The organism is Pedobacter glucosidilyticus (assembly GCF_002483235.1).
Taxonomy (GTDB): Bacteria; Bacteroidota; Bacteroidia; order Sphingobacteriales; family Sphingobacteriaceae; genus Pseudopedobacter; species Pseudopedobacter glucosidilyticum_B.
Genome location: NZ_DLHN01000026.1, coordinates 1,989 through 189,142 on the forward strand (window position 1 = coordinate 1,989; position 187,154 = coordinate 189,142).

General features: G+C 35.5%; 130 protein-coding genes, 1 pseudogene and 1 riboswitch. Of the genes and pseudogenes, 96 read left to right on the forward strand and 35 right to left on the reverse strand.

The window, feature by feature from the left end; genetic code table 11:
• Both B2745_RS10850 and B2745_RS10855 read left to right on the forward strand, forming a co-directional pair.
• Window positions 1–2,232: pseudogene (locus B2745_RS10850) on the forward strand (hypothetical protein); the annotation flags it as partial.
• Window positions 2,233–2,701: 469 nt separating this feature from the next.
• Window positions 2,702–3,247, forward strand: a complete 546-nt coding sequence (locus tag B2745_RS10855; protein WP_304066361.1) for a T9SS type A sorting domain-containing protein — start codon at window positions 2,702–2,704, stop codon at window positions 3,245–3,247.
• Window positions 3,248–3,395: 148 nt separating this feature from the next.
• Here the strand turns inward: B2745_RS10855 and B2745_RS10860 are convergent, their stop codons facing one another.
• Complete coding sequence (locus B2745_RS10860) at window positions 3,396–4,286, reverse strand: hypothetical protein (protein WP_304066363.1); 891 nt, start codon at window positions 4,284–4,286, stop codon at window positions 3,396–3,398.
• 233 nt (window positions 4,287–4,519) lie between these two features.
• Here B2745_RS10860 and B2745_RS10865 point away from each other — a divergent pair, with 233 nt between their 5' ends.
• The 3 genes from B2745_RS10865 (at window position 4,520) to B2745_RS10875 (ending at window position 23,059) form a co-directional block, all read left to right on the forward strand.
• Window positions 4,520–5,542 (forward strand): fasciclin domain-containing protein, encoded by a 1,023-nt coding sequence (locus B2745_RS10865; protein ID WP_304066365.1) that lies wholly within the window; start codon window positions 4,520–4,522, stop codon window positions 5,540–5,542.
• 275 nt (window positions 5,543–5,817) lie between these two features.
• On the forward strand, window positions 5,818–22,014 hold the full coding sequence (locus B2745_RS10870) for a Calx-beta domain-containing protein (protein WP_304066366.1): 16,197 nt from the start codon (window positions 5,818–5,820) through the stop codon (window positions 22,012–22,014).
• Between the two features lie 124 nt (window positions 22,015–22,138).
• Window positions 22,139–23,059, forward strand: a complete 921-nt coding sequence (locus B2745_RS10875) for a PorP/SprF family type IX secretion system membrane protein (RefSeq protein ID WP_304066369.1) — start codon at window positions 22,139–22,141, stop codon at window positions 23,057–23,059.
• Window positions 23,060–23,195: 136 nt separating this feature from the next.
• On the opposite strand, the gene metF is transcribed toward B2745_RS10875, so the two are convergent.
• The 10 genes from metF to B2745_RS10925 all read right to left on the reverse strand — a co-directional run bounded on the left by metF (window position 23,196) and on the right by B2745_RS10925 (window position 32,968).
• Window positions 23,196–24,152 carry a methylenetetrahydrofolate reductase [NAD(P)H] gene (metF, locus tag B2745_RS10880; protein WP_304066371.1) on the reverse strand — a complete coding sequence of 319 codons (957 nt, stop codon included), beginning with the start codon at window positions 24,150–24,152 and terminating at the stop codon, window positions 23,196–23,198.
• A gap of 15 nt (window positions 24,153–24,167) precedes the next feature.
• The gene (locus B2745_RS10885) at window positions 24,168–25,109 is read right to left on the reverse strand and encodes a DMT family transporter (protein ID WP_304066374.1); all 942 of its coding nucleotides are present in this window, start codon (window positions 25,107–25,109) and stop codon (window positions 24,168–24,170) included.
• A gap of 57 nt (window positions 25,110–25,166) precedes the next feature.
• Window positions 25,167–25,541, reverse strand: coding sequence for a four helix bundle protein (locus B2745_RS10890; protein WP_304066379.1), 375 nt, complete (start codon window positions 25,539–25,541; stop codon window positions 25,167–25,169).
• Between the two features lie 92 nt (window positions 25,542–25,633).
• Complete coding sequence (gene metH, locus B2745_RS10895; protein WP_304066382.1) at window positions 25,634–29,407, reverse strand: methionine synthase; 3,774 nt, start codon at window positions 29,405–29,407, stop codon at window positions 25,634–25,636.
• Window positions 29,408–29,539: 132 nt separating this feature from the next.
• Window positions 29,540–29,644: riboswitch (SAM riboswitch) on the reverse strand.
• A 206-nt stretch (window positions 29,645–29,850) separates the two neighbouring features.
• Entirely contained in the window at window positions 29,851–30,417 is a 567-nt protein-coding gene (locus tag B2745_RS10900) for a hypothetical protein (protein WP_304066384.1), read from the reverse strand.
• Between the two features lie 2 nt (window positions 30,418–30,419).
• On the reverse strand, window positions 30,420–31,235 hold the full coding sequence (murQ, locus tag B2745_RS10905; RefSeq protein ID WP_304066386.1) for an N-acetylmuramic acid 6-phosphate etherase: 816 nt from the start codon (window positions 31,233–31,235) through the stop codon (window positions 30,420–30,422).
• 233 nt (window positions 31,236–31,468) lie between these two features.
• A complete protein-coding gene (locus tag B2745_RS10910) occupies window positions 31,469–31,756 on the reverse strand; it encodes a type II toxin-antitoxin system RelE/ParE family toxin (protein ID WP_304066389.1) in 288 nt (95 codons plus the stop codon).
• Window positions 31,743–31,988 (reverse strand): ribbon-helix-helix domain-containing protein, encoded by a 246-nt coding sequence (locus B2745_RS10915; RefSeq protein ID WP_026905445.1) that lies wholly within the window; start codon window positions 31,986–31,988, stop codon window positions 31,743–31,745. The genes B2745_RS10910 and B2745_RS10915 overlap by 14 nt, the downstream gene beginning before the upstream one ends.
• 327 nt (window positions 31,989–32,315) lie before the next feature.
• Complete coding sequence (locus tag B2745_RS10920; RefSeq protein ID WP_304066392.1) at window positions 32,316–32,729, reverse strand: type II toxin-antitoxin system VapC family toxin; 414 nt, start codon at window positions 32,727–32,729, stop codon at window positions 32,316–32,318.
• Complete coding sequence (locus tag B2745_RS10925) at window positions 32,726–32,968, reverse strand: DUF6364 family protein (RefSeq protein ID WP_304066395.1); 243 nt, start codon at window positions 32,966–32,968, stop codon at window positions 32,726–32,728. The genes B2745_RS10920 and B2745_RS10925 overlap by 4 nt, the downstream gene beginning before the upstream one ends.
• A 504-nt stretch (window positions 32,969–33,472) precedes the next feature.
• Here B2745_RS10925 and B2745_RS10930 point away from each other — a divergent pair.
• Entirely contained in the window at window positions 33,473–35,086 is a 1,614-nt protein-coding gene (locus tag B2745_RS10930; protein WP_304066397.1) for a S41 family peptidase, read from the forward strand.
• Window positions 35,087–35,092: 6 nt separating this feature from the next.
• Here B2745_RS10930 and B2745_RS10935 read toward each other — a convergent pair whose 3' ends face one another.
• Window positions 35,093–35,296, reverse strand: a complete 204-nt coding sequence (locus B2745_RS10935) for a hypothetical protein (protein ID WP_304066400.1) — start codon at window positions 35,294–35,296, stop codon at window positions 35,093–35,095.
• 94 nt (window positions 35,297–35,390) lie between these two features.
• Window positions 35,391–36,692, reverse strand: a complete 1,302-nt coding sequence (der, locus tag B2745_RS10940; RefSeq protein WP_304066403.1) for a ribosome biogenesis GTPase Der — start codon at window positions 36,690–36,692, stop codon at window positions 35,391–35,393.
• Between the two features lie 248 nt (window positions 36,693–36,940).
• Between der and B2745_RS10945 the strand changes: the two genes are divergently transcribed.
• A complete protein-coding gene (locus B2745_RS10945; RefSeq protein WP_304066406.1) occupies window positions 36,941–38,545 on the forward strand; it encodes a S8 family peptidase in 1,605 nt (534 codons plus the stop codon).
• 141 nt (window positions 38,546–38,686) lie between these two features.
• On the opposite strand, the gene B2745_RS10950 is transcribed toward B2745_RS10945, so the two are convergent.
• Both B2745_RS10950 and B2745_RS10955 read right to left on the reverse strand, forming a co-directional pair.
• Entirely contained in the window at window positions 38,687–39,112 is a 426-nt protein-coding gene (locus tag B2745_RS10950; RefSeq protein WP_304066410.1) for a hypothetical protein, read from the reverse strand.
• 34 nt (window positions 39,113–39,146) lie between these two features.
• The gene (locus tag B2745_RS10955; RefSeq protein WP_304066413.1) at window positions 39,147–39,452 is read right to left on the reverse strand and encodes a hypothetical protein; all 306 of its coding nucleotides are present in this window, start codon (window positions 39,450–39,452) and stop codon (window positions 39,147–39,149) included.
• A 217-nt stretch (window positions 39,453–39,669) separates the two neighbouring features.
• On the opposite strand from B2745_RS10955, the gene B2745_RS10960 reads away from it, so the two are divergent.
• From B2745_RS10960 to B2745_RS11025, 14 genes are all read left to right on the forward strand, one after another.
• Window positions 39,670–41,355 carry a ShlB/FhaC/HecB family hemolysin secretion/activation protein gene (locus tag B2745_RS10960; RefSeq protein ID WP_304066415.1) on the forward strand — a complete coding sequence of 562 codons (1,686 nt, stop codon included), beginning with the start codon at window positions 39,670–39,672 and terminating at the stop codon, window positions 41,353–41,355.
• Window positions 41,355–42,323 (forward strand): DUF4271 domain-containing protein, encoded by a 969-nt coding sequence (locus tag B2745_RS10965; RefSeq protein ID WP_304066417.1) that lies wholly within the window; start codon window positions 41,355–41,357, stop codon window positions 42,321–42,323. Before B2745_RS10960 ends, B2745_RS10965 begins: the two co-directional genes overlap by 1 nt.
• 10 nt (window positions 42,324–42,333) lie before the next feature.
• On the forward strand, window positions 42,334–43,101 hold the full coding sequence (locus B2745_RS10970; protein ID WP_026905461.1) for a uroporphyrinogen-III synthase: 768 nt from the start codon (window positions 42,334–42,336) through the stop codon (window positions 43,099–43,101).
• A 274-nt stretch (window positions 43,102–43,375) separates the two neighbouring features.
• Window positions 43,376–44,725 carry an SUMF1/EgtB/PvdO family nonheme iron enzyme gene (locus B2745_RS10975; protein ID WP_304066419.1) on the forward strand — a complete coding sequence of 450 codons (1,350 nt, stop codon included), beginning with the start codon at window positions 43,376–43,378 and terminating at the stop codon, window positions 44,723–44,725.
• Window positions 44,726–44,769: 44 nt separating this feature from the next.
• Entirely contained in the window at window positions 44,770–45,579 is an 810-nt protein-coding gene (gene gldL, locus B2745_RS10980) for a gliding motility protein GldL (RefSeq protein ID WP_304066422.1), read from the forward strand.
• A 51-nt stretch (window positions 45,580–45,630) separates the two neighbouring features.
• Entirely contained in the window at window positions 45,631–47,190 is a 1,560-nt protein-coding gene (gene gldM, locus B2745_RS10985) for a gliding motility protein GldM (RefSeq protein WP_026905464.1), read from the forward strand.
• 22 nt (window positions 47,191–47,212) lie between these two features.
• Window positions 47,213–48,145, forward strand: a complete 933-nt coding sequence (gene gldN / locus B2745_RS10990; RefSeq protein ID WP_304066424.1) for a gliding motility protein GldN — start codon at window positions 47,213–47,215, stop codon at window positions 48,143–48,145.
• Between the two features lie 555 nt (window positions 48,146–48,700).
• Complete coding sequence (locus tag B2745_RS10995; protein ID WP_304066428.1) at window positions 48,701–49,267, forward strand: Crp/Fnr family transcriptional regulator; 567 nt, start codon at window positions 48,701–48,703, stop codon at window positions 49,265–49,267.
• 73 nt (window positions 49,268–49,340) lie between these two features.
• Window positions 49,341–49,766, forward strand: a complete 426-nt coding sequence (locus B2745_RS11000) for a hypothetical protein (RefSeq protein WP_304066431.1) — start codon at window positions 49,341–49,343, stop codon at window positions 49,764–49,766.
• Entirely contained in the window at window positions 49,741–50,355 is a 615-nt protein-coding gene (locus tag B2745_RS11005) for a dihydrofolate reductase family protein (RefSeq protein ID WP_304066434.1), read from the forward strand. Before B2745_RS11000 ends, B2745_RS11005 begins: the two co-directional genes overlap by 26 nt.
• 262 nt (window positions 50,356–50,617) lie before the next feature.
• Window positions 50,618–51,454 carry a hypothetical protein gene (locus tag B2745_RS11010; RefSeq protein WP_304066437.1) on the forward strand — a complete coding sequence of 279 codons (837 nt, stop codon included), beginning with the start codon at window positions 50,618–50,620 and terminating at the stop codon, window positions 51,452–51,454.
• 316 nt (window positions 51,455–51,770) lie between these two features.
• Window positions 51,771–53,069, forward strand: a complete 1,299-nt coding sequence (locus tag B2745_RS11015; protein WP_304066439.1) for a Fic family protein — start codon at window positions 51,771–51,773, stop codon at window positions 53,067–53,069.
• 121 nt (window positions 53,070–53,190) lie between these two features.
• On the forward strand, window positions 53,191–53,442 hold the full coding sequence (locus B2745_RS11020) for a DUF6364 family protein (protein ID WP_304066442.1): 252 nt from the start codon (window positions 53,191–53,193) through the stop codon (window positions 53,440–53,442).
• On the forward strand, window positions 53,439–53,855 hold the full coding sequence (locus tag B2745_RS11025) for a type II toxin-antitoxin system VapC family toxin (protein ID WP_304066445.1): 417 nt from the start codon (window positions 53,439–53,441) through the stop codon (window positions 53,853–53,855). Before B2745_RS11020 ends, B2745_RS11025 begins: the two co-directional genes overlap by 4 nt.
• Before the next feature lie 124 nt (window positions 53,856–53,979).
• Here the strand turns inward: B2745_RS11025 and uvrC are convergent, their stop codons facing one another.
• Genes uvrC through B2745_RS11040 form a run of 3 tightly spaced genes read right to left on the reverse strand, consistent with a single transcriptional unit; the run spans window position 53,980 to window position 60,843 of the window.
• Window positions 53,980–55,779, reverse strand: a complete 1,800-nt coding sequence (gene uvrC, locus B2745_RS11030; RefSeq protein WP_304066448.1) for an excinuclease ABC subunit UvrC — start codon at window positions 55,777–55,779, stop codon at window positions 53,980–53,982.
• 11 nt (window positions 55,780–55,790) lie between these two features.
• Window positions 55,791–58,037, reverse strand: coding sequence for a penicillin-binding protein 1A (locus B2745_RS11035; protein ID WP_304066451.1), 2,247 nt, complete (start codon window positions 58,035–58,037; stop codon window positions 55,791–55,793).
• A 1-nt stretch (window position 58,038) separates the two neighbouring features.
• Window positions 58,039–60,843, reverse strand: coding sequence for a tetratricopeptide repeat protein (locus tag B2745_RS11040; protein WP_304066453.1), 2,805 nt, complete (start codon window positions 60,841–60,843; stop codon window positions 58,039–58,041).
• 208 nt (window positions 60,844–61,051) lie between these two features.
• Here B2745_RS11040 and B2745_RS11045 point away from each other — a divergent pair, with 208 nt between their 5' ends.
• The 9 genes from B2745_RS11045 (at window position 61,052) to atpG (ending at window position 68,262) form a co-directional block, all read left to right on the forward strand.
• Complete coding sequence (locus B2745_RS11045) at window positions 61,052–61,915, forward strand: M23 family metallopeptidase (RefSeq protein WP_304066456.1); 864 nt, start codon at window positions 61,052–61,054, stop codon at window positions 61,913–61,915.
• Between the two features lie 9 nt (window positions 61,916–61,924).
• Window positions 61,925–62,359, forward strand: coding sequence for a bactofilin family protein (locus B2745_RS11050; protein WP_304066459.1), 435 nt, complete (start codon window positions 61,925–61,927; stop codon window positions 62,357–62,359).
• Window positions 62,325–62,558, forward strand: coding sequence for an AtpZ/AtpI family protein (locus B2745_RS11055; RefSeq protein WP_304066462.1), 234 nt, complete (start codon window positions 62,325–62,327; stop codon window positions 62,556–62,558). The genes B2745_RS11050 and B2745_RS11055 overlap by 35 nt, the downstream gene beginning before the upstream one ends.
• A 400-nt stretch (window positions 62,559–62,958) precedes the next feature.
• Complete coding sequence (gene atpB / locus B2745_RS11060; RefSeq protein WP_304066465.1) at window positions 62,959–64,059, forward strand: F0F1 ATP synthase subunit A; 1,101 nt, start codon at window positions 62,959–62,961, stop codon at window positions 64,057–64,059.
• 196 nt (window positions 64,060–64,255) lie between these two features.
• Window positions 64,256–64,471: an ATP synthase F0 subunit C gene (gene atpE, locus B2745_RS11065; protein ID WP_026905005.1), complete on the forward strand. Its 216-nt coding sequence runs from the start codon at window positions 64,256–64,258 to the stop codon at window positions 64,469–64,471.
• A gap of 95 nt (window positions 64,472–64,566) precedes the next feature.
• On the forward strand, window positions 64,567–65,061 hold the full coding sequence (atpF, locus tag B2745_RS11070) for a F0F1 ATP synthase subunit B (RefSeq protein WP_304066468.1): 495 nt from the start codon (window positions 64,567–64,569) through the stop codon (window positions 65,059–65,061).
• Window positions 65,062–65,138: 77 nt separating this feature from the next.
• Complete coding sequence (gene atpH, locus B2745_RS11075; RefSeq protein ID WP_304066471.1) at window positions 65,139–65,687, forward strand: ATP synthase F1 subunit delta; 549 nt, start codon at window positions 65,139–65,141, stop codon at window positions 65,685–65,687.
• 41 nt (window positions 65,688–65,728) lie between these two features.
• A complete protein-coding gene (atpA, locus tag B2745_RS11080) occupies window positions 65,729–67,303 on the forward strand; it encodes a F0F1 ATP synthase subunit alpha (protein WP_304066474.1) in 1,575 nt (524 codons plus the stop codon).
• 77 nt (window positions 67,304–67,380) lie between these two features.
• Window positions 67,381–68,262, forward strand: coding sequence for an ATP synthase F1 subunit gamma (gene atpG / locus B2745_RS11085; RefSeq protein ID WP_026905009.1), 882 nt, complete (start codon window positions 67,381–67,383; stop codon window positions 68,260–68,262).
• 135 nt (window positions 68,263–68,397) lie between these two features.
• On the opposite strand, the gene B2745_RS11090 is transcribed toward atpG, so the two are convergent.
• Window positions 68,398–68,862, reverse strand: coding sequence for a hypothetical protein (locus B2745_RS11090; protein ID WP_304066477.1), 465 nt, complete (start codon window positions 68,860–68,862; stop codon window positions 68,398–68,400).
• A gap of 119 nt (window positions 68,863–68,981) precedes the next feature.
• Here B2745_RS11090 and B2745_RS11095 point away from each other — a divergent pair, with 119 nt between their 5' ends.
• Window positions 68,982–69,167 carry a hypothetical protein gene (locus B2745_RS11095; protein WP_026905011.1) on the forward strand — a complete coding sequence of 62 codons (186 nt, stop codon included), beginning with the start codon at window positions 68,982–68,984 and terminating at the stop codon, window positions 69,165–69,167.
• A 37-nt stretch (window positions 69,168–69,204) separates the two neighbouring features.
• Here B2745_RS11095 and B2745_RS11100 read toward each other — a convergent pair whose 3' ends face one another.
• Both B2745_RS11100 and gldB read right to left on the reverse strand, forming a co-directional pair.
• Window positions 69,205–69,993: a patatin-like phospholipase family protein gene (locus B2745_RS11100; protein ID WP_304066480.1), complete on the reverse strand. Its 789-nt coding sequence runs from the start codon at window positions 69,991–69,993 to the stop codon at window positions 69,205–69,207.
• Entirely contained in the window at window positions 69,990–71,036 is a 1,047-nt protein-coding gene (gene gldB, locus B2745_RS11105) for a gliding motility lipoprotein GldB (RefSeq protein WP_304066483.1), read from the reverse strand. The genes B2745_RS11100 and gldB overlap by 4 nt, the downstream gene beginning before the upstream one ends.
• Window positions 71,037–71,063: 27 nt before the next feature.
• Between gldB and B2745_RS11110 the strand changes: the two genes are divergently transcribed.
• The 3 genes from B2745_RS11110 to B2745_RS11120 are packed head-to-tail and all read left to right on the forward strand — an operon-like array spanning window position 71,064 to window position 73,822.
• Complete coding sequence (locus B2745_RS11110) at window positions 71,064–71,705, forward strand: porin family protein (RefSeq protein WP_304066486.1); 642 nt, start codon at window positions 71,064–71,066, stop codon at window positions 71,703–71,705.
• 31 nt (window positions 71,706–71,736) lie between these two features.
• On the forward strand, window positions 71,737–73,377 hold the full coding sequence (locus B2745_RS11115; RefSeq protein ID WP_304066489.1) for an NAD+ synthase: 1,641 nt from the start codon (window positions 71,737–71,739) through the stop codon (window positions 73,375–73,377).
• 13 nt (window positions 73,378–73,390) lie between these two features.
• Window positions 73,391–73,822, forward strand: coding sequence for a nuclear transport factor 2 family protein (locus B2745_RS11120; RefSeq protein ID WP_304066491.1), 432 nt, complete (start codon window positions 73,391–73,393; stop codon window positions 73,820–73,822).
• A 53-nt stretch (window positions 73,823–73,875) separates the two neighbouring features.
• Here B2745_RS11120 and B2745_RS11125 read toward each other — a convergent pair whose 3' ends face one another.
• Entirely contained in the window at window positions 73,876–74,397 is a 522-nt protein-coding gene (locus B2745_RS11125) for a DUF2911 domain-containing protein (protein ID WP_304066493.1), read from the reverse strand.
• Between the two features lie 60 nt (window positions 74,398–74,457).
• Window positions 74,458–76,104: a glucose-6-phosphate isomerase gene (gene pgi / locus B2745_RS11130; protein ID WP_304066495.1), complete on the reverse strand. Its 1,647-nt coding sequence runs from the start codon at window positions 76,102–76,104 to the stop codon at window positions 74,458–74,460.
• Window positions 76,105–76,232: 128 nt separating this feature from the next.
• On the opposite strand from pgi, the gene B2745_RS11135 reads away from it, so the two are divergent.
• The 3 genes from B2745_RS11135 (at window position 76,233) to B2745_RS11145 (ending at window position 79,622) form a co-directional block, all read left to right on the forward strand.
• Window positions 76,233–77,546, forward strand: a complete 1,314-nt coding sequence (locus B2745_RS11135) for a M16 family metallopeptidase (protein ID WP_304066498.1) — start codon at window positions 76,233–76,235, stop codon at window positions 77,544–77,546.
• Between the two features lie 2 nt (window positions 77,547–77,548).
• Entirely contained in the window at window positions 77,549–78,943 is a 1,395-nt protein-coding gene (locus tag B2745_RS11140; protein WP_304066500.1) for a M16 family metallopeptidase, read from the forward strand.
• 232 nt (window positions 78,944–79,175) lie between these two features.
• Complete coding sequence (locus B2745_RS11145; RefSeq protein WP_304066503.1) at window positions 79,176–79,622, forward strand: hypothetical protein; 447 nt, start codon at window positions 79,176–79,178, stop codon at window positions 79,620–79,622.
• Between the two features lie 137 nt (window positions 79,623–79,759).
• Here the strand turns inward: B2745_RS11145 and B2745_RS11150 are convergent, their stop codons facing one another.
• From B2745_RS11150 to B2745_RS11160, 3 genes are read right to left on the reverse strand one after another with little or no spacing between them, the layout of a single operon-like run.
• Window positions 79,760–81,424 carry a sodium/sugar symporter gene (locus B2745_RS11150; protein WP_026905021.1) on the reverse strand — a complete coding sequence of 555 codons (1,665 nt, stop codon included), beginning with the start codon at window positions 81,422–81,424 and terminating at the stop codon, window positions 79,760–79,762.
• A 36-nt stretch (window positions 81,425–81,460) separates the two neighbouring features.
• Window positions 81,461–82,792 (reverse strand): xylose isomerase, encoded by a 1,332-nt coding sequence (gene xylA, locus B2745_RS11155; RefSeq protein ID WP_026905022.1) that lies wholly within the window; start codon window positions 82,790–82,792, stop codon window positions 81,461–81,463.
• 11 nt (window positions 82,793–82,803) lie between these two features.
• Window positions 82,804–84,288: a xylulokinase gene (locus tag B2745_RS11160; protein WP_304066505.1), complete on the reverse strand. Its 1,485-nt coding sequence runs from the start codon at window positions 84,286–84,288 to the stop codon at window positions 82,804–82,806.
• Between the two features lie 104 nt (window positions 84,289–84,392).
• Between B2745_RS11160 and B2745_RS11165 the strand changes: the two genes are divergently transcribed.
• Window positions 84,393–85,406, forward strand: a complete 1,014-nt coding sequence (locus tag B2745_RS11165) for a LacI family DNA-binding transcriptional regulator (protein WP_304066507.1) — start codon at window positions 84,393–84,395, stop codon at window positions 85,404–85,406.
• Window positions 85,407–85,482: 76 nt separating this feature from the next.
• The gene (locus B2745_RS11170; RefSeq protein WP_304066510.1) at window positions 85,483–85,947 is read left to right on the forward strand and encodes a response regulator; all 465 of its coding nucleotides are present in this window, start codon (window positions 85,483–85,485) and stop codon (window positions 85,945–85,947) included.
• On the opposite strand, the gene B2745_RS11175 is transcribed toward B2745_RS11170, so the two are convergent.
• The 5 genes from B2745_RS11175 to B2745_RS11195 are packed head-to-tail and all read right to left on the reverse strand — an operon-like array spanning window position 85,944 to window position 92,754.
• The gene (locus B2745_RS11175; RefSeq protein WP_304066513.1) at window positions 85,944–86,345 is read right to left on the reverse strand and encodes a response regulator; all 402 of its coding nucleotides are present in this window, start codon (window positions 86,343–86,345) and stop codon (window positions 85,944–85,946) included. The genes B2745_RS11170 and B2745_RS11175 overlap by 4 nt on opposite strands.
• A 2-nt stretch (window positions 86,346–86,347) precedes the next feature.
• Complete coding sequence (locus B2745_RS11180) at window positions 86,348–87,433, reverse strand: hybrid sensor histidine kinase/response regulator (protein WP_304066515.1); 1,086 nt, start codon at window positions 87,431–87,433, stop codon at window positions 86,348–86,350.
• A gap of 9 nt (window positions 87,434–87,442) precedes the next feature.
• A complete protein-coding gene (locus B2745_RS11185) occupies window positions 87,443–89,593 on the reverse strand; it encodes a sensor histidine kinase (RefSeq protein ID WP_304066518.1) in 2,151 nt (716 codons plus the stop codon).
• Between the two features lie 16 nt (window positions 89,594–89,609).
• The gene (locus B2745_RS11190) at window positions 89,610–91,928 is read right to left on the reverse strand and encodes an Rv1355c family protein (protein WP_304066521.1); all 2,319 of its coding nucleotides are present in this window, start codon (window positions 91,926–91,928) and stop codon (window positions 89,610–89,612) included.
• Between the two features lie 10 nt (window positions 91,929–91,938).
• Complete coding sequence (locus tag B2745_RS11195) at window positions 91,939–92,754, reverse strand: hypothetical protein (RefSeq protein WP_304066524.1); 816 nt, start codon at window positions 92,752–92,754, stop codon at window positions 91,939–91,941.
• 368 nt (window positions 92,755–93,122) lie between these two features.
• Here B2745_RS11195 and uxaC point away from each other — a divergent pair, with 368 nt between their 5' ends.
• From uxaC to B2745_RS11215, 4 genes are read left to right on the forward strand one after another with little or no spacing between them, the layout of a single operon-like run.
• Window positions 93,123–94,529 carry a glucuronate isomerase gene (gene uxaC / locus B2745_RS11200; RefSeq protein WP_304066527.1) on the forward strand — a complete coding sequence of 469 codons (1,407 nt, stop codon included), beginning with the start codon at window positions 93,123–93,125 and terminating at the stop codon, window positions 94,527–94,529.
• Entirely contained in the window at window positions 94,529–95,548 is a 1,020-nt protein-coding gene (locus B2745_RS11205; RefSeq protein WP_304066529.1) for a sugar kinase, read from the forward strand. Before uxaC ends, B2745_RS11205 begins: the two co-directional genes overlap by 1 nt.
• Window positions 95,538–96,194, forward strand: coding sequence for a bifunctional 4-hydroxy-2-oxoglutarate aldolase/2-dehydro-3-deoxy-phosphogluconate aldolase (locus tag B2745_RS11210; RefSeq protein WP_304066532.1), 657 nt, complete (start codon window positions 95,538–95,540; stop codon window positions 96,192–96,194). Before B2745_RS11205 ends, B2745_RS11210 begins: the two co-directional genes overlap by 11 nt.
• A 29-nt stretch (window positions 96,195–96,223) precedes the next feature.
• Window positions 96,224–97,582 (forward strand): MFS transporter, encoded by a 1,359-nt coding sequence (locus tag B2745_RS11215; protein ID WP_304066668.1) that lies wholly within the window; start codon window positions 96,224–96,226, stop codon window positions 97,580–97,582.
• A gap of 56 nt (window positions 97,583–97,638) precedes the next feature.
• Here B2745_RS11215 and B2745_RS11220 read toward each other — a convergent pair whose 3' ends face one another.
• Window positions 97,639–98,652: a LacI family DNA-binding transcriptional regulator gene (locus B2745_RS11220; RefSeq protein ID WP_304066535.1), complete on the reverse strand. Its 1,014-nt coding sequence runs from the start codon at window positions 98,650–98,652 to the stop codon at window positions 97,639–97,641.
• A gap of 288 nt (window positions 98,653–98,940) precedes the next feature.
• Here B2745_RS11220 and B2745_RS11225 point away from each other — a divergent pair, with 288 nt between their 5' ends.
• From B2745_RS11225 to B2745_RS11320, 20 genes are all read left to right on the forward strand, one after another.
• Entirely contained in the window at window positions 98,941–102,201 is a 3,261-nt protein-coding gene (locus B2745_RS11225) for a SusC/RagA family TonB-linked outer membrane protein (protein WP_304066538.1), read from the forward strand.
• 65 nt (window positions 102,202–102,266) lie between these two features.
• Window positions 102,267–104,120 carry a RagB/SusD family nutrient uptake outer membrane protein gene (locus tag B2745_RS11230; RefSeq protein WP_304066541.1) on the forward strand — a complete coding sequence of 618 codons (1,854 nt, stop codon included), beginning with the start codon at window positions 102,267–102,269 and terminating at the stop codon, window positions 104,118–104,120.
• Window positions 104,121–104,140: 20 nt separating this feature from the next.
• Entirely contained in the window at window positions 104,141–105,763 is a 1,623-nt protein-coding gene (locus tag B2745_RS11235; RefSeq protein WP_304066543.1) for a DUF5123 domain-containing protein, read from the forward strand.
• Between the two features lie 68 nt (window positions 105,764–105,831).
• Complete coding sequence (locus tag B2745_RS11240) at window positions 105,832–107,349, forward strand: pectate lyase family protein (protein WP_304066544.1); 1,518 nt, start codon at window positions 105,832–105,834, stop codon at window positions 107,347–107,349.
• A gap of 11 nt (window positions 107,350–107,360) precedes the next feature.
• Window positions 107,361–108,833 (forward strand): pectate lyase family protein, encoded by a 1,473-nt coding sequence (locus B2745_RS11245; protein ID WP_304066546.1) that lies wholly within the window; start codon window positions 107,361–107,363, stop codon window positions 108,831–108,833.
• A 45-nt stretch (window positions 108,834–108,878) separates the two neighbouring features.
• The gene (locus B2745_RS11250) at window positions 108,879–110,219 is read left to right on the forward strand and encodes a pectate lyase family protein (protein ID WP_304066548.1); all 1,341 of its coding nucleotides are present in this window, start codon (window positions 108,879–108,881) and stop codon (window positions 110,217–110,219) included.
• Between the two features lie 12 nt (window positions 110,220–110,231).
• Complete coding sequence (locus B2745_RS11255) at window positions 110,232–110,987, forward strand: rhamnogalacturonan acetylesterase (RefSeq protein WP_304066550.1); 756 nt, start codon at window positions 110,232–110,234, stop codon at window positions 110,985–110,987.
• A gap of 2 nt (window positions 110,988–110,989) precedes the next feature.
• Window positions 110,990–111,730 carry a rhamnogalacturonan acetylesterase gene (locus B2745_RS11260; RefSeq protein ID WP_304066553.1) on the forward strand — a complete coding sequence of 247 codons (741 nt, stop codon included), beginning with the start codon at window positions 110,990–110,992 and terminating at the stop codon, window positions 111,728–111,730.
• Between the two features lie 32 nt (window positions 111,731–111,762).
• On the forward strand, window positions 111,763–112,692 hold the full coding sequence (locus B2745_RS11265; RefSeq protein ID WP_304066555.1) for a pectinesterase family protein: 930 nt from the start codon (window positions 111,763–111,765) through the stop codon (window positions 112,690–112,692).
• 266 nt (window positions 112,693–112,958) lie between these two features.
• The gene (locus B2745_RS11270; RefSeq protein ID WP_304066557.1) at window positions 112,959–114,095 is read left to right on the forward strand and encodes a T9SS type A sorting domain-containing protein; all 1,137 of its coding nucleotides are present in this window, start codon (window positions 112,959–112,961) and stop codon (window positions 114,093–114,095) included.
• A 75-nt stretch (window positions 114,096–114,170) separates the two neighbouring features.
• On the forward strand, window positions 114,171–115,910 hold the full coding sequence (locus B2745_RS11275; RefSeq protein ID WP_304066559.1) for a right-handed parallel beta-helix repeat-containing protein: 1,740 nt from the start codon (window positions 114,171–114,173) through the stop codon (window positions 115,908–115,910).
• A gap of 79 nt (window positions 115,911–115,989) precedes the next feature.
• Window positions 115,990–119,718, forward strand: a complete 3,729-nt coding sequence (locus tag B2745_RS11280; RefSeq protein ID WP_304066561.1) for a pectinesterase family protein — start codon at window positions 115,990–115,992, stop codon at window positions 119,716–119,718.
• A 163-nt stretch (window positions 119,719–119,881) separates the two neighbouring features.
• Window positions 119,882–121,516: a glycoside hydrolase 43 family protein gene (locus B2745_RS11285; protein ID WP_304066563.1), complete on the forward strand. Its 1,635-nt coding sequence runs from the start codon at window positions 119,882–119,884 to the stop codon at window positions 121,514–121,516.
• 8 nt (window positions 121,517–121,524) lie between these two features.
• Window positions 121,525–122,586 carry a right-handed parallel beta-helix repeat-containing protein gene (locus B2745_RS11290; RefSeq protein WP_304066565.1) on the forward strand — a complete coding sequence of 354 codons (1,062 nt, stop codon included), beginning with the start codon at window positions 121,525–121,527 and terminating at the stop codon, window positions 122,584–122,586.
• A 5-nt stretch (window positions 122,587–122,591) separates the two neighbouring features.
• Window positions 122,592–123,572, forward strand: a complete 981-nt coding sequence (locus B2745_RS11295; protein WP_304066568.1) for a pectinesterase family protein — start codon at window positions 122,592–122,594, stop codon at window positions 123,570–123,572.
• A 42-nt stretch (window positions 123,573–123,614) separates the two neighbouring features.
• A complete protein-coding gene (locus tag B2745_RS11300) occupies window positions 123,615–124,436 on the forward strand; it encodes a hypothetical protein (protein WP_026905047.1) in 822 nt (273 codons plus the stop codon).
• Between the two features lie 293 nt (window positions 124,437–124,729).
• Window positions 124,730–126,478, forward strand: a complete 1,749-nt coding sequence (locus tag B2745_RS11305) for a glycoside hydrolase family 28 protein (protein WP_304066571.1) — start codon at window positions 124,730–124,732, stop codon at window positions 126,476–126,478.
• Window positions 126,479–126,481: 3 nt separating this feature from the next.
• Complete coding sequence (locus B2745_RS11310) at window positions 126,482–128,413, forward strand: DUF4350 domain-containing protein (RefSeq protein ID WP_304066573.1); 1,932 nt, start codon at window positions 126,482–126,484, stop codon at window positions 128,411–128,413.
• Window positions 128,414–128,426: 13 nt separating this feature from the next.
• The gene (locus B2745_RS11315) at window positions 128,427–129,938 is read left to right on the forward strand and encodes a tagaturonate reductase (protein WP_304066575.1); all 1,512 of its coding nucleotides are present in this window, start codon (window positions 128,427–128,429) and stop codon (window positions 129,936–129,938) included.
• A gap of 2 nt (window positions 129,939–129,940) precedes the next feature.
• A complete protein-coding gene (locus B2745_RS11320; protein WP_304066578.1) occupies window positions 129,941–131,593 on the forward strand; it encodes a UxaA family hydrolase in 1,653 nt (550 codons plus the stop codon).
• Window positions 131,594–131,651: 58 nt separating this feature from the next.
• Here the strand turns inward: B2745_RS11320 and B2745_RS11325 are convergent, their stop codons facing one another.
• From B2745_RS11325 to B2745_RS11335, 3 genes are all read right to left on the reverse strand, one after another.
• Window positions 131,652–132,605, reverse strand: a complete 954-nt coding sequence (locus tag B2745_RS11325; protein ID WP_304066580.1) for an L-threonylcarbamoyladenylate synthase — start codon at window positions 132,603–132,605, stop codon at window positions 131,652–131,654.
• 83 nt (window positions 132,606–132,688) lie between these two features.
• Window positions 132,689–133,471, reverse strand: coding sequence for a hypothetical protein (locus tag B2745_RS11330; protein WP_304066583.1), 783 nt, complete (start codon window positions 133,469–133,471; stop codon window positions 132,689–132,691).
• An 83-nt stretch (window positions 133,472–133,554) separates the two neighbouring features.
• A complete protein-coding gene (locus B2745_RS11335) occupies window positions 133,555–134,448 on the reverse strand; it encodes an AraC family transcriptional regulator (RefSeq protein ID WP_026905054.1) in 894 nt (297 codons plus the stop codon).
• 436 nt (window positions 134,449–134,884) lie between these two features.
• Here B2745_RS11335 and B2745_RS11340 point away from each other — a divergent pair, with 436 nt between their 5' ends.
• The 33 genes from B2745_RS11340 to B2745_RS11500 all read left to right on the forward strand — a co-directional run.
• The gene (locus B2745_RS11340; protein ID WP_304066585.1) at window positions 134,885–136,177 is read left to right on the forward strand and encodes a PQQ-dependent sugar dehydrogenase; all 1,293 of its coding nucleotides are present in this window, start codon (window positions 134,885–134,887) and stop codon (window positions 136,175–136,177) included.
• On the forward strand, window positions 136,164–136,634 hold the full coding sequence (locus B2745_RS11345; RefSeq protein ID WP_304066587.1) for a c-type cytochrome: 471 nt from the start codon (window positions 136,164–136,166) through the stop codon (window positions 136,632–136,634). Before B2745_RS11340 ends, B2745_RS11345 begins: the two co-directional genes overlap by 14 nt.
• Window positions 136,635–136,648: 14 nt before the next feature.
• Window positions 136,649–138,343 carry a hypothetical protein gene (locus B2745_RS11350; protein WP_304066590.1) on the forward strand — a complete coding sequence of 565 codons (1,695 nt, stop codon included), beginning with the start codon at window positions 136,649–136,651 and terminating at the stop codon, window positions 138,341–138,343.
• Between the two features lie 37 nt (window positions 138,344–138,380).
• A complete protein-coding gene (locus B2745_RS11355; protein ID WP_414691930.1) occupies window positions 138,381–140,843 on the forward strand; it encodes a glycoside hydrolase family 2 TIM barrel-domain containing protein in 2,463 nt (820 codons plus the stop codon).
• Window position 140,844: 1 nt separating this feature from the next.
• Window positions 140,845–143,310, forward strand: a complete 2,466-nt coding sequence (locus B2745_RS11360) for a glycoside hydrolase family 95 protein (protein WP_304066594.1) — start codon at window positions 140,845–140,847, stop codon at window positions 143,308–143,310.
• A gap of 7 nt (window positions 143,311–143,317) precedes the next feature.
• A complete protein-coding gene (locus tag B2745_RS11365) occupies window positions 143,318–145,903 on the forward strand; it encodes a glycoside hydrolase family 95 protein (RefSeq protein WP_304066597.1) in 2,586 nt (861 codons plus the stop codon).
• Window positions 145,904–146,028: 125 nt separating this feature from the next.
• Window positions 146,029–147,540: a hypothetical protein gene (locus B2745_RS11370; protein ID WP_304066599.1), complete on the forward strand. Its 1,512-nt coding sequence runs from the start codon at window positions 146,029–146,031 to the stop codon at window positions 147,538–147,540.
• Between the two features lie 15 nt (window positions 147,541–147,555).
• Window positions 147,556–149,709, forward strand: coding sequence for a TIM-barrel domain-containing protein (locus B2745_RS11375; RefSeq protein ID WP_304066601.1), 2,154 nt, complete (start codon window positions 147,556–147,558; stop codon window positions 149,707–149,709).
• A gap of 22 nt (window positions 149,710–149,731) precedes the next feature.
• Window positions 149,732–150,919 (forward strand): glycoside hydrolase family 88 protein, encoded by a 1,188-nt coding sequence (locus B2745_RS11380; protein WP_304066604.1) that lies wholly within the window; start codon window positions 149,732–149,734, stop codon window positions 150,917–150,919.
• 365 nt (window positions 150,920–151,284) lie between these two features.
• Entirely contained in the window at window positions 151,285–152,826 is a 1,542-nt protein-coding gene (locus B2745_RS11385) for a glycoside hydrolase family 28 protein (RefSeq protein ID WP_304066606.1), read from the forward strand.
• Window positions 152,827–152,839: 13 nt separating this feature from the next.
• Window positions 152,840–153,838, forward strand: coding sequence for a glycoside hydrolase family protein (locus tag B2745_RS11390; protein WP_304066609.1), 999 nt, complete (start codon window positions 152,840–152,842; stop codon window positions 153,836–153,838).
• A gap of 10 nt (window positions 153,839–153,848) precedes the next feature.
• Window positions 153,849–154,835: a hypothetical protein gene (locus tag B2745_RS11395; protein WP_304066611.1), complete on the forward strand. Its 987-nt coding sequence runs from the start codon at window positions 153,849–153,851 to the stop codon at window positions 154,833–154,835.
• Window positions 154,836–154,839: 4 nt separating this feature from the next.
• Window positions 154,840–155,481, forward strand: a complete 642-nt coding sequence (locus B2745_RS11400) for a hypothetical protein (protein ID WP_304066613.1) — start codon at window positions 154,840–154,842, stop codon at window positions 155,479–155,481.
• Between the two features lie 21 nt (window positions 155,482–155,502).
• Window positions 155,503–157,131 carry an alpha-L-fucosidase gene (locus B2745_RS11405; protein WP_304066616.1) on the forward strand — a complete coding sequence of 543 codons (1,629 nt, stop codon included), beginning with the start codon at window positions 155,503–155,505 and terminating at the stop codon, window positions 157,129–157,131.
• Between the two features lie 3 nt (window positions 157,132–157,134).
• A complete protein-coding gene (locus B2745_RS11410) occupies window positions 157,135–158,691 on the forward strand; it encodes an alpha-L-fucosidase (RefSeq protein WP_304066619.1) in 1,557 nt (518 codons plus the stop codon).
• Between the two features lie 4 nt (window positions 158,692–158,695).
• Window positions 158,696–159,043 (forward strand): L-rhamnose mutarotase, encoded by a 348-nt coding sequence (locus B2745_RS11415; protein ID WP_304066622.1) that lies wholly within the window; start codon window positions 158,696–158,698, stop codon window positions 159,041–159,043.
• Window positions 159,044–159,053: 10 nt separating this feature from the next.
• Window positions 159,054–159,797, forward strand: a complete 744-nt coding sequence (locus tag B2745_RS11420) for an SDR family NAD(P)-dependent oxidoreductase (protein WP_304066624.1) — start codon at window positions 159,054–159,056, stop codon at window positions 159,795–159,797.
• Window positions 159,798–159,814: 17 nt separating this feature from the next.
• Entirely contained in the window at window positions 159,815–162,241 is a 2,427-nt protein-coding gene (locus B2745_RS11425; RefSeq protein WP_304066627.1) for a glycoside hydrolase family 95 protein, read from the forward strand.
• 9 nt (window positions 162,242–162,250) lie between these two features.
• Entirely contained in the window at window positions 162,251–163,546 is a 1,296-nt protein-coding gene (locus B2745_RS11430; protein ID WP_304066629.1) for an MFS transporter, read from the forward strand.
• Window positions 163,547–163,553: 7 nt separating this feature from the next.
• Window positions 163,554–163,976 (forward strand): RbsD/FucU family protein, encoded by a 423-nt coding sequence (locus B2745_RS11435; RefSeq protein WP_026905071.1) that lies wholly within the window; start codon window positions 163,554–163,556, stop codon window positions 163,974–163,976.
• 9 nt (window positions 163,977–163,985) lie between these two features.
• The gene (locus B2745_RS11440) at window positions 163,986–164,609 is read left to right on the forward strand and encodes a bifunctional 4-hydroxy-2-oxoglutarate aldolase/2-dehydro-3-deoxy-phosphogluconate aldolase (protein WP_304066630.1); all 624 of its coding nucleotides are present in this window, start codon (window positions 163,986–163,988) and stop codon (window positions 164,607–164,609) included.
• A 14-nt stretch (window positions 164,610–164,623) separates the two neighbouring features.
• Entirely contained in the window at window positions 164,624–165,772 is a 1,149-nt protein-coding gene (dgoD, locus tag B2745_RS11445) for a galactonate dehydratase (RefSeq protein WP_304066633.1), read from the forward strand.
• A 129-nt stretch (window positions 165,773–165,901) separates the two neighbouring features.
• Window positions 165,902–166,864 (forward strand): 2-dehydro-3-deoxygalactonokinase, encoded by a 963-nt coding sequence (locus B2745_RS11450; RefSeq protein ID WP_304066636.1) that lies wholly within the window; start codon window positions 165,902–165,904, stop codon window positions 166,862–166,864.
• 90 nt (window positions 166,865–166,954) lie between these two features.
• On the forward strand, window positions 166,955–167,899 hold the full coding sequence (locus tag B2745_RS11455; RefSeq protein ID WP_304066639.1) for an FAD:protein FMN transferase: 945 nt from the start codon (window positions 166,955–166,957) through the stop codon (window positions 167,897–167,899).
• Window positions 167,900–168,732: 833 nt separating this feature from the next.
• Window positions 168,733–170,097 carry a hypothetical protein gene (locus tag B2745_RS11460; protein WP_304066642.1) on the forward strand — a complete coding sequence of 455 codons (1,365 nt, stop codon included), beginning with the start codon at window positions 168,733–168,735 and terminating at the stop codon, window positions 170,095–170,097.
• 209 nt (window positions 170,098–170,306) lie between these two features.
• Complete coding sequence (locus B2745_RS11465; RefSeq protein WP_304066645.1) at window positions 170,307–175,883, forward strand: fibronectin type III domain-containing protein; 5,577 nt, start codon at window positions 170,307–170,309, stop codon at window positions 175,881–175,883.
• A 44-nt stretch (window positions 175,884–175,927) separates the two neighbouring features.
• Window positions 175,928–176,809, forward strand: a complete 882-nt coding sequence (locus B2745_RS11470) for a PorP/SprF family type IX secretion system membrane protein (protein ID WP_304066648.1) — start codon at window positions 175,928–175,930, stop codon at window positions 176,807–176,809.
• 227 nt (window positions 176,810–177,036) lie between these two features.
• Complete coding sequence (locus B2745_RS11475) at window positions 177,037–180,240, forward strand: SusC/RagA family TonB-linked outer membrane protein (protein ID WP_304066650.1); 3,204 nt, start codon at window positions 177,037–177,039, stop codon at window positions 180,238–180,240.
• 17 nt (window positions 180,241–180,257) lie between these two features.
• The gene (locus B2745_RS11480; RefSeq protein WP_304066653.1) at window positions 180,258–181,736 is read left to right on the forward strand and encodes a RagB/SusD family nutrient uptake outer membrane protein; all 1,479 of its coding nucleotides are present in this window, start codon (window positions 180,258–180,260) and stop codon (window positions 181,734–181,736) included.
• A 15-nt stretch (window positions 181,737–181,751) separates the two neighbouring features.
• On the forward strand, window positions 181,752–182,630 hold the full coding sequence (locus B2745_RS11485; protein WP_304066656.1) for a DUF4397 domain-containing protein: 879 nt from the start codon (window positions 181,752–181,754) through the stop codon (window positions 182,628–182,630).
• Between the two features lie 88 nt (window positions 182,631–182,718).
• Entirely contained in the window at window positions 182,719–183,939 is a 1,221-nt protein-coding gene (locus tag B2745_RS11490) for a glycoside hydrolase family 88 protein (protein ID WP_304066659.1), read from the forward strand.
• A gap of 177 nt (window positions 183,940–184,116) precedes the next feature.
• Entirely contained in the window at window positions 184,117–186,249 is a 2,133-nt protein-coding gene (locus B2745_RS11495) for a BNR-4 repeat-containing protein (protein ID WP_304066663.1), read from the forward strand.
• Between the two features lie 114 nt (window positions 186,250–186,363).
• Window positions 186,364–187,154: BNR-4 repeat-containing protein (locus tag B2745_RS11500; RefSeq protein WP_304066666.1), on the forward strand; the 791-nt coding region annotated here is incomplete at its 3' end.

Sequence of the window (187,154 nt, forward strand, 5' to 3'; positions counted from 1 at the left end):
GGTCCACAAGGATTAAAAGGAGATAAAGGCGACAAGGGTGATGTAGGCCCACAAGGTCCAATCGGTTTAACTGGATTAAAAGGAGATAAAGGAGAAACAGGAGCACAAGGTCCAATAGGATTAACCGGCGCAACTGGTCCACAAGGCTCAATTGGTTTAACTGGACTAAAAGGAGACAAAGGAGAAACAGGAGCACAAGGTCCAATAGGATTGACAGGCGCAACCGGTCCACAAGGATTAAAAGGTGATAAGGGCGATATAGGTCTTACCGGAGCTAAGGGTGATAGCGGGGCAACCGGTCCGCAAGGCCCAATTGGTTTAACCGGATTAAAAGGAGATAAAGGCGACAAAGGTGAAACAGGGGCTCAAGGCCCAATAGGATTAACAGGCGCAACTGGTCCGCAAGGATTAAAAGGAGATGCAGGTGCAACCGGTCCACAAGGTCCAACTGGTTTAGCTGGTGCAAAAGGAGACAAAGGAGAAACAGGAGCCCAAGGTTTGCCGGGCGCAACTGGAGCCCAAGGCCCGATAGGACTAACTGGAGCAACTGGTCCAAGAGGCTTAAAAGGAGACAAGGGAGATGCAGGTGCAACCGGGGCACAAGGTCCAATCGGTTTAACTGGAGCAACTGGTCCACAAGGATTAAAAGGCGACAAGGGTGATATAGGTCTTACAGGAGCAAAAGGGGATAAAGGCGACAAAGGTGATACTGGAGCTGTAGGACCACAAGGTCCAGCAGGGGCAGGTGCTAATTATACAGCAGGTAATATGATTTCAATATCTTCTAATGCTATTGCAGTTGATATTTACGCAAATATAGGTGCCGGAGGTGGAGATATTCAGGGTTCTTTAAACCAGATGCAGCTAAAAAGTGGTACAGTTCAAGGGTATCAGGTGGCTGATGGGGCTATACAAACAGCTAAGCTTTCAAATGCTGCTGTTACAGGTGATAAAATTCAGGATGGGGTAATTTCTGCATCTAAATTAGCAAGTGCTTCTGTTACAGATAATGCTATTGGCTATGCAACCATAAATCCCAATAAATTAGCTCAAGCTGGCGCAAGTTTAAATCAAGTCTTAAGTTGGAATGGTGGCGGATGGGTACCGGCAACACCAAGTACTTCTGGAGCTGATGCAAGTACAACAACAAAAGGAATTATTCAGTTAGCTGGAGATTTAGCAGGAACTGCAGCTGCGCCAAGTATAGCAAATAATGCTATAACATCAGCTAAAATTGTTGACGCTACTATAGCAACTGCAGATCTTGCAAATAATGCCATAACATCAGCTAAAATTGCTGATGGTACTGTAGCTACTGCCGATTTAGCCGATGGTGCTATCACATCTGCAAAACTTAACACTATGTCAGCTACAAATGGACAAATACTTAAATTTAATGGAACCAATTGGGCTCCTGCAACTGAAGCTGCAACAAGTAATTGGTTGGTAAACGGAAATACAAATGCTACAACAGCAAGTTTCTTAGGTACAACAAATGATGTAGCCATGAGAATCAGATCTAATAATATTCCAATGCTAGAATTTGGAAGAAGACAAACATTAGGTTTAACACAGTCTTATGCTGATTATACCAATGATGACCAACCTTTGGTACACTTAAATGGTAATGGAACAACTTCGGCTTTACAATTTGCAGCATCAGCAGCAAACTTTTATAAGCCTATGTTTTTCACTACTACAGATGGTAATTTCAGATTAAAGGGTAGTGCTGCAGGTACAGATTTCTTTGAGATAGGAAGTTCCGGAACAGGTAATGCTGGTAGATTAGATTTTATCGTAGGTGATGATGGTGATGAGCCTATTGTTTTTTCTAAGTTTAATTATAATACATCTTCCTCTGTAGAGATGATGAGAATGCAAGGAACTGGTTTAGATAATACCGTTAGAGTAGGTATAAATACCAACGGTAGTGTTGGTAATTCAACGATGCAGGTAAATGGTTCTGTATCTTATGCTATTACAAACGTTAGCTCAAGCATCACACTAAATGATACTCATTATACTGTGATATTAGGAAATGGCAATTTAACCATAACCTTACCTTCTGCAAGTACTTGTACAGGTAGAGTGTATGTTATTAAAAACCCATCCAATCAAGATAAAAATGTTACTGATTTTAGAGATTCTGCCGGTGATAGTGCTAATAAGATACTTAAAAAGGCAGTTACCATATTGCAATCTGATGGTACAAATTGGCAACAAATAAATTAACATTTAAAAACTTCTAATGATATAAACGCTTACCAAAATCTGGTAAGCGTTTTTTGTGTAATATATTTCTCGTTTTTACACTAAATGTAGATTTTTATGCTCTTTATTGTGAGTTATGAAGTTTATGTTTAAAATCAGTGATTTTTGATTTTGTTTTGAGAGGATAATACGTCTTCTGTTATTTTCTGGGGCAAGCAAATAATTGTTAATTGGGTAATTATTTCTACTTTTTTATTATTGTGTAGAAATAATTCTATTTATTTTATGTTAAGCGCATTTAAAAACTCATGACTTAAACTTTTCATATTCAAAATCTATACAATTTGCGATAACTTAAAATGTGGGTTTAAACCTATTTAAATGCATATTTTATCCTAATAATGCTTTATTAAGATCCTAATTAGATGTTTAAACATCTCTATTCTATAAAATTTTTGGTGCATGGCTTCTAAGTTGTATATGTCTTTGCATGAAAAGATTGATATTCGCTTTAGTAATTACTTTAATAAGTTTAACAAACGCTAAAGCTCAGCATGTAGATAGATTTGTTTTTTCTTCAGGAAATGGTTCAGCAACTAATGCTTATGGAGAATCTGTTCAATTTACTATCGGACAGGCATTCTTTACAGAAACACTTTCTAACAATAAGGCTGAAATTATAACTCAAGGTTTTGAGCAACCTACAGTATTTGAAAATTTACTTATCGCTTCTGCGTCTTTTAAAGATTTAAGTTTATTGAAGCTTGATGTTTATCCTAACCCAGCGGTAGATTATACAGAGTTAGAGTTGAATTTAATTGATCATGACGGTGCTAAAGTAATGTTGATTGATACTTGGGGTCAGATTGTTAAAACCGAAGATTTTCAGGTACCAGCAGGTAATCAAAAATTACATTTTAATTTAGGAACTTTAGCTGATGGTGTTTATACCATCAGTGTAAAAGCTAATAAAAGAAACTATGCAAAGAAATTAATCGTTAGCAACACAAGATCAAGAAGTGTTGGTAATTTTTAATCTATTTCATCAATACGCTAAGGTTAATTCAAATCATCCTCATGCTTTTAAGCTGAGGATTTTTTTATGTATCAATTTTTGAGTTTTATCAGGCATAAAAAAAGCTCGTAGTTATCAACCACGAGCTTTTAAAATCCATAATTTTATTTTAATATTCTCTGTATTTGAAGTTATAAACAAATCCAAAGCTAAAGAAATCGGCTTTACCTAAGTTTCTGCCTCCAATGGTGGTTCCGCCTCCGGCATTGATACCGAAGTTACCATCTAAAGGTGCATAAACATTAGCTCCTATTCTAGTATAATTTACTTGGGTTGCAGGGAAAAATCCGTTAAACCCGGGTCTTAAAATATCAACACCACCAGTAGATGTTTGGTTAGCTAGATAAGCATCCGCATAAAAGCGTTTTTTTGCCCATCCTAATTTTAATTGACTTAAAACTGCATCAGGTACTTCTGTACTTCTTAAGCTATACCCAGCTTGTCCGGTTACGAAAAAGCCACTAGAAAGTTTATAATGGGCCAATGCAACGGCATTAAAAGTTGTAGCTCTGTTACCAATAGCTATGATAGATTGTAAACCTTCGTTTACATTATAGTCGCTTATAGGAGTTGTAACGCCTAAAGAACCTTGTAAAGATAAATTACCTTTTTTTGCAAGCTCATATTTCAAGAAAGCAGAAATGTCTTGAGCACCTTCTCTTGAGTTTTGAAATCCTAAGTCGTTAAGCACCTCTTGATTTCCTGAACCTACCGTTCTTACAAATGGTAAATTTACAATTAAATCTAATTTATCCGTAAAACCGTAAGATCCATAAATATTAAAGCTATTTACAGAAACGCTGTTAAATACAGGTACTCCATCTATTTTTTCTGGTATTAAATAAACTTCACTATAATTTTCATGATTTAATGAGAAAGAGATGTTTCCACCCTTCTTACCTTGCATAAAACCACTTAAAGGTGTTTGGGCACATACACTACCGCTTATACCTAATACTGCAAGTAAAGTTAATATTTTTGATTTGTCTAATATTTTCATTTTCAAGTCTTTTAATTGTTAATAAATGAGTTAAATTGCTTATCGGATATTTAAAATGATGAAATTTAATTACACATTTGCATGAAATACGTAAGTTTATAGCGATCTGGATTTTTAATAATTTAAATTATTTTTTCAAACTGTAAATCTATTAAAAACTTTTGCTCGTATGTACGTAAAATGATTGCTTATCGGAAATAAATCAATCGTTAATTAAATTAAAACCCAAAGAAATGAAAATAAATAGATTTATAAATTCAAAGTTAGCTTTCGGACTGATAGCTTTAGCAGCAGCTACAGGCTTTTCTTCTTGTAATAAAGAAAATGATGCTAAACCTACTGTGGCACAAGTTGCTGTATCCATGCCTGGTTTCACGCAATTAGAAGCGGCAGCAATAAGAGGTGGTGTTGCTATTGCGTTATCAAATAAAAATCCTAATGATCCATCAGGAAATTATACCGTATTTGCACCTACTAATGATGCTTTTGCAAGATTAGGTTTAGTAAATCCGCAAGATTTAAATGTTTTACAAAAACCATTTTTAACTAATGTTCTCCTTTATCATGTAAGTAGTGGTTCTTTAAATCAAACCCAAGTGATGTCTGCTGGTAATATTCCATCCTTACTAACTGAGCCAGTAAATAGAGCAGCTGTACCAAAAAAAGTTATCGTTAGAAATAATGAATACTATATCAATGGGTCAAAAATTTTAGCAACAGATGTACAAGCAGATAATGGTATCGTACATGTGATAGATAAAGTTTTATTAGCAACAGGTGCAGATATAGTGGGTTCTGCTGTAACATTAAAAAATGCCCAAGGCTTCATCACTCCAGAATTAAGCTTTCTTGTAGAAGCAGTTTTGTATGCAGACCTAGCAGGAGCATTAACTAAAGGTCCTGGTACGCCAAGCTTCACAGTTTTTGCACCAACAGATCAAGCTTTTAAAGATTTAGGTGTGATTCTTGGAGTTCCATTAAATGTACCAGCAGATATAAGAAAACTTCCAAAAGATGTTGTTGCCAATGTACTCTTAAACCACGTAATTGCTGATGGTGGTAAATTTACATCAGAATTATTTCAAGGTACATTAAATCCATTATTAACCACTTCATCCCTTACATTAGGAGCTTATAACAATGGTGTATTACCTGTTTCTGGTAGAGGAAATGCACAGCCTGCTAATATGGTAATTCCTGATATACAAACAACAAACGGAGTAGTACACATTATTGATAGAGTACTTCTTCCATAAGAATTTTTTTAGTGTTGATGAAGAGAGTCTGGTAATTTATCAGGCTCTTTTTTTTTATTTAAATTTTAAATAATAAGGTATTAGTAAAACTAAAATAAGTGCATTTTATGGTAACCAATAGCCTTTTTTTGCGTATTAGCTAATCAAGGATGATAATGATGAATATTTTTCATAGAATCAAATCATAAATGGTTATCAACGTAAGTGTATAAATAGAGTCTGTGCTTATAAAAGTAAAATCTACAACTTCTTGCCTTATATATAAGTTTGTTAGGATGAATAACCTTTATACCAAAAGCTTATTCATCTTATCGATACTTTATTTTATAATTATTCAGCTATCTTTTGCAGAAGGAAGTAGAGAAATGGCAGCTAGTGGAGGTAACAGAGCTTATTTTAGAAGTTCAAATAATACCACTGTTAATTTTCCATTTCCTACCAGAGCCAGAGTTTATGTGTATGCCAGATTAGGAGAAACATTAAACATAGGTTCAAGTGCCGTTGGGATAGGAAATGGTGCTATAAATGTTACGGCACCAAACAATACAACTTATACCACCACCACACAAGGTCTTATTACCGGAAGAGCACAAGAAATTGTAGGGCCAACTTTAAATGGAGGTGCTGATGGGGGGTATATACCATTTACTATACCTGTTAGTGCTGGGCAAGAAGGTATATGGCAAATAGAGTTTATAGCACCTACCAATACAGATAATGATGTTGCTGTTTTACTAGCTACCGACAATTGGACTCAGCAAAATACTTCTTATATAAGTGCTTTTGATGTATCAGTAAAAAACACCAATAATACCGCTTTTATTAATGGAAGAGCGTTTTTAAATGTCTTTTGTGGTAATATGGGGAGTTTTTCTTCCAGATTTGCAGCCATATTTAAGATCCTCACCAAAGACGGGTATCAATACGATGTTAATAATAATGGGCAGGCCGGTTATAGATTCTTATTTTTTGTAAACAACAAAGGTTTTAGAGATATTAACGGGGATGCTAGATACAAAAGCGTTAACGGGACAAACCCGCTACCTTCAGTACAGGACCCCAGACTACCTGATACAGGAACTGATATTACACATAAAATATTTTTTAATACACCAGACGCTAGTATGCCAGCTACTGCGCCAACACCTGGAGGGAATACCACTTGGTTATACACCACTCCAAACAGTCCGCAGGCAGCAAATTTTTTATTTGAAGGTGTAGAAGGTACACAAAACCAAGCTGGTACAGCACCTTTAGGGGCCAATTTATCTTTTGAGACCAATCAGTCCGGAAGTTATATTATAGATATTGATATTAATCAAAATGGAATTTTTACAGATGCTGTTGATAGGCGGTTAACAGGTATTGCCGCAGCTGGTTATAATAGCATTTATTGGGATGGTTTAAATGGTTTGGGAGTAAAAGTACAGGGGAGTTTTACTTTTAGCCCTAGTAATTTAAATCTAAGCTTGGTTGGTGGAGAAGTTCATTTTCCTTTTATTGATGTAGAAAATAATATTGATGGTATCATCATTACGCGTACCAATGGAGTTGGTGCCCCTAATAGTATAGTTTATTGGGATGATTCCGAAATCACAGGAGGAGGTGAAGGACCACCAAATCCCATAGTTTCGCCAATTAATGGTGTTAGTAGTGCAACAAATGGTCATAAGTGGGGTAGTAATACTTATAGCAGTACTGCCTTTGGCAATGAAGTAGGTTTAGATACTTGGACGTATGTGATCAGTAATACAGTGCTTCCGTTCATGAACGTAACACTTAAAGAGGCAGATTTAGAAGTTATTAGCATTACACCAAGTAAAACATCTTATTGTGTTGGAGAAGACATAAGTTATGTTGTGAGGGTTAGAAACAATGGACCGGATGCTGTTTCTGGGGCTAAATTTGCCTTTAATTTTCCAACACAATTTGTGGTTAGCAGTACTTCATCAACAGTAACTACAGGTACCGCAACCATAACAGGTAGCGCAACTACTTCAAGTCAATACACGGCAACCTTAGATATGTCTAACAATGCAGTTATCGCATTTACCATAAACGGGAGCTTGGCAAACTACCCAGGGGGAACTTTAAATACTAGCGCATCTATTTTAAGACCTATTGATGTTACAGACCCAGACGCTACCAATGAAGATGCTTTACCACCAACGGACCCTTTAATAGAATGTAATGCAGGTATCACGGGCTGTAATAATATCAAAGAAGATGCATCAGTTAGTATCAATGTTAGAACTATAAGTGTAGTTAGTGCAACTGTTGCAGAAGGTACTGGTGGCACCAGAAATCTTAGCTTTCCGGTTAGTTTATCTGCGGTTTCTGCTTGTGACATTTCTGTAGATTACTCCATCGTAAACGGTACTACGCAAGCATCTGATTTTGCAGGATTAACAAGTGGTAATATAACTATCCCTGCCGGAAGTACAACTGCAAATATTCTTATCCCCATAGCAACAGATAATATTATCGAAGCTAATGAAACTTTTACATTAACATTATCCAACCCAACCGGAGGCAATACCATCTTTTTGGGAACCGCAACAGGAACAATTAATAATGACGATAATGCACAAATTACCATCACCAAAGTAGATGGAAATGAAGAAAATGCTATCCCGGCAAGGTTTATTTTTAGTTTTCCTCCGGGAGTTTTTGCCGATGCTGATACTGAAGTCAAATACGAACTTAGTGGAACCTCAACAGGTAACGTACCAGATTATCCAGAAGCTTTAACCGGTTCTATCATCATCCCGGCAGGGCAACAAAGCGCAACTTTAACATTAAATACCATTAATGATGATATTGTAGAAGGTACCGAAACTGTTGTGATAGATATTGTAGAGATAAATAGCCCCTATAGTTTACCTTTAGGAACAAATATTACGCTTAATCCAGCTGTACCTACATTAAATATTTTTGATAATGATGTTGCAACCCTAACCCTTAGCAACCCTGTTGTTTTAGCAGAAGGTAATAGCGGTACAACTGCTTTTAACTATACGGTAACTTTAAATAAGGCCACCAGTAGCAGCTTTACGGTAAACTATAATACTTCAAATAATACTGCTACTATTGCAGATAATGATTATGCAACTAGTAGTGGTACTTTAACTTTTAACGGTTTTTTAAATGAGGTGCAAAATATTACAGTTTTAGTAAATGGCGACCAAAAACTAGAAGCAAATGAAAGTTTTAACTTATCACTAACTACGCTAAACAATAATTTTAGCGGTCGTTTAACTATTCCAAGTCCTAATACAAGCGGTACCATTGTAAATGATGATGCGGCTAATATTACCATTACTAAAGCAGATGGTGCAGAGGGGGGGCAGAATGCGACCTTTACTTTTACCTTAGATAATGGTAAAATGGCAGACCAAAATTTAGTTATCCCTTATGCGCTTACTGGTACTGCTTTAGCTAATTTAGATTTTAACGGAACAGCTATTGGAAATATCGTTTTATCAGCAGGGCAAAATTCTGTATCATTAACGCTTAATGTTATCGATGATAATTTGGTTGAGGGTAACGAAGATTTAACCCTAACAACCGGGGCTATTGCTAACCCTTACGGCATTATTGTTAACAACTCGCCACAAACAATAACCATTACTGATAATGATAATGCCAACATTTCTATTTCTAATGTAACAGAAGCAGAAGGGGATAGTGGTGACAAGACTTTCAGCTTTAACGTAACACTTAACAATGCGGTTAAAGAATCTTTCTCGGTAAATTATTTTACCACAAACGGTACCGCTTTAGCAGGTGAAGATTATCAGGCTGTAACCAGCGGAACTTTAGGTTTTTCTGGAAATGCAGCCGAGGTAAGAAACATTAGTATTACTGTAAATGGCGATGAAAAGATAGAAGCAAACGAGGTTTTTACTGTTACACTTCAAAATTTATCTAAAAATTTTAATAACCATTTAACCATTGGTAATGCTACTGCAACAGGGAATATCATTAATGATGATACTTCTACTATCCAAATAAGCTCATCAAACGGGAATGAAACTGGGCAGCTTGCTGCTACTTTTACTTTTAGTTTTGCACCCGGTGTTACGGTTGATAGTCCTACAGAAATTAGCTATACCTTAGCAGGCTCTGCCACTGCTACGGCTGATTATACCGGATTAACATCTGGAACCATCACCATCCCGGCAGGACAAAATAGTGCAACACTTACTCTACCTGTTATAGATGATAATACTGTAGAAGGTACAGAAACCATCATTTTAAGCAGTAGTTTAGTAAATAGTCCTTATGCCATCAGCGTAAGCAACTCGCCACAAAGCTTAAATATTTTAGATAATGATACAGGTACTTTAACCTTAATTGGGCCGCCTGATGTAACTGAAGGTGCAGATGCTACTACCAAAACAGTACTATTTCAAGTTCAGTTAAATAAAGCTACAGAACGCCCTTTTGCGGTAGATTATGATACCAATAATATAACCGCTACTGCTGGTGAAGATTATACGACAGAAAATGGTAGTCTTAGTTTTTCTGGGACTTTAAATGAAATCAGAACAATAAGTGTAACCATTAACGGTGATGCTAAAATAGAAGCTGATGAGCTTTTTAGCCTCGTTTTAAGCAATTTAAGCGAGAATTTTGGAGGTCTTTTAACGCTTGCAAATACATCTGCAACAGCCAAAATATTAAATGATGATAGCGGAAATATAACCATTACCAGCACAAACGGAGCAGAAGGTGGTGCAGCAGCCGTTTTTACTTTTAGTTTGCCAGCAGGTATTGTGGCAGACCAAGCCATAACATTCAATTATACTTTGGGTGGTTTGGCTTTAGGAAATGATTCAGATTATACAGGCGCACTTACCGGAACCATCACCATACCAGCAGGCAGTAATAGTGCTAGCTTAAATTTACCTGTTATAGATGATGCCATTGTAGAAGGTACAGAGACCATCTCTATCACTACGGGAGCGGTAACCAGCCCTTATAATATCCTGATAGCTAATTCGCCACAAACTTTAAACATTACCGATAATGATTTTGCCACCCTCAGTATTTCAGATGCCAGCATAACAGAAGGAGATAATGGTACCAAAACTTTAAGTTTTGATGTTACCCTAAATCAACCAACAAAAGAGAGCTTTAATGTAACCTATTCTACAGCAGACGCTACGGCTATAGCCGGAGAAGACTATCTGGCAGCAGTAAATAACACTGTAACTTTTAATGGTACAGCAGGTGAGTTAAGAACCATCAACATTACCCTTAACAGCGATACAAAAATTGAAGCTGATGAAACTTTTACCTTAAATTTAAGCACTTTAAGTAATAATTTCGGTGGTCATTTAGCTTTCGCTGATGCCATGGCAACAGGAACTATTTTAAATGATGACCAAGCTCAGTTAAGTATCACAGCTAGCAACGGAAATGAGCAAGGTTTAGTTCCTGCAACTTTCACCTTTGCCTTACCAACCGGAATAACGGTAGACAAAAATACCAGTATTACTTATACTTTAAGTGGTTCTGCAAGTAACGGAACGGATTATACCGGAGCTATCACCAACACCGTTGTTTTATTTGCCAATACTGGAAGTATTACGGTAACGCTGCCTGTAATTGATGATGATTTGGTAGAAAATACCGAAACACTTATCCTAACCATTAACAATCTGGTTAGTGATTATAACCTAACAGCGCAAAGTTCAACAGCCAATGCCAATATTTTAGATAACGATGCTGCAACACTACAATTAACAGGGCCGCCAAGTATTACAGAGGGGGCTAGCGCAACTACACAAAATGTTGCCTTTAAGGTAGTTTTAAGTAAAGCTACGCAAAGACCTTTTACTGTTAATTATACCACAGTAAACGGTACGGCTAGCGCTACTGATCAAGACTTTGTTCTGCAGAATAGCCAATTAAGTTTTACTGGGGCTACTGCCGGAGAAACCATAACAGTTAATATTGTTGTAAACGGAGATGCTAAAATAGAAGCTGATGAGCTTTTTAACTTTACCATAAGTGGCTTAAGTGATGATTTTGGAGGCTTGTTAACCATTCCACAAAGTACTGCATCGGCTACTATTTTAAATGATGATGCCGGTGATATAACCATTACCGCAGCAGATGGTGCCGAGGGTGGTGCCAATGGTTATTTTAGATTTAGCTTTCCAACCAATGTAACTTCAGACCAAGCAACAGTTATCAATTATGTTTTATCTGGAACTGCTACTAATACAGATTATTTGGCGGATCCATCACCAGTAACTATCACCATTCCTGCAGGGCAAAATAGTGCTCAGCTAAACATCAATGTAGTTGATGATGCCATTGTAGAAGGACAAGAAACACTAGAATTAAATGTAGTGGCTGTAAATAGTGCTTATGGTATCAGTTTAACTAATAATACTGCATCACTAAACATACAGGATAACGATGTTGCAGAAATTTTAGTTACTGCCCCACCTGCTGCACCAGAAGGAAATGTAGGCACCAGCACACAAACTTTTACCTTCAGGTTAACTGCAGCAACAGCACAGCCGTTTTCTATACCTTACCAAACTGTTAATGGAAGCGCTATAGCAGGAGAAGATTTTGTATTGAAAACGGGTAATTTAAACTTTAATGGGCAAGCAAACGAGCAGCAAACGGTAGAAATAGTAATTAATGGCGATACCAAAGTAGAACCCAATGAGGTATTGAATCTTTTATTGGGTAACCTTTCTAACAATTTCCAAAACAGGTTAAGTATTCCTGTACTTTCTAGTGCTGCAACCATCCAAAATGATGATTCTGGTGTTATCAGAATGGTGGTAAGCAACGGTTCTGAGGATGGTATTAATGGAAAAATAAGATTCGAGTTTTTAAACGGAGCAACCGCCGCACAGCCTATTGTTTTAAATTATAGCTTGGCGGGTACGGCCCTATCATCAGGTTTAGATGCAGATTATACTGCTGATTTTCCATCAAGCATAACCATCCCGGCGGGTGCTTCTTTTGCAGAAATTACACTCAGCGTTATTAATGATACCCGCATAGAAGACATAGAAACAGTAGAAATTATAGGTTTGGCGCTTGATGCTGCCTACCCTGGCATTAGCTTAGATCCAGCAAGACCTATTTTAAACATTAGCGATAATGACCAAGCAGAACTGGTTTTGACTGGCCCGCCAAGTGTTTTAGAAGGAAATACTGGTTTTACAACTTTAAGCTATACTGTGAAGTTAAGCAAAGCAACCGGAGCAGGTTTTAATATCAATTACAGCACACAAGATCAAACTGCTACAACTGGCAATTCAGATTATGTGGCATCATCAGGGACTTTAAATTTTACTGGTTTAGCCAATGAAACCAAAACCATTAACGTTTTAGTAAATGGGGATATTGATATTGAACCAAATGAAACCTTTACCCTACAACTTTCTGGTTTAGATAATAATTTCAATAACAGACTGGTGGTACAGGGTTCGCCTTTAGCTGTTAATATTTTAAACGATGATAATGATAATATCAACATCACTAAACTAAATGGTGAAGAGGGTGGAAATAACGGAAGTTTTACTTTTAGCCTACCGGTGGGCGTAGTAGCTAGCGAGAATTTAACCATAGATTATGTGATAGATGGTACAGCTTTATCAGGAACAGACCATGCTGCAACATCAGGTACTTTGGTATTAGCAGCGGGTAGTAATGCTATAAATTTACCAATTATTATTAACGATGATTTAATTGTAGAAGGTACAGAAACGGTAAGGATAACAGCTTTGGTTAGAACAAATAGCTTAAATATCGGTATCAATAATCCGCAAGAAACCATTACCATTACCGATAATGATGAGGCTACTTTAACCATTACAGCAGTTAACCAGCCCGAGCTTAATTCCAGTGTCAGCAATATGTTGTTTACAGTTACTTTAAACAAGCAAACCGCTTTACCTTTTACTTTGGCTTACGATTCCGCTGATGTTACTGCAACCGCTGGCGAAGATTATCAAGCTGTACCGACAGGTGCTTCATTAAGTTTTAGTGGCGCAGCTAATGAAACAGAAACTATAAGTATTGCTATTACTGGCGATACCAAAATAGAAGCTAACGAGGTCTTTAATATCATCCTTGGCGCTTTATCTAATAATTTTGAAGGCCGTTTAATCATCCCGGCAAACACGGTAAATGGCACTATAGAAAATGACGATGCTGCTGTTATTACCATTACCAAAGAAGATGCTGCTGAGGGTGGAAGTAACGGGCAGTTTATTTTTAGTTTCCCTACGGGCTTCACATCAGATAAAGAAACCCTAATTAACTTTAGTTTAGGTGGCACCGCAAACGGAGCTGGGGTAGATTATACGGCAGATCCATTGGCAACAACTATTACTATTCCCGCAAATGCACCATCAGCAACTTTAACTTTAAATATCAATGATGATGACTTGGTAGAATTTACCGAAAATGTAAGTCTTACTGCGGTTACAATAAATAGCGTTTATAGTGGCATCACCCTTAACCCGGTTTTGCCTGTGGTAAATATTACAGATAATGATGTTGCCCAGCTTACTTTAACAGGTATTACAGCCGTAAATGAAGGCAACAGCGGCTCAACAGAAGTTACCTACACCGTAACATTAAACAATGCAACAGTTTCACCCTTCAGGGTAGATTATACTGCAACAGGTATCACGGCCAGTACAGCAGATCAAGATTATTTAGATTTAGCAGGTTTTATAGATTTTTTCGGTCAAGCCGGAGAAAGCAAAACTTTTAAATTATTTATTCGTGGCGACCAAAAAATTGAAGCTGATGAAACTTTAGCTATCAGTTTAAGTGCACCAAGCATCAATTTTGATAACCGCTTAACGGTACAAGGCTCGCCGTTACAACTTAACATCTTAAATGATGATACAGGCACTATCACCATCAGTAGCGAAAATGGTGAAGAAGGTATTAAAGATGGTTTATTTAGGTTTAGCTTGCCAGCAGGTATAACGGCAGACCAAGACATCAACATCAATTACTTGCTATCAGGTTCTGCAACTACAGGGTTAGATTTTACTAATTTACCGGGTAGTATCACCATCAATGCCGGAGCAAATAGTGTGGTTTTACCAGTTCAAATTGATGATGACGCTGTGGTAGAAGGTACAGAAACACTAAGCCTAAGTGCTACTTTACCTTTAAGTATTTACGGTATTACCTTAGCAAACGCAGCTCAAAGTTTAGATATTTTGGATAATGATAGGGCTAAAATTGCTATCAACAATATTAGTGTGCAAGAAGGCAATAGCAGCACACAAACCTTAAACTTTACTGTAAGTTTAGATAAAGCTACCAAGTTACCTTTCAACCTCATTTACAGTACTCAAAATGTTACGGCTACTGCCGGAGAAGATTATGTAGCTCGTATCAATAATGTGTTAAACTTTAATGGCGATGCTAACGAAACACAGAATATTGCCATTACCTATAACGGAGATTTAAAAATAGAGCAAGACGAGGTCTTTAATCTGGTTTTAGGCGCCATTTCTAATACTTTTGAAAACAGATTAGCTTTAGATAACGCAGCATCAGTTGGTAAAGCAACCTTACTAAATGATGATGCAGGAACCATCCGAGTAACAGCATTAAACGGAACCGAAGATGGTACAAAAGGAATTTTTAGATTTAGTTTTATGAACGGAGCAACATCTGATGCGCCAACTGTAATTAATTATACTTTAGGAGGTATAGCATTAGCTCCAGAAGATTATACTTCTCTAAATTTAAATAGCATTACCATCCCGGCAGGTACTTCTTCTATAGATGCCGAGTTAAATATTATTGATGATGCCATTGTGGAAGGCAATGAAATTGTAAGTATTTCGGGCGTAAATGTAAGCACTCCTTATCCGCTAGTGGTTGAAAACACTTTACCAACCCTTCAAATTATAGATAATGATCTAGCTCAAATCAGTTTGAATGCACCACTTTCTATTGTAGAAGGTAATTTAGGCGATGTTTCTTTTGCCGATTTCATCATTACCTTAAACAATGAAACCGCAACATCATTTAATATAAATTTTACTAGCACAGATGATCAAGCTAAAGCCAGCGACCAAGATTATATTCCGCTTGCAGGTATTTTAAATTTCAACGGTACTGCTGGCGAATTCAAAACAGTAAGAATTGCTATCAACGGAGATAGAAAAATAGAAGCCAACGAAGCTTTTAATTTCTTGATAAGTAACCTTAGCACCAACTTTAGCAATAGGTTAAGCTTTGCACAAACCCAAACATCAGCTACGATTTTAAATGATGATAACAGCAATATCACCATCACCAAAGAAGATGGTGAAGAAAGAGCCGATGGTACAAAACCAGCTATCTTCAAATTTAATTTTGATACCGATGTTACTGTAGACCAAAATATCATCATACCTTATACTTTAAGCGGAACGGCAATTGGCCAAGGGACAGATTATAATGGCGATATCAATGGGAATATTACCATTCCGGCCAATAGTAATGAGTTTATTTTAAACCTTCCAGTGAGAGACGACCAAGAAGTAGAACTTACAGAAAATGTAATTATAACAACAGGCTTAGTGGCAAGTTCTTATCCAATTTTGATTAATAATTCGGGCATTTCTTTAGCTATTTTAGATAATGACGATGCTACCTTAACCTTAACTGGTCCGGCTCCTATGAATGAGGGTAATGTAGGCACATCGCCTTTTACCTTTACAGTAAGTTTAAATAAAAAAGTTTCAGCTCCGTTTACTGTAAAATATAAAACTATTGATGGTACAGCTACAACTTCCGATCAAGATTATACCCCAACCAGTGGAAATTTAAGCTTTAATGGTAACGCAGGTGAAACCATCAATTTTACTGTTGATGTAAAAGGCGACCGTAAAATAGAAGCCAACGAGGTTTTCAGTATGTTGTTAGATTCACTATCAGAAAACTTTAATAACCGTTTAACGCTTGTTAGTCCTATTGTAAATGCAACCATTGGTAACGATGATTTAGGAGATATCACGATATCATCCCTAAACGGTAAAGAAACCGGAGCGCAAAAAGGACAATTTATTTTTAGTTTACCAGCAGGTATCACGGTAGATAAACCTATACAAATCAATTATGTATTATCAGGTACTGCTTCTGCAGGGTTAGATTATAACAACCCAGCATCTGGCAGCATCACCATACCAGCCAATAGAAACAGCGCTATTTTAGACATTAATGTTATAGATGATACGCTGCTTGAGGAAACAGAAACAGTTGTACTAAGCGTAAATAATGTCATAAGTGATTATAATGTTCAGATGCGAAGCAGTATAGATACTTTAAGTATAGAAGATAATGATATTTCTATCTTAAGTATTAATGGTCCTTTAAGTATAACCGAGGGAAATACCGGTACCCAAACCCTAACTTTTGAAGTTAAGTTAGACAAAGCTGTGGCATCTAATTTCACGGTTTACTATCGTACACAAGATGCAACGGCTACTTCTACCACTAACGATTACCAGAGTACCAACGGAACTTTAGCTTTTGCAGGTTTAGCCAATGAAACTAAAACTATTACCGTTACCATAAATGGCGATACCAGAGTAGAGGGAACCGAGTTTTTTGAGCTATTGCTAGAAAACCTAAGTCTTTCTTATGACGGTCGATTAAGAATTTCTGGCTCGCCTAGCCGAGGAATTATTTTAGATGATGATAATAATCCACTTAATAAATCTTTAACCATTACTAAAATTGATGGGGAGGAAGGTGCAAATAACGCTTCTTTTAGCATAGCTTTCCCAAGCGGCGTAACTTTAGATACCGATACTGAAATATTCTACACTTTGGGCGGTACGGCAGCTATCAATCAAGATTTTCAAACAGCAACCACAGGTAGTTTAACCATCCCGGCAGGGCAAAATAGTGTCACTTTAAATCTTATCGTTACAGATGATGCCATTGTGGAAGATACCGAAACCGTTTCTCTGATAACAGGTAATATCAATAACAGCAATTATCAAGATATAGTAGTTTTAAACTCGCCATTAACGCTTCAAATTGCCGATAATGATGTGGCCAGTTTAAGTATACAAGCTTCCCAAATACAAGAAGGTGATAATGGAGTGTCTCAAATGAGTTTTGAATTGCTTTTAGATAAACAAACCTCCACTGGTTTTGATGTAAGTTTCCGTACTGCTGATGCTACCGCTACGGTTGTAGACCAAGATTATATTGCCAAAGCAGAAACTATTAGCTTTACAGGTGATGCTAACGAGCGAAAAACCATCACCATCACCATCAATGGAGATATTAATATAGAGCGAGATGAGCAATTTAATCTTATTCTAGAGCCTCTGGCAGATAATTTTAATAACCGTTTAAGCATTCCGATCAATACAGTTACAGGCACTATTCTAAACGACGATGATGCACAGGTAACCATCACCAAAACTGATGGCGCAGAAGGCGGCGTCCCAGCAAGTTTTATTTTTAGCTTACCGCCAAATGTGCTTACAGATGAACCTATCCAAATAGATTATCAACTTGCAGGTACTGCTTTAGCTGCTAGCGTAGATTATGTTGGCGCAAATACAGGTAGTATTACCATAGCACCTTACCAAAACAGTGCTACACTTTCTTTACCTGTTGTAGATGATAGCTTGATAGAAGAAGATGAAACCATAAGCATTAATATAAGCGCTTTAAACACGCTTTATACAGGAGCTATTATTCTAAATCCACTTATTCCAACGGCTATTATCAGAGATAATGACGAAGCTGCATTACGCATAAGTGGCCCTATCAGTGTAAGCGAAGGAAATACAGGTACAACAGCTTTAACTTTTACAGTTAGTTTAGATAAAAATACAGGTAGAAGTTTTAGTATTAATTATACCACTGCTGATGGTAGTGCTACCGTTGCCGGAAACGATTATATTCCACGTAATGGGACTTTGAATTTTGCCGGTAATGCATCAGAAAGTTACCCTATTACCATATTGGTAAACGGAGATAGAAATATAGAGCAAACAGAAGACTTCTTCGTAAATTTATTAGGCTTAACCGATACTTTTAATAACAGACTCAGTGTAATTGGCGCACCAGCCCGCGGTATCATATTAGATGATGATAATATTGCAGCTAATAAAAACATCATGATTACTGCTTTAAACGGTTCAGAAGATGGTATAGATGTTAGGTTTAGATTTAGTTTCCCACCACAGGTAGTTAGTGATGTTGCTACAAGTATCCCTTATGCTTTAACAGGTACGGCAACCAATAATGACTATACAGGCGCTTTAACGGGTACAGTAACTATCCCGGCAGGGCAAAATAATGTGGTGTTAAGCTTACCTGTGGTTAATGATGAAATTATTGAGGGCAAAGAAACTTTAATATTAACTACAGGAGTGGTTATAAACAACAGTTTTAATGGTATTACGGTAGTAAACTCGCCAGCTCAAGCAGAAATTGAAGATAACGATAGCGGTGTTTTAAGTATTCAAAATATAGAGGTTAACGAAGGAAATTTGGGTATAAGCGAAGCCGTATTTACGATTAATTTAAACAAACAAACCAGCTTACCCTTTACCCTAAGCTATGCTACTGCAGATGCTACGGCTACCCTAGCAGATGCTGATTATATAGATGCAAACTCGCAAATAAGTTTTACTGGTAACGCAAATGAAAATAGAATAGTCAAAATTGTCATCAACGGAGATAGAAAACTAGAAGCTGATGAGACGTTAAGATTACTTTTAGGAACGCTATCTCGTACTTTTGAAGGAAGATTAACGGTTCAAAATTCATCTGCAGCAGCTACCATAAAAAATGATGACAATGCTGTAATTACCGTAACTGGCCTTAATGGTGCAGAGGCAGGCGGGCAAGCAGCCAGATTTATTTTTAGTTTTCCTACAGGTATTGTTGCTGATATTCCTACGGTTATCAATTATACTTTAGGGGGTACGGCTACAGCCGGAGATACAGATTATAGAGGTGCTGTAAATGGCATTATCGCTATCCCAGCCGGCCAAGAGCGTGTAATATTAGAATTACCAGTTATAGATGATGACATCGTAGAGGATGATGAAACCATCAGCATCACGATAAATTCTATCAATAGCAATTATATCAATGCTATCAGTCTAAATCCAATACTTCCTGTGGTTAAAATTATTGATAATGATGTTACCACATTACGTATAAGTGATGCCATCAGGATAAATGAAGGCAATAATGGAACTACTCAATTTAATTTCTCTGTTACACTTGAAAAAGCAACTGGTGATAACTTTACTATAAATTATACAACACAGGATGGTACTGCAACCATAATTGATAATGACTATAATGAAACATCAGGAGTTTTAAGTTTTGCTGGAACTGCCGGAGAAACCCGTACCGTTACCGTTTTTGTAAACGGCGATTTAAAACTTGAAGGAAATGAGGATTTTAATTTTATCATTTCTGGTTTAAGCAACAATTTTAATAACCGTTTAACAATACCCATAAATACCAGTAGGGGTACTATTTTAAATGATGACGATGGTATTGTTACCATTTCTAAAATAGATGGAACAGAAGGTTTACAAAATGCCCAGTTTATTTTTAGTTTGCCTCCTGGTGTAACATCAGATCAACCTATCAATATCTCTTATCGTTTAGCAGGTACTGCCGGCGGTAGTGATTATGTTGCAAATCCGGCTACTGGTATCCTTACCATCCCTATAGGACAAAATAATGTAGCTCTTTCCATAAACGTTACAGATGATTTAGTCCTAGAAGAAACCGAAACGGTAGCCATCAACAGCATACAAATATCAAATGTATACAACAATGTAAGTTTAGCACAGCCAGTACCTGTTATCAATATTTTTGATAATGATGTTGCTAACCTTACTATAGCTGGTCCAGCACCAGATTTAGAAGGAAATACAGGACAGAAAACCTTTAATTTTAGCATTACATTAGATAAAGCTACAGATCGCTCTTTCACCTTAGACTATAATACGTATGATATTTCTGCAACAACTGCCAACAGAGATTACGAAAGTCGAACAGGCAGACTGTCATTCGCTGGTTTTGCTGGAGAAACTAAAACCATTGCCGTACCTGTAATTGGCGATATCGAATTAGAAAATAATGAAAGCTTTGGTTTCCGGATTTTTGGTTTATCAACCAATTTTGCAGGAAAAATGATTTTGGGTAACGATGCCAATGCAACCATCTTAAATGATGATATTGGTCCTGTAGCTAATGATGATAGGGTGAGCACTTTAGAAGATACTCCTCTAACTTTCTCTATTACCAATAATGATTTCCATGCTGATGGCATCAATACAGGTAGTGTAAATGTGATTACCAATCCACAAAAGGGAAGGGTGCAAATGATGCAAAACGGCAATGCGATTTATACACCAGGCTTAAATGAATTTGGTTTTGATAGTTTTACATATACCGTAAGAGATGCTTTAGGTAGATTGTCTAATATAGCTACGGTAAACATTACAATTGTTGCAGTTAACGATGCGCCTTTAGCTGTGGATGATGAATTTTATGTAAAAAAAGATAGTACCATAAGAGCAAATGTTGCTTTAAATGATAGCGACCCAGACCAAGACCCACTACGCTTTAGGGTTATACAAAGTACTACCAGAGGTAGTTTAGCTCAGTTTGATGAATCCGATGGCTCGTTTATTTACATCCCTAACCTTAATTTTAAAGGTATGGATAGCTTTAAATATATCATCACAGATCCTTCTGGTTTGAGAGATACCGCATTGGTAACCCTGTTTACACAACCGGTAGTTACAGTGAGCCTTACACCAGCGGCCTCCATATTATTAGAGGGAGATACCTTAACCGTTACTGCAAAACTTAGCGAATCTTTGTTTCAGGACGTAAATTTTGTTTTAAATTTCACAGGGACGGCACAACAAAATATAGACTATACATTAAGTGGTAATTTTGATACGATGATGATTCCTGCAGGAGACACTATCACCGTACAAAAATTTAGCTTACATGCTTTAAAGGATTTTTTAAGAGAAGGACAAGAAACTGTAGAAATAGCAATTACAGCACCAGACCCTGCCGCTTTCGTGAATATTGGAACAGGTACCAGTGTGGTTATAACCGATTTTTATCCAGAGGATAAACCCATTGGACCGGAAGAAAATGGCGAAATAAACCCAGATCCTTACATGTCTCCTAACGGTGATGGATTAGGAAATGAGAAATTTATCATTTATAATATAGAACGTTTTCCAGATAACGAGGTTATTATTTACAACCGCTGGGGTAATGAAGTATATAAAACAAAAGGTTACAATAATAAAGACAACGCCTTTTCTGGATTTTCTAATGTAGGTATTTTAGCAAATAGCCAAACTCCAGTTATAGATGGTGTTTATTTCTTCCTGATTTATACCAAAACAGCAAATCAGGAACAAAAAATGAATAAAGGCTACGTGATAATAAGAAGATAATTTGATTAGAAGTAAAATAATTATTAAGGGTAACACCACCAAGGTTTTTGCCGTAAAAAACCACTTAGAGGGCATTTATTTGATTTAAAATTTCAAATGTTTGATGGTTCCTCTCTTGCTTGGTATGAGGGTATTACTGCTTACTGTATTTCTGATTTTACTGATAATGGGCGTACAAGCACAGCAACAGGCTATGTATACCCAATATATGTTTAATACACTGGCCATCAATCCGGCATACCCAACCTTAGATGAATCTTTATCAGTAACAGCTTTATCCAGACATCAGTGGGTGGGCTTTAAAGGTGCACCCAATACACAAACAATCTCTATACACTCGCCTATTGGTACTAGTGAGACTTTTATTGGGGGTTTACTGATTAATGACCAGATAGGGGAAGTGATTAAAGAAACAGGCGGTTATATTACCTTAGCACAAAGAGTACAAGTTGGTTATGAATCTTATTTATCTGTTGGGGTTAATGGAGGATTAAGCAGCTTTAGAGGTAATTTCTCTGAAAATTACCCTTTTAGTCCAGAGTCTTTTAACGATCCTGTTTTTCAAAATGTAAGTAATCTTAGAGGGAATTTTGGAGTAGGAGTGATGTTATTTTCTAGTAAATACTATGTAGGTTTATCATCTCCTCATTTTTATAACAGAGATTTGTCAGACTTAGGGCAACCCAATATTGCAGGACGTTACAAACCTCATTATCTGTTGCAAGCAGGTTATCTTATCAATTTAAACGATATTTTAAAGTTAAAGCCCAATATTTTGGCTAAATATGTTCACGGTTCTCCTTTACAATTTGATATTAATGCCAATATGTTAGTAAGCGACCGTCTTTGGTTAGGTGTATCGTACCGTACTTTAGACTCTTTTGATGCCATGGCATCTTTCTTCGTTAATCCGGATTTTCAAGTAGGCTATTCTTATGATTTTACCAATACAGCTTTAGCTACTGTACAAAAAGGTTCTCACGAAATTATGGTAAAGTTTAGGATGCCGGTTTTTGGTAGAGACCACACAGCTTGTTATTTTTAGCAATCAAAATTATATTTGTCACATTGAGCGGAGTCGAAATGTTATCTGATATGCTCAGAAAGGCTTCGACTCCGCTCCTGACACAAAATTGTGATTTGAAACAGCCTTTATTGAGTTTCTAAAAGAAGTCTTATTTTTAAAAAATAGCTTCTGCAATTTGTCTGGTTTGTTCTGGCCTGCCCATGGTATAGAAATGTAGAACCGGAGCGCCAAAATCCATCAATTCTTTACACTGTTTAATCATAAACTCGGTACCAACCTGTTTTACATCTTTAGGGTTTTTACAGCTTTGTACAGCTTCGCATAAATCCTCGGGTAAATCTATATGGAATATTTTTGATAGATTAACCAATTGGCTTAATGCGCTTATAGGCTTTAAACCTGGTATAATAGGTACATTGATGTCGTTTTCTCGGCATTTCTTTACAAAATCAAAATACTTTTGGTTATCAAAAAACATTTGGGTAACGATGAAATCGGCACCCATTTCTACTTTCTTTTTCAAATATTTAAAATCTGTAGCTAGGTTTGGCGCTTCAAAATGTTTCTCGGGATAACCCGCTACACCAATACAAAAATCACTTTTATATTCGCTCTCCACATCCTCATGTAAAAACTTACCTGCATTATGGTTTTTAACTTGGGCTAACAAATCTGTAGCATACGCATGTCCGCCTGGGGTAGGTATAAAAGAAGCATCTGCTTTGCGGGCATCGCCTCTTAAAACCAAAACATTATCAATACCTAAAAACTGTAAATCTAATAAGGCATTTTCTGTTTCTTCTTTGGTAAAACCTCCGCATATTAAATGTGGTACGGCATCAATCTTATATTTGTTTAGGATAGCAGCACAAATAGCAATGGTACCTGGCCTTCTTCTGTAAGATAATTTTTCTAGCAGACCGTTTTCTTTTTGTTTGTAGATATAATCTTCACGTAAAGAAGTTACATCAATAAAAGGAGGCTTAAACTCTAGAAGAGGTTCAATAGCATCATAAATCCACTGAATACTTTGTCCTTTAACAGGAGGTAAAAGCTCAAAAGAGAAAAGTGTTTTACCTTTTGCGTTTTTTATATGATCTGTAATTTTCATGTTTGCTGTTCAAAATTATCTATTTGTTTCAGGATTTACCTGTTCAATTTCTTTTTTTTGATGGCTGGTTAAAAATACACCAATAATAACCAAAACAGAACCTAAAAACTCTTGCAAAGTAAAGGCTTCATTTAAGATTAACCAACCTAAAAATATAGTTGATACGGGTCCCACTGTTGCTACAATAGCACCTTTATTTGCTCCAAGAATTCTTATCCCTTCCATTACTAAAAATGTAGGTATTACGGTGCTGATGATGGCTAAAGCAAATCCGTATGCGTAAATGGTCCAAGAATAAGTTAATAATAAGCCGTCTCCTAAAATTAGGTAATGCGCTATCACGTATAAACAAGAAATCATCATGGCAAGGCTATTAAAATTTACCGAACCATATTTTTGGATATACTTACTCCCAAAAACCAAATATAATGCATAAGTGATAGCACTGATAAAAATATAAATAGCACCTTTTATACTATTTGCTGTACTAAAAATATCGTTATTATACACAATAACCAATAATCCTAAATAGGTGATGATAAGTGCTTGAGCAATCTGTAAAGTAATTTTTTTCTTTAAAAATAGGTAAGAAAAAATCACTACAAAAGTAGGATAGCTGAAAAGTATAATACGCTCTAATCCGGCAGTTACGTAAGCTAGCCCCATAAAATCAAATAAACTAGCTATATAATAACCCAACAATGCTAAGCCACAAATGATAGCAATGTCTTTTCCTGATATCTGTTTAATGCTATTATTTGGATTTTTACGATGATTTAAAAAAGCAATAAGCATAAAAAAGGGTAAAGAAATAGCGAAACGTAGCGTTAACAAAGTTAAAGCGTCAACCGGAGCCTCTTGATAAGCCAGCTTAATCATAATCGCTTTCGCGGAAAAGCATATCGCCCCTATCGCAATCAGGAGAATACCTTTTGTTGTATTGATTTGGTTTGGCATTTGGGGTCTAGTTTGTTAGAATCTAGTTGGTTAGTTTGTTAGGAATTAGTTGGATTGCTAGCTGTTTTTTTTTGTGTTTTGGAATCTTATAAATCCGTTTATTAGTTTTCCAACGTGTTCAATGCATTGGAGCGTTTTATTAAAATCGACTTCATTTATAAAATTCAAATCTTTTGAAATATATATCTGCGTTTCAAGTTCATAAAGCGAGCCTCTTGCAATTGATAAAAAATGGATAGTTTCTTTTATGTGTTGCCTTCCACATCCTTCTGCAATATTAGATGGAACAGAAACCACGCATCTTCTCATTTGTGAAATAATGCCAAATTGCTCTTCCTTTGGGAAAGATGCGGTAAGATGATAAATACAGGAAGCTAAATCTTTAGCCTGTTTCCAAACATCTAATTCCGTGTATTTTTGATAACCAGCCATATTCTTAACTTTCTAACCACCTAACCATCTAACCACCTAACCATCTAACCACCTAACCATCTAACCACCTAACAAACTAACCACCTAACAAACTAATACCCCAAATTCGGGTTCAACCACTTCTCGGCAGTTTCTAGGTCTAAGGCTTTTCTTTTAGCGTAATCTTCAACTTGGTCTTTGCCTATTTTACCTAAACCAAAGTATTTAGATTGAGGATGTGCAAAGTAAAATCCGCTTACTGCTGCTGTAGGATACATGGCTAAACTTTCTGTTAGCTTAATGCCGGTTGTTTGTGTAGCATCTAAAAGGTTAAATAAAGTAGCTTTCTCTGTATGATCTGGACAGGCAGGGTAACCCGGTGCTGGCCTAATACCTTGATATTTTTCTTTAATCAACGCTTCATTATCTAATTTTTCTTCCTTAGCATAAGCCCAATAGTCTTTACGAACCATTTCATGCAGCTTCTCTGCAAAAGCTTCTGCCAATCTATCGGCTAAAGCCTTCGTCATGATGCTGTTATAATCATCAAAATCGGCTTCAAATTTAGCTACCAGCTCATCGCAACCTAAACCTGTTGTAACCGCAAAACCTCCAAAATAATCTTGTAAACCTGTTTCTTTAGGTGCTATAAAATCTGCCAAAGCATAATAAGGTTCACCTTTTGGTTTTTCTGCTTGCTGACGTAAAGTGTGTATTTTGATGGTCTCTGGTGTTGTTTCTTCTTGCTCTTTTAACACACAACCTTCTTCTGTAAGTTGATATTGTAAATTAGGTAAAGGCTGATGAATGGTTAATTCAATATCATCATCACCAACAGTTGCGGCAGGCCAGAAACCAAATACAGCCCTTGCTTTTAATAATTTTTCATCAACAATACGTTTTAAAAGAACTTGAGCATCATCAAATAATTTCTTCGCCTCAATACCTACATATTTATCGTCAAAAATTTTAGGATAAGAACCTCTTAGCTCCCAGGTATGGAAGAAAGGAGACCAATCTATATAAGGAACAAGTTCTTCTAAAGGATAATCCTCAATAACTTTAGTGCCTGTAAAAGTTGGTGCAGCGGCAATAGGCTGAGACCAATCTATCTTGAACTTCTCTTTTCGGGCTTCTTCTATAGCAACTAAACTTTTATCAACCTTCTTTTTGTTATAATTATCTCGGGTTGTTTGGTAGTCTTCTTTAAGTTTTTGTTTGTAAGCTGTTTTGGTTTCAGGATTTAATAAATCGCTACAAACCGTTACACTTCTTGAAGCATCTAAAACATGTACAGTAGCGCCTTTATAATGTGGGTCTACTTTTACAGCAGTATGTATTCTTGAAGTAGTTGCACCACCAATTAATAAAGGAATATCAAAGCCTTCGCGTTCCATTTCTTTAGCGAAATGAACCATTTCATCTAAAGAAGGCGTGATTAAGCCGCTTAAGCCGATGATATCAACTTGGTGTTTTTTAGCTTCATCGATAATTTTAGCTGCAGGCACCATCACCCCTAAATCAATAATTTCGAAGTTATTACAAGCCAATACAACACCCACGATATTTTTTCCAATATCATGAACATCGCCTTTTACGGTTGCTAATAATACTTTTCCGGCAGAACTGCTTTCGCCTTCAACTTTTCCTGCTTCTATGTAAGGCATGAGTATGGCAACGGCTTTTTTCATTACCCTGGCAGATTTTACTACCTGCGGTAAAAACATTTTTCCTTCGCCAAATAAATCACCTACAATGCCCATTCCGTCCATTAAAGGGCCTTCAATAACATCTAAAGGTTTGGCGTATTTTAAACGAGCTTCTTCAACATCAGTATCTAAATAATCTATAATACCTTTTATCAAAGAGTGTGATAATCTTTCTTCTACAGTTCCTTTGCGCCATTCTTCATCTTTAACCAGTACTTTGCCTTTATTTTTAACGGTTTCTGCATATTCTACTAGAATTTCAGTAGCATCTGGTCTGCGGTTTAAAAGCACATCCTCAACTTTTATTAAAAGTTCTGGTTCAATTTCTTCATATACTTCCAGCATCCCAGCGTTAACAATACCCATATCTAAACCTGCTTTAATAGCATGGTATAAAAATGCGGAGTGCATAGCCTCACGTACCGGATTGTTCCCACGGAAAGAGAAAGAAATATTAGAAACGCCACCACTTACTTTAGCATGAGGAAGATTTTGCTTAATCCAACGGGTAGCCTCAATAAAATCAACAGCGTAATTGTTATGCTCTTCTAAACCTGTAGCTACGGTTAAAATATTAGGGTCGAAAATAATGTCTTGCGGAGGAAAATTAACCTCGTTAACCAAAATATCATAAGAACGCTTGCAAATCTCTTTTCTACGTTCTAGGTTATCGGCTTGGCCATTTTCGTCAAAAGCCATCACTACGGCCGCAGCGCCATATTGCTTGATTTTATGAGCATATTCTTTAAACTTCTCTTCGCCTTCTTTAAGAGAGATAGAGTTTACGATACCTTTTCCTTGTAAACATTTTAAACCAGCTTCTATAACTGTCCACTTAGAAGAGTCTACCATGATGGGCAGCTTACTGATATCAGGCTCGGCACCAATGAGGTTTAAAAACTTGGTCATGGCAGCTTCAGAATCAAGCATACCTTCATCCATGTTTACATCGATGACTTGCGCACCGCCTTCTACCTGCTGACGAGCAACGGACAATGCACCTTCAAAATCTCCGCTTAAAATAAGCTTAGCAAATTTTGGTGAACCTGTTACGTTGGTACGCTCTCCAACGTTTACAAAATTGGTTTGAGCGGTAATATTAAAAGCTTCTAAGCCTGATAATCTTAAATAAGGCGCTTGTTGCTGAGGTACTCTTGCTGGATGTTGAGCAGCAAAGTTTGCCATTTTTTGGATATGGTCTGGCGTAGTACCACAACAGCCACCAATAATATTGATAAAGCCTGAGGCTAAGAAATCATTTACCAAAGCAGCAGTTTCATCAGGTGTTTCGTCATAAGCGCCAAACTCGTTAGGTAAGCCAGCATTTGGGTAAGCAGAAACAAAAACATCAGCAATTTCTGAAAGCTCTTGTACGTAAGGACGCATTTCTTTAGCGCCTAAAGCACAGTTTAAGCCTATAGATAAAATATCAGCATGCCGAACGGAATTCCAAAATGCTTCTACTGTTTGGCCAGATAATGTTCTCCCAGAAGCATCTGTAATGGTTCCAGAAATCATGATTTCGAGCCTCACCCCCAACCCCTCTCCAAAGGAGAGGTGAGACTGGTTGGCTAACTTATCGTTTAATTCTTTTTCGTAGCGTTTGATAGCAAAAATTGCAGCTTTTGCATTTAAAGTATCAAATATGGTTTCTATCAATAATACATCAGCACCGCCATCTACCAAACCTCTTACTTGTTCATAATAACATTCTTCTAAATAGTCAAAAGTTATCGCTCTAAAACCAGGGTCGTTAACATCCGGAGAGATAGATAAAGTACGATTGGTAGGGCCTATGGCACCAGCTACAAAACGTGGTTTATCAGGGTTTTTAGCTGTAAATGCTAAGGCAACTTCTTTAGCTATTCTAGCACCTTCATAGCTCATTTCATAAGAAAGATCTTCCATCTGATAATCAGCCATAGAAATACGCTGCGTACTGAAAGTATTGGTTTCAATAATATCTGCCCCAGCTTCTAGATAAGCTGCGTGGATGGCTTTGATAACATCAGGACGGGTAATATTAAGTAAATCGTTATTTCCCTTTACATCGCAAGGATGGTTTTTGAATCTTTCGCTTCTAAAATCTTCCTCCGTTAGGTTATAACGCTGAATCATGGTACCCATGGCACCATCTATCACCAAAATTCTCTTTTTTAATTCTTCTCTGATATTCATTTTATCGTATTGCGTAGAACGTATTGCGAAGTGCGAATAAACGTAATTGAATGGTTCTCAATACGCAATACTCACATCTCAATACTCATTAGCTTATTTTGAAAAGTCAGGATTTTTTAACGTTTAGACTTTCACTTATCTTTCCTAGAGTTGCACCCTAAGTAGAATGTAGCACCTTGTAAGCACAGGTTGCTAAGACTTCGCAGGGTCTAATCCCTCCGTCTTTCTCTATAAGCGCTGCAAAAATGATGATATTTTTGCTCAAAAGCAAATATTGTTTAGCCTCACCCTCAATCCCTCTCCGAAGGAGAAGGAAGCGCAGGAGATAGTTTAAGGGATATAAACAACTAAATGATAAAATCCAATGAAGAGCCGGTTGATAAGAGCTCCCTCTCCTTTGTCCCGAAGGGACTCCTTTGGAGGAGAGGGCTGGGGTGAGGCTTTTAACTCAACCTTTTTGTCAACTGTTCTTCAACACGTTTGAAAAACTGTAAAGGTTTTAATTGTCTCCAGCTTAAATCGTCTAACTCGCCTCCAAAATTGATATAATAATCTATGTTATTGGTTTTAAATTCATCAATCACATGAGGTCTAAAATTAACACCTGCAATCCATCCGTCTTCTACATCCTGAAACCATTCTTCATAATAACAATCATCAGAAGAATGGAAATTTAAAACGTTTTCCCCAACCAGAATAAACTTGTTAATACCCTCATCCATAATGCTTTCTAGAATTTCTCTCTTTAAAAGCATAATATCATTGTTGATGGCATCATTCCACTCGCCAATAAATTCTATAATGGCGTATTGGCGGTCATAATCAACAAATAAAACTTTTAGATACAGGGTGTTAGACCCAAAAGTATCCCACTGTGGGTGAAGTAAATAATTATAGATTTGTTTATCGTAATAAAACTCGTTGTATTGGGTTTCATAAAAGGGAGACCTTTCATCCTCTGCTGCTATATAATCATCCCTCCACTTAAAATAAGGCTCTATTTCATGCATAACTATTGTAAAGATGTTAAAAAAGCTTCAACAGCTTTTCTAACGTTTCCATATTTTTTTAATAAGTAAGCTGCTTCCTGTTCGTCTAAACTAGTTTCTTCCATCACCATGCGTGTTCCTCTATCCACAAGTTTATTATTGGTTAACTGCATATCAACCATTTTGTTGCCTTTTACTTTACCTAATTTTATCATCAACGAAGTACTCAGCATATTTAAAACCAGTTTTTGTGCGGTACCTGCTTTCATACGGGTAGAGCCTGTTAAAAACTCTGGGCCAACAATTACTTCAATGGGGTATTTGGCTTCTTTGGCAATGCTGCTTTGGTGGTTACAAACAATACAACCGGTTAAAATGCCATGTTGGTTTGCTGCTTTTAATCCACCTAAGACGTATGGTGTTTCTCCAGAAGCGGCAATCCCTACCAGGGTATCTAATGCGTTAATTTTATAGTCTTTTAAGTCTTCCCAAGCTTGCTCGGTATGGTCTTCAGCAAATTCAACAGCTTTTCTGATAGCGCTATCGCCACCTGCAATAATACCGATAACGGTTTCGAAATCTACACCAAAAGTTGGTGGGCATTCAGAAGCATCAACAACACCTAATCTGCCACTGGTGCCGGCTCCGATATAAAATAAGCGACCACCTTTTTTCATCTTCTCTAACGCAGCGTTAGCCAAATTTTCTATTTGGGGCAATGCTTTTTTAACTGCAAAAGGAACTGTTTGGTCTTCTTTATTGATGTTCTGTAGAATGTCTTTAACAGACATCTGATCTAAATCATGATATAAAGAGGTTGATTCGGTGGTTTTACTCATAACGCATTAAGGTGGGCGTAAATGTCGGTAAATAATCAGTTTTATCGAAAAAAATGTTTGCTTTTATAGATAAATGGTTAACAGGATGTTGTGGTAGTTGAGGATAGCCTGTTAAAGTGTTAAAAATTTAAGATGCTATGAAGTAATTATCCGAATTTATGAATCGAAGAGTGAATTTTTGGATGGGCTATAAAATGGGGAAACTTAGAAAATTGGGAACAGTATTTTTTCTACTATAGGATATTATTTAAGTCTTGTCTACCAACAATTGCCATTATTTCAACCATATCATTACTTATCCTAAAGTAAATGCTATCTGATCCGCAAACACATCGCCTGTAACCTTTCTTAATGTAATCAACCGTTTCAAAAGAAAATGGTGTTTGGGCAATTATTTCAAAGTATTCAAAAAAGATATTAAAATATTTGTCAGCTTGAGAAAGTCCGAATTTTTCAACACCATAATGATGAATACGAATCAAATCTTCTTTAGCTTCAATACTTAATCTATACTTGACCATTAAGTAAAGATTTTGATTGACTTAAAATCTCTTCTTTTGTATCTTCGGTGAAACCACTTTTCTCTGATTGATTAAGTTTCGCTCTAATCCAATCAATTTGCACTTGTTGTTTTCTGGCTTGTCTAATTAAATCGTTGATGAGCTCACTTTTACTAGAATATTCCTGATTTTCTAATTGAGTTTTCAACCACTCATCATTTGGTTTTGTAAAAGATATGCTTTGCCTCGCCATATTTTTTTTATTTTGATGTAAATTTACATCAAATATGAATCAGACACAAATTTTTTAATTATTGGCGCTGACTATTGGTTATGGAATTGCTTAAGATGTTGTATCTGGAAAGTTTTGAAGCCTTATCTTAATAACAACTATTAATTTGCAACTACTGACAAAAGGAGCGTACACATACATGCTCGAATAATATCTTAATTTGCTACACAAATAATGAACCGCTGTATATGAGACCTGTACGTACAGTGGTGTTGTATGAACCTGATAGGTTTAGGAGTAGACTATGATCACGCATACTATTTTATTCGTGTCATAAGAAGGCTTTCTTCATAATTTAAGACAGAATTCATCTGGAGGCAAAACTAGTATCTCACAGTTTTTGAAGTCTTTAATATTGCGGGTAACTATGCAATCTATTTTTTCTATAGATGATGCGCATAATATTTGAATTGCATCTTCAAAGTCTTTGTGCTTAGAACGTAGTCCTTTTTTTAAAATATCAATATTCACAGGTTCAACCGTTAAATAATCCAATAGATTATATAACACTTCACGTAATGCTTTTTCATCGAGATATTTTTTTAGTAAATAGTGGGTCGTAGCAATTGAATGAGAAGAGGTAAATATTTTAATTTTCTTCGCTTCTGCATTACTAAATATCTCGATAGCATATTTACTGAAAGGTCTTCTGTCTGCAATGAGGTCTACAATGATATTAGTATCAAGAAATACCTTTTTCATAAGTGCTTTTTTTCTAAATAAGAGCGTAACTCTTTCTTTTCATCAAAGTTTTTTGGAAGTTTAACTGCTCCTACAATTTTTTTAAGTTTCGGTGAGAGATTATCTTGGTCATTTTCTTGAGTTATGGTCTCCAAATAATTTTCAATAAGTTCAGATAAACTTCTTCCTGTATTTTTGGCGTAAGATTTCGCTCTATCAATAATTGATTTTTCTACTGTTAAAGTTAACTTAGTTGTCATGGTACGTATGTTTTTTACAAAAGTACGTACTCGTCGTTGAAATTCCAAAAGCCACTATTAAAGTTGATTTGTTGTATCTGAGAAGTTCCGAAGATTTTCTCCTAAGCCCATTAAGGCTAAACTCATCCATACACCTTAGCTTCCTATTAAATTATGATATACTAACTCGTAAATCACAGGTTATTTATAGGGTTAATAATATAGTAAGCACCCTGTTATGACCCTGTTAGAACCCTGTTAGTACCCTGTTAGTAGTGGTTTAAATATAATGTTGTTACGATTAAAAATTCTGTTATAGTTGATGCTAATTTACCATCAAGAAAAAATCTAAGATTTAAAAAATTAAGGATACAGAATGGCAATAAACGCCTGAATGTTGTGTCTTGGTTTGGTTAGCTGTGGCATACTTTGATTTCTACAAAAAAAATGATGATTTTTTACAGATAAATAGATAAAATTTCTGTTTTCTAATGGTTTAGTCATTACATTTGTTCCAATAATTCCATGAAATCTTTAACGAAAAACTTTTTATTCTTTTTTTCTGTTCTGCTGATTTTATTTCTTGGTTTTTTCCTGGGGACACAGTTCTCTATTGACAAAAATGGCAATGGTGTAATTGCTTTTGATTTTAGCAAAAGCAATAAAGTAAATCGCATTTTAAACCTTATCAGGAAAAACTATGTAGACTCTGTTAACATAGATTCTATGGAGAATTTAGCTATTCATGAAATTCTCAAAAATTTAGATCCACACTCTTTATACTTACCACCTGTACAAGCAAAAGCACAAACAGAAAATTTAGAAGGTAATTTTGAAGGGATAGGGATTGAATACTATTTACTGTCTGATACTTTGTTTGTAACACAAGTGAGGCCGCAAGGACCGGCAGAAAAAGCTGGTTTGCAAAAAGGAGATAAAATTATTGCCGTTAACGGCGAGTATGTAACCGGAAAGGGTTTGTTGGCAGAAAATGTAATCAGTAAACTGAGAGGGAAAAAGGGCAGCAGGGTAAAAGTAACGGTTATTAGAAACGGTAAAGGCAATATTCAGGAGTTAGAAATTGTTAGAGACCGCATTATCGTAAGCAGTATTGATGTTGCTTATTTGATGAATAAGCAAACAGGTTTTATTAAAATCAGCAAGTTTGGAGCCAATACCGATGAAGATTTTATTGCCGAATTAGAAAAACTCACCAAAAAAGGAATGAAAAATCTGATTTTGGATTTAAGAGGTAATGGTGGTGGTTATCTAACATCGGCTACAGCCTTGGCAGACCAATTTTTACCCGATGGAAAATTGATTGTTTATACCAAAGGTTTACACGAGCCCCGTACAGATTACTTAGCCACTACTGATGGTTTATTTGAGAAAGGTCAGTTGGTAGTTTTAATAGATGAAGGAACAGCATCTGCCAGTGAAGTTGTGGCTGGGGCTATACAAGATTTGGATAGAGGTTACATCATAGGAAGAAGGTCTTTTGGTAAAGGCCTAGTACAAGAGCAGTTTTCTTTTGAAGATGGTTCTGCCATGAATTTAACCGTAGCTCGATACTTTACACCATCAGGAAGATCTATCCAAAAATCTTATGATAAAGGTGTGGCTGATTATAAGGAAGAGCTTAAAAAACGTTTTGAGCGTGGCGAGTATGTTTCTATTGATAGCGCATTAAAAGATTCGGCTTTTGTAAAATCCAATAAACCTTATAAAACGGAAAAAGGTAGGTTGGTATATGGTGGTGGCGGTATCATGCCAGATTATTTTGTGCCTTTAGATACTTCTTATTATAATGCTTTTTATAAGCAGGTCTCAGAAGCTTCTATACTTCAGGAGTTTGTGTACAGAAATCTTATCTATCAAGATATTTTACCTTATAAAAACGCTTTCGAGTTTACCCAAAACTACAAGCTTAGTGATAATCACATCAAAAGCTTAATCAAGTTTATTAAGAATAGAAATATCAAAGCAAAGCAAGAAGATATACTTAAAGCGATGCCTAAGTTTAAGAAAGATATCAAGGCGATATTAGCTCGTTATTATTTCCAGGAAGAAGGCTTTTACCAAGTTGTTAATAATCAAGAACCTTATGTAAATAAGGCTTTAGAACTGCTGAATAAGTAAATCTATTTATTTTACGATACTATCTGCGGTAGCAACAGAATCTGTAGCTACGTTGTCTAGTGCTAAAGAATCTTTTAAAGCATCTTGTAATAAAGAATCTGCTTTAGCCTGATTTAAGGAGTCTATTTGTTCATCTGTTTTAACTTCCTGATGACAAGCAGTACCTGCAAATCCAATAACTAAAGTAATTATCCAAAATAACTTTTTCATCTATTTTATCTTTTTTAAAAGCCCTAAGTGATAGTATACCTTTTATATTTAGCATCATGTTTTTCATGATGCTAAACTTTAGGCTTTATGTTGATTATTTTTGTCTAAAGAATATTTGAATAGGAACACCAGAAAAATCAAAATGTTCTCTCAATTTATTCTCCACAAATCTTTTGTAAGGTTCTTTAATGTATTGTGGTAAATTACAGAAAAAGGCAAACATTGGTGATGAAGCATTAATCTGTGTGATGTATTTAATCTTGATGTGTTTACCCTTTATAGCCGGTGGAGGTGTTTTTTCTATAATAGGTAATAAAATATCATTCAGTTTAGAAGTAGGTATTTTCTTGGTTTTATTTTCAAAAACCTTCACTGCTGCTTCTACTGTTTTAAATATCCTTTGTTTTTCTGTTACCGATGTAAAGATGATAGGAATGTCTGTAAAAGGAGCTATTTTTTCGTGAATTTTAGCTTCAAAAGCCTTTGCTGTTTTATGGTCTTTTTCTATCACATCCCATTTATTAATCACCAATACCAAGCCTTTTTTGTTTTTCTCGGCTAAATGGAAAATATTAATATCCTGAGATTCTATACCTTCTGCAGCATCAATCATTAAAATGACAACATCGGCTTCTTCTAAAGCTTTAATGGTTCTCATTACCGAGTAAAACTCGATATTCTCTCTAACCTTGGTTTTTTTACGCAATCCGGCAGTGTCTATCAACATAAACTCATGTCCAAATTGGTTGTAATGGATATGTATCGAGTCTCTGGTTGTACCAGCAATATCGGTCACAATGTTTCTGTCTTTACCAATTAAAGCATTAATCATAGATGATTTACCTACGTTTGGCCTGCCTACAATGGCAAATTTTGGTAAGCTATCGCTTTCTTCAATATCGTCTTCCAGGTGTTTAGCAACTTCGTCTAATAAATCTCCGGTACCAGAGCCAGACATAGAAGAAATACAATAAATTTCGCCTAAACCAAAGCTGTAAAACTCGGTAGCGTCTGATTGTAGTTGGTAATTATCAACCTTATTTACAGCAACCAAAACAGGTTTATTGCTTTTACGTAAAACGCTTGCAATTTCATCATCTAAATCTGTAATGCCTGTGGTAACATCAACCATAAAAATAATAACGGTTGCTTCCTCAATAGCAATTAAGACCTGCTCGCGTATGGCAGCTTCAAATACATCCTCAGAGTTTGCTACATAACCTCCGGTATCTATAACAGTAAAGTTTTTATTGGTCCATTCTGCAAGGCCATAATGGCGGTCTCTGGTTACGCCGCTCATATCATCAACTATGGCTTTGCGGGTTTCTGTTAGCCTATTGTATAAAGTTGATTTTCCCACGTTCGGTCTCCCGACGATCGCTACTATATTACTCATATCTGATTGTTTTTCCCAGCCTTATCTTGCCGGCATAATTTTTTAATGGGGCAAAGGTAGCTAAAAAATCCCGAACGCCGCTGAGGCACCTTGCTTATACCCTTGGTTTTAAGTCTTATCTTAATTATTAAAGCCCATAATAGTAACAATTTTGCTGTATGGTGTAATTTTAAGCGAGATTAATAGTTTAAATAAAAATTTAAAAACATATTCGTTATTTTTCCGAAATCTAAAAATTAAAATCATATATGAGAACTATAAAAAGGCAGGTGATGAAGACGATAGGATTACTGGCGCTGTTAGTAATGCCGGCCTTTCTTCAAGCACAAAAGACAGAAAAAACAGACTGGTACAACAAAGATTTACAAAAAGATGGCTCTTTTGGGATAAGTGCAGACAAAGCTTATCAGGAAATTTTGAAAGGTAAAAAATCTACCCCGGTAATTGTAGCTGTTTTAGACGGTGGAGTAGATACTACCCATGAAGATTTAAAGTCTGTCTTATGGCAAAATAAATTAGAAATAGCAGGTAATGGTATAGATGATGACAAAAATGGCTATGCCGATGATTTGCGTGGGTGGAATTTTATGGGTTCTGCTAAAGGAAATGTAGAGTTTGACAATATGGAGTTGGTAAGGGTTTTATTAAGGGATATGGAGAAATTTGATGGAAAAGACTCTAACCAAGTACGTAAAGCAGAATTACCGGCTTTAAGGGCTTATCAAAAGAACCTGAGTATTTATAATCAAAAAAAGCGTAAAGCAGAGCAAGAGTATTTTATGCTATACTCTGTAAAGAAAACCGTTGATTCTCTAATAGCCTTTACAGGTAAAGAAAAGCCAACTTTAGAAGATTTTAAAGCTGTAAATCCCACTTCTAAACAGCAAGAACAAATCAAAAAACTCATCCTGATTAATATGAAGGCTAGTAAAAGTGATGACTTTCAGGATTTTTATGAGCAAGAGTTAGCTAAAGGTGTAAAATATTATTACGAGCAATTGTATTATCACCTCAATATGGCTTATAATTCTAGAACCATTGTAGGTGATAATTATCAAAATAGCTACGAAAAAAGCTATGGTAATTTAGATGTGATGGGCCCCGATGCTGAGCATGGAAGCCATGTAGCCGGTATTATTGCTGCCGATAGAACTAACAATAAAGGCATTAGAGGCGTTGCAGATCATGTAAGTATTTTGGCTGTAAGAACAGTGCCTAATGGAGATGAAAGAGATAAAGATGTAGCTAACAGCATTATTTATGCTGTAGACAATGGCGCAAAAGTTATCAATATGAGTTTTGGTAAAACCCATAGCTGGGATAAAGAAGCGGTAGATAAAGCGGTACAATATGCCATGAAAAAAGATGTTTTACTGGTACATGCTGCTGGTAATGATAATAAAAATCTCGATTTAGAACGTGTATACCCTAACAGGTTTTTTGGTAACGGTAAAACTGCCCAAGCATGGATAGAAGTTGGTGCTTCTGATGCTAAAAATGATAAAACCTTAAAAGCCAGTTTTTCTAATTATGGTAAAACAACCGTTGATGTTTTTGCACCTGGTGTTGATATCAATTCTACCGTACCGGGCTCTTTATACAAAGCAAATAGTGGTACCAGCATGGCGGCACCTGTAGTAAGTGGTTTAGCGGCTTTAATAAGATCTTATTATCCTTCCCTAACAGCTGTACAGGTTAAAGATATCATCATGAAATCTGTGGTAAAAGTTAATCAGGATGTAGAATTTTTAGTTGACGGGAAAAAAGTAAAAATGCCTTTTGCTGATTTAAGTATTTCTGGTGGAATTGTTAATGCTTATCAAGCCTTGAAATTGGCTGAGACTTATAAATAGGCTTCATAATTTAACAAATGATTAAACCCAAGAATAGAAGATGTTTGCACTTTCAGATTCTTGGGTTTTATTATAAATAGAAAGATGTTTTTAGAGCGCAGCGCAGCCAGAGATATAAATTTTACACAGATTAAGTACTTTTTAATGTTCTATTTTTGGAAAGTCTGTATAGTCTTTGATATACTTTGTGAAATCTTGTCCAGAACACTCCACTTTCCCTTTATGATAAGAAAAATAAAATGTGATGTTTCCTTTTGCTTCTGAACCTACTTTGTTATTTTCAAAATGGTCAGGTAAATAATCTTGTCTAACTATAACAGGTTTTGACCACTCATCATTATGCCTAACAAGAAATATATAGTGAACCAAAATATTAGAAATATTACGCAGATTTTTAACAGAGACACTGAATTGTCCGCTAAAACTCCCTTGTCTTACTGTAGAAGTTGAAGTTTTAACTTGAACTCGTCTTAATGTGCCATTGTCGTCTTGAACAACAAAAATATCATCTCCAATATCAACCTCTGGAATGGCAACATTCCATCCCAACATTAGAAACTCCGACATTACATTTAGGTGTCCAGCCTTACCTAAGTATTGATTAAATTTTTTCGTCACGAGGTGTTAATTTATGTAAGATCTTTCCTGTTTGTGTGTCAATGAACAAAATTTCACCAAATTGATTTAAATCGTTTTCATTGTCAACGCCCAACAAAGCTGGATAAATATGGCTTTCAAGCTTACTTACATAAAATTCAAAATCGCTTTTTGTGTCATACCCAACGAAAATATTATTAGCTGGATAGGCATTAGGAAAAAGTCTTTTAATTAAATCTCGAATGGATGGTGTAATACTAAATGAGTATCCATCCATTTGCTTATTTACATTTATTTTGATTGCTTCCATGGTCAAAAAGTATTGTGTGTTAAAGATAAGAAAATTATAACTGAAATGAGGTTTCGCTAGCATTAAAGGCAATTGTTCTTTTTTGTATTCAGCTAGGGTTTAATACAATATCCTATCTCATACAATTCCTTTAATTAATCAGTATATCGAAGTTTTATGATTTCTATTTTTTTAGCTTAAAACCTTACTTTTACTATTCATAAGTACAAGAAGATAGATGTTAAGAAGAGTATGGTTTTTATTACTGCTTACTGTCCAATTACAGGCACAGGAAAAACCTTATCAACTTAAATTATCAGGATTTCCTGAGAAACATCAATCCCGTTTAGCAGATGCTTATGCAGACTCTTTAAGTACCATTAAGGCTGTAAATACGGTTATCAATCAATTACAGTTTAAAGGTTATTTTAACGCATCAGTTTTAAAATATTATTGGGATAATAAAGTGTTGCATGTTACCATGGAAGCAGGTAAGCCCTATCAAATGGCAAACTTAAGTAATGGTAATATACAGCCACAAGTTTTAGCAGAGATTAAATTTAGAGAAAAATTTTATCAGGACGAACTTTGGGATATTGGTCAGATAAATTCGGTTAAGGATGATATATTAAATTGGTACGAAAATCATGGTTATCCTTTTGCACAGGTTTGGTTAGATAGTATCAGCATCCAAAAGGAAAAAATAAGTGCAAAACTTTTTAGCATTCCAGGTACGAAAATTACCATTGACACCTTAAGGTTGGTAGGTTCTGCAAAAATTAATCCTAAGTATTTACATGCTTATCTGGGGTTTAAAGAAGGCGATTCTTATGATGAAACAAAAGTTATCAATATAGATAAACGCTTACAAGATTTATCTTTTGCCAAACAAGTTAAAGCTACAGAAATAATTTTTTCTGACGAATACGCTAAAATTAACATATTCTTAGATAAAGAGAATGCTAACCAATTTGATGGCGTTATTGGTTTCTTACCTAACAATACAACTGGTAAATTACAATTGACAGGAGATTTTAAGCTTAAATTACAGAATGCTTTTAAGCGTGGGGAGTTGCTAAACTTTAATTATCGCGGTTTACCGGCTCAATCTCAAGAACTTAATTTAAGCTTTGATTATCCCTACCTCTTAAATACTCAAATCGGTATATTTTCTAATATATCTTTTTTTAAGAGAGACAGCAGTTTTCTAAATCTTAATGCTCGTTTAGGTTTTGCTTATCAATATCAACTTGATAAAAGCTTTGGTTTTTTTGTAGAAAGTTTTACAGGCAATCAAGTTGCTAATGGGCTTAATCAAACTACCAATACAGCAGGAAATATCCGTACCATTTATTATGGTCTAGAAACAAATATCCAAAGCTTAAATAACAACATTATACCAACTAAAGGGTATAAAGTTTATTTAAACTTTGGCGCTGGTAAAAGAAATTTATCATCAGATACAATTCCTGTTAATGGGCGTAGTCAGTTCAAAATTCAGGCTGATTTAAATTATTATATTTATTTAAGTAAGCGGTCAAATATTTACCTGCATAACCAAAGTGCGTTTATAAGTGGTGATAATTTATTTGAGAATGAGCTTTTTAGAATAGGTGGCATTAAAACTTTTAGAGGTTTTGATGAGCAATCATTATTAGCAAGTACTTATAGTATTCAAACTTTTGAGTATAGATTTTTTTTAGAGCAGCGCTCTTTCTTGAATCTGTTTTATGAACAAGCTTATCTTCAATCAAATATCAATGCAAATCAACTAAAAGATTACCCATTTAGTTTTGGTGCAGGTTTTACTTTTCAAACTAAAGCGGGTATTGTATCTTTAAATTACGCTTTAGGGAAACAACAAAATAATCTTTTAAATTTGCAGAGAGGTAAAATCCATTTCGGTATTGTAAGTTATTTTTAATGTTGAAGTTTAGCTGTGTTTTTGTATGGTGTTTATGTTTAGCGTTTACGGTTCAGGGTAAGTTATCACAAGATAGTTTATCAAAAAAAACAGATAGCCTTAAAATAGCACAGTTTCAAAACTGGCGTCTTCAAGAAGCTCTGCTTAAAGCGCAACAAGCTAAAATAAGAGACTCTATTACGTGGTATTATTTAAATCCAAACCCCAAACGCGAAAATCTTTTTGTGCAGCAAATGCTCAAGAAATATGTGATAGCAGATTTGTATACCCATATTTTTGATGCAAAAAAATCAAAGAACGCAATATACGGCGTGGGTAAAACTATAACCAAGCTACATTACTGGGTTCTTTTTGTGATGCTAGGCTTATTGCTCTTATTTGCACTTTTAAAAAGGATATTTAGTAAAGAAACCGAGATGGTTTTCTCTGCTTTTTATGACAATAGAATACTGGCGCAAATAAATAAAGAAGAAAATATCTTTACTTCTTGGTTTTTCTTATTCTCTTACTTGCTCTATTCGTTAATTACAGGGTTATTTTTATACCTATTTATCGCTACACAAGGTACAGGCGTTTCTTTAACAGGCTTTTCGTTATTTTTAAGTGTCTCTTTTTATTTAGGTCTTTTTCTTGGTGTTAAAATATTGCTACTCAGGTTTATTGGGTTTGTTTTTGAGTTGGGTAAATTAGTGAGAGAATATGTTCATATCATTTACATTACTTTTTTTAATGTGGCCATACTATTTATTCCGCTCACGATCATTCTTATTTTAACGGTATATAAAGACAGTAATTGGATATTAGGTATTGCCGCAATGCTATTAAGCATCATTTTAATCGCTCAATTTTCAAGATTAGTAGTTCAAATCTTATCTAATTACAAACTTTCAAAGTTTTATTTAATTCTTTATCTTTGCGCCTTTGAAATTTGTCCAGTTTTAATCGTCATTAAGGCACTCAATATATAAAAGGAAGTTTATGCAATCTCAATTGGAAGACAGAAAGAAGAAGGTAAAAAGCATATTAGTTACTTTACCCGAGCCAGAGAGCAAAAAATCACCGTATTTTGATTTAGCAACTACTTTGAATTTAAAGATTGATTTTAGATCTTTTATCCATGTTGAAGGTGTTCCGGCAAAAGAAGTTAGAAAAGATAAAGTAAACCTTCCGGATTTTTCTGCTGTTATTCTTACCAGTAAAAATGCAGCCGATCATTTTTTTAGAGTTTGCGAAGAAATGAGGTATGAAGTACCTGCAGATTTAAAATATTTTTGTATATCAGAATCTATAGCACTTTATCTTCAAAAATATATACAATACAGAAAGCGAAAAATCTTTTTTGGCAAGCAAACACCAAAAGATTTGGCTGATGTACTTAAAAAACATAGTGGAGAAAAATTCTTGTACCCTTGTTCGGATGTTGCTGCAGAAGCAACCGAGGTTTTTTTAAGGTCTCAGGGGATTGATTTTACACCTGCCGTTTTATTTAAAACTGTGGTGTCAGATTTATCAGATTTGGCTGAGGTATATTACGATATTCTTGTTTTCTTTAGTCCTTCTAGTGTGCAATCATTGTTTACAAATTTCCCCAATTTTCAGCAAAATAATACTCGTATTGCCGCATTTGGTGCTACCACGCAAAAAGCAATATTAGATGCTGGTTTAATACTAGATATTGCCGCTCCAACACCACAGGCCCCATCTATGACCATGGCTATAGAACAATACATCAAGTCTTTAAAATAGGATGGACTAAATTTTGATACCTACCCAAACAATAAAAGTGGTTACGTTTTTTTGAAACTTTATACTAATAGCGCCGTAATACGGTACTAAAAGCATTCAAAGCTAGGCAGAAAATAGGTTAAGAATACTTAAGAAAGTCTTTTTTGACTTTATCTATAGCGTTATTTATTTGACAATAAAATGTTTTAAATAATTTTTTATTTTCAAATGGCTAATTTCTGTATATTAGAAACGTTTTTTGTAGCATTAAAAAAGAAAATAGAAGAAAACACGTATGAAGAGAGTATACTTATCATCCTTGATAGTATTATATATGGCTTTGGCAGGATGTAGTAGTGGGGGGCAAGGAGAGCTCATAGGCATCAAGGGAAAACCTTACAAGCAAGAGTTGCCATTTGGCATGGTTTACATACCCGCTGGTACATTTGTGATGGGGCAAGTAGATCAAGATGTTACTATTTCTCAGTTCCCTCAAAACAAGCAAGTTACCATTTCTGCCTTTTATATGGATGAAACAGAAATTTCTAACAGCGAATATAAGCAGTTTGTAAACTGGGTTCGAGATTCTATAGCTATAAATAGGCTAGGTACCAAAGCAGAAAAGTATATGCTTAAACCTAAAGGTAAAAGTGCTAACAACACCGATAAATATATAGATTGGAAAAAAGTTGGAACCGGAAAAAAAGGTTTATGGTCTGATAAAACGCTAGTAGAAGATCTTGAAAAAAACATGTTCTATCAAGGTAATGAGAAATTCTTCAACAAGAGAGAACTTAATGTAGAGCAGTTAAAATATAGTTATGCTTGGATAGATTACAGAAAAGCAGCAGATAGCCGTGGCGCCAGAGATCCTAATTTAAATAAAAATGGTATTTCTATAACAAGAGATAATTTTATTATAAAAGAAGAAGTTTATATCTATCCTGATACATTGGTTTGGATTTCAGACTTTTCTTATGCGCAAAATGATCCTATGGTAAAAGGATATTTCTCTCATCCGGCTTTTCTAAATTATCCTGTTGTTGGCGTAAGCTGGAAACAAGCTAAAGCATTTTCTGTTTGGCGCTCCAGATATAATGAAGCCTATAAAGCGTCTAGAGGATTACCTTCCAGACTAGATTATGATTTACCAACCGAAGCTCAATTTGAATATGCTGCCAGAGGCGGTAGAGTGGGAACCAGCTACCCTTGGGGAGGTCCTTATATTAGAAATGCTAAAGGCTGCTTATTGGCGAACTTTAAACCGGGTAGAGGTAATTATATAGATGATGGTGGCGCAACAACTGTTGCTGTTAGGTCTTATTTTCCTAACGATTACGGACTTTATAATATGGCAGGTAATGTTGCAGAATGGACAAGCTCTATTTATAATGATGTGGCTACGGCTTATGTTAATACTTTAAATCCTTCTTTTGATAGGGCTGTAAAAGAAGGAGATCCAGATTATAATAAAAGAAGAGTAATCAAAGGTGGGTCTTGGAAAGATATTGGGTATTTCTTACAAAACTCTGCCAGAGCTTACGAATATCCTGATTCTGTAAGATCTTCTATAGGTTTTAGATGTGTAACACCTTTTACAGGTAGAGACATTGCAGACAAACCGAACAAAAACAAACCTTACTAAATTATCAAAACACACTAAATCTAAAAATCCAAAACGTATTTAAAATGGCTCAAAAGAAGAAATTCAAAATCACACTTGATGCAATTATATCATGGGGTGCTACCGTTGTAATTATTGGTGCGATGTTTAAAATTTTGCACTTACCAGGTGGTGCTATCATTATTGGTATTGGTTTAGGTACAGAAGCCTTACTTTTCTTTATTATGGGTTTTGTTCCTCCTCATAAAGACCCAAAATGGGAGAAAGTTTATCCACAGCTATCAGAAGATTATGTTGGTGATTTACCAGATATGAATAAACCTGTTAAATTAAATGAGTTAGAAATAAAAGGTGGTGCAGCAGGCGGTGGAAGTTTCTTGCCAGACCTAAAAATAGGTGATGATGTTACAACTAAAATAAAAGAAGGTTTAGAAAACTTTAGTAATAAGGTAGCTGCTATCTCTAATGCAGCTGATGCATCTGTTACCACTAATGAATTTGCAGGTAAGTTAAAAGAAGCTTCTGCAAAAGCTGGGAATTTAAGTTTAGCTTTTGACCAAGCTGCAAGTGGTGTTAGCGAAATTGCTCAAGCTGCCCAACCATCAAAAGAGTATCACCATCAAATTAACAATTTGGGTAAAAATATTTCTGCACTTAATGCGGTATATGAATTAGAGTTGCAAGATTCTAGTGCTCATTTAAAATCAATGAATAAATTCTATCAGAACCTTTCACAAACCATGCAAAACTTTAATGAGTCTTTGGAGGATTCTAAGCAGTTTAAAGAAGAGGTGGGTAAGCTATCTAAAAATTTATCTAGCTTAAATGCGGTTTATGGTAATATGCTTTCTGCTATGAACCAGCCTAGAGCTTAATACGAGTTCATCATACAATTTATTCATCTGATCACTTAAAATAAAAACAGCATGGCAGGCGGTAAAGAAACCCCGAGGCAGAAGATGATTGGTATCATGTACCTTGTATTAATGGCTATGCTAGCCATTAACGTATCTGATACCATTTTGAATGCTTTTTCTACAATAAATAATAGTTTAAAAACATCAACAGCCAACGTTAACGCAAGTTTAACACAATCTGTTTCTGCTTTTGAACAAACAAAGCTTAAGGAAAACCCTGAAAGAGCAAAACCTATCCTAGATAAAATAAAACAAGTACAAGCAGTTGCTGCCGAACTAAACACTTACATAGATGCCGTTAGAAAAGAATTAGTAGAAGCTGGCGGTGGTATTGTTCCAGAAACTGGTGAAATAAAAAATAGAGATGATTTGGATGTTTCTCCAAGAATTATGTGGGCAGAAGGCAAGAAAGATAAAGGGAAAGGATATTTACTGCAAACAAAAGTAAACGAGACGAGAGATAAATTATTAAGTCTTCTTGATCCTCGTGACAGGGCATCAGTATCTTTTTCTTTAGAGGCTAAAGATCCAGAGAAAAGAACAACTTCGGGTACTAAAGCAGATTGGGTACAATCTAATTTTGGTGAAGGTACACCAGTTACAGCATCTGTAACGATACTTTCTAAAATAGAAGCTGATGCAAAAAACGCTGAAAATGTTATCGTAAGAAAGCTTTTGTCTAAAATGGATGAAGCTTTGGTGAATTTAGATGCTTTTGCTGCAGTTGCGGTAGCACCTACGTCTTATGTTATACAGGGGCAGCCTTACACAGCAGAAGTTTTCTTAACGGCTTATGATTCAAAACAGAATCCTGATATTGTGGTGAATGGTTCTAGGTTAACCACTAAAGATGGTAGAGGTGTTTATAGCGTAAATACCAATAGTGAAGGGGAGTTTAAATGGAAAGGTACCATAAGAGTAAAACAAACTGATGGTACAGAGAAGATTTATGAAACTCCGGAGCAAACTTACCGTGTAGCAAGACCATCAGCTGTTGTTTCTCCAGATAAAATGAATGTATTTTATATTGGTCCGGATAACCCAGTTTCAGTTTCTGCCCCGGGTATAGCTAAAGAGAAGTTAAAAGTTAGTATGACAGGTGGTAGCCTTTCGGGCGGAAATGGTAAATATGTGGCCAGAGTTAGCGGTGGTTCACAAGCAACGATTACCGTATCGGCAGAAGTTGCACCGGGTAAAACTCAGGTTTTAGGAACTACCAACTTCAGAATTAAAGAAGTACCTCCTCCAATTGCAACGTTTGCAGGTAAGGCATCTGGTACCATCAGTGCTTCTGCTGCAAGAAGTACAGGGAAGTTAGAGGCAGAATTAAGAAATTTTGATTTCGACTTTAAATATAAAATAAGCAAGTTTACGCTTTACGTTCAAAAGCCAAGACAAGATGCTATTATCCTACAATCAAGTGATGATAATTTCTCTGGTCAGATTAAACAAGTTATTGGAGGTTTAAACCCTGGTGATGTTGTTTATTTCTTAAATATATCGGCAGTTGGGGAAACAGGTAAGACGGTTGCTTTAGAAACACCAGTTAGTATACAAGTTGGTAGATAATACTACCTTAAATAATTTTGGTATGAAAAAAATAATTTTTTCTTTTTTGGTAGCTTTAGTTAGCACTTCTGTAGCCTTAGGGCAAACACCCGGTGCTGCACAAACTACTACTCCGGCAGTTGCGCAGAAGAAAAAGAAGGCCATTGTTAGATCTATTCATGATTTTACAGATTCTGTGAAATACGATAAAAATATATCTAAAGATAGTATTAAGTGTGCGCCAGAGATGCCAAAAGTTAAGGCAGATGATGTAACCTACAGCAAGAGAGTTTGGAGAGATATTTTCTTTGTAGAAAATGCAAACAAGTTTCTTTCGGCGGCAGAGCCTAAGAAAAATATCATTAGAATTATTTTAGATGAAGTGCGCTCTCAAAAAATGGAGGGTTACAATAATGATAAATTTGAACTTGATGTAGATAGCGCAACCATAGACGGTACATTAAATACACTAGGTATTATCAGTGATGAGGAATTTAGCGATTACGAAAAGAATATCAAGTTTGGTTTAAGAATCATGGAAGACTGGTATTTTGACAAAAACAGATCAGAGTTTAAACCATTTATTATTGGGATAGCTGTTATTGTTCCTAATACTGTAAACTTAAATACCGGTCCTGCTTTACCTGGGGCAGGTGGTGGCGCTACTCCTGGCGGTGTTAGCAATTTAGGTGAGCTTTTAAACAATATGCAGCCTGTAGTTTGGATTAATTACCCATCTGTAAGAGAGCGATTATGCAAATACATTGTTGCGCATCCAAATGATAAAATCAAATATAGTTTTGATGACATCTTCCAGCTAAGATTTTTCAGTAGTGTTATTACCAAAGAATCTACTCCGGAAGACATCAGAATTAAAGACCGTAAAGATTTAGCTACTGGTATTGATAAGTTATTAGAGGCAGAAAGAATAAAACGCTCTTTAACACAGTATGAGCAAGATTTGTGGGAATATTAATCTCTTTTAAGAATGAAGAGATCATATCAATAAATCACCATTATTTTTAGATGAAGAGGAGTCGAAGTATTTTTTGAGCATTTCAGGAAATATTTCGACTCTTTTTCCTTTTCTGTAATATTTTAAAATCAGGTCTTCCTAGACAAAGCATTCCAGCCTTATAGGCGGCCAATCCTAGGCAATTTTTTCTTAAAAAATTCCTCAAAAAACGAGAAACGAATTCGTGAATACTTTAAAAAAGCAATGAATTTATACTAAGAATTAACTTGAATTATCCGTGTATACTCGTATATATCCAGATAATAGTTGTCTTAATTCTTATAATTGTTTGAGTTTTAGATTAGATAGTGAAAATCGTATTGTAGACACAGTAGCAAATGAAAAGCTATTAAAATTGAGTATGAAGCATATTTTTAAATAAAAAGCTCTTTGAATCATTTGAAAATTTAAAATGTAATACTAAATTGTAACTTAATCGAAAAATATGCGCTATAGGATAGCGGATATTTACTAGTTAGCGGTCATTGTAAGACGACTACTCCAACAACAAACAACGTGACAGAAAAACTAAAATATTATCTTAAATTAAACACAAATCTTGACGACAATCAAATCGACAAAATAGCAGCTTGCTTTAAGTTAAAGACTTTCAAAAAAAACACGATTTTACTTTCAGAAGGAGAAATTTGTAAAGAACTATATTTTGTGCATAGTGGTTGTATCCGGACATATTTCATAACCAAACAAGGACACGAAAAGACAAGGTATGTGGCTTTCAATGGTTCCATTGCGAGCTCAATTTCAAGTTTCATTTCCCAACAGCAATCTTTTGAATTTGTTGATACGCTTGAATATTCAGAACTATATTCTATAAATTATAGAGATTTTTACCAATTAGTTTCTGACTTTCCGCAATGGGAAAAGTTTTATCGAACACTTTTAGAAATGGCTTATTTATATCAAAACAAAAGAATAAAAAACCTTGTCACACTTTCAGCAAAACAACGCTACGACAGACTAATGGCTGAAAATCCAATTTATATTCAACGCTTATCAAATAAAATACTAGCCTCCTATCTCGACATCACACAAGAAACATTGAGCAGACTTAAATCAAAATGACCTTTTTGACCTATATCAATGCACAGGATTTTTAAATATTTTAATATTGTGCTTCACTTTAAAAACAATTAAGATGCAATTTGACACAAACAACAAAGTTGTAAAATTATGTGCTCAAGGAATGGAGCTTGAAGGGCAAGGACGAAAAATGGAAGCACTTAAACTTTTTCAGCAAGCCTGGGACGAAGCATCAAATGATTTCGAAAAATTTACATCAGCACATTATGTAGCCAGACATCAAGAGAATATTCAAAATAAATTAAAATGGGACGAAACAGCTTTAAATTTAGCTTTGAAAATAAATGACGAGAATGTTAAAGACATATTACCATCACTTTATTTAAATATTGGCAAGTGCCACGAAGACCTTAACGACTTACAAAATGCAAAAATCAATTATGATTTAGCTCTTTCATTTTGCAATCTATTGCCAGAAGATGGTTATGGAAATATGATAAAAGGTGCAATTATAAATGGACTCGACAGAATTAAATTGTGAAATTATAGAAAATAACGAAAATATGAGAAAAGTAATTGCAGCAATCAATATGACACTTGACGGTGTTTGCGACCATACGGTAGGAATAGTGGACGAAAAACTTCATCAACATTATTCTGACCTAATAAATAATGGTGGGGTTATTTTATACGGACGTACAACTTTTGAACTAATGAAGTTTTGGCAAACCTTATTGCAAAATCCATCAGGAAAAAAATCAATGGACGACTTTGCAATTTCAATAGACAAAATTCAAAAACTTGTTTTCTCCAAAACTCTAAAAGACACAAGCTGGGAAAGTGCGAAAATTTCAGACAAACCGCTTAACGAAAAACTCATTGAACTCAAACAACAAGCAGGAAAAGATATTTTAATTGGAAGTCGAAGTTTAATTATTGAATTATTGAACAGTAATCTTATTGACGAATTTCAAATTTGTATTCATCCAATAATTGAAGGCAAAGGATTACCATTATTTGACCAAATAAAAGAACAAATTATTTTGAAACTTATAAATACAAAAATTCTTGACTCTGGTGTTACGATATTTTACTATCAACCGACAACGGATAAAACAACGAACCGCTAACAGCGTGTATAAGAAATAGCGGGTTAAGTGCTAGGTCAAAGGTAAATGCTTTTAATAAAAGTCAGTACCAATTTGAAAATGAAGTGCTTTAAAACCGCTACTTCTCATACACGCAAAACGTCAAACTGTCTAAAAACCTCAAAATTGAAATTCCATATACGGACACCTATCTTACAAAATTCTTGTATATTCAATTCTCAGCGATTAGATTTAGGTTTTTAGACGAACTGACGTTAGCGGTAATTCTAAATACGACAATACAATGGAGGAAAATCTAATCTTATGGTGGAAAGAACTAAATCACAATCAGAGAAAAAATTTGATTGCAAATTTTGACTTTTTCACAAATAACATTGAGATAAAACCTTATAATGAGTTGTATAGTCAATATAAAATGGCATTTGGTAAAGGGATAAGAGAACGACTGGATGATTTTATCGTAGATGAAAAAAGTTTATTGGAATTAACCCAAATCACTAACTTAATTATCAATCACAACTCATTCCTAGACTTCACCAATCTAACAGCATTTACTAATCTAGAAAACTTATATTTTTCAAATAACACTGTTGAAAATTTAGATACTTTAAAAAATATAACCATCAAAAGACTTACACTTTCTTGTTCAAAACTTAAGAATCTAAACGGAATTGAAAAAAATGAGAAACTCGAAAATTTAAAATTGATATATTGTTATGACTTAGACAATCTAAATATTTTGACAAAATGCCCTAAATTAAATAAACTTGATTTATCATATTTAGGAAGTCTAACATTGTTTGACGAACTCTTCAACATTGATGATATCATTATAAATAAAAACATCATTTATCCAAACGATATAGAATATACCTTATATAAATCGAAATACGAGAATTATAGACATAAACTCTATAAATTTAATGAAGAAGAAACGCAATTTATTTTGGAAAATGCAAAAGATAACCAGAGAAAAAACTATGCTGGTTTAATTTTATCCAAAAAGTATTCAGTTTATATAAATGAGTTTACAGAATGGACGCTTAAAAGAACTACCGCTAACAGCACCTTGCCAAAAGCGGGGCGAACGTGGTTACAGAAACTTTTCGGCTCTGAATAAACATTAATCGTAGCTTGACAGATGGTGCTCCGAAAGCCCCGCCTTCGGCAAGCTGCAATACGTCAAACTGTCTAAAAACCTTCTTAGCTTTTCCACAGGAAATTAAAAAGTATAGTGCTTATGTTATGCTGCTTTTGTTGTTTTGAAGTATGAAATTCATCATAGGAATAGAATAGATAGAAACCAAACCGAGTTTTTTTGCATAGAGCAAGCCATATTGTATTTCAAAAACTCAAACTAATAAAAACCACGAGATTTATCTAAAACCTCGTGGTTTTTATTTATCTTTAAATTCTCAAAATATTTTGAATCTAAAATGATTGAACGAGCGCCACAAATTGAAAAAACAGACAAAACTATATCACTTATGGTTAAGTTTCAGATGGGTGGAAATCTACAGAAAATACAAGATGAATATTTTTATTGGGACATCATAAAATATAAAGCTAAAGACTGTACTCCTATAGAACTGTGGAGTGCAATAAAGCTATATCGATTTCTGAGAAGAAAAGAACTTGAATTTCATTCGTTTAAGTTTCATTATGTAATAACAGATTATATTCAAAAATCTCTACATCAATTTGATATGCATATTGGTGGAACATTGGGAAGTAATATCGGTATTGCTGAAACTGATAAGACTAAGTTTATGATGAGCTCTATAATGGAAGAGGCTATTTCTAGTAGCCAAATGGAAGGAGCTAATACTACTAGAAAAAAGGCTAAAGAAATGATTCAGCAAGAGAAAAAGCCTAAAAATAAATCTGAACAAATGATTTTGAACAATTTCATGACTATGAAGCATATTGTTCAACAAAAAAGTGAAGATTTAACAGCAGAGAATTTATTATACATTCATAAACTAATAACCAGTAATACATTAGATGATAAAGATGATGAAGGAAAATTTAGAGAAAACGATGATGTACATGTAGTAAATCATGTTCATAGTGAGATTGTACACATACCTCCTTTACAATCTGATCTTAAAAAACTCATAGATGACCTATGTCTGTTTTTCAATACTGATACCGAAGAATTTATCCACCCTATAATTAAAGGATGTATTATTCATTTTATGATTGGCTGGATACATCCTTTTACAGATGGAAATGGGCGTACTGCAAGGGCTGTATTTTATTGGTATATGCTTAAAAAGGGATATTGGCTAACGGAATATTTGTCTATTTCAAGAATTATCAAAGATTCCAAATCACAATATGAAAAAGCATACCTCTATTCGGAAATAGATGAAAATGATTTGACTTACTTCATTACCTATCATATTAGAACGATGGAAAAAGCATTTGATGCATTGAAAGAGTATATCAACCGAAAACAGAAAGAAGTGTTCCAAGCTGCGAAGTTTATGAAAATACCGGGAGTAAATGATAGAATGGCACAAATTTTAAAAATAGTACACGATGACCCAGACAGAATTCTAAACGCTAAAGAAATGGAATCAAGATTCAATGTGTCAAACTTTACTGCAAGAACAGATTTAAAATCATTAGTTGAATTAGGTTTTTTAGAAATCATCCAAGTGAACAAGCAAAAACAAAACTTTTTAAAATCTTCAACATTTGAAAACACATTGAAAAGATACAAATTATAATTCATTCATCGTATTTAGAATATAATCTAACGAGTAGTTTACGTTTTGCAAAATCTAAGACACCGTTAAAATGGAAGCTGTACGGATTTTATTTGTATATTTGTACGTACAATAAATTATTATGGATGCTAAATTAACGTTGAAACTAAATCAAGAAATAATTGAGAAAGCGAAAATTTATGCTTCTCAAAAAAAAGTTAGTTTATCAAGAATCATTGAAAACTACTTACACTCCTTAACTAGTGATGCTAAGGATGATCGTTCAATAGAAATCTCTCCATTTGTAAAAAGTTTGAGTTCGGGTAAAAAAATACCGACCGACTTGGATTATAAAAAAGAGTATTCAGAACATCTTATGAACAAATACAAATGAGTAAAAGGGTTTATTTAGATACTAATGTAATACTTGATCTGCTTGGTGAAAGAGAACCGTTTTATTATTCAATTGCTCAAGTTGCAACATTGGCTGATCAGAAAAAACTACAAATAATTGTTTCTCCTATTTCATTTGCTACTGTAAACTATTTTCTTTCAAAGTTTGAAGGAATTTTAGTTGCTAAAGATAAGTTGAGAAAATTTGAAGTTCTTTGTGAAATCTCTATCATAGATGAAACTATCATTGAAAAAGGGTTAAACTCTAGTTTTGAAGATTTTGAGGATGCTTTACAATATTTTTGCGCTGTTGATTCTGGATGTGAAGTTATCATAACTAGAAATGCGAAAGATTTCAAAAACTCTTTACTTCCGGTAATGTCAGCAGAAGAATTTATAAAAAGTATCTCTTAAAAGTAAGACTCCGCACAACAGTCATAACTGTTGTGTAAGCTCCCTCGTTTTTCAGACCTACTAAAATTAGAACTATAGCCTCAGCTTAGCGAGGCTATTGTAAACATAGCAAAAAAGCACCTTTTTAGTTTTTAGCAAAAAAATCTAAGATAGCTTTGGCTTGTTTTAGGTTTACAACTTCAAGTAATTCTTGTTCTTGTGCCTCTTTTATCTTTTTAACAGATTTAAATCTTTTCAATAGCTTTTCAGCAGATGTTTTACCTATACCATCAATCAATTCAAGCTCGGTTTGCAAAGTACCCTGGTCTCGTTTCTTACGGTGAAAAGTTATTCCAAACCTATGCGCTTCATCTCTTAAATGCTGTATAATTCTTAATGTTTCAGATTTTTTATCCAGATATAAAGGGTATTGGTCTCCCGGATAATAAAGTTCTTCCAACCTTTTGGCGATACCAATCACAGCCAGTTTATCCATAATACCTAAAGCTTTTAAGCTTTTTACAGCCGAAGATAATTGCCCTTTACCACCATCAATAATCACTAATTGTGGTAGCGTTTCTCCTTCTTCTAGCAATCTTTTGTAGCGTCTAAAAACAGCTTCCTCCATCGTAGCAAAATCATTTGGTCCTTCAACGGTTTTAACGTTAAAATGCCTATAGTCTTTTTTAGAAGGTTTGGCATCTTTAAAAACAACGATAGCAGAAACCGGATATTTACCTTGAAAGTTAGAGTTATCAAAACATTCTATATGCTTAGGTAGCTCTTTAAGTCTCAAGTCTTTTTGCATTTGTGTAAGCAAACGTTCGGTTCTTAAATCAGGATTTAGCTTTTCATATTGTTCTATTTTATCCTTTTTAAAGAATAAAACATTCTTCATAGATAAGTCTAGCAGTTTCTTTTTCTCACCTTGTTTAGGTACTGTAAAAGTTAATTTGTCATCATCAATATCTATATCAAAAGGCACCACAATCTCTTTGGATTTACTTTGATATCTGCTTCTAAATTCTGATATCGCTAAACTTAAAAGTTCTTCATCCGTCTCGTCAAGCTTCTTTTTCATCTCAATGGTTTGCGTTTGGATAATGGTGCCATGCATTACTTTGAGATAATTTACGAAAGCAATTTTTTCTTCTGATGCGATACTAAAGACATCTACTTCAGTAATGGAAGAGTTTACAACGGTAGATTTGCTCTGGTATTTTTCTAAAAGCTCGTATTTCTTTTGTAAACGATGCGCAAGCTCAAAATTAAGTTGCGATGAAGCTTCTAGTATTTGCTCTTTTAAATTGCGTAATACGCCACTTATTTTGCCATTTAAAATATCCTTAATTTCATCAATAGATTGATTATAATCGGCTTCGTTTTGTAAACCCTCGCAAGGGCCTTTACAATTTCCAATCTGATATTCTAGGCAAACCCTAAACTTACCAGCTACAATATTGGGTTGTGTAAGTGGCAAGCTGCAAGTACGTAACTGATAAGTTTCTTTAATTAAACCTAGGATAGAGTGCATCATACCTACAGATGGGTAAGGACCTAAGTATTTTGAGCCATCTTTTACGATACGGCGTGTCCATTGTATACGAGGGAATTTTTCGTTTTTAATCACAATCCAAGGATACGTTTTATCATCCTTAAGCATGACATTATAACGCGGCTGATGCTTTTTGATGAGGCTATTTTCTAGCAACCATGCATCAACTTCAGAGTCTACAATGGTAAAAGTTATATTCCTGATTTTACTAACCAGTACCCTTGTTTTGGCATTAACTTTATAATTGTCTTTATTAAAATAAGAGCTAACCCTATTTTTTAAATCTTTGGCTTTCCCAATATAAATCAGCTCATTAGCATCATCATAATACTGATAAACACCAGGTCTATGCGGTATGTTTTTTAACGCTGCTTTATAATCAAATAGCATGATAAATAGAATTAAAACCCTAAACGTTGGTCTAAATCTTCTTTATTTCCTTTGGTGCTGGTACCTGTATCAGAACCTTGATATTGGCTACAATCTAAAGTTATAGAAGAACCACCTGCTGGGGCTTCAAAATCTCCTTTTCTGATGCCTAAAGACGTATCCGCATAAACTTTTTTGATAAAGAGTGCAAAAACTGGTAATGCGGTATTTGCTCCTTCGCCTAAATTGGTGCTTCTAAAATGTATGGCTCTGTCTTCGCATCCAGTCCAAACTCCGGCTACTAATTGTGGTGTTACAGCCATAAACCAACCGTCAGAGTTATCGTTTGTGGTTCCGGTTTTACCACCTATGGGGTTGCTTAATCCATAGCGGTATCTTAACCTAACTCCTGTACCTTCTTCTACCACACCTTTAAGCATATAAGTCATTACATAAGCGGTTTGTTCATTTAAAGCTTGTACCACTTTAGGTTTTCTATCATACAATACATTGCCGTTTTTATCTTCTACTCTTAATAAATAAGTAGGTTCTGTCCAAACACCATGATTTACAAAAGCACTGTAAGCACCAGTCATGTCATAAACAGAAGCTTCAAAAGAACCTAATGCGATAGACGGATAGGGAGGTACATCTGTGGTTATACCCATTCTCTTGGCTAAAGCAGCAACTGCTGTAGGGCCTACTTGCTGCATAACCCATGCCGTTATAAAGTTTTGAGAGTTGGCTAAGGCCTTCCTTAAAGTTATATATCCGGGTATAGAACCGTGTCCTCTTGGTGTCCATGGCTCTCCGTAACCAGTTACGGTAAAAGGTACATTATTCACCTGATAGCATGGAGATAATCCATTATCTATACCTACAGCATAAGTAAAAGGTTTTGCGGTTGAGCCTACTTGGCGAGTTCCCATTTTTACTTGGTCGTATTTAAAATGCTCAAAGCTAATACCACCAACCCAAGCTTTGATTTCGCCACTTTTAGGGTCCATAGCCATCATAGAATTTCTCAATATCATTTTATAATATTTGATAGAATCTATAGGTCTCATCATGGTATCAATATTACCCCTCCAGCTAAAAATTTCCATGGATGTTGGTGTATTGAAATTATCTTTGATTTCTTCATCAGAAAGCCCTTCTTCTTTGAGCATCTTATACCTGTCAGAGCGTTTCATACCTTGAATAATCAAATTTTCGTTTCCTTTAAAAGGATCTCTGCCTTTCCAATGTGCATTAAATTGCTGTTGCAGCGTTTTCATGTACTCTCTTTGTGCCTCTTCTGCATAGCGTTGCATTTTAGAATTGATGGTGGTATATATTCGTAATCCATCTCTATCTAAATCATAACTACTACCATCAGCTTTTCTGATAGACATTTTTTCAAAAGTTTCCTGAATATCTTTCTTTAAAACAGCTCTAAAGTAAGTAGCCAGTCCTTCACTATGGCTGGTTCTATTAAGCTCTAAATTTAGGTCTTGGGCTTTTAATTCATCAGCTTTTGGCTGCTCAAGAAAACCTTCATCTACCATTTTTTGCATGATAAGGTTACGTCTTCCTAAAGCTCTTTCTGGGTTTCTGGTGGGCGAGTATAAAGTGGTACCTTTTAAAATACCTACTAAAGTAGCGGCTTGTGCTGGATTAAGTTTTGCAGGTGTTGTATTAAAATAGGTACGGGCAGCTGCTTTTATACCAAAAGAATTATTTCCAAAATCTACCGTATTTAAATACATGGTGATGATTTCTTCTTTGGTATAATTCCTTTCTAATTTAACCGCTACAATAAGCTCTTTAAGTTTTTGAGGAATTCTTTTAATGACTGATCTTTCTCTGGCTTTATCTGAAAATAAGTTTAGAGCTAATTGTTGTGTAATGGTACTTGCACCTTGCTTTTTCCCGATAAGGTTATAAAAAATAATGGTGAATGTTCTTTTAAAATCTATACCAGAGTGGTCTAAAAATCTTACATCTTCTGTGGCTACCAATGCGTTAATCACATTAGGAGAAATATCTTTAAACCTAATATTTGAACGGTTTTGTACATAGTAATTACCCAATTCAACTTTATCTTCTGATAGTATTGAAGATGCAAGGTTACTTTTAGGGTTTTCTAAATCTCTAAACGAAGGGAGTTCTCCAAACAAGCCTAAGCCAGTAGCACTTAGAATTAAAATTAGAAAAATTATAAATCCAGCAATACATTTCCAAAAAATACGATTATACTTTTTGATATCTTCTAAAGAAAGGCTTTCTTTTCTTTGCATGTTATTTTATATAATTTAAATACTGGTTTAAACTTTCTGTATCCTTTATCAACAGTAAGTTAGGCTCAGAAATTACAAACTTTCTATACGATGAAGCTGGTAAATTAAGAATAGTAGGCAATTCTTTTTCTAACTCAAGTAAAGCTTTTTCAGCTAAATCTTTATTGTTAAGTTGCGCTCTTATAGCTATTAATTTATCCGTGGTGCTCACGGTTCTGATTGTTAAATTAACTGTTGATGGTGCAAATTTAGCATAAAAATACTTGGTAAGTTCTGCAAAAGGTTTGGCTACGTTAGTTTTTGCATCTTTAATGTTAATGATAATGACATGTTGCACCCTGGGATTATTAGAAAATATAATAGCTGCCGGTTTGCTAGGCGTTGGTTTTACAGTTTCTATGTCAGCTGGTTTCTCTTCTTTAACAAGGCTTTCTGCTGGTTTTGTTAACGTTTTAGTTTCTTCTTTTGCAGGGTCTATATTCTTCTCTACAGGTTTTTCTATTACAGGTTTAATGTCTTTCTCGGGCTTTTTTGCAGCAATTTCTATATTTGGTTTTGGCTTGTCTTCTTTTGTTTGATTTATTTTTGTTTCAACACTTGGTTGTACTGCCTTTTTTGAAATTGCAATTTCCTCATCCTCTGCTTTAGGTATATCAAGTATAACTAAATTTGGTTTAGTAGATGTTTGAGACTGATTTGGGTGATAAGCTAATAAAGCAGTTGGCCTGCTATAAAAATTTGTTTTATTATTATTGATAAAGGCCAGTTGCGTTTTTATGGTAGGTATAGTAATGGTGTCCGTAGGATAATCAGTAATAATTTTTTGCAGTTGTTCTACAAAAATATTAGGTTTTTGAGTGTAACCCAATGCCATTGTTTTAAGGTACAAAAATTTAGGAGCTAGGTCTGGAAAGTTTTCAAATTTAGGACTTAAATTTTCAATTTTTTCAATAGCTTCTTGATATTCTTTTTGTTGATAGAGCTTAAATATAGCCTCGTATTTTGCGTTTAAATCATTTAACACAGCTTGGTCTGCTTTGTTAAAGTTTGGGTTAATGATAGCTTTAGCGTAAATAGATTGAGGGAAATAATCCGTCAATAAAGTTTTATATTTATCAGATTGTTGAGGGTTTATATCTTGATAAATTCTATAAAGTTGGTAATAAATTTCGGCCAGTTTCTCGTCTTGCGGGTTATAATCTTTCACAAGCATTTCCAAAGCCTCTATGGATGCTATTTTATCATCTAATACATCTTTGTAAAAAAGGGCAATTTCATAGCGGGCTGTTTTAATTTTGTTTAAAGATGCAGTTCTTTTTTCGTTGGTTAAGGGCACAGTATTTAAAAAATCAGCTTTTAAAGAGTCTATATTCTCTGCTCTTGTACTTAAATTATTATTGATGCTCCCCAAATTATTGGCTAAACCAGCAGCATTATTATTTACAGAAGAACTTCCGCTTATTCTCCAGTTATCTTGTAATTTTCTGTTTCCCCATCTCTTCTTAAAATCACTCATTCCCTGGCTAATTGCCAAAGGGTTATTAAAGTAAAAAGAGCCTGCATTTTTATTACTTGCAGATGCCTCGGGTATACTTACAAAAGCCAAATTTGCATTTTCTTGCCTTTTAACAGCTTCTTTTTCTACTTTAACTTGTATTTTTTCATTGATGTATTGTTCTCTGGCCTCACTGGTTAAAGTAGAAAGCATCAATAACTCCTGCTCTTTCTCTATCAAGGTTAGGCGTTGGGCTAAATACTGTAAGTTATTGGCTTTTATCACAATGTTTTGGTAACCCGGATACTCTTTGGGTAAACTTTGCAAAGTACTATCATAATAAAGTTGTGCCTGGGTATAATTCTTTAAAGAATCAAAACTTACTTCAGCTAGTTTTAAATAAGATAAACCTCTTTGCTTTTGAGAGCCAGGTATAGTATGTGCAGATAATTGATAATACTCTTGGGCCTGTGCCAAATCTCCCTGTTGTAAAAGGGTATTTCCAATTTGATAATAAATTTGGTCTTTAAATTCTCTGTTTTTATCTTCTTTTAGCAGTCTTTTAAGCGTTGCAATTTTATTAAAATCTTTCCCGCTAGCATTTTCCTCTAATTTAATGCGAGCTAAATTTGCATTAAAAGACATTTCAAAAGCAGCATTACTTTTAACTACTTTAGAGTAATTGGAGTAAGCGTCTTCCAACTGATTATTTTCTTCCTGAAGCTGCGCTAAAATGAATGTCCACCTGGTTTTCTCGTAACGATTTTTAGTGAAATTAACCGCTTTTTGAAGATGAAAGATGGCCGAATCTATATCTTCCTTATAGAGATAACTTTGTGCAAGTGCGGCATTTAACTGGGCTCTGTGATACTTAAGATTCTTTGCGTAAGCCTTTTGCAGTATGGTATCTGCCAAAGCATAATTGTTTATAGCAAAGTAAGATTTTCCTTGCCAGATAAGCCCTTCAAGTGTGTTTTTCTTTTCTTCGGGATAATTGCTACCCACATAACCGAAATATTCTAACGCATTGTAGTAATTTCCTTTTAGATATTCTGATTTTGCTAATAGTAAAAAGGCATCATCTACCCATCTGCTTTCAAATTTTTCAAGGGCTATTCTATTAGCCCGGTTCACTACTTCATTTAAATTTTCAGATTCTGATGATGAACCACTCTCTGTAGGTAAGGGATAAATATCAAGAATTTGGTTATAATCATCCTTATGAAGATTTCTAATATTGATTTCTGATTCTCTAAGAATTTCAGACGCATTGTAATAAATGTTGTAATGTGCTGTTATATTCTTCATCATGGAAGTTTTCTTACCTTTCTTTTTGATGAAGCAACCCGAAGAAAAAACTATAATAAATATGATAAATAGTCTAAAAAGACCATTAGTTTTATAAAATTTCAAAATATTGATTTTAAATATTACAACTAAATACGAGCAAATTTATTTTATATTGCCAATATTCACACTATCGTAAAGATATTAATAAGAGCAGAATATTTAGGAAAGGATGAGTAAAAGAAAAAAACTCTCGGCCCGCTTAAAGGAAAAATATAAATTAGTTATTTTAAATGATCATACTTTTGAAGAAAAAGCATCGTTTAGAGCCTCCTTATGGTATTTATTAATAGGAACATCTGCTTTTGCTATTGTATTAGTTTTTTTAACCATCGTAATCATTAAAATAACTCCATTAAGAGAATACATAACCGGTGTTGCCGATATTGATAATAAAAGAGACATTATTTCTACCTATGCCAAGGTAGATTCCTTAGAAAAATTAGTGAAGGCAAATGATTTATACCTCGCCAATCTTAATCAAATCATCAGTGGCAAACCAGATGAAGATAAACTAGCCAAGCCAAAAGATAATAACATCAAATCTGATAGTATAAAATTGAATCAAAAAATTTCTGATGATGAAAAAGAGCTTAGAAAGCTTATAGAGTCTGAAGGCCGATTTGATTTAAGTGAAGGTAGCACCGGAGCAAAGAGTGGGATAGCAACTTTCTCTTTTTTTAGCCCGGTGAAAGGGAAAATATCATCGAAATTCGATAATACTCAACAACATTATGCAGTTGATGTGGTAACCAGGAAGAATGAAAATATCAAGTCTACACTAGATGGTACAGTGGTTTTTTCAAATTTCACCCCAGAAACAGGTTACGTAATTGCTATACAGCATGCAAATAATATGTTATCTTTTTATAAGCATTGTTCTGCATTGTTAAAGAAAGTTGGTAGCTTCGTGAGGGCAGGAGAGGTAATTGCCGTAGTTGGCGATAGCGGAGAATACACAACCGGGCCACATTTGCATTTTGAACTTTGGTTAAACGGTTCGCCAGTAAACCCAGAAAATTATATAACCTTTTAAACACAAGTCATGTTTCGAAAAAAAAAGGAAGATGCCATTAAAGGCGAACAAAAAGCAGGCGCTATCAATATTGTTGGTGTGGGTACTCAAATTAAAGGTGATTTGGAAACCAGTGGAGATATCAGGATTGATGGGAAAATAACAGGTAACTTATTATCTAAAGCAAAAGTAGTTATTGGGCAAACCGGTGAAGTTAATGGTAATATACATTCAGACTCGGCAGAAGTGTCTGGCTTGGTAAACGGTAATATTTCCAGCTCAGAAACATTATATTTAAAAGCTACCGCTCAAGTTAATGGCGATATTGCATCTAATAAATTGGTGGTAGAAAACGGGGCTAATTTTACTGGTCATTGCCAAACAGGTTTATCTCAAACCAAATCTATTTCAGAAAAGAAAAAAATATTTGATGTTAGAGCAGAAAGACAAGAAGCCACCGCTTAAAACTGTAAATAATTACATTAAATACTCTGGATTGGCTTTTCAGATGTTTAGTATCATAGGAGTTTTTACCTTTGTAGGATATAAAATAGACGAGTCTAGGGCTAGTAAAACACCTATCATAACAGGTATCTCAAGTTTGCTTGGCGTTATCATCGCTATTTATACAGTATTAAAAGGAATTAATAAATCTTCAAATTGAGTCTTTCAAAATTTTTTATCTGGTTTACCATTTTTACGCTTTTCTTAATTGGCTTGGTTAGCTTGCTTCAAGGGCCATTAGGTTTGCAAGCTTTTTTCATTCCTAAATTTTGGGTAATATTTGGCTTCATGGCAGTCATTACCCTTATGGTTTTCTTTGTTTCTTTTATTGGGATACAAAAAGGAGGCGAGGGACAAGTTTTTGTAGTGATGGGCGCTATAGTTATCAGGCTGTTAATCAGCATGATAGTTGTTCTTTTTTATCTCAGTAAGTTTAAAATAGACCCTATTTTATTCGTTATAAATTTTTTTTCTATTTATTTATCCTTTACGACCTTTGAAATTTATTGTTTGTTACTTAACTTGCGCCACCAAATTAAAAAGTAAAAAACACGGAATCAATGGATTTTAGCCACATTTTAAATTATAAAAATTTTGGATTAAAGGCGTTATTCGCACTTTTTTTAGCGTTTTTGTCATTTAATGCCTATTCAAATCAAGAAAATGCAACCATTGAACCGGCAGGAGCAGAAGCAGGACATCATGCTGCGGCAGAAGAAAAATTTGATCCAACGGTAACTATTTTAGAGCACATAAGCGATGCGCATAGCTGGCACTTATGGGGTCACACAAGTTTACCTCTTCCAGTTATTTTATATACTCCTCAAGGTTTAGAAATTTTTTCTTCAGCTAATTTAATGGATGAGCATCATGCACCAAAACCTTATGCTGGTAAGTATTATACTTATGTAAATGAGCATGAGCATATTAAAGTTTTAAAAGCTGATGGTACTGTTGATGAGTCTGTTTCTATTTTAGATTTTTCAATCACTAAAAACGTAGCTGCTATGTTTATATCGGTTATTTTAATATTAGTGATTTTTATTAGTGTTGCAGGTTCTTATAAAAAACGTGTTGGAAAAGCACCTAAAGGTTTACAATCTTGGTTAGAACCCTTAATTGTATTTGTTAGAGATGATATTGCTCGTCCTAATATTGGATATAAATACGAGAAATTTATGCCTCTTTTATTAACCATATTCTTTTTTATATGGTTTAATAACTTGTTAGGCTTAGTTCCTATTTTCCCAGGTAGTGCAAACGTAACTGGTAATATAGCAGTTACTATGGTATTAGCTTTTATCGTTCTTGTAGTTGTTAACATCAATGGTAATAAATACTACTGGGCGCATATCTTTAAACCAGATGTTCCTTTTTGGTTATTACCAATCATGTGGGTGGTAGAGGTTATTGGAGTTTTCTCTAAGCCTTTCGCTCTAATGGTTCGTTTGTTTGCAAACATTACAGCTGGTCACATTATCGTATTAAGTTTAATATCTCTGATTTTCATCTTTAAAACATTAGCTATCGCTCCGGTATCAGTTGCTTTCGTTTTATTTATGGATGTATTAGAACTTTTAGTTGCTTTCTTGCAAGCCTTTATCTTTACCATGCTTACGGCATTATTTATAGGTACGGCAGTAGAAGAGCATCATCATTAATGGAGAATAAGGATTTAAAGAGAAAAGAGTAAAGACTTCTTAATAAAAGGAAGTTAAAAACTTTAAGAATAAAATAGAAAGGTTAATAAAGTTTAGATGAATAGTGCTTTATTTCTAAAAAACTATCAACTAACAAAACTAACCAACTCAATAAATAGAAACATTTTGTTTAACAATCATATAATAAATTAAAGTTATGGTAGGTTCAATCGCTGCAATAGGTGCAGGTTTAGCAGTAATCGGTGCTGGTATTGGTATCGGTCAAGTAGGTGGTAAAGCAATGGAAGGTATTGCTCGTCAGCCAGAGGCTGCTTCAAAAATTCAAACTGCTATGATCATCGCTGCGGCACTTGTAGAAGGTGTTGCTTTATTCGGTGTGGTAGTTGCGTTATTAGGTAACAATCCTGCATAAGGATCATTATCATTAACAAAACCGGAAATCTAGCGATTGGCTTTATTTCCGGTTTTTAAAAAGACATTCATTAGTAACAACATATATAAACTTTTATGGAATTAGTAACTCCTAGTATTGGATTGGTTTTCTGGACATTAGTATCCTTTCTAATTTTACTTGTTATTTTAAAGAAATTAGCATGGAAACCCATGTTAGGCGCTATTCATGAGCGTGAGCGTTCTATTGAGGATGCTTTAAACAAAGCAGAATTAGCTAAGCAAGAAATGGCTCGCTTATCAAACGAAAACGAGGCACTTTTAAAACAAGCTAAAGCAGAGCGTGATGCTATCTTAAAAGAAGCTAAAGAAATTAAAGATCAGATTGTTAATGAGGCTAAGACCCAGGCTCAGACAGAAGGCGCTAAATTAATCGAGAAAGCAAAATTGGAGATTAATAACCAAAAGATAGCGGCTTTAGATGAGGTTAAAAACCAAGTTGCTTCTTTATCTTTAGAAATTGCAGAAAAAATTATGCGTCAACAGTTTAATGATAAGCAAAAGCAAGAACAACTTGTGGGCGAGTTATTAAAGGATGTTAAGCTGAGCTAGATAAAAAGTAAAAATTTAAAATTCAAAACGATGTTTAAGTTTTGAATTTTGATTTTTGAATTAAACTTTTAAAAAATATGTCAGAAATAAAAGTAGCATCAAGATACGCTAAATCACTTATAGACCTTGCAAAAGAGCAAAATGCTTTAGAACAAGTAAAAGGTGATATGCAATTATTTGTAGATACAGTTAAAGCAAGTACTGAGTTACAAGCTGTACTTAAGAATCCAATTATTCCAATTGGAAAGAAAAATAGCATCTTAGTTGCAATTTTTGGAGACAAAGTACATGCTACAACCAAAGCTTTTTTAAAAATTGTTATTGATAAAGCAAGAGCTGAAGTGCTATTTGGAACTGCTAAAGAGTTTCTTAACCAATACAACCAATACAAAAATATTGTAACTGCTAAGGTAACATCTGCTATAGCTTTATCAGACACTGCAAAAGCAGACATTATTGCCAAAGTAAAAGAAGTTACAGGTGGTGAGGTTAGATTAAATGCTACTATAGACGAAAGTTTAATTGGTGGTTTTGTTTTAACCGTTGGTGATAAGCAATTTGATGCTAGTATTTCAAGCAAGTTAAATCAGCTAAAAAAGGATTTTGCACAAAGAGTAGTAGCTTAATTAAGTAAAAAATAAAAATTAATATCTTAAATAAATAAAAGATGGTAGAGGTAAGACCAGATGAAGTTTCGGCGATTTTACGTCAGCAATTGTCGGGATTCAAGTCTGAAACTGAATTAGAAGAGGTTGGTACTGTACTCCAAGTGGGTGACGGTATTGCCCGTGTTTATGGTTTAACTAAAGTACAAGCCGGTGAGCTAGTGGAGTTTGAAACTGGTTTACAAGGTATCGTACTAAATCTTGAAGAAGATAACGTTGGGGTGGTATTGTTAGGAGCTTCTGACGAGATAAAAGAGGGTGACACCATTAAAAGAACAAAACGTATCGCGTCTATTAAAGTAGGTGAAGGTATGTTAGGTCGTGTGGTTAACACGCTTGGTCAGCCAATTGATGGTAAAGGCCCTATTATAGGTACAACTTACGAGATGCCTTTGGAGCGTAAAGCACCGGGTGTAATCTATCGTCAACCAGTTACCGAGCCATTACAAACAGGTATTAAAGCTATTGATGCGATGATTCCTATTGGTCGTGGTCAGCGTGAGTTGGTTATTGGTGACCGTCAAACTGGTAAATCAGCAGTTTGTATTGATACCATCATCAATCAAAAAGAATTTTACGATGCAGGACAACCTGTATTTTGTATATATGTAGCCATTGGTCAAAAAGCAAGTACTGTAGCGAACGTTGTAAAAGCGCTTGACGAAAAAGGTGCTATGGCTTATACCATTGTTGTTGCAGCTTCTGCAGCAGATCCTGCTCCAATGCAATTCTATGCTCCATTTGCAGGTGCTGCAATTGGCGAATTCTTCCGTGATACAGGTAGACCAGCTTTAATTGTTTATGATGATTTATCTAAACAAGCAGTAGCTTACCGCGAGGTATCTTTATTGTTAAAGCGTCCTCCTGGTCGTGAGGCTTATCCTGGAGACGTTTTCTATCTTCACAGTCGTTTATTAGAAAGAGCTGCTAAAATCAATTCTAACGATTCTATCGCTCAGCAAATGAACGATTTACCAGAGTCTATCAAAGGTATCGTAAAAGGTGGTGGTTCTTTAACAGCATTGCCAATTATCGAAACTCAAGCGGGTGACGTTTCTGCTTATATCCCTACCAACGTAATTTCAATTACCGATGGTCAGATATTCTTAGAGTCTAACTTATTTAACGCGGGTGTTCGTCCGGCTATTAACGTTGGTATTTCTGTATCACGTGTAGGTGGTAACGCTCAAATTAAATCCATGAAGAAAGTTGCGGGTACTTTAAAACTAGACCAAGCACAATATCGCGAGTTAGAGGCATTCTCTAAATTTGGTTCAGATTTAGATGCTTCAACTAAACTGGTTTTAGATAAAGGAGCTCGTAACGTAGAAATCTTAAAGCAAGGTCAGTTCTCTCCGGTAACGGTTGAAAAGCAAGTTGCTATTATTTACGCTGGTACTAAAAACTTAATGAGAAATGTACCTGTAAATAAAGTAAGAGAATTTGAACTGGAGTATACTACACAATTAGAGCAACGTCATCCAGAAGTTTTGGCAGCCTTAAAAGCTGGTAAATTTGATGATAGCTTAACAAGTGTTTTAGAAACAGTAGCAAAAGAGGTTTCTGATAAATATTAATTTTAGTATTGAGTAGGGTGTATAGTGTATGGAGTAAATCATCGCAATACTCACTACTCAATTCTCAATACTAGAAAATGGCAAATTTAAAAGAAGTAAGAATTAGAATTGCATCTGTAAGTTCTACTCAGCAGATTACCAAAGCTATGAAAATGGTTTCGGCTGCTAAGTTAAAAAGAGCTACTAACGCTATTATACAATTACGTCCTTATGCTAATAAACTAAAAGAGATTTTAGCTAATCTTTCTGCTAGTTTAGAGGATGGGGTATCTGTATATACTCAGGAAAGAGAAGTTAAAAATGTACTATTAATTGTAGTAACTTCTAATCGTGGGTTAGCCGGAGCTTTTAATACAAATGCAATAAAAACTGCTAATAATTTAATAGCAGAAAAATATGATTCTTACCACAAAAGTGGTAATCTTCACATCATAGCTATTGGTAAAAAAGCTCAAGATTATTATGAGAAGCGCAATTATAATGTTATTGGTAACAATAACGAGCTTTACTCAAATCTTAATTTTGAGAACGTTTCTGCAATTACAGAAAGCGTTATGGATGCTTTTGTTAAAGGCCAATATGATAAGGTAGAAGTTGTTTACAACCAGTTTAAAAATGCAGCAATGCAGATTTTAACCGTAGAACAATTATTGCCAGTGCCTAAAGCAGAGCGTTCTGAGAAACAGGTTTCTAATACAGATTATATTCTTGAGCCTTCTAAAGAAGAAATTGTAGAGCAATTGATTCCTAAAAACATCAAAATACAACTTTACAAAGCTGTTTTAGATTCTCACGCTTCTGAGCATGGCGCAAGGATGACTGCTATGGATAAAGCCACTGATAACGCTGGAGATTTACTTAAGAAATTGAAATTGGCTTATAACCAAGCTCGTCAAGCAGCTATTACTACAGAGCTTTCTGAGATTGTAAGTGGTGCAGCTGCATTATCTAACGGATAAGTTCAATTTTAATACAGCTATTTTAAAAGAGGGTAGGAAACTATCCTCTTTTTTTGTTTCATCAGTTTTATAAAAAAACACCTCTTTACCATTATGGTTAAAGAGGTGTTAAGGTTAATGTATAAATATATATTGTTAAGGTTTTTCCCAGATGATGGTATTATCGGCAGTAAGTGGTAATACTTTATTATTAAAAGATAGCTTGGTAATTTGCAAAGTACCGCAGCAATCCTGATCAATAAATTTAGTTTCTACTTTTAAAGTATCAGATAAAACAGTACCAACTTTTATAATAAATTCATCTGAAATAGCTGTTTGGAAGCTGATGTATCTGGTTGTGCTTACTGTACTATCAATCTTAAAACTTATGTTTTCTTTTAGCCTAAAACTGTAGATGCTTAAATCTGCTTGTTGTTGTTTAGACGAATTGAAAATAAGGCTGTTTAGACCTCTATCGGTAATTTTCAGTCTTAAATTTTGAGCCGGAGCAGCGCATAATACTGCCGGACAAATTTTTCCATCATCCTGAGTATTGCAGCTTATGATGAAAAAGCTTAGTGGAAATAAGAGCAGAAATAAAAGATATTTAAGTTTCATCATCTTTTGTTTTAAAACCTTACGTTTTCTAATGTATAACTGCTACAATTTTATAAAATAAATTAGCGACTATATCCAACTATTTTATATTTTTGCAGGCATAAAGCTTTAATATTTAAGTTATGGTAAACGCAAACAACCCTTCTCATTATAAAGTAATTATCCTTGGAGTTTTTGTAACTCTTTTTGGTGTATACATTAAGCAATTTATAGAGCACTCTACTGTTGTAGATTTAATTGGATGGGCTTTAACTTTCATTGGTGCATTTATCTCTATTGGCGGAGTATTCAAAATTTTAAAAGACTAATGAAATTTTAATCATATTTATAAAAGCTCTGATAATTTCAGGGCTTTTTCTTTTTTAAGCTTAATATGATTTGCGTTAAAGATTCACTCTCGCGTATTTGCTTTAAAGCTTCTTCATGGGCTATCCAAAATATTTCTTCGGCCCGGCTAATATCAAAAAGACCAGTTTCTCCTAAACCATGGGGCTCAATTAAAATATCTACTCCTTTTCTTTTTTCTTCCATATCATGATTGGTGGATAAAGTAGCAGCTCTTTCTATCACATGCTTCATATTCCTGAGCTTTTGTATTACCGGTAAATGGTTGCAAGAAGAACCAATAACGTAATCGCAGTTGTTTTGTAAAGGCTCTAAAGGGAAATTGTTAAGTACTCCACCATCAACATAAAAATCTCCTTCTATTTCTATAGGATTAAAAATCCCCGGTATACAACTAGAAGCCATCACCTTATCAATCAAAGTACCAGAACTGAAATAAGTTAACTTACCCGTATTAAAATTAGTAGCGGTAACGGTTAAAGGTATTTTTAACTTTTCAAAGCTATTATGAGGGAGGTAATCTAAAAAAAGTGGAAAAGTAGATTCTAATTTTAAAAGTGCTGGCCTACCTATGGCTAATCTAAATAAGCGAAGTAGTGGCGTTTTCTTAAAGATATTTAAAGCTTCATAAGGGTCTATTCCATTAGCGAACAAAGCGCCTGCTATAGCGCCTGCACTAGTACCTGTAATTTGGTGGATAGGAATTTTCTTTTCCGTTAGGGCTTTTAAAACACCCAAATGTGCAATTCCTCTTATCCCGCCTCCGCTTAAAACAATACCTATTTTCATTTTTGATTGGGCTTGTATTTAGATGCTTTTAATATTTTTTGATAGTCTTTTTCTAACATCAGTTTTTGTAAAGTTGTTTCAGGATTTTCTTGCATATAGCGCTTTACAATTTGCCAGCCAATAAATAAACCAAGTTTTGGTGCGGAATTATTCTTATCGCCTAAGCCTGGTGTAAATGGAGCTTCTGATAAATATTTCTGGATTTTTAGATAATCAGTATCATAAAGTAAATTCTCACTCAAGAAATAAGCCCAAATATCAGACTCGAAATTGTTTGCCCATTCGGCCTGTGCTTTGGTGTAACCAATAAGTATGCTATCAGCAATGGTAGGTTGTACTTTACTTAAAAAATAAAGAATCTTTCCATTGTAAATCATCTTATCCAATAAGCTTTTTTCTGCATCAGATTCTGGAAATAACTCTTCACGAGCCAATACTTCCATTACCCTCGGGGTGATGTTATCCGGTGTAAACCTTCTGCTGATGTATCTTGGAATACTTTCTACCAAAGCGGGGTAAAACTTAGAATCAGGGCCTAAAAACATGTCTAAACCAATACCAATATAATTTTCTCCAATAGGTGTTTGTACCTGAAACCCCGAAATATAGGTGATTAATGTTGGTATTTTAATTTTGGGATAGTAATATTTTACATGTTTGAAAGCATCTGTAAGTATAGGAATTTGAGCATCTAAATTTGGATAAACTGCTTGTGTTTCTTTTTGTAAATCCTGATAAGGAGCCCCGGATAAAACATCTTTTACAACAGGATAATAAGCGGTATCAGATGTTGGCCCCGTATTTAAGATTTTCTCAAAATAATCTTGATAAAAAGCCCCATATTTTTTTTGTAATGGAGGTAATGCTGTAGCAAGCTGGTTTGGGTTTACTTTAGCTAAATCTTGGTCAAACCTTTTGATAGTAAGCTCTATATTAATATGACTAACATCAACTTTATTTTCTTGCTTACATGATATACAACAAACTAAGCATATCAGAAAAAAAAAAGTACTTTTGAGACAGATTTTTATTTTAAGAATCATAAAGTTAAATTTTTAATTACCGAAGTTATGAAAAAGATATTATTCCTATTTCCGTTTCTATTTTTAAGTTTTTGCGTTTTGGCACAAGACGATGAAGAGCCAGCTTTTAAATTAGGTTTAACGGCACATCCAACTTTAGGATGGATAAAATCTGATATTGATAATGTAGATGGAAAAGGGGTGAGATTGGGTTTTTCTTATGGTCTTTTGGCTGATATAAACTTTGCAGATAATTATGCTTTTAGCACTGGTTTAAAGTTAACCACCATTAATGGTAGAACAGAGGCTGTTGCAGGAAGTACGAACTCTGAACAGGTTTTTAAATTGCAATACATAGAAATACCAGCTAAACTTAAATTATTAACCAATGATAATAATGGGGTTAAGTTTTTTGGAGAGTTTGGTTTAGGGAATGGTTTAAACATCAAGGCTAAACAAGATAATACATCAACCATAACGGCAGACAATGCTGATAACAGAGATATTTACAACCAGACTGCTTTTTACAGGGGCTCTATCATTATAGGTGCTGGCACCGAGATTAGCACAACAGGAAGAACCAAAATATTAGCTGGTTTAAGTTTTGATAATGGTTTTACTGATATTAAAAAGGGAGATGGCTCTCTAAAAAATGCTTATTTAGGTATAAATATTGGGGTGTTTTTTTAGAAGGTAAGCATTTTTAAGCGATTACTTATTTATGAAAATAGCATTAGCGCAGCTAAACTATCACATCGGAAATTTTGAGCTCAATACTCAGAAAATTATACAAACCATTCAAGCGCAGAAAGCAGCTGGGGCAGATTTAGTTGTCTTTGCAGAGTTGAGTATTTGTGGCTATCCACCCAGAGATTTTCTAGAATATCCGGAGTTTATTTCTTTGTGTAAACAATCTGCTTTAAAAATAGCAAAAGCTTGTGAAGGTATAGCTTGCATTGTGGGTGTTCCGGAGTTAAATCCTGTTATAGAAGGCAAAGATTTGTATAATGCAGCTTATTTTATGGCTGATGGCGAAATTAAACAAGTCATTAGGAAAGCCTTGTTGCCCACTTATGATGTTTTTGATGAGTATAGATATTTTGAACCTGCTCATGAATTTAAATGCGTAGATTATAAGGGCTATAAAATAGCCGTTACCATTTGCGAAGATTTATGGAATTTAGGCGATAATCCTTTGTATAAAGCTTGTCCTATGGATGAGCTGATTAAGGAAGAGCCAGACTTTATGATTAACATTGCGGCTTCGCCTTTTGCTTATCATCATGATGAACAACGGATTGTCATCCTGTCTCAAAACTGCCATAAATATCAAATCCCATTATTTTATGTGAACCAAGTTGGTGCGCATACCGAGTTGATTTTTGATGGCGGTTCTTTGGTTTTTGACAAAGCAGGCGATATCGTATCAGAACTTAAATATTTTGAAGAGGATGTTCAAATTTTTGATGTTGGACAGGTTAAAAGCTCCATTGTTTTAAGTGAAAATCAAGAAAGACCATCAGATACAGTACAAGTACACCAAGCTCTGGTTTTAGGTGTTAGAGATTACTTTCAAAAATCAGGATTTAAAAAAGCTATTTTAGGTTTATCAGGAGGGATAGATTCTGCTGTAGTTTGTGCGCTAGCCTGCGAAGCTTTGGGTGCAGAAAATGTGATGGCTGTATTACTACCTTCTAAGTATTCTTCAGATCATTCTGTTAAAGATGCTTTAGACCTCGTTAAAAATATTGGATGTAAACATACTACCTTGCCTATAGCACAAGTAGCAACAGCTTTTGAAGATACCCTAGCTCAAGAATTTGAAGGCCTTGCACCAAGTTTAGCCGAAGAGAATATACAGGCTCGCTCTCGTTGTGTATTGTTAATGGCCATGTCTAACAAATTTGGCTATGTATTATTAAATACCAGTAATAAAAGTGAGGCTGCTGTAGGTTACGGCACTTTATATGGAGATATGTGTGGCGCTATTTCTGTGATTGGCGATTGCTATAAGACTCAAGTTTTTCAATTAGCCAGATATATCAATAGAAATGGAGAAATTATTCCTGAAAATACAATAGTTAAACCACCATCTGCGGAATTAAGGCCAGATCAAAAAGATTCTGACTCTTTGCCAGAATACGATATCCTAGATAAAATACTATTTGAGTATATTGAATTGAAGAAAAGCTCAAAAGAAATTATAGAACAGGGCTTTGATACAGATTTGGTTAAAAAAGTTTTAAATCTGGTTAATAATGCCGAATTTAAGCGTTACCAAACGCCTCCCATTTTAAGGGTATCACCTAAAGCTTTTGGAATGGGAAGAAGAATGCCTATAGTAGGCAAGTATTTATTTTAACTAATGATAAATTATGAGAAAGTTACCTCTTTTAATCCTGATTTTTATGACAACAATGACAAGTGCTTTTGCACAAACAAAAGCCGAAAAAGAAGTTAGCATAGCCGTAGAAAAGCTACGTGATGCTATGGTTAGCGGTAACCGAGCCGATTTAGAGAGTATTGCATCAACCCATTTAAGTTATGGGCATTCTGGAGGTAAAATTGAAGATAAAGCTGCCTTTGTAGAGTCTATTGCCGGAGGCTCATCTGATTTTGTGAAAATAGATTTAGCAGATCAAACTATCCAAGTTACAGGCAATACAGCTATTGTTAGACATAAATTATCTGCCGATACCAATGATGGTGGTAAACCAGGACATGTGAATTTACATATCCTTTTGGTATTTGTAAAGAATAGCGGAAATTGGGAACTATTAGCTAGGCAAGCGGTTAAAATCCTTTAGAAAATAAAAAGCTATCCAAAACGGATAGCTTTTTTTATCTTTTTGAAGATAACTTATTTAACCATAAAATCTATATGAACATCTCCCCATGCTAAAGCAACCTCTCCGTTTTTAGCAATAGTGAAAGTCATCCTTTCCATAAACTCTTTAGCTTTCTCTGCTTTTACAGTAAATCTAAGCGCATCTTCTGCTTCTTTGTATTTGTAATTTCCCCACTGGTCCCAAGTTTTGTTAAAAATAACAACCCATTCTTTTTCTCCTGGGATAGTAAACAAAGCATATTTACCAGCAGCTAAACTTTTGCCATTAATTTTAACGTCTTTACTCACTTCAAACTGCGTGGCTGCATTAGCACCAGTTCTCCATACTTTTCCGTAAGGCGCAATTTCTTTACCAATAGTTCTGCCTTTTATACCCGGTTGTGCATAATTGATCGTTACTTTAGTGCCATTGCTTAAGGTTTCTGTAACACTTGCAGGCGGACTAGCAGGTTGTTTTTTAGCTTCCTGAGCTTTAACTACTACATTCCCGATAAGGAAAAATAGCGTAGACAATAATAAGATTGTTTTTTTCATGATGTTATTTTTCTTTAGAAACGTTATTATTTATAAAATGTTGATACACTCATTAAAATATTACCTCCAATTTTTAAACAAATTGATTAAACCATTGGTAGAAGCATCATGAGAAGTAATTTCATCATCGTTTTTAAGCTCAGGTAATATTTTACCTGCTAATTGTTTGCCTAATTCAACTCCCCATTGGTCAAAGCTAAAGATGTTCCAGATAACGCCTTGTACAAAGATTTTATGCTCATACATGGCTATTAAAGCGCCTAAAGTTTTAGGGTTTATTTGTTTAACTAAAATAGAGTTGGTTGGTCTATTGCCTTCAAATACTTTAAAAGGAGCTATTTTTGCTATTTGCTCATCGGTTTTACCTTCTTTTTTAAGTTCGGCAATTACTTCTTCTTCTGTTTTACCATTCATTAAAGCTTCTGTTTGTGCAAAGAAGTTAGAAAGTAATAAGGTATGATGCTCGCCTAATGGATTATGAGATTTTGCTGGCGCAATAAAATCACAAGGAATTAATTTAGTACCCTGATGGATTAACTGATAAAAAGCATGTTGTCCGTTAGTGCCAGGCTCTCCCCAAATTACTGGTCCAGTTTGATAATTTACTTGTTCCCCATCTCTAGCAACATATTTCCCATTACTTTCCATATCTCCCTGTTGGAAATAAGCCGCAAAACGATGCATATATTGGTCGTAAGGTAAAATAGCTTGAGTTTCTGCCTCAAAGAAATTATTATACCATACGCCTAATAAAGCTAATATTACTGGGATATTTTGTTCAAACTCTGTTTCTCTAAAATGGATATCCATTTCATGAGCGCCTAGAAGTAAATCTTCAAAATTCTCAAAACCTATAGAAAGTGCAATAGGTAAACCAATGGCACTCCATAAAGAGTAACGTCCGCCAACCCAATCCCAAAACTCAAACATATTTTGAGTATCAATACCAAATTTAGAAACGCCATCTGCATTGGTAGAAAGCGCAGCAAAATGTTTAGCAACATCGCTTTCTGCTGCACCAGCAGCTAAAAACCAATTACGGGCAGAATGGGCATTAGCCATTGTTTCCTGTGTAGTAAAAGTTTTAGATGCAATTAAAAATAGCGTAGTTTCTGGATTAACCTTTTTTAAAGTTTCTGCTATATGTGTGCCATCAACATTAGACACAAAATGAAGTGTTAAATGATTTTTATAAGCTTTTAAAGCCTCGGTAACCATAACGGGACCCAAATCAGAACCTCCAATGCCAATATTTACGACATCTGTAATAGTTTTTCCGGTATATCCTTTCCAATCTCCGTTGATGATAGCATCAGAAAAGATTTTCATTTTTTGTAAAACCGCATTTACATCAGGCATGACATCTTTACCTTCAACTATTACAGGTGTATTACTTCTGTTTCTTAATGCTGTGTGTAATACGGCTCTATCTTCTGTTTCGTTAATCTTCTCCCCATTAAACATCGCTTGTATAGCACCTTCAACGCCGCATTCTTTTGCAAGTTGCGTTAATAAGGCTATGGTTGTTTCGTTTATTCTATTTTTAGAATAATCAACTAAAATATCATTAAACAATATGGTGAATTTGTTAAACCTTTCTGAGTCTTCAGTAAAAAGAGTTCTCAAGTGTTTATCAGATATTTCAACAAGATGGTCTGCCAGATATTGATAGCTTTTTGTTTGTGTGAAGTTGATTTTTGGTAACATGCAGTTTAATTTATTGATTTCTAAATAGAGTGCAATATAAGCATTGCAAAATTTTTAAGACAAAACTATTCGCATTCGTTTTTGTAAGGTACTATATCTTAAATTGCAACATAACACTAATTGAAAAAATGAGAAAACTGTTTGTTACTTTGCTAGTTGCATTAAGTTCGCAACTTATTGCACAAAATAAGATAGATGACGTAAAGACATTTACCTTAAGCAACGGAATGAAGTTTCTGGTTCTGGAAGATGCTTCAATCCCTAACGCCAATATGTACCTGTTTTACAAAGTAGGTTCAAGAAATGAACATCCGGGCATAACCGGTTTGTCGCATTTTTTTGAGCACATGATGTTTAACGGAGCTAAAAAATATGGTCCTAAAGAATTTGACCGTACCATGGAGTATAATGGCGGGGCAAATAATGCCTATACCACACAAAATGTAACGGTTTATACCGATTGGTTTCCGGCCCAAGCTTTGGAAGTTATATTCGATTTAGAATCAGACCGTATAGCTCATTTGGCGATAGCCGATAATATGGTAGAATCTGAAAGAGGTGTAGTACTTTCAGAAAGAAGTACGGGTTTAGAAAACTCGCCATGGAGAATGCTAGGCGAAGCTGTTTATGCCACTGCTTTTCAGGAACACCCTTACCATTGGCCTGTAATTGGTTATGAGGAGGATATTAAAAATTGGACAAAACAAGATTTAGAATATTACTTTAAAACTTATTATGCACCCAACAACTGTACGGTTGTTATCTCGGGTAACGTAAAATTTGATGAGGTTAAAAGACTTGCTGAAAAGTATATGCAACCCATACCAGCTCAAAAACCTGGTCCTAAAGTTTATTTGGTTGAGCCAAAGCAAACCGGAGAGAGAAGAATTGCGGTTCAGAAACAAGTAAGTTCTCCTTATATGATTATTGGTTACCATGCGCCAGAAGCACAGCATGCTGATTATTATACTTTAGACATCTTAAGTGCCATTTTAAGTAACGGAAACTCATCTCGTTTACACAGCAATTTGGTTGATCAAAACCAATTAGCAACTTCTGTTTTTACAGATTATAGTGCCAGTTTTGATCCCACTTTATTCTCTATTTATGTATCATCTGCAAAAGGAAAATCTACAGATGAGATAGAAAAAATGGTTTATAGTGAGCTTGAAAAAATAGCTAAAGAAGGTGTTACAGCTAATGAACTACAAAAAATCAAGAACCAGAAATTGAGTGAGTTTTATGACCAAGTTGAAACCATTAATGGCAAATCTAATAATCTAGGTACTTATGAGGTTTTCTTTGGCGATTATAAAAAGATGTTTACCGCTATGGATGAATATGCTAAAGTAAGTATAGATGATGTTAAAAGGGTAGCTGCAACTTATTTCAAAAAATCTAATAGAACAGTTGGAATTTTAAAAAGTAACACAGAAGAATAATCATGAAAAGAAATCAATCAATCATAAAAATAGGCTTTTTCTTGCTAATGGTTTTTCCTTTGGCAGTTTTGGCACAGCAAGCTAAGTTTAAGCTTCCGGCATACGAGAAATTTAAATTAGCTAATGGTTTAACCATTTATCTGATGGAGCAACATGAGGTTCCTACAATTAATATAGCAGCGGTAATTCCATCAGGAGCAGTTTTAGATGCTGATCAAAAAGGTTTGGCGTCCTTAACAGCTAAAGCCTTGCAATTTGGAACAAAAAGTTACACCAAAGCTCAAATAGAAGAGCAAATGGACTTTATTGGGGCATCTTATAATACTTATGCGGGTAAAGAATTAGCAGGTTTAAGCGCAAAATTTGCGGCTAAACATCAAGATAAGGTTTTACCTATTATAAACGAGCTATTAACAGCGCCAAGTTTTAATGAACAAGAATTTACCAAAGAAAAACAAAGAATACTTACACAATTAGAAAGAGCTAAAGAAAGTCCGCGTTCTGTAATAGGTAATTATTGGGATAGTTTTATGTATGGCAAGCATCCTTATGGTAACCCGGTTTCTGGTAGTGTTAGCTCGGTTCAAAATTTATCTGTTACTGATGTAAAGAACTTTTATAACAAGAACTATGGGCCTAATGGTGCAGCGATAGCTATTGTTGGAGACTTTAAAGCTAAAGAGATGAAAGCTAAAATCTCTAAGCTTTTTGGTAAATGGAATAATTCAGTTAATGCCACAGCTATTTCATCAACTATAGAAAGCCCTAAAGAGGCCAGAGTTTTATTGGTTAATAAAAGTGATGCCCGTGAGACAACTATGTTGATAGGCGGTAAAGGCGTTAGTCGTAACAATCCAGATTTTGTGGCTATAGAAGTTGTAAATACTGTTTTAGGAGGTAGGTTTACCTCGTGGTTAAATGATGAGTTAAGGGTAAACTCGGGTTTAACTTATGGTGCTAACAGTCGTTTCTCTACCTTGAAAAATTCTGGTACATTTTACATCAGTACTTTTACGGCTACAGCAACTACCAAAGCTACGGTTGATAAAGCTTTAGAAGTATTAAAAAAGCTTCAGGAGAAAGGCTTAGATGAAGCTACCTTGCAGTCTGCTAAAAATTATGTAAAAGGGCAGTTTCCGCCAGATTATGAAACGCCTGCTCAATTAGCTTCTTTACTTACCGATATGTTTTGGTATGATTTTAACGAAGACTTCATCAATTCTTTTGAAAATAAAGTAGATGGCTTAACTGTTGAAAAAAGTAAAGAGATTATCCAAAAGTATTTCTCGGCTAATGATTTGCAGTTTTTATTTGTAGGGAATGCAGCAGAAATTAAGAATGTAGTAAGTGCTTATGGTAAACTGACCGAAAAACAAATCAAAGAGGATAGTTTTTAAATAAATACTGTACACTAAGTACTCTTAAAAGTGGATTAGCTCTTGTTAATCCACTTTTATTTTTTGGTATAGTAATTGATACCAAAGTTTCAGTTCTATCTAATTATAATTGATTTAATAATTTTTGCTTTTTATTAATAAAAATATATTAAAATATTTGTTTGTTTGCATAATTTATTAGAATTTTGTTTTTGAGTAGTTAATTTTGTAATCTCACCTAATTTAAAATAAAATGTTTGAGAAGTTGTATTCTATAGTAAAAGAGAATTTAGAGCCACATTTAAATGAGGTAGGTCAAATTTCTGCTAGTGCACACGAAGCTATCATTAACGAAGCATCAGGTACTATTATTGATGTTTTAAAAGCGCAAATTGATAATGGTAAGTTTAATGATTTGTTAGTTTTCTTTAGTGTATCTAGTATTCAAAACACCGCTTTAGTACGTTCAATAGCATCAAAATATGCTATTAGATTAAACAAGTATTATGGCATAAATATGAATACGGCTAAAACTTTTGCTGATAAGCAGATGCCTGTTATCATGAACAAGCTTATACAAACGGCTAAAAGTAACCCAAAAAATGCAAACGGAATGTTTGCTTTCTTTAACAAGCTGAGTGGATATTCTATTAATTTTGAGACTTTATTTGGTAAGATGCCTCAATTGCAGTTGGCTTAAATTTTAAAGGTTAAATAAATTAAAATAGTTGAGGAAACCGCTTTTATAGCGGTTTTTTTTATGACTAATTTTTTGGAAAATAAAAAGGAGGTTATGTGTAAACACAACCTCCTTTAAGTATTTCAAGTAATTTGATACTACCAGAACACCGTATAAAGTGCTAGTAAAATACCAAATATTAATAGAGCACCAACAGTAAAGCCTGTATTGGTTTTAAACATGCTGCTGTCTATCTCTAATCCTTTAGGGTTAACACCTTTTCTGTTTTCTAAAATAGAAATCAAATACATACCAATGATACAGAAGATGAACACAAAGCCCATTCTATCTAAGAAAGGAATTTCGTAAACACCATTTACGTTAACAGCGAATCCTGCTGGGTATAAGAAAGAAAGGTCTGTCCATTCTGGAAGGAATTTTAACACTACCGATAAGATAAAGCCTCCAATGGTGGCAAACATTGCTGCCGATGAAGTAGTTCTTTTCCAGAAGAATCCTAAGATAAACATTGCAAAAATACCTGGAGACACAAAGCCTGTATACTCTTGAATATATTTAAAACCACCTTTTTCTATACCTAAGTGAGGGGCAATAACTACTGCCAATAGCATAGTTGCAATGATAGTAATTTTACCTGTTAATACCTGATTAGCTTCAGATGCATTTGGGTTGAATATCTTCTTGTAAACATCTAAAGTAAAGATGGTGGCAATACTATTTGCTTTACCCGCTAAAGAAGCTACTACTGCCGCTGTTAAAGCTGCAAAAGATAAACCTTTTAGTCCCGGAGGCAATAAGTTTAACAATACAGGGTAAGCACTATCAGGGTTTACTTCGCCATTAACAAGCATCTCGGTAGTAAAAACTTCTTGTTTGTAGAGTACGTAAGCGGCAATACCTGGCAATACCACAATAATAGGCATTAACAATTTTAAGAAAGCTGCAAATAATAAACCTCCTCTGGCAGTTTTTAAATCGGCACCTAAAGCTCTTTGAGTAATGTACTGGTTACAACCCCAATAGTTTAAGTTTACAATCCACATACCACCTACCAATACGGTTAAGCCTGGTAAATCAACAAAGTTTTTGTTGTCTTTATCAAAAATCATGTGGAAATGATCTTCTGCTTGTGAGGTAATGAGGTTAAAACCATTAAGTACACCGCTAGATCCATTATTTTGAGCTACTAAATCTAGTGCTAAATAAGTGGTTGCCAAGCCTCCTAAAATTAAGAAGAACACTTGGATTACATCGGTATAACCAATAACTTTCATCCCGCCAAGGGTAATGATGATGGAGAATATAGCTAAGGCATACATACAAACCGTAAAGTTTATACCAGATATGCTACTAACTGCTAAAGCACCTAAGAAAAGGATAGAAGTTAAATTTACCACAACGTAAAGCAATAGCCAGAAAACGGCCATAATCATGGCAACGGTCTCGTTATAACGCTGGCTTAAGAACTGAGGCATGGTAAATATCTTGTTTTTAAGATATACCGGGATAAAGAATACAGCAACAATAACTAACGTTGCAGCAGCCATCCATTCATAAGTTGCAATAGCAAGGCCTAAGGTGAAGCCAGCGCCACTCATACCAATAAATTGTTCTGCTGAGATATTGGAAGCGATAAGTGATGCTCCAATTGCCCACCATGTTAATGACCCTTCTGCCAAGAAGTAGTCCTTAGAACTTGCGCTCTCTGCTTTTTTACGGTTGTAAATCCATAGTCCGTATCCAGCAACAATCACAAAGTATATTAGAAATACAATGTAATCAGAAGTTTGAAGTGTGTTCATTCTTTATTTAAGTTTAGTTTGGAGGACGTGAATTTATTAAAAAATATGTTTATTAAGCATATTTTCAAAAAATTCTTGTTTACCACTTATAGTTTGAGGCTCGCCATGCTGAATGGCATAATCTCTTAAATCAGCTAAAGAAAGTTTTCCTTCTTCAAATTCTTTGCCTTTACCAGAGTCAAAAGAAGCGTAACGTTGTGCTCTTAGCTTTTTATAATCTGATTTTTCTAAGATTTCTTCTGCTACTAATAAAGCTTTAGCAAAAGTATCCATACCGCCAATATGCGCATAGAATAAATCTGCAGGGTCTGTAGAATTTCTTCTGATTTTAGCATCAAAATTAATACCTCCACCTTGTAAGCCTCCAGCTTCAACAATCACCAACATAGCTTCTACCAATTCTAAAATGTTATTAGGGAATTGGTCTGTATCCCATCCATTTTGGTAATCGCCTCTGTTAGCATCAATAGAACCTAACATGCCAGCATCGGCAGCAACTTGTAACTCATGTTGGAATGTATGGCCAGCCAAAGTAGCGTGGTTAACTTCTATGTTAAGTTTGAAATCATTTAATAAATCATACTGTCTTAAGAAACCTATAACAGTAGCAGAATCATAATCATACTGATGTTTAGAAGGTTCGCAAGGTTTAGGCTCAATAAAGAAAGTTCCTTTAAAGCCATTGCTTCTGGCGTAATCTTTTACGGTGTGTAAGAAACGAGCGAAATGTTCTTGCTCTCTCTTCATATTGGTGTTTAATAAGGTCATGTAGCCTTCTCTACCACCCCAAAACACATAGTTTTCTCCACCTAAAGCAATCGTAGCATCAATAGCAGCCTTTACTTGTGCGGCACCATGTGTCAATACATGAAAATCTGGGTTGGTGATAGCACCATTCATATAACGTTTATGAGAAAACAGGTTAGCTGTACCCCAAAGTAATTTAATGCCACTTTCTTTTTGCTTTTGTAAGGCATATTCTACCATGGCGTTCAATCTTCTTTCATTCTCTACAATATCGTTGGTATAATCAACAACATCAACATCATGAAAGCAATAGTAAGGAAGATTCATTTTTGTCATGAACTCAAATGCGGCATCCATTTTGTCTTTTGCTCTTTCTACAGCATCTGCTTTAACATCCCAAGCAAATTCATGAGTAGGACCTCCAAATGGATCGGCACCGTTACCGTTAAAAGAGTGCCAGTATGCGCAAGCAAATTTTACATACTCTTTCATGGTTTTTCCTTGAACTATCCTGTTTTCATCATACCATCTAAAAGCTAATGGATTATCTGATTCTCTTCCTTCAAATTTAACTTGGTTTATACCTTTGAAGAATTCTTTTTCACCTGTTACGATTGACATTTTTGATTGATTTATATGTTATTAATTTTTTGATTGAGTAATTGTTTCCATTCTTGGTAGGCAGCATCATAAGCCTCTGTTTCCTGAGGTTCTATGGTTGCTAACACCTCTTGATTTTGAAAAGCTTCCTGAGCGTTTTTAAAGTGTTTAATACCCATACCTGCACCCAAAGCAGCGCCCACGCTTCCATCGTTTTGATAAAGTTCTATAGGTACTTGGGTAGCTCCGGTAAATGCTTTTCTAAATACCTCGCTTAAAAATAAATTTGATTTTCCGGCTCTGATAACTGAGGGGTTTAAGCCATTTTCTCTCATGATATCTAAACCGTATCTGAAAGAAAAAGCAATACCTTCTTGTACAGCATTAAGGATATGTGCTGCTTGGTGTTGATTTAAATCGATATTAAAAATGTGAGCCCCAATAAGCTTGTTGTTTAACATTCTTTCTGCGCCATTGCCAAAAGGTAAAATTCTAAGGCCTTTACTTCCAATTTCTACTTGAGAAGCAAGTTGGTTGATTTCCGGATAGCTTAAATCTTTGGCAAAAAGTTTTCTTGCCCAGCTGTTTAATATCCCTGTACCATTGATACATAATAAAACACCTGTTCTAATCTGGTTTTGCAAATAATTAACGTGTGCAAAAGTGTTGATACGAGATTGCTGATCGTAAACTAATTGGTCGCTTACGCCATAGATAACACCAGAAGTACCTGCTGTGGCAGCAACTTCTCCTGGTTCTAATACATTTAAAGAAAGTGCGTTATTGGGCTGGTCGCCGGCTTTGTAAGCTACCTGTACGCCTGCTTTAAGCTGGAGAGCGGTAGCAATATCAGTTTTTACCTCGCCATGGTTGGAAAATACAGGTTTCAGTTCTGGAAATATGGAAGTATCAAAGCCAAACTCTTTACATATTTTTTCTGATAGCTTGTTGTTTTTAAAATCCCAGAAAATACCTTCAGATAATGCGCTGATACTGGTTGTAATATGGCCTGTTAACTTCATGGCTATGAAATCTCCGGGAAGCATGAGTTTGTAGATGTTGGCAAAAATTTCGGGTTCATTTTGTTTTACCCACGCCAGTTTGGATGCCGTAAAATTACCAGGAGAGTTAAGATGGTGACTTAAACTTTCTGCCTCACCTATATTTTGAAATGCTTTTTCTCCAATCTCTACCGCTCTGCTATCGCACCAAATGATAGAATTTCTGAGTACTTTTTGGTTTTTATCAACCAATACTAAGCCATGCATTTGATAGGCTATACCAATACCTATGATGTCTTGTGGGTTGTATTTTTTGGTTTGATGATTTTTTAAGATGGCTTTCTGCGTAAACTCCCACCAGTTTTCTGGTGATTGCTCTGCCCAGCCTGGTTTAAGAGCGATGATTTCTGCCTCTGTTTCTGGATATTGTGCAGTTGATACAATTTTTTGCGTAAGCGTTTCAATAACTGAAACCTTTACTGAAGATGTGCCTATGTCTATACCTAATAAATACATAAATGTTTAAGCCAGGTTATAATGGTTAAGTGCAACCGGTTGCATAAAGGTATATTTAATATTTAAATTGTCAAAATATCCTATAATTTTATTTACTTTAAAAAGTGAAAAAGAAGGCAACCATTTATGATATAGCTAAAGAGCTTAATATTACGGTATCTACCGTATCCAGGGCTCTTAATAATTTTTCTACGATAAGTGATGCTACAAAAAAAGCTGTTTTTGAGACTGCTAAAAAGTTAAATTATAGCCCCAATCGTCTCGCATCTTCTTTAAAGTCAGGGAAAACACATACCATAGGAGTTATTGTTCCCAGCATGGAAATCCATTTTTTTGCTGTAGTTATTCATAGTATAGAGCAAGTATTAAAAGATAATGATTATCGTATTCTTTTATACCAGTCTGGAGAATCGGTTGAGAACGAGATTAATGGCGTAAAAACCTTGTTAGAAGCACAGGTGGATGGTATTATCGCTTCTCTTTCTCTTGAGACCGAGGATACTTCACATTTCCAAACGCTAATCAAACAAAATAAACCACTGGTCTTATTTGATCGTGTAGATGAAAAACTAAATGTTCCGACGGTAACTTTAGATGATTATAAAGCTGGTTATTTGGCAACCGAACATTTAATTAAACAAGGTTATCAAAATATTGCTTTTGTAACTACTATCCATCAAAATAGTATTTTTGGTAATAGGGTAAAGGGATATAAAGCTGCCTTGGCTGATTTTAAGTTGAAGGTTAAAGAAGATCATATTATATATGGAGGGTTATCTATAAAAGATGGACGTTATGGTGCTGATAAACTTATGAGAGCGCAAGACAGACCCGATGCTATTATTGCTGGAGATGATTATACTGCCCTGGGTGTTATCAAAAAGTTAAAAGAATTGCAACTTACCCCGCCACACATTGGGGTTATGGGTTTTGCTAATGAAACATTCTCTGCTTTTATTACACCAAATTTATCTACCATAGACCAACAGGCAGCTAAAATGGGTATAGCATGTGCTGAAAGTTTTGTTAAGATGATCAAAAGTGGTAATCCTTATCAAAATGTAGAACATATCGTGATAGAACCTTTAGTTATTAAAAGGCAATCAACCGCAAAATAATACGAGTGTAATATTGCACTTCTTTTTAAATGTAAAGTTTTATTATATTTATTTTCGTTTTTAAAACTTTGCATCCATGTCTGAAAAAAAAATAGTTGTACTTTATGTAGATGATGAAGAAAATAATCTAATTTCTTTTAAAGCTAATTTCAGAATAAAGTATCAAGTACTTACTGCATTAAGTGGCGATGATGCCCTTAAGATTATGGAAACCAAAGCTGTAGATATTATTATTACAGATCAAAGAATGCCCAATATGACTGGTGTTGAGTTTTTAGAAAAAGTATTAGAAAAGTTTCCAGAGCCCATGCGTATATTACTAACTGGATATGCTGATATGAGTGCAGTGATAGACGCCGTTAATAAAGGTAAAATTTTCCATTATCTTAATAAACCTTGGGATGAAGCAGAGCTTGATATGACTATTAAAAGAGCTTATGACATCTTGTTAGAACGTAAGCAAATAGAAATTATGAATGAAAAATTGGCTACTTCTAATGATCAATTAGAGTTTTTGTTAAGACAAAAACTTTTATCTTAACTTTCTTGGCTAATATTATTTATCATTTCTTCAAAAGCTTCAAAACTATAAGGTTTTTTTAATACTCCAAATACAGATTCGTAAGTAGAAATTCTACTGATATCATTTTTATTTAATGATGTTGTAATGGAGATAATACGATAATTGTTTTTGGTTTCTTTCGGCAAGTTCTCAAACTCTTCTATAAACTGAAAGCCATTCATTACAGGCATCATGATATCAAGTAAAAGCACTGTTAAACTTCCTTTTTCTGGTTCTTTAGCTTTAATATCCTGTAAAGCTTCTATAGCATTGTCATAAGCTTTAAAGCTATTGCATTTGCCTGTATTAAGAATAAGTTTTTCTGCAATAAAGCAATCTAATTCTCTATCGTCTACAATAATAAAGTTTAGTTTCATGTTTATTTGTTAGGTATTTTGATGGTGAAAGTTGTGCCTTGGTTAAGTTCAGAATCTACTTCTACTTGTCCGTTTAGTTTTAACAAAGCACTTTTAACATTAAATAATCCGAAGCCCGAGCCAGCTTCTTTAATATGCGCTCTAAAGAATAAATCAAAAATTTGATTCTTATATTTTTCATCAATTCCAGAGCCATTATCAGCTACAATAATGGTAGCAATGCCTTTTTCTACTACAATATTTAAGCTAACAAATTTGTTTTCTTTTTCTAATACCTGATATTTAAAAGCGTTTGATAAAAGGTTGTTGATGATTAAAAAAATAGAAACTCTATCGCTCCAGAAAGATTCTTCTTGTTGTAAATGGATTTTAAAGGCTATGGATAGGGTTTTGGCATAAATTTGATAGACATCTTCCATTTCTTTGATAAGATCTCTGAAATCAATATCTGTAATTTTGAGTTCGCCTCTTTCTAAGCTGTAATAATCATGCATGCTTAAGATGAAATCATCTAGTTTTTGAACAGATTTATTCATCATTTTCAATATTTCTTTTACCTCATCTAAGTTATGGGTATTTAACGCTAGATTTATTCCTCCTGCAATACCTACTAATGGGCCTCTTATATCATGACTTACAGAGTATGCGAATTTATCAAGTTCTGAATAAGCTTTATGTAATTCCTGATTTTTTAATGCAAGCATTGAACTTGCCTCGTAAAAATGTACAGCCTCTTCAATAGCACTAATGATATCTGCATCTATCCAAGGTTTTTTTACATATCTAAAAACATGTCCTTTATTAATGGCGTCAATAACCGATTCTATATCTGTATAAGCAGTTAATAATATTCTGATGGGGTATGGGTGTGTACTTCTAATTTCTGCAAAAAAGTCTACCCCGGTTTTATGGGGCATCCTTTGGTCGCAAAAAATTACTTTTATATCAGGATATTTATTTAAAAATTGTAAAGCTTCAGAAGTGTTTTGTGCAGTAAAAATCTGATAATCGAATCTTAATGAGGCTTTGAAGCCTATTAAGTTATTCATTTCATCATCTACATACAGTATCTTAATTTTTTCTGACATGATTATATTTTAGCTGATCATGATTTGGTGTATAACGGGTATTTTGATAATAAATTCTGTGCCTTTATCTGGCTCAGTATTGATGAAAATTTGACCGTTGTGTTTTTTAATGGTATTGTAAGCTATAGACATACCTAAACCTGTTCCTTCTCCCACATCTTTTGTGGTAAAGAAAGGGTCAAAAATTTTATTTCTTGTAGTGTCAGACATTCCACAGCCGTTATCGGTAATATAAATGTTAACAAAATCTTCTGTTGCTGTAGTTTTGATACTTAATAAACCATCTTTACTATGGGTATGTTTGACATTGATAGCGTGTATGGCATTAGAGATGATATTTAAAAAAACTTGATTAAGTTTCCCTGGATAGCACTCTACCAAAGGTAATGCTGCATAGTTTTTTTCTACTTTAATATTGCTATTGTTGAGTAAATTATTCATGATTACTAAAGTAGATTCTATCCCTTCATTTATATCAGCTCTTTTTAAGTCATCTTCATCAACTCTGGAAAAAATTCTTAGACCTTTAACAATTTCTGCAGTTCTGCTAGCTCCTTCATGAATACCTTTTAGTAAATGGTTAATTTCCATTTTTAGGTAATCGTAATCTAGCTCTTCTTTATATTCTTCTATTTCTTGCTGTTTTTCTTGTATAGTTTTATCAGATAAACCTATTTTTTCTATTAAATCTACTGCATCAAATAACATATTTACGTCTCTAAGTAATGGCGAAACGTTGGAAGTTACAAAGTTAATGGGGTTATTAATTTCATGTGCTATACCGGCAGTTAATTGACCTAATGAGGCCATTTTTTCTGCTTCAACCAATTGAGTTTGTGCTTGTTTTAAATCTTCAAGTGTATGGCTAAGTTCGTTATTTGTTTCTATCAATTCAACAGTTCTTTCTTTAACTCTTTGCTCTAATATGGTATTTTGTTCTTTGATAATGCGTTCATTTTCTTTAGCAATTTCTAAAGCTTGTGCTTGCGACTGCTCTTTTTCTTTTTTAAGAATATTAATTCTATCTGCTAGTGCTAAAGAAAGTAATGTTACTTCTAGTGCTGTTCCTATTTGTAAAGAATAATTGGTAAAGGTATTATAAGGTAATAAACCGGAGTTTTTTAATATAAATACGATGAGGCCGATGAAAAAGCCGCTCCAAGCAATTAAAAAAAACTTAGCAGGCCTATAACCTTGTACGGTGATGGTTATCGCAACGGTATAGATAACAATAATGGTATAAATGGCGGCTATATCAATTAAGCGATAACTTAAAAGGTCAAAACCTATAATTCTGGCTGCAATGGCACTGGCGTAAACCGCCAAAGAGATGATAAATAGTTTATTGAGTTTAGGCGTTCTGGTTTTTGATTGTAAAAAAAGTCTGATGAATATTATGCCCATAATACCCGCCAAGCCCGGGAAAATTATCAAAACTTTATTAAACAGGTAAGGGGTATTGCTAAACAGGTATTTAAATGAATGTCCGGAAAGGGTTATTTGAGTTAGTAAGGTAAATAAGGTATATAAAACGTAATACACATAGCTTATATCTTTGGTTGAGAGATACAAGAAGCTATTATAAAGAATCATAACCATTAAAATGCCAATAAGAACACCCCAAAAAATATCATGGCTATTAAGGTATTCTGATATTTTTTGCTCTTTACCTATGTAAATAGGAAGAAACATTTGCTCATGGCTATTTACTTTGAGGTAATAAGTTTGTTCTGCATTTGCGGCAATGTTTAAATCAAAAATAGGATGTTGATGTTTATACTTTCTGGCATTAAATTTTTTTGTGTTACTAATTTTCTGAAAGTATAAAATTCCGTTTCTTTGATAATATAGTTCACTATTGTCTAGATAAGAACTTTCTATCATTAAAAGTAGGTTGTTTTGGTTACTTTGATTTTTGATGGTGAATTTTAACCAAAAATTAGCATCACTTAAAGGTAAAATAATGGTTTCTGCGCCAGATGGCTTAAATGAATGGTTGTTTACAATATCATTAAAATTTAATTTTTTTGAATGATCTTGTAAAATAGCAATATGATGACCTATGATGCTATTATCATTCTTAAAAATAATCTTATGTTGCCCTAACCCATAAGTGTAAGAACAGCAAAGTATAAGAAAAAGTAAAAGTTTATTCCTCATAAGGTGGATTTAATTTTTAACTAACAAATAGAATTTTTTCTAAAGGTAATCTATGTGATTTTAATTCTATTTGTTCTGCAAAAGAAATTTTTGCTAAAAATACTTCTGCATTGTTTTTGTCTAATCCTGTTAAAGCTTCAAATTCTTTTCTTAATGCTGTTAATTCATTTATACTACTTGTATCTAAGCCCTTGCCATTTCCATGATTGACTCTTGTAAATAAGTATAAAGGCGATATGAGTGGGTGTACTGCTAAACCAATTTTTGTTGCAGCAAGCCAAAAACGCTCCATAGCTTGACCGCCTTTAAAAAAACTTTCTAAGCTATATTTAGGTACACTTATAAGGCATATTGCCGATGCTGATTCTATTGTTTTTAAGGCCAAAGTATCAAAGGCTTTTCCGCCTTTTAACTCCTTTATTGTTTTAACAACTTCAGCATCTTTAATCATACTCAAGGCAGCAAGTTGCGAGTTACTTAATCCTAAAGTTTTAACATCAATGCCATCTTTGCTTTGTTCGGCATCGGCAGTGGTCCAGCGCATCTCTCGATGTACAAAATCATAATGGCCCTCTGGGTTTAATAGGCGTATTCTATCGCAAATACCTATCATTTTTCCAAATAATTTAAGGTCTTTTTCTTCTGTAAAGTATTGAAAATTAATAGGATATATGCTATTTGTGATTTCTTTGAGATATGCTAACTGCTTTTCTTCTAGCCTATTTTTTTGTAGCGCATGATTTCTGTTCGTACATCTTTGATGAATATAAGTTGATAGGTCTTGTGCTAAGGTATTGGTGTTTATTTCTGATTTTTCAAAATAAATAACTGCAACCAGTTGCTCTTGGCTAGCTATGGGTAAGAAATTTATTTTTGTATTTAAATTAAATGTGAGTGCTTTAAGGTATAAATTTTCAAAAGCTGCACCTAGAGAAATAAAAGAAGCTGTTTTTTGAAAATCTCCAAAGGAATAAGACCTATTTTCTTCATGGAAAAGATAAAGAAGGCCTTCTTGATAAAGCCATTTCCAAGGTTGGTCGTTTCCTGTTGATGGGGCTGCTGCTGCTGCATATATTAATTCTTTAAGTGTATGTTCATCAATAGTAACAGCATTATTGGTTTTAGTAAATGAAACCTGTTGTGCCAGGTTTATCAAATCTTGTTTGAATAAGGGGTTGTGTGGATTTTTTCTTTCAGAGGTGTTTTCTTGTTTATCAATCTTCGGATTTGCGATGAGTTCTTCTAAATCAATATAATATCTGCCAGAGGCATGAAATTGGTTAAGTAAGATTCTTCGGCTAACATCGGCAGCTACAGCCCCTCCTAAAGTAACAGAACTGGCAAGCTGCGGCCAGGTATTGATGGTTTGTTGTACTTCTACCATTGATGCTTTTCCTCTTAAAGAAATATTTTCTGCACCTAACATTTGCAAGATTAATGGTATTTTATCTTCATTGCTTAGTTCTTTGATTGTATGCGGGTTAATCCCTTTTAAAGTGCCATGAAGCAATTCCCTGTTGGGTTCTAAATCAAATCTTTCTACATCCAGCATTCCTCTATCGCTAGTATCCATCAAAACCGGAATTTGTAATGCTTTGGCTTTGTGTCTGGCAATAATCTTCATGTCGAGGCCATCACATTCATCTACTAAAAGATCAAGCTTGCCATCTTTAAGAAAGAAATCATCCAAATTATCTTCCGTTAAGCCTTCTTTAAAACAGGTAACATTTAAAAAGGGGTCTATTTCCAGAATTTCACGAGCGGCAACTATCACTTTTGATAAGCCTAAGTTACTTACACCGCTTCTTATTCTATTTAAATTACTGAGTTCAAGTGTATCAAAATCTGCTAAGCGTAATTCGCCACAGCCTCTTTCCATGGCTAAAGTAAGCGCAATAGATTGCCCTACAGACAAGCCTACGATACCAATCTTTTTGGTGCTTAATAAATCTCTTTCTTCTCTTGTAATTTTATATTGATTGCGGTTTGTTCTTACCTCTACAAAAGCATCTCTATCTAAAAGATGTACCATTTTTTTACTCCAGGGATAATAAACCCAAACACCGTATTGTTCTAAACTAAATTCTCCTAGTTCTTCATCAATCAGTTTCTTGTAAACATCTTCTTTAAGCCTTATGGAAGGGTTTTTTGATTTGATAAGCTCCTGCAATTGGCTCCATATTTCGTCATAAAAGAACACAACCTGTTGTTGGTTAATTAAATCGTTAAAAATTTGTAGGTCTTTTGGTTGATGTATTTTAAGTATTAAAGGTTGATAAATTTCTTTAAGATGGTGGTTTAGTTGTAAAAAATGAGAAGTTGTAGTGTTAGACATCTTTTAAGATTTAGGAGAAAATATCAAATTCATCAAAGTCTTGTGTTTTAACCTGAGCTGAAGGCAAAGAAGTATTGGCTATTGCAGCCTTTAAATCCCAATTTTCTAGATTTGGTATTTGGATTTCATAATGTATTTCTATTTGTTTTTTTCTAAGTTCTTCTAAACGGGTGATGGTTAAATTTTCCCTCAGTTTGAAAATGGTTTCTCTTTCCTCCTCAACTGCTTTGCTTAAAAACTCTGGGTCTTTAAGTATCATGGTGGTAGCAATTAAATCTAATTTTGGGTAGTAAAAAGTACCATTATTACCTATACTGGTTTCTATTTCGTAACCAGAATTTATACCCATTTGTACGGTATAGGGTGCACATAATGCAAAAATAGATTTTATACCGATTTGTGTAGATATAGCCACACAGGCTCTTGATAGAAAAATACTACCCACCCCATAACCTGCTATTTCTCTAGAATTCCATAAGCCACAAAACTCGCCTGTACCTTGTTGTGCATAATTGTAAACTAAGGTGGTTATGGCAGGGTCTAGTGCTTTAGTGGCTTCTTCTATGGGTAGGGGTTGACTTCCACCGGCAACATGTATACGTACCCCTCCATAAACTTTCTTTTTATCTAATGATTCAACAATGAGAACAAAGGCTCCCGGGTTGTCTACCCACTCGTTTTTTGAGGAAGTAACTTTGGTAACGCCAATACTCGTAAGCACATTTTTATGTCCTTCTACAAACAGCGCACAGGTTTCTGGATCGTCTATCGCCCTAAACGCTCTTAATCTTACTTCGGGTTTTTCTTTATTTAAATAAGACTCCATCAATTTTGTACAAGTATGGTTTTTAAATTTAACGTATTCTAAGAATCTTATACCAGTTTAGTGGCTTAAAAGTTATTAATATTTTTTATTAAGGCTGAAAATAGCAAATAATATAGCTTTTATAAGTTTCTAATAAATTTTATTGTTAAAATAAGTTTATGCTGATAAGTGATAATCTAAAAGATACTAAGTGTTGTTACTTCTAATTTAAGGATTAAAAAATCTCAAAAAGAATAAAAATTAAAAGCATTTACTAAAAAATACACATTTGATAGTGTAAATAAGCAATATTTTTTACAAATTGGCATCGCCGTAGCAACCAATTTAAAATTTTAGAATTAAGCAACAAAAACAACAGAAATTTCCAAATGAAAGAAGGCGCAGTAATACCAGAGGATTTTTTACTTTACAGCAAGCAGGCAAAGGTTTTATATCATGATTATGCTAAGGATTTACCTATTATAGATTATCACAATCATCTTCCTCCGCAAGAGATAGCAGAAAATAAGAAATTTAGCACTTTAACAGAAATCTGGCTAAAAGGGGATCATTACAAGTGGAGGGCTATGAGGGCTCTTGGTGTAGATGAAAATTATATCACCGGCAGTGCTTCTGATGAGGAAAAGTTTATGGCTTGGGCTAAAGTGGTTCCTGCAACCGTAAGAAACCCACTTTTTCATTGGACACACATGGAACTTAAAAATCCTTTTGGCGTTCAAAATTTCTTAAATGAGCAATCGGCATCAAAAATTTACAGTCATGCTAATGAGCTGTTAGCACAAGACAATTTTTCTACACAAGGCTTATTAACCCAGTTTAATGTAGTGATGGTAGGTACTACAGATGATCCTTGCGATGATTTAGAATACCATAAGCAATTGCAAGAAAGTGGTTTTGCAGTAAAGGTAAAACCATCTTTCCGTCCGGATAAATCTTTGTTAATTGGCGATGTAAATGCTTACCGAGCGTATATCCAAAAACTATCGGCAGCATCGGGTATACAAATTACAGATGTTGAGTCTTTAATTGCAGCTTTAAGAAACAGGGTTGATTATTTTGAAGCTCATGATGCAAGTATATCAGACCATGGTTTACAAGCTATTCCATCAAAGTTAACTTTAACAGATGCCCAAAAACAAGAATACAAAAAGCTTTTAGCTGGTGATGTGGATACTTTCTCTGATCCAGATGCTTTTGCTGGATATGTTTTAACAGAGTTAGGTAAAATTTATCATGAAAAAGGTTGGGTACAGCAATTCCATTTAGGTGCTATACGTAATAACAACCACGGGATGATGAGAAAATTAGGTCCGGATACTGGTTACGATTCTATTGCCGATTTTAAACAAGCAGAAAGTCTTTCTAATTTCTTAGGCAATCTTTCTTTAGAAGACCAATTAACCAAAACCATTCTTTATAACCTTAACCCTGCTGATAATGATGTTTTTGCTACCATGATAGGCAATTTTGCCGATGGGAAAACAAAAGGTAAAATGCAATTTGGCTCGGGCTGGTGGTTCTTAGACCAAAAAGATGGGATGGAGAAACAATTAAATTCCTTATCAAATATGGGAGTTCTGAGTACTTTTGTTGGGATGTTGACAGATTCTAGAAGTTTCCTTTCTTACTCCAGACATGAATATTTCAGAAGAATATTATGTAATCTTTTAGGTTCTGAGATGGAGAATGGCCAAATCCCTGATGATGAAAAATGGATTGGACAAATTGTTAAAGATATTTGCTACTATAACGCTAAACAATACTTTAATTTATAATGAGTAAAATATTAACCTTTGGTGAGCTATTACTAAGAATTTCTCCGGACGCAAACGGAGCATGGTTAAAAAATAATGAAATCCCAATTTTTGTTGGCGGAGCCGAGCTAAATGTAGCTACCGGCTTAGCCATTTGGGGTGCTGATGTAGCTTTTTTTACTGCTTTACCAGATCATGACCTAACCAAAGAAATTTTAGGTTATATAGAAAATTTAAATATTGATGCTTCAAGAATCGCTTTACAAGGGGAGCGTATAGGGATTTATTACCTTACCCAAGGTAAAGATTTAAAAAGTGCCGGGGTTATCTATGATAGGGCATATTCATCATTTTATGCTTTAAAGCCAGGTGATGTAAATTGGGATAAAGTATTGGAAGGCGTAAGCCATTTTCAGTTTAGTGCTATTTGTCCTGCTGTTTCGCAAAATGCTGCAAACGTTTGCCTAGAAGCTGTGAAAGCTTGTAAAGCAAAAGGTATACATGTTTCTTTAGACTTGAATTACAGAGCAAAGCTTTGGAAATATGATAAAAGCCCGGTAGAAATTATGCCAGAAATTGCTTCATATTGTGATTTAATTATGGGTAATTTATGGGCTGCTCATCAAATGTTGGGTACGGCATTAGATGATACCTTGATAGTACAAGATGCTAAGGAAGCTTATCTTAAACATGCCGAAAAAACATCTTTAGAGATAATGAGTAAATTTCCTAACTGTAAAGCAGTAGCCAATACCTTTAGGTTTGAAAACGGCGAGGGCATTAATTATTATACCACATTTTATCAAGAAGGTACACTACATGTATCTCAGCAATATCAGGTTGATAAAATTATCAATAAAGTAGGAAGTGGAGATACCTTTATGGGTGGTTTACTTTTTGGTATATCATCTGGTTACAGCACACAAGATACCTTAGAATTTGCTACGGCTGCTGCTTTTAAAAAGCTATTTATCCCAACAGATTCAACATCAACAACTAAAGAAGAAATATTACAAACCATAAAAGACTATGCCGCATAAACAAACTGTATTAGACACCATTATTGGCCAGGGGATGCTACCTCTGTTTTATCATGAAGATAAAGAGCTAAGCTTAGCTATCATTAAAACCTTATACGAAGCGGGTGTAAAAACGCTAGAATATACTAACCGTGGTCCGGCTGCTTTAGAAAATTTTAGATATTTAAAATCACAATTAAAAGATCTTCCTGATTTTTACTTAGGGATAGGAACCATTAAAAACACCAAAGAGGCACAAGATTTTATTGATGCTGGTGCAGATTATATTGTATGCCCTACGGTAAACGTTGCGGTTGGCCAATTGGTAAATAGCCTTGATATGCTTTGGATACCTGGCTGTATGACACCTACAGAAATTAGTACTGCACAAGGTGTGGGTGCATTATTGATTAAACTTTTCCCTGCAAATGTTTTAGGGACAGGTTTTGTAAGTGCGATAAGAGAACTTTTTGTTGGGCAACATTTTATGCCAACAGGAGGTGTTGAAATTGAAGAAAAAAATATTCGCGAGTGGTTTAAAGCAGGTGTTTCTGCAGTTGGAATGGGGAGCAAACTCATCAGTAAAGATGTGATGCAAAACAGAGCTTTAGACGAGTTAGCAAAAAACACAGCAGAAGCTTTCAGGCTGATAAAACTTTGTAAATAAATCCAAATTATATAAACCAAAATAAAATGATGAACGAAAAAATAGGAAAATTTAGGTGGACGATATGTTCGCTTTTATTTTTTGCCACTACAGTTAATTATCTGGATAGGCAAGTATTAAGTTTACTACAGCCACTACTTGCAGAAGAATTTGGCTGGACAAATTCTGATTATGCCAATATTACAGCTGTTTTTCAATTTGCGTATGCAATTTCTATGCTTTTTGCAGGGCGTTTAATTGATAAATTAGGTACTAAATGGGGTTTTGCTTGGGCATTGATTATTTGGTCTCTTGCAGCTATAATACATGCTTATGCAGAGGCTTTAGGCGAATTAGCATCTCCTCTTTTTATTTCCCTTGGTATTGCTTTACCAGTTTCTGTTATAGGATTTATGATAGCAAGAGCACTATTAGGATTTGGAGAGTCTGGTAACTTCCCTGCCGCAATTAAAGCTACTGCAGAGTATTTTCCTAAAAAGGAAAGGGCACTTGCAACAGGTATTTTTAATTCTGGTTCAAACGTAGGGGCAATTTTAGCACCAATTACAGTGCCTTGGGTAGCATCTCACTGGGGTTGGGAACTTACCTTTTGGATTATTGGTGCCATTGGTTTCCTTTGGCTCATATTTTGGTTCTGGCTTTATGAAACCCCTAATAAATCATCTCGTTTAGGTGAAGCCGAAAGAGCATATATAAATAGTGATGTTGAAGACCAGAAAGTAGAAAATACAAGCGAAGTTGTAGAAAAAGTATCATGGTTTAAACTGTTAGGATTTAAACAAACATGGTCTTTTGCTTTTGGGAAATTTATGACTGATGGTGTATGGTGGTTCTTTTTGTTCTGGCTACCAGCTTACCTCAAAGCGCAGTACGGTATGACAGGTACAGATATCATGTTACCACTTTCTATACTTTATAGTATGACTATGTTTGGTAGTATTGGTGGAGGTGCTTTCCCTATGTATTTTATCAATAAAGGTTATAAACCATATGATGGAAGAATGAGGGCTATGTTTATTATTGCTTTATTCCCATTGGTAGTGCTTTTAGCACCCGTTTTAGGTGAAATAAGCTTCTGGTTCCCTGTACTATTAATTGGTATAGGTGCTTCAGCCCACCAAGCATGGTCTGCTAATATTTTTACAACAGTTTCAGACATGTTCCCTAAGAAGTCAGTAGCATCTGTTACGGGTATTGGTGGTATGGCCGGAGGTTTAGGTGGTGTGGTTATGAGTAAGCTAGGTGGATATTTATTTGATTATTATGAGAAACTTGGACATGTAGAAACAGGTTATACCATAATGTTTACTATTTGTGCCTTAGCTTATGTAGTAGCTTGGTCTGTAATGAAAACTTTAGTACCAAAAATGAAAGCTGTAGAAATTTAATAAGAAATTTTAGTTTATATAAAAGCTGCCTTTAAAAAGAAAAAAGGCAGCTTTTTTTATGCTCCATTAGGATGAAGCGTGGTATCTAGCATAATAGATTCAAACTCTTCTATTGGGTATTTACTTTCAATAATACTGATAAGCATTTCTGCAGCTTTTTCGCCCATCTCAAAGGCCGGTTGCCTGATATAGGAAAGGGAAGGATTCAATAACTCTACTAATTCTGAATTACTAAAACCTGCAACAAGAATATCATGATGATGAGTAGCATATTTTTTCATGGTACTTAAACAGCCAGTACTTAATCTGTCGCTGGCAACAAATATAGCATCAGGAGGATTGTCATGAGATAGAAATTCTCTCACAGCAATTTCTACTTCTATTTGATCTCGTCCACCGTGTTTACAATATTTAATAAGTTCTTTATCTATGGGGATATGATGTTGTCTTAAAGCTTCTTCATAGCCTTTTTGTCTTTCGGCTGTAATAGAAAGCTGCGAAGCATTTGCCAAATGCGCAATTCGTTTACATCCTTTACTAATTAAAAATTCTGTAGCCTCAAAAGCACCTTTAAAATTATTGCTAGATACTTTATGGGTATTCATAGAATTTAAAATTCTATCGAAAAAAACTATAGGTAAACCTTGGTCATGTAATTTTTCAAGATGACTATAATCTTTAGTTTCTGCGCTTAAAGATACCAGTAAACCGTCAACAGATCTGTTTGCTAAATGTTCTACGTTAATAACTTCGCGTTCATAACTATCATGAGTTTGGGAGATGATAACATGGTAACCTTTACTATAAGCTACAGATTCTATACCGTCAATAGCTTGAGAAAAAAACTGATTAGCAACCTCGCATACAATCACACCAATAGAATAGCTTCTTCTTTCTTTGAGACTTAATGCAATAGGATTTCTTTTGAAATTAACTTTCTCGGCATATTCTAAAACTATCTTTTTAGTTTCTTCACTAATTTCATATCCACCTCTTAAGGCTCTGGATACTGTTGAAGTAGATAGATTTAAAGCTTTGGCAATATCTTTTATCGTAGTAGGTTTAAACATTAGGCTGGTTGGTTTTAAAAGCTTCAAGATAAATTTAGAAAAAATATATTTAAAAGCGTTTTTTAAGTTAAAAAATGTTGATTTAACAATTACGGCATCGATGCCGGCATCGATTGCACATTTTTTTTAAACCAGTTACTTCTTTTTTCTTTAAAAACTGATTACCATTGTTTAAGCCAATTAAATAAATAGACCATTTCAATAAAAGACTTCTTGCAACAAATGCTAACCTAGTGAGTGCTTTGTGAAGTGTATTTATTTATTAGCAACCATTAATTATAAATGAATATGATTAGAAAAGCTCTACTATTACTAACGATATCGTTAGTTGTTTTAAATTCGGTTTTTGCCCAAACTAAACAATTAAAAGGAATTGTAAAGGATGAGACCGGGGAACCTTTAGTTGGTGTTTCTGTGGGGATTAAGAATACCTCCATAGGCACCCAAACAAATGTTGATGGTAATTTTACGCTTAATGTAACTGAAGGGGCTATTTTGACCTTCAGATATGTGGGATATAAACCTCAGGAAGTTACTCTCAAGGGACAAACAACCATAAACGTTATACTACAATCTAATGCCTTAGAGCTTCAGGAGGTTGTTGCAATAGGCTACGGTACTACTACCAGAGAATCTTTAACAGGTTCAGTATCTTCTGTTACAGCCAAACAATTACAAGATATGCCAGTGAGTACAGCTGCCGAGGCTTTAGCAGGTAGGTTGGCAGGGGTGCAAGTGACTACTACAGAGGGTGCTCCAGGTGCTGATATTTTAATAAGAGTTAGGGGAGGAGGGTCCATTTCAGGAGATAATACCCCTCTTTTTGTTGTAGATGGTATTGTGGTAGAAAATGCACTGTCGATATTATCTCCTCAAGAAATTCAATCCATAGATGTTCTAAAAGACGCTGCATCTACCTCTATCTATGGTGCAAGAGGAGCAAACGGTGTTGTTATTATTACAACAAAAGGAGGGAAAGAAATGCCTACACAAATTACCTATAATGGTTTTGGAGGTGTTAGAAATATCACAAACAAAATTGAAGTGATGAATCCTTATGATTTTGTACAGTATCAATATCAGATTTATAATTATAATACCAATGAACAAACTAGAAATTCTTTTATAGATAGATATGGAAGATATGAAGATTTAGATATTTATAAATCTATGCCATTTGTAAATTGGCAAGATGAAGTATTTGGTAGAGATGCATATAGTCAAACGCATGTATTGGGGGTTTCTGGAGGTACTAAAGCAACAACTTATAATTTCACCTTAAATAGGGCTGATGAAGATGGAATTATGCTTAATTCTGGCTATAAAAGAACTTTAGCATCATTCCGTTTCGATCATAAAGTAAATAAAAAATTAAAAGTTGGATTAAATTTTAGATATAGTGACCAAGACGTAACTGGTGTAGGTACTTCAAATACAGGAACACAAAGTAATAATCGTTTAAGAAACGCAGTTAGATTTAGACCTTTTATAGGACCTGGTTTAGAATCAGAAGTTGATGAATTTGATCCAGAGTATACTAATTTAACAAACTTAGCTAGTCCAGTATTATTGGCTAATAATGAAATTAGAGAAGATGGCAGAATAAATACTAATTTGAATGGATATTTTAATTTAGAATTGGTTAAAAACCTAACTTTTAGAAGTGTTTTAGGGTATGTTACCAATGATAGAGTTCAAAACTTCTTTTATGCACCTCCAAGTGGTGTAACCAGAACCAATAATGCAAATAACCAACCAGTTGTTGATATTCGTAAATCAAATGACTACAGTGTTACAAATTCTAATACCTTAAATTATTCTAAAAAGTTTGGTAAGCATCAAACTGAATTCTTGTTAGGGCAAGAAACTTATATTTGGAAAGGTTTTACGGATAACAAAACTATTCGTTGGTTACCAATAGGAATTACGCCTGAACAAGCTTTTGCAAGTATACAAAGAGCTGTCCCTCCGGCAGACCAATTTCAATCTCCACCATCAACAGGCGTTTCTGAAAATAGAATACTATCTTTTTTTGGTAGGGTAAATTATAATTATCAGGGAAAATACTTAGCTACAGCATCTTTAAGATATGATGGTTCATCAAAATTTAATAGGGATAATGGATTTGCGGCTTTTCCGGCGGTTACGTTAGGATGGAGGATTTCTGAAGAGAAGTTTATGTCTAATATTAAAGGCGATTGGCTAAACAATATGAAAGTAAGATTTAGTTTAGGCTCGGCTGGAAATAATAGAATTGGAGATGACTTATTTAAAACTGTGTATGGTTCAAGTGCTAGCGATGGCTACGCTTTTGGTACATCAATTACACCTAGCTCTTATCCGCTTTCTTTAGCAAATTCTAATCTAAGATGGGAGAAAACAACTTCGCGTAACTTAGGTCTAGATTTAGATTTATTTGGCTCTAGATTGACTGCTAATGTTGATTTTTATCTGAATACTGTTAATGATTTGCTTTTTGATGTTGATATTCCAAAAGAGGCCGGAAACCCTACACAGGTACAAAATGTTGGTGCTACCCAAAATAAAGGTTTTGAAATCCAATTAGCTGGAGCCGTTATAGCTAACAAAAAGTTTACTTGGAACGCTAATTTTAATATTGGAGTTAATAGAAATAAAGTAGTAAGCTTAGGCTTGGACGCGTCTGGTAATCCATTAGCATCAAGATTAATAGGTTCTGGATGGGCTTCAGCTAGTAATCAGTATCAAGATTTCTTATTACAAGTTGGACAACCTATTGGGCAGTTTTATGGATACGTAACTGACGGTTATTATAAAATAGAGGATTTTGATATTACCCAAAATACAAATGGTAGCTTTTCTTATGTTTTAAAAGACGGAATTCCAAATTCTTTTAATTTAATAGGTAATAGAGCCCCTCAGCCAGGGGATTTAAAACTAAAGAAGCTTTCTCCCGTAGATCCTAACTCGGCAAATCCTTACAGGGTTGATGCTAATGATAGAACAGTTTTAGGCAATGCGCAACCAAAATTTACAGGAGGGTTGAACCAACAATTCGCATATAAGAATTTTGACATGAGTGTTTTTCTTAATTGGTCAGTAGGAGGAAAAGTTTATAATGCTAATAACCTAGAATTTACAAGCCAATATTTATACCGAGATAACAATATGTTGGCTGTTATGAATAATAGATGGAAATGGTATAATGAAAGTGGTGTTTTGGTAACAGAGCCTACAGCTTTGGCTGCTTTAAATGAGAATACAACGTTTTGGACACCATCTTCTGGTGCTTATTTTCTTCATTCTTATGCTATTGAAGATGCCTCATTCTTAAGAATAAGCAATTTAACATTAGGCTATACCATGCCACAAGATTTAATTAGAAAGTCAAAGTTTATCTCTAATCTTAGGGTGTATGCAACAGTAAATAATTTATGGACTATCACTGGATATTCTGGGTTTGATCCAGAAGCTAATACAAGAAGAGCTAGCCCATTAACGCCAAGTGTAGATTATGCAGCATATCCAAGAAGTAGATATGTATTGGCAGGTATAAATATGACATTTTAATCAGTAAAAAATTAATTACTAGATATAACGTGTATTTACAAACCTTGTATAAAACGAAAAGTATTATGAATCAATTAATAAAATATAATGTTGTGGCAATGGGTGTAGTAGTATTGTCACTTCTATCTTCTTGTAAAGATTATCTTAACATTGAAAATCCTTCTACTATATCTGAAACAGTGGCTTTTGGGTCTTTAAATGAAGCAAACTCAACAGTTGTAGGCGTTTACGCTAAACTGCCAGGGGATAATGGCTATGGAAGTCGTTTATCCTTATCTTTTTCTCAAGGAGCTGACGATTTTAAAGTAGATGGCGCTTACAATCCTTTACAAACCAGAGGTCTTAGTCATTATGGTGCCAGCCCTAATTTACCTGATTTAAAAGCACCTTATGAGCAGTTATATTCAGGAATTGAAAGAGCTAATATGTGTATTAAATATATTCCTTTATCTCCTATTTATAATTCTGGGACAGAAACAGAAAAGGTAGGAATGAGGAAATTGTTAGGAGAAGCATTAACATTAAGAGCACAATTTTACCTAGAGTTGTTGAGAAATTGGGGAGATTTACCCGCTCGTTTTGTGCCAGCATCTGATATTACAGACCAGTATATAGGCAAAGAAGACAGAGATGTTATATATGATCGCTTATTGGAAGATTTGAGAGAAGCCGCAACTCTTGTGCCATGGAGGTCACAAACAAGTGATAACACACCAACAAGAATTACAAAGGGTGTAGTTAAAGGATTAAGAGCAAGAATAGCGTTAACAAGAGGTGGTTATTCTTTAAGAAGAAATCCACAAGTTATGGCTAGAAAAGATGACTATTTAACTTACTACACCATAGCTAGAGACGAGTGTAAAGAGATTATTGAAAGTGGAGAACATGGCTTAAATCCAAATTTTGAAAACTTATTTAAGTCTTTACATACTTCCAAATCTGTTGAAGTTGGAAGAGAAATGATGTTTACAGTTGGAGCAGCAGGAACTACAGGAGCTACCAATACAAAAATGGCTTACAGTAATGGGATAAGACAAAATGCTAGTTCTTCCTATGGCCAAGCAAACGGTTTAAATGCCGCTATTGCAACTTATTTCTATGAGTTTGACAGAGAAGATTTAAGAAGGGATGTAACATTGGCTTATTACTCAATTTCAGCAACTAATACCAAAGAATTAACAACTTCTTTAGTTATGAGAGAGGGTAAATTTAGAAAATATTGGACAGCCATAAGAGATGCTTCTCAAAACTTAGGTGTTAACTGGCCTATCTTACGTTATGCAGATATTTTATTAATGTATGCTGAAGCCGAAAACGAATTGAGTGGTCCTGAAAATGCTAAAAGTGCGTTAAGACAGGTGAGAGAAAGAGCTTTTCCACAGAGTCAATGGTCAACACAGGTTACCAATTACATTAATACAGTTTCTGCAAATAAAGAAACCTTCTTTAATGCCATTATGCAAGAGCGTTTATTAGAGTTTGGAGGCGAGGGAATCAGAAAATATGATCTAATAAGATGGAATAAATTAGCTTCAAACATAGAAGAGACCAGACAAAAAATGAGAGACTTTAGAGATGGAGTGGGTGTTTATGCTAATTATCCAAGATATATATATTATATACCATCGCCATTTATTAATGCTGCTACCATACCTGGGGAATTAGCTAATCTTAATTTATTTGGAGGTAATATTAATACCGTCATGTATACCCCAGGATTAGGCACAAGTACAGCACCTGCAGGTTATACCACCGTTAGATGGAGAGATGCTGTGAATGATACAGGTAATAGTGAAAGATTTATAACAGGCGTAGATGGTATTGCACATGCTTTCGTACCCAACTCAAGAGAACTGCTTCCTATTCATAGTGATATCATTGGAGCTAATTTTAGGTTAACTCAAGACTATGGCTATTAATTAATTTTAAAACATTAAAGATGAAAAATAGAGTATTTATTAAACTTAGTTACCTACTTATAGTATTGCTAGTAGCATCAGTTTTGCATTCATGTAAAAAAGATGTATTGTTAGATGACTATTCAGGCTTACGTATGTTTACCCCAACCACTGTGGCAAGAATAATAAGTGGAGAGTCTAATGTTAAAATAGAATGGAAGCCTAGTATTTTTGTTGAAGAAGAAATCATAAATTATAAAATAGAGGTTGCTAGGGATTCATCCTTTTCAAACATAGAATACACTACACAAGTAGATACGGCAGGTGTAACCATCAACTTCCCTGATTTGTTAATTAGGCAACGTTATGTGGCTAGAATAAAATCACTCGGAATTAATGGTAGAGAAGACTCTAAATGGCTAATTACCCAGCCCTTTAGTATAGTAGGGGCGCAAATTTTTACTTCGGCAACTACTACAGGCGATGCAGCCGAATTAAGATGGACTTTTAGGAATGGATTAACTAAATTGACCATTACTCCTGAGGTTGGAGCGGCGTATGATATTAATTTAACAGTTAATGATAAAGACCCACAAAACGCTAATTTGGGCTTTAAATTACTGAGCGGACTACCATCTTTAGCCGGTTTTAGGGCAGAAATTTTTGCTGGAAGCTTAAGCTTAGGTACAATTGAATTTAGAACAAAAGCACCAGTTGGTACAGGAGCTATAATTGACCTAACTGGAATAACCAATAGACCTTCAGTTCTTTCTGATACACTTAGGAGTGCAATACCAGCAGGTAGTACTATTATTCTAAAGAAAGGACAGCAATATACCATAGCAACAACCATTTCTTTGGATAGAACGGTTACCATTGTAAGTGAAGATAACTTCAATCCAGGAAGGGCAGAGATATTCTTTACCAGTAACTTTAATTTTGCCCCAGGTGCAACTATAGATTCAATTAAATTTAAGAATATTACTTTAAGAAGTGATAATCCAACATCAAGGTATGTATTTAATACTACCCAAGCTGCAAACATAGATAAGATGATATTTGATGAATGTTTAATTACCTCCTTTAGAGGGATATTTAGACAACAATCAGCTGCTTCCGTTGTAAAATTATTTAGTATTAATAATTCTATTGTTACCGATATTGGTAATTACGGATTAATATCTGTAGATAATATAGCTTGTACAACTCAAAATATATCTGTTACAAATAGCACAATATATAAGGCAGATAGGATAATTGTGAGTAGAAGTAATTCAAATTCAGTTGTTATTTCTAATTGTACTTTTAACGAGGCCCCTGTAGCTGCAAGTTATATAGTTGATTACTCTACTTCGCCAACCAATGTTGTGGCTAATGGTATCAAACTAAATAACAATATTTTCGGGCTAGGAAGACTAGCCGGTACTAGTACAGAAATACGTGGAATTAGAACTTCTACCACTACTGCTATATTAGATGCTTCTACATCTTTCTTTACATCAGATTTAACTTTTAATGTTGCAAACCCTAATCCAGGATTTACTGCATATAGTAAGCCATCTACAGATTTATTTACTAATCCAGCAGCAGGAGATTTTAAAATAAAAGATGCCACTTTCGTGGGTAGAAATACATCAGGAGATCCTAGATGGAGGATAAATTAATTTCAAAAAGCTGTTTCACTTTCTAAATAGGAAAGATGAAACAGCTTTGTTTATAAAAGGAGAAGATTATGGGAGTGAAAAGTTTCATATTAGCTATTTCATTAGCAGTTGTTTTTTTATTTGCTAGTTGTAAAAAGGATAATGTTTCAACAAAAGAAGATGTAGTCATCAATCCACCACCTGTGGGTAATGATAATGTTCCTGTAAAAGTAACAGAAACAGCTTTTGCTTTCCCTGGTGCAGAAGGTGCAGGTAAAACTACAACTGGCGGTAGAGGAGGAAGAGTTATTAAAGTAACTAATCTTAATGATAGCGGAACAGGAAGTTTGAGAGCTGCTGTAGAGGCAACAGGGCCGCGGATTGTAGTTTTTGAAGTATCTGGTAATATTAAACTAAGAAGCAGGTTACAAATCAGAAATGGAGACCTTACCATTGCCGGGCAAACAGCCCCTGGTGACGGGATATGCTTACAAGACTATGAAACTAATATAACGGCTAATAATGTAATCATCCGTTACCTAAGATTTAGATTAGGAGACACCAACGTAGCCACCATAGAAAGTGATGCTTTATGGGGCAGAGAAATTGAAAACATTGTTTTAGACCATTGCTCTATGAGTTGGTCTATAGATGAAACTGCATCCTTTTACCATACCAAAAATTTTACCATGCAATGGTGCTTCATTACGGAGAGTATGAACAACTCTGGACATGCCAAAGGTGCACACGGTTATGGCGGTATTTGGGGGGGTAACCCAGCAACTTTTCATCATAACTTAATAGCGCACCATACCAACAGAAATCCACGCTTTGATGGAGGAAAAAGATACAGCAATGGTAGTGGTACGGGTTTAAGTAAATATGGTGCAGATAAAATAGATTATCGAAATAATGTTGTTTATAACTGGAGCGGTAATAGTACTTATGGCGGAGAAAATGGCGAGTATAACATGGTAAATAATTACTATAAATATGGTCCTGCTACCCCAACAAATAGAAGAAATAGAATTATGCAAATTTCTAAAGATAATGCTACTACTGCCCCCAATCCCGCCGAATATAGCTTAGGTTATGGAACTTTTTATATCGCAGGAAATTTTGTTTTTGGCAACGTAGCGGTTACAGCAGACAACTGGACAGGAGGTGTCGATTTTGATTCGGGTATTACAAGAACAATGGCGCAAAGAACAACACCGTTTCCTGCAACAGATATACCAGTACATAGTGCAGAACAAGCTTTCGAAGCAGTATTAACTTATGGTGGGGCAAGTTTAAAACGTGATGCTATAGATACCCGAATTGTTGGAGAGGTTAGAAATGGTACAGCAACATTTAGCGGTTCTGTATCAAGGCTTTTAGGTATAATAGATAAACAAAGCGATGTAGGTGGTTGGCCATTTTTAACACAAACCAGTGTTTTAACTGATACCGATGGTGATGGGATGCCTGATGATTGGGAAAAAGCTAAGAAGTTAGACCATACCAAAGCCAATGCTAGTAGCAAAGATTTAAGCACAGGGTACGATAATATTGAAGTTTATGTCAATAGTTTAGTCGGTACTATCACAGAAAATCAGTATAAATAATATCATTTTATATGAAATATAAGGGATTACTTTTTGTATTATTCGTGTTTGGTTTTATTGCAATAGCATGTAAGAAAAAAGGTAGTACACCAGAAGAACCTGTAAAACCACCTACTGGTCCAACACCGGTAAATGAGGTAGCACTAGCTTTCCCTGGTGCAGAAGGTTTTGCTAAAAATATTACAGGCGGACGTGGAGGTAGAGTTATAAAAGTAACCAATCTTAACGATGCAGGTACCGGAAGTTTACGAGCAGCAATAGAAGCTACAGGTGCAAGAATTATAGTGTTTGAAGTTTCTGGAACTATTGTTTTAAAAAGCCGACTTCTTATAAGAAATGGTGATGTCACCATAGCTGGACAAACAGCACCTGGAGATGGGATATGTTTAAGAGATTACGAGGTGGGTGTTGATGCAGATAATGTAATTATTAGATTTCTTAGGTTTAGAATGGGCGATGCTGCTCAGCAAGAAGGAGATGCTCTAGGTGGCAGATTCAGGAAAAGAATTATGGTAGATCATTGCTCTATGAGTTGGTCTACTGATGAATGCGTGTCTTTTTACGCAAATGAAGATTTTACTTTACAGTGGTGTATCATTGCAGAAAGCTTAAGGAACTCTGTACATGGGAAAGGGGCGCATGGTTATGGCGGAATTTGGGGCGGCAGAAGAGCCTCGTTTCATCATAACTTAATGGCTAATCATGACAGTAGAAATCCAAGACTTGGAGAAGAAGCAGGTAAAGCTTTTGCCTTAACAGATTTGGTGGATGTTAGAAATAACGTATTCTATAACTGGGGTAATAATAGCATGTATGGCGGCGAAGCCATGAATGTTAACATTGTAAATAATTACTATAAACCCGGACCCGCTACTTCAAAAAACGAGCGCATACTATCTATAGACAAAAATAAAACCACAGGTACCGAAGTATTTGATATATGGGGTAAATTTTATGTAGATGGTAATTTTGTAGATGGAAGCACAAGAGCAACTAATGATAACTGGACTTTTGGAGTTTATAATCAATTTCATAACAGTTACGGTACAATTTCAGAAGCAGATAAAGCCAGTATGCGTTTAGCAAGTGCTTTACAAATCAATAATAACGTAACCACTCACTCTGCTTCAATAGCTTATGAGAGAGTTTTAGAATATGCAGGAGCATCATTTAAAAGAGATGCAGTAGATGCCAGAATTGTACTTCATGTTAGAAATAAAACTTTTACAGCTCAAGGGTCTAAAGGCAGTACCAATGGTATTATAGATACACAAACAGATGTTGGTGCTTGGCCAATACTCAATCAAACTGCTGTTTTAACTGATATCGATGGTGATGGCATGCCTGATGATTGGGAAAAAGCCAAGAAACTAGATCATACCAAAGCCAATGCTAATGGTAAAGATTTAAGTACTGCTTATGATAATATTGAGGTTTACATCAATAGTTTGGTAAGCACTATCACAGAAAATCAAATCAAATAAATGGGAAAAGTATATAGCCTAATAAGCATCTTTTTTTTATTTACGATGGCTGTTACAGCTCAGCCAATAGCTTTCCCTGAGGCAGAAGGTTTTGGTAAATATACCACTGGTGGCAGAGGTGGAAAAGTTTACATTGTAAGTAATCTGGATGATGATGGCGAGGGGAGCTTAAGAGCTGCTGTTACAGCAAAACATCCCAGAATGGTTGTGTTTGCAGTATCTGGTACCATTCATCTAAAATCTCGATTAAATATCAGTAAAAATATAACCATAGCAGGCCAAACCGCTCCTGGTGATGGTATTTGTATTGCCGATTATCCGGTAAGTTTAGTTGGGGATAATATCATCATCAGGTATTTACGTTTTAGGATGGGAGACCGCTATCAAAATACTGGTAAAGTAGCTGGTTCTGGTAGTGATGATGCGATGAGTATTTCTAAACGTAAAAATGTGATGATAGACCATTGCAGTTTTAGTTGGAGTACCGATGAAGTTTTATCAGCCTATGGCGGAGATAGTACCACGTTACAATGGAATATCATTTCTGAACCGTTAAACTATTCTTACCATTTTGAAGAAGGCGATACCGATTTTGAAAAACACGGTTATGGAGGTATCTGGGGAGGTTCAAATTTATCTGCACATCATAACCTTTTTATTCATTGCAATAGTAGAACGCCGAGATTTAATGGTGCCCGTTTAGGTTCTACAGATGAATTTGTGGATTTTAGAAATAACGTTATCTATAACTGGGGGCATAATAATGTTTATGGTGGCGAGGGTGGCAAATATAATATTGTAAACAATTATTACAAGTTTGGGTCATCAACCAATAAAAATGTTTTATACAGAATTGTTAATCCTTCGGTTGATAAAAGTGGTAAACATGGGCAATTTTATGTGGCCGGAAATGCAGTTTACAAATCATCAGAAACTACAAAAAATAATCGTAAAGGGATATATTTTGATAAAAAAGCTGATAGCTTAAGTAAAGAAAAAGCTATTGTTGAACAGTCTTTTAAAGTTATAGAGGATGTAAATCAATCAGCAAAGAAAGCCTATAAATTAGTTCTAAAAGACGTAGGTGCAAGTTATAAAAGAGATACTTTAGATAGCAGATTGATAAACGATGTTAAGAAACAAACAGGCAGCATTATAGATGTACAAGGTGGATTTAAACACGGTACACCTTACGAAGAAAGCAAAATTGCTTGGCCATTTTTAGCATCAACAAATGCAAAATTAGATACCGATAAAGATGGTATGCCGGATGATTGGGAAATCAAAAAGGGGTTAAATCCTAAATCATCAAATGACCATCAATTATATACCTTAAATAAAGATTATACCAATTTAGAAGTATATATCAATAGCTTAACAAAGTAATTGATACAGTGTATGAAGTTCCTCAAACAGATAGGGTTTATTTTTATCGTTGCTATCATCTTAGCTTTTAATCAAGCAAAGGATAAAACAACTATTTTTTTAATTGGTGATTCTACCATGTCTCAAAAAAGTATGAAAGCTTATCCAGAAACTGGTTGGGGAATGCCTTTTACCCATTTTTTTGATTCTACGGTAGTGGTAGAAAACCATGCCCAAAATGGAAGAAGTACCAGAACTTTTATAGAAGAAAACAGGTGGCAACCTATTCTAACTAAGTTAAAAAAAGGAGATTATGTATTTATCCAATTTGGGCATAATGATGAGGTACCAACTAAAAAGAGCTATACGACAGAAAAAGATTTTAAATCCAATCTCTTAAGATTTGTGAAAGAAAGCAGGTCAAAAAAAGCTATCCCTGTTTTAATTACGCCAGTTGCCAGAAGAAAATTTAATTCTGAAGGTAAGATTGTAGATACGCATGAAATTTATGCAGCTTTGGTAAAAGAGGTAGCTCAGCAAAATAAAGTTCCTGTGATAGATTTATCTTCAAGTAGTATGAAACTGCTACAAGATTTTGGAGTAGAAAAATCAGCTTACTTATTTAACCATTTAGCACCCGGTCAAAACCCTAATTATCCAAATTGTAAAATAGATGACACACATTTTAACGAGTTAGGAGCTCGTTACATGGCTCAGTTGGTATTGGCAGAAATAAAATCGCTAAACTTAGCTCTTAGCTCAAAAATCATTAAACCAGTAAAAAAATAGCCATGATAAGAATCTATATTTTAGCTATTGCTTTCATATTAAGCTCATTTAAAATTGTTAAAGATAAGCCTTTAACTATCTGGTTAATTGGAGACTCTACCATGGCACAAAAGCCTACAAATAAATTTCCTGAGCATGGTTGGGGAATGCCTTTTGCCAACTATTTTAACAATGCAGTACAAGTAAAAAATAAGGCTAAAAACGGTAGAAGCACCAGAACATTTTTACAAGAAAATCTTTGGCAGCCCATTGTAGATTCTTTACGAGAAGGAGATTATGTTTTTATACAATTTGGACATAATGATGAAAGTCAGAAACATGCTGATAGATATACTTCTCCGGAAGATTATAGCATAAATCTATTAAAGTTCATTAACGAAACAAGATCTAAAAAGGCAAATCCAATTTTGGTAACTCCTGTTTCTAGAAGATATTTTGATAAAGAAGGAAAGATAAAACAAACACATTTACCTTATTCTGAAGTAGTAAGAGTATTAGCAAAAGAACAAAAAGTTATGATGATTGATTTGGATGAGATGAGTAGGAGTTTATATCAGCAATTTGGTGATGAAGGGTCTAAATTATTATTTCTTGATTTTCCGGCAGGACTACATCCAAACTACCCAGAAGGGGCTAAAGATGGAACACATTTTAATGACTATGGCGCCAGAAGAATTGCAGAATTGGTACTGCAAGAGCTTAATAAACAGCAAATTGGTTTAGCAACATATATTGTAAAATAATGCGTAATTTTTTTAAGTATCTTTTCTTGTTGATGATAGGTATATTTCATCTGCATGCGGTTAAAGCTAAAGATTACCATTTTATAGTTGATGCCAAAGGGAGTGGAGATTTTAAAACCGTACAAGAGGCTATAAACGCTGTTCCTGATTTTAGAAAGCAAACAACCATTATTTACATCAAAAATGGTGTTTACAAAGAGAAGTTGATTTTACCGGGCTCAAAAAAAATGGTAAAATTCATAGGTGAAAGTAAAGAAAAAACCATTCTAACTTTTGATGATTTTGCAGCTAAGCTTAATAAATTTGGAGAGCCTATGGGTACATCGGGTTCTTCTTCTTTTTACATTTACGGAGATGACTTTAGTGCTGAAAACATCACGTTTCAAAATTCATCTGGTCCGGTTGGGCAAGCAGTAGCTGTACAGGTTATTGGAGACCGTATACATTTTAAAAATTGCAGATTTTTAGGCTATCAGGATACACTTTACACCTACGGTTATGGTAGCAGGCAATATTATGAAAACTGTTATATAGAGGGTACAACAGATTTTATTTTTGGTGCAGCAACAGCCTTGTTTAAATCTTGCGAGATTTATAGTAAAAAAGGCGGTTCTTTTATCACAGCGGCATCAACTCCTGATACCATAAAATACGGATATGTATTTATAGATTGCAAACTTACAAGCGATGCGCCAGAAAAATCAACCTATTTAGGCAGGCCATGGCGTCCTTATGCTAAAACCGTTTTTATTCATTGCGATTTAGGCAAACACATCAAACCAGAAGGCTGGGATTTTTGGGGAAAAGAAAGTAATAAGCGTACTGCTTTTTATGCCGAGTATCAAAACAAAGGTGAAGGTTTTAAACCAGAACAACGTGTAAGTTGGTCTTTTCAATTAACAGTAAATCAAGTAGATAGTTATAATGTGGATTCGATTTTACGAGATTGGATTCCTCAATAAAGTAAGATAAACTTGTTTTAAACAAGTGGTATTTTGAATGTTAGCTAAGACGATAGGCCTGAGAATCTATCGTCTTTTTTTATTTCTTTTTTACTACATCGTTCCCGGCAACGATTGCACAGATTTATTTGTCTAAATGCCTGTTTTTCAATAAAAAACTTAGTAGAATTGAATAACCAATTAAAGACTTTAAGCTCTTAGAAAAGATTTCAAAAGCTCAAAATCAACTTACATTTTAAACATTTATCAACTTTAAATTTTAGATTATGATGAAAAAATTACTTTTATCAAGTTCAGTAGTAATTCTGTACTTTTTAGCTTTTTTAGACGTAAAAGCTCAAGATGATATTGCTGCAACATTCACACCAACCCCTTCTTTTGATTATAATGTTACGGCTAATAATCCAAACCCCAATGATGGTGTTGATACTCACCCTTTGTCTGGACCTTATACTCAAGGTAATATTATAATGACATCTTTTGGTATAGGAGCAAGGCAAGAGTCTAATAACGGTTCAGCTCTTTTCCGTTATTTAAATTTCGGGTCTAATTTTAATGCTACAACAAAAGCAAATAGCATTGATTTTGTAAGTACTTCTGACATTAAGCAAATTACACTTTTATTTAGAGGTGGTGGTGGGTCCGCAGCAGCCCAACCTGTGGTTTATGCAGGAGCAGATGAAGCAAGTGCAGTTATCATCAATTCTGGACAAGTAGGTTATATTGATGGTTTTCCGGCAGGTGCTGGTTTAGCACCTGGTAAATACAGCACAGGTGTTTTCCCTGCTGGAACTAAGTATGTTAGAATTATTAGAACAAGTGGTCAAACACTAAGGATATATAGAGTCTTAGCTAGTACAGCAGTTTTTACTCTACCTTTAGACTTCCTTTCTTTCTCTGCTAAACCATCAACTTTTGGAAGTGTTGATTTAGACTGGAAAACAACCAATGAGGTAAATACCAAAAATTTCGAAGTTCAAAGCAGAACAGCTAACTCGGAATTTAAAACCATAGGTTTTGTGGATAGTAAAAACACTGCTGGAGTTCACAATTATTCTTTTACAGATAGCAAGCCTCTAGCATCTACTGTGTATTACAGAATAAAGCAAGTAGATAAGGATGGCGAATTTGATTATAGTGATGTTAAATCAGTTAATCTTAAACAAGGTATTTCATTAGCAGTATACCCTAACCCTGTAAGTGATGTATTAAGTGTTAAACACCCAACTTCTGTAAATCGTGTAACTATAATAAATTTGGAGGGTAAAAAATTGTTAGAAAAAGCAGTTTCTAATGATACTATTTCTACGGATATAAATGTGGCAAGTTTACATGTTGGTACTTATATCGTTGTGGTAGATGCTAATGGAGAACAATCTTCGGCAAAGTTTATTAAAAAATAGCCTATTACTTTCTTAACTAAAAAGGCATGTTTCTTATAGGATGCATGCCTTTATTTAGTCCGTTATTTCCTTCAAATGAAAAAGTTTTACTTGTTCATACTGGTTGTTTTTTGCTTTAATGTTAAGGATTTATATGCCTCTCAATATACGGTTAGTACTGTTACAGAACTTAGAAGCGCTATTTCTGCTGCCCAAGCTGGCGATGTAATTTTATTAAACGGAGGCACTTATACGTTCACGACAAGGTTAGAAATTAAAAATAAAAGTGGAAATGCCAGTAGTAGAATCACTTTAATGGCTAATCCGGCTAGTGTTAATAGACCAAGATTTGATTTTTCTGCCATGCCTGAAAATAGTAGCAATGTTGGCGTATTAGTAGAAAACGCAAATTATTGGCATATCAAAGGAATAGATGTTTTTAAAGCCGGAGACAACGGTATGCAAATAAAAGCATCAAATAATAATATTGTTGAGTTTTGTACCTTTTCAGAGTGTGCTGATTCTGGTTTGCAGATTGATAATGGCTCTGCATCCAATCTCATTCTAAATTGTGATTCTTTCTTTAATGCCGATTCTAGCCTAGAAAATGCCGACGGATTTGCTTGCAAACTAACCGCTGGTACGGGTAATATTTTTAGAGGATGCCGGGCTTGGCAAAATTTAGATGATGGCTGGGATGGATACTTAAGAGGCGCTGATAATATCAGTACTACTTATGAAAATTGTTGGGCTTTTGATAATGGAAAACTAAAATCAGGTGCTGTAAGTGGAGGCGATGGTAATGGTTTTAAAACCGGAGGAAGTGATCTTAAAGATTTAAAGCACAATGCTGTCTTAAAAAATTGCCTAGCAGTTGGTAATGTATCTAAAGGTTTTGATCATAACAGTAACAGAGGCGAAGTAACCTTATTTAATTGTGCTGCCACAGGTAATGGTAGTAATATGGGCTTTAGTAATACCAATCCTTTAAGCAAACTTACTATTAAAAACAGTTTAGTATTAGGTAGCACAGGTTCTGTAAATGCTACTTTATTAGATGTTACCAATAACAGCTGGAATAGTAGTCCGGCGGTAAGTGTTACATCTGCAGATTTTGTAAGTGTTGATGTAGTAGATTTAAAATTACCAAGAAAGCCAGATGGTAGCTTACCTGATATTAATTTCTTTAAACTGCTTGCTAATAGTGATTTAATAGATAGAGGAGTAGATGTGGGTTTAACTTTTTCAGGTTCAGCACCAGATATTGGAGCTTTTGAATATGTAGTACCTCTTCCATTAGATTTATTGAAGTTTGAAGCACAGAGAATGGCTAATCAATCAACTGTGAAATTAACATGGTTAACTACGAATGAGGTAAATACAAAAGATTTTGAAGTTTTTAGAAGAGACGATGATACACCTTTTGTTAAAATACACCAACAAATCGCAAGAAATACTCCGGGTATTCATTATTATGAGTTTATAGATGAAAATCCATTATTAGGAAAAGCATACTATCAGCTTAAACAAATAGATAAAGATGGAAAGTTTACGCTGAGTGATGTGGTTTTTGTGGCAGGATTTAAATCTGCTAATATCTTTTCAATATATCCGAATCCAGTACAAGAGATAATGAATATAAAAAGTCTTGAAGAGCTAAGAGGGGTCAAAATTATATTTGAAAATCTGCTTGGGCAGAAAATATTTGAGGATACTTTAAACTTTATAGCTGGAGAAAACTTCATAAACATTCAACACCTTCCACAGGGTATTTATACAATGTACGTCATAAAAAATCACGATGTGCTACTGGTAAAAAAAGTAGTAAAAAAATAACAATCAAGCTTGATTTCATGAATCGCCCTATTACTAGCGGACAAGATAATCAGCAATAAAATCAATTTAACCTAATTTTATGAAAAGAATAATTTACGCTATTTTTCTATCAATTTTATTAGTTTCTAGTGCGGCAGCGCAAAGTGTTACTGCTACCTGGTCACTATTAGCCAATACTTCCGGAACAGTTTCAGCGGGAGGATTAACATTAAGTAACCAAAACTTAGGAAGTGCTATATCTGGTGTTCAATATGGCTCTACTTTTGGAACTGTATCAGGGTGGCAAAGAGTTGCCTCAACTGTTACTTTACCTACTAGTTATCAAGCAAATTCATATATAGAATATGCAATTACTGTACCTGCTGGTAAAAAAATCACGATTAGTAATATTAATTTTAGTGCATTAGGAGGTGGAACAAGCGGTGCAAGAATGGCTGTTTTTTACTCTTTAAATGGTTTTCTAAACTCATCTTCTGCTGGGACTATTAGTTATAATAATACAAGTTATGCTAATGATACAGGAGCAGGAGCAGTAAGCTTATTAAATACAAGTACAACCCCCCTTACAGGGCAAGAAGTAGCTAACATAAACACGAATATAGAAGTAGGTCAAAACAAAACGTTTACCATAAGAATTTATGTTTGGGCAGGTTCAACAGGTAGGTATTTCACCTCTAAAGATTTTAAGTTAACAGGGGTTATAGCAGATGATACTACCCCTGTTTTACCCCGTTATACCGTTAACACAATAGTTAATAATAGTAGTGCGGGTACAGTTATTAAAACTCCCAATAATACTGATTATGAGGAAGGCTCGTCACTAAGTATACAAGCAGTTGCTAATTTTGGTTATAGATTTGTAAAATGGATTAATACAGATAACAATGCAGATTTATCTACAACCAACCCTTATGTTATCACAGTAAATGCCTCACAAAATATTACCGCTGTTTTTGAAACCCTTACAACTTATAACTTCACCTTAAATAAGGTAGGTTCTAACTGGGGCGAGGTTAATTTATCTCCAGCCCCAACAAATGGTAAATACGTTGCCGGTACAGAAGTTACGATGACAGTTATTCCTAACCGGGTAACTAGTTTTAGTTATTGGGATGATAATTCTACAGCATTACAAAAAGTTGTTACAATCGATGCTGATAAAACTTTTACCGCAACCTTTGATGAAATTCCTTTCATCGTTGGTTGGGACTTTAAAGCCGAGAACCCTAAAATTAATCGTACGGGAGACTTTTATTCAGAGTCTAGTAATACAGGGTTGATAGCTATATACGAACCTAGTGGTACAGCTGTTAACTGGTTATCAAATACGGGTTCTTTTTCTCCTGCCTATCCTAATCTAAGATTTTGGACGGCTGGCGCAAGTTTTAATACAACCAGAAGATATCTCAAAGCTCAATTTGCTACAACCGGATATAAAAATATTCAGGTAAAATCTATGGTTACGGCTAATTATCAAGCTTATGCAGTACAAAAGCTTCAATATTCTTTAGATGATATTAGCTATACAGATGTTGCAAATGTTGATATCACAAGCGTTTACAATGCCAGTTGGAAAGACTTAAATGTTACTTTACCTGTTGCGGCAGAAGGTCAAGCTAGGGTTTATTTAAAATGGATAGCGGATACTTCTAGTCCTATTTTAGGAAATTCAACAGATAACGATGGGACAGCATTTACCAATATTTTTGTTTTTGCAGATAAAGAAATTGTAAACGATACCGATGCACCTTTATTAATATCAAGTGTGCCTGCATCATCTTCAAGCACAGCAACCATCAATGGTTCTATAGTACTTACTTTTAATGAGAAAGTGAAAGTAGGTACGGGTAATATTACTTTGGGTAGTACTTCTTTAACCGGAGTTTTTGGAGCTAAAACGGCAACTTTTGCTTATGAAAAGCTGAACTATAATACACAATACACTTTCACTGTTCCAGCTGGTGCTTTAACAGATATGTCTGGTAATCCTTATGCTGGCACAACTATCACTTTTACAACTGCTAGCCGTACACAACCAACAAGAAAATTATTTGATGCCGTTGTTGCAAAAGATGGTTCTGGAGATTATACCTCAGTAATTGATGCTATTGCAGCTGCTCCAACATCCAGAACTACACCTTGGGTAATTTTCATTAAAAATGGTAAATATACTGGTCATCATGATATCCCAAGCAATAAACCTTTTATACACTTAATAGGCCAAAGCAGAAATGGGGTTATTATTTCTGATAACAGATTGTCTGGCGCAAATAACATTGGAGCAACTGTATATCACGTAAGTCAGGGCGCAACAATGGTCGTAAACGCTAGAGATTGTTATTTCGAAAATATCATTTTTGAAAACAGCTATGGTTTTGAGACACAAGCAGGTCCACAAGCTTTAGCATTATACACCACAACAGATAAGTTTGCGATGAACAATTGCTACTTAAGAAGCTATCAGGACACTTATTTAACAGCTTATAGCAGTATTGCTGATAGACATTACATCAAAAATTCTAGAATAGAAGGTGCAGTAGATTTTATTTATGGTGGTGGAGATGTGTTTTTTGATAAAGATACGATAACTATGACCCGTAAAGATGGTGGTTACATTGTTGCGCCAAGTCATGGTAATGGTACAGCATGGGGTTATGTATTTAGTAATTGTGTAATTAATGAATCAGTTGTAACTGGTGCTACATCTTACTTTGGCAGGCCTTGGCAAAATGCCCCTAAAACAGTTTTTATCAATACCAAACTATTAACCGGCATTTATGCAGCAGGTTGGTATTATAAAATGGGTGCTATTCCGGCTGTGTTTGCAGACTATAATACGGTTAACGCCCAAGGTAACCCGATAGATTTAAGTCAGCGTATTTCTAATTACGAGTACGATGTAAAAGATGCAAATGGCAATGTAACCAGTACAGTAACTGGCGTAGCAAAAAAATCTTTAACAGATACAGAGGCGGCAAGTTATACTTATGAAAATGTGATTCTTAGAAGTGGTGATATTTGGGATCCAAGGTTAATAGCAGAAGCCCCAGATAAGCCAGCAAATTTACAACGTATTGGTAATACATTATCTTGGGATGATGTGCCTTATACACGTTTGTATGTAATTACGAGAAATAGCAACGTAATAGGATTTTCACTAACCAATAGCTTTACAGATAATACTGCGGTTAGTAATACCAATTATACTTACACAGTGCAAGCTGCAAGCGAGTATGGTGCTTTAAGTCAGGCATCAACACCATATCAAACTTTACCTCTTCAACTTTTAAGCTTTCAAGCGCAAGCTGTTAGACAAGGTAAAGAAGTTGCTTTAAAATGGACTACCGCTCAAGAAATCAATACCGCAAGTTTTGATATAGAAAGAAGTGTTGATGGACAGGTGTTTAATGCTATTGGTAATGTAAAAGCACAAAACAAAAGTGGTAATTTCAACTATCAATTTACGGATTTTTCTCCTCTTAAAGGCGTTAGCTATTACCGCTTAAAACAAATAGATTTAGATGCAAAGTTTGAATACAGCCCTATAAAAGCGGTTGATATTACAAATAATCAGATTATTATTTACCCTAATCCAGTAAGTTCTGAGCTGGCTATCTCTCATCTAGGCGCAAAAGCAGCTGGCAAGCTAAGTATTTTTGATAGCATGGGTAAAGAGGTTTTAAAAATTGATGGACTGAAATCAGAAAATCAAACTAAGGTTGATGTTTCTGCACTTAACGCTGGTGTTTATTTCATTCAACTTAATATAGGTAAAGAAATATTTAGCAGTAAGTTTATCAAGCAATAAGCTATCTGTTATCAGAAAGGGTTTAGGCTAATAGCTTAAACCTTTTTTAGTTTTTTATGCCTTTATAATTCCCGGTATCGATTGCATAGTTTGTCGAGCATAAGTACTAACATCTTAAAATTTTTTATGTAGAATTGCAAAAGAAGCCAATTTTATAATCATCATGAACAAACATTTTTTTAAAAGCTTATTGCTATCTGTTGCTTATTTTTCTATTCAAACCATCACTGCTCAAGAATATGTTTCTAAAGTTTGGGTGGCCGATTTAGGAAATGGAAAATATAAAAATCCAGTTTTAAACGCCGATTATTCAGACCCTGATGCTATCCGCGTAGGCGATGATTTTTATATGATTTCATCAAGTTTTAACCATATACCAGGTTTACCTTTATTGCATTCTAAAGATTTGGTAAACTGGACTATCCTTACGCATGTTTTACCAAAGCAAATTCCGGCAGAAACATTTAAAAAAGTTCAGCATGGTAATGGTGTTTGGGCGCCTGCTATACGTTTTCATAAAAACGAATATTATATCTATTACCCAGATCCTGATTTTGGTATTTATCTAACCAAAGCATCTCGTCCTGAAGGGCCGTGGTCTACACCAGAATTAATTTATGAGGGTAAAGGTTTAATAGATCCCTGTCCGCTTTGGGATGAAAATGGCAAAACTTATCTCGTACATGCTTACGCAGGTAGCAGGGCAGGTATAAAAAGTGTAATCGCCATTGCACCCATGAACCAAGAAGGCACCAAAGTAACCGGGCAAAGTGTAATTGTTTATGATGGGCATGAAGACGACCCAACCATAGAAGGTCCAAAATTTTATAAAAGAAATGGCTATTACTACATATTTGCCCCAGCAGGAGGTGTACCAACAGGCTGGCAATTAATCTTAAGGTCTAAAAATATTTATGGCCCTTACGAGCGTAAAAATGTGCTAGACCAAGGCAAAAGTCCAATTAATGGTCCGCATCAAGGTGCTTGGGTTGATACACCTACCGGTGAAGACTGGTTTCTCCATTTTCAGGATAAAGAAGCTTATGGTAGGGTAGTACACCTACAACCTATGAAATGGGTAAAAGATTGGCCAGTTATTGGAGAGGATAAAGATGGCGATGGAAAAGGCGAGCCTGTTTTGGTTTATAAAAAACCTAATGTTGGTAAAAATTGGCCTACAGTAACACCTGCCGAGTCTGATGAGTTTAATAGCCCAATTTTAGGCAAACAGTGGCAATGGCAAGCAAATGCAGATGGCACTTGGGCTTTTGCAGGTAACAAGGGTAATTTAAGGTTGTATACCAAACAAATTCCGGCAGAAGCAAAAAGTTTATGGGATGTCCCTAACATTTTAGGGCAAAAATTTCCGGCCGATAATTTTCAGGTAACAACAAAAATCACCTTCACCCCAAATGATAAGTTAGAGAATGAAAAAGTTGGCTTGATTATCCTAGGTCAAGACTACAGCACCCTATTCCTAAAAAGCAAAAAGGATGGTATTTATTTGGGATATGGTTTATGTAAAGGAGCTGTTAAAGGTAAAGAAGAAGTAGAAAGCATCATCGGTAAAATAGATACTAAAACGGTGTATTTCAGAGTTCAAGTGAGCAATGGCGGTATTTGCAAATGGTTTTACAGTACAGATAATAAGAAGTTTTTACCTATTGCTGAGCCTTTTACTGCTTTACCAGGTAAATGGGTAGGTGCTAAAGTTGGACTTTACGCTGTTAGAAACACACAAATTAATGATTCTGGCTATGCCGATGTAGATTGGTTTCATGTAGAACCTATTAAATAATGAAATGGATGAAATATTTTTTAAGTGCAGTTTTACTCTTTTTGAGTATCGCCTTAAAGGCACAAATTCAGGTAAGTAATGCCGCAGAAATTTTGGCTGCAGTAAAAGTTGCTAAAGCCGGAGATATCATTTTAGTAAAAGGGGGCGAGTATAAATTTGATGTTCGTATCAACTTAAATTCCTCTGGTACGGCAGAAAAACCTATAAAATTAATAGCTGCAGATTTAGCTAATCGGCCAAAATTTGATTTTTCTGCGCAGCTAGAAGCTGATGCAAACCAAGGTATCGCTTTAAGGGGAAATTATTGGCACCTAAAGGGCATTGATATTTTTAATGCTGGCGATAATGGCTTAATCATCAATGGTGGAAGTTACAATGTTATCGAGTTTTGCACCTTCTCAGAATGTGCCGATACAGGTTTACAAATTAGCGGTGGAGCAACTCAAAATCTCATCTTAAACTGCGATTCTTATTTCAATGCTGATGCTAAAGTAGAAAACGCCGATGGTTTTGCATGTAAACTTGATGCCGGAACTGGTAATACTTTTAAAGGTTGCAGAGCATGGCAAAATTTAGATGATGGTTGGGATGGTTACCTCAAAAAAACAGATAATATCACCACAACTTATGAAAATTGCTGGGCTTTCTTAAACGGAATACTTAAAGATGGTACAGCCGGTAAAGGTGATGGAAATGGCTTTAAATCTGGAGGTAGTGATGATAAACTCCTCAAGCATCATGCTGTTTATAAAAATTGTATCGCAGCTGCTAATCTAAAAAAAGGTTTTGACCATAACAGCAATCGTGGCGAGGTAACTTTATTAAACTGTTTAGCTTTTGATAATAAGCAAAGCAATATGGGTTTTGGTAGTAAAAATCCATTAGCAAAATTAACGATAAAAAATACTCAGGTTATAGGTGAAGTGGGCAGCTTAAATGCAGATGTAATGGATATCAGTAATAACAGTTGGCAAAAGCCTACAGCTAAGCAAAAAGTTTTAAATATTCAGGATTTGTTAAAGCCTCGTCAAGCAGATGGTAGTCTACCTCACATTTCATTTTTTGATTAATTGATATGAAGTCTGTATTATCTTTTTTTCTATGTTGCTTAAGCATCACCATTTTACAAGCGCAGCCTAAAGTTTATCCATCAAAATTTACGGTTGCACAAGATGGTAGCGGAGATTTTAAAACCATCCAAGAGGCAGTAAATGCTGTAAGAGACCATTCAGAACAGAAAGTAACCATCACCATTAAGCCGGGTATCTACAAAGAGAAATTGGTTATCCCCACATGGAAAAGAAACATCATCCTTTTAGGAGAAAATAAAGAAAACACCATCATTAGCCATGATGATTATTCTGGCAAACCCTTCCCTGGAACTGATATTACCGGAAATCCAAAATTTAGCACTTATACTTCTTATACCGTTTTAATTGCAGGGAGCGATTGCGAATTACAAAATTTAACCATAGAAAACACTGCGGGGCCAGTTGGCCAAGCTGTTGCGTTACACATAGAAGGCGATAGAACAGCCGTTAAAAATTGCGATATAAAAGGTCATCAAGATACTTTGTATGTAGCTAGAGATGGCGCAAGAAATTATTTTGAAAATTGTACTATTAGCGGCACTACCGATTTTATTTTTGGTGCAGCCACAGCATGGTTTCAAAATTGTACAATCATCAGTATTAGAGATTCTTACATTACGGCAGCTTCTACCACCTCTCAAACAAGTTATGGCTTTGTTTTTATGAATTGTAAGTTACTTGCCGCAGATGATCAAGTTAGAAAAGTTTTCTTAGGCAGACCATGGCGCCCTCATGCTAAAACGGTATTTATATCCACTTTTATGGATAAGCATATCAGACCAGAAGGTTGGGATAATTGGCGAGACCCTGCTAATGAAAGTACTGTTTTTTATGCAGAATATGGAAGTAGTGGACCTGGTGCTTTTGTACAGGAACGTGTGAAATGGGCACATCAAATAAATAAGAAAGATTTAAAAACCTACACCATTAACCAAGTCTTTAAAGGATGGCAGCCTTTTAAATAAGGATTCTAATGGTTAGTTTTAGAAAAATTATAAACTAACATCATGAAAAAACTACTTTTTACATTTTTGTTTTTTGTAGCCTTAAAGGCCGATGCACAGCACAAGCTAACGCAAATTTGGAAATCTGCAGATAGTATTCCCGTACCAGAATCTGTCTTGTATTCTGCTAAAGAGAAACTTTTATACGTGTCTCAGATAGATGGTGGCGGTAGCGAAAAAGATGGAAAAGGTGCTATTGGTAAGCTAACTTTAGATGGTAAAACCATCAATTTAAACTGGGTAACTGGGCTTAACGCACCAAAAGGAATTGGCGTTTATAAAAACACCATGTACGTGGCAGATTTAACCGAAGTAGTGGTGATAGATATGAAAGCTGCTAAAATTACCAATCGTATTACAGTACCAGAAACCGAGTTTTTAAACGATGTTACTGTAGATGATAAAGGCGTTGTTTATGTGTCTGATACACGTAAAAGAAAGGTTTTTCGTATCGTTAACAACACTCCTGAACTTTATTTAGAAGATGTTAAAAGTGTAAACGGACTAAAAGCTATAGGTACAGATTTATACATTTTAGCAGGTCCAGAATTATGGAAAGCTAATGCTAAAAAAGAGCTTACTAAACTAGCAGAAGGCTTTGAATTAGGTGGCGATGGACTAGAGCCTGTTAAGGACGGAGAGTTTTTAGTTTCTTGTTGGGGAGGTCTAATTTACTACGTAACTGTAAGCGGTAAAGTAGAAAAATTACTAGATACCAGAGCCGAAAAAATTAATACTGCTGATATTGGTTACGACCCTGTAAAGCGTATCGTTTATGTTCCAACTTTTCTTAAAAATTCTGTTTTAGCTTTCAAGCTAGACTAAAATATTTTAAATATTTCTCCTTTAATCTTATCTAAGATTAAAGGAGAATTTTCTTATCAGAAGCACAAAAGAAACTCTTCTTCTGATGAGCTTGTCTGCCCAATGTAAAATATGCTAAAGTACTCGTAATTTTTTACGCAAACCTTCCCGGTAACGATTGCACAAATAAATACCCCCAAATACGCATAGGCTTTACTAAATTTCGTTAAAATTGTTGTTTAAAGGTCTAAAATCAATTATTGAAGCCTTTAAGATTCTTATAAACCTGATCAAATTTTAAATATTAGTACAATATGGAGCCAATAATTTTTGGTTATAAAATTAACGATATGATGATTAAAAGAATTAAAAGAATGATGATTTCGGGCTTGGTATTGTGTACCCTTATTTCATCATCTGTTGCGCAAGAAAATAGGCAAAAGCAAATAACAGATTCACTAGCTTTCATTAAAACTTTTAATGTTAAAATGCCTATTATAAAAACGCCTGTTTTTAAAAAAGATACTTTTGATATTGTAAAATATGGCGCTAATCCTGATGGTGTAACGCTAAACACTAGCAGTATTAACCAAGCTATAGAGGCTTGTAGCAAAAACGGTGGAGGTGTTGTTTTACTTAATGAAGGTGTTTGGCTTACCGGGCCAATTTACCTTAAAAGTAATGTAAACCTACACTTAAGAAGTGGCGCTTTGTTGTTATTTACTACAGATAAAAGCCAATATAAATTAATTGAAGGTAGCTGGGAAGGTAAACCTGCCGTTGTTAATGAAGCACCAATATCAGGTTACAATCTGGAAAATATAGCTATTACCGGTGCCGGTATTATAGATGGTAATGGCGATGCATGGAGATTTGTTAAGAAAAGTAAATTAAACGAATCTCAATGGAAAAATTTAGTGGCTTCTGGTGGTGTGGTAGATAAAGATGGTAAAAATTGGTTTCCATCAGCAAGTTACCAGAAAGGCTTTAATACTAAAGATGCTACAGTTATAAAGCCCGGTACCAAACCAGAAGACTATGTAGAAATGAAAGATTTCTATCGTCCTAATTTGCTGGTTTTAAATAGCTGTAAAAAGGTATTATTAGAAGGTGTTACTTTTCAAAACTCGCCGGCGTGGAATCTTCATCCTTTAATGTGTCAAGATTTAACGGTAAGAAATATCCTGGTAAGAAACCCTTGGTATGCACAAAATGGAGATGGTATTGATGTAGAATCTTGTAAAAATGTTCTTATAGAAGATTCTGTTTTTGACGTTGGCGATGATGGTATTTGCATTAAATCTGGTAGAGATGAAGCTGGTAGAAAAAGAGGTATGCCAACAGAGGAAGTTATCGTAAGAAATAATGTGGTTTACCATGCTCATGGAGGCTTTGTTATTGGTAGCGAGATGTCTGGCGGGGCAAGAAATCTATTTGTGTACAACAACTCTTTCATAGGTACCGATATTGGCTTACGTTTTAAAACCACTCGTGGTCGTGGTGGCGTGGTAGAAAAAATTTACATCGCCAATACCTTTATGAAAAACATCCCGGGCGATGCTATTTTGTTTGATATGTATTATGCCGCAATAGACCCAGTACCTATGGCTGGAGAGCAAAGAGCAGCACCTAAAGTAGAATTTTTACCAGTTACAGAGGCTACACCACAGTTTAAAGATTTTTACATCAAAAACGTAGTTTGCGTGGGCGCAGAGAAAGGTATTTTCATGAGGGGGATTCCAGAAATGAATATCCAAAACATCAATTTAGAGGATGTTACCATTAAATCTAAAATTGGTATCGAGTTAATTGAGGCTACCAATATCAACCTAAAAAATATCCATTTGGTGAGTGATGTAACTAACCCTTTGATTTTAGTAGAAAATAGCAAACAAATCAACATCAGCGGTTTAAAATCAGATACAGAAATCCAAAACTTAATAACCCTATCTGGCGATAGAACCGAGGCTGTTTCTCTTGCAGGCCCATCTGTTACCACAGCAAAAGATAAGGTGAAATTTAATTTCGGAGCAAAGCCAAAATCGCTAAAAATTAATAAATAAGAAATGATGAAGCGTTTTATAATAGCATTTTTAGCAGGAAGTATGGGTTTAGCTTCTTGCTCTACCACTCGTCAAATTTCTAATCAGCAGAAGCCACTGGCGCAAGAACTGTCTAAAACAGTGATGCATAAATGGCCTTTTCCTATAGAAAATAATAGCAGACCATTAAAGTGGACTTATGAAACTGGCGTTTTTTTAGAAGGCATCACCAATGTTTGGAAAAGCACTGCCAATGCTACTTATTTCAACTACGTACAACGCTGTATGGATATGTTTGTAGAAGCTGATGGAACCATCAAAACCTATAAACTATTAGATTATAATATTGACAACATCCGTACAGGAAGAGCTTTATTGATGCTTTACCGCGTAACAGGAAAAGAAAAGTATTATAAGGCAGCTGCTCAACTAAGAAAACAATTACAAGAACATCCTAGAACCAAAGAAGGTAGCTACTGGCATAAAAAAATATATCCACACCAAGTTTGGTTGGATGGTTTATACATGGGGATGCCATTTTATGCAGAGTGGGCACAACTTTTTAACGAACCAGAAGCATTTGATGACATTGCTAACCAATTTACGCATATAGAGAAAGTTGCCCGCGATCCAAAGACAGGCTTAATTTACCATGGTTGGGATGAGTCTAGAGAACAAAGATGGGCAAACAAAGAAACAGGCAACTCGCCACATTTCTGGGGCCGGGCCATGGGTTGGTACGGCATGGCTATGGTTGATGTTTTAGATCATTTTCCTGCAAATCATCCTAAAAGGCAAGAAATTGTTGCCGTTTTAAATCGCTTTGCAGCAGCTATAGAAGCATCTCAAGATAAAAAAAGCGGTTTGTGGTATCAGGTGATGAATATGCCTGATGGCAAAGGAAACTATTTAGAAGCTTCTGCCTCTTGTATGTTTGTTTATACTTTGGCAAAAGGTATTAGACTAGGCGTTTTACCAGAAAAATATGAAGCTGTAGCACAAAAAGCTTATACAGGTATCCAAAAACAATTTTTAGAGACTGATGCCGAAGGTTTTCTGCATTTAAACGGTACGGTAAGTGTGGCTGGTTTAGGCGGTAAACCTTATCGTGATGGTAGTTATGAGTACTATTTAAGCGAAAAAGTAATTCAGGATGACCCTAAAGGAATGGGGGCTTTTATCTTGGCAGCTAATGAAATGCAAATCAGAAATAACCCACAAGTTGGAAAAGGTAAAACTGTTTTGTTAGACAATTATTTCAATAACGAGTTCCGTAAGAACATCATTGGTCAGCAAGAAAGTTTCCATTACGTATGGGATGAAATGGATAATAATGGTTTTTCTTTATTAGGCGAACATATTAACCATACAGGGGCAAAATTGGCAACCTTAAAAGCAACACCAACAGCGGCTAATTTGGCACAGGCCAATGTTTATATCATTGTAGACCCCGATACTGAAAAAGAAACCGCTAGCCCTAATTTTATGGATGCTTCATCCATCCAAGAAATTAAAAATTGGGTTAGCCAAGGCGGAACTTTAGTTTTGATGGCTAATGATGAAAAAAATGCCGAATTAGATAAGTTTAATAAACTGGCAGAGGTTTTTGGTATTCAATTTAAAAAGGAATTGAAAAATCCTGTAATCAACAACCAATATGAGATGGGAGCTATTCCAGTTCCTGCTGGTAATGAAATTTTTAAATCGGCAAAAAAATTATATCTCAAAGAAATTAGTACCATACAACTTCAAGCGCCTGCAAAGGCAGTTTTAACCCACCATACTGATGTGGTTATGGCAACTGCTAAATATGGTAAAGGTTTGGTATTTGCCGTTGGCGACCCTTGGCTGTACAATGAATATGTAGACGGTAGAAAGCTTCCTGCAGATTTTGATAATCTCACAGCAGCTAAAGAATTATTCCACTGGTTATTAAAGCTAACATCCTCAAAATAAACAATCTCTCAAAATGCAATTATCACAAAGCAATTTAAAAAACATTAACGCCCAAGTAGTAGATAAGCCAAATACAGATATATTTGATTTACCTGCTAAAGTATTACAATTTGGAACTGGCGTATTGTTACGCGGTCTGCCAGATTATTATATAGACAAAGCCAACAAAGCTGGTATTTTTAATGGTCGGGTGGTAGTCGTAAAATCTACCGATACAGGCTCTACCAAAGAATTTGATGAGCAAGACGCTTTATATACTATTTGTGTACGTGGTATAGAAAACGGCAAGAAAATAGAAGAAAACATCATTAATGCCTCTATTAGTAAAGTTTTGGTAGCAGGTACACAATGGCAAGAAGTATTAGATTTTGCAGCTTCACCGCATCTTCAAGTTATCATATCAAACACTACCGAAGTAGGTATTCAACTGGTAGAAGATGATGTTCATGCACATCCACCGGTATCTTTCCCAGGGAAGCTGTTAGCCGTTTTATTTCACCGATATAAAATTTTTAATGGTGCAGAGGACAGAGGTTTAGTTATCGTTCCAACAGAGCTTATCCCCGATAACGCTACTAAACTAAAAGACATCCTTTTAAAACAAGCCAAGAAAAATCAGTTACCACAAGATTTTATGAATTGGATGCAAAACAGTAATCAATTTTGTAATTCTTTGGTTGATAGAATTGTACCCGGTAAACCCGATGCTACCGCTTTAGAAAACCTACAGCAAGAATTAGGTTACACTGATAATTTACTCACCATGTCTGAAGTTTATAGTCTTTGGGCAATTGAAGGTGATGAAAAAGTTAAGCAAAAGCTTTCTTTTGCCGAGGCTGATAAAGGTGTAGTCATCACTCCTGATATCAATTTACACCGCGAGCTAAAACTTCGTTTATTAAACGGTACACATACCCTAAGCTGCGGGGTAGCGTATTTAGCAGGGTTTGAGACTGTAAAATCAGCTATGGATAATGAGGAGATGGCAACTTTTATTGCCGATTTGATGAAAGCTGAAATAGCTCCAGCCATACCTTATCAAGTTACAACTGACATTACGGATGATTTTGCTGACAAAGTTTTAGACAGGTTCAGAAACCCACACATCAAACATCAATGGTTAAGTATCAGTATGAACTATACTTCCAAACTGAAGATGAGGGTAGTACCATTATTGCTAAACCATTACGAGAAATTTACACATGTACCCCAATTAATAGCTTTTGGTTTTGCTGCTTACATTCGTTTTATAGAAGGTAAGCAAGAAGGCGATAAATTTTATGGAGAGCTTAACGGTACAACGTATCATATTAATGATGATAAAGCCGCCTATGTGAACGATATTTTAATAAAACAACAAGATAGCAAAGTAGCAGCTGTTTTAGCAGATAATTTTATATGGGGAGATTCTTTAGCAGAGTTTCCGGGCTTTGTAAAAGCAGTTAACAAGTATTACGAAGAAATAAAAAAATCCTCAGTAAGTACTTTATTGAAACAATTTAAAAACAGTAAAGCAGAGGCATAACCATGAGACAACGTATTTTAAAAGTTCATCCAAATGATAATGTCATTGTTGCTTTAACTGATATTAAAGCAGGCGAACAATTAACCTACCAAAATGAAAACTATACCGTTTTAGACGATGTACAGGCTAAACATAAATTTCTAACCACTGATTTAAAAGCGGGTGAAGAAGTCATCATGTATGGCGTTTTGGTTGGTAAAGCACAAAGCGATTTAAAAAGAGGGAATGTTATCACTACATCAAATCTTAAACACGCTGCTTTAGGTTTTGAAACCGGAGAGCGTAAAACAGATTGGGTTAAGCCCGATGTTTCTGCATGGCAAAATCGTACTTTCATGGGTTTCCACCGCGAAGATGGTAGCGTAGGTACAGCAAATTATTGGTTGGTTATCCCGATGGTTTTTTGTGAGAATAGAAACATAGATGTACTGCAAGAAACCTTAACCGGGAGTTTAGGTTACAAAAGAAAAAACAACTATCAGTCTCAAGCAGAGCAACTGATAGCCCTTTATAAAAGCGGTGCAAAAACCGAAGAACTTTTACAGGCCGAAGTTTTTGTAGAAGAAAGTCATCAGAAAACAGAACGTGTTTTCCCTAACGTTGATGGTATTAAATTCTTAAAACATGAAGGTGGTTGTGGCGGTATCAGACAAGATGCTGAAACCTTATGTGGTCTTTTAGCAGGATACATTACGCACCCAAATTGTGCTGGTGCAACAGTTTTAAGTTTGGGATGCCAAAACGCTCAAGTTTCTATTTTACAGGCAGAAATTGCTAAGAGAGACGTTAATTTCTCTAAACCTTTATACATTTTAGAGCAACAAAAAATTGGTACAGAGGCTGATATGCTTTCATGGGCTATCAAACAAACCTTAGCAGGTTTAGCTAAAGCAAACGAGTGTACACGTCAACCAGCTCCGCTAAGTAAAATTACCATTGGTTTAGAGTGTGGTGGTTCTGATGGTTTCTCGGGTATTTCTGCAAATCCGGCTATAGGTTATACTTCTGATTTGTTAGTTGCTTTGGGCGGAACTGTTATTTTAGCAGAGTTTCCTGAGCTTTGCGGGGTAGAGCAAAATATCAGCGATAGATGCACTTCTGTAGAACAAGCAGAACGCTTTAACCAATTGATGCGTACTTATGAGAAAAGAGTTGTTGAAGCTGGGTCTGGTTTTGATATGAACCCATCTCCAGGAAATATTAAAGATGGCTTAATTACAGATGCTATAAAATCTGCCGGAGCGGCAAAAAAAGGTGGTACATCACCGGTAGTAGAGGTTTTAGATTATCCTGAAAAGGTTACCAAACCGGGTTTAAATCTACTTTGTACGCCAGGTAATGATGTAGAAAGTACAACAGCCGAGGTTGGCTCTGGAGCTAATGTGGTTTTATTTACTACAGGTTTAGGTACTCCAACAGGCAACCCAATTGTACCCGTTGTTAAATTATCAAGCAATACTACCTTATATAACCGTATGAGCGATATTATCGATATCAATACAGGTACTGTTATAGAAGGTGAAGAAACTATTGAAGAGGCAGGAGCGAGAATTTTAGACTATGTTATTGCAGTAGCTAGTGGCGAGATTGAGGTTTGCGCTGTAAAACACGGTCAGGATGATTTTATCCCTTGGAAACGAGGTGTTTCTTTATAGAAATTATAATTAAATAGAGAGGGAAGCCGGTTATGCACATGCATTCCGGCTTTTTTGATTATAATTTTGTAGCCCGGTTTAACCTATCATTTATGGTGATGCCTAAGTTTATATCCGGGAATTTTTCTACGATAATGACATCAAGTTCCTGCTGGTCTAAAATATGCATGGCTTTGTATAGATTCCTGGCAGCTTCTTTCATATCTCCATTTATAGATAATACTTCCTGATGCACAATATCTTTACCTATTGCTTTGTCTTTAAACATCATCACACCAATTCTTTTGCCTTCAAATTCTTTAAGTGATTTGGAAATATCCTCTGTTAAATAAGTTCTTGTTTTAGGGGCATAATGCTTAGAAAGCATCCCTGGCGCTTGTGGATTGGCATTATTTAGGGTTTTGGTTTTAACAGGACCTATTAAAGCCTCTATATCTTCTATAGCCAAAGAACCATGGCGGTAAAGAATAGGCTCATCGTTTTCAAAACCAATAATGGTAGATTCTATCCCTTTCTGGCAAGGGCCACCATCTAAAATAACAGGTAAAGTATCGTGAAAATAATTGTAAACATGCTGCGCTGTAGACGGGCTGATACAACCAAAAGGATTAGCACTTGGTGCCGCTAATGGGAAATCTAATTCTTTTAATAAAGCCAAGGTTAAAGCATGGTCTGGCATCCGCACAGCAACAGTATCTTTACCTGCGGTAACCATATCTGGTACAATAGCTTGTTTTTTTAAAACCAGTGTTAATGGGCCAGGCCAAAAATGCTGCGCTAATGTTAATGCTAAAGGAGGTATATCTCTGGCAACTTTGCTTAAAAAATCTATTGAAGAAATATGAACAATTAAGGGATTATAATGTGGCCTTTGCTTTAAATCAAATATTTTCTTTACAGCAGTATCACTAAAAGCATTTCCGGCCAAACCGTAAACCGTTTCGGTAGGGATAGCAATTAAATCATCATTTTCAAGCGCCTCTTTTGCTTTGCTTATGTCTGTTGTTAGCATCTGCCAGCTCAATTAAAACGCAAAAATGATGATTTAATATGATTTATCCTTATTATTTGTGTGGATATCGTTCTAGGAATGATTTATGGTTGTCCGCCTTCCCACAATCTTACGTTTCTCCATTTGGTTTGCATATTGGTAACCCCATCAAACTCTCCATCTTGCTCTCTTCCATATACTCCAAATTTCATATAATTCATAAATTCCTTGCCCTCTTTTAAAGTTTCGCCATCTTTAAATCTAAATTTTTCTACGCCATCCACATAAACAATTACGGCATCGCCAACATCTTCCTGTAAATGGATCACATTTATCCTTACTTCTTTATTGTTGATGTTAGTTGCAATTACTTTATTACCAGATGAAGGCATTTTGGTATCAAACGTAACTTCTAAAGAGCCACCTTTGCGGTTTCCAAAACCTCTGATTTGCATTTGTGTAGCCCCTTCTGCGCTACCAAAAAGTTGGAAAACTGCTTGTTTATCTAGTTTATCATTCATGGTAATATAACCTTCAAATTGTCTTGAACCTGTTCTGTAATTATCATGAATTCTTATCTCAGATCTGTTTCCGGGAAATTTAACTAGCGTAAAAGTATGTGTGTTTAAAGCTGGGTTCCAATGGTAATGCGTAGTAACATCAGCAGATAATGAGGATAGTTCTTTACCATCTTTATCTGCAAAAGCGGCGGTTCTAGGCCAGCTAAAAGGGGTATTATCTCCTGATGGTTTTTTGAAATTTTCTAATTGTATTTTAAATCGTCCTTCTTCTCTTTTGGTAACTTCCGTCCAGTTTTTACCAATTTGAGCATAAGCATATAAATTGCCAAAGCTTAATGTTACTAAAAATAAAAGTGTTTTTTTCATAATTGTTGTACAATGAACAAAAAGCCCATAAAGGGCTTTTGTACGTTTTATAAGTTAATAATTTGATGTAGGGTATGCAGTACTTAGTTTTTTTGCAAAACATTAAAACTGGTTTGGTTAAATTCTTTCTTATAGCTTAAAGGGCTAAGACCTGTTATTTGCTTAAAATACTTGTGGAAGCTTGCAAAATTGTTAAACCCACTTTCATAACACAATTCTTTTATAGATAGGTTATTTTCCATTAATAATTTACAAGCCTGTCCAACCTTTACCTCCAATAAAAACTGCGAATAAGTTTTTCTTGTTCTTGATTTAAAATATCGGCAAAAAGAATTTGGACTGATATGAGCTATTTCTGCTATTTCCTCTAATTGTATTTTCTTGCGGAAATTGGCTAGTGTGTACTCATATATTAAAGTCATCCTATCATTTTCATGCTCTTCAAGTTCATTATGATAACCAATAGAAGATAAAGTGCTAATTTGTTGAGATTGAGCTATGGTCAGCAAGGTTTCCATTAAAATCATGATTCTTTCTGGACCTTCTGTATAGAGTAGCTTTTCTAAACATTCTGCTACTTTAACCCTGGTTTTACCTTTAATTTGGATACCTCTCTTAGCTTTCTCAAATAAAGTTCGGAAGATTTTATTCTCAGGTAGATTTAAAAAAGCTTCGCCCCAAAAATTCTCATTAAAATGTACCACTCTTGACTCTGCCGTTAGTTTTGGGCTTTCATGTGAATACAAGTCATCATATCTCCAATAATGTGGTAAATTAGAGCCTACAAGCACTATATCTCCCGGGCCAAATCTTTTAATGCTGTCGCCAATAAACTGAGTTCCTTTACCCGCTCTAAAATGAATAAGTTCTAATTCTGGATGATAATGCCATCTGTTGTTGATGTTTGGGACTAAGTCTTGCCTCACACTAAAAGAATGTACAGGACCAGAGGTCACTTTTAAAAGTTGTGGTTTCATTGGTTTAATTTTTGGTTGATACAATTATAAATCAACACAAGGCCCTAAACAATGCCTTTAAAACCTGTTACGTAGGTATGTATTCTTTAAAGTTAATATAGATTTACTTTTTAATAATTACATTAATAATATATTTATATGGATGTTTTATAATAATATTTAATTCTTTTTAAGATATAATTTTTCATATATATCATCGTAATCGATTTCGTAAAAACTATATAGTTTTACCCATATTTTTAATCGTTTTCTTTTGCTTCATCACGTTTAATGAAGCCATATTGCCAATAGTACTGCATAAATTGCTAATTAGGCATAACCTAATGTTTACTTTAAAAGGTAGCTTTGTTATTCATCCTAAATTATATAAAGTCTAAATTTCATCAAGAAGGTACAACAGATATTTATCTGCTTGCCTCAAACAGAGAGTTAAGTTATGAAGCGCCATATATTTTTCATCATCCAGATTACAAGTTTTATAATCTTTTCATCCTTTAAGAGTGAACATCCTAAACCAGTAAAGTCAATTAAAGTATTGCCAGATCAGAACAACGCGGGCTTAACATTGCCTAAAGGTTTTGGTGCTTTAGTTGTTGCAGAAAATTTAGGTAAAGCCAGACATTTAACCGTTACCCCAAAAGGTGATATTTATGTAAAACTAAGCAAGGTTTTAAACGAAAAAACCATTTATCATTTAAAAGATAATAATGGCGATGGTAAAATTGATGAGCAAATCGGTTTTGGAGATTATGTAGGAACTGGAATTTTTTTGAAGAATGATTATTTGTATGCCAGTTCAGATGCAGAGGTTTTCAGATACAAGCTTAATCAAAATTATGAGGTTATAGCACCAGATAAGCCAGAAAAACTGGTAACAGGTTTAATCAATCAAAGACAGCATAATACTAAATCCATTGTTTTAGATAATGATAACAATATCTATGTAAACATCGGCTCACCATCAAACTCTTGCCAATACCAAAATAGGGCAAAAGGCTCAATGGGGATTCCAAATTGCCCTATCTTGGATTCTGCCGGTGGAATATGGCAATTTAAAGCCGACAAACTAAATCAATCTTACAAAGAAGGTGTAAGGTATGCCACGGGTTTACGTAATGTAATGGGTTTAGATTGGAATCCTGAAAACAATACGCTATTTGTAATGCAGCATGGCAGAGATAACTTAAGCAGTATTTTTCCTGAACTTTATGATGATAAAGCAAATGCCGAGTTGCCTGCTGAATGTATGTTTATGATTAAGAAAGGCGATCATGCTGGTTGGCCTTACAGTTATTATGATCCTATCCAAAAAAAGAAAATACTAGCGCCAGAATATGGTGGTGATGGTAAAAAAGAAGCCGATCCTTCTTTTATAGATCCTGTAGTAGCTTTTCCTGCGCATCTTGCCCCTAATGCACTGCTGTTTTACACCGGTAATCAGTTTCCTGAAAGGTATAAAAACGGAGCTTTTGTAGCTTTTCATGGCTCTTGGAACCGAGCTCCTTTAAAGCAGGAAGGTTTTTTTGTGGCTTTTGTGCCTTTTAAAAATGGAAAACCTGCCGGCGATTGGGAAATTTTCGCCAATGGTTTTGCCGGAACACCAGAAGTAATGTCTAGCAGTCAGGCAAAATACCGCCCCTGCGGATTGGCGCAAGGGCCAGACGGGTCATTATATGTAAGTGAAGACAAAAAAGGAACAATTTTTAGAATTATATATGACGGTAAATAAGTTAATAGCCAGTGTAATACTGGTTTTGGTAATGTCAGTTTCGGTTTTTTCACAAACTAAGCCTAAAGTACCAGTTAAGAAGGCGGTAACTAAAGCAGTTCCGGTAGCATCTGGTGTGCAAAACGCTATCAATAACGGAAAAGTAGTTTATACGCAATATTGTGCGGTTTGCCATCAAGCCGATGGTTTAGGTGTATCAGGTTTAAACCCACCTTTAAGTAAAACAGTTTATGTTTTAGGAGACCAAACCAGGCTCATAAATATCGTACTAAAAGGTTTAAGTGAAGGTGTAGAGATTGATGGAGAAACTTATGCTAATGTAATGCCTGCTATGGCTTTTTTAACCGATCAACAAGTTGCAGATGTACTCACTTATGTGAGAAACAGCTTTCAAAATAAAGCAAGTGCCATTACTGCAGCTCAGGTAAAAACTGTTAGAGCAGCTGGTAAAAAATAATTTAGTTAAACTATATGGAAACAGTATTATTTGTTAAAATTCTCCGGAATTACAAGCTATGGTTTGTTTTTACGCTTTTTGTTTTAGCATTAGCTTGTAAAAAGAAAGAAGTAGCTAAGAAAGAAGAACCTACTCCACCACCATTGGAAGAGCCTCCGGTAACTCCGCCACCCACGCCACCGGCAAACAATACTGCTTTAGTATATACTGATGTTAGTGGTAAACTAGCATATAATACTTTTGCAAACCAGGGCGAAATCGATAAAATTAATACAGTACCAGATTTTTCTAATGCGGGTTACAAAGGCGGAGGTGTTGCTATTCCTACAGCTCCAGTGGTAAGAACTTTGTCTCCCCAACTTGGTGATAATAGAGCCAGAATTCAGCAAGTGATAAGTGAAGTTGAAGCTTTACCAGTAGATGCAAATGGTTTTAGAGGGGCTATTTTACTAAATGCGGGTACTTATGATGTTGCAGATTCTTTAGTAATAAGAGCCAGTGGGGTTGTATTAAGAGGCGTTGGACAAGGCGCATCTGGTACAATTTTAAGAGCAACTAAGAGATTGATTGGTAGTACCCTGATAAGGGTGCAAGGAAGTGGTTCTAATTTGGGTGAGGTAACAAGCTCTAGAAGATTAATTTCTGATAGTTATGTTCCTACAGGTGCTAAATCATTTAATTTAGAAAATACCAATGGCTTAACGGTTGGTAGTAGAGTTTTGGTTACCAGAACCCCTAACCAAGCATGGATAGATTTGTTAGAAATGACACAATATGGATGGACACCAAGTAGATATGTGATGTCTTATGAACGTGTTATAACCGCTATAAGCGGAAATAATATCACCATAAATGCACCCATTGTAGACCCTATACAAACCCGTTATGGTGGTGGTAGAGTTGGTATACATTCCGTTTCTGGTAGAATTCAAAATTCTGGTGTGGAAAATATGCGTTTAGTTTCTGTTTTTGAAAACGATAACGACGAGCAACATGCCTGGTACGGAGTAAAACTTCTTAGAGCAGAAAACTGTTGGGTTAAAGATGTTACAGCACAATATTTTGGCTATGCTTGTGTATCTATTGAAGAGAGCTCTGTATATAACACAGTTCAAGATTGTGCTATGCTTGATCCTAAATCTCAAACAATAGGAGGGAGAAAATACTCTTTTAACATAGCAGGAACCTCACCTTTTAATCTATTTCAACGTTGTTTTTCAAGAGGTGGAAGACACTGTTATGTTACAGGCTCTACCGTACCTGGGCCAAACGTATTCTTAGATTGTGTTGCAGTAGAAACCACATCAGACATTGGGCCGCACCATAGATGGAGTACAGGATTATTATTTGATAATGTTTTTGGAGGTCAAATAAGGGTACAAAATAGAGGTGCAAGTGGCTCTGGCCATGGTTGGGCAGGTGCGCAAACCATGTTTTGGAATTGCAGATCAACCCGGGTAGATATCATGGTACAAAGTCCGGCAGCAGCTAGAAATTGGGGTGTTGGTAATATTGCCCTAACTTTTGCAGGTAATGGTTATTTTGAAAGTAACAATATCCATGTACAGCCCAGAAGTTTGTATCTTACCCAGTTAAAAGATAGGTTAGGCGATGCCGCTGTAAATAATGTCACTATTCCAGCACAAAGAATGGGCAGTATATCATCTCAGCTACAAACTTGGGCGGGCGAAGGGCCATTTAACCCATAACTTTTATTAATCATTAATTAAACTAAAATCGTACGCTTTGTTAAAGAAAAATATCATTTGGCTAGTTCTTGTAGTTCTAGGTTTACAAAATTCAGTAATTGCGCAACAAAAAATAAGATTAAATGATAACTGGGAGTTCCTAAAACAAGATTTAGGAGGTATTTGGGAAGCTGTTAGACCAGTAGGTGCAGGTAATCCAGAAAGTGTGCCGCTATGGGAAAAAGTAAGTTTGCCACATTGTGTTAATGCAGAAGATGCAGTAGACCCTGATATGAATTATTACCAAGGACCATCTTGGTACAGAACTTTAATAGAGGTAAAAAATCCTTATCAAACAGGAAGAACCTTATTACATTTTGAAGGCGCTGGCCAAAAAACAGATGTTTATATCTATCAAACAAAAGTGGGTTCACACGTTGGTGGATATGATGAATTTACCGTTGATATTACTGATGCTGTAGCTGCTTTCCAGAAAACTGATGTTTATCAGAAACAATTTAAAGGTAAAATTCCATTATCTATCCGTACAGATAATTCTCGCGATTTAGAACTTATTCCGTCAGATTTATCTGATTTTAACCTTTACGGAGGCATCTATCGTTACTTAAATTTGGTTTATAAGCCATCCCTTTCGGTTGATAAAGTTTTCGCTTTAGCCACGGTAGATAAAGAAGGTAAAAATGCTTCCTTAAACGTAAAAGCAAGGTTTTATAACCCTAAAGGCACTAGCAATGCAGAGGTAGAGCTTAAATTAATATCGCCTTCAGGTAAAGTTATCAGTACGCAAAAAAAGCAAATTCAACTAACAGGTAAAGATTTAGAAATTGCTAATATAAAAGTAGCTAAAGCCGAGCTTTGGTCTACCGATAAACCAACACTTTATACCGTTGAATTAAATGTTAAAACTGCTGATGGTGTAGATAAACATGAAGAAAAAATAGGATTCAGACATTTTGAATTTGTAGAAAAAGGGCCGTTTTTATTAAACGGGAAACGTTTGTTACTGCAAGGCACACACCGCCATGAAGACCATGCCGGAGTTGCTGCCGCCATGACAGATGAAATGATGCGTACCGAGATGAAGATGATGAAAGATATGGGAGTTAATTTCATCCGTTTAGGTCATTATCAGCAATCAAGAACCATCTTAAACTTATGTGATAGCCTAGGAATGGTGGTTTGGGAAGAAATTCCTTGGTGTCGTGGTGGTTTAGGCGGCGATGTTTATAAACAACAAGCTCGTAGAATGCTCACTAACATGATTGAGCAGCATTATAATCATCCATCTATAATCATTTGGGGTTTAGGTAATGAGAACGATTGGCCTGGAGATTTTCCTGAGTTTGATAAAGAAAAAATCAGGGTGTTTATGAAAGAGTTGCATGACCTTTCTCATGCTTTAGACCCTACGCGTAAAACAGCTATCAGAAGATGCGATTTCTGTAAAGACATTGTAGATGTTTACTCGCCTTCAATCTGGGCAGGTTGGTATCGTGGTATTTATACCGAGTATAAGCAAGTTTCTGAAGAAGAATTTAAGAAAGTTAAACATTTCTTACATGTAGAATGGGGTGGCGATGGTCATGCTCGTCGCCATTCTGAAAACCCAGATAATGCTTTGCGTAAAGTTAAAACTGGCGTTGGTGCCGATGAAAGAGCTGGAGATGCTTCTTTAATTGGTGGTGCTAGCAGAGTTTCTAAAGATGGTGATTGGAGCGAATCTTACATCGTAAACTTGGTAGATTGGCATTTAAAAGAACAAGAAACTATGCCTTGGCTAACTGGTACTGCACAATGGCCTTTTAAAGATTTTTCTACACCTGTAAGACCTGATAACCCGGTGCCTTACATGAACCAAAAAGGAGTTATAGAAAGAGATTTTACCAAAAAAGAGGTTTTTTATGTTTATCAATCTTATTGGACTAAAAAGCCAATGGTTCATATCTACGGGCATACTTGGCCAGTGCGTTGGGGTGCTGCCGGAGAGGAGAAAATGATTAAAGTTTTCTCTAATTGCGATGAAGCCGAATTATTTGTTAATGGTAAAAGCCAAGGAGTTAAAAAACGTAACAGTCAGGATTTTCCTGCGGCAGGTTTACGTTGGAATGTAGTGCCAAATGCAGGTAAAAACATAGTTAAAGTAATTGCCAAAAAAGGTAAAACTGTTTTAGAAGATGAGTTAAGCTTTGAATATGAAACTAGGCAATGGGGCGCTCCGGCAAGACTAGAAGTACGCAAAATATCCGAAGAAAATGGTAAAGCTACTATCGAGGTTAAACTTAAAGATGCTAATGGCGTACAATGTTTAGACTCTAGAAACTGGGTGCGTTTTTCTTTAGCCGGAGATGGCGAGTTAATCGATAATCAAGGAACTTCTACAGGCTCTAGATATGTACAGTTCTACAATGGCCGAGCTTTAATCAGTGTTAAAACTAATGGCGGTAAAAATACCATTGCCGTTAAATCAGAAGGTGTACCTTCAGAAATGTTAACTTTATAAGATGAAGAAATACATCTGCTTGTTGCCTTTAATAGCTCTTTCTGGGTTAAGCTTTAGTCAAACTGGTTTAGATAAAACTTTAAAACTTTGGTATAATAAGCCAGCCGCCAATTGGAATGAAGCTTTACCTATTGGTAATGGACGTTTAGGGGCAATGATTTTTGGTGGCTCAGCTAAAGAGCAATTACAGCTCAATGAAGAAACGGTTTGGTCTGGTGGCCCTAATAACAATGTAACTGCCGAGTCTGGAAAAGCTATTCCCGCTGTAAGAAAACTCTTAGCAGAAGGGAAAATTGTAGAAGCTCAGGCTATAGCCGATGTTGAACTCATGCCTAAAAAGAATAGCGGTATGATGTATCAACCTGTTGGAGATTTATTTTTAGATTTTCCTGGGCATGAGGAAGTTCAAGATTATTACCGCGATTTAAATATCGAAAAAGCTGTTGCCACCGTAACTTATAAACTCAATGGCGTTAGTTATAAAAGGGAGATTTTTTCTTCTTTTGTAGACCAAGCTATTGTAGTACGTTTAACGGCAAGCCAAAGCGGGAAAATAACTTTTAATGCTTCTTTAACATCGCCTTTACAGGGAGAGCAAAAAATAGCTGATCAAAAACTTATCCTTACCGGAACATCATCAGACCATGAGGGTGAAAAAGGTCAAGTAAAGTTTGAAACCCAAGTTAAGGTGCTTACCAATGGGGGTACAGCACAGCTAGTAGATAACCAATGGAAGGTTAAAAATGCCAACTCGGCAACTATTTATATCGCAATCGCTACCAATTTTATTAATTATAAAGATGTATCAGGCAATGCATCCGCGAAAGCGAGTGCTTATTTAAATAAGGCTGTTCAGGTAAGTTATCCTCAGGCTTTGGCTAAACATATTCAGTTTTATCAGCAATATTTTAATCGTGTAAAATTAGATTTAGGCCTTAACGATGCTGTTAAGAAGCCAACTAACCTCAGGATTTATGAGTTTGCTAAAAGTAACGATCCGCATTTAGCAGCGCTTTATTTTCAGTTTGGTAGATATTTATTAATCTCTAGCTCGCAGCCGGGTACACAACCTGCTAACCTGCAAGGTATCTGGAATGCGCAGGTTAATCCATCTTGGGATAGTAAATATACCATCAATATCAATACAGAAATGAATTATTGGCCTGCAGAGCTCACCAATTTAACAGAGCTGCATGAGCCTTTATTTAAGTTGATTAAAGATATTGCTGTTACTGGTAAAGAAACCGCTCAGTTAATGTACGGAGCTAAAGGTTGGGTAGCGCATCATAACACAGATATTTGGAGAATTACAGGTCCGGTTGATAGACCATTTGCTGGTTTATGGCCTATGGGTGGTACTTGGTTGAGTCAGCACCTTTGGGATAGATATGAGTTTACCGGAGATGTTAATTTCTTAAAAGAGCATTATCCGATATTAAAAAGTGCTTGCGAATTTTATTTAGATGTTTTACAAGAAGAGCCTAAAAATAAATGGCTGGTGGTATCGCCATCCAACTCTCCAGAAAATACACAAGTGGCTAAGCAAAGGGTATCTATTACGGCAGGCGCAACTATGGATAATCAACTCTTGTTTGATTTGTTTAGAAAAACCATAAAAGCAGCTCAAATTTTAGGTGTTGATGCTGATTTTGCCAAACAATTAGCCGCTACACAAGCCCGATTAGCGCCTATGCAAATTGGTAAACATAGCCAATTACAAGAATGGATGTGGGATTTAGATCGTCCTGATGATAAACATCGTCATGTTTCTCATCTTTACGGCTTGTATCCAAGTAATCAAATATCGCCATACAAAACGCCAGAGTTATTTGATGCCGCCAGAACTTCTTTGTTGTACCGTGGCGACCCGGCAACAGGCTGGTCTATGGGTTGGAAAGTGAATTTATGGGCTAGATTTTTAGATGGAAATCATGCTTACAAATTAATTACAGACCAATTACGATTGGTAGATCCCGCAATGCCGATGAGTGTTACCGGAGGAGGTACTTATCCTAATATGTTTGATGCCCATCCACCATTTCAAATAGATGGGAATTTTGGCTGTACAGCAGGTATTGCAGAAATGCTTTTGCAATCTCATGATGGTGCCATACACATCTTACCTGCTTTGCCTGATAACTGGCCAAGCGGCAGCATAAAAGGCTTAAAAGCCAGAGGCGGTTTTGAGGTTGATATTGTTTGGAAGGATAAAAAACTAACCTCTTTAACAGTAAAATCTTCTTTAAACGGTAATTGTAGGTTAAGAATTAATGAAGATTTAATAGCTGTTATCCCGCAAGGTTTAAAACCTGCTAAGGGATTAAATGCTAATACTTTTTTTGAAGTCCCTGAAGTTAAAAAACCAATAATAGCTGCTGAGGCTAAAATAAATCCGGTAGGGATAAAAGTCTCTAAAGAATTTGATATAGATGCTAAACCGGGTAAAACCTATTCTTTTAATTTTTAAAATGATGATGTTGAAACGTTTTTTGTTGATAGCTGCAACAGGCTTAACTGCTCATGTGACTATCGCTCAAGAGAATTTAAATAAATTGTGGTACCAAGCGCCAGCTAGAGTATGGGAAGAGGCTTTACCTTTAGGAAATGCCAAAACCGGAGCAATGGTTTTTGGTAACATCAGCAAAGAGCGTTTACAACTTAATAACAACACCTTATGGTCTGGTTATCCAAACCCGGGTAATAACCCCAAAGGTGCAGCGGCTTTACCACTAGTTAGGCAAGCCATCATCACAGAAGACTATGGTAAAGCCACAGATATTTGGAAGAAAAATCTACAAGGACCTTATTCTGCTCGCTATCTTACCATGGCAGATTTATATCTGGATTTTAACTTTAAAGATTCTACCGCAAGCACTTACAGAAGAGAGTTAGACATTAGCAAAGCCATCCATAAGGTAACTTATAAAGTGGCGGGAGTTACATATACCAGAGAAACTTTTATCAGTCATCCCGATAAGGTTTTACTTGTACGCATAACTGCCGATAAGCCAAATGCTATTAGTTTTAATACACAGTTAAATAGCAAACTTAAATACGCTACACAAGCCAATGCAGCCAATTACTTGATTTTAAAAGGCAAAGCTCCTAAACATGTGGCACACAGAAGTACAGAACCAGAGCAGATTGTTTACGATGAAAAGGAGGGGATGACTTTTGAAGTTCATCTAAAAATTAAGACCGAAGGAGGTACAGTAAAAGCTTTACAAAATCAATTACAAGTTAGTAAAGCCAATGCGGTAACCATTTATCTTACGGATGCTACCAGTTATAACGGTTTCGATAAATCGCCAGGTTTAGAAGGTAAAAATCCTGCTATACAGGCGCAAGCAGATATGAATAAAGCTTTTGCAAAGTCTTACGCTGCCATGAAACAGCTACATATTGCAGATCATCAAAAGCTATTTAACCGTGTAAGTTTTGCTTTACAAAATAATCCTGATTTAGATAAATTACCAACCAACATCCGTTTGCAAAAGCAAGGTGTAAAAGGTAACGATCAAGGTTTACAGGCTTTGTATTTCCAATTTGGGAGATATTTGATGATTGCCGGCTCCAGACCGGGTTCTTTACCAACCAATTTGCAAGGCATCTGGAATGATTTGGTACAACCACCTTGGGGAAGTAATTATACCGCCAACATCAATACCCAAATGAATTATTGGCCAGCAGAAAACGGAAATCTTTCTGAATTACACCATCCTTTGTTTGATTTTATTGAAAGGTTGGCCGTTAATGGAAAAGCAACATTAAAAACCAATTACGGTATTAATGAAGGCTGGACCGTACATCACAATACAGATATTTGGGCTAAAACATCGCCAACAGGAGGCTATGATTGGGACCCTCGCGGTACGCCGCGTTGGTCGGCTTGGGCAATGGGCAGCCCTTGGTTTTGTATGCACTTATACGACCATTATTTGTATACTGGGGATATTAACTTCTTAAGAAACAAAGCTTATCCTTTAATGAAAGGTACCGCCCAGTTTTTATTGAATTGGTTACAAGAAGATGCTAATGGACAGTTGGTTACCAATCCATCAACCTCACCAGAGAACGTATTTAAAATTGACGGTGAAGAGTACGAGATGAGCATGGCCACCACCATGGATATGGGTATTACCAAAGAGTTTTTTGCAGCTTTCTTACATACAGCTAAAGCTTTAAATGTTGATGCTGCTTTAAGAGCTCGGGTAGAAAATGCTTATCAAAAATTGTATCCTTACAAAATAGGAAAACATGGGCAGTTGCAAGAGTGGTTTAAAGATTGGGATGATCCGGAAGATAAACACCGACATATTTCTCATCTATTTGGCTTATTTCCAGGTAATCATATCACCATACAACATACACCAGAATTGGCAGCAGCTTCCAAGCAATCTCTTATCCACCGTGGAGATATCAGTACAGGTTGGTCTATGGCGTGGAAAATCAACTGGTGGGCAAGATTACAAGACGGAAATAAAGCTTTGGAGATATTAAAAGCCGGTTTAACGGAAATAGACCCTGTGCAAAAGAAAGAAGATGGCGCTGGGTCTAATGCCCAATTAAGTAATTTTCAAACGAGTGGCGGCGGTACTTATCCAAACATGTTTGATGCGCATCCTCCCTTTCAAATAGATGGTAATTTTGGAGCAACAGCAGGTGTTATAGAAATGTTAATGCAAAGCCATACCGATGCTATAAATTTACTGCCAGCGCTGCCTAAAGAATGGGCAAAAGGCACTATCAAAGGGATTAAAGCAAGAGGAAATTTTACTGTAGATGTTTCTTGGGATAAAGGCCAGCTAACACAAGCTACTCTAATATCTCATTTAGGAGGCAACTGCCGTTTAACTACTAAAATACCTGTTAAAGTTGTTGGGGTAGTTAGTAAAGCAGCATCGGGTAAAAACCCAAATCCTTTATATTATCAGTTTGATGAGGTTAAATTCGATAAAGTAGCACAAGTTAAACTGCCAAACTTAAATGTATCAAAAGAATTTACCATAGATTTTAATACCCAAAAGGGCATGAAATATATTATTATGCCTTTATTGTAGACTTTTATGTTTGTGTAACAATCATATAGGATGTTAATTCAGCTTATTTTTAAGGTAATTGATGTGATTTTTATACCATAAAAATGCTGTTTATTTGGTATAACCATAATAACCAATTTTATTACATGAAATTATATCCTGTAAAGGTCTTGTTGCTGGTAGCAATGACCACCACGCTTCTTTTTGCGTTTTCCAGTGCTACATGGCAGTCTAAGTTTTTAAAAGTTAATGCCGATGGCAGTATTACCTATTTTCCTGATGAACAAGGTAATACCATCCCAGATTTTAGCCGAGTAGGCTATCACCACGGAGATAAAGCAATTCCTGATGTGAAAATTGTAAAAACACTCACCGCACCTGCATCTGGTGATAGCGAAAAACTGATACAACAAGCTATTGATGAAGTAGCTAAACTAAAGCCTAATACTATGGGGCATCGGGGTGCTATTTTACTCAAAAAAGGGACTTACAAAATACCCGGTGTTATTAAAATTAATACTGGGGGTATTGTGTTAAGAGGAGAAAAAGGTACTGTTTTAGTGGCGTCAGGTAAAGTAAAAAGAAACCTAATTGTGGTTTCTGGTGCTGGTGATGTTCAAGAGCTTAGCACCACAAGAGTTAAAATAACGGATGATTATGTGCCTGTGGGAACTAAATCTTTTAAAGTAAAATCTGCAAAAGCTTATCAGGTTGGGGATGATATTGTTGTATACAGACCAGCGACAGAAAAATGGATTGCCGATTTAAAAATGGATAAAATAGTTCCCAAATCAGACACCAGACAATGGGATACCAAAACTTATAACTTTCCGTTTGAACGTAAAATCACTAAAATAGAAGGAAACACAATTTTTATAGATAATCCTATTGTGATGGCTATGGAAGCACAATACGGTGGTGGTGAAGTTTATAAATATACTTTTACGGGAAGAATTAAAGAAGTAGGTATAGAAAACCTACAGATAGAGTCTGAATATGCCAATGATACTGATGAAGAACATGGTTGGATAGCCGTACAGTTTAATAAAGTTGAGAATGCTTGGGCTAGAAATATAGTTTCTAAATATTTTGGATATTCTTGCGTGAGCTTAGAAAGAGGAGCTAAAAAAGTTACCGTTATAGATTCTAAATGCTTAGACGGAAAATCGCAAATTACAGGTGGCAGACGTTATTCTTTTAATAATGTAGGGCAGCAAAACCTCTTCATGAATTTAGAAACCACCGAAGGCAGACATGATTATGTGACTGCAGCACAAGTTTTAGGGCCCAATGTGTTTTACAATTGTAAAGCATCTAAAACCCATTCTGATATTGGTCCGCACCACCGCTGGACCATGGGTACCCTTTACGATAACGTTGTAACAGACGGGCAAATAAATGTTCAAGACAGAGGTAACTCGGGTACAGGACATGGTTGGGCTGGCGTAAACCAAGTGTTTTGGAATTGCCGAGCGAAAGAAATAACCTTGCAAAATCCTTATGTAAGCGGTAAAAACTATGCTATCGGTGTTATAGCAGAAAAAAGAATCAATACAAAACTTGGCGACCGCCCAGATGGAGAATGGGAAGGGCAAAATAAAGCAGGCTTGCAGCCCAGTTCTTTGTATTTAGCGCAATTAAACGCTCGTAAAAAATAAAAATCGTTATTCATCATGAAGAAAATAAGTTTAATAGTTGCTTGCTTTTGTTTAATAGCAATTCAAGCGTTTTCTCAAGCTATACAATGGACAGAAGTTTATCCCGGCGTATGGAAAGGTGTAGCTGGTAAACCAGAAAATTTTGATTTATTAAAAGCAGCAGGCGCTAAGCCTAATGCAAACGCTTTAGCTAAAATAGGTAGTGCTAATTTCCCTTTGAAACAAGCCGATATTAAATTTGAATTACAAGACGGAAAAACATTTTTAAGTTTCCCTTTAGAACTGGAAGAACAACTGTATGGTTTTGGTTTGAATTTCCAAACTGTGCATCAAAGAGCTAAGGTTTTAGAGCTACATGTAGACCACTATGGAGGTAAAGATAATGGTCGTACACATGCTCCAGTGCCTTTTTACATGTCTTCCAAAGGTTATGGTGTTTTCATCAACTCGGCCAGATATATTAAAGTATGGGCAGGAACAAGTTTAAGAAAAGATAGCCCTATTTTTCCAGCAGAACCGGTAGATAGAACGGCAGGTAAAAACTGGCAATCAAGAAATACTTCTGATGCTGTTGAAATTTTAGTGCCAGCAGAAGGGGTAGAGTTTTATGTTTTTGCTGGTCCAAAACCGTTACAAGTTATGCAACGCTATAACTTATTTAACGGCGGCGGTTATTTACCTCCAAGATGGGGTTTAGGCTTTACTCAACGTGTTAAAACAAAATTTACCGATGCTGAAGTAAAAGAAGAAGTTAAGGCTTTTCAGGATAAGGGTTATCCTTTAGATTTTGTGGGTTTAGAACCAGGTTGGCAAAGTTGGGCCTATCCAGGGAGTTTTACTTGGGATAAAGGCAGATATCCAAACCCACAGGCTTTTGTAAAAGAAATGCTTGATAAAGGCATCAGGTTAAACCTTTGGATAAATCCTTATGTATCGCCAAAAGCTAGTTTTTATAAAGAAATAAGACCATTAACAGGTTCACATACCGTATGGCGTGGTGCAGTTCCTGATTTTAATTTGCCAGAAGCCAGAAAAATATTCTTTAACCAGCTTAAACAAGACCAAATAGATATTGGCGTAAGCGGGTACAAAATAGATGAAGTTGATGGTTATGATTATCATTTATGGCCAGATATTGCAAAATTTCCTTCCGGAGTATCTGCCGAGCAAATGAGACAAACTTATGGTTTAATGGTACAACGCTACACTTCAGATTTGTTTAAGGAGCGTAACCAAAGAACTTTTGGATTGGTAAGAGCATCAAATGGAGGCGGTACTTCTTTCCCTTATGTCATCTATAACGATTATTATAACCACGAAGATTTTATCACCGCTTTAATTAATAGTGGTTTCTCTGGCGTATTATGGACTCCAGAGGTTAGAGCATCAAAAACTGGTGAAGAATGGTTAAGAAGATTCCAATCTAACGTATTTTCTCCAATGGCTATGATTAACGCTTGGTCATCGGGTACAAAACCTTGGACATACCCAGATGTTGCCGAACAAGTAAAAGAGTTTTCTTTATTGAGGATGAAAATGATGCCTTATTGGTATACCACTTTTGCCAAGTATCATTTTGAAGGAGTTCCGCCTTTTAGAGCGATGAATTTAGAAGAAGGTTTCCAACAAGAGGTAAAAAAAGAAGTAGCTCAAGGAAACGTTAATTTGGAAGAAAACCCTTATGCTGAAGCTACTTCTAAAGAAATTAAAGACCAATACATGGCTGGAGATTATTTACTGGTAGCACCAATGTTTACTGGTCAAACATCAAGAAAAGTAGTGTTACCAAAAGGTAAATGGTATGATTTCTATACCGGAGATTTTGTTGGTGATGGTAAAGTCATTACCGTTACCCCAGGTTTAGATAAGATACCTGTTTTCGTAAAAGATGGTGGTATTATACCGATGATGCCTGCCAAATTACATGCGCCTAAACTGAATGAGAAAGTTGATTTAGAGGTGAGATTTTATGGTGAAAAACCAGCTTCTTTTATGCTTTATGATGATGATGGTGAAACCTTTAATTACGAAAAAGGAGCTTACAGCTGGAGAGAAATTAAAATTGAAAAGCTAAAAAACGGAACATTTAAAGGTTCTATATCAGCTCCAGAAAAAGGTAAACCTAATACCATTGGTAAGGTAAGTTTTACCTATATGACTAAGAAATAATACATACTTCAAACTATAAATAATGAAATATTTTAAACTGATTCTTACGTTAGCCTTATTTAATAATGCTGCTTTTGCACAAAAAGTAAGCATTAAAAAGGCTTTTAAACATGCCGAAAAGCAAACAGCAGTCATGCTTACAGAAGTAGAAAGGGCTAAAGCTAAAACAACCAATAAGAAGTTAGTATCGCCACGTACCATAGAAAATGGCGAGTTAAAATTGGTGGCTTCAAGAGATTGGACAAGTGGTTTCTTCCCGGGTGTACTTTGGTTTTTACATGAGAACAATAAGAAAAATAATACTTGGGTTACAGAAGCTAAAAAGTTTACTGCCGATATTGAAGAAGAAAAAACAAACGGAACAACCCACGATATGGGTTTTAAAGTTTATTGCAGCTTTGGAACAGGTTATAGGTTAACAAATGATCCACATTATAAAGATGTGATAATACAATCTGCAAAAACTTTAATGACCAGGTTTAACCCTAAAACTGGGGCTATTTTATCTTGGGATCATAGTAGAGATAAATGGGTAAACCCCGTAATTATTGATAACATGATGAACCTGGAATTGCTTTTTGCAGCTACCAAATTAACTGGCGATTCTTCTTTTTACAAAGTAGCGGTTACCCATGCTAATACGACTATGAAAAACCATTTTAGACCAGATTATAGCTCGTACCACGTAATAGATTATGACCCAAATACAGGTGCGGTGCTTAAGAAAAATACGCATCAAGGATATTTTCACGAATCCGCATGGTCTAGAGGGCAAGCTTGGGCATTATATGGCTATACTTTATGTTACAGAGAAACTAAAAACCCAGCTTATTTAGCACAGGCAGAAAACATCGCGAAGTTTTACCTTAACCATAAAAACCTACCAGAAGATTTAGTGCCTTACTGCGATTTTGATTCTAAAAAAATACCCAACGAAGCTCGTGATGCATCGGCAGCAGCTATCGTAGCGTCTAGCTTGTACGAGTTAAGTACTTATGCACCAGATAAGAAGTCGTATTATCAGCAAAAAGCAGATAAAATGCTACATAGTTTAAGTACAAAATACACCGCTCCGGTGGGCGAGGCTAAAGGTTTTATCTTGCTTCATAGTACAGGTGCTGCACCTTCTAACAGCGAGGTTGATGTGCCTTTAAACTATGCAGATTACTATTATCTAGAAGCTTTATTAAGAAAAAGACAGTTAAAATAAGTTGATCATCTACCTATGAAAAACATTGTTTTTAGCTGCAAAAATCTGCCAAAATAACTTACTTAATAGCTAATTGCTCCTACCATTTTAAGCTAAAATTACTGTTTATTTGATTTAATCAATTTTAAATCTTGCTTTAGTGCAACATGCATTTTAGCATATAAATGGCCTAAAGATTTTTGATTATAGTTTATTGAAATGATACGCTTTAAGTTCTTGAAACAGGCTTTCATGCGAATTTAAAATATAGAAAGAAGTTGCTCCTCATCAAGGTGTTAAGTTCCGGGGTATTTATCACTCTTGGTTTAGTAACTTCTTTTTTAAAGGCTTAATAACCTACAAACAGTAATAATGATAACAAGCTTATGATGTTAAAAAAGTTCTTTCAACTAGCTTTCCTGTTGATACTCACCAGTCAAATTTCCTTGGCCCAACAAACCATCAATGTTTTACAGTATGGCGTAGTTGCAGATACCAATGTGGTTAGCACTAAGGCCATCCAAAAGTTAATTGATGATTATAGTAAAAAAGGTGGGGCTGTTTTATATTTCCCTGCTGGCCAATATGTTTCGGGTACTATTTTATTGAAAGATAATATCACCATTTCTCTATCAGAAAAAACAGAGCTATTGGGCAGTAAAAACATTGCTGATTACCAAATGGTAGACGCTTTTAAAACCGGTAACGGAGCATTAATGGGTTATTGTTTTATTGGTGCTGTTGATGCTAAAAATGTAGGTATTATTGGTGGTGGAACCATCAATGGTAGAGGTAAAGATGTTTTAGCATCTGGCGGAAGAGGAAGAAGACCTTTCTTGGTGAGGTTTGTAAGAAGTACAGGTATTGTGGTTAAAGATGTAAAATTGATTAATTCTACCGCGTGGACTACCCACTTTTTTGCATGTAAGGGGATAGATATATCTGGTGTTACCATTAAAAGTAGAGGTTTAGGTAATAATGATGGTTTTGACATTGATTGCTCACAAGACGTAAAAATTTTCAATTGCGATATTGATACTGGTGATGATGGCCTTTGCTTTAAAACTACCTGGAGCCAAATGGCTTGTAAAAATATAGAAGTTAAAGGCTTAAGAATTACCAGCAACCACGGCGGTATAAAGTTTGGTACCGAGTCTATGGCGCCTTTCGAAAACATCAAAATATCTGATGTTTATATTTATGATACCAGAAACGGTGGCATTAAAATTAACAGTGTTGATGGTGCACAAATACGTAATGTAGAAATTTCTAACATCACCATGAATAATGTGCGTACCCCTATGCTCATTAGATTGGGTTCTCGTCTCAATGTATTTAGAAAGGATAGTGATACCCAACAAAAAACCGGAGTAATAGAAAATGTAACCATTAGAAATGTAAGTGCAAAAGCGGCAAATCCAGCGCAAATAGATCCACCAAGTGGTATTTTAATTACTGGTGTACCGGGGCATGATATTAAAAATCTAACCTTAGAAAATATAGACATTAGAATAGCAGGAGGTGGTAATGCCAAACATGCCCGCCAAGTGGTGCCAGAGGCAGAAACCGCTTATCCAGAAATCAGTGCTTTTAAACCAACTATTCCAGCTTATGGTATTTGGGTCAGACATGTATCGGGTTTAACCCTGAAAAATATAAGTTTTACGGTTGATAGTGCCGATTTAAGACCAGCTTTTATTATTGAAGATGGTAAAAACGTAAATATCTCTAACAGCCAAGTTCCAACTTTTGAAGGTGCAGAAGCGGTAATCAGGTTAGAAAATGTACAAACCGCAAATGTTACTGAAATCAGTACAACTGGAAAAGCAAAATCATTAATAAGGGTAGAAGGTAAAAGTGCTGATGTTAAAGCCTCAAAAAACAAGTTTGGCGAGATAGTTAAAGAAATAGAAATTATTAAACCTTAATCATAGTATAACCATGAAGTTTTCTTTAAAAGTATTTATCATTTTACTGCTTGTAGCTTCCAGTAAAGCTACCATAGCACAAGAACAAGCTTTTGAGAGCATCAAGAATTTTATTAAACCAGCAAAAAAGGATGGAGGTTTAAAGTTAAGTCAGTATTTTTTATGGTGCCCATCGGTTATTAAAGTTGGCAATACTTACCACCTATTTGCTTCTGCATGGCCAGCAGAAGGTGGTATGGCAAGCTGGACAGCTAAGTCTTTATGTATCAGGGCAACCTCAAAAAACCTTTTAGGGCCTTATGAATTTGCTGAAGTGGTGTTAGATAAAAGAGAAGGCAAATGGGATAATGATAGGGTGCATAATCCTAAGATAGTTAAAGTTGGTAATAAATATGTATTGTATTATATATCATCAGCCAATGAAACAGGTTATGCAGAAGCTGATGCCATTACTGGTCCATGGACAAGGTCTGAAAAGATGATGAGTTTTAGCAATCCAGCTCCATTGGTGAGACCCGATGGTAGCGTTTATGTTTTTGGTAGATTATCTGTTAAAATTGGTGATAAGCAAGTGCGCACAGCCAGAGCAGCAGAAGCTAAAAGTTATCAAGGTCCTTATCAAAACTTAGCCCCTGAAAAAGAAAATCTTTTCCCTAACAATTACGAATTAGAAGACCCAACCATTTGGTGGGCAAATAACCAATATAATGTCATCTGTACAGATTTTGCAGGTGTGGCTACGGGTAGAAATAAAGTGGGTGTTCAGTATTATTCTAAAGATGGTATCAACTATCAATTACTAACTAAAGAACCTATCAGTACCAATGAGATTACTTATGATGATGGTAGTAAAGAAAAATTTAAAAGGGTAGAAAGACCTTTTGCTTATGTAGAAAATGGTGTAGTAAAAGCTTACTTTTTAGGGTGTATGACACCTGATGATAAAGGTGTAATTGTAGCTCATCCTGTTGATGATTATGTACCTGGGAAATCATCACCTAAAAAGAAATAATAGAAAGGTTATGAAGATTAAAGCAGCGCTTTTTTTCTTATGCTTAAGTATAGCAAAAGCTTATACGCAAGAGCTTATTACCGAGCCAACAACACCTGCTGTTTTACCTGGTAAAGGGCTTAAGCAATATGATTTCTTGTATGCCGGCGAGCAAAAGCATAGGAATATGTATATCGTTAAAAACGGCGAAATTGTATGGTCTTATATAGATACTTTAGGTAAGGGAGAAATAAGCGATGCCGTTTTAATGTCTAATGGAAATATTGTTTTTGCACATCAACATGGTTTAGCTGTGATAGATAAAAACAAGAATTTCTTATGGAAGTTGAGTTGTCCCAAAGGAACAGAAATACACACCGCACAGCCTATCGGGAAAGAGCATGTGATATTTATAGAAAACTCCAATCAACCTAAAGTAAGGGTGGTAAATATCCGTACTGGGGATTTTGTAAAGGAATTTGCTATACCTGTAAAAGACACATCCAGAGCGCATATTCAGTTTAGGCATGCTCGTTTAACCAAAAGAGGAACTTATTTGGTTGCACACATGGATTTAAGTAAAATCATAGAATATGACAGCAACGGTAAGCAACTTTTAAATCTCGATTTCCCTACACCTTGGTCTGTAGAAGAACTAACCAATGGTAATTTATTAGCGGTTTGCAATAAGAATTTCATCAGAGAAATAACCAGAGAAGGTAAAACGGTATGGGAATTAAAACCCGAAGATTTAACAGGTTACAGGATTTTTGGGATGCAGATGGCCTATCGCCTACCAAATGGAAATACTTTAATTAACAATTGGTTTAACCAATGGAAAAAATATAAGATAGAGCCTCAAAATTTACCCGCTCAATTTCTAGAAGTTACACCAGATAAGAAAGTGGTTTGGGCTTTAAAAGAATGGCTTGCTCCTTTCAATTTAGGTCCATCAACCATCATACAATTTTTAAATGATGATAAAGCGGAGGATGTTAGGTTTGGTAATATTAAATAAGCAAATGATGAGAATTTTAAGCCTTATTGTAATTTTTATTTGTTTTGGTTTTCTATCTCAGGCAACAGCCCAAATAGGAAAAAATTGGTTACCTTATTATCCAGAAACCAAATTGCAGCAAGAAAATAGCACTCAACATTCAAGTTATACCAATGAGAATGGGGTAGAAAGTTTTAAACTGTGGCTAAATCCAGCTACAGATGCAAACGGGAAAGCTGTTAGACAACGTTGCGAGATTAGGGTGATGGATGACTACACCGCTGGGCAAACACAATTTGAAGGTGAATTTTATATCACCAAAGCCGGCGGACCAGAGCGTAATGATGATGTTTGTATCATGCAAGTTTGGCTTAGCCATATCGTTTCTGTGAGTGATTTAGATAATGGCTCTGTACACTACAAAGGCAAACAAGTAATCAATAATCTTAAAAATAAATGGGTAAAGCTAAATGTTATCCATAACACCAATACCAAAACAGTTGATGTTTACTTTGATGGTAAATTAACTTACACCGCCGAGGCTAAAGACTCTAACCCTTATTATCATAAATACGGTTTGTATAACGAGGCTGATGCTAACCCAGAAATCAAGTGGAGAAATATTAAATATTTCAAAACAGAAGACACTGTGATAAACTCCAAATAAATTCATCAAAAGGAAAATTTAATGAAAAGACGTAATTTTTTAAGAAACAGTTTAGGTTTAACAGCTGGAGCACTTTTATCAACTAAAATGGCTAAAAGTTTGAGCTTTTTAGCGCAAGAAGAACAGCCTTTTTATGCTTCATTAAGTGGTAAGTTTTCAAGATATTCTCACCGTTTACCAAAAACAGATCAAAACTACAAAAGGTCAAAAAATTATATAGAAGACAATCCTATTCCAGAATATTCTTGGGCATCTGATGAAGCTTATGAAGCATTTCAGGATATGAAATATGGGGTTAGAATACACTGGGGTTTATATTCTATCTTAGAAATGGGTGGCGAGTCGTGGCCGTTTTTAGGAAACCGAGAGCCTGCTTTTGATTTCCAGAAAAGACAAGAATATCAAGAACTCTACAAAACATGGAATCCTAAAGGTTTTGATGCTAACGAGTGGATGGAGTTTTTCAAAGAAAGCGGTATGAAAATGTTTGCTTTTACCACCAAGCATCACGAAGGTTTTTCTATGTATGATACTAAAACCAGAGTTAAACGTCGTCCTAATTGGACTGCTCCAGGTGGTCCTAAAATAGAAGAGTGTGATACCACTTACAGCATCATGGATACACCTTTTAAAAGGGATGTTGTAAAAGAACTGTGTGATGCCGCCCGTGAACATGATATCAAAATAGATTTATACTATTCACATTCTGATTGGTACGATGCAGATTTTAGACCTTATGGTTATCACCCATTACAAATTCCTTCTAGCGAAGAGTGGTGCAAAGCCAAGGCAGATGACGAAGAATTTACTGAATTTGAAAGATCTAAGCAAAGGCAAAAAGCATTTTTAACCATTGTGCCAAATCCTACTCCGGAAGAAGAAGCCGCTATGATTGCCAGACACCGGGCACAATTAACAGAGCTACTTTCCAATTATGGTAAAGTAGACATGGTTTGCTTGGATATTTGGCTTGGTCCAAGAGTGTGGCCACAGCTCAGACAAACCCTCTTAGAGCTTAGAAAAATACAACCTAATGTGATGTTTAGAGCTCGTGGAATAGGTAATTATGGAGATTACTATACTCCAGAAGGTTTTGTTCCAGGTGATAAAGAAAATTCAGATTCGCCATGGTTTGTTATTTATCCTTTAGCAGGATCTTTCTCTTATGATCCATCATCAAAAAAATATAAAGGTGCTAAATGGGTGGTAAAAAATCTTATAGACTCTGCTTCTAAAGGTGGAAACTTTATGGTAGGTATTGGGCCTGATGGAAATGGAAAATTCTCGCCAACAGCTATCAAACAACTGAAAGAAGTGGGTGCATGGTTAAAGAAAAACGGCGAAGGAATTTATGCTACCAGAGCTAGAGATGGCGAGCACTGGAAAGAAGGAGACAACATCAGGTTTACCCGTTCTAAAGACCAAAAAACCATTTATGTACATTGTTTAGATTGGCCTGGAGATCAACTGGTTTTAAAAACCGTACAGCCTAAAGCTGGGTCAAAAATTACTTGTTTAGGTAACCAAAAAACGGTCGATTGGAATTATAATACTTCAACCAAAGAATTAACCATTCAGACATCAGCAAAAGTAAGAGCGGGTATTCCTAAAAAAGAGCAAATAGCTTACAGTTTTGCCGTACAAGTTTAATTTATGATGATGAGAAATAGCGTTATAAAAATATTTATCGTAGCATTTACGCTTCCTTTTGTTATACAGGCACAAACCAGAAGTGCTGAAGAAAATGCTAAACATTATTTGCCTAAAACAGATAAGCAGTACACATATACCAGTGGGTACATAGAAGAAAACCCAGTTGCAGAATATACTTGGGCATCAAAAGAAGCTTATGAGGCTTTTAATGATATGAAATTTGGCGTACGTATCCATTGGGGTTTATACTCTATTATTAAACAAGAGAAAGAATCTTGGCCTTTATTAAAACTCCCAAACGAGCAAAAGCAAGCTTATTTTGATATGTATAAAACTTGGAATCCTACAGGTTTTAATGCAGATAACTGGATGGAGTTATTTAAACAAAGCGGCATGAAAATGTTTGCTTTTACCACCAAGCATCACGAAGGTTTTTCTTTGTTTGATACTAAAACCAGAGTTAAAAAAAGGGTGAACTACACTGCCCCAGGTGGCCCGGTTATAGAAGATTGCGATGTTGCTTATAGCATTATGGAAGGCCCTTTTAAACGAGATATCGTTAAAGAACTAACCGATGCTGCCCGTAAAAGAGATATCAAAATAGATTTATATTACTCTAACCCAGATTGGTATGATGCTGATTTTCGTCCTTATGTTTGGCATCCTTTACAAACGCCATCTTCTGCAACTTTAGCGGTAAGAGGTAAAGATTATAAGCCAGAAGGTGCTATAGAATCTCATTATGGTAAAAACGGCCCTATCATGGCACCAGACCCAACTCCGCAAGAAGTTGAGAGAGCCATGTTGCGTCACCGCGAGCAATTGAAAGAGCTATTAACCAATTACGGCAAAATAGATATGATTTGTTTGGATATGTGGTTTGGTCCTGCGGTATGGCATTACCTCAGAGAAACCATGATTGAGCTACGTAAAATACAGCCCGATGTCATGTTTAGAGCCCGTGGTATAGGTAATTACGGAGATTATTACACCCCAGAAGGTTTTGTGCCAGGAGCAAAAGAAAATACACAAGTGCCTTGGTTTGTGATATATCCTTTGGGTCGTACTTTTTCTTACGAGGCTGAAGCCGATAAGCATAAAGGAGCGAAATGGGTAGTGCAAAATATTGTAGACTGTGCTGCAAAGGGTGGTAATTTTATGGTTGGGGTTGGCCCCGATGGTGATGGTAAATTTCATCCAACAGCAGAAGCACAATTAAAGCAAACAGGTAAATGGTTAAAAACAAACGGAGAAGCTATTTACGGAACCAGAGCCCGTGAAGGCGAGCACTGGAAAGAAGGTGATAGTATCAGATTTACCCGTTCTAAAGATAGTAAAACGCTATACGCTCATAGTTTTGAGTGGCCTAATAAAGTCTTTAATCTAAAAACTGTACAGCCAGTAAAAGGCTCTAAAATCTATCTAATTGGGTCTAATCAACCTTTAAAATGGAAATATTCTACTAAGAAAGGTCTAGCTATTCAAGTTCCTGATGAGTTAAAAAATGCTATTCCTACAGAAGAGCAATTGGTTTATACATTTAAAATAGCACAGTAAAAGCATGAAAAGATATTGTTTAGCGCTCGACTTGGTAGATGATGAGAAGCTTATTGCAGAGTATGAACATTGGCACAAAGCAGAGAACGGTTGGCCCGAGATTAAAAAAAGCATTTTAGATGCACATATAACCACCATGGAGATTTACAGAACAGGTAATAGGCTCTTCATGATTATGGAAACCAGTGATGAATTTAGTTTTGACGCTAAGGCTAAAGCCGATGCCGAAAATCCTAAAGTACAAGAATGGGAAAAGTTGATGTGGAAATTTCAACAGCCACTAGCTTGGGCAAAAGAAGGTGAGAAGTGGGTACTCATGAATAAAATATTTGAATTAAAAGCTCAATTATAAAACATATACAATGGAATTAACAAATAAAGTAGCCCTTATTACGGGTGGTACACAGGGTATTGGCGCAGAAACTGCCTTAAAACTTGCTCGTGAAGGGGCGCATATCAGTTTAGTAGCCAGAAATACCGATGATCAATCTTTAATAGATGAAATTAAAAGTTTAGGCAGAAACTGTGTATTGCTCAAAGGCGATATGAGTAAGCCCGAAGATTGCGAACGCGTAGTAGCAGAAACCATTGCAGCTTTAGGCGATATAGATGTTTTGGTACATTCTGCTGGTGGCGCAGCCCCAGGTAGTTTACTAAATGGTGCTAAAGATGTATGGTACAGCGCTTTTGATATTCATATACATGCCGTTTTTCATTTATGTATGGCAGCAGTGCCTTCTATGAAAAGAAAAGGTTCTGGTGGTATCATTCTCATTTCCTCAGCAGCAGGTTTAAGAGGTGTTAAAGGAGCTTTGGCTTATGCGGTGGTTAAAGGTGCTTTACCGCAGTTTACAAGAGCTTTAGCTTACGAACTATCCGAGTTTGACATTAAAGTTAACTGTGTTTCGCCAGGTGTTATTCGTACGCGTTTCCAAGATTTCTTAAAACCAGAACAAGTAAAAAATAATATAGAAAACCGTATCCCATTAAAAAGAGAAGGTAAACCAGAAGATGTAGCAGATGCTGTGGCTATGTTACTTAAAAACGATTTTATAACTGGTGAAAATGTGGTTATAGATGGTGGCATGAGCATGCGTATTTGCTAAATCTAAAAGGCTTTCTGATGAAAAAATACTTTCTTTTTATTCTTCTTTACAGTTGTTCCATATCACTTATAGCGCAAAACGCCAAGCAAGTAAACAGTCCTGAAATGAGTTGGTGGTATAACCAACCAGCAAAAAAATATTGGGAAGGTTTGCCTATAGCAACAGGCAGATTTGCCGCTATGATTGGTGGCAGCATCAACCAAGAAGTTATTCCTTTTAACGATGAGACTTTATGGTCTGGTGGGCCTTACAATCCTAATAATCCACAAGGGCCACAAGTATTGGAAGACATCAGAAAGAAAATCCTCATTGAAAAAGATTATACTGCGGCAAGTAAGGCTTCATCTAGGTTAGGTAGCATCCCGTTAAGGGTACAACACTACCAACCTATGGGTATTCTTCATTTGGGTTTTAATCATGATGAAGCAAAAGCACAAAACTATCAGCGTAAGCTAAGTATGGATAGCGCTACAGTTACCATTACCTACCAGCTAAACGGTATAAACTACAAAAGAGAAATTTTTGCCAGTTACCCAGACCAAGTTGTGGTGATGCGTATTACTGCGAGTAAACCTCAAAGCATCAACCTAAAGGCTTCTTTAAGTAGTTTACAATCATCGGCAGTAACTCAGTTGTTAAACGGCGATATCGTGATGAACGGTACAACCACAGAGCTTAACCGAGAAGAGTATGCTAAAAAGATTTTACCCGCCGCTATCAAATGGCAATCGCGTTTAAAAGTAAATGCAGAAGGTGGTAAAACTAATTTTATAAAAAAGGAAGGGCAAACGGGCGATGAAATTCATATCACCAATGCCAATACAGTGGTTTTAATACTTGCTGGGGCTACCAATTGGGTAAATTACAACGATGTAAGTGCCAATGAAAAAGAAAGGTGTAATGATTATATCACTAAAGCAGCAAAATTTAAATATCCTGAGCTAAAAAACCGCCATCTGGAAGATTATATGCCGCTTTTTGCAAGTTGTAAAATTGATTTAGGCGGACATGAAAAAGCTAAAATGAATACTACTGATAGGATTTTAGCTTTGCGCAAAGGCGCACATGATCCGTTATACATTTCGCAATATTTCCAATATGGCAGGTACCTCATGTTGGCCGGAGCCAGAGAAAAAACTTTAGCCTTTAATAACCATAATATTTGGTTAGACAATATGGAAGGTCGTTGGCAGGGGCGTTGGACATTAAATATCAATATACAAGAATGTTATTGGCCTGTTGAAAGTACAAATCTGGCTGGTTTAAACGAGTCTTTATTAACCTTTACAGAGATGTTAGCGCAAGCCGGAGCCAGAACAGCCAAAGAATTGTATGGATGTAAAGGCTGGGTTGCACATCACGGTACAGATATTTGGTTCAATACAGCACCAACAGATCCAAACCCAAAAGCTTCTGTATGGCCTATGGGCGGTGCTTGGATCATGCAACAATTATTTGACCACTATAGCTACGAGCCCAATGCAGCTTACCTTAAAAGAATTTATCCTTTAATGAAAGGTTCGGCGGAGTTTATCTTAGATTTCCTAGTTAAAGACCCAGAAACTGGTTATTTGGTTACTTGCCCGTCTACTTCGCCAGAAAATAATTTCTTCACCACTAAAGGCGAAGAAGCTTCTGTTTCTGCGGGATCTTCTATGGATAATCAAATCATAAGAAACTTGTTTAGAAATTGTATAACAGCTATAAAAGTTTTAGGTGAGGATGCTGCGTTTGCTAAAAAGCTAGAAGATACCATGAAGCAATTGCCACCACATCAAATTGGACAGTTTGGGCAATTACAAGAGTGGCTGCATGATTTTAAAGAGATGCAAGTTGGGCACAGACATATCTCGCACCTTTTTGCTTCTTATCCTGATGATGACATCACCTTAAGAAAAACGCCAGAATTGGCAAAAGCGGTTAAAGTTGTTTTGGATAGAAGGGGCAATATCAATAAAGGGTGGTCTGGTGCTTGGAAAATTAACCAACAAGCCCGTTTTGAGCAGCCCGAAGAAGCGTATCAGATTTTAAAATCTATGCTTACCGATATCAGCATCCACCCACGAGCAGAGGATAGTGATATCACACCTTCTTTTGAAGGTAACCAAGGTATACAAGGTATTACTGCTGGTGTAGTAGAAATGCTGATGCAAAGTCACTCTAACGAGTTATACTTATTGCCTGCTGTACCAAAAGCTTTAAAAGATGGTCATATCAGTGGTTTAAGAGCTAGAGGGGGCTATGGTGTTAACATCAGTTGGACAAATCATCAACTAAAAGAAGCTACCATCACTTCAAAATTTGCTCAAACCTGCAATTTAAGAAGTAAAACACCAGTGAAAATCCTGCTGAATAAACAGGTAATTAAGCTTACAAAAGCAGCGGAAAATTTATATACTTTTAACGTAGAAGCAGGTAAAACATATACCATTTTACCTAACTAACCTAAACTAATGACAGATACTACTTTTAAGCCATCTAAAATGCGCTGGGTCATGATAGGCTTTGCGTTTTTAGCAACCGTTTTAAATTATATAGACCGTTTGGCTTTTAATTATTTAAGTGCCGAGGGAGCCTTAAGAGAAATCATTCCAGATGATGCTTTTGGATATATTACTACTGCATTTTTTGTGGCTTATATGGTTTCTAACGGTTTCTCTGGCTTTGCCATAGATAAATTAGGAACTAAATTAGGTTATGCTATCTGCATGGCCTTTTGGACTACCTCCGCTATGTTACACGCCTTAGCAAGGTTACCTTGGCATTTTGGTTTAGCTCGTTTCTTTTTGGGCATAGGCGAAGCAGGTAACTGGCCAGCGGCTATTAAATTAACCAGCGAATGGTTTCCGCAGAGCGAGCGTTCTACTGCATCGGGTATTTTTAATAGTGGTTCTGCTATAGGTGCTGTGGTTGCTCCACCATTAATTGCCTTTTTAGGTACTGTGTATGGCTGGAAAGCAACATTTATCATCGTAGGTTCTTTAGGTTATATATGGCTTATTGCTTTTTGGTTTACCTATTATACTCCAAAACAAGCCCTAGAAGAAACCAAGTTAAGAACCATCCCAGCTAAAAAACTCATCAAAAACAAGTTTGTATTGGGTTTTACTTTATCTAAAGTATTGATGGACCCTGTATGGTATTTTATCACCTTTTGGATTGGGCGGTATTTGGTTGATGTACACGGTTGGGATTTAGCCATGATTGGCTGGTTTGCCATGATACCCTTTATCTCTGCCGATTTTGGTAATATTTTAGGAGGCTTATTTACCCAAACCCTAATTAAAAGAGGCATGCCAGTACCTAGAGCCAGAAAATTAGCCGTTACCATCTTCGGTTTGATGACGGCTGGCTCATTAATATTAGGTCCGTTGATTATCACCTCGCCGGCAATTGCAATAGCTGTTTTAGCAGTAGCGGGTTTTGGCTATTCGTCTTACACCGCTAACTCTATGGCTTTCCCTGCTGATGTTGTTCCTAAAAATGCTACGGCATCTGTTTGGGGTTTGGCAAGTGTGGGTTCTGGTTTAGGCGGAGCTATTTTTCAATCTATATCTGGTGTAACCGTTAAGAATTTTTCTGATGCTTACGGCTATGCATCAGCATACAATACAGTATTTATAGGTTATGGTGTTTTAGCACTTTTAGGCTTATGTGTAGTGTTATTTGTGATAGGGCCTTTGGTAAGAGATGAAGAATTACATGCTTATGTAAATCAGGATAATCCTCAAATAAATCAATCAAATTAAATTTGCCATGTTAAAAACACAACTACTACACCCCGAGATATTAATGGAATTAGGCCGTAACGGACATGGCGCCAAAATTTTAATTTCTGATGGTAACTTTCCTGTAAACACCTGTACACCACAAACAGCAAAAAAGGTTTACTTAAATCTTACTCCCGGAGTTTTGAATGTTATTGATGTATTAAAAGTGATTAAAAACTTCATCCCGGTAGAAAAAGCCTACATCATGCAGCCACCAGATGAAACACCACAACCCATCCATCATGAATTTAAACAAATTCTTGATGAGGATACGCCATTTGAAGTGCTTAAAAGGTACGAGTTTTATGATATTGCCAAAACACCTGATGTTTGTTTAGCCATAGCTACTGCAGAGGTTAGAAGATTTGCCAATATCATTTTAGAAATTGGAGTTATTAGGCCAGAATAAATCAACAACATGCAAACATTACATCATATATATCAACATAAAATAGTAGCCATTATCAGAGGCGTTTCCGCCGATAAAGCTAAAGATGTGGCTTTTGCTTTAGCAGAGGGAGGTGTGAAAATTTTAGAAATCACCTTAAACTCACCAAAAGCCTTACAAGTTATAGAGCAACTGGCAGATAGTATCGGGAACCAAGTTTTAATAGGCGCAGGTACTGTATTAGATCCTGAATCTGCCAGAGCAGCCATTTATGCTGGTGCGAAATTTATTTTATCGCCAACGGTAGATATCCATACCATACACATGACCAGAAGACATGGTGCGGTAAGTATTCCTGGGGCATACACACCTACAGAAATATTAAATGCTTATGCCTGGGGTGGCGATATTGTGAAAGTTTTTCCGGCAAGTGCAGGGGTAGCCTATATCAAAGATGTAAAAGGACCTTTGCCACAAATTCCTATCATGCCAACTGGTGGTGTAGGTTTAGATAACATCAAAGAATTTAAGAAAATGGGTGCTGTAGCTTATGGTATTGGTAGTTCTTTGGTTGATGCTAAGCAAAACATCAATGATGAATATTTAAAACAATTAAGCTTAAAAGCGAAGCAGTTTATAAATGCTGTTCAATAATATCCATATTTAAAATGAAAATTACAGGTTACGAATTATATCAGGTTCCACCAAGATGGTTATTTCTTAAAATAGAAACCAGTGAAGGTATTGTAGGTTGGGGCGAGCCCGTTGTTGAAGGTAAAGCCGCTACGGTTAAAGCTGCTGTACATGAGCTAATGGAAGGTTTAATAGGTAAAGATCCACAGAATATAGAAGACCATTGGAATATGATGTACCGGGCAGGTTTTTATCGTGGAGGGCCTATTTTAATGAGCGCCATTGCTGGGATAGACCAAGCACTTTGGGATATTAAAGGTAAATTCTATAACACACCTATTTATCAGTTACTAGGAGGTAAAGCTCGTGATACCATGAAGGTTTACTCTTGGATAGGCGGCGATCGTCCAGCTGAAGTAGGTACTGCTGCTAAGGAAATGATAGATAAAGGCTTTAAGGCAGTAAAAATGAATGCTACTGAAGAGCTTCAAATCATAGATACTTACGATAAAATTGATGCCGCTATAGCTCGTATTGCCGCTGTTAGGGAAGCTGTTGGTCCGGCGGTTGGTATAGGGATAGATTTTCATGGTAGGGTACACAAACCTATGGCTAAGATTTTAGCTAAAGAGTTAGAAGCCTACAGACCAATGTTTATTGAAGAACCTGTTTTACCAGAAAACAATGAGGCATTAAGAGAAATTGCTAACCTAACTTCTATCCCTATTGCTACCGGAGAGCGTATGTTCTCTAGATGGCAGTTTAAAGATTTGTTAATTGGTGGTTATGCAGATATCATTCAGCCAGATTTATCCCACGCAGGTGGTATAACAGAGTGTAAAAAGATATTCTCAATGGCAGAAGCTTTTGATGTTGCCGTTGCGCCGCATTGCCCATTAGGCCCTATTGCTTTAGCAGCCTGTTTACAGGTAGATGCTACCAGTTACAATGCTTTTATACAAGAGCAAAGTTTAGGTATCCATTACAATCAGGGTAGTGATATTTTAGATTATATCATTGATAAAAATGTATTTAAATATGAGGATGGTTATGTTAAAATACCAGACGGACCAGGCCTCGGTATAGAAATAAATGAAGAACACGTAAAAGCTATGGCTAAAGTTGGGCACAACTGGAAAAATCCGGTTTGGCGTCATCAAGACGGTAGTATAGCAGAGTGGTAATCATTAAAAGATAAAAGGAGGAGTCATAAACGTTCATTGTTTGAAGGGTGTATTCATTGGTTTGGTTTAATAAATCTTCTTTCAGAAAGATGTACATTTTTGATTTCCTTCTTTTTTTAATTCTCCTACATGAATAATTTGTTTTTAAGTTGCGATTGGGGTACATCATCTTTCAGACTACGTTTGGTAGATGCTTACGGTTTAAAGGTTTTAACAGAGGTAAACAATGCCGAAGGTAATGCTAGCTTATTCCAAAAATGGAAAGCCGCTGGGGCTGATACACACCAAAGAATAAACTTTTATCTATCCTTCCTGAAAGAAAATATAGATAAAATCAGTTCAACATCTGGTGAAAATTTAGATGGGTTACCCATCATCATCTCTGGTATGGCATCATCTACAGTAGGCATGCAGGAGGTACCTTATAAAGAGCTTCCATTCTCTTTAAATGGAGCCGATTTAAAAACTATTCATTTTCCTGCTACCGCAAATTTTCCGCATCCCTTTACTTTAGTTTCAGGTGTTTGCTCTACAGATGATGTGATCAGAGGCGAAGAAATACAATTAGTAGGTTGCCAGCCAGATAAGAGAATCAAAGAACAGGTTTTTATTATTCCGGGTACACATTCTAAACACGTTTTTACTGTTGATGATAAAGCTGTAGGCTTCTGTACTTACATGACGGGCGAACTTTTTAGCTTACTAAGCACCCAAAGTATTTTAGCAACAACAGTAGAAAAACAAGGTGTTTTAGCAGATGAGGAAAATACCAAAAGCTTTAAGCATGGTGTTTTAGATAGTTTTAAAGCTAATTTACTACATGCCATGTTTTGGGTAAGAACCAACCAACTGTTTAATAAGTTTAGTAAAGAGAGCAATTACCATTATTTAAGTGGCTTGTTAATTGGTGCAGAATTAAAAGAATTAAAAGGAACGGATAAAGCCATAACCTTATTGGCTTCCGGTATTTTAAGCGAGAGTTATTTATGTGCTCTGGAAACCCTTGATTTAGCGAAGCAAGTATCACAAAAAAGTGTAGACGAAGCTATCATAAATGGCCATTATCAGCTTTATATGCTCCATTATCAATAGAAAATACTTACTTTCATCGGCAAAATAAGATGAATGATATTTAAAGCTCGCTACTATTTTGTTTTAATAAGTCTCATTTGTTCCTCTTTTATGCCCAGCCAAAGGGTAGTAGAAACTTACGAAATCAAAGGCTATACCCAGGGTACAACCTATAGCATAAAGTATTACGCATCTAAAGCTTTTATCGCTGAAGCAGAAATTGAAGCTATTTTAGCCGAATTAAATCAATCTTTATCAGTTTATCATGATACATCACTCATCAGCCAGTTTAACCAAAGCAAAAGAGGTGTAGTATTAGATAAGCATTTGAAAAAAGTGGTAAACGAAGCTCAGAAAGTAGCTAAAGCCTCTAACGGAGCCTTTGACATCACCGTTTTTCCTTTAGTAGATGCATGGGGGTTTTTAGGGAAACCCAAACAGTCTTTACCAGATAGCCTAACGGTAAAAAAAATATTAAAAAATGTAGGGTATCAGCAATTAATCCTTAAAAAGGATAGCTTAATCAAAAGTAACCCCGCTGTAAAAATAGATGTAAACGGTATAGCACAAGGCTATTCGGTAGATATTCTTGCCGATTTTTTAGAGCAAAGAGGTATCAAAAGATATATTGTAGAAATAGGTGGCGAATTAAGAATGAAAGGAAAAAAGCCTGATGGTTCTTATCCTAAAATTGGCATAGAAGCCCCAAATCTACAGGAAACAGCCTTTCAAAAAATCATCATCCCTAAAAAAGGAGCCATCACCACATCCGGAAGCTATCGTAAATTTGTAGAGACCAAAGGTTTAAAGCAAACACACCTGATAGATACCAAAACCGGTTATCCTATTAAAAGTAAAAATATAAGTGTAACGGTTTATGCTAAAACCGCTATGCTGGCAGATGCTTATGATAATGTTTTAATGGGTATGGATGTAGCAGAAGCTCTTCACTTTTTAAAAAAACATCCAGAGTTGGAGGCCTTTTTTATTTACCAACAGCAAGGTCTGCTAAAAGATACCGCTACAACTGGATTTTACAGCCTCTTAGCGCCTTAATTGACTATAAGTTTGTGTTGTTTTCATTAACCAAGAAAGCGTGTGTATCATGATGTCTAAATCTATAGCTAACAGGGTACTAACAGGGTCATAACAGGGTTATCATAAGGTTAATCACCCTGTTATATTCCTATAAATAACGTGTTACTTACTTGTTAATTTTTAATAAATACCTGATATGGTTCTTTCTTGAACTTTTATGTTGGATGTAAAAAGCTAGTTTTCCAACAAAAAGAATTATTAAGAAATGATTATCCTATAAAATGGATAAAGGTTTTAAATGTATGAGCTAAGGTGTAGGTAATGGGATAGATGAAGGGGTATTTTCTATTCAAAATCGGGTGTAATTTATATCAATCTATTTAACTCATACTAACAAATCGAATTAGTATAGGTTTATATTCAAAAAAAGTTTTATTTTTTATTTATGCTATCTTAAAAGACAAAAAAGAAGCTGCCAGAATTATTTTCGTGGCAGCCTGCTAAACCAATTTTATTAGAAAGGTATTCTAAATAGAGATGAGTTGTACAAACTTCATTATTTTTAAAAAGCAAATCCTGTAATATTTGGGCAATCTTTTAAACTAAATTGTCATTTTGGGTAGTAATAACCATATTTAGTGCTTTTATAAATGCACTATCATCAGGAGATGGTGCAGCTTAAAATAGGCTAAAATAGTTGTAGTAAATACTCAAAATGTTGAAATACTAAAAGTATCATAATTTATTTTAGTTGTTTATTAAACCTCCAGATAAAACCTATTATGAGATACCTGAAAGCGATTTTTTTGCTTGTGTTTATATTGAAGCCAGAGTTTAGTATTTGTCAAAAAATGGGTTTTACAGATGCAGCTCAATTTGGCTTCTCACCTACAGCTACAGGTATACAAAATTCAGAGGCTTTACAAAAAGCAATCAATCTGGGTGGTACTATCATCATAAGCAAGCCTGGTGTTTATAAATTTGCTCAAACAGTATATGTTGGCAGCCATACAACCATAGAATTTGGAAATAACGTATTCATAAAAAAGGTAAACGAAAAAGGTAATTTTTCTCATGTCTTTCTTAATAAAGGGGCGTTAACTAAAACCTACAATGAGCATATCAGTATTAAAGGACTTAATTTAATGGTTAATGGTATAGATAAACCTTTTTCAGAAGTATATGGGTTAAGAGGGCAGGTAGCGTTTTTTTATGTAAAAGATGTTAATATTGAGCGTTTTAGGTGCGAAGATTTAACTAAAATGCAGTTTGGTATACATGTGTGTACTTTTGAAGATTTAATCATAGATGATGTAATGATAAGAGGTGAAAAAGATGGAATTCATTTAGGAAGAGGGAAAAGATTTACGATTAGAAACGGTGTTTTCCAAACTTTTGATGATGCCATTGCGCTGAATGCACATGATTATGCGACAAGTAATCCAGAGTTAGGTTGGATTGAAAATGGAGTTATAGAGAATTGTCATGATTTAAATGCAGAAAATACGACTGGATATTTCTGTCGGATTTTAGCAGGTGCATGGATAGATTGGCAAGAAGGAATGGAAGTTCAACAATCCGATGCAGTAGTGGCTAATGGTAGAATTTATAGGGTACAAGCTCAACCAGATGGCACAAAATATGTTTCTAAAACAAAACCTACACATCAAGAAGGCAGCCAAATTCTAGATGGAATTAATTGGGGTGTTGTTCAAACTGATGTAACATATACCGCAGGCGTTAGAAATGTAGTTTTTAACAATATTTTTCTCGAAAAGCCTCGTATTGGCTTATCTATTCATTTTGATAATGATAAATATAGCCGTTCTTATTATCCCAACGCCACTATTCCATTACAAGAGCAATTAAGTTTTAACAATATTCGTATACTACATAATCAAGATATCCCATTTTTACTTATTGCAACTCCAGTTGATTTAATTACCATCAGTAATTCAAGCTTTAGAAATAATCATATTCAATTTATAAGTAATAAGGCTATGGTTAACTATCTAAAAACAAATATCAATATCTACGCATGTTCTTTTCAAAAGGAAGGAGAGTTTGAGTTGTTAAAAAATGATGTTGATGGGAAAGAAATTTACTTGAAAACCTTTGGTAATATAGAGCTGCATAAGAATTTTAGAGCAAAAATTAATCCAGGAAGAGGTTTAATCCATATCCAATCAGACTTAACAGGTTTAAAAAAAGATTAAGTATCCTTTTTAGTAAATGTTCTAATTTGCTTAATTCTATTAGTTTTTTGTTTATTGCTTGTTTAAGATAAAGGCTAGTTTAAAAGCCAATTCATCTTTGTTAAGAGTATTTGGGTAAAAATAGTTGTAATAAATGCTTAAAATGTTTAAAACTTAAAAGGGCTTACTTTTTAACTTTATACCCTAGCCAAAAGACTATTTTAAACACAATGAAAATAAAATTACTCCTTGTCATTTTATGCCTAGCATCAATTTGTAAAGCGCAAACACCAACTGAAACTTTTAATGTAGTTACAGAATTATCTATTCCTACCCATCCAACAAATGGAACGGATTTTCCAACTTCCATTGTTAGCCATAAAGGAAGTATTTATTATGCTTATATAGATCCTTCATTAAATGGATGTATAGCTAAAAAAGATCCAAACGGAGTGGTTACATCGGCAGTGGTATTACCGGGTATCCAAAACAACCCTTCTCATACCATGGTTGGTATTGCCATAGATGCCGAAGGTTATATACATTACATTGGTAATATGCACCAAAACCCAATGGTTTATTTAAGATCTGATAAACCTGAGGACATCACTGCTTTTACTTCTTTAAATGGAGATGTAGCAAACGGGGGGATGTGGGGCCCTGTAGGGGTAACTTACGGTAGGTTTGTACAAAGTAGAAAAGGAACATTGTTTTTTCTTTCAAGACAAAGATTAAATACTGTTAATGAAGGCTGGGTACAAGGTATCATGGGAGGCCATATACAAGTATATAATACTGATACCAAAAGATGGACCCAGTTAGGCTCATTAAATTATAGTATGGTAAGTGATAGAGGTCAAACCATTACAGGTGGTATGGATAGTCAGCACCAAACAAGAGCCGTGATATGGGATAATTCTGGGGCAGGAGCTTTTCCTGGGCCAATAGGTAACGCTTATCAAGGATATAAATTAAGAGTAGTTTTTGATAAAAATAACAGGATGCACATGGTATGGAATGTTGCAAAAAATCCAGTTTTAACTACTGTTTCTGATACCCATACCCATTTAATGTATGCTTATTCTGATGATGAAGGTGTTACTTGGAGAAAATCTGATGGCTCTTTATTAACCCTGCCTATTGGCACTACCAATGGCGAAGTTGTGTATAGCGAAGATCCAAACGTAAATACGCAAAGAATGTACAATTTCTGTAATATCATGTTAACATCCGATAACATGCCGGTTTTATTACAGTTCTCCTACACTCAAAATAAAACTTTAGCTTTTAAATTTAACGGTACAACTTGGGAAGAAGTTTCAGGGACTTGGAATCCAAGTTGGCCAGGCGAAGGCTTAATAGATGATAACGGTTACATGTCATTGGTGAGTGGTAGCGGTGGCGGAATGAGACGCTCTAATGATAATGGTACTAGCTGGAGACAATATACAGGTGTATCAACCTATCCAGGTGCTATATCATTCGACTATGAATATTACAGAGAAACCGGTATTTTAAGGCTACAAAGTGCAAATGGAGGTGCTTTAAGCGAGGTAAGAACTGTAACATTTTCTAATGCAAGTGAAGGTCAACTCGTTCCACCAGTATTAAGTGTTCTAAGTGGTACTACCTTTACAACGGCACAAACTATAAGTATTACACATCCTACTGCTGATGTCGTTATTAGATATACTACAGATGGCTCTTTACCAACAGCAACAAACGGAACAGTTTATACCACGCCAATTACGATTAGCAATACCACTACCATTAAAGCAGTAGCTTTTAAAACAGGTAGGGTAAGCAGCCGTTATGCCGCTTCAAGAATTCTTGTTTTTATTGGTCCGGATACACAAGCACCTTCTGCTCCAACCAATCTAAGTCCTACCAATATTTCATCCAGAGGTTTTACCGTAAACTGGACAGCATCTGTGGATGATCGTACAACAAATCCAACTTATGAGGTTTATTTAAACAATACCATGGTGGGGGTTTCTACCTCAACAAGTTATATTTTTAATAATTTAGATGCAGGTACTAATTATAGCGTAACTATAAAAGGTAAAGATGCCGCAGGTAATGTCTCTGCTTTTAGTAATGTATTAAGTGTAAGCACCCTGTCATCAAACGCTATTGGTATTTTTACCAGTAGGTTGGATATCGGAGGCGCATCACCTGCCGGAAGTTCTACTTTTAATAGTGGTACATACACTATTAATGGTGCAGGTAATACCAATGCAACTAATGAAGCCTCTCAATATTTATTTAGAGATGTAACGGGTGATTTTGTTTTAACTGGTCGCGTTCAGTCTTATACTTTTGATAATAATGTAGCTAATATTTTTGGAAGAGCAGGCTTTATGGTTAGGCAAGGTACGCAAGCTAACAATCCACCGGGTTTGTACTTGGCTTGTTTTAATAGTGCAAATGGTATCGAGTGGCGTACAAGAGCAACCCAAAGTGCAAATTTTACACAAGCAAATGTTGTTTATAGTAAATTATTACCTCATTGGATTCGTTTGACCAGAACAGGAAATAGTTTTAGGGCAGAATACTCGGAGGATGGTTCTGCATGGACAGTTTTAGGTACCCAAACCGTAGTTTTAGAAAGTACTGTGCAGGTAGGTTTATTTGTAGCTTCTAACCTAAACGCTTTAAGATCCGCTACTTTCACCAATGTATCTATCACTACGCCCAATGCTGTAGCAGACAATGTAGCACCAAGCGCAGCAAGCAATATTTTTGGTTCAGAAATAACTTCCAATAGTTTCAAAATTAATTGGACCGCCGCTACCGATAATGTGGCTACAACAGCTTATGATATTTTAATTAACGATAACTACGTAGGTACTACCACCAGTACTTCTTTTACCGTATCTGGTTTAACATTAGCTACAAATTATAGCGTTGTTGTTAGAGCTAAAGATGCAGCAGGTAATACTACGCCTAGTGCAGCTGTAAACATAGCTACCAGATCTAATGATGCTTCTATTGATAAAACAAGCTCAGCTATTGTTATTGATGGTGTTAAAGAGAGTTCTTGGGCTGGCGTTACTTTGCCTATTGCAAAAGTAACAACTGGTACTCTTTCCGGAGCGGCAGATTTAAGCGGTACATGGCAAGCAAATTACGATGCAACAAATCTTTATATTTTTGCAGATGTAACTGATGATGCTATCAATACCACATCTTCAAATTGGTATGATAACGATGGGATAGAAATTTATATTGATGCTACAAATGCAAAATCAGCTTCTTATACAACTTCTACTTTCCAATTAACTTTTACACATGGTAATGCAGTTCTAACTTCAAGAAACGGAGCTTCAAGACCTGTAACCGGTGTAGAACTGGCTTATGTAAATAAAGCAGCCGGTGGCGGTTATGTGGTAGAAATTAAAATACCCTTAGCATCACTAGCTATACCAACTCCTGTAGCAAACGGGCAAAAATTAGGTTTTGATATTTCGCTAATTGATAATGATACAGGTTTTAGAAAAGGTAAAATGAGCTGGTTTAATAATCAAGATAATTCTTGGCAAAGCCCTGCTAATTTTGGTATTGTAACTTTTTCTGAAGTGTCAGATAATCAAGCACCTACTGTACCAACAGGATTAGTTTCTTCAAACATTACCGCAACCGGGTTTAAACTAGATTGGACGGCATCTACAGACAATATTGGTGTAGCAAGTTATGAAGTATTTAGAAACGGTGTTTCATTAGGTACTACTACAAAAACAGATTTTAATGTAACTGGCCTTTTGGGTAGTACAACTTATAGCATGACCGTTTTAGCTAAAGATGAAGCTGGTAACGCATCAGCACAAAGTACGGTATTAAGTGTTACTACACTTGCACCGCCAGATACTGAAGCTCCAACTTCACCAATAGGTTTAGCTTTCTCTAATGTTACAGAAACAAGTACTGTTATCAACTGGTCTCCTTCTTTAGATAATGTAGGAGTTACAGCTTATGAAATATTTGTCAATGGTACGTCTGTAGGTACAACTAGTATCACAAATTTTGAAGTAACAGGTTTAACAGCGGGCACAACTTATAACATTACTGTTAGAGCTAGAGATGCAGCTGGTAATAATTCTTCACCTAGCCCTGCTTTAGCTGTAGCTACACTTGCTGCGCCAGATACACAGGCTCCTAGCGTACCTACAGGTTTAGCTTTCAATACCCTTACGAATACGAGTTTTAATATTACCTGGACGGCTTCAACAGATAATGTTGGCGTTACTTCTTATGAGATTTTTAATAACGGTGTGTCTGCTGGTACAGCAACAAGTACCAGTTTTTCTTTAACAGGATTAAATGCTCTTACAGCTTATTCTATAACTATAAAAGCTAAAGATGCTGCCAATAATAGTTCAGCAGAGAGTGCAGCATTAGTGGTTAATACACTTGCAGCTCCTGATGTGCAGGCACCAACTGTACCAACAGCTTTAAGTTTTGCTAACCTAACTTTTAATGGTTTTACTTTAAACTGGACCGCCTCAACAGATAATATTGGGGTAAGTAGTTACGAGATATTTAGAAATGGAGCCCTTATCGGTTCATCTATCACTACTAGTTTTGTGGTATCAGGTCTAGATGGCTCAACCACTTATAGTTTAACAGTTTTAGCCAAAGACGTAGCTGGTAATTCTTCGGCTCAAAGTACAGCTTTAAGTGTAACCACTCCGGCAGCTCCAGACACACAGGCACCAACCGTACCAACAGGTTTAGCTTCGTCTAACCTTACCTTTAACTCTTTTACATTAAGCTGGACAGCCTCAACAGACAATGTAGGTGTTACTTCTTATGAGATTTTTAGAAATGGTACATCTATAGGGACATCAACTACAACTAGTTTAGCATTAAGTGGCTTAACAGAATTAACCAACTACAGTATTACAGTAGTAGCTAAAGATTTAGCTGGTAATATTTCTGCACCAAGTACAGCATTGCTAGTAAGAACATTGGCAGCACCAGACACGCAAGCACCTACAGTGCCAACAAATCTTGCTTCCAGCAATATCACAGTTACTGGCTTTACTTTAACTTGGAATGCCTCTACAGATAATGTTGGTGTGGTATCTTATGAAATATTTAGAAATGGTACCTCTATAGGAACATCAACTGCAACTAGTTTTGCGCTTACGGGTTTATCACCTGCAACAAGTTACGCACTAACTGTATTAGCTAGAGATGCGGCAGGAAATGCTTCGGCTCAAAGTGCTGTTTTAAATGTTACCACTTCTGCAGGTGATATACAAGCACCAACAGTACCTACTGAACTTGTTGCTTCAAACATCAATGCAAATAGTCTTAGTGTAAGTTGGAAACCTTCATCAGACAATGTAGCAGTAACATCTTATACCGTATTTGTGAATGGTCAAGTTTATGGTAATACTGCTAGTAATACCATTTTCATCAAAGATTTATCTCCTAATACCACTTACACCATCACGGTTGCTGCAGCTGATGCTGCTAGTAATGTTTCGGCACAAAGTGCAGGTTTAGCAGTAAAAACGCTTACTTTTTCAACAAATAATTTAGATGTAGTTGTAGCAAATTTATTGTCGCCTAATGGAGATAATATCAATGATGTTTGGATGATTGAAAACATTCATTTATATCCTAATCACCAAATTAAGGTCTTTGATTCTTTAGGAAGAGTTATGTTAGACAGAAGGGCTTATCAGAATGATTGGAATGGAACCGTAAATGGTAATTTATTAAATCCAGGAGCTTATTTGTACATCATAGACCTTGGAAACAATAAAACATTAAAAGGATTTATAACCATAGTTTATTAAGCTACCCTATAACTCATTTGAAACAAGCTTTAAAGAATAAAAAAATGTTAAAAAGAAATATATTTATCATACTTCCTTTACTGTTATTAGGTAGTTTAGCTTTTGCTCAACAACCATTTATCAATCAGTATTACCATAATCAATACCTGATAAATCCTGCAAATGTAGGTATTAATGATGGTTTGGTTATAGGCTTAGCGTATCGTAATCAATTTAATAGTGTTGCGGGCGCACCTGTTAACCAAGCCATTACGGCCTCCTATAAAGCGGGTAAAAATGTTGGTTTAGGCTTACAGGTTAACAATTCTTCTATAGGGTTGCTTAAAAGCACTGCTGCAGTTTTAAGTTATGCTTATCATTTGCCTTTAAGCAAAAGTTCAGAACAATTACATTTTGGGGTATCCGTAGGCGGACGCCAGTTAAGGCTAGCCCAGTCAGACATTACGGCTTCTAATAGCGACCCCGTTGTAGGGCAGTTTTCTGATAGACCTTTAACATTAGAATCAAATTTTGGTATAGCTTACACCAATGATAAATTAAACCTTCAATTTAGCTTGCCTAACCTAAGTCGTTTACTCAAATCAGATATCATCACCACCAATAATTATTCTTATTACGCTGCAGCAAGCTATTTGTTTTTGGAAGAGCAGAATCTAGGTTTTTCAGTAGAACCTATCTTAACCGTACAAGGCATTATTGATAATGACCCTTTAATTGGTGGTGGAGCCAAATTGAATTTTTTAGATGATAAATTTAATCTGTTAGGCTATTATGGTAATAATAAAGTCTTGAGCTTTGGTTTGGGTTTTACCTATGATGAAATCATATCTTTCCAAGGTAATTACAACGCTTCCAACAATCAGCTTCCTGGATTTAGTAATAGTTTTGAAATAGGACTAAACATATTGTTAAAGAAGAAGAAATAAATTTAACGCTCTTTTTTTTCTAATCTCAATAATCAAAATTCCTTAACTGATATTGCAATATATTGTCTCTGTGTTTTAACATTTATGTCAAAATAGTTTAAGAAAGAGACAATATATTGGTTAATATTTTTTCAAATGCTTTCTACTTTTGGATATAAACCGAAAATTATATTTAATCAATTATGCAAAAACTAATTATTTCAAAGCAATTAAAATTGCTATTATGTGTGAGCACATTATTGTTTTTACATGTCCATGTGTTTGGGCAAGCCTTAAGAGAAATTAAAGGTGTTGTAAAAGATGGTACCGGGGAACCATTAGCCGGGGCAACAGTTAAAGTAAAATCTACAACAAGAGGTGTTACTACTGATTTGGATGGTAAATTTACAATATCTATAGAAGAGGGTGCTACTTTAGTAGTGAGCTATGTAGGTTATAAAACACTAGAAGTAAGAACGGGTAGTGCTACTAATTACCCTATCGAGCTATCTTCTGAAAATGTTTTAAATGATGTGGTGGTAACAGGTTATGGTGTGCAAAGAAAGAGGGATAATACCGGTTCTACAACATCTATTAAGGCCGAAGAAATAGCACAAGTTCCGGTAATGAGCCCGGCCCAAGCTTTACAAGGAAGAGCAGCCGGTGTAAACGTTATCCAATCTAGCGGTGCACCAGGTGGCGCAACCCAAGTGCAAATCAGAGGGGTAAACAATACTGGTGAGAGACGAGGTTCCAATTCTCCTTTATTTGTAATAGATGGTGTGCCTTTATTTGAAGTTACCGGTGAGTTTACTGCAGGTGGTGGTGGTGCTAGTACACCAGACTTTAACTTGGGTAATCCTTTAGCTACCATCAATCCAAACGATATAGAATCTATGGAGGTGTTAAAGGATGCTTCTGCAACAGCTATTTATGGTTCAAGGGCTGCCAATGGGGTGATTATCATTACCACCAAATCTGGTAAAGCAGGCAAAAGTAAAATCAATTTAGATTATTACTATGGTGCACAGCAAATGACCAATAAATGGGATATGATGAATGCTACGGAAGGTATGATGTTAAGAAATCAAGCTATTATAAACGTAGTAAGTGGTCCAAGAAACATAGAACCAGAATTATTCAATCCTTTTTCTTTTGCTTCTAGCCCTGATTATCCAGGCAGTACAGATTGGCAAAACGAATTATTTAGAACAGCACCAATTCAGGACTTAAATTTATCAGTTTCTGGTGGTGTAGATAAAATCAGATATGCCGTTAGCGGTAACTATTTTAACCAAGAAGGTATATTTTTAGATACCTACTCAGAAAGGTTATCAGGAAGAGCTAATTTAGATTTTGATGCTACAGATAAATTATCTTTCGGTATAAGAACAACTGTATCAAGACAAACAGGAGATAATGCTTTCGACGCAAATGGTTTCCAAGGAAACGTCCTCATGGCTCTTACTTCTTTTTCTTATCAACCGGCCTATTTTGCAGATGGTTCTTATTGGGGGCCACCTAATACTAATGGAGTCGTTTTCGATAATAGAAACGGCGTTACAGAAGCTATTGAGTTTGATAAGCTGGTAGATAGAAATCGTGTTATTTCTAATGTTTTTGGAGAGTATAAAATAGCTAAAGGTTTAACTTTTAAAAGTTCTTTTGGTATTGATTTAGTAAATGTGAAGCAGCGTACTTATACGCCAGCTATTCTTAGAGGTCCTACCTTTACTTATGCAGGGCCTGACACTGCGCCAAACAATTTTTCTAGATCTCAATTAGATAACACCTCTGGAAGAAACTGGATTGCCGAGCAAACTTTAAACTACAATAGAACATTTAACAATGATCATAAATTAGACGTTTTACTAGGTTTTTCAGCTCAAGAATTTAATTTGGAAACGAATTTTATGAAAGCTGATGGCTCGTTAAATCCAAATTTATTATTGATAGGTCCAAACAACTCTACGATAGTGGCATTTTCTGAATCAATTTCTCAAAACACTTTAGTATCTCAATTCAGTAGAGTTAACTATAGCTACAAAGGCCGTTATTTATTTACCGGTACAGTACGTAGAGATGGTTCATCAAACTTTGGTCCAGACAATCGCTATGGTATTTTCCCATCAGCATCGGTTGCTTACCGTATTTCTGAAGAAAATTTCTTTAAACCATTGAAAAATGTAGTTGATGATTTAAAAATCAGAGCGAGTTACGGTATAACCGGTAATCAGGATATTGGGGCTTTCGCTTTCATAGCTTTAATGAACTCAGGTGTTAACTATACCTTTAACAATGTTTTAGCTACAGGTACAGCTCCTAATGGTATACCAAATGCAGGTTTAAGATGGGAAGCTAACAAACAAACCGATATCGGTTTAGACGTTTCTTTCTTAAAAGGTAGAATTGTGTTTGCGGCAGATTATTTTGTTAAAAATGCAACGGATTTATTGTATAATAATTTATTGCCAAGAACATCTGGCTTTTTCTCTCAACAGCAAAACTTAGGGCAAATTCAGAACAAAGGTTTCGAGTTTGCTTTAAACACAGTTAATATTGATAAGGCTTTAAAATGGACTTCTAGCATCAACGTATCAACCATCAAAAATAAAGTTATCAATATTGGTGTAGATGGTAGCGGGGCACCATTAGAAATCAGAGGCATAACTCCAAGAGGTGTTGCGGGTCCTGTAAACTTGACAAAAGCAGGATACCCAATAGGTTCTTTCTGGGGTTACCAAACTGATGGTTTATACCAAACGGTTGATGATATTTACAGAAGAAACCCTGATGGCTCTTTTATGGTAAATGCTACTACCGGTCAAAGAGTACCTTATCAAATTGGTCCGGGTAACAGAATTCCACAACCTGGAGATCAAAGATATATTGATGTTAACAATGATGGTATCTTAAACGATGCTGATAAAGTGATATTAGGCTCGCCGTTTCCAGATTTATTTGGCGGTATCTCCAATAACTTTACCTATAAGAACTTTGGCTTAAATGTTTTTGCTAATTTCTCTTTGGGTAATGAGTTATTTAACCAAGCCAGACTACAAATTCAACAAGGCTTAAACTCTTGGGGTAGTATAGATAATTTAAATGCTTGGTCTGGTCCAGGAACTTCTAACACTTATCCAAGACCTACTGCCGGAGCGCAATCTCAATTAAATTTGCTAGAGTCTAACAGGTTTGTTGATGATGCCTCTTTCTTAAGAATTCGTAACATTACTTTTTCTTATCAAGTTCCTGCTAAGTTTATTAACAAATATAAAATGCAATCTTTACGTTTATACACTAGCGTATCCAATGCTTTTACATTTACCAAGTATCAAGGTTGGGATCCAGAGGTTAGCAGTAATGGTAGCAATGGTGTTAACGGAGGTCAGGATTTAGGTTCTTACCCTGTGGCTCGTACTTTCCAAATGGGTATTAACATAGGCTTATAATTAAGATTTTTAGAAAGATGAAAAAGAATATAATCATATTTGGATTAGCATTTTTATCACTAACATCATGTGATAAGATGTTAGATGTAGATCCAAAGATATCAGGTAGAACTTTAACAGATTTATCTTTTGAAACGTTGCAAGGCGTTAGACAAGCATCGGTAGGTTTATATCCTCCTGTTTTAGGTGTTTACAGAAATATCTGGCAATTAGATGTCATGAGTGATGATGCACACAATACCGTTGCAGATGGATTAGAGACAAACTCTTTAGACAATAGAAGTGGGTTTGCATACAACCTTTGGGCCGATTCTTACACAGGAATAGGTCGTTGTAATACTTTTTTAACCAGAGTGCCAGCACTACAAACTCTTCCTGGTAATGAAACAGCTTTAAAAAACCAATTTTTAGGTGAAGCTTATTTTTTAAGAGCTTTACATTATTTTAATTTGGTGAGGTTATACGGAGATGTTCCTTTGATAACTGTAGAGCCAACGAATGTTAATCAGTTGTATATCCCTAGAACCCCAGCGGCACAAGTTTATGCACAAATTGAAAGCGATTTATTACAAGCCATTTCTTTACTGCCAGCCAGATACCCTAATGCGGCTATAGTACAACCTATAGCTCCAAATATTGGTGGGCATACAGATATAGGTAGGGCAACTTCTGGCGCAGCCAGAACATTATTAGGCCACATGTATCTTACTACTGGTAATAACATTAAAGCAGAAGAGCAATTGCAAGCAGTAGTCAACTCTGGTGTATATTCTCTAAATAGCAATTACGCTACCAATTTTGGTGCTTTACCAGGTGGTACAGAAAATGGGGTAGAGTCTATTTTTGAAGCGCAATTTGCGCCACAAGGTACTCTAAATGGGGCACAAAATGAGTTTGGATGGCAGTTTGCACCACCAGATGAGTTAAGTAGTGGTGTTGCTGGTTTTAACCGTTATATGCCTACCAATAAGGCTTTAACTTTAGCATCAGATTTAAATAATACCTTGGTAGAAGCTTTTAGTACTTCAGATTTAAGATTAGGCTTATCTGTAAGAACAAATAATGGTACACCTACCGTAGCAGTTTCACAAAAATTCTACGTACAAGGTTCAGGAAATACTTCTTCTGTAAACTGGGTAGTATACCGTTATGCTGATGTTTTATTGATGTTAGCAGAAGCACAACAAGCGCAAGGTAACAAAGATGTTCAGGCATTGGCTAATTTAAACCTAGTACACAATCATCCAAGAACAGGTTTAGCAGCTTATGTGGGCTTAACGGGTAATGCTTTACGCGATGCGATCAGACTGGAGAGAAGATTAGAGCTTAACTTAGAGGGAAAAAGATGGTTTGATTTATTGAGATGGGGAAATATTGTACAGGTGATGCAAGCACATAACAGACCAATTCAAGCTAATACAGGTGGTTTATTACCAATACCTAGAGCCGAAATTGATCTTAATCCAAACCTAACTCAAAATACAGGCTACAATTAATTTAAAATCAGAAAAATGAAATCGAAAAAATATATCCTATATAGCATAGCTTTATTTGCTGCTGCTTTTAGCGCTTGTAAAGAAGAAACTAGAGAAGGTATTACAGATGCGTCGAACATGGCTAAAGTTGCTATTATGCAAACAGCTACCGAAGTAAGACCCGGTTTAACCACCCATAACCCAACAAGTTTGGTATTAGGTTATTACTTTAACTTAGACGGAAGAAGGTTGTATTCTCAAGTAATGCAAGTTAACCGTACCACGGGTTATTTTTTAAGTTCTCCGGGAAGCAAAAATTTATTAATAGACAGCACAAGGTTTGTAGCTGATTTTATTCAGCCATCTGCTAATGTTGCTTCTGTTCCTTTAAATTTAGAAAGAGGTAAATATTACTCCGTATTTTTAGGTGGTAGGATTCAGGCACCAGACGTTTTAGTTACTGAGGATAATTTTACCAGACCAGTTGCGGGTAAGGCAAGTATCCGTTTTGTACACATGTCGCCAGATACAGGTCCAATTGATTTGGCAACAGGGCCTTCTACTGCTACAGCAGCAAATTTATCTACATTAATCAGTAATTTAGCTTTTAAAAATGCTAGTCAGTTTGTTACAGTAGATGCAGGTGGTTATAAATTAAGTATTCGTCCAACAGGGGTGACTACAGCTATTCCAACATTTACTTCTTCTGTAGCTGTTAATAATAGCCAGATATTGCCAACTTGGATCAATATGGCTACATCTACAACCAATGAGTTTACTTTGAAATTTGAGTCTGGTAAAGTTTATACCATGGTGTTAAGAGGTTATCAAAACGTTAACTTAACTAACCCAACCCAAATTGGCTCAAACTTAAATAGAATAAATGTGGGCACAGTTATCAATATGTATTGGTAGTTTCCTATTAAAGTTTAATTTGTTGTGATAATGTTAAAGCGCCCGGATTTATGCCGGGTGCTTTATTTTTAAAGAAACCTTTTATTGTATGAACCTAAAACCGATTATTTTTACCTGCTTGTTTTTTTTGGGAAACCCATTATTTGCTCAAAAATTTTTTAATAAGGCTGTTCTTACTGCCGAGATACAATTAAACAACATGGTGGCTAAAGAAACTAATCCTTCAGTTATACCACGCTCTCTTTTTAATGATGGTTCTTTTAAAAGTGTTGATATGTACGATTGGACCAGTGGTTTTTTTGCTGGTAATTTATGGTATGGTTACGAGCTTAGTGAAAATAACAATTTAAAGCAGGAAGCCATTAAATGGACAAAAGCCTTAGAACCTATCAAGTTTTATACAGAAAATCATGATTTAGGTTTTATGGCCTATTGCAGTTTTGGAAATGCGTACCGACTTACCAAAGAAACTTATTATAAAGATGTACTGATAGAAGCAGCAAAGTCTTTAGCCACCAGATATAACCCAACAGTTAAAGCTATCAAATCATGGAATGATTTTCCGGCTGCCGATAGTGTAAATATTTATAATTTCCCGGTCATCATAGATAATATGATGAATTTAGAACTGTTATTTTTTGCTAGTAGAGAAAGCGGAAATCCTTATTTTAAAGATATAGCTATTGCACACGCCAATACAACCATCAAACATCATTTTAGAGAGGATTATAGTACCTATCATGTGGTGTGTTATGATACCCTTACTGCAAAACCAATAGTTAAAGAAACCAATCAAGGTTATGCGCATGAGTCTGCCTGGGCTAGAGGGCAAGCTTGGGGCTTATATGGTTTTACGGTTTGCTATAGAGAAACTAAAGATCCTCAGTATTTACAACAGGCAGAAAAAATTGCACAATTTATCATCAATCATCCAAACCTTCCAAAAGATGGAGTTCCATATTGGGATTATCATGTCAATCAGCCAAATTATACACCTGTTTTTAACTATCAACCCAATCAATATCCTGTTATACCCAGAGATGCATCAGCAGCAGCCATCACAAGTTCTGCACTATTTGAATTGAGTAAATACAGCAAAGAATCTGCGCAGCTTTATGAAGATTTTGCCATCAAAATTTTAAAATCATTAAGTAAAAAGCAGTATTTAGCTAAACCTCAAACAAATCATCATTTCATTTTAAAACACAGTGTAGGAAGCTTGCCTCATAACAAAGAAGTAAATGTGCCTCTAGTTTATGCAGATTATTATTATCTGGAAGCTTTGTTAAGATATCAGGCTTTAAAATAAAGCAATTAAATTGTTTTAAAAATCAGCCGTTTGTGGTAAGGTTTTAATAAATTAAACCAAGTGATTTTTTAATGAAGATATAGTTAAAAAATGCCAATAAAGTTATAAAGATGGTCAATCTAATTTAAAACTGTGAAGCGTAATATAATTAATATAGCCGCAGATTTATAAATTAATATGATGCCATTTAAATTCTTGATTTTACATTTTTTAATATTTTTATCTTCTTATTTATGTGCACAAACGCCAGGTGAGTTAGCAAATGTTAATATAGATTTAACTTATACCACTCACGCTATAAACGGCACTGATTTTCCGACCGCTATTGCTTCCCATAAAGGAAATATTTATTATGCGTATTTAGATGCTGCACTAAATGGCTGTATTGCTAAAAAGGATAAAAATGGGATAATCACCTCCCAAGTAATCATACCTAACGTTGCTGATAATGCCTACCATACCATGGTTGGCTTAGCTATAGATGCCGAAGGTTATATCCATTACATCGGAAACATGCACCAAACCCCTATGGTATATTACAGATCTGTTAGGGCCGAAGATATAAGTGCTTTTACTGCGCTACATGGTGACGTTGCCAACGGTGGAATATTTGGCCCGGTAGGTGTAACTTATGGTAGGTTTGTCCAAAGCAGAAAAGGAACTTTATTTTTCTTATCCAGACAAAGGTTAAACACCGTATCAGAAGGTTGGGTACCGGGTATTATGGGCGGTAGCATACAAGTTTATAATACCGATACCAAAAGATGGAGCCAACTGGGCTCTCTGGATTATACCTTAACAGGAGATAGAGGGCAAACCATTACCGGTGGTATGGATGCCAACCACCAAGTTAAAGCCGTATTTTGGGATTTATCCGGAGCCGGAGCCCCACCCAATAACGCTTATCAGGGTTACAAAATCAGGATAGTATTTGATAATAACAACCGTATGCACATGGTATGGAATGTGGCTAAAAATCCGGTGAGGACAACTGTTTCTGATACACATACCCACTTGATGTATGCTTATTCTGATGATGAGGGCATCACCTGGAAAAGAAGTAATGGTACCACATTAAGCTTACCTATAACAACAGCTAATGGAGAAGTGGTGTACATGGAAGATCCTAATGTAAATGCACAAAGGATGTACAACTTTTGTAATATCCTATTTGGAAATGATAACCAGCCAACGATTTTACAACAATCTTATACACAAAACAAGATGTTGGCTTTTAGGTTAACAGGAGGTAATTGGGTAGATGTAAGCAGCACCATCAATTCCGCCTGGCCAGGCGAAGGTTATAATGATGGCAACGGTTGGATTACCTTTCCCGCAGGTTCATCCACCTTTAGAAGAACCAATGATAATGGAAGTACTTGGTTAAGTTATGCAAGTTTGCCTAGTAATACCGGAACACACAGTATAGATTATCAGTATTTATATGAAACAGGTAAAGTTAGACATCAAAGGGTATCAGGTACAACATCAACCGTACAAACCATCACCTTTAGTGGCTCTACCGGTGGGCAGGTAGCACAGCCAGAAATTAGCGTGGTAAGTGGTAGCCATTATGTAGATGATATTCATGTTGAGATAACTTGCCCTACATCCAATACCACCATCAGATACACAACAGATGGTAGTTTACCTACCACTACAAACGGGACCGTTTATACCGGGCCCATCACCATCAGTAATTCTGTTACCTTAAAAGCCAGAGCCTTCCATAACACTAAAACCGAGAGTAGATTGGCGGCATCTGAAATTGTCATAGAAGCTGTTTTACCTGTTTCTATCATTAACTTTAAAGGTTCTTTAAATAAACAAGGTATCTTATTAGACTGGAATACCTCGGCAGAACTAAATACAAAACATTTTGAAATTTTGGAGTCTACAAATGGCGAAAATTTTAAGATTAAAGCTATACAAACAGCTTTTGGCAAACCTTCTGTTTATACTTTTTTGGATAAAAATGTAAGTTTTGGCGAAACTTATTATTACAAGCTAAAAGCTGTTGACATGGATGCAAGCAGTACCATGAGCCAATATGTAGTAGTAGACTATCATAAAAACACTTATGGTATGATGATCCATACGGATATGCAAACCAAATCTATCACCTTAACTTCAAACCATGAAGATGTGATAGACATGGAGCTTTATAATTTAAGCGGACAACGTTTACAAAAGAATAGTTTTTATAAAAAATTTCATATAGATACAGCCCTACTACAACCAGGTATTTATATCATAAAATGCTCAGCCAGTAAAGTTGGCATAACAAAAATGTATAAAGTAGCACTTTAAACTTACAAATCTATAGCATTATAAAATGCTTATAATGTGTAAGATACTGCCAATATAGTTTTATTTATAAGGGGTTAATTAGTATAAATTTAATTCAACCAATTATAAAACTATATGAAACTAAAACTACTTTTCCTAAAAGTGGTGGTGTTGTACTGTTTAGTGCTTCAGGCGCAAACTCCAGCAGAAACCACCAGTATCACTACCGATTTAACACTGACTACCCACGCCATCAATGGGGCAGATTTTCCTACAGCTATTGTAACTTACAAAGGGGTAATTTATTATGGTTATATAGATGCTAATTTAAACGGATGTATAGCCCGTAAAGATGTAAATGGTAATATTACCACAGCCATTGTAATGACAGGCATGACAGCTGATGATAACCATAATGAGGTTTCTATAGCCGTAGATGCAGAAGGATATATCCATTGGACAGGTAATATGCACCAAACCCCAATGGTTTACTATCGCTCTGTCCAGCCAGAAAGTATATCAAACTTTATCATGCTTAACTCAGATGTTGCTAATGGAGGCATCTCTGGCCCTATTGCCGTAAGTTATGGTAGGTTTATCCAGAGCAGAAAAGGAACCTTATTCTACATATCTCGTCAAAGAGTTAATACCGTATCAGAAGGTTGGGTACCGGGTAATATGGCTGGTAACATACAAGTTTACAATACCGATACCAAAAGATGGAGCCAACTAGGCTCTCTGGATTATACCTTTACAGGAGATAGAGGACAAACCATCATTGGTGGTATGGATGCTAACCACCAAACCAAAGCCGTATTTTGGGATTTATCCGGAGCCGGAGCCCCACCCAATAACGCTTATCAGGGTTACAAAATCAGGATAGTATTTGATAATAACAACCGTATGCACATGGTATGGAATGTGGC

What these genes read in the sequence shown, in the direction of transcription:
- B2745_RS10855 (WP_304066361.1), top strand. Translation starts at nt 2,702, where the DNA reads ATGAAAAGATTGATATTCGCTTTAGTAATTACTTTAATAAGTTTAACA.
- B2745_RS10860 (WP_304066363.1), bottom strand. Translation starts at nt 4,286, where the DNA reads ATGAAAATATTAGACAAATCAAAAATATTAACTTTACTTGCAGTATTA.
- B2745_RS10865 (WP_304066365.1), top strand. Translation starts at nt 4,520, where the DNA reads ATGAAAATAAATAGATTTATAAATTCAAAGTTAGCTTTCGGACTGATA.
- B2745_RS10870 (WP_304066366.1), top strand. Translation starts at nt 5,818, where the DNA reads ATGAATAACCTTTATACCAAAAGCTTATTCATCTTATCGATACTTTAT.
- B2745_RS10875 (WP_304066369.1), top strand. Translation starts at nt 22,139, where the DNA reads ATGAGGGTATTACTGCTTACTGTATTTCTGATTTTACTGATAATGGGC.
- metF (WP_304066371.1), bottom strand. Translation starts at nt 24,152, where the DNA reads ATGAAAATTACAGATCATATAAAAAACGCAAAAGGTAAAACACTTTTC.
- B2745_RS10885 (WP_304066374.1), bottom strand. Translation starts at nt 25,109, where the DNA reads ATGCCAAACCAAATCAATACAACAAAAGGTATTCTCCTGATTGCGATA.
- B2745_RS10890 (WP_304066379.1), bottom strand. Translation starts at nt 25,541, where the DNA reads ATGGCTGGTTATCAAAAATACACGGAATTAGATGTTTGGAAACAGGCT.
- metH (WP_304066382.1), bottom strand. Translation starts at nt 29,407, where the DNA reads ATGAATATCAGAGAAGAATTAAAAAAGAGAATTTTGGTGATAGATGGT.
- B2745_RS10900 (WP_304066384.1), bottom strand. Translation starts at nt 30,417, where the DNA reads ATGCATGAAATAGAGCCTTATTTTAAGTGGAGGGATGATTATATAGCA.
- murQ (WP_304066386.1), bottom strand. Translation starts at nt 31,235, where the DNA reads ATGAGTAAAACCACCGAATCAACCTCTTTATATCATGATTTAGATCAG.
- B2745_RS10910 (WP_304066389.1), bottom strand. Translation starts at nt 31,756, where the DNA reads ATGGTCAAGTATAGATTAAGTATTGAAGCTAAAGAAGATTTGATTCGT.
- B2745_RS10915 (WP_026905445.1), bottom strand. Translation starts at nt 31,988, where the DNA reads ATGGCGAGGCAAAGCATATCTTTTACAAAACCAAATGATGAGTGGTTG.
- B2745_RS10920 (WP_304066392.1), bottom strand. Translation starts at nt 32,729, where the DNA reads ATGAAAAAGGTATTTCTTGATACTAATATCATTGTAGACCTCATTGCA.
- B2745_RS10925 (WP_304066395.1), bottom strand. Translation starts at nt 32,968, where the DNA reads ATGACAACTAAGTTAACTTTAACAGTAGAAAAATCAATTATTGATAGA.
- B2745_RS10930 (WP_304066397.1), top strand. Translation starts at nt 33,473, where the DNA reads ATGAAATCTTTAACGAAAAACTTTTTATTCTTTTTTTCTGTTCTGCTG.
- B2745_RS10935 (WP_304066400.1), bottom strand. Translation starts at nt 35,296, where the DNA reads ATGAAAAAGTTATTTTGGATAATTACTTTAGTTATTGGATTTGCAGGT.
- der (WP_304066403.1), bottom strand. Translation starts at nt 36,692, where the DNA reads ATGAGTAATATAGTAGCGATCGTCGGGAGACCGAACGTGGGAAAATCA.
- B2745_RS10945 (WP_304066406.1), top strand. Translation starts at nt 36,941, where the DNA reads ATGAGAACTATAAAAAGGCAGGTGATGAAGACGATAGGATTACTGGCG.
- B2745_RS10950 (WP_304066410.1), bottom strand. Translation starts at nt 39,112, where the DNA reads ATGTCGGAGTTTCTAATGTTGGGATGGAATGTTGCCATTCCAGAGGTT.
- B2745_RS10955 (WP_304066413.1), bottom strand. Translation starts at nt 39,452, where the DNA reads ATGGAAGCAATCAAAATAAATGTAAATAAGCAAATGGATGGATACTCA.
- B2745_RS10960 (WP_304066415.1), top strand. Translation starts at nt 39,670, where the DNA reads ATGTTAAGAAGAGTATGGTTTTTATTACTGCTTACTGTCCAATTACAG.
- B2745_RS10965 (WP_304066417.1), top strand. Translation starts at nt 41,355, where the DNA reads ATGTTGAAGTTTAGCTGTGTTTTTGTATGGTGTTTATGTTTAGCGTTT.
- B2745_RS10970 (WP_026905461.1), top strand. Translation starts at nt 42,334, where the DNA reads ATGCAATCTCAATTGGAAGACAGAAAGAAGAAGGTAAAAAGCATATTA.
- B2745_RS10975 (WP_304066419.1), top strand. Translation starts at nt 43,376, where the DNA reads ATGAAGAGAGTATACTTATCATCCTTGATAGTATTATATATGGCTTTG.
- gldL (WP_304066422.1), top strand. Translation starts at nt 44,770, where the DNA reads ATGGCTCAAAAGAAGAAATTCAAAATCACACTTGATGCAATTATATCA.
- gldM (WP_026905464.1), top strand. Translation starts at nt 45,631, where the DNA reads ATGGCAGGCGGTAAAGAAACCCCGAGGCAGAAGATGATTGGTATCATG.
- gldN (WP_304066424.1), top strand. Translation starts at nt 47,213, where the DNA reads ATGAAAAAAATAATTTTTTCTTTTTTGGTAGCTTTAGTTAGCACTTCT.
- B2745_RS11000 (WP_304066431.1), top strand. Translation starts at nt 49,341, where the DNA reads ATGCAATTTGACACAAACAACAAAGTTGTAAAATTATGTGCTCAAGGA.
- B2745_RS11005 (WP_304066434.1), top strand. Translation starts at nt 49,741, where the DNA reads ATGGACTCGACAGAATTAAATTGTGAAATTATAGAAAATAACGAAAAT.
- B2745_RS11010 (WP_304066437.1), top strand. Translation starts at nt 50,618, where the DNA reads ATGGAGGAAAATCTAATCTTATGGTGGAAAGAACTAAATCACAATCAG.
- B2745_RS11015 (WP_304066439.1), top strand. Translation starts at nt 51,771, where the DNA reads ATGATTGAACGAGCGCCACAAATTGAAAAAACAGACAAAACTATATCA.
- B2745_RS11020 (WP_304066442.1), top strand. Translation starts at nt 53,191, where the DNA reads ATGGATGCTAAATTAACGTTGAAACTAAATCAAGAAATAATTGAGAAA.
- B2745_RS11025 (WP_304066445.1), top strand. Translation starts at nt 53,439, where the DNA reads ATGAGTAAAAGGGTTTATTTAGATACTAATGTAATACTTGATCTGCTT.
- uvrC (WP_304066448.1), bottom strand. Translation starts at nt 55,779, where the DNA reads ATGCTATTTGATTATAAAGCAGCGTTAAAAAACATACCGCATAGACCT.
- B2745_RS11035 (WP_304066451.1), bottom strand. Translation starts at nt 58,037, where the DNA reads ATGCAAAGAAAAGAAAGCCTTTCTTTAGAAGATATCAAAAAGTATAAT.
- B2745_RS11040 (WP_304066453.1), bottom strand. Translation starts at nt 60,843, where the DNA reads ATGATGAAGAATATAACAGCACATTACAACATTTATTACAATGCGTCT.
- B2745_RS11045 (WP_304066456.1), top strand. Translation starts at nt 61,052, where the DNA reads ATGAGTAAAAGAAAAAAACTCTCGGCCCGCTTAAAGGAAAAATATAAA.
- B2745_RS11050 (WP_304066459.1), top strand. Translation starts at nt 61,925, where the DNA reads ATGTTTCGAAAAAAAAAGGAAGATGCCATTAAAGGCGAACAAAAAGCA.
- B2745_RS11055 (WP_304066462.1), top strand. Translation starts at nt 62,325, where the DNA reads ATGTTAGAGCAGAAAGACAAGAAGCCACCGCTTAAAACTGTAAATAAT.
- atpB (WP_304066465.1), top strand. Translation starts at nt 62,959, where the DNA reads ATGGATTTTAGCCACATTTTAAATTATAAAAATTTTGGATTAAAGGCG.
- atpE (WP_026905005.1), top strand. Translation starts at nt 64,256, where the DNA reads ATGGTAGGTTCAATCGCTGCAATAGGTGCAGGTTTAGCAGTAATCGGT.
- atpF (WP_304066468.1), top strand. Translation starts at nt 64,567, where the DNA reads ATGGAATTAGTAACTCCTAGTATTGGATTGGTTTTCTGGACATTAGTA.
- atpH (WP_304066471.1), top strand. Translation starts at nt 65,139, where the DNA reads ATGTCAGAAATAAAAGTAGCATCAAGATACGCTAAATCACTTATAGAC.
- atpA (WP_304066474.1), top strand. Translation starts at nt 65,729, where the DNA reads ATGGTAGAGGTAAGACCAGATGAAGTTTCGGCGATTTTACGTCAGCAA.
- atpG (WP_026905009.1), top strand. Translation starts at nt 67,381, where the DNA reads ATGGCAAATTTAAAAGAAGTAAGAATTAGAATTGCATCTGTAAGTTCT.
- B2745_RS11090 (WP_304066477.1), bottom strand. Translation starts at nt 68,862, where the DNA reads ATGATGAAACTTAAATATCTTTTATTTCTGCTCTTATTTCCACTAAGC.
- B2745_RS11095 (WP_026905011.1), top strand. Translation starts at nt 68,982, where the DNA reads ATGGTAAACGCAAACAACCCTTCTCATTATAAAGTAATTATCCTTGGA.
- B2745_RS11100 (WP_304066480.1), bottom strand. Translation starts at nt 69,993, where the DNA reads ATGAAAATAGGTATTGTTTTAAGCGGAGGCGGGATAAGAGGAATTGCA.
- gldB (WP_304066483.1), bottom strand. Translation starts at nt 71,036, where the DNA reads ATGATTCTTAAAATAAAAATCTGTCTCAAAAGTACTTTTTTTTTTCTG.
- B2745_RS11110 (WP_304066486.1), top strand. Translation starts at nt 71,064, where the DNA reads ATGAAAAAGATATTATTCCTATTTCCGTTTCTATTTTTAAGTTTTTGC.
- B2745_RS11115 (WP_304066489.1), top strand. Translation starts at nt 71,737, where the DNA reads ATGAAAATAGCATTAGCGCAGCTAAACTATCACATCGGAAATTTTGAG.
- B2745_RS11120 (WP_304066491.1), top strand. Translation starts at nt 73,391, where the DNA reads ATGAGAAAGTTACCTCTTTTAATCCTGATTTTTATGACAACAATGACA.
- B2745_RS11125 (WP_304066493.1), bottom strand. Translation starts at nt 74,397, where the DNA reads ATGAAAAAAACAATCTTATTATTGTCTACGCTATTTTTCCTTATCGGG.
- pgi (WP_304066495.1), bottom strand. Translation starts at nt 76,104, where the DNA reads ATGTTACCAAAAATCAACTTCACACAAACAAAAAGCTATCAATATCTG.
- B2745_RS11135 (WP_304066498.1), top strand. Translation starts at nt 76,233, where the DNA reads ATGAGAAAACTGTTTGTTACTTTGCTAGTTGCATTAAGTTCGCAACTT.
- B2745_RS11140 (WP_304066500.1), top strand. Translation starts at nt 77,549, where the DNA reads ATGAAAAGAAATCAATCAATCATAAAAATAGGCTTTTTCTTGCTAATG.
- B2745_RS11145 (WP_304066503.1), top strand. Translation starts at nt 79,176, where the DNA reads ATGTTTGAGAAGTTGTATTCTATAGTAAAAGAGAATTTAGAGCCACAT.
- B2745_RS11150 (WP_026905021.1), bottom strand. Translation starts at nt 81,424, where the DNA reads ATGAACACACTTCAAACTTCTGATTACATTGTATTTCTAATATACTTT.
- xylA (WP_026905022.1), bottom strand. Translation starts at nt 82,792, where the DNA reads ATGTCAATCGTAACAGGTGAAAAAGAATTCTTCAAAGGTATAAACCAA.
- B2745_RS11160 (WP_304066505.1), bottom strand. Translation starts at nt 84,288, where the DNA reads ATGTATTTATTAGGTATAGACATAGGCACATCTTCAGTAAAGGTTTCA.
- B2745_RS11170 (WP_304066510.1), top strand. Translation starts at nt 85,483, where the DNA reads ATGTCTGAAAAAAAAATAGTTGTACTTTATGTAGATGATGAAGAAAAT.
- B2745_RS11175 (WP_304066513.1), bottom strand. Translation starts at nt 86,345, where the DNA reads ATGAAACTAAACTTTATTATTGTAGACGATAGAGAATTAGATTGCTTT.
- B2745_RS11180 (WP_304066515.1), bottom strand. Translation starts at nt 87,433, where the DNA reads ATGTCAGAAAAAATTAAGATACTGTATGTAGATGATGAAATGAATAAC.
- B2745_RS11185 (WP_304066518.1), bottom strand. Translation starts at nt 89,593, where the DNA reads ATGAGGAATAAACTTTTACTTTTTCTTATACTTTGCTGTTCTTACACT.
- B2745_RS11190 (WP_304066521.1), bottom strand. Translation starts at nt 91,928, where the DNA reads ATGTCTAACACTACAACTTCTCATTTTTTACAACTAAACCACCATCTT.
- B2745_RS11195 (WP_304066524.1), bottom strand. Translation starts at nt 92,754, where the DNA reads ATGGAGTCTTATTTAAATAAAGAAAAACCCGAAGTAAGATTAAGAGCG.
- uxaC (WP_304066527.1), top strand. Translation starts at nt 93,123, where the DNA reads ATGAAAGAAGGCGCAGTAATACCAGAGGATTTTTTACTTTACAGCAAG.
- B2745_RS11205 (WP_304066529.1), top strand. Translation starts at nt 94,529, where the DNA reads ATGAGTAAAATATTAACCTTTGGTGAGCTATTACTAAGAATTTCTCCG.
- B2745_RS11210 (WP_304066532.1), top strand. Translation starts at nt 95,538, where the DNA reads ATGCCGCATAAACAAACTGTATTAGACACCATTATTGGCCAGGGGATG.
- B2745_RS11215 (WP_304066668.1), top strand. Translation starts at nt 96,224, where the DNA reads ATGAACGAAAAAATAGGAAAATTTAGGTGGACGATATGTTCGCTTTTA.
- B2745_RS11220 (WP_304066535.1), bottom strand. Translation starts at nt 98,652, where the DNA reads ATGTTTAAACCTACTACGATAAAAGATATTGCCAAAGCTTTAAATCTA.
- B2745_RS11225 (WP_304066538.1), top strand. Translation starts at nt 98,941, where the DNA reads ATGATTAGAAAAGCTCTACTATTACTAACGATATCGTTAGTTGTTTTA.
- B2745_RS11230 (WP_304066541.1), top strand. Translation starts at nt 102,267, where the DNA reads ATGAATCAATTAATAAAATATAATGTTGTGGCAATGGGTGTAGTAGTA.
- B2745_RS11235 (WP_304066543.1), top strand. Translation starts at nt 104,141, where the DNA reads ATGAAAAATAGAGTATTTATTAAACTTAGTTACCTACTTATAGTATTG.
- B2745_RS11240 (WP_304066544.1), top strand. Translation starts at nt 105,832, where the DNA reads ATGGGAGTGAAAAGTTTCATATTAGCTATTTCATTAGCAGTTGTTTTT.
- B2745_RS11245 (WP_304066546.1), top strand. Translation starts at nt 107,361, where the DNA reads ATGAAATATAAGGGATTACTTTTTGTATTATTCGTGTTTGGTTTTATT.
- B2745_RS11250 (WP_304066548.1), top strand. Translation starts at nt 108,879, where the DNA reads ATGGCTGTTACAGCTCAGCCAATAGCTTTCCCTGAGGCAGAAGGTTTT.
- B2745_RS11255 (WP_304066550.1), top strand. Translation starts at nt 110,232, where the DNA reads ATGAAGTTCCTCAAACAGATAGGGTTTATTTTTATCGTTGCTATCATC.
- B2745_RS11260 (WP_304066553.1), top strand. Translation starts at nt 110,990, where the DNA reads ATGATAAGAATCTATATTTTAGCTATTGCTTTCATATTAAGCTCATTT.
- B2745_RS11265 (WP_304066555.1), top strand. Translation starts at nt 111,763, where the DNA reads ATGATAGGTATATTTCATCTGCATGCGGTTAAAGCTAAAGATTACCAT.
- B2745_RS11270 (WP_304066557.1), top strand. Translation starts at nt 112,959, where the DNA reads ATGATGAAAAAATTACTTTTATCAAGTTCAGTAGTAATTCTGTACTTT.
- B2745_RS11275 (WP_304066559.1), top strand. Translation starts at nt 114,171, where the DNA reads ATGAAAAAGTTTTACTTGTTCATACTGGTTGTTTTTTGCTTTAATGTT.
- B2745_RS11280 (WP_304066561.1), top strand. Translation starts at nt 115,990, where the DNA reads ATGAAAAGAATAATTTACGCTATTTTTCTATCAATTTTATTAGTTTCT.
- B2745_RS11285 (WP_304066563.1), top strand. Translation starts at nt 119,882, where the DNA reads ATGAACAAACATTTTTTTAAAAGCTTATTGCTATCTGTTGCTTATTTT.
- B2745_RS11290 (WP_304066565.1), top strand. Translation starts at nt 121,525, where the DNA reads ATGAAATATTTTTTAAGTGCAGTTTTACTCTTTTTGAGTATCGCCTTA.
- B2745_RS11295 (WP_304066568.1), top strand. Translation starts at nt 122,592, where the DNA reads ATGAAGTCTGTATTATCTTTTTTTCTATGTTGCTTAAGCATCACCATT.
- B2745_RS11300 (WP_026905047.1), top strand. Translation starts at nt 123,615, where the DNA reads ATGAAAAAACTACTTTTTACATTTTTGTTTTTTGTAGCCTTAAAGGCC.
- B2745_RS11305 (WP_304066571.1), top strand. Translation starts at nt 124,730, where the DNA reads ATGGAGCCAATAATTTTTGGTTATAAAATTAACGATATGATGATTAAA.
- B2745_RS11310 (WP_304066573.1), top strand. Translation starts at nt 126,482, where the DNA reads ATGATGAAGCGTTTTATAATAGCATTTTTAGCAGGAAGTATGGGTTTA.
- B2745_RS11315 (WP_304066575.1), top strand. Translation starts at nt 128,427, where the DNA reads ATGCAATTATCACAAAGCAATTTAAAAAACATTAACGCCCAAGTAGTA.
- B2745_RS11320 (WP_304066578.1), top strand. Translation starts at nt 129,941, where the DNA reads ATGAGACAACGTATTTTAAAAGTTCATCCAAATGATAATGTCATTGTT.
- B2745_RS11325 (WP_304066580.1), bottom strand. Translation starts at nt 132,605, where the DNA reads ATGCTAACAACAGACATAAGCAAAGCAAAAGAGGCGCTTGAAAATGAT.
- B2745_RS11330 (WP_304066583.1), bottom strand. Translation starts at nt 133,471, where the DNA reads ATGAAAAAAACACTTTTATTTTTAGTAACATTAAGCTTTGGCAATTTA.
- B2745_RS11335 (WP_026905054.1), bottom strand. Translation starts at nt 134,448, where the DNA reads ATGAAACCACAACTTTTAAAAGTGACCTCTGGTCCTGTACATTCTTTT.
- B2745_RS11340 (WP_304066585.1), top strand. Translation starts at nt 134,885, where the DNA reads ATGAAGCGCCATATATTTTTCATCATCCAGATTACAAGTTTTATAATC.
- B2745_RS11345 (WP_304066587.1), top strand. Translation starts at nt 136,164, where the DNA reads ATGACGGTAAATAAGTTAATAGCCAGTGTAATACTGGTTTTGGTAATG.
- B2745_RS11350 (WP_304066590.1), top strand. Translation starts at nt 136,649, where the DNA reads ATGGAAACAGTATTATTTGTTAAAATTCTCCGGAATTACAAGCTATGG.
- B2745_RS11360 (WP_304066594.1), top strand. Translation starts at nt 140,845, where the DNA reads ATGAAGAAATACATCTGCTTGTTGCCTTTAATAGCTCTTTCTGGGTTA.
- B2745_RS11365 (WP_304066597.1), top strand. Translation starts at nt 143,318, where the DNA reads ATGTTGAAACGTTTTTTGTTGATAGCTGCAACAGGCTTAACTGCTCAT.
- B2745_RS11370 (WP_304066599.1), top strand. Translation starts at nt 146,029, where the DNA reads ATGAAATTATATCCTGTAAAGGTCTTGTTGCTGGTAGCAATGACCACC.
- B2745_RS11375 (WP_304066601.1), top strand. Translation starts at nt 147,556, where the DNA reads ATGAAGAAAATAAGTTTAATAGTTGCTTGCTTTTGTTTAATAGCAATT.
- B2745_RS11380 (WP_304066604.1), top strand. Translation starts at nt 149,732, where the DNA reads ATGAAATATTTTAAACTGATTCTTACGTTAGCCTTATTTAATAATGCT.
- B2745_RS11385 (WP_304066606.1), top strand. Translation starts at nt 151,285, where the DNA reads ATGATGTTAAAAAAGTTCTTTCAACTAGCTTTCCTGTTGATACTCACC.
- B2745_RS11390 (WP_304066609.1), top strand. Translation starts at nt 152,840, where the DNA reads ATGAAGTTTTCTTTAAAAGTATTTATCATTTTACTGCTTGTAGCTTCC.
- B2745_RS11395 (WP_304066611.1), top strand. Translation starts at nt 153,849, where the DNA reads ATGAAGATTAAAGCAGCGCTTTTTTTCTTATGCTTAAGTATAGCAAAA.
- B2745_RS11400 (WP_304066613.1), top strand. Translation starts at nt 154,840, where the DNA reads ATGATGAGAATTTTAAGCCTTATTGTAATTTTTATTTGTTTTGGTTTT.
- B2745_RS11405 (WP_304066616.1), top strand. Translation starts at nt 155,503, where the DNA reads ATGAAAAGACGTAATTTTTTAAGAAACAGTTTAGGTTTAACAGCTGGA.
- B2745_RS11410 (WP_304066619.1), top strand. Translation starts at nt 157,135, where the DNA reads ATGATGATGAGAAATAGCGTTATAAAAATATTTATCGTAGCATTTACG.
- B2745_RS11415 (WP_304066622.1), top strand. Translation starts at nt 158,696, where the DNA reads ATGAAAAGATATTGTTTAGCGCTCGACTTGGTAGATGATGAGAAGCTT.
- B2745_RS11420 (WP_304066624.1), top strand. Translation starts at nt 159,054, where the DNA reads ATGGAATTAACAAATAAAGTAGCCCTTATTACGGGTGGTACACAGGGT.
- B2745_RS11425 (WP_304066627.1), top strand. Translation starts at nt 159,815, where the DNA reads ATGAAAAAATACTTTCTTTTTATTCTTCTTTACAGTTGTTCCATATCA.
- B2745_RS11430 (WP_304066629.1), top strand. Translation starts at nt 162,251, where the DNA reads ATGACAGATACTACTTTTAAGCCATCTAAAATGCGCTGGGTCATGATA.
- B2745_RS11435 (WP_026905071.1), top strand. Translation starts at nt 163,554, where the DNA reads ATGTTAAAAACACAACTACTACACCCCGAGATATTAATGGAATTAGGC.
- B2745_RS11440 (WP_304066630.1), top strand. Translation starts at nt 163,986, where the DNA reads ATGCAAACATTACATCATATATATCAACATAAAATAGTAGCCATTATC.
- dgoD (WP_304066633.1), top strand. Translation starts at nt 164,624, where the DNA reads ATGAAAATTACAGGTTACGAATTATATCAGGTTCCACCAAGATGGTTA.
- B2745_RS11450 (WP_304066636.1), top strand. Translation starts at nt 165,902, where the DNA reads ATGAATAATTTGTTTTTAAGTTGCGATTGGGGTACATCATCTTTCAGA.
- B2745_RS11455 (WP_304066639.1), top strand. Translation starts at nt 166,955, where the DNA reads ATGCCCAGCCAAAGGGTAGTAGAAACTTACGAAATCAAAGGCTATACC.
- B2745_RS11460 (WP_304066642.1), top strand. Translation starts at nt 168,733, where the DNA reads ATGGGTTTTACAGATGCAGCTCAATTTGGCTTCTCACCTACAGCTACA.
- B2745_RS11465 (WP_304066645.1), top strand. Translation starts at nt 170,307, where the DNA reads ATGAAAATAAAATTACTCCTTGTCATTTTATGCCTAGCATCAATTTGT.
- B2745_RS11470 (WP_304066648.1), top strand. Translation starts at nt 175,928, where the DNA reads ATGTTAAAAAGAAATATATTTATCATACTTCCTTTACTGTTATTAGGT.
- B2745_RS11480 (WP_304066653.1), top strand. Translation starts at nt 180,258, where the DNA reads ATGAAAAAGAATATAATCATATTTGGATTAGCATTTTTATCACTAACA.
- B2745_RS11485 (WP_304066656.1), top strand. Translation starts at nt 181,752, where the DNA reads ATGAAATCGAAAAAATATATCCTATATAGCATAGCTTTATTTGCTGCT.
- B2745_RS11490 (WP_304066659.1), top strand. Translation starts at nt 182,719, where the DNA reads ATGAACCTAAAACCGATTATTTTTACCTGCTTGTTTTTTTTGGGAAAC.
- B2745_RS11495 (WP_304066663.1), top strand. Translation starts at nt 184,117, where the DNA reads ATGATGCCATTTAAATTCTTGATTTTACATTTTTTAATATTTTTATCT.